Below are 227,022 nucleotides of genomic sequence, written 5' to 3'. Positions count from 1 at the left end.
GGCGGTTCCAGCAAATGGACACGGTGGCGTCCGGAGGACAGCTCGCCCTGCCGGATCTGTTCAGTGCCCACCATCAGCGGCATGGACTTCGGGATAAACGGAGCCACTGCCATGGACATCACCGTGGCCACCGCGGTGGTGTCCGGCACCAGCCTGGAGGCCGCCAGGCACTCCAGCGCCGGGGGCCATTCGTAGCCGTGAACGACGTCGATCCGGCGCTCGCGGACGGTGCGCACCAAAGTTTTGATGACCGATGGGGAAGGTCGCTTCCCTGGTGCCGGTGCGGGGATAAACTCCAACCCAAGCTCTGCTCCCCTTTCGACGAGGGGCCCGGGCTGTCCAAAGAGAATGACCTCATGGCCCAGTTGCCTGATTGCGGCACCGAGTTCGATGGCGTTCAATTGGCTGCCGCCCATGCGCAGATCGTGCGGGTAGATCAGGATCCTCATGTCGCGGCCACCTCCCGTCCACGCCCCCACATCCGCACGTCCCGCAGGTCCTGCCGTCGAAGCCCCATGATTGCCGCCATCGCGACGACTCCCAGTCCCGTGGAAACGAGGACAGCGACCACAGGGGAATCCAGGAACCGGGTGATTGCGTAGCAGCCGGCTGCAGTCAGTGCTGCCATGGCCGTGGGAAGTCCCAAGCGTTTTCCCACGGCCAGGAGCGGCACACCTGCCTTCCGGAGAGCCCGGAGATACAGCGGCGAGGTCACCAGCAGGGCCACCAGCACAGGAGCCGCTGCCAGCCCAGGCATCCCTGCGAGCGCACCGCCTGCCAGCAGCGCCGGAACGAGCGCGATCAGAGCCACGAGCTGCACATTCAAGATGGACAGGGACGAACCCAGGACCACGAGGTAGTCGTACAGCAGCTCATGGAGGATCCGGAGGACCGTGAGGGGCGCCAACCACATCAGCGCCATGCCCGCCGGGGCCCAGGCTTCACCGTAGACGACTTTGACAAGGGGAAGGGCGCACCCCACCATCACCGCCGAGACGGGCAACACCATGGCCGACACTGCTCCGATCATCGCCAGCAAGGCCGCCCTCATGTCATCCGGCCGGTCCTGGAGCCTGGCGAAGGTCGGCGGCGCCACGCTTCGCAGGGGTTGGGACAACAAACTCGAGGGCCACCCGGCCATGTTGAAGGCCATGACATAGAAGCCGAGGACCACCGGGCCAAACAGCCGCCCGGCGATGAGTTGGTCGACGTAACCCACGGCAAAGACCACAGCGCTCGCACCTGCCAGGGGAAGTCCGAAAGCCAGGAGCTGTTTCGCGGACAGCGGTGAGAATCCGAACCGGTACGGCAGGGGCGAGTAAACAAGGAACAGGACGGCCGCTACGAGGCTGGCCAGGACCCGGCCCACTGCCAGGCTCATGGCTCCCATTCCGGCGATCACCAGGATCAACGAAACGCCCGCCCCGAGCCACACATTGACTTGGTCGATGACCATCCGTTGTCCCTGGCGGAAGTTGCGCTGCAACAGGGCCGCGGGCGTGGCCACCAGCCCGTTGAGCACGATGCAGAAGGCCAAGGCCCTGACCACGTCCGTTGCTGCCTCGTTTCCCATGGCCGCTGTGAAGAGGGGTGCAACCGCGTACGAGAGCCCGAACAACAGGACACTGCAGACTACGGAGATGGTGGTGACGGTGGCGGCTATTTCCTTGGGGTCCCCCGGCCAGCGTACGATCGCCAGGCTGACGCCCAATTCGTTGAAGCTCAGGACGGCGACGAGTGCAATGAACGCCACTGCGTAGGTCCCGAATTCCTCAGGCCCCAGCAGCCGCGCCAACGCTATACCGATTCCAATGGTCCCCAGCTTGGTGATGAAGGCGTTGACGACGCTGATCACGAACGCCCTTGTGGGGGTTGGTCCCTTCCGCTGGGTAACCGGGCTCTTGAGCGTCACTGGGCCCCCTCCAGCGCAGGCGTATTGCCGCGCCTGATCACCCGGGCCGGGACACCGGCCCAGGTCTCGTCGTCGGGAACATCGTTCAGGACGGCCGCTCCCATGCCAATGGTCGCTTTGGCCCCGATGGACCGGCCCTCCCGGACACTGGCGTTCATGCCGATGTAGGCCGCCCGGCCGACCCGAACGTTGCCGCCCAGGGAAACGCCTGATGCGAATGTGGCGAAGTCACTGATGACGTCGTCGTGGGTGAAGGTGACCCCAGGCATGGCGACAACGTGATTGCCGATGGTCACTGACGCCGTCATGCTGACGTGGGCCAGGATGATGCTCCCCCGGCCGATCACGCACCCCTCCGGAACGTTGACTGAGGGATCTATGGCTGTGGCGTAGCGTTCTTCGTCAAGCCCGAGGCTTCGTAGCCGCATCACCACACCCTCGCGGCCGCTTCCTGATCCGATGCAGACCAGCAGCAACGCGTGGGGGAACTTCAGGGCGTCACGGATGGGCCCAAGGACGTGTGCGCCGTCGACCACCCGGCCGGCTTTGTCCTCGTCGTCGTCGAGGATTCCGATGACGTCGAACGGGCCGCTGCTGCGGACCATGGCCAGTACCTCACGGGCAAGGCCGCTGGCAGCGATGAGGAGAAGTTCGCTCATTATGGGTGCCTCGATGCCCGCAGGACCGAGTCGATGACCCGGACCTGGTCGTGGAGGGCCAGCTGGTGGTACAGCGGCAGGATGAGCGTGTGGTCAGTCAGCCAGTTCGTGACCTCAAGGGACGCCCCGCCGGTGTCCTTGCCCGCGTAGGCGGGTTGGCGGTGGGCTGCCATGATGCCCCGCCGGGCTGAAATGCCGTCCTGTGCAAGGTGGCCCATCAGTCCGTCCCTCCCGAGGGGAAACGCCGGCCCGATTTCCAGCCAGCAGGATTGGAAGTTGCCGGTCCCGTAGTCCGGGTCGCCGACCAGGCGGAGGCCTTCGACGCCGGCAAACGCGTTCGCGTAGTTTGCGGCCAGTTCACGACGCCGTTGGACGGCTTCCCGGAGGCGGCCCAGTTGGACGAGTCCGACGGCGGCCTGAAGGTCGGTCATGCGGTAGTTGAACCCGACTTCGAGGTACTCTTCGGCCGGTGCGAGGATGCTGGCGTGCCGGTCCGAGGCCGAAACGCTCATGGCATGTTCCCGGAGGCGTCGTGCCCTGTCCGCGAAGTCCTGCCGTGGAGTTGAGAGCATGCCGCCCTCTCCCGTCGTGAGGATCTTGCGCGGGTGGAAGGACCAGGCTGCCACCTCCGCGCCGGCACCGACAGGGCGGCCGTGGTAGCGGGAGCCAATGGCGCAGGCCGCGTCTTCCACCACGATGATCCCGCGGGCCTCACACAGGGCCCTGATGGGATCCAGGTCAACGGGCACCCCGCCTTGGTCCACGGCGATGACTGCCTTGGTGTCCTGAGTCAGGGCTCTTTCCACGGTCTCGGCTGTCACGCACCCTGTCTGGAGGTCGACGTCGGCGAACACAGGGCGTGCTCCCATGTACGTAGCCGCGTTCGCTGTGGCAATGAAGGAAAATGACGGGACAACGACGTCATCACCCGGTCCAACGCCGGCGACCGCGAGCGCCAGGTGCAGGGCTGAAGTGCAGCTGGAGGTAGCCACTGCGTGACCTGCCAATTGCTCCGCCGCGAAGGCTTCTTCGAACTGGCGGACCTTGGGTCCTTGGGCCACCCACCCGGAGGCAATCACTTCGGCCACTGCTTGGGCTTCCTCTTCGCCAAGCCAGGGTTTCATGACGTCGATACGGGCCAGGCGCGTCTCGGAGGTGGTCATCGCGCACCTGCTGCGGGGACGGCGGGGTGGGCCACCAGGCGGGCGGCTGCTATTTCCGCACGGAGAGGCCGCCACCATGAGACCAAAGTACGCAGACCGTCCTCCAGTCCAATGGCTGCTTCGAAACCCAGGTCTTTGCGTGCTGCGGTGGTGTCCGCCAGGCGCCGGGCCACGCCGTTGACGGCACGCTCCGGACCGTGCTCGAGATGCAGGCTTGAACCCATGACATTCAGGAGGGTCTGCGCCAGCTCAGCCAGGCTGGTTTCGGTTCCGCTGGCGACGTTGTAGACGCCTTCACGCACATCGCTGACAGCTGCCAGGATGTTGGCCCGGGCGACGTCGTGGGTGTGGACGAAGTCCATGGTTTGGTCACCGCTGCCGAAGATCATGGGTGGCTGGCCGTCGTCGATCCGTTCCATCCAGCGCACGAGGACTTCGGTGTAGAGCCCATGGACGTCCATGCGGGGTCCGTAGACGTTGAAGTAGCGCAGCAGGACGTAGTCCAGGCCGGACATGGCCCGGAAGCTCCTGGCCATCCCTTCGTTGAAGGACTTTGCCGCGCCGTAGAAGGTGTCGTTGTTGTGGTGGTGATGGTTTTCCCTGGTGGGAAACTGTTCAGCCATCCCGTACACGGACGCGCTTGACGCGGAGACGAGTTTGCCTACTTTGTGGTCCGCGGCTGCTTCGTAGACGTTGAAAGTGCCGTCCACCAGCACTTCGAGTGCCAGGCGTGGTTCTTCTGCGCACTGGGTGATGCGGATGGCGGCCTGGTGGAACACGAGGTCTTTGCCGCGGGTGAGGTCGTTGACAAGGTCACGGTCCCGCAGGTCGCCTTCGACCAGGGAGACGCGCTCGCTGCCCAAAGCCTGGTCCAGGTTCGCGCGTCTGCCGCGCACCAGGTTGTCCAAAACGTCGACGTGGGCCACGCCGGCGTCGAGCAGTTGGTCCACCACGGTGGAGCCGATGGTTCCGGCGCCTCCGGTGACCAGCACGTTGGCGCCCAAGAGCTCTTTCATCGCACAACCTGGAGATTCGTCTCATTGCCGGCCACGATGGTGGACCGTCCATCCGTGCCGAGGCTTTGCGTCACGGCCTCCAGGACGGACAAGACCCTGAGCCCGGATTCGCCGCTGGTGCGGGGCATCGTGTGGTTCCGGATGGAGGTAGCGAGTTCAGCCACCACTTGTCCCAGGGGTTCGCGCTCCTGGAGGGCCGGTGACCACGTGTCGCCAAGACGGTAAGAGATGGCCGAAGCTTTCTTGTCTGCAGCCGATCGGGGTTGTTGCTCCAGGCTGACGCCGCGGTCGTATACGCTGAGCCGTTGCTGCGGATTCAAGTCATCCCAGACGAGGGTCCTCTTTGACCCTCCGATGATCATCTGCCGGATTTTGGTGGGGCTGAGCCAGTTGACGTGGATGTGGACCATGGCGTCATTGGGCAGTCCGAAGGTCAAGTGCCCGACGCAGTCGCGGCCGGTACCGAGGGGATCCGCGCCGTGGGCCGAAATTTCGGTGGGGTGCAGGCCACCCGGCAGGACAAAGTCGAGGATGGAGAGGTCGTGGGGCGCCAAGTCCCAGAACACGTTGACATCGGGTTGGACGAGCCCGAGGTTGATCCGGACCGAGTCAACATAGAGGATGTCGCCCAAGGCGCCGCTGGCCACCAGTTCCTGGATTTTGAGGACCGCCGGGGTAAAGCAGTAAGTGTGGTCGGCCATCAGCACCAGTCCCCTGGCTTTGGCTTCGTCCACCATTTCCAGTCCCTTGGCGCGGCTGTCAGCCAGCGGTTTCTCCACCAGGACGTGCTTGCCCGCGCGCAGGGCCGTCATCACTACGCCGTGGTGCGTGTGCGCCGGGGTTGCGACGGCCACGGCGTCCAGGTTGTAGTCGTCCAGCAGTTCGTCCAAAGACTCGACGACGGCCACCCCACCCACCGATTCGGCGAGCTTCATGCCGCGCTCAACGTCCAGGTCGCAGATCGCTACGAGATCCCAGTCCGGGCTGGCTTTGAGGTTCCGTGCGAGGTTGGGACCCCAATAACCGGCGCCGACCACCGCAATGCGCAGCTTGGGCCGGTGACCGTTGCCGTTGAGTTGTCCAGATGGAATAGTTCGTATGCTCATTTCCCACTCGGATTCTGTATAGGTAGCAGGTTTCTTGTTGCCTTGCCTTGCGGGCGGTGGCTAATAGGCACCCGATGGCCGGATCATGGCCCGGAAAGTGCGCCACATGATCATCAAGTCCCCCGCGATGGACCAGTTCTCCACGTAGTAGAGATCGAGCCGGACAGCCTCATCCCAGGGGAGGTCGGACCGTCCGTTGATTTGCCAGAGCCCGGTGATGCCGGGCTTGATCAGGAGCCGGCGATGGGTGTGTCGTTCATACCCATTCACTTCCCGCGCCAGCGGTGGCCGTGGGCCGACCAGGCTCATGTCGCCTGCAAGGACGTTCCAGAACTGCGGCAGTTCGTCCAAGGAGTACTTGCGCATCCACCGGCCACATGTCGTGACACGTGGGTCACCGCGGATTTTGAAAAGTACGCCCGCTCCTTCGTCCTGGTTGTCCAGTTCCTCCAGGCGCGCTTCGGCGTCAACCACCATGGAACGGAATTTGAGCATCTGGAACGTGGTGCCTTGTTTGCCTATGCGTTGCTGGCGGAAGAGTACAGGACCGGGACTGTCCGCTTTGACGATCATGGCAAGGGCCAACAGGACGGGTGAGAGGACAACCAGTGCCAGGGAAGAAACGGCGATATCCATCAATCGCTTGAGGGTGTGCTTGCCTCCGGAGTAGTGCGGAATGTCCACGTGCATGAGTGGCAGGCCTTCCACGGGCCGCCAGTGGATCCGGGGGCCGGCCACATTGGTCAGCGTTGCGGCCAGGACGAGTTCGGCGGCGTCTTCTTCCAAGCGCCAGCCGAGTTCCTGGATGAATTGGTTTCCGCCGGGCAAGGGTCCGGCGACGATGACGGCATTCGCTCCGGTTTGGCGGACCGTGTGCGCTATCCCGTAGATGGATGACAGAACGGGGACACGGACCTGGTCTACGACCAGCACCGCCCCACGCCTGGCCCCCGGGAGGCATGCGCCGAGGATGTCGTAGGGGGCACCTGACTTCCGGTTGATCTGCTTGATCACGTACCGGACGTCCTGTGGTTCTCCCACCACGATGGCGCGGGTCAGGCAGCGCCCCCGTGATTTTTCGCGGGTCAGCCACCTACGGAAGCCCCATCTGCTGCCTGTCAGCGCCACGATGCCCAGTGGCAGGGAGACAAGAACGTAGGAGCTTACCGATTCAACACGGAAAACCACTGCGACGATTGCCAGGAAGCCGAACACCCTGAAGCTCGCTGAGAGCACCCGTTTGTATTCTTCCGGTCCAACTCCCAGTACTTTCGGATCCCTGGTCCGGTAGACCTCCAGGGCGGCGAGCCAGATGATGCCCAGGATCACCACCAGGGTCAGTTGGCGCGGCAACCCGGAAGTTCCGTCTGTGAAGGGCAGTCCCCCGGTATTGAGTGCATAGCCGGCTGAGACGGCGGCTGAGACCAGTATGGTGTCGGAGACTGTCAGGGAGGTGGTCAGGAAGCGCGTCCAGCCCAGCCGGTTCCGCTGCGGGGGCTTGACGCGTGAGTGGCGGTGGGTGACTGGCGGCACGAGGTCCAGGGTGACATCCGGCCTGGGCGCCGCCAGTCCCGCCTTTTTAGTCCGTTGTGCAGCAACGGACTTGTCAATCCAGGGAGACACCGGCGGATTGACGTGGGCAGTGACCGGGTCCACTGGGAAGGCTGGTCCCACGGCAGCATGGCCCGCACCCTTGGGTGCTGCCGCCTTGCCTAAACGTACGACTGGAACTTTCACCTTGTCAGCCTTCTTTGCAGACCGTCCATTGCCTACATATCAGTGAAGCTTTGGCCGCAAGGGGGCGCACCAGTAGTCGGTACTCAAGTTTGCGCAGTATTGCCCAAGGGTCCTACGTGCGAGTACCTAGCTGGCCGTCGGGGCACTACGTGTTTTGCTTGACCGCGAGTACAGGGAAAAGCCCGGAAATCCGCACCGTTTCACCAACGCCGAACCCGCGAAAAGGGCACAAAAAACCGGCCGCCGTGTGGCGGCCGGTACAACGGAAAATCAGTCGTCTACGCTCTCGAGCGCCTCGTCTTCGTCGTCCTCTTCCTCATCTTCATCCTCATCCTCGAAAACCTGGAGAGGCGTGACCTCTGAAAATGACTCGTAGAGGGCGTCTTCGTAGACTTCGAAGGCGTCAGCAACGGCGAAGAAGGCGGCTTCGACGGTGGGGTCGCCCTCACCGCGTCGTGCCGATGCAGCGGCGAGATGTTCTTCCAAGGCGGCGGTAAATGATTGAAGCGCGACACGCGGATCGATGCTCATGACTTCACGTTAGCCGGAAAAAGACGAAAATGGAGAGGGATGAGAGAACAATTTCCAGGCAGCTCCGTGGAGCGCCAACGAGACTACGCACGTCAGTACGAATACCTCGTACTGACGGTGGGGCCTGATGATTCACTGCCCGACGCCCGGCGCCGGCTGGCCGAGCACTCAGAGTACGGCAAGTGGGAACTGGAGCGCAGCGTCCTCTATCTCGGTGGCGGACGACGATTCTGGCTGCGCCGCAAGGTCTACTCCGTGCAGCGCACCGTCTAGGTGCCCAAGCTCCTTCGACGCACGCAGTTCGTTCGACTAGCCCTCGAGTGGTCCCAGCCAGGCGCTGGCAACCGTGTTGTGGGCTGATTCGTCGTTGGATGGATGGAAGATTCCCGCCAGGACGTCCCTGTACAGCCGCTCCATCTCCGAGCCACGGAAGTAGCTTGATCCTCCGGTGACCCGGATGGCCAGGTCCACCACATGCCGGGCGTTTTCGGTGGCGCGGGACTTGATCCCTACAAGCTTGGGGAACCATTGGGCCCCGTGGTCCACCATGGTGTCGACGTCGCGGGCCACCGCTGAGATCTGAGGGTAGATCCCGTCCATCGCCAAAGCAGCGTCGGCCACTTTCCACCGGATGTCCGGGTCCTGCGCGTAACTGCGGCCACCGTATTTCGCCGACACGCGACGCTTCACATTCTCCACCGCAAGCGTGAACGCCCTCTCGGCAACGCCCGTATAGACGGCGGCAAGCAACGTCTCAAAGCACGCGAAGATGGCGAAGATCAGCAAGTCCTTGTTGGGACCCACAGGCAGTTTCCGGAAGATGCGTTCGGCCGGGATGACCGCTCCATGCAGCAGCGTCGTGTTCGAAGCACTGGCCCGCATGCCCAGGGTGTCCCAGTCGCTGAGGGTCTCATGCCCGGGTTCGTCACGGCGGAGGAAGCCGAACACCAATTCGCCCTCACCCTCCCTGGCTTCCGGGTCCTTGCCGAACGTCCCCAGCCGCGTCCAGCCACGCGAGAGGCTGGTGAAGATCTTCCGGCCGGTGAAGCGGTAACTGCCGTCAGCCAAAGGTTCGGCAACGGTGCCCGAATCAAACAGCATGGAATCATTGCCGGCCTCCGAAATACCGAAGGCGAAGATTTCGCCCTTCCCGGCTTCCTTGAGGACGAAGTCCAGGGAATCGTCACCCCTGGCCGCCATGACGCGCGCGACGCCGGTCCACACCAAGTGCATGTTCACCGCCAGGGCGGTGGCCGGGGCAGCCGTTGCGAGCCGCTGCTGCAGCGCAGCTACCGCTTCGAGACCAAGCCCCAAGCCGCCGTCGTGCTCCGGCACGAACAGCTTGAGGTAACCGGCGGCTGCCAGTTCTTCCAGGTCCTCATGGAAGAACTGGTTGTTGTGGTCGTACCCGGCAGCACGGCCCCGCAGTCTTTCCAGCAGGGCGTCGGGAAGGATTTCTTCGGGAGTCAAAGCAGGGCCTCCTTGTGGTGGGTGCCGTTTAGTAGTTGCTCAGCAGCGTATTCAGGACGCGGGCGCCGAACTGGAGTGACTCTGCGGGCACCCGCTCGTCAACACCATGGAACATTCCGGTGAAATCGAGCTCGTCCGGCAGCATCAGGGGCGCAAAGCCGTACCCGGTGATGCCGATCTTGCTCAGTGACTTGTTGTCCGTGCCGCCGGAGAGGGTGTAGGGCAGGACCTTGGCCCCAGGGTCCTCGGAGTGGAGGGCATCGATCATGGAATCGACAAGGTTGCCGGCAAAAGGCACTTCCAAGGAAACGTCCTTGTTGACGTAGCTGATGTCGATTCCGTCGCCGGCAAGTTGCTTGATGGTCTCGAACACCAACTCCTGCTGCCCAGGCAGGGTACGGCAGTCGACGAAGGCCTCGGCGGACTCGGGAATGACGTTGTGCTTGTAGCCCGAACGCAGGAAGGTGGGGTTGGACGTATTCTGCAAGGTGGCACCCACGAAGCGTGAGACCGTGCCGAGCTCCTTGAGGAGGATGTCAGGGTTGTCAGCGTCGAACTCGACGCCGGTCAGTTCAGTCACGCCGTCCAGGAATTGCCGGGTGGTAGGGGTCAGCTCAACAGGCCATTTGTATTCGCCAATACGGGTAACCGCGGCTGCCAGCCTGGTCACAGCGTTGTCAGTGTTGATCTGGGAACCGTGTCCCGCCCTTCCGTGGGCCACCAGCCGCAACCAGGACAGGCCCTTCTCGGCAGTTTGGAGCAGGTAGGTCCGCTGCCCGCCGATGGTCGCGGAGAAACCACCCACTTCGGAGATGGCTTCCGTGGCCCCGTCGAACAGCTCACGGCGGTGCTCCACCGCGTACCTGGCACCGTAGGTGCCGCCGGCCTCTTCATCGGCGAAGAAAGCGAAAATGATATCCCGCTTTGGCTTGCGGCCGGTCCGGGCGAAGTCACGCATGACGGACAGGATCATCGCGTCCATGTCCTTCATGTCCACGGCTCCGCGGCCCCACACCAGCCCGTCCTTCAATTCGCCGCTGAAGGGATCCACGCTCCATTGGTCCTTCAGCGCGGGCACGACGTCCAGGTGTCCGTGCACAACCAACGCGTCCGCACCGGGATCTTCGCCTGCCATGCGGGTTACGACGTTGGCGCGGCCAGGGGCCGATTCGAAAATTTCCGCTTCCAGGCCTACTTCAGTGATGAGTCCGGCCGTGTATTCGGCTGCTGCCCGCTCCCCGGGACCGGTGTCGTCGCCGTAGTTCGAGGAATCGATGCGGATGAGCTCCTGGCAGATCCTGACAACTTCGTCTTCAGGGCGGATGGCAGACATGGAAACTCTCCTTGCGTGGCTGGGCTGCAGGTTCCGGCGACGCGGACTGCTTCATCCGCAGCCCGTCCCGTGTACCTTTAGCCTACTCACCAGTTGCGCCCCGAGTCAGGAACTCCACGGCCCCAAGGGTCCCCGGGGCCTCACCCGTGCCTGGCGGCTCCTGCCGATTTTTCAGGCACCTGAAACCGTGTTAGAGTTTTTCTCGCTGCTTCGGAGGAATATGAAGCGCCGCAAGGTGCTTACTGCTCCTGCTGAACACCACCTGCGCGGGTGGCGGAATGGCAGACGCGCTAGCTTGAGGTGCTAGTCCTCGAAAGGGGGTGGGGGTTCAAGTCCCCCTCCGCGCACAATACCAAGGCCTGGAATCCACGGATTCCAGGCCTTGTTTGTTTCCATCACGAACTGCTGCGAGCCGTAGTCGAGGCCGCCTCTGCGACGTTGGTCACTATTGTTTCTTCATTTGTCGATCCGGTAAGCGGCGCCCACCGAAGGGGCCGCCGCTTACCGGACTTGGTTCACGACAATGCTGAAACGGAGCCCAGGAAATGGCGCCTACCGCTGCGCGGATTCCAAGCGATGTACTCCGAGCGCTCCCACGCCCCCGACGCGGACTGGACTGTCGCAATATCCAAGGCCACCCGTGCAGGAAGGAAAACAGGAGCCTCGAACGTGACCTTCCAGGTAAAAGCCTCCGACTTGGCAGCTCCAACGTCTGCCAACGCCCGGGAGGCCAGATACATCCCATGGGCAATCGAGCCCCTCATGCCCAGTGCTTTCGCTGACAGGACGCTCAGGTGGATTGGATTGAAGTCACCCGACACCGCGGCATAGCTCCGCCCGATGTCCAGGCCAAGCTGCCAGAGGGCTGTGGGATCCGGAGGTGAAAAATCGGCTGGGGCGGAAGATCCATGTGCGGTTCCCGCCTTATCGATGCCCGGCAGGAAAACGCCTTTGGCGAGGTAGGTGGACACCCCGCGCCACAGCAGCGTCCCATTGGAATTGGAACGGACTTCAGCAACAACGTCCAGCTGGGTCCCTGAGCGATGCCCGGTCATGTTCTCCGCCCAGGACTTGATGTCCAGGGTTTCGGTGAAGTGGATGGGCATGTGCTGCTCCACATGGTTCCTGAGGTGGATCATGCCAAGGAGCGGTAAAGGGAAATCGTCCCGGTTCATCACACTCATGGACACCGGGAACGCCAGTGCATGGACATAGCCGGCCGGGAGGGTGTCGCTGGCCGTCTCCCCCACCAAGTGCTGGTAGGCGGTCAGGTTTTCGACGTCGGCCCTGACGTCCCGGACCTCGTGGCTGACCGCCGGCAACCTGGTTCCGCCTGAATTTGCGCCCAGTACGCGCCGGCGGGCCGCCGTCGTCGCTGCGTTGACGTAAAGCCGGGACAGCGACGGAAGCTCCTCAAGAACCACCGCTTGCGGCGTGTTCATGCTCCCACCAACTGTTGCCCGCAGACCCGCAGCACTCCTCCGGAGATGCCGCCGGCGGCGTCGCTGGCGAGGAAGGCAATTGCTTCGGCTACGTCCTGTGGTTGGCCGCCTTGTTTAAGGGAGTTCAGCCGCCTTGCCGCTTCGCGGATGGCCAAAGGCATCTTGGCCGTCATCTCGGTTTCAATGAATCCAGGTGCGACGGCATTGATGGTGCCGCCGTATGGCTCCAGCAGGGCCGCCGTCGACCTGACCATACCGATCACACCACCTTTGGACGCCCCGTAGTTGGTCTGGCCCCTGTTGCCGGCGATTCCGCTGGTGGAGGCCACTGAAACGATGCGCGGAGAGGTCCTGAAGTGCTCCGATGCCAGAAGGGCCTCATTGATCCTCAGTTGCGCCGCGATGTTGACCGCCATCACGGACTGCCACCGGCCCTCGTCCATGTTGGCCAGGAGCCTGTCGCGCGTGATTCCGGCGTTGTGCACCACGATGTCCAGCCGGCCGTAGCGTTCCACGGCGTGTTCTATGATCCGATGCCCTGCGTCATCACGGCTGATGTCGAGCTGGAGCGCGGTGCCCATGACGTCATTGGCGACGGCGGCCAGATGGTCGCCGGCCGCCGGAATGTCCACCAGGACCACTTTCGCCCCATCGCGGTGCAGGGTGCGGGCAATGGCAGCACCGATGCCCCTGGCAGCTCCGGTAACAACTGCGACCTTGCCGGCCAGCGGCTTGTCGGAGTCCGTAGGCAGCGCCCCCGACGTCGAGGAGACCGTCAGGAACTGTCCGTCAACGTACGCCGAGCGGCCCGACAGGAAGAAGCGCAGGGCACCGAGCGCAGACGGACTGGTTGTTGCCAGCTCGTCGTCGAGGAGTATTCCGTTGGCTGTCGCCCCGGCCCGCAGCTCCTTGGCCAGGGAGCGCAGGAGTCCGTCAATGCCTTGGCGGGCGGCCGCCGACGCCGGTGACGGTGCGGACTGGGGGGTCCGCGAAATCGTCACCACCCGGGCGTTGGGAGCGAGGTCCCGCAGGGAGGCGGCCGCCTTGAGGACAGGCTTGCCAAGGTCCTCCGGGTGCTGCACAGCATCCAGCACAAGGATGATGGCGCCCAGCTTTTCCTTGGGGAGCGCATTCCGGCGGACGTCCAGGCCCCAGCCGAGAAGGGTGGTGGCGATGTCGTCGCTTCCGGCGCTGTCACCGCTGACCAGTACGGGGCCGGTTATCAGCGGTGCTCCGGGTTGGTAGCGTCGAAGCTCCACCGGCTGTGGCAGTCCCAGTTTCCGGGCGACGTTCCTGCCCAGTCCGTGGCTGACGATCTGTGTGTACTTGTCTGTCATGGAGTTCCCCCTAGGCTGCTTCCAGAATCGCGACGACGCCCTGGCCGCCTGCGGCGCATACGGAGATCAGGCCGCGCGCAGGGCGCCCGTCCACGGATCCCTTTTCGTGCAGCATCTTTGCGAGGGAGGCGACGATCCGTCCGCCGGTAGCGGCAAAGGGATGCCCTGCGGCCAGGGATGAACCGTTGACGTTGAGCTTGGCCCGGTCGACCTTGCCGAGGGCGCCGTCAAGCCCAAGGCGCGTGCGGCCGAATTCCTCATCCTCCCAGGCAGCCAGGGTACTCAGGACGGTTCCGGCGAAGGCCTCATGGATTTCGAAGAAGTCAATGTCCTCGAACGTCAGGCCGTGGCGGGCCAGCAAGCGCGGGACGGCGAAGACCGGAGCCATCAGGAGCCCGTCCTTGCCATGGACGAAATCGACGGCGGCCGCCTCGCCGTCCAACACGGTGGCCAGCTTGGGCAGGCTGTGCTCATCGGCCCATTCTTCGGTGGCCAGCAGTACTGTTGATGCGCCATCGGTCAGCGGCGTGGAGTTGCCGGCGGTCATTGTTGCCTCGGACCCAAGGTTCTTGCCAAACACGGGTTTCAGCGTTGAAAGCTTCTCGAGCGTGGTGTCCGGGCGGAGGTTGGAGTCACGGCTGAGGCCCCGGTACGGGGTCAGGAGGTCATCGAAGAAGCCCCGTTCGTAGGCGGCTGCGAGGTTGCGGTGGCTGTTGAAGGCCAGCTCATCCTGTGCCTCGCGGCTGATGTTCCACTGGGCTGTGGTGAGGGCCTGGTGTTCTCCCATGGACAGGCCCGTGCGGGGCTCTCCGGTGTTGGGGGCATCGGGAGCCAGATCCTTGGGGCGGATGCGGCCGATGATCTTCAGCTTCTGAACGGGAGTCTTGGCGCGGTTAAGGTCCAGCAGGATCTCCCTGAGGCCTTCACTGACCGCGATGGGCGCATCGGACGCCGAGTCGACGCCACCGGCAATGCCGGACTCTATCTGGCCCAGCTTGATCTTGTTCGACAACCCCAGCACGGTCTCCAGGCCTGTTGCGCAGGCCTGCTGGAGGTCGTAGGCAGGGGTTTCCGGTGACAGGGCCGAGCCCAGCACGGCTTCGCGGGTGAGGTTGAAGTCCCGTGAATGCTTCAGCACCGCCCCGGCCGCTACCTCGCCGATGCGTTCGTCCTGCAGCCCGAACCGTGCGATCAGCCCCTCAAGTGCTGCTGTGAGCATGTCCTGGTTGGAGGACTTCACGTAGGCTCCGCCGGTGCGGGCGAACGGGATGCGGTTGCCGCCCACAATGAAAGCGCGGCGCGTTGCCGCGGGTGTCGTAGTGCGCTCGGGGTTCTCGCCCGGGGTCACGTCTGCTGCAGCCATGCTTGTCTCCTTCGATCAATGCCAGTTACTGATACCCAGCGTACCTGATACGCTGGGTATCGTGAACAGCCACCGTCAGGAAATCCCCACCGCCCCCGAGGTTCTCCCGGGAGAGGCTCCCTCCGCCGTAGACGGCAGGGCCGCGCGATGGCAATCCCACCGCGAGGAACGTCGTCGCGAACTCATCAAGGCAGCCCGCAGGGCCGTCCACCGGCTGGGAAGCGATGCCTCGATGGAGGACATCGCCGGCGCGGCGGGCACTTCCAAATCCGTGTTCTACCGCTATTTCGGTGACAAGGCAGGGCTGCAACAGGCCATGGGAGAAGTAGTCCTGGGCCAGATGCAGCGCCGGATGAAGGAAGCTGCGCAACTGGCCCAAACCCCCCGGGAGGGACTGTATGCGATGGTTTCGGCCTATTTGCAGATGGCTGAGTCCAGTCCCAACGTTTATGCCTTCATCACGCGCCTGTCTCCTGGCGAAGCTTCCGCGCAGGACGCGATTGCGGCTTCGGGAGCCCTGGGCAACTTCTTTGAGCAGATCACGGAGATGATCGCCACCCCCATGCGTGAGCACCTGGGTGAAGAAAAACAATCGGTGATCGTCTACTGGCCCACTGCCGCCATCGGGCTGGTACGAAACGCCGGAGAGATGTGGCTGGGGAGCCCCGCAGGCGCCGGCAAGCCCGACCAGGCGGCCATGGCCGGGCAGATTACCGACTGGCTTTGCCTTGGCATCGCACCGCAACTCAAGACCACCACCTGACACCAGCAAATGACTCATCAGTTATCGGAACCAAAGAAGGAAACAACATGACTGAAGTAGTGGACCGGGCCTCATCGGCCAACAAGCCGGCAAGCCGCGACGTTGCTGCCGCCGAACCCGTGGTCGATGTCGCGGCGCTCGGCGAGCAACTCCTGGGTAAATGGGCTCACATACGGCATCAGGCCCGTGAGGTGGCGGGCAACCCCGCTGTGCAAAAAATCGAGGGGCTGCACCACACGGAGCACCGCGCCCGCGTTTTCGAGCAATTGAAGTTCCTGGTGGACAACAATGCTGTCCACCGTGCCTTCCCCACGCGTTTGGGTGGCTCGGACGACCACGGCGGCAACATCGCCGGCTTCGAGGAACTGGTCACCGCCGACCCCTCGCTGCAGATCAAGGCCGGTGTGCAGTGGGGCCTCTTCGGCTCTGCCGTCATGCACCTGGGCACGTCCGAGCATCACGACAAATGGCTTCCTGGCATCATGAGCCTGGACATTCCCGGCTGCTTTGCGATGACGGAGACCGGCCACGGCTCCGATGTTGCAAGCATCGCCACTACGGCCACCTACGACGACAGCACCCAGGAGTTCGTCATCAACACCCCCTTCCGTGCAGCATGGAAGGACTACATCGGCAACGCGGCCAATGACGGCCTGGCAGCCGTGGTGTTCGCCCAGCTGATCACCCGGAACGTCAACCACGGCGTCCACGCTTTCTATGTGGAACTCCGGGATCCCGCCACCAAGGAGTTCCTGCCGGGCATCGGCGGTGAGGATGATGGCATCAAGGGTGGACTGAACGGCATCGACAACGGACGCCTCCATTTCACCAACGTCCGGATCCCGCGCACCAACCTGCTAAACCGCTACGGCGATGTCGCAGTGGACGGCACGTACACCTCCACTATCGCCAGCCCCGGCCGTCGTTTCTTCACGATGCTGGGAACCCTGGTCCAGGGGCGTGTCTCCCTCGATGGTGCAGCCGTTGCCGCCAGCAAGGTAGCCCTCAAGACGGCCATCCAATACGCCACTGAGCGCCGGCAGTTCAACGCCTCCTCCCCCACGGATGAAGAAGTGCTGCTGGACTACCAGCGGCACCAGCGCCGGCTCTTCACGCGATTGGCCACCACCTACGCGGCCAGCTTTGCGCACGAGCAGTTGCTCCAGAAGTTCGACGACGTGTTCTCCGGCGCCCATGACACCGACGCCGACCGGCAGGACCTCGAGACGCTGGCAGCTGCACTCAAGCCGCTGAGCACCTGGCACGCACTGGACACACTGCAGGAATGCCGTGAAGCATGCGGCGGCGCGGGCTTCCTGATCGAGAACCGCTTTGCTTCCCTGCGTGCGGACCTCGACGTCTACGTGACGTTCGAAGGTGACAACACCGTCCTGCTCCAACTGGTCGCCAAGCGCCTCCTGGCCGATTACGCCAAGGAATTCCGCAGTGCCGACTTTGGCGTGCTGGCCCGCTACGTCGTGGACCAGGCCGCGGGTGTCGCCCTGCACCGGACAGGCCTGAGGCAGGTTGCCCAGTTCGTGGCCGACACCGGCTCGGTGCAGAAAGCCGCCCTGGCCTTGCGCGACGAAGAAGGCCAGCGCACACTGCTCGCGGACCGTGTCCAGTCCATGGTTGCCGAGGTCGGCGCGGCGTTGAAGGGAGCCAATAAGCTCCCCCAGCACCAGGCGGCGGCCCTCTTCAACCAGCACCAGGACGAACTGATCGAAGCAGCCCAGGCCCATGCCGAACTGCTCCAGTGGGAGGCCTTCACCGAGGCCCTGGCCCGCACGCCTGACGAGGGAACCAAGCGGGTGCTCACCTGGTTGCGCGATCTCTTCGGCCTGTCCCTCATTGAGAAGCACCTCTCCTGGTACCTCATGAACGGCCGGCTTTCCATGCAGCGCGGCAGGACCGTGGGTACCTACATCAACCGCCTCCTGGTGAAGATCCGTCCGCACGCGGTCGACCTCGTTGATGCGTTCGGCTACGGCCCCGAGCACCTCCGGGCCAGGATCGCCAGCGGCGCAGAAGCGGAACGCCAGGATGAGGCGCGCCGGCATTTCCGCGAAATGCGTGCCAGCGGCAGCGCACCCTCGGACGAGAAGGCGCTGCTGGCATTGAAAGCGGCAAAATCCCGCCCGTCGAAGTGACGCACCTTCCGGCAAACAGCCTGGGAAGTTAAACCGCGACGGCGCCGTCCCCACCAAGGGGGCGGCGCCGTCGTGGTTTGGCGTGCTTTCGGGACGGACCCGGGAAGCTGGGCGTCAGCGCAGCACTGAGCGGTACACCTCGAGGGTTGTCTCCGTAATGGACTCCCAGGAGAAGTGGTCCTCGGCCCGCCGCCGTCCAGCGATACCCATCTCCCGGGCGCGCGCGGGATCCGACACCACCTGGTTGAGGGCGGCGGCGAAATCACTGACGAACTTCTCAGGGTCCAGCGGAGTGCCGGTGCCGTCGGTGACCTGCTCCAAGGGAACCAGCAGGCCGGTTTCACCGTGCTGGACCACTTCCGGAATGCCGCCGGTGGCGCTGGCCACGACGGCTGCGCCGCAAGCCATCGCTTCCAGGTTCACGATGCCCAGGGGTTCGTAGATGGAAGGGCAGGCAAAAGCCGTGGCATGGCTCAGGACCTGGATCAGCTCCCGGCGCGGGAGCATCCGTTCGATGAGAACCACACCCTGCCGCTTGGTCTGCAGCTCCTCGATGAGCCGTGCCGTTTCAGCGGCAAGCTCGGGAGTGTCCGCCGCGCCGAGGCACAGCACCAACTGGACATCGTCGGGGAGGCTCGACGCCGCGCGAAGCAGGTACGGAACGCCCTTTTGGCGGGTGTTGCGGCCAACAAACACCACGCTGGGCTTGGCGGGATCAATGCCCAACGCCCGGATGGCATCATCTTCCTCGTCGCGCTCCCACAGGGAGACGTCAATGCCGTTGTGGACCACGCGCACCTTGTCGGGATCGACGTCGGGATAGCTGCGGAGGATGTCCTGGCGCATGCCATCGGAGACGGCAATGATGGCGGCGGCAGCTTCGTAGGCTGTCTTTTCGACCCATGACGACAAGGCATACCCGCCGCCGAGCTGCTCGGCTTTCCACGGGCGCAGCGGTTCCAGGCTGTGGGCGCTGAGTACATGGGGTATGCCATGCAGCAGCGATGCCAGGTGACCGGCCATGTTGGCGTACCAGGTGTGCGAGTGGACAAGGTCCGCTCCCGCAATGTCCGGAACGATCCTGAGATCAACGCCCAGGGTCTGGAGTGCAGCGTTGGCACCACCGAGGTCTTCGGGAGTGGCGTAGGAGGCCACGGTTGCCCCGTGGTAGTCGGCATCACGGGGCGCGCCGAACGCCCTGACATGAAGGTCGACGTGCTTCGCCAGCACCCGGCTGAGCTCGGCAACGTGGACACCGGCACCGCCATAAATTTCCGGAGGGAATTCTTTAGTCACAATGTCTATTCGCACGCTAACCAACGTAGTCGTTCCGGCGTATGTGTTCTAGTGTGAAAGGGTCCGGAAAATCGGACTTTTGGGGGATACGAAGACGTACGGGGAGCTGTGACCATGGCGTTGAAGAAAGTTTTGGCAATCGTATTGGCAGGCGGCGAAGGCAACCGACTCATGCCGCTGACGGCGGATCGGGCCAAGCCGGCCGTTCCGTTTGCTGGCGGCTACAGGTTAATTGACTTTGCGCTGTCGAATCTCGTTAATTCGGGATATTTGAAAATCGTGGTATTGACTCAGTACAAATCACACAGTCTTGACCGGCACATCTCGGAAACGTGGCGCATGTCCACGCAGCTGGGCCGTTACGTGGCTTCCGTTCCGGCGCAGCAGCGCGTGGGCAAGAGCTGGTTCCTTGGCAGTGCCAATGCCATCTACCAATCGCTGAACCTCATCCATGATGACGCCCCGGACATCGTGGTAGTGGTCGGCGCGGACCACGTTTACCGGATGGACTTCTCCCAGATGGTGGAGCAGCACATCGCAAGCGGCGCGAAGGCCACGGTAGCGGCGGTACGCCAACCGCTCAACATGGCCAATCAGTTCGGTGTCATCGAAGTGGACCAGAACGACCCGCAGAAGATCGCCGCCTTCGTGGAGAAACCTGCCAGCACCCCCGGACTGGCAGCCGATCCCTCGCAGTTCCTGGCGTCCATGGGCAACTACGTCTTCAATGCCGATGCCCTGGTTGAGGCGCTGCATGTCGACGCTGAGCGGCTCGATACCAAACATGACATGGGTGGCGACATCATCCCCTACTTCGTCGATCAAGGCGAAGCTGGGGTTTACGACTTCACGCTCAACGACATTCCCGGTGCCACCGACCGTGACCGTACCTACTGGCGTGATGTCGGTACCATCGACTCGTTCTATGACGCGCACATGGACCTGATCTCCCCTGTTCCGGTGTTCAACCTTTACAACTCCGAGTGGCCGATCTACACCCGTCAGAGCATCTCTCCGCCGGCCAAGTTTGTCCGCGGCGGGAACAACACGGTGGGAACGGCCCTGGACTCCATCGTGGCCAGCGGCGTCGTTATTTCCGGTGGCATCGTGGAAGGCTCCGTCCTGTCCAACGATGCCTACGTTGCGGCAGGCAGCCGTGTCCAGGACTCGGTGTTGATGGACAAGGTCTATGTCGGTGAAGGGGCTGTGATCAAGCGGGCCATCCTGGACAAGAACGTCAAGGTGCCCGCGGGTGCGGCAATCGGGCTTGACCCCGCCTTGGATAAAGCCCGCGGGTACAAGGTGACGGAGTCGGGCATCACCGTCCTCGCCAAGGGACAGCTGGTTCCGGAACCCGGTGAGGCGGAGCTCGCGTTGTCTGCCCAGTACCGCCGCGGGCTGCCTGAGGCCGTCAAGGCAGCCACTCACCACGACCCCGACATTCGCGACTCCGCAGAAAAGGTGGCCGCAGGGATCCAGTCCCGCGTGGCCGGGCCGGCATCGCAGGGTGCCGCGAACTAGGCTGCGCCCATCGCGCTGACCCGGACAGAACCCGAGGCAGGCCGGACACTCCCAAGGCTGTAAAATCAGGTCAATGAGCTCCACCGATCTGACGCCTGAAGAGATCCAGGCCTGCCTCAAGGTTCTGACCACGATCCACGTCTACGACGAGGAGCACCCGGACTACGTTGCTGTCCGGCGTGCCACCGGCAAGATGTTCAAAGCCGTCAAGCGCCATCGCCGCGTCACCAAACGCGATTCCATTGCCGAGGCCGACCGGGCAGTCATCGCTTTGACGGCAACAGCCGCCCCGGACCGGATCGACGACGAGACCCGGGGCAACAAGCTGGCCCCGTCCGCAACCGGTGAGATTGCCGGACACTTGATCCGCTCGCGGCCCTGTTACATCTGCAAGAAGCACTACACCCAGGTGGATGCCTTCTACCACCAGCTGTGCCCTGAATGTGCAGCATTCAGCCACAGCAAGCGGGACGCCCGCACGGACCTCACGGGTCGCCGGGCCTTGCTAACAGGCGGCCGCGCGAAAATCGGCATGTACATTGCCCTGCGCCTTCTCCGGGATGGCGCGCACACCACCATCACCACCCGCTTCCCGAAGGACGCAGCGCGCCGGTTCGCGGCGATGGAGGACAGTGGCGAGTGGCTGCACCGTCTCAGGATTGTTGGCATCGACCTCCGCGATCCGGCACAGGTCATGGCGTTGACGGACTCCCTCAACGAAGCCGGTCCCCTGGACATCATCATCAATAACGCAGCCCAGACCGTGCGGCGGTCAGGAAATGCCTACAAGCCCCTGGTCGACGCCGAAGATGAGCCGCTGCCTGCCGAGCTTGACGCTGCCAATGGTGGCCCTGAGCTGGTGACGTTCGGACATGCCCACGACAAGCATCCATTGGCGCTGGCCAGCAGCGTCACCGAGCACCCGGTCCTGGCAGGCGACGCCATTACCTCGCTGGCGCTTTCCACTGGTTCGGCGTCTCTGGAACGGATTGAATCAGGGACGGCGATCGACGCCGGCGGCCTGGTCCCCGACCTCGCCTCCATCAACAGCTGGACCCAGGTTGTCGATGAAGTGGATCCCTTGGAGATGCTGGAAGTCCAGCTCTGCAATGTCACGGCGCCCTTTCTGCTGGTCAGCCGGTTGCGGGACGCGATGAAGCGCTCCACGGCCCACAGGAAATACATAGTGAACGTATCGGCCATGGAAGGCCAGTTCTCCCGGGCCTACAAGGGACCGGGGCACCCCCACACCAACATGGCCAAGGCTGCCCTGAACATGATGACCCGCACCAGTGCCCAGGAAATGCTGGACACTGACGGCATCCTGATGACGGCTGTGGACACCGGATGGATCACTGACGAGCGTCCCCACTACACCAAGGTCCGGCTCATGGAAGAGGGGTTCCACGCTCCCTTGGACCTGGTGGACGGTGCGGCCCGCGTGTATGACCCTATCGTCATGGGTGAAAAGGGCGAGGACCAGTACGGCGTCTTCCTCAAGGATTACAAACCGTCTCCCTGGTAAAAATGTTTGTAGACAAGCAAGGCCCTTAAGAATGCTTCTTAAGGGCCTTGCTTGTCTTTGGATTCCTATGCGAGCCGGGTGATCTCCACGGACACGGAGAGCCCGGATCCGCCGCCGCCGGAGAGGATGCCCTTCAAGGGTGGCACATCCCTGTAGTCGCGTCCCCTGGCAACAGTGACGTGGTAGTCGCCCGCGGGCTTGTGGTTGGTGGGGTCCCAGCTGCGCCATTCCCCGTCCCACCATTCCAGCCAGGCGTGTGACTGGCCGGCCACCGTCTCCCCGATGTCTGCCGAGGACCGGGGATGGATGTAGCCGGAAACGTAACGCGCCGGGATGCCACTGCAACGCAAGGCTCCGATGGCAAGGTGGGCCAGGTCCTGGCATACCCCCTGCCGTTGTGACCACGCCTGTTCTGCGTTTGTCGTCACCCCGGTGGTGCCCTTCATATAGGTCATCTCGCCGGCCATCCATGCGAAAACCGCCAGTGCGGCTTCGTGGGGATTCTTGCCGTCGACAATCCCGGGAACGATGCCGAGGACTTCCTCCCCCGGCCCGCTGAGCCGTGACTGCGGAAGCCAATCGCTGAATTCGTCCTGGATTTTTTCGGAAGCCATGACGTCCCATCCCACGATGTCGTCCTCCACGGCGACCCGCTCTGTGCGGTGCACTTCCACGGTGGCCGTGGCAAGGACCTCCAGGCTCTCGTGGGGCATCTGCATGTCGAAAGCGGTGACGCGGGTTCCCCAATAGTCGCGGTATGTGCTGACCGAGGCCTGGTTGGGAGAGACCTTGAGTGAGGACTCCAGGACCACCTGCTGGCCGTCGGTCAGCGGTGTCATCCGAGCCTCGTTGTAGGACAACGTCACGCGGCGGTTGTACTTGTAAGCCGTCTTGTGGACGATGCTCAGCCGGGTCATGAAACTTCTCCCACCCAGGCGTGCTCATCAGCCTGATTGAAGTACTTACGGGAAATCGCGTCCGATGCCTGCGTCACGGCCTTCTGCACACGTTCCATGTGCTCAGGCAGTTCCGACATGAGGTCATCGGTGCGGTGGAACTCAAGGAAGGTGCGGGCCTGTCCCACAATGCGGCGGGCATCGTTGATGAAGCCGACGCGCTGTGCCGAGGGGTCCAGTTTTGCGAGGCACTCATCGGCATCGCGCAATGCGTACACGATGGAGCGCGGGAACAGGCGGTCCAGGAGCAGGAATTCGGCAGCGTGCTGGTCGCCGAACGCCGCCCGCCTGGTGCGGATGAAGGATTCGTACGCGCCTGCGCAGCGCAGCATGTTCACCCAGGACATACCAGCGGACTGGACATCGCGGGTGGACAGCATGCGGGCAGTCATGTCCGCACGTTCCAGGGAACGGCCCAGCACCATGAACAGCCAGCTTTCGTCGTGGCTGACCGTTGTGTCGGCAAGGCCGCGCACCATGGCGGTCCGTTCCAGGACCCAGTTGCAGAAACGATACGTTCCCACCACGTCCTTGCGATGCTGGTTCAAGCCGTAATAGGTAGTGTTCAGGCTCTCCCAAAGGGATTGGGACACCGTTTCCCTGGCACGACGTGCGTTCTCACGGGCTGCCCCGAGGGACCCTGCAATGGACGAGGCACTCTGCTTGTCATAGGCCAGGGCATGAAGCAGTTCCGGCAGGCCGAAATCGTCGCTCTGGGGCTTGGCACCCATGACAGCGAGGAGTTCCCTGGCTACGCTGCGCTGCTCCTCAAGGGGCAGGTGGTTCAGGCGTTCCAGGTGCACATCCAGGATCCGGGCAGTACCGTCGGCCCGCTCTACGTAGCGGCCGATCCAAAAGAGTGACTCAGCAATACGGCTCAGCATGCGGCTGTGCCTCCTTCGCGTGGTGCATGTCGAAGTTCAAGTGGTGGTTGGAACGGGTTCACTGCTGCTGCTCCGTTTGGCGGTCGCGCCAGTTACTTTCGACCGGCCATACGGAAACCTGTTCACGCAGGGTGACAGACTGCCGCGGGATCACCTCGGCCGGCATCTGGGGCGAGTTCGCCAGAACCCAGGTGTCTTTGGAACCACCGCCCTGGCTGGAATTGACGATCAGCGAGCCCTCCTTGAGGGCAACCCGGGTGAGGCCGCCGGGCAGAACCCAGACGTCGTCGCCGTCGTTCACTGCGAAAGGCCGCAAGTCGACGTGGCGGGGCCCGAACTTGTCTCCGGAGAGTGTCGGAACCGTGGAAAGCTGGAGCACTGGCTGGGCAATCCAGCCGCGGGGATCGGCGATGACGCGCTTGCGCAAGGCGTCCAGTTCTTCCTTGGAAGCGTCGGGACCGATGACCAGCCCCTTTCCACCCGAACCGTCGACGGGTTTGACCACCAGTTCCTCGAGGCGGTCCAGGACATGTTCCCTGGCTTCCTTTTCCTCAAGCCGGAAAGTGTCGACGTTGGCGATGATGGGTTCCTCGTGGAGGTAGTACCGGATCAGGTCAGGCACATAGCTGTAGACGAGCTTGTCATCGGCCACCCCGTTGCCCACCGCGTTGGCGATGGTCACTCCCCCGGCACGGGCGGCGTTGACCAGGCCAGGGCAGCCGAGCATCGAATCCGAGCGGAACTGCAGGGGATCGAGGAAATCGTCATCGATGCGTTTGTAGATGACGTCCACACGCTGTTCGCCGGCCGTGGTCCGCATGTAGACGCGGTTGCCGCGGCAAATGAGGTCCCGGCCTTCCACCAGCTCCACGCCCATCAGCCCGGCCAGGAGTGTGTGTTCGAAATATGCGCTGTTGAAGACACCCGGGGTCAGGACAACCACTGTCGGATCATCGACGCCGGCGGGTGCGGTCTTGCGCAGCGCCGACAGTAGCCGCCGCGGATACTCTTCAACCGGCCTGATGTGCTGCTGCCCGAAGGCTTCGGGCAAGCCTTTCGCCATGGCCCTGCGGTTTTCCAGCACGTAGCTGACGCCGGACGGGACACGAACATTGTCCTCGAGTACCCGGAACGTGCCGGCAGCGTCACGGACGACGTCGATGCCCGAAACATGGACGCGGACGCCGCCGGAGGGTTCAAAACCGTGGACCGCCCGGTGGAAATGGGCGCTGGTGGTGACGAGCTGGCGTGGAATCACGCCATCGGCCACTACGGCCATCCGCCCGTAAACGTCGTTGAGGAATGCTTCAAGTGCTTTGACCCGCTGGGCAACTCCGCGTTCGAGCACATCCCACTCGTCAGCCGGGATGACACGCGGGACGATGTCCAGGGGGAAGGGACGCTCCTCCCCCGCGTAGTCGAAAGTGACGCCACGGTCCAGGAAGGTCCGTGCCATGGAGTCGGCACGGGCGGTGACATCTGCGAGGGAAAGCTCGCGGAGCGCACCGGAGACCTGACCGTAGGATTTTCTGGCAACGTGGCCGGGGGCAAACATCTCGTCGTAGGCTCCACCGCGTGCAGCGGCCTCGGAGTAATCCTGGAATAGGTCAGACATGGGATTCAGACAATCACCTTTTTGAGTCGAGCGCATTACGCACTGATTGTGTCGCGGTTTCCGGGTGCTCCCGGTTTCGCCTTCCGTGCCCCCATCCGGCAGGGTTGAGGCATGCCCTTCAACAGACTCGCGTCCCAGCTGTCACGGCTGGGGCCAGGGTTGGTCCTGAGCGTTGCCGCGACCGGCCTTGCCTTCGCCATGCACGCATTGCTGCCTGCGGTTTCAGTCATACCGGTCATGACGCTTGCTGTTGCTTTGGGTTTGCTCTCAGCAAATATACCGGGCACGGCGGTGGTCGTTGCGGGGCGCGCCCGGCCCGGCCTGGACTTCGCCGGAAAGCACCTGATGCGTGCGGGCATTGTGTTGCTCGGCCTCAAAGTCAGTGTGGGTGATGTGTTGGGACTCGGCTGGTTGTCCCTGCTCCTGATAGCCGGGGTGGTCCTGGCCAGTTTCGCCGGAACCTACGGCCTGGCGAGATTGCTGCGCCTGCCCGGTGAGGCTTCCTTGCTGATTGCTACGGGCTTCTCCATTTGCGGGGCCTCAGCCATCGGCGCCATGGCCGCAGTGCGGCGCATCAAACACCAGGACACGGTGCTGCCCGTCGCACTGGTCACCCTTTGCGGGACCTTGGCCATTGGCGTCCTGCCCCTGCTGATGCATCCGTTGATGCTGAGTCCGGAGCAGTTCGGGGCATGGACGGGCGCTTCCGTGCACGATGTCGGCCAGGTGGTGGCCACAGCGCAAACGGCAGGAACAGCGGCCCTGGCGATCGCCGTCGTCGTTAAGCTGACGCGGGTGATCCTCCTGGCCCCCATTGTGGCTGCGGCAGGACTGCATCAGCGGGTCCAGCATGTCCGTCAACGCGCCAACGGTTCAGCGGATGCGGACAATGCGGACGGCCGTTTCCCGCCCATCGTGCCGCTTTTCGTGGTCGCCTTCATCGCCATGGTCGCGGTCCGCTCGCTCGGATGGACGCCTCCGGAACTCCTGGAAGCGGCGGCGGTGGCACAGGACATTTTGCTGGCGTCGGCGCTTTTCGGTCTGGGCTCTGCCGTGCGTGTCAGGACGCTGATCCATACCGGGGGACGTGCTGCCGTGGTGGCACTGGGGTCCTGGCTGATCATCGCTTCACTGGGCCTGGGGGCTGCCTGGATCATGATTAGATAGCTGTGTGTCGAATCACAATCTGTCGCGCGATGAAGCCGCTACCCGTTCAGCCCTGATTACCACCCACAGTTACGACGTCACCCTTGATGTCCGGGACGCGGCGGATCCCGCAGTCAGCGGATATCCAAGCTCCAGCACCATCACTTTTTCGGCCCGGGCCGGCTCCGACACCTTCCTCGATTTCATCAGTGGGGGCGTGCAGTCCGTGGTGTTGAACGGACGCGCCTTGGATGTAGGAACAGTGGTGGACCAGGACAGAATCATCCTGGAGGGCCTCGCAACGGAGAACACCGTGACGGTTACAGGGACAGCCCTTTACAGCCGTTCCGGTGAGGGAATGCACCGTTTCGTGGACCCTGCCGACGGGCAGTGCTACCTATACACCCAGTACGAACCGGCGGACTGCCGGCGTGTTTTCGCCAACTTCGAACAGCCCGACCTCAAAGCGGAGTTCACGTTCCACGTCATTGCGCCGTCGGGCTGGGAAGTCGCGTCCAACGGCTCGGAGGCCGCCCGGTTGCCGGTGCCGGGCTCTGAGGACGTTTCCCAGTGGGACTTTGCCACCACTGAACGGATGTCCACCTACATCACCACTGTGCTGGCGGGCCCCTACTTCAAAGCCACCGACCACTGGGATGCAACGCTCGACGACGGCACCCGCCTGGATGTTCCGCTGGCACTTTACTGCCGCGCATCCTTGGCGCCGTCCTTCGATGCCGAGGAACTGTTCCGGCTCACCAAGAGCGGCCTGGCCTTCTTCAACAAGCTTTTCGACTATCCGTACCCCTGGGGCAAATATGATCAGGCCTTCGTGCCCGAGTACAACCTGGGCGCCATGGAAAACCCCGGGTTGGTGACCTTCACCGAAAAGTACGTCTATGCCTCACGTGCCACCGATGCCCAGTACCAGGCCAGGGCAAACACCCTCATGCACGAGATGGCGCACATGTGGTTCGGCGATCTCGTGACCATGACCTGGTGGGACGATCTGTGGCTGAAGGAATCGTTCGCCGATTTCATGGGAACCCTGGGTGTGGACCGGGCCACCGACTGGGACACAGCCTGGATAAACTTCGCCAGCAAACGCAAAGCGTGGGCCTACGTCCAGGACCAACTGCCCACGACGCACCCGATTGTGGCGGATATTCCGGATCTTGAGGCCGCAAAACAGAACTTTGACGGAATCACCTATGCCAAGGGTGCCTCAGTGCTGAAGCAACTGGTGGCTTACGTGGGCTTCGATGCCTTCATTGCCGGATCCCGGCAGTACTTCCGCGAGCATGCCTTCGGTAATACGTCCCTGCAGGATCTGCTGAAGGCCCTCAGCGAAGCCTCGGGACGGGACCTCGGCGATTGGGCCAGGCAGTGGCTGCAGACCTCCGGTATCTCGACCATCACGGCCGACATCGTGGAGGACGACGGTGTGATGGGCGCGGTGATGCTGGAGCAGGAAGCCATCGATCCCTTGACCGGCCACCAGGAACTCCGGCCCCACCGTATGCGCCTTGGACTGTACGACGCCGACCAGACCGGCGCTTTGCTCAGGTTGGAAAGCCTGGAAGTGGATGTCGCAGGTCCCAGCACCCTCGTCTCCGGGCTTGCAGGCAAGAAGCGTCCGGCTTTGCTGCTGGTCAATGATGACGACCTGAGCTACGCCAAGGTACGGCTTGATCCTGTCTCCGAGCGCACGGTGCGTACCTCGCTGGATAAAATCCAGGACCCCATGGCCCGGGCGTTGTGCTGGACGGCACTGTGGGATTCTGCCCGGGACGGCGTGAGGCCTGCTGCACGGTACGTGAGCGCGGTGGAGCAGTTCGCTCCGGCAGAATCCGGCATCGGAGTCCTCCAAAATGTGCTCGGAAACGCCTCCGGCGCCATTGAACGCTTCGTACCCGCACGGTCCAGGGACAGCGTTCGCACGGATTTCCTGGCTGTCGCGGCTCATCAACTGCGGGCTTCGGCTCCCGGCTCCGACGCGCAGCTGGCGTGGGCCAGAACGTTGGCAGAGGTCTCACGCCACGGTGACAGTCAGCTCCCTTTGCTGCGCAGCATCCTTGACGGCACCACAGTAGTGGAGGGCTTGACTGTCGACGCAGAGCTGCGATGGAGCTTCTGGCAGGCCCTGGCCGCGCACGGCGAGGCATCCCAGGCCGAGCTGGACAGGCAACTCGAAGCGGATAAGACAGCGTCAGGCAAGGAAGGGCACGCGTTGGCGTCCGCTGCCCGCCCGGATGCTGCCGTGAAGGCGGCAGCCTGGGACCTGGCCGTCAACACCACGGGCCTCTCCAACGAGATCCTCAGCGCCACAATTGCCGGCTTCGCCACTGCGCCCAGTGACATGCTGGCGTCCTATGTCGAGCCCTATTTCGAATGCCTTGAGCGTGTATGGGCCGAGCGGAGCATTGAAATTGCCGGCAGGATCGTCAGGGGCCTCTTCCCGGCGGCCCAGGACCTCGCGGAGGGAATGGAGCCCTCCGGCCACCCGGTCGTGCTCAGGACGGATGAATGGCTCCACCACCACTCTGATGCCCCGCGCGCGTTACGGCGCATCATCATTGAGCAGCGGAGCCACCTCCTGCGGTCCCTCACAGCGCAGTCGGCAAACACAGCACAGTCGGCACAGGTTTAGCTGTCATTCAGGACCGGACCCAAGCCCGTTCCTGCTCCTGCAGGCTGCGCAGGCTCTCCGCGCCGGCGGTCCAGGAATGCTCTTCAGTTGTTCCGGGTAGCTTCTGACTGAATGGCCCTGGCGAGGTCGCGGGGACGGCTCCACATGGGCCAGTGCCCCGTGGGGAGGTCAAGAACGTCGAGGTTCTCGATGTGCGCGACTTCGGCAAACATGCCATGGCCTGAGTGGGCGAGCTCCAACACGGTCGTGCCGGGTATCGAGCAGCACACCAGTGTGGTGGGGACCTTGCGGCGGGCATCGTTCGTGAGCTCGACGGGCTGACGAAGCACGGGGCCGGGTTCCGGGACGGCCCTGGCCTGGAAGCGCTCAAGGTCCCCGGTGTTCAGGCCTTCCAGGCTCGCTTGGCTTGCGAGGACATCGATGGACGGCAACGGAAGCTCCGCCAAGCCGTCCGGAAAGTCCGGGGCGAAGATACTTCCCGGCGCCAGAGGGCCCGAGTCTACCCAGACCATTCGGTGGATGAGCTCTGGGCGTCGGTCCAGAACGAGGCTGGCAGGTGCGTTTGCACCACTGTGGGCGACGAGGACCGCCGGCTGGTCTTCGGATACCCCGAGTCGCGCCATGGCGTCCAGAATCGCTGCTGCCTGATCGTCGAGGGTCCTCGCGGCACGGTCGGGGTCGTCGGGATCGAGGCCGGGCAAGGTCAATGCCGTCGCGCGTGAGTCATGGGACCCCAAATGTTCCAGGACCTCGTCCCAGGCCCAAGCGCCCAACCAGTGGCCGGCGAGGAGAATGATGGTTGGGCGGTTAGTGGAAGTTGTCATGACACCACCCTCGCAGGCGCCGTGGACAAGGGTATGTCACTATTTGTGTCATGAATTTGGGAAGATTCGAACAGTGAGAAGAGTCGAACGGCTCCATGCCCTCTCTGAGATGTTGCGCCGCAGCGGAGCCCGGGGGGTCTCCGCCGAAATGCTGGCCAGGGAGTTCGCGGTATCCGTACGCACCGTCAAGAGAGACCTTGATGCCCTGGAGAACAGCGGGGCGCCCATCTGGTCCCGCCCAGGTCCCGGCGGTGGTTACGGACTGGCCGCAGGGTCCTCCCTGCCGCCCGTCACCCTGTCACCGGCGCAGGCCGTGGCCCTCATGGCGGCTGTGTCCGCAGCGCCCGATGCGCCGTACGCAGACCTGGCCGCAGCGGGTATCCACAAAATCCTGGACGTCCTCGATCCCGGAACCAAGGCTAGAGCACACGAACTGGCCGGTCGCATCTGGGTCAATGAGGTTCGCTCCCCGTCGCGCAAAACCAGGTCAGCGCTGGAGGAAGCGATGGCCGCGCAGCGAGTGGTCCGTATCAGTTACACCTCGGCAGACGGGACTACGACCATCCGCGACGTGGAACCTGTGCTTTTCGCCTCCACGAACGGCCGGTGGTACCTGGTGGGGTGGTGCCGGCTGCGCGACGCGATGAGATGGTTTACCGTTTCCCGCGTCGAAGGGGCCAGCGTCACCACAACTGCCTGCAGCGGCCATACCATCGACGAAGTTGGCGAGCCCCCGGTGAACGCCCGGCCGGTGCATGGGCGTGCGCAGTGAACCCGACAGTATCCAGAACCCGGCAGTTTCCAACTCTGGTCAATCCAACTCCGGTCATGATGGTCAGGGAACCCGGTTCAACCATTCACTGGTACCGAACTTGGAGTCCACGCGTTTCCTGGCTTCTGCAAGCTCTGCTTCAGTGAGCACGGACTCTGAGGCACCGTATCGCTCGGTAAAGACCTCCTGCATGGCCTGCAGGATTGCGGCCCGCGCCATGCCGGTCTGGCGACGCAAGGGGTCCACGCGTTTCTTGGCGCTGCGGGTGCCCTTGTCCGAAAGCTTCTCCTTGCCGATCCGCAGCACTTCGACCATTTTGTCGGCGTCGATGTCGTAGCTCATGGTGACGTGATGGAGCATGCCGCCGTTGGCAAGCCGCTTCTGGGCGGCTCCGCCGATCTTGCCCTGGTCCGTTGCGATGTCATTGAGGGGCACATAAAAAGCGGTGATTCCCAGCTTCTCGAGTGCTGCCATGACCCAGGCATCCAGGAACGCGTATGAGTCGGCGAAGCTGATGCCGTCCACCAGGGTCTGTGGCAGGTACAGGGAATACGTGATGCAGTTGCCGGCCTCCATGAACATGGCTCCGCCGCCGCTGATCCGGCGGACCACGGTAATGCCGTGGCGGGCAACGCCCTCAGGATCAACCTCGTTCTTGACCGATTGGAAGCTGCCGATGACTACTGATGGCTCCTCCCAGTCCCAGAACCTTAGCGTGGGATTACGCAACCCTGCGCCGACTTCTTCGGTCAGTACTTCGTCCAGTGCGACGTTCACATGGGTCGGGAGAACTGACGGCGGGATGACGTCCCACTGGTGGTCGTCCCAGCTGGTGGCTTTGGACAATGCGCGTCGGACTGTAATGGCCACAGCCTCTGCGGAGAAACCGAACAGCGTTGCGCCGGCGGGCAATCCGGCGCTGACCGCCGCGGCAATATCTGCTGCTGTTGTGTTCCCGGGAAGTCCTGTCAGTGCCCCATTGATGTCCTGCAGGGCTTCATCGGGTTCGAGGAAGAAGTCGCCGCTCAGCGAAACGTTGGCAAACAGGCCGTCCACCACATCCAGGTCCACCACCACCAGTTTGCCGCCGGGAACTTTATATTCGCCGTGAAGGCGGGTCCCGGCGTCGTCGTTATCGGTTTCAGGTGTCGGCTGGGAAGTCATGGTTTCCATCTTGCCGGAAAACGCAAAAGCCCGCATTGCCGGAGAATCCGGTAATGCGGGCTTTTGAAAGCCTTGGGGTGAAGTGGTTACTTCTTGCCGCCGAAGCCCTTGAAGCGGGCGTTGAAGCGCTCGACGCGGCCAGCGGAGTCCATGATGCGCTGCTTGCCCGTGTAGAACGGATGGGACTCCGAGGAGATTTCGACGTCGATAACCGGGTAGGTGTTTCCGTCTTCCCACTCGATGGTCTTCGAGGAAGACACGGTGGACTTGGTCAGGAACTGCGTACCGGAAGCAAGGTCGTTGAATACAACAGCTTCGTACTTCGGGTGGATATCAGACTTCATAATGGGACCTTTTGTTCACGCAACTGGATTTTGCCAGCTGCCAGGTATGAATGGAGGTGGTCCGTGGACTGCAATGCAACATTCCAGCTTCCGGGCCAACAACCAATCATAGCCGAAACGAACACGCCATACGAACCGGCGTCAGCCCCGCGGACGGAGTTCCCAGAATGCCACGGCGGAGGCAGCTGCCACGTTGAGGGAATCGACGCCGGCGCGCATGGGGATCTTGACGGCGAGGTCGACGGCGGCAAGGGTCTCTGCGCTCATGCCGGCACCTTCGGTTCCCAGCACCAGCGCCAGTTTCGGGAGCTCCCTGGCGGCGAGGTCGTCAAGGTCCAGGGCGTCGTCTGTCAGTTCCATGGCTGCCACGGTGAAGCCCTGTTCCTTGAGGCGGCCCAGGTCCTGTGGCCAGCTCTCCAAACGTGCCCAGGGGACCTGGAAGACCGTGCCCATGCTGACGCGCGCGCTGCGGCGGTACAAAGGGTCGCCGCACCGTGGCGAGACCAGGACGGCATCCACCCCCAGTGCAGCCGCCGACCGGAAAATAGCCCCCACATTGGTGTGGTCCACGATGTCTTCGAGCACGGCGACGCGCCTGGCGGATGCCAGGAGCTCCTCCAGCGGGACGGGAGCCGGGCGGTGCATGGCGGCCATGGCTCCCCGGTGGAGGTGGAAGCCCGTGATTTCCTCCAGGAGTGCCGCTTTCCCAATGAAGACCGGCACCTCCGGATAGGCCTGGAAGACGTCGGTGAGGTCCTCCAGCCACTTCTCGGCCAGGAAGAAGGAACGCGGCTGGTGGCCGGCGGCCAACGCCCTGCGCAGGACCCTGGAGGACTCGGCGATATACATGCCCTCGCGAGGCTCCCGGAGCTTCCGGAGGTGCACATCGGTAAGTGTTGTGTAGTCACTGACGCGTGGATCGTCAGCGGACTCAAGGTAGTGGAATGTCACCCCGGGATCACTTCAGGAGGTTGGCGATCATGAAGCCAAGCGCCACAATACCGAGGGTGAAGATGACGCCGCGCAGCACCTTGGGCGACAACTTCCGGCCAACCTTCGACCCAAGCAGCCCGCCGATCGTGGAGCTGACGGCAATGAGCAGGACGACCCACCAGTTAATTCTGTCGAAGGCGAAGATGAGATAGGAAACAGCGGCAACCATGTTCACCGTCAGGGTGAGGATGTTCTTCATGGCGTTGGCATTTTGCATGGTGCCGGAGAGGAAAACTCCGAGGATCCCCACCAGGAGGATTCCTTGCGCGGCCACAAAGTAACCGCCGTAAACCCCGGCGAGGTAGATCAGGACCACCAGGAGGATGCCGTGGCTCTTGTCCTTGATGGCATGCTCGGGGTTCTGTTCCCTGTTGCGGATCCATGCCTGGAGCTTGGGCTGGAACAGCACCATGAGCAAGGCTGCGACCAGCAGCACAGGTGCCACGTAGCCAAACACCTTTTCCGGCAGGTGGAGGAGCAGCCATGCGCCGGTGATGCCACCCAACAGCGATGCCGGCATCAGCTTGAGCAGCTGCCTGCCGCGGCCGGCCAGTTCGCGGCGGTAACCCCAGGCGCCAGCGGCCGTACCGGCTACGAGACCCATCGCGTTGCTCATGGAAGCGACGACGGGCGCCACACCCAGGGCGATCAGCACGGGGAAGGTCACCAAGGTGCCCGAGCCGACTACTGCGTTGATGGTGCCGGCCCACAAGCCCGCAAAAAAGACCAGGATGCTGCTAAGAATCTCCACGTTTGTCCCGGACCGCCCTAGCGCCGTGCGGTGGCTGTGTAGCGCCCGGCGTTTTCGGAAACGTCCAGCGCCAGGCCAAAGGTGTTGCCGAGGTGCTCGTCAGTGAGGACGTCCTTGATGGGACCGGCAGCCACCACGCCCCCTTCCCGGAGCAGCATGGCGTGGGTGAATCCCGGAGGTACTTCTTCAAGGTGGTGGGTTACCAGGACCATGGCCGGTGCGGCCGGGTCGCTGGCGAGTTCGCCAAGTTTGTGAACCAGCTCTTCGCGGCCGCCAAGATCAAGGCCGGCGGCAGGCTCATCCAGCAAGAGCAGTTCGGGGTCGGTCATCAGGGCGCGGGCGATCTGTACCCTCTTCCGCTCACCTTCAGACAATGTTGCGAAGGTGCGGTTGAGAAGGGGGCCCATCCCCCAGTCGTTCAGGAGGCCAAAGGCGCGCCGTTCGTCGTCGCGCTCATAGCCTTCCCGCCAGCGGCCGGTGACGCCGTACGCTGCAGTGACCACTACGTTCAGGACGTTCTCATGCTCGGGGATCTGGGTAGCCAGCGCTGCGGAGGAGAGTCCGATCCGGGGCCGGAGTTCGAAGACATCGACACGACCCAGGGTTTCGTCGAGGATCCCGGCCTTGCCGCTGCTGGGATGGAGTCGCGCGGCCGCAATCTGGAGAAGAGTCGTCTTGCCCGCGCCGTTCGGGCCAAGGATGACCCAACGTTCGCCTTCGTTGACCTGCCAGTCTACCTTGTCCAGCAGGGTCTTCTTGCCGCGGACAACGCTGACGGAGGCCAATTCCAGAACATCACTCATAGCAGTAGACACTAGGACAAAACTGCACATGACTGATAACTGATGTTTCTGCTCGTATATGAGTCGAAACAGTTTCGGGTGGACGGAGCGCCCTCAGTAGGATTGAAGCCATGACTTCGAACTTGGCTGCGGTCAGCTATGGCGTGAAACTTTCCCCCGATTCGCTTGAGGGCGTGCACAAGGTACTGGCCGACGCAGGCGCAGAAGTGTCAGCGGAATCACACAGCAGCGATGACAGGTTCGGCGTCTTTACGTCTGAATTGAACGTGCGGCTTGATTCCCCCGCCGAGCTGTCCAATCTTCGACGCCGGGTGGCCGAAGCTGCCGTCGAGGGCGCCGATACCGCCCTGGTGCCTGCAAGCCTTCGGCAGGCAGGGCGCAAGCTGCTCATCATGGATGTGGATTCAACGCTCATCCAGCAGGAAGTCATCGAGCTGCTCGCAGCATATGCGGGCAAGCGCGAAGAGGTCGCTGCCGTCACCGAAGCTGCCATGCGGGGTGAATTGGATTTTGCGCAGAGCCTCCATGCCCGTGTGGCCGTGTTGGCGGGCCTGCCGGCCGACGTCGTGAATTCCGTCCGCGACGAGGTACGCCTCAGCTTGGGGGCGGCAGAACTCGTGGCCGCGTTCAAGGCGGCCGGCCACGTGGTGGCTGTTGTTTCCGGTGGCTTCAACCAGATCCTTGGGCCCATCGCAGAAGATCTGGGCCTTGATTACTGGATTGCCAATGAGCTTGAAATCGTCGACGGCGCGTTGACCGGCAAAGTCCTGGGGGCCGTCATCGATCGGGCTGCCAAGGAGAAGTACTTGAGGCAGTGGGCTGCGGCCGAGGGAATCGAGTTGGCGCACACGATCGCTGTCGGTGACGGCGCGAACGACCTCGACATGCTGGGCGCGGCCGGGATCGGTGTGGCATTCAACGCCAAGCCCGCGGTCCGTGCAGTGGCGGACGCCGCGATCAATATGCCCTACCTCGACGCTGTGCGGCACATCGCCAACGTCTGACCCGGCTCTACGGACTTCCCGGTTTTTTCGCGACACGATCGACGCTGCTGTCCCACCTATTGGTGACTCACAGCAACCAGATCCCCAGGAGCGAAAGATGGTTATTCAGCAAACACACGTGGGAGCGTCCGTTGGCATGGCCGGCCTTGACGCGACGATTGTCCAGATCGGCCTCATGGCCATACTCATTCTTGGTGCGGCGATAGCCGCCCTTATCGGGTCCTTCGCCGTGCTTGTCCTGGTGCCGCTGGCGGCAGTCGTGGTTCGGAGGCACCACGGAAGACGCGCACAGCCCTCCCGCGGGCCAGGGACGACGGACGAAACCGTTCCTTTTCGGCGTGTCGGACCCCGGCATGCGAATGTCACAAGAAACACGTGACTCGATTTCGTGACGCAAGAAATCGAATACGTAATTTGATTGTGACCCTCGATGGGTCCAGAGCGGATTATTCACGAAATCTTGGAATCGAGCTGCTTTTTAATCGGCAAATGTGCCTACCCTGTTGGAGGAATCGAGGGGAAATGTCCATCTCCCGTATTCCACTGAAGTCATTACCAAACAGGAAGAATGCAACATGAGCACGCTTGATGAAGCCATAAAGCAACTGCTGTCCATTGAAGGCGCTACTGGCGCGGCCGTCGTCGACTATTCCAGTGGCATGGCACTCGCGCAGGGAGGAAATTCCGGATTCGATCTCGGGGTAGCGGCGGCCGGAAACTCGAATGTGGTGAGCGCAAAGCTGCGCACCATGGCTGACCTCAGCCTGGACGGAGATATCGAAGACATTCTCATCACCCTGGGTGGGCAGTACCACCTCATCAACGTCCTGAATTCACGTGACTCCAAGGGATTGTTTGTGTACTTGGTGCTCGATCGTACCTACGCAAACCTCGCCCTGGCCCGTCACAAACTCAACAACGTAGCCAAGGGAATCACCATCTGATCAAGGTCGTCAGCATGGGGACGGCCGCTTGACCGCGGCCGTCCCTTATCAGTGGCTGTCCCCTGTTAGTGGCCGTCTTCGGACACTGTCTCCAGGCGCTGGCTCTTCACCCTCCGGGCACCACTGTTTGCCGAGGCGACGGCTTTGCCCAGCATGTGGTAGACCAAAACGTCCTCATTGGTGTTGGCGTTTGCCTCGATGGTGACAAGCTCACCATCGCGGACTACTCCTATCCGGTGGCACCAGTTGACCAGTTCCGTGAGATCCGAGGACAGCAGAATGATCGCGACACCTGTCTCCCTCAGTTCGTTGAGCATCTGGTACACAACGTCCTTCGCCCCAATGTCGATGCCGCGGCTCGGATGACTCAGGATCAACACGTCACAGCCGCTCGTCATCCATTTGGCGAGGGAGACCTTCTGGCGGTCCCCGCCTGACAGGTTTGTAACAGCACCGTGGATGTTCGTCGTGCTGATGCGCATGCGGCGCACAAGGTCTATCACTCCACGGAGCCCGGCAATCTCGTCCTGCAATCCTGCTTCGACAGAATCCTCACGCAGGCCGGTGGCAATGCTGGTTGTTGTTTCCACGTGTCCGGCGTCGTCCGAGAGGTAACCGATCCTGTGCCGCAGGGCGTCCTCAGGACCCTGGATGTCAATGGACTGTCCATGCAGGAAAAGCTCTCCCGAGGTGCGGGGCCTCCTACCCACCAATGATTCGAGCAAATGATAGACACCCGATTGATGGGTTCCGAGCAGTCCGAAAATTTCGCCTTTGCCGACGCTGAAGGTCACGTCCCGGACAGAGTCCTCAACATTGAGGTTCATGACCCGCAGCACCTCGTCATCGCCGGCCGGCTCCGCAGGCCGCTGGCCGCCCGCTGGTTTGTGCTGCAGCAAGAGGAAAGCCAGTTCATCGGCGTCGGTCTGGCTGGCCTCAACGACTCTGTGGACCCTGCCATCACGCAACACGGCAATGCGGTGCGCGATTGAATGGACTTCATCGAGGCGGTGGGTGATGTAGATGATCGCCCGCCCTTGGCTGATCAGCATTCGGAGGACCTGGTGCAGGGCGGCGACGTCGTGATCAGGAAGGGAAGCAGCCACTTCATCCATAATGACCAGTTGTGCTTCCTCAGCCACCATCCGCAGGACTTCAACGAGCGTTTGTTCGGCCCGGACCAGGGTGCCCACCGTCGCGTCAGGATCCAGGTCCAAGCCGGCGTCCTTGATGAGTTTCAGGGCGGGACCCCGAAGTTCCGTATGGGGCTTTCCGGATTGGAAGGTGCCCCGGTACACGGCCTCGGCCACTGTCTTACCGGGATCGAGGCGGAAGTTCTGCGGAACAATCCCCACGCCACAGGCCTGCGCTTCTTCGCGCGAATCGGGACCGTATTTTTCTCCCGCCAACGTCATGGATCCGGACTCGTGCCTGAGCGATCCCGACAGGACATCCATCAGGGTGGTCTTCCCTGCCCCGTTGGTTCCGATCAGTCCAAGTATCTCGCCTCGATGCAATGAGAAATCGATACCCTTGAGGATGCGGCGCTGGTCATGTGAGGCATGAATACCATCCGCATGCAATAGCAGGTCCACAGAAGCTCCTAATCCGCACTAATGCGTGAACGGCTGTCGAAAGGCCGTAATGCGCAAAGCATCCAGAAAAGCACTGACGAAATAAGGGGTCCGGATGCAGTGCTGAGTCAATCAGAAGACCTAACAAAAGGCAAAAAAGGATAACAAAACCATCACTGGCAATTTGTGACGCGAGATTTATCAGAATTTATCAAAATGTCATCATCTGCTGCTTAAAAGGAAGCGGCCCGGGACAAGTCCCGGGCCGCAACGAAACAAGCCGCAGTTACTCGGCGTTTTTGCTGAAGTAGTCTGCGCCGCCGACATACTCGGTGTGTCCGGATTCGACATCGGCTGTCACCATCTTGGCGACCTCAGCGGCGAACTCTTCCACGGAGTACAACTTGCCCGCTTCTGCGCGGCGGGCCTCGATGGCTCCCGGGTTGGACCGGTCAAGAAGGGTTGCCGTTACGGTCCCCTCGATCATGTCGCCGGAAACCACTACAAGAGAGATGCCCTTGTCTGCGAGGCTGGGCAGCAACGCACGGAGGGCGTCTTCACCAGCGCGCTTGCTCTTGGCCACGGGCTCGTACTCAGGCATGGTGGGAACGGTCTCCACGAAGTGAGCCTGGTGACTGGTCACGAAGACCACCCGCGAGCCTTCCGGCATGAGGGGCACGGCAGCGTTGAGCATGTTGATCTGGGCGTCGCGGTTCAGTTTGAGCGCGTAGCCCTCCTCCATGCCGCTTTCCATGCCTCCTGAGGCATTGAGCACGAGCACGTCGAGGGAGCCGAACTGCTCCATGGCTGTGCTGGCCAGGGCATGCACGCCTTCGTCGGTGGTGAGGTCTGCGCCAACCGCAGCTGCACGACCGCCGGCCGCCTGGATTTCGGCCACCACCTTGTTGGCACGGGGTGCCTTCTGGCGGTAATTAACGACGACGGCGGCACCCTCGCCAGCGAGGATCTTGGCAACTTCAGCGCCGATTCCGCGGGAAGACCCCGTGACGATGGCGGTCTTGTTATCCAGCGTTCCCATTCGTGCTCCTTTTGTTCAGTTCATCCAAATTCCGTGGGCTCGGATTCCATCATGCCAGCGGCAACGATGAAATCCGTTGTCGGCCCCGGACAAAAACTACCGTTTGCGGTAGTGGGTCAGTGGCCCATTCCCAAGCCGCCATCAACGGGGATCACGGCGCCCGAGATGTAGGCGGCCTCATCACTGGCCACCCAGCGGACAACGTTGGCCACTTCGGATGCCTCAGCGAAACGCCCGGCCGGGACGTTGGCGAGGTAGGACTTCTGTGTGTCCTCCGGCAGTTCGGCTGTCATATCCGTGTTGATGAACCCGGGTGCCACTACGTTGGCGGTGATGCCACGGCTTCCCAGCTCGCGCGTCAGGGACCGTGCGATACCCACCATTCCGGCTTTGGAAGCGGAGTAGTTGATCTGTCCGGGAGCTCCGTAGAGGCCGGATACGGAGGAGATAAGCACCACACGGCCCTTGCGGAGCCTGATCATGCCCTTGCTGGCGCGCTTGATAACCCGGAATGCGCCCGTCAAGTTGGTGTCGAGAACCGAGGTGAAGTCGTCTTCGCTCATCCGCAGCAGGAGCGTGTCCTTGGTGATGCCTGCGTTCGCCACCAGAACCTCAACCGGCCCGTGCGCCTCTTCGACAACCTTGAACGCCGCATCGATCGAAGCTTCATCAGTGACATCGGCCTTTACGCCCAGGATTCCCTCAGGGAGTTCTGTTTCACTGCGGTAGGTAACAGCCACCTTGTCGCCGTTGGCAAGGAATGATTCCGCGATGGCCAGGCCGATGCCGCGGTTACCGCCAGTGATCAGGACGCTGCGACCGGTGGATACTGCTTCAGACATGCTTTTGCTCCAGGTTCTGCGGTCATCGAATGCCGCGTGAAGAGGGATTTTCCTGTCTCGATCTTATCCGCCGCCTGCAGCAACCCGCGGGTAACCGGCACGCTGCGCGGTTTGGGCGGGCTATGGCCTTGGTGAGAGAATTGGAAGAGGCCTTTGGAGCGTGATGATTCAGCTGTGACACGAGAGAACAGCCCCCTGCAGCAAGTGCCCGGGGAACCGGACGCGGTCTCCAGCGACCCCGAAGTCCACAGCATCACCGATGCCGCTGCCGCGCACTCCGAGGACATGCGCGAACGAATGATCAAGTACGCCGTCGCCATGGGGATCCGCATGGTCTGCATCGTCCTGATTTTCGTCGTTGACGGCTGGTTCAAGATCATTGCCATTGCAGGCGCGGTCTTTCTACCCTGGATCGCCGTGGTCATCGCCAACGGCAACGACAAAGCCGAGGACCACAGCGATTCACTGCTGGACTATGTGGCAGTTCCGGAACTCGAGCGGTCGGACCTGCCTGACGATGACCAGGATGGCGACGCGCCCACGGTGCTTCAGGGCGAACTGGTGGACGACCCACCGGCCGAGGGAGACGCAGACCCCGGAACGAATGACCACGCAGGAGAAGCCGGCAACCCCGGCGACGGACGGACGGCTTCATGAATATCTTTAATCTTGGCAGCGCAGGCTTGGGCAGCCCGGACTCCGGTCGCGCCACAGCAGCGGCCACATGCTCCCGGAAGGGATGCCGCCAGGATGCCGGGTGGCAGCTCCTGTGGAACAATCCTCGCATCCACACGCCGGAGCGTCGAAAGGTGTGGCTTGCGTGCGATGAGCACCGTGAATGGCTTGAAGACTACTTGCAGACCCGGGGCCTCTGGAAAGAGACGGTGCCGTTTACCGATGATCCGGCAGTGAACGAGGCCCGCTGAATGTACCGTTTCCTCTTCTCCAGCAAGTGGCTGGGGTACTTCGTTTTGGCCGTGATTTTCGCGACTGCCTGTGTGTTTTTGGGGCGCTGGCAGATGGACCGCAGGGCTGAGACGCTCGCCGAAATCAATCGCGTTGTCAGCAACTATTCCGCGACGCCCATCCCCTATTCCGAGATCAAGGACCAGTTCAACGCGCTGGATCCCGAACGGGAATGGACGCAGGTCCAACTCCGCGGCAGCTACGACATAGAGGGGCAGCGCGTTGTCCGCAACCGCCCGTTGAACGGCCAGCCAGGCTACGACGTCGTGGTTCCTTTCCGCCTCACCACCGGCGAGGCGGTGGTGATCGACCGCGGCTGGCTGCCGATCGGCAACAACACACCGGGCCGTCCCGACGTCGTTCCGGCGCCTCCCACAGGCGAGGTCACCGTTGTTGCGCGCCTGAAGCCTGCCGAGCCGAAGCTTGACCGCGGGGCGGTGGATGGGCAGCTTGCCTCCATTGACCTGGCAAGCTTTGCCACTGAACTTTCCTACCCCATCGCCACCGGAGCCTACGGACAGCTGGCCAGCGAGGACCCTGCCGTGCAGCCCATGCCGACACCGTTCCCCAAACCGGCCACCGAAGAAGGAACCCACCTCTCCTACTCCCTTCAATGGTTCGCCTTTGGAGTCCTGATGTTCATTGGGTTCGGCTACGCCGCGCGCCAACAGGCCCGCAACGCTGCCATCGACGCCGAAGACGAAGAGGACGAGCAGATCATGGCCGCCGGCGGAAGCCCGAAGCGCCGTGCCCCTGCCCCGCGCAAGAACAAGCGGCCCACAGCCGAAGAAGAGGAAGACGCAATCCTGGATGCACAAGGCTACTGAACCGGCTACTGATCCCGTGGACAACGTGCGGTCGGCCCTGATAGACGGCGGCGCCAAGGACACAGTCCAAGTATTCGATGACGAGGTGCCTACGGCCGCAGCCGCAGCGGCGGTCCTTGGCTGCGAGGTGGCAGCTATTACCAACAGCCTGATATTCGATGTCGATGGCGAACCGCTGCTGATCCTTGCCAGCGGCGCTGCCAAGGTTGACACCGCACTCGTGGCAGATCAGCTTGGGACCGGCAGGATCCGGCGCGCCAAGCCTGCATTCGTGCTGGAGCACACGGGTCAGGAAGTGGGTGGAGTGGCCCCGCTGGGCCACCCCGGCAGGATCCGGACCATCCTGGATGCCTCGCTGGAACAGCACCCCGTCCTCTGGGCCGGCGCCGGCGACCACAACTCCATGTTCTCCATCAGTTATGAAGAACTCCGCAGGATCACGAACGCCGAGGAACTCCTGGTTCGTTAGCGCGATGCATGCGGGGAACCGCCGGCCCTTAGGCCAGGGTGATGAGGTCCAGGTAGTCCTCGTTCCAGTGGTCCTCGACACCGTCCGGGAGCAGCACTACCCGCTCCGGGTTCAAGGCTGACACTGCGCCTTCATCGTGGCTGACCATGACGACGGCGCCGCTGTAGTTCTTCAGCGCACCCAGGATTTCGGCACGGCTGGCAGGGTCAAGGTTGTTCGTGGGCTCGTCAAGGAGCAGCACATTGGCGCTCGAAGCCACAATCGTGGCAAGCGCCAGGCGTGTCTTCTCGCCACCGGAAAGCACTCCCGCGGGCTTGTCGACGTCGTCTCCGGAGAACAGGAACGAACCCAGGATCCCGCGGACCTCAGCGTCCTTCATGTCCGGAGCCGAGGACCTCATGTTTTCCAGCACAGTACGTTCGTGGTCCAGCGTTTCGTGCTCCTGGGCGTAATAACCCACCTTGAGTCCATGGCCCGGGATGATGTCGCCGGTATCAGGCTTGTCGACGCCGGCCAGCATACGCAGGAGGGTGGTCTTGCCGGCACCGTTGAGGCCGAGGATGACCACTTTGGAGCCGCGGTCGATGGCCAGATCCACATCCGTGAAGATTTCCAGGGAACCGTAGGACTTGCTCAGGCCCTCCGCGGTGAGCGGGGTCTTGCCGCACGGTGAAGGATCCGGGAAGCGCAGGGCGGCCACGCGATCGTTTTCACGAACCGCTTCAAGCCCGCCGAGAAGGCGTTCCGCACGTTTGGCCATGTTCTGAGCGGCAACGGCTTTGGTGGCCTTGGCGCGCATCTTGTTTGCCTGGTCGATCAGGACCTGGGCCTTCTTCTCTGCGTTGGCACGCTCGCGCTTACGGGCGCGCTCATCGGTCTCGCGCTGCTGGAGGTAACGCTTCCAGCCCATGTTGTAGTAATCGATCTGGGCGCGGTTGGCGTCCAGATGGTAGACCTTGTTGACCGTGGCCTCAAGCAGCTCCACATCGTGGCTGATCACGATCAAGCCGCCTTGGTGGTCTTTCAGGAAGTCCCGCAGCCAGGTGATGGAGTCGGCGTCGAGGTGGTTGGTCGGTTCGTCAAGCAGCAGCGTTTCGGCCGAGGAATACAGGATGCGGGCCAGTTCCACACGGCGGCGCTGGCCACCGGACAGTGTCTTGAGCGGCTGGTTGAGGATGCGCTCCGGAAGGGCCAGGTTCGAGGAAATGGCGGCAGCCTCTGCCTCCGCGGCGTACCCGCCACCGGCCAGGAACTCCGACTCCAAGCGGTCGTACCGGTTCATGGCCTTCCGTTGAATGGACGCGTCTTCGCTGGCCATCTCCTGCTGTGCCTTCTTCAGCTTTCCGACCACCACATCCAGGCCGCGGGCCGAGAGGATACGGTCGCGGGCGAGCTGTTCCATGTCAGGCGTCCGGGGATCCTGGGGCAGGTAGCCGATCTCGCCACTGCGCGTCACTTTGCCGCCTGCGGGAAGACCCTCCCCTGCCAGGACGCGCGTCAGGGTCGTCTTGCCGGCACCGTTGCGGCCGACCAGCCCGATCTTGTCCCCTTTGTCCACCCTGAAGTTGACCTGGTCCATGAGCAGGCGTGCGCCGGCGCGGAGTTCGAGTTCCTGGACGGTAATCAATTCGGGTGATGCCTTTCAATGGGGAACGCCTGCGGGGGCCGGTGGGCCCGATGAGTGCGGCGGGGTGCGGCCGTGAGAACAGCCTGTTCAAGTCTACCGGCACCCAGGGCACGGACTGACATCCTCTTCCAACAGCGGAAACTGTGCCAACGACCAAAGATTCCCCGAGCACCCTTGTAGGGAGGCTCCAAAATCCACGTCGCCCCGCATCCGTATTGTCGAAGCCAGGGGAAACAAGTACTTTCATCGCACCCATCTCATCCGTTAGGACCCGTCATGAGCAAGACCGATGCTGTCACTGTGCAGCGGCCCACCACCTCACGCAAACGCTGGAACGCAACCGATATCGGTCTCATCGCCGTCTTTGCAGCCCTCGTGGCCGCGTCGTCGATCGTACCCGGCATTCCGGTGGGCGCCCTTGGTGTGCCCATCACTTTGGTGACCCTGACCGTGATGCTCAGCGGACTGGTACTTGGCGCCGGTCGCGGCTTCGCCGCCGTCGGACTCTATGTCTTGTTGGGCCTGGCAGGTTTGCCCATCTTCAGCGGAGGCCGCAGCGGCCTGGGTATCCTCGCGAGCCCTTCGGCCGGGTACATCATCGCTTTCCCGCTGGCGGCGGCGGCCACAGGCTACCTTGCCGCCGTAGTGATCCGCAGGACCATCAAATACCGGGGACTTTGGCTGTTCGCTGCCACCATGGCCAGCAGTCTCGTTGTTGTCCATGGCCTGGGCATCCTCGGCATGATGGTCAACGCCAAACTCGACTTCAGCAAGGCACTGCTCGCTGACCTGCCGTTCCTTCCCGGGGACACCCTCAAGAACGTCCTGGCCGTGATCATCGCACTGGCAATTCACAAGGCATTCCCGGATGTCCTGGTACGTCGGGTTAAGCAGGGAAGTTGAACAGCATCAGTTTCAACGGGGTCTCGGTGCGCGTGGCTGTGGACACCGGCGACGCACCCAAGACACTGCTGCACCGGTTTTCCCTGGAGCTCACGGAGCGTCGTATCGGTGTGATCGGTGCCAATGGCTCCGGCAAGTCCACCTTTCTCCGGCTCTTCAACGGTCTGGTGGCTCCCACTGATGGAACAGTCGTGGTGCATGGCCGCAGCACGGATTCAGATGTCCGCCGCGTGCGGGCTAACGTAGGTTTCGTTTTCACAGATCCGTTGTCCCAACTGGTGATGCCGACAGGGCGGGAAGATGTTGAGTTGTCCCTGCGGCGTTCCGTCAGGAACTCCAAGGAACGTACTGCCAGGGCTGAAGCCGTCCTCGACCGCTTCGGGCTCCTCCGCGTGGCCGACCAGAGCATCTATGAACTCTCCGGCGGAGAACGCCAACTGCTCGCACTGGCCGCGGTGCTGGCCGTCAACCCCGGGGTTCTGGTCCTTGATGAACCGTCCACCCTGCTGGATCTGCGCAACCGTGAGCTCTTGCGCCGAACCATTGCGGGGCTGGACCAACAGGTCATCATGTCCACGCATGACCTCGACCTGGTTCTCGACATGGACCGCGTCCTGGTGGTGGAGGACGGTCGCATAGTGTTCGACGGCGGCGCAGCCGAAGCCGTGGCCCATTACCGTGCGCTGTGCGAAGGTACAGCAGTCGAAATGCCCGTGGAAGGATTACCGAGGTGAGGGGCCACGGCCACCTGCTCGCACAGCACGTCCCTGGCAGTTCCCTGATACACCGCACTCCCCTGTGGCTGAAATTCCTTGTGGTGGCGGCCTGCGGAACGGCGTCGTTCCTGATCGTCGACTGGGCAGTATCCCTGGCCGTCTTCATCGTCATGTGCGGGCTTTTCCTGCTCAGCGGTGCCGGGATCAAACGACTCCTGGGATCCCTCTGGATGGTCACGCCCATCCTTCTGGCCATCGGTCTTTTCCAGTGGTGGCAGTTGGGCGGACCAACAGCGGCGCGCATCGTGCTGAATGTACTGGTATGCGTCGTGGCCGCTTCAGTGCTGACCGCCACCACCCCCGTGCAGGATTTGCTGGATGGCGTGGTGTCCATCTCCAAACCATTCCGCCGGTTCGGCGCCGATCCCGAACGTTTCGCACTGACCATTGCCGTGATGCTCCGCAGCATCCCGTTTATCGCCGGCGCCTTCGCCGATGTCCGCGATTCCGCGCGCGCCCGGGGCCTTGAACGGAACCCCAGGGCCTTGGTCCTGCCCGTGTTCATCTCGACCGTGGCCTATGCACGACAGACCGGCGACGCCCTCGCTGCCAGGGGGCTGGGCGAAGCCGACGAAGCACCCTTGAGTCAGAGCCGCGAGTAACGCAAAAGGCTGGCGGTGCCCATGCCGCCGGCGATGCTGATCATCGCCAGCCCGAGGGCCCCGGACCCTGTCTCGCGGTACCGTCTCCTGGCCTGCGCCAAGAGCCGCGTCACCAGAACCGCCCCCGATGCACCGTACCCATGACCCAACGCCAGGGCACCGCCTTCACGGTTCGCCCGGGCAGGATCCAGGCCCAAGTGTTCCAGGCATGCGATTGTTTGCGATGCGAACGCCTCGTTGAACTCGATGAGGTCCAGCGTGTTTGCTGCCACACCACGACTGGCGAGCAATCGTTCGGCAGCATGGGCGGCACCAATACCCAGCAGATCCGGATCAACGCCTGCCGTGTCGTTGCCAAGCACCTCGAGTCCGTCCACCGCACCCATCGCGACTGCCCGCGCCATGGAGGTCACCACGACGGCGGACGCGGCGTCCGCGTCGAAGCACGAGTTCGCTGCCGTGACTGTTCCACCGGTCACGAAGGCGGCCGGGAAACGGGCCATCAAAGCGGGTCGCAGCGAAGGCCTGGGACCGTCATCGGACATCACGGGCCCTTCAGTGCCGCTCAGCGGGACGATTTCGTCGAAATATCGGCCCGCAGCGGCAGCCTCCACTGCGCGGCGGTGGCTGCGGAGGGCATACTCGTCCTGCCTCTCCCTGGTCACGCCGAAAGTCCTGGCAACATTTTCCGCAGCGACTCCCATGTCCGGGTCTCCGAACTGTGGCGGCACGAAGGTGGCCCGGGAGTAGAACTCCAGTCCGCCGTCGTGATCCTTGTTGGCCCTGGCCGGGGCCGTACTGATGCTTTCGACGCCGCCGGCCAGGAACAGCGGATCACCACCGGCGGCAACCAGCCGGGATGCCAGCGCTATGGCGTCCAGTCCAGAGCCGCACTGACGGTCAACCGTTAGCCCCGGGACGGTGACAGGCAAGCCGGCCTGGAGCGCGGCGTACCGGGCGAGGTTTCCACCCCCGCCCACTGCGTTGCCGATGATGACGTCGTCCACGTCCGAGGGTTCCACCGCCGTGGACTCCAGCAGCGAAGCCAGGACCGGTGCCAGGAGATCCGGCGCGCGGAGATGCTTGAGCTGCCCGTTGGCGCGGCAAACCGGCGATCGAAGGGCCGCAATGATGACAGGTTGCCGGGCGGGATCCGTTTGCGTCGCCGTGCTAACCAAGGGGCTGTGCCCTGGAATCATGGTTCTTGATCCAATCCAGCAGCACCTTACGGCTGACTTTGCCACGATCCGTCATTGGCAGTTCGGAGAGCAGGTAGAACTGCAGCGGCCACTTATCCCGCGCCAGCAGGCCGTCGAGCCCGGTGCGGAGCTGCGTCGCCGTGACGGCGCCATAGGCAGGAACGACGCCGGCAATCACCTTTTGACCGCGGATGTCGTCAGGTGCGCCGGCGGCGACCGCCACCTCGATGCCCGGCACACAGGCCATGGCCAGTTCCACCTCGTGCGGGTACACGTTCTTCCCTGAAGTGACGATCATGTCCGAACGCCGGCCGAGAATGTGGAGGACTCCCCCTCGGAGGTAGCCCTGGTCCCCTACCGTGTACCAGCCGTTGAGGCAGCGCAGGGCGTGCCCGTCGTCGCCCCACAAGTAGCCATTGCTGACCATTCCGCTGCGCACGCTGATGTTGCCGTGGGTGCCTTCGGGCAAAACGTTGCCGGCGTCGTCGAGAATGCTGAGCTCCACGCCCGGGAAAGGGGTTCCGATGCCCGTGCCCCCCACATCCAGCGGTTCACCGGCGGCCAGCCGGGTACCCGAGACGAAACTCAACTCCGAAGCGCCATAGTACTCATAAATGGCAGCATGCGGTGCCCAGCGCCTGGCAGCTTCCAGGGTCCGTGCGTCCAGCTTCGAACCGGCGCAGATGATACTGCGGATACCGGAGGCGTCCACGTCGCCCGCCAAGCCCCGTTCGCTCAGCAACCGCAGCATGGTGGGGGCAAGGACCAAGCGGGTGATGCCGTCATGGCTGATGGACGCGTGGGCGTCTCCGACATCGAATGATTCGAGGGTGTGGAACGCGGCCCCCGCGTAAAGGCACTCGGAGAGGGCATAAAGGTTCAGGCTCGCGGAAAGCGGGCCCGGCGCCAGCGTGTGGTCATCCTGCGAGAGTCCGAAGAATTCGATGGAAGCCTCGAACGAGACCTGCCACGAGCGGCGGGAACGGGTGAAGGCTTTGGGAACAGAAGTAGTACCCGAGGTCAGGCCAACCAGGAACGTGCTTGAAGGATCTCCGTCCTGCAGACCGCTCCCCATTGCGGTTCCGGCTGTTCCGGCAGTTTCGGCTGCGCCGCAGTTGCGGGATTCAACAAGGCGCGAGGCTACGTCTTCAATCATTGGAGCAGGCCAGAGGGGGTCAAGGACTGCGCAGCGTCGCTCCCCCGCGACGGCGGCAGCGTACCGCTCAACGAAGTCAACGGAGTTTGGTTCGGCCAGCACCGTCGTGGAGCCGGAGGCGGCCAGCAGTCCTGCTGCGCCGTCGCGAAGTCCGGCCCACGTGATCCGGCTGCTGCCCACGACGACGGCGGTGTCGTGCGGGCGCTCATCAGCCCAGATGTGAAGTTTGTCCAGGAAAGGCATCCAGCCAATTTTACGGCAGTGTCCGCACCCTGGCATCAAAAGTGACGTCTATTCTGTCAGTATGAGTTTCAACGATGGCGCGCAGCTTGACCCGTCCCAAGTCGAGGACCGACGTGGCGGTGGTATGGGCAGAGGGACCAAAATCGGTGGTGGCATCGGTGGTGGCATCGTGGTGCTGCTGCTCGCCCTCTTCGGTATCAATCCCAACATCCTCGGAGACCTGAGCGGTGGCGGGAGCCCGCCTCCCGCCGTCGAAAGCGGTACCGGAGCAGGGGGCGTGCAGGAGTGCCAGACCGGGGCTGACGCGGACAAGCGCCTCGACTGCCGCATCACCGGAACAGTTAACAGCCTCAACGCTTTCTGGCCCGACTACCTGGCCCAATACAATGTGAAATACTCTCGGCCAGGAACGGTCATCTTTGACCAGGCCACCAACACCGGATGCGGTCCGGCCACCACGGCTGTTGGACCATTCTACTGCCCCGCCGACGTGAAGGCCTATTTCGACCCCGGGTTCTTCGATGAACTGGTGACACGGTTTGGCTCGTCGGGCGGCCCGCTCGCCCAGGAATATGTGGTGGCCCATGAATTCGGTCACCATGTCCAGAACATCCTGGGCAACCTCGACCGGGCACAGCAGGATCCGCAAGGACCCCAGTCGGGAGGCGTTCGGGTGGAACTGCAGGCCGATTGCTATGCAGGGCTGTGGGTTCGCCACGCCACCACGCAGACTGATGCCAGCGGCAAGCCGTTCCTTGATCCCCTCACCGAGCAGGACCTGCAGGACGCGCTGTCGGCTGCCTCCGCCGTCGGAGATGACCGGATCCAGGAAGCGGCCACTGGACGGGTCTCTCCCGAATCGTGGACGCACGGATCCAGCCAACAACGGCAGAAGTGGTTCTATCAGGGCTACAGCACAGGTGATATCAACAAGTGCGACACCTTCGGAGTGGCAACCCCATAGCTTTCACGCTTAAAGAGCAGAAGGGTTCCGGGCATATAGCCCGGAACCCTTCTTTATGCCCGCATTAGCGGGCGGAAATCCCAGATCAGATGTTGAAGCCGAGAGCCCGCATCTGGTCCTTGCCGTCGTCGGTGATCCGCTCCGGACCCCACGGCGGCATCCATACCCAGTTCAGGCGCCAATCGTCAACAACTCCGTCGAGGGACTTGCCTACCTGTTCTTCAAGCACATCCGTCAGCGGGCAGGCCGCCGTGGTCAGTGTCATGTCGATCAGGAGGGCACCGTCCTCGTCCGAGTACTTGAGGCCATAGAGGAGGCCAAGGTCCACCACGTTGACTCCGAGTTCGGGGTCAATGACGTCCTTGAGCGCTTCCTCGACGTCCTCGAGGCTGGTGCGCGCCGCGTTGATTTCGGTCATGGAACGATCCTAACTAGGCCTGCACAGCAGGAGCAACGGCAACGCCGGCGCCTGGCGCGTAGCGGTCGTAGCCCTCTTCTTCAAGGCGGTCGGCAAGCTCGGGGCCACCTTCCTCGACAACCTTGCCGTCCACGAATACGTGGACGAATTCCGGCTTGATGTAGCGCAGGATGCGGGTGTAGTGGGTGATGAGCAGGGTGCCCATGTTACCGGCGTCGTGCGCACGGTTCACACCTTCGGAGACAACCTTCAAAGCATCGACGTCGAGGCCGGAGTCGGTCTCGTCCAGGATGGCGAACTTCGGCTTGAAGAGTTCCAGCTGCAGGATCTCCACGCGCTTCTTCTCACCACCGGAGAAGCCTTCGTTGACGTTGCGCTGGGCGAAGTCGGCGTCGATGCGCAGCTGCTGCATGGCAGCCTTGACGTCCTTGGTCCAGGTACGAAGTGCCGGTGCTTCGCCGTCGATCGCGGTCTTGGCGGTGCGCAGGAAGTTGGTCATGGTCACACCGGGGACCTCCACCGGGTACTGCATGGCCAGGAAGAGGCCGGCGCGGGCGCGCTCGTCAACGCTCATGTCCAGCACGTTCTCGCCGTCCAGCGTGATGGTGCCGCTGGTGACCGTGTAGCGCGGGTGGCCGGCGATCGTGGAGGCGAGGGTGGACTTGCCCGAGCCGTTGGGGCCCATGATGGCGTGGGTTTCGCCGGTCCTGATGGTCAGGCTGACGCCCTTCAGGATCTCCTTGGTGCCCTGCTCCGTCTCAATGCTGACGTGCAGGTCGTTGATCTCAAGAGTAGACATGCTCTTCTTTCTTTTCGTTCGTAAGTCTGGCGGTACTGGGCGCTCAGTAGTTCTCTACCGAAGCGCCGTTCACAACGTTGGTCACGTCCACGTAGACGTCATCGCCGTCGAGGGTGACGGCGAACACGGGCACGGGATCGTAGGCGGGCAGCTGGAGGGGTTGTCCGCTGCGGAGGTCGAACTGGGAACCGTGTCCCCAGCATTCGATTGCGCAACCTTCAACTTCGCCTTCGGACAACGAGATATCCGCATGCGAGCAGGTATCGCCAATGGCGTGGATCTCGCCCATGGAATCCCTGACGATCGCTACGGGATAGTCGTCAATGAGAACCCGCAGGGCCTGCTTGACCTGGATGTCATTGGCGTTGCATACCAGTTCGCCCTTGGTTTGTTCACTCATGCTTGTCCGGACTGCCTGTCTTTGTTGGGTTCGTCGTTAGTTCTCGGTCGCCGCGAGCTCGCGCTCAACAGCGTCCGTCAGGCGATCTTCGATGGCCGGTACGTTGATCTTCTGGATGATCTCGTTGAGGAAGCCGCGGACTACGAGCCTGCGGGCAACTTCTTCCGGAATACCGCGGGCCATGAGGTAGAAGAGGTGCTCGTCGTCGAAACGTCCGGTAGCGCTGGCGTGGCCTGCACCGGCAATGAGACCCGTCTCGATCTCCAGGTTCGGCACGGAGTCGGCGCGGCAGCCATCGGTCAGAACCAGGTTCTGGTTCTTCTCGTAGCTGTCGGTTCCTTCGGCATTCTTCTGGATCAGGACATCGCCCACCCATACGGTGTGTGCACCCTTGCCTTGCAAAGCACCCTTGTACAGCACGTTGGACACGCAGTTCGCCTGACCGTGGTCAACGAACGTGCGGTGCTCAAGGTGCTGGCCGGCGTCTGCGAAGTACAGGCCGAAGAGTTCAACCTCGCCACCCGGAGCAGCAAAGCGTGCAGTCGGGGTGACACGGACGAGGTCTCCACCGAGGCTGACCACGATGTGCTTGAACTTGGCATCGCGGCCGATCTTCGCCTGCTGGGACGAAGCATGAACGGAGTCATCGTTCCATTCCTGCAGGGACACGACGGTCAGCTCTGCGCCATCCTCAAGAACGATTTCCACGTTCTCCGACACAACGGCAGAACCTTCGTGGCCGAGGACCAGGACACCCTTGGAGAACTTCTCCGCCACCACAACGATGTGCTGGGCAGCGGCATCGGTACCGGCGCCGGTCAAGGTAACCGTGATTTCCGACTCGAGCGTGGTCTCCGAGGGAACCGTGATCACAGTGGCTTCCTTGAAGCCGGACCAGGCGTTGGCAGAAACACGGTCTTCCGGAATGCCGGCCAAGCCGATGCGGCGGTCATCACGGCCGACAGTTTCGACAGTGACGCCGGCGGGTGCGGAAACCGTGACAGCCGGTGCCGCGCCGATAAGGGCTTCGGAGTGCAGCCCACGGAGACGACGAAGCGGAGTAAACCGCCAGTCCTCTTCGAGTCCGGTCAGTGCCTTGAAATCGTCAAGGTTGTACGAGGTGAGACGGCCGGCGCGGGAGCTGTCCGGGACGCCTACCCCGCCACCGTGGGAGTGGCTCTTGGACGAAGCGCCCGCGAGCGGACCCGCCGACGGCTTTGCCGCCGTCGAACCGTCAGCGTTGATGGGCGAGAGGTTCTCGCCTTCCTCCGTGAAGCCGTCGATAAAGGGCTGTGCTGAAGGCGCGCCGATGCGGGCCTTTTCAGTAGTGATATCAGTCATTATTAACCGACGGATCCTTCCATCTGAAGTTCAATCAAGCGGTTCAGCTCAAGGGCATATTCCATGGGCAGCTCGCGGGCGATCGGCTCGATAAAGCCGCGCACGATCATGGCCATGGCCTCGTCCTCCGGCATTCCGCGGGACATCAGGTAGAAGAGCTGTTCTTCGCTGACACGGGAAACGGTGGCCTCGTGGCCGAGTACGACGTCATCCTCACGGATGTCGATGTACGGGTACGTGTCCGACCGCGAAATGGTGTCCACCAGCAGCGCGTCACAGCGGACCGTGTTGGCAGAGTGCTTGGCACCCTCGCGGACCTGGACCAAGCCGCGGTAGGCAGCGCGACCACCACCACGGGCGACAGATTTGGAAATGATGGAACTCTTGGTGTTCGGCGCGATGTGGACCATCTTTGAGCCGGTGTCCTGGTGCTGGCCCTCGCCTGCGAAAGCGATGGACAGCGTCTCGCCCTTGGCGTGCTCGCCAACGAGGTAGACGGCCGGGTACTTCATGGTCACCTTGGAGCCGATGTTGCCATCGACCCACTCCATGGTGGCGCCCTCTTCGCAGAGGGCACGCTTGGTGACCAGGTTGTACACGTTGTTGGACCAGTTCTGGATGGTCGTGTAGCGGACGCGTGCGCCCTTCTTCACGATGATCTCCACGACCGCGGAGTGCAGCGAGTCCGAGGTGTAGATCGGAGCCGTGCAACCTTCGATGTAGTGAACGTAGGAGTCCTCATCGGCGATGATCAAGGTGCGCTCGAACTGGCCCATGTTCTCCGTGTTGATACGGAAGTAGGCCTGGAGCGGGATGTCGACGTGCACACCCTTGGGCACATACACGAATGATCCGCCGGACCAAACAGCTGTGTTCAGCGATGCGAACTTGTTGTCGCCCACGGGGATGATGGTGCCGAAGTACTCCTGGAAGATCTCAGGGTGCTCACGCAGCGCGGTGTCGGTGTCCAGGAAGATGACGCCCTGGGCTTCCAGGTCCTCACGGATCTGGTGGTAGACAACCTCGGACTCGTACTGGGCGGCCACGCCCGAGACGAGGCGGCTGCGCTCAGCTTCCGGAATACCCAGTTTCTCGTAGGTGTTCCGGATGTCCTCGGGAAGGTCTTCCCAGGTTGCCGCCTGCTTTTCGGTGGAGCGCACGAAGTACTTGATGTTATCGAAATCGATGCCCGAGAGGTCCGCACCCCAGGTAGGCATGGGTTTGCGGTCGAAGTACTTCAGGCCTTTGAGGCGCAGATCGAGCATCCATTCGGGCTCGTTCTTCTTCGAGGAGATGTCGCGGACGACCTCCTCGTTGAGGCCACGACGGGCATTGGCGCCTACGTCGTTCTTGTCGGCCCAGCCGTACTCGTAGTTTCCGATACCGTGCAGTTCGGGATTCTTCTCCAGAATCTCCGAGATCACAGTGCCGTCGGCTACCGCTTTCTCTGCTATTTGGTCCGTCATCACGGCCTTTCTTGCTGGTTGTTAGATTCCTGATACGGGCTCTTGGGTTGCACTTCGGCGCCTGGGGGCACCGTGGCAGCCAATCGCCCGGTAGGTATGTGGGTGGTGCAAACATGTCCGCCCTGCGCGAGCGTCGAGAGGCGCCGGACGTCGACTCCCACCAAACGGGAGAAGACCTTGGTCTCGGCATCGCAGAACACCGGGAACTCCGCGGCGAGACGTTGAATGGGGCAATGCCCTTGGCACAGCTGAACGCTGGACAACGCTGCGGGCAACGGCGCCTTGGCTTCGATGGAATGGGCGGAGGCAACAAAGCCGTCGCGGCTCAATGCCTTGGATAGTGCCATGGCCCTGGCGGTGATGTCGTCCCCTGCGGCCTGGACTTCCGGTGCATAGCGCCTTTCCATGTCCGCGAAACGCTCTTCCGCATACTCCCGGACAGCATCCTCGCCGGCAAGTTCCTGGAGGCGACGCAGGGCCGAGCTTGCGATGTTCAGGTAGTCATCGCCCAGCTTGGACTGCCCCTGTGAACTCAGGACATAGCGACGCGCGGGCCGACCGGCGCCTGAACCGGCCTTGGCAACACGCTTGACCTCAATGACGCCACTGCGTTCAAGATGGTCAAGGTGCCTGCGAACGGCGGCGGGGGTAAATCCGAGGAGATCTCCCAGCTCGGCTGCGCTGACAGGACCATTCTCGAGCACGGCGCTGAGGACGCGGTCACGGGTGCGGTCATCCGCGTCCGGCAGCGAGGGTGAGGCAACAAGGGCCTCTCCCTCTGCAGCATGCCGCTTTTGGGGCATGGATACTGGACTGCTCATGGAATACACAACACAATCATGTCGTAATTTGTTTCACGCATCCAGTAAGGCAAGACTGACCTTGGCTCCGCGCCAAGTGTGACCGTACTACTTCACGTAGAATACTTTGGTGCGCTCACCCGAATCTCCTGTCCTCACCATAGACGGACTCATCAAGGATGTAGGCCCTTTGGCCTCCCTCGACGGCAAAATGTTACGGGTGGTCAGTGGACTGTCCCTGGTGGCAGAGCGTGGCCAGGTAACCGCACTTCTTGGTGCGAACGGGGCCGGCAAGACCACCACGCTGGAGTGTGCCCAGGGCCTGCAGAAGCGAACCGGTGGCTCCATCACCCTTCTGGGGGCGGATCCGGATACTGCAGGTGCTGAACTGCGCGCCCGGGTAGGCGTGATGCTCCAGGACGGTGGCCTGCCGCCGTCGGCCCGTCCGATCCCGCTGTTGCGCCACGTGGCCGGCATGTACAAGAACCCCATGAACGTCGATGCCCTGGTGGAGCGGCTGGGCATCAACCAGTTCAGCAGGACCGGGGTGCGGCGTCTTTCCGGGGGTCAAAAGCAACGGCTGGCGTTGGCGGCAGCCCTCGTTGGAAACCCGGAGATCCTGTTCCTTGATGAGCCCAGTGCCGGGCTCGATCCGCAGTCGCGGCAAATGGTGTTCGAACTTATTGCCGAACTGCGGGACGCGGGCATGGGAATCGTTCTCACCACGCATCTGATGGACGACGCCGAGCGGCTGGCGGACTACGTCTACATCATCGACGGCGGACACAACGTGGCGGAAGGGACAGTGGCTGAACTCCTCAGGCATGACCACTCCGCCGAATCCGGAGCGTCAGACCGGACTCTGTACTTCGATGCTCCTGCAGGTCTCGACTTCGCAGGCGTAGTGGGAGCCGGGCTCCGCATTACCGAGTCCCGCTCCGGAAGTTACGCCATTGCCGGCGCCATAACTCCCGCTGACCTCGCCGGGCTGACTGCCTGGTGGGCAGAACGGAACATCATGCCTGCATCGCTGCGCCTGGAATCACGAAGCCTCGAGGACGTCTTCCTCGACATCTCCGGAAGGGACCTCCGATGACCGGCCTACTCGCTCCCAACGCAGGTCCGGCGTCCCTGCCCCGCCGCATCATGCAGCAGGGACGATACGAAACCATCACCATGCTGCGCAACGGTGAGCAGCTCATCCTCGCCATCGTCCTTCCGTTGATGGCCTTGGTGGGCCTGGTGGTGACCCCGCTGCTGGACGGTCTCGGTCCCTCGCGGGTAGATACCGCTACGCCGGGCATCCTGGCTCTTTGCGCCATGTCCACCGCGTTTACCGGACAAGGCATTGCCACAGGATTTGATCGCCGCTACGGGGTGCTCCGCTTCCTCTCCACCACCCCGCTTGGCAGGGGCGGCCTCATTGCAGGGAAGATCCTTGCCGTGCTGGTGGTCCTTGCCCTCCAGGTCCTGGTGGTTGGCGCCGTGGCAGGTTTCCTTGGATGGCAGCCACGCCCGGAAGCCTGGCTTCCCGGGCTGGGCCTGCTCGTCCTTGGGGCAGCAGCTTTCACGGCTCTCGGTTTGCTGGTGGCCGGCACTGTGCGGCCCGAGGCTACGCTCGCCATTACCAATTTGCTCTGGATCCTGCTGGGTGCGCTGGGCGGAATCGTCGTACCGGCCGATCGCCTGCCGGCGGTTCTGCAGGGCATTGTGCATTTCCTGCCTTCCGGGGCACTTGGGCAAGGACTGAGGGATGCCTTCCTTCAGGGCACCATTCCCTTGTCTGCCGTTGTGATCCTGCTGCTGTGGACCGTGCTGGCAGGCGGCGCGGCCATCCGCTGGTTCAAATGGAACTAAGCAAATCCGAGCAAAACTGATCCGAGCAGAACTAAGAAGTGAGAAAACTGTGAGCACGGCATCCCGCCTCCCGAAAACCGTCCAGCAATGGACATCCAAACTGCCCACCGAGGTCAACTCGGCCGTACGTCGCTTGGCGTTGCTGTCGCTCATCGGGCAGACCATCCTGGTGGTGACAGGGGGCGCCGTACGGCTTACGGCATCCGGTTTGGGCTGCCCTACGTGGCCCCGCTGCACCAACGACTCCTTGGTCAATACCCCCGAAATGGGTATCCACGGTTTCATTGAGTTCGGCAACCGCCTGCTCACCTTCGCCCTGGCCGCCGTCGCCGCGCTCATGCTGGTGTACCTGTGGAACCTCCGCAAGCAGCGCCGGGACCTCTTCCTGCTGGCACTTGGCCTTCTTGCCAGCATCCCGGCGCAGGCCATTATTGGCGGGATCACCGTGCTCTCCAACCTCAACCCCTGGGTTGTGGGCCTGCATTTCCTTGTCTCGATGGCACTCGTTGTCTTCGCAACTTTGCTGGTCAACAGGGCCTACGGGCGAACGGGCCGATTCATGAACAGGACCCTGCCGGCACTACCTTCAGTAACTCGTCCCCTGATGATGGCGGTTGCCGTGTTCTCCGCCATCGCTGTCATGCTCGGCGTCGTGGTCACAGGAGCCGGCCCGCACGCCGGGGACGCCGATGCTCCGAGGAATGACCTCGATTGGGATCTCTTCTCACACATCCACGCCATTCCCGCCTACCTCATCACGGCCGGCACCCTCCTCGCCGTGTTCCTGGTGGTCCGGCGCAGGATCAGTGGTCCGTTCCGCACTGCTGCCTTCCTCTTGCTGGGCGTGACGTTGCTGCAGGCAGTCATTGGCTTCACCCAGTACTACAACGGCATTCCGGCGCTTCTGGTGGGCGCGCACATGCTGGGCGCTGCGCTGCTGATGAGCGCTGCCACGAATGCAGCGGACGTCGCCAAACACAGTCCGGTCGGCTAGGCGTACTTGTCGGGTTGGGAACAGGCCCTCGGGTAACGCGCTTCTGGTAGCTGGTTACCTGCCAGTAGCTAGAGGCGAATCAACTGGGCTGGGTCGGCCCTGGATGCAACGAGGGCAGGGTACGCGGCAGCGATGGTGCCGCTCAGGGTGCCTGCGCCGATTCCCCAGAATGCGGCAAACCCTGGAATGGCCGGCACCCAGCCCTCACTCGCCGCATAGCTAAGGACAGCGGCCATTCCAATGGCGGCCCCTGCTGCGCCGCCGATCGCCCCGACGATGGCCCCTTCCAGGAGAAACATGCAGCCCAGCGGCCAGCGCCGCATACCGAGGGCCCGCCTCAAGGCGATCTCATTGAACCTCGCTGTCACTCCGAGATACATCGTCGTGCCTGCGCTGAGGCACGCGATGGCCAACAGGACGACGGAGACGATCGCTACCAGTCGGCCGAGATCCGAATTGATTCCTTGCTTGAGTTCGCGTAGGTCAGCCACGGTCTCAACCTTGACGGCGCCCGTTTCGGTGGGATTTAGCGCCTTGGGGATTGCCTCGGCAATTGCGGCAGGCATTCCGGGGTCCGTGCGCAAAACCAGGCTGGCCGCCATTCTGTCTGTGACGGAATAGGATCCGAGTCCCACCACCACAGCTTCGGTCAGAATGGGGTCCCGTCCCGGGTCCGTAATGAGGCCGACCACCGGAACAGGTTGCCCAAAGAGCCAGACGACGGCGCCGGGCCCAGGGGTGCCGATGCCCAGATCCTGCGCTGCTCCTCGACCGATAAATGCCACTGGACCACCAAATGATTGATCGAGCAGGGCCGGGTCACCGAACGAAACCGTTGCGCCTTGTATCGCCAGATAGCCGGAGTCCGCCACTCTGACTGCCCCACCAAATACGGGTTGATCAGGAAAAGTGCCTGGGCGGAAGGTTGACGGGAGGACAACCGAAGCCGATAGCTCGGCGACAATTCCGCCTCCCCGGACTCCCTTAAGCTGCTTTGCTCGTCCGAGGTCGGATCGGACCGCATCCCAGGATGGGTACCCGCCGTCGCGGTTTACTCGGACTTCATCGCTGGCGGCGTCGTCAATGCGGTCCGCGACCTTGACGGCGGCGCTTTCGCTAAGACCGATGGCTGCGACCAAGCCACCGCTGCCGATGAGAAAAGCCAGAACCAAGAGCAGTGCCTTCCCGGGTCGTCCGGTAAGGGCGGAGAGTGCCTCGGCAACGAGGTCGGTGAACTCACTTATGCGCTGACGCTTGAGGGCGGACGCGGATGGGGAAACCTGTGCGTCCGTCGCCGTCGCTTGACGGATCGCCGCTCCTGTATCGCTGATCACCTGGCCGTCCCGCATCGTGATGACTCTGTCTGCGGAGCCGGCAATGCCCGGATCATGAGTGACCATGATGACGGTGGTCCCGCCCTCGCGAAGCTCGCGTAAGTGCTGCAGCACAATCGCGCCGTTGGCTGTGTCGAGGCTTCCAGTGGGCTCGTCAGCGAGGATAACGTCTGGATCACCGACGACAGCGCGGGCGATTGCGAGCCGTTGCCGTTCACCGCCAGAGAGCATCGCCGCCGGTGTGCCCACGCGATGGTCGAGGCCAAAACGATGTAATTGCGGCCAGACCAGCGATTTCTGAAGCGCCGCCTTTATCCCCCGGGCGCGAAGACCCAGCGTGGCGTTGCGTGCTGTTGAGTCGCGTCCCACCACATGGGAGTCCTGAAAGACAAAGCCAAATGTACGGGCCCTGCTTTCAGCGCGTTGGCCCTCGTTGAATCCTGCCGTGTTCGCGCCGCTAAGGAGGTAGGTGCCGCTGGTCGCCGTATCCAAAAGGCCCAGGATGTTGAGGAGCGTCGACTTGCCGGAACCTGAAAGTCCCACGATCGCTACAAATTCCCCCGCATGGATATCCAGGTCGATGCTTCTGAGCGCTTCCGTTCCCGAAAAGGAGCGGGTGACCCCACGCAGGCTTAGGAGCGCCGGCCGACCGTTCGGGTCGCACTTTGCTGGTTCAGGCACAGTTGTTCGATCATGGGAGTCGGACATGATCCCCTTCCGCAATGGACGGGACATCTGCCAGGGCAGCCCACCCGTCGGCTTGGCCCGTCACAGAGACATCCACGCGTCGGACATCTGGGCCGGCCTCAACCTCAACGAAGGCACTGCCCCGCTCCTGACGGATTGCGATCAGAGGGACCGCCAAGGTTTCAGGGGCCGCGGTGATGGCAGTGACCGTTAGTGTCTGCCCGGACGAAAACCCTGCACTGCCGGCCGTCAGCGGCAGCGTTATGTCCTTTCCCGGAATGTCGCTGCTGTCTTTTCCTCCTGCGATGAAAGCACTTACTCCGGCAACCTTTGTGTCAAGGGTTGCCGATCCGGCACGGACTGTCACAGCTGCACCCACGGGGAATGACTCCGCCTGCAGCACGTCGGCACGCGCGACGATGGTGTCAGGGGCGATGGTTACGTTGGCGACGATGCCGTCCTCTCCGAGGACAGTTCCCGGTTGTGCAATAGTTGCGATCTTTCCAACATCGCCAGGGATCTGGACGAATTCCTGCCAGCGGAAGATGACAGCCGAAGTGTTGGTATCGTCGCCGTGATTATCGGCCGACACCTCCGTGGGCGCCTTTGAGCCAGCAGCCAGGTACCAATTGGAGAGTGCCAGCTGGGTTCCGTGGTCGAATACACCGCTGGCGGGCACAGGAAATCCAAAATTGGTGAGCGCCTCCTGGAGACCTTTGACGTCAGGCCCGGACTGACCCGGTGAAATGTCCCGGTAGAGCGGGACGGCGGACGGCATGACAAGGAGTGGGCGGCCGGAGACGACGGCCACAAGTTGCCCAGGCAGGAGCTCGTCGCCAGGTGACTTGGCAGCAGACGTCACCACCAGGCGGGCAATTCCGCTGGAGGCGGCAGCCTTGATGGCTGACTGTGTCCCAGGGACGACCTTGCCGGACAAGACGACCTGCTTTATGACGGCGCGCCTCTCCACAGTGGCGGATACAGGAACCGTTTGCTGGGAGGCCTGAGGTGACTCGGCACTCTCCGCCGCGCTGATACCTGCCCAGTAGGCGGCCCCCAGCCCGCCCACTACCAGCACCAAGACGCACGGGAGGAGCCACCATCGCGGAATGCGCCGCATTGCAGAGTTGAGCTGGGTTTCAGGGTTCTGCATGGTTTCAGAGCTTGGCATCGGCCACCCCGTGGTCCCTCAGCACCTGCTTGGCCCGTTCGACGGATGCAGCTTTCTGGCTAGCGACTTCATTGAGCTCGGCCTGATGGTCTTTCATTTGCGCGGCCTCGTACTGGGCGAGGATGTCATACGGAAGCTGTGCCCCTCCGCTAGAGTCCTTGCATTCGACATCAAGCAATGCCATCCGAACTTCCTCTTCTTTGGACGCTGCGCCTTGGAAAGACCACGAATCCGAGCCGGCGAGCTTCAAACCCTTGGCCGCCACGCAGTCCTCCCATGCCCGCCGATATGACAGGTAATCCGGGTCTCGATCAGTTAAGGCCAAGGAAGTCTGAACTATCCTGTTCTGAACCGACTGATCGACGGCCAATCCTTCGAGGAGCTCCGGAAACCCCGCCCGTCCAACAGAGTTGTAGCATTTGGTTTCGGCTTCCTGTTGTCGTGCAGTGACGGGAGATCGCTCGGGCTGCGCGTCCAGCACGCCCGGGATTTTGCGGATTTCCGGGCTGAACCCGTTCCTCGCGGCAAGGGCCCGGGACCACTGACCGTAACTGCGGTCCTGCAGTGCCTTACCGGCTCCACCCCGCGGAGCCCCGCCGAAGCCCGCATCTTCGACGCAATCGTAGATAAGGAATGCGACCGCGGTGTTGACGATGAGGTTCTCTCGATCCGAGTACCAATAGCTGCTCATGGGGAGGAGGACTTCGCCGGTGATCTCGTTGAGAGAAGCCCTTGCCCCCGCTCCGTCAGAACGGTCGACGATCGGAAGCCTGCCATTGGAACCGCGGTCTGGCGGTGAAGCTGGAGGTGCTGAACAAGCTGCTCCCAACAGAGCCACTATCGTGACGATGACAGCAAAAACCGCGGCGAGACCACCGGCCCGGGTCCTCAAGAACTCAGCCCCAAACACTTGAGATTTCGTCATCCCAATTCACGCCGGGAATCATGGCACTGCCACGCAGATCATTCATTGCGTTGCCGCCCCGGGAGATTATGGCGTGGCCGTCATGGTTGGCATCCCGATAGAAGTACACGTAGGGCGAGGCCCAGTCTGACGGCGGCCCAACTACCAAGGAACTGGCTTGGTCATTTGCGGCGTTGCCGACGTAGGAAGTTACCCAGCCGAAGGTGCGTTGGGTTCCTGTGAACCAATAGTTGTCATAGAGGCACACCCTGGCCGTTGAGCAAGCTGGGGCGGCTTGGGCTGCGCTCACTCCTGTCAGGCCCGAGGCTGACGCTACTGCCAAAACACCCGCTGTGCGAAGTACCGCTTTCATGATTTGCCCAATGCTCGAGTGGAATCGGAACAACTTGTTCCTCTAGGAACCGTAGGTCTCCAAAGGCACCACCTAGACGCAAAAGAGGCTTATCTAGGTGGTGATTTCATCAACTTTGAGTGGTCAGATCGCCAAAATAGGTGGTGTGAGCACTCCATCTAGGTGCTCAGCGGTGGGTCCAAGCGGTCGGGATGTGAGCGAGCGATGGCCTCAAGCGGTAGGGATGTGAGCGAGCGATGGGGGAAACGGAACGACGTCGGCACTCAGGTGAGTGCCGACGTCGTCGGATATTGCTGCGGGACGGAGGGGTGGAATCAGCCGCCGATGATCGGGGAACCGATGAACGGATCCACAGCCAAGGCGATGAAAAGGAGTGTCAGGTAGCTGATGGAGCCGTGGAAGACCTTCATGGCGCCCTTGTTGGAGACATCGCCGCCCTGCGCACGCTTGTAGAGGGCGTGGCTTTCGTAGAGGAACCATGCACCGGCCGCCACAGCAACGATCGTGTAGACCCAGCCCGCGCCTCCGACCGGAATCATCAGCAGCGAACAGGCAACCATGGCCCAGGCGTAGAGGACTACCTGCACCGAAACGACCTTGGCACCGGCGATCGCACCGAGCATGGGTACCTTGGCGTTGCGGTAATCCTCGCCGTAACGCATGGACAGGGGCCAGTAGTGCGGAGGCGTCCACAGGAAGATGACCATGAAGAGGACGATTGCGGGCCATTCGACAGTGTTGGTGACCGCGGCCCAGGCAATGAGGACCGGGAAGCAGCCCGCCGCGCCGCCCCAAACAATGTTCTGGGCTGTGCGGCGCTTGAGGATCATCGTGTAGATGACCACGTAGAACACGATGGCGCCAAGTCCAAGCCAGGCGGAAAGCGGGTTTGCGCCGAACCACAGGATGACGATGGACGCGGCACCAAGGATCCAAGCGAAAACGAGGGCTTCCCGGGGGGAGACTTCGCCTGTCACCAGCGGGCGCTTTTCGGTGCGGTGCATCAGTTTGTCGATGTCGCGGTCGATGTAGCAGTTGAACACACCGGCGCTGCCGGCTGCGAAGGCGCCGCCGACGAGGGTTGCCAGGATCAGGCCGATGGAGGGGAAGCCGCGCTGCGCAAAGATCATGGTGGGCAGGGTGCTGACCAGGAGCAGCTCGATGACACGGGGTTTGGTCAGAGCCAGATACGCCTTTAATTTACGGGAAGTTCCGATGCTTCCCCGGGCCGGGGAAGCGTTGACGGGCGTATCAGTTGTGCTCACGGCGGCAGTCACTCTGTTCTATGCTCTGGGGTTCTCGCAGCGGATGTCGTCCCGGCTTTCGAAAGCAAACACGGGCGCATGAACCGCTGGTGGCCTCCAAATATCATACCGTGGCCGGAAGAGGCCCGATGTCCGCAAAATACGCCAATGTTTCCGAATCTTCACTGCTCCCGGGGGCAATCGTGATTCATATAAGGGAATTTCTGTCCAGTTAGTGGGATTCCCTGAGTTCCATGACACGTTTGGGGCTAAGCTGTTGAGCAGAACAGCACACGTTGATCATCCGGGAAACCGTATTCTCGGATATCCGTGGGTCTGGATGAGAGATCAACGTTTCAATGGTGAACGGCTGGTAGACACATTGCAGCGGGCGCCATCCTGTGCTTCCTGCGTGCCGTGTCCATACGCCTGCCGTCAGCACAGAGAGGGGCTCGGTTTTCGTGCCACATTTGGAAGAGCAAGAACTGTCATGGACCGATCTGGACAAGAAGGCTGTTGACACCGTTCGCGTGTTGGCTGCTGATGCCGTGGAGAAGGTCGGAAACGGCCACCCCGGCACGGCGATGAGCTTGGCTCCGGCAGCATACCTGCTGTTCCAGAAGCTGATGCGCCACGATCCGAAGAACCCGGACTGGCTGGGCCGCGACCGCTTCGTGCTGTCCCCCGGTCACACGTCGCTGACCCTTTACATCCAGCTGTTCCTTTCCGGCTACGGCCTGGAGCTGAAGGACCTTGAAGCACTGCGCACCTGGGGTTCGCTGACCCCGGGCCACCCGGAGTACAAGCACACCGCCGGCGTGGAAATCACCACCGGCCCGCTGGGCCAGGGCCTGGCTTCGGCCGTCGGCTTCGCCTACTCGCAGCGTCGCCAGCGTGGATTGTTCGACGCCGATGCTCCCGCCGGCGAGTCGCCGTTCGACCACACCATCTGGGTCATCGCTTCCGACGGCGACCTGCAGGAAGGTGTCACTTCCGAGGCATCCTCGCTTGCCGGACACCAGGAACTGGGCAACCTCGTTGTGATCTACGACGAGAACCACATCTCCATCGAAGACGACACCGACATCGCCTTCACCGAAGACGTCCTCAAGCGCTACGAGGCCTACGGCTGGCACACCCAGCGCGTTGACTGGACCAAGACCGGCGAATACGTCGAAGACGTGCAGGAACTGTACTCGGCTCTTCTGGCTGCCAAGGCCGAGACGAACAAGCCGTCCATCATCTCGCTGCGCACCATCATTGGCTACCCGGCCCCGAAGAAGCAGAACACGGGCAAGATCCACGGCTCTGCCCTGGGTGCCGAAGAAGTCGCTGCACTGAAGAGCGTGCTCGGCTTCGATCCGGCCAAGTCCTTCGACGTTGACGAAGAAGTCCTGGCCCACGCCCGCAAGGTCCTTGACCGCGGTGCCGAGTCCCGGGCCGCATGGCAGGCATCGTTCGAGGCATGGCAGTCTGCCAACCCGGATGCCGCTGCCCTGCTCGAGCGCGTCGAAGCGAAGAAGTTGCCGGCCGAGCTTGACGCTGCGCTTCCTGTCTTCGAAGCCGGCAAGGACGTTTCCACCCGTGCGGCATCGGGCAAGGTCCTCAACGCCATCGGTCCGGTCCTTCCTGAGCTTTGGGGCGGTTCGGCCGACCTCGCCGAGTCGAACAACACCACCATCGAAGGCTCGCCGTCGTTCATCCCGACCTCGCGCTCCACGGATGCCTGGAAGGGCAACCCGTACGGACGTGTCCTGCACTTCGGTATCCGTGAGCACGCTGCCGCCTCGATCGTCAACGGCATTTCCCTGCACGGACGCACCCGCGCGTTCTCCGGCACGTTCCTGATCTTCAGCGACTACCAGCGTCCGGCTATCCGTCTCGGCGCACTGATGGGCGTTCCGTCCCTGTATGTGTGGACGCACGACTCCATCGGTTTGGGCGAAGACGGACCTACCCACCAGCCGGTGGAGCAGCTTGCTTCCTTGCGTGCCATCCCGGGCCTGGACGTTGTCCGCCCGGGCGATGCCAACGAGGTCTCCGCTGCATGGAAGGCCATGCTGGAGAACCACGAAAACCCCGCCGGCATTGTGCTGACCCGCCAGAACATCCCCACCTACGCCCGCGGCGAAGGTGAAGCCGCCGGTGACACCTTCGCTTCCACCGCAGGCGTTGCCAAGGGTGGTTACGTCCTGGCCGAAGCCTCCAAGGACGGCGAGACCGTTGACGCACAGGTCATCCTGATCGGCACCGGCTCGGAAGTCCAGCTCGCAGTCCAGGCCCGCGAAGCCCTCCAAGCAGAAGGCATCGCAGCTCGCGTCGTGTCCATGCCCTGCGTTGAATGGTTCAACAAGCAGGACGAGGCCTACCGCGAATCCGTGCTGCCGGCGGCCGTCAGGGCCCGTGTTTCCGTCGAAGCCGGCCTCGCCCTTGGATGGCGCGAATTCGTCGGCGACGCCGGCCGTTCGATCTCCCTGGAGCACTTCGGCGCCTCGGCTGACTACAAGCGGCTTTTCAACGAATTCGGCATCACCGCCGAAGCCGTCGCCGCCGCAGCCAAGGACTCCCTCGCAGACGCCAACGCGTAACAGCCTGATACCTCACAACAGGAGAAACCACATGTCTACAACTCCCACGCAGCAGCTTTCCGACGCCGGCGTTTCGATCTGGCTCGACGACCTCTCCCGCACCCGCCTGGAAACGGGCACCCTGCAGAAGCTCATCGACGAAAAGAACGTTGTTGGTGTCACCACCAACCCGTCCATCTTCCACGCCGCAATCACCTCCGGCACGGACTATGACGCAACCATCGCGGCCAAGGCGGAAGCCGGGGCCAGCGTCGAAGAGACCATCTTCGAAATCACCACGACCGATGTCGCCGATGCCTGCGATCTCTTCGCCCCGATTGCCGCGGCCACCAACGGTGTCGACGGCCGCGTTTCCATCGAGGTGGACCCCCGCCTTGCCTGGGACACCGAGGGCACCATCGCCGAGGCCAAGCACCTCTACGCTAAGGTCAACAAGGACAACGTCCACATCAAGATCCCGGCTACCTTGGAAGGCCTCGAGGCCATCACGGCTACCCTGGCCGAAGGCATCAGCGTCAATGTCACGCTGATCTTCTCCTTGGAGCGCTACCGCGCCGTCATCAACGCTTTCCAGTCCGGCCTGGAGCAGGCCAAGGAAAACGGCCACGACCTCTCCAAGATCCACTCCGTTGCCTCGTTCTTCGTCTCCCGGGTGGACAGCGAGATCGACAAGCGCCTGGATGCCATCGGAACCGAAGAAGCCAAAGCACTCAAGGGCAAGGCCGGCGTTGCCAATGCACGCCTGGCCTACCAGGTCTACGAAGAGCTCTTCTCCACCGAGCGCTGGGCAGTGCTGGCTGAGGCCGGCGCACTCCCCCAGCGTCCTCTGTGGGCTTCCACCGGCGTGAAGGACCCCGCTTACCCGGACACCCTCTACGTCACGGAGCTCGTTGCTGCGGGCGTGGTGAACACCATGCCCGAAAAGACCCTCGATGCCACGTTCGACCACGGCGTGGTCACCGGCGACACCATCACCGGGACGTACGACGAAGCGAACGAGACCCTCAACGCCCTCGAAGCGCTGGGCGTCTCCTACAACGACGTCGTGACCCTTCTTGAGACCGAAGGCCTCGAGAAGTTCGTGGGCTCCTGGAAGGAACTCCTCGCCGACGTCGAAGGCGCACTCGTCACCGCACGGAAGGCCTCCTAAGCGACCATGAGCACACTCAGTTACGACGCCAGCGGTGCTGCGCAGCAAGCCATCGCCAAGCACATTGACGGCCTGGTCGAAGACAGGATCGCCACCCGCATCTTTGCCAAGGACCACACACTGTGGGGTCCCGACGCGGAGTCCGAGGCGGCCATCCGTCTCGGTTGGGTAGAAGCGGCCACGGTTTCCCAGTCCCTGGTTGGCGACATCCTGGAGCTTCGTGATGCCCTTCGGGCCGAAGGCGTCTCGCGCATTGTCCTGTGTGGCATGGGTGGGTCCTCTTTGGCTCCCGAGGTCATTGCCGGCACCGCTGGCGTCGAGCTGACTGTGCTGGACAGCACCGACCCTGAACAGGTCAGTGCTGCGCTGGCGGACCGTTTGGCTGAAACTGCCATCGTTGTCTCTTCCAAATCCGGTTCCACCGTGGAGACCGATTCGCAGCGCAGGGTCTTCGAGAAGGCGTTCAACGACGCCGGCATCGACGCCAAGAGCCGCATCATTATCGTCACCGACCCCGGTTCGCCGTTGGACAAAGCATCCCGTGAGGCCGGCTACCGTGCCGTTTTCAACGCGGATCCCAACGTAGGCGGCCGCTTCTCGGCCCTGACCGCTTTCGGCCTTGTCCCTTGTGGCCTGGCTGGCGTGGATATCCAGGCGTTCCTGGATGAAGCAGAAGAAGCAGCCGAGATCCTGAACGAGGATTCGACCGACAACATCGGTCTTGCCCTCGGCATTGCCCTGGGTGGTACCTCTCCCTTGCGCAATAAGATCGTCATCGCCGAGGACGGCTCCGGCATTGTTGGCTTTGCTGACTGGGCTGAACAGCTCATCGCAGAGTCCACGGGCAAGCTGGGCACCGGTGTCCTGCCCGTGGTTGCCGGCCCGGACTCCCCCGAAGCCCTTGGCGGCGCCGAGGATGTCCTGGTGGTCCGTCTGGTAAGTGCCGATGCCGACATCGAACTTCGCGAAAACGAGGTGGCGATTGCCGGCGGGCTTGCCTCCCAGATGTTTGTGTGGGAGTTTGCCACGTCCGTGGCGGGCCGTCTGCTTGGCATCAACCCGTTCGACCAGCCCGACGTCGAGGCAGCCAAGGTGGCTGCACGCGGCTTGCTGGATGCCCGCCCGGAACCCACGCCTGCAGCGTTTACCGACGGTGCCGTGGAAGTACGCGGAGGCGAATGGCTCGGCTCTGCGGATTCGGTAACTGATGCCGTGCAGGCCCTGCTAGGCCAGCTTGGCGCGGATGGCTACCTTAGCGTCCAGGCCTACCTTGACCGCATCACCCATGCTCCGCTTGAGGGTATCCGGGATGAACTCGCAGCTGTATCGGGCCGTCCGGTGACCTTCGGCTGGGGACCGCGGTTCCTGCACTCGACCGGCCAGTTCCACAAGGGCGGACCGGCCATCGGTGTATTCCTGCAGATCACCGCGGCCTCGTCCACTGACCTCGAAATCCCAGAGCGTCCGTTCACCTTCGGCCAGCTCATCGCTGCCCAGGCGTCCGGTGACGCCCAGGTCCTGGAAGGCCATGGCCGCCCTGTGCTTCGCCTGCACCTCACCGAGCGCGCTGCCGGCGTAGCTCAGCTTCAGGAAGTCGTCGCTGCGTTGGCCGGCCAGGCCAGCTCACTCGAAAGCTAAGGCACATAGAAAAACATGCCAGAAACTGAAAACGGCAGGAAGAACGGCGGCCTGCGGAACCCTTTGCGGGATCCGCGGGACCGCCGCCTGAACCGCATCGCCGGGCCGTCGTCGTTGGTCTTCTTCGGAGTGACCGGCGACCTCGCCCGCAAGAAACTCATGCCGGCGGTCTACGACCTCGCCAACCGGGGCCTGTTGCCCCCGAGCTTTGCACTGGTGGGATTCGGGCGCCGGGACTGGGACAACGCCGATTTCGCGGCTGAGGTCAAGGAAAACGTCAAGGCCCACGCCCGTACCAAGTTCGACGAAGGTGTCTGGGAGCAGCTCGCTTCCGGTATCCGTTTTGTTCAGGGCGAGTTCGACGACGACGACGCTTTCGAGCGTCTGGGCGATGTCCTGGACGAATTGGACGAAACCCGCGGCACCCGTGGCAACCACGGCTTCTACCTGTCGATCCCGCCGAAGGCGTTCGAGCAGGTATGTCGTCAGCTTTCCAAGCACGGCTTGGCGCAGGCCCAGCCTGGCCAATGGCGCCGTGTGGTGATCGAGAAGCCGTTCGGCCACGACCTCGAATCAGCCCGCCAGCTCAACGACATCGTGGAGTCCGTGTTCCCGCCTGATGCGGTGTTCAGGATTGACCACTACCTGGGCAAGGAGACGGTCCAGAACATCCTGGCTCTTCGCTTCGCGAACCAGCTGTTCGAACCCCTCTGGAATGCCAACTACGTGGACCACGTCCAGATCACCATGGCCGAAGACATCGGCACCGGTGGCCGCGCAGGCTATTACGACGGTGTCGGTGCAGCCCGCGACGTCATCCAGAACCACCTGTTGCAGCTTCTGGCGTTGACTGCCATGGAAGAGCCGATCTCATTCAACGCAGATGACCTGCGTGCAGAGAAGGAAAAAGTCCTCGCAGCTGTTAAATTGCCAGAGGACCTCTCCACGCACTCCGCCCGCGGCCAGTTCACCGGCGGTTGGCAAGGCGGCGAGAAAGTCCTCGGTTACCTGGACGAGGACGGCATCCCGGCAGATTCGAAAACCGAGACGTACGCCGCGATCCGCGTGGACATCAATACCCGCCGGTGGAACGGGGTTCCGTTCTACCTGCGCGCCGGAAAGCGCCTGGGCCGCCGCGTCACCGAAATCGCAGTGGTCTTCAAGAGGGCACCCAACCTGCTCTTCCGTGACCACGGCGAGGACGACTTCGGCCAGAACGCCGTAGTTATCCGTGTCCAACCCGACGAGGGCGCCACGATCCGCTTCGGCTCCAAGGTGCCGGGCACGCAGATGGAAGTCCGCGATGTCACCATGGACTTCGGCTACGGGCACTCGTTCACAGAGTCCAGCCCCGAAGCGTACGAGCGTCTGATTCTGGACGTGCTGCTCGGCGAGCCGCCGCTCTTCCCGCGCCATCAGGAAGTGGAACTATCCTGGAAGATCCTGGATCCGTTCGAGGACTACTGGGCCGGGCTTGATGAGCAACCGCAACCCTACGCACCCGGTAGCTGGGGACCGGCATCGGCCGATGCCCTGCTGGCCCGTGACGGACGAACCTGGAGAAGGCCATGATCGTAGATCTTCCCGATACCACTACTTCCAAGATCTCCAAGAAGATCATGTCGCTGCGCGAACAGGGTGGCGTGATTGCCTTGGGCCGGGTCCTGACGCTGGTTGTGGTGACCAAGTCCGGGCAGGAAGAAGAAGCCATCGAAGCGGCCAATGAAGCCAGCCGGGAACACCCCTGCCGCATCATTGTGCTCGCCGACGCCGGGTCTGAAGGCCCCGATCGTCTGGACGCCCAGATCCGCGTCGGTGGAGACGCCGGCGCGTCGGAAGTCATCGTCCTGCGCGGCCACGGGCACATGGCCCACGAGAGCGAATCCCTGGTTTCGGCTCTCCTCCTGCCGGACGCTCCGATCGTGGCCTGGTGGCCGCACGGAGCCCCGGAGAGCGCCTGTGAAACCTCGATAGGCCGGATTGCGCACCGCCGCATCACCGACTCCGCCAACGAGCCCGATCCCCGCCTGGCATTGGAGAACATCCGTGCTACGTACAAGGCCGGCGATACCGACCTCGCGTGGACGCGCCTGACCAATTGGCGCATGCAGCTCGCTGCAGTCTTCGACCAAGTGGATGGTGACCCTGTCTCCGCCGTCGCTGTGGAGGGTGCCTCGGACTCCCCCAGCACCTTGCTCTTGGCGGCATGGCTGAGCTTGGCCCTGCAGGCGCCTGTCACGATTGTGGCGGACCCCGCGGGCACCGGCATTCGCCGCGTTCGTCTCACCCGCGCCAGTGGTGACGTGCAGCTTTTCCGTCCGGGCTTGTCCGTCGCGGAGCTGACGCAGCCGGGACAGCCGGCGCAGCGTATCACGCTTCCCCGGCGAAGCCTCAAGGATTGCCTCGCTGAGGAACTCCGGCGGCTGGATCCGGACGAAGTCTTCGGAGAAGTGATTACGATGGGACTGCCACTTACCAGCCAGAGGAGAGTCCAAACCAGTGCACGCTGAGCCAAGAGTAAGCATCCACCCGGATTCAAAGGTGTTGATGGCCGCAATCGCGGCGCGACTCATCACCAAACTAGTGGATGTCCAGGACAAGCACGGCGAGGCCACAGTGGTGCTCACCGGTGGCACGGTGGGCATCGGTACCCTGAAGGCCGTTGCCGACTCCGCCGCGGCTCCGGCCGTGGACTGGTCGAGGGTCAACTTCTGGTGGGGAGATGAACGGTTCGTTGCCGCTGACAGCGACGACAGGAACACCCGGCAGGCCCATCAGGCGCTCTTGTCCCACCTGCAGGTGGACCCGGCCAGGGTGCATGAGCCCGGCTCAACAGATCAATTCGCTACGGCGGATGAAGCTGCAACGGCCTACGAAGCCGAGCTCAAGGCGGCTGCGGAGGCGGAGCACGCCGCGGACATGTCGGACGACAGGCCTGAACAGCCTGGAAACCTGCCGCGTTTCGATGTCCTGCTGCTCGGTGTAGGACCGGATGCGCACATTGCCTCGCTCTTCCCCGAGCAGGCGGGCATCCGCGAGAAGAGCCGCGCCGTTGTTGGCGTCGAAAACTCGCCCAAGCCCCCGCCGTCGCGTATTTCTTTGACGTTGCCGGCGATCAATACCGCTCAGGAAATCTGGATGGTGGTGGCGGGTGAGGACAAGGCCGGCGCCGTGGGCTTGGCTTTGGCCGGTGCCAATCCGGTCCAGGTTCCCGCAGCGGGGCCGGCAGGACGCACCAGGACTCTATGGCTCATTGACGAGAACGCAGCCTCACGTGTCCCCCAGCAGTTGGTCCGAAAGGATCCCGCGGGCGCGTAGTCTTTCCAACGCTCCGGCCAGGACAATTTCAGCGTCCTGGCTGGAGCGTCTTTCTTTAACGTAGTCCAGATGGGATTTGAAGAGTTCGTCTTCCGGTCGTGGATTGGCTGGACTCTCAGGATCACGTGACGCGGGCATTCCGCACTTGGGGCAGTCCCAGGTCTTCGGGATCTGCTCGTCGGGAAGCTTAAGAAAAACAAGCCGCGTTTCGTGTCCCTTGGCACACCAGTAGGGAACCCGAATACGCGGCAGTTGCTCGCCTTGGCCGTGGTCGCTGTGATTTCTGGGTTCAGACCCCTGGGCCACACCCACGCGGGTGCCCCGATAACCTGGCGTGCCATGAACCATTTTCGAACCCCTAGCGACTCGGTGGTCGGCCGTCACGGCCCTGGAAGCTTTACAGCCAACAGGGCCAGTCTAATGCGAGGGGCCCGACGGCGGCACTGGTAGTTGCGTGCCGATCCGGACACAAAAATGGGGAGGCTCCCGTCAAGGAACCTCCCCACCCGGTGGCTGCTAGGAGTCGCCGCCCGAGGTGAAGCGCATAATGAGCCCCAACCCGATGATGACAACGCCCCAAGTGACGCCAAGAATGATGGTGAAGCGGTTCAGGTTGCGCTCGGCAACACCGGAGGAGCTCAACCCCGAACTCATTCCGCCACCGAACATGTCGGACAAACCGCCGCCACGTCCCTTGTGCAGGAGGATAAGCAGCGTCAGCAGAAGGCTGGTGATAGCCAGCAGAATCTGCAAAATGACTTGAAGAACGTCCACGACGGCCTTTCGAAGAAGCGGAAAACGGGAGCCGGACTAGTCCGTGACGAGGTGGCTCTCGAACCTGACAATGTTAGCAAATTCTGCGGGGTCCAGGCTGGCGCCACCCACAAGCAGTCCATCAACGTCGCTTCCAGCCATAATGGCGGCGGCGTTGTTGGCCTTGACGGAGCCTCCGTAGAGCAAGCGGGTCTTGGCCGCAACAGCGTCATTAAAAAGCACTGCGAGTTCTGCGCGGATGGCTGCGCACATTTCCTGCGCGTCCTCCGGGCCCGCTACCTCACCGGTACCGATGGCCCAGACGGGCTCATAAGCCACGACGAGATCCGCGGCTTGTTCGTCAGTCAGTCCATCAACCCCCGCACGCAGCTGCGCGAGAGTGTGCTCAACGTGGGTGCCTGCTTGGCGGATTTCGAGGCCTTCGCCCACGCAGAGGACGGGAGTGACCTCGTGGCGGAAGGCTGCCTTGACCTTGGCGTTGAGGACCTCGTCCGATTCGTTGTGGATGGTCCGTCGCTCGCTGTGACCCACCAAAACATAGGAACATCCCAGCTTGTTAAGGAACTGGCCGGAAATGTCGCCCGTGTAGGCTCCCGAGTCGAACTGCGAAAGATCCTGGCCGCCATAGACGATGTCGAGCTCGTCGCCCTGGACGAGGGTTTGGACTCCGCGCAGATCGGTGAAGGGGGGGAACACGGCGACCTCAACGCGGTTGTAGTCGTGCTTGGCGTCGGAGAGGGTCCACGCGAGCTTCTGCAGCAAGGTGATGCCTTGCACGTGGTCCATGTTCATCTTCCAGTTACCGGCGATGAAGGGCTTACGGACGAAGTTGCCGTTGGCGGAGGTAGTCACATGTACTCCAAAAGAATGCGTTGGGATGTGGAACGGCCGGCAGGACGCAGTGGCGTCCTGCCGGCCGGTTTGTTGCTTTAGCGGTCCAGGACGCTCAGGCCGGGAAGTTCCTTGCCTTCAAGGTATTCAAGGCTGGCGCCGCCACCTGTGGAGATGTGGCCGAACTGCGAATCCTCGAACCCGAGGGTACGGACTGCGGCAGCAGAATCGCCGCCACCCACCACGGTGAAGGCCACGGTGTCCGTCAGCGCCTGGGCGATGGCCCGGGTGCCATTGGCGAACGCTTCGAATTCGAAAACGCCCATGGGGCCGTTCCAGAAGACAGTCTTGGCGCCCTCAATCTGGGCAGCGAAAGCCGACGCTGATTCAGGTCCGATATCCAGGCCGATGCCGGAAGCGCCAAAGGTGCTCTCCTCGATGGCATCTGCTTTGACGACCTCATGCTCAGCATCCGCTGCGAAACGGCTGGCCACAACAACGTCAGTTGGAATGACGAAGGAGGTGCCTGCATCGGCGGCACGCTTGAGGTAATCCTGGACAACCGGAATCTGGTCTTCTTCAAGGAGGCTGCCGGCAACCTTATGCCCTGCTGCTGCAAGGAAGGTGAACAGCATGCCGCCACCCACAAGGATGGTGTCGGCCTTGCCCAGCAGGTTGTCGATGACGGCCAGTTTGTCGGAGACCTTGGACCCGCCAAGAACCACGACATACGGGCGCTGGGTGTCAGTGGTCAGTTTCCGCAGAACTTCCACCTCGGTGTGGACAAGATCACCGAGGTACGACGGAAGCCGTGTGGCGACGTCGTAGACGCTGGCGTGCTTGCGGTGGACTGCACCGAATGCGTCGTCCACGTACGCTCCATTGCTGCCCGTCAGGGCAACCAGCTCATCAGCGAAGGCGCCGCGTTCGGCGTCGTCTTTGCTGGTTTCGCGGGCGTCAAAGCGGACGTTCTCCAGGACAAGCACGTCGCCGTCCTGCAGCGCAGCGGCATGCTCCTTGGCGGAGTCACCGACTGTATCCGCAGCAAGCTGGACCTTGAAGTCAGCGAGTTCGGCAAGGCGCTCCACTGCGGGCTTCAATGAGAACTTGGCTTCAGGCGCGCCCTTGGGGCGTCCGAGGTGGGCTGTCACGAGCACACGGGCACCGGCGTCCGAGAGCTTCTTGAGGACCGGGAGGGAGGCCTTGATGCGGCCGTCGTCGGTCACTGTAGAGCCGTCGAGCGGCACATTCAGGTCACTTCTGACCAGAATGTACCGCCCGCGGACACCTTCAGCGATGAGTTCGTTGAGGGTGTGAGATGTCATGTGTCTACCCTAGCCCAGCTTGGATGCAACGAGCTCCGTGAGGTCTACGAGGCGGTTGGAGTAACCCCACTCGTTGTCATACCAGGAAACAACCTTGACCTGGTTGCCGATGACCTTGGTCAGGCCGGAGTCGAAGATGGACGACGCCGGGTCCCCGACGATGTCCGACGAAACGATCGGCGCATCCGTGTAGGACAGGATACCGGCCCACTGCTCGGACTCGGCTGCTGCCTTGACGGCTGCGTTGACTTCCTCAACCGTGACTTCGCGGGAAACGGTGACCGTGAGGTCCGTGGCCGAGCCGGTGGGGACCGGTACGCGGATGGCGTAGCCGTCGAGCTTGCCCTTGAGCTCCGGCAGGACCAGGCCAATTGCCTTGGCTGCACCGGTTGAGGTGGGAACCATGTTGATGGCTGCGGCGCGTGCGCGGCGAAGATCGCCGTGCGGGCCGTCCTGCAGGTTCTGGTCAGCCGTGTAGGCGTGGACCGTAGTCATGAGGCCACGCTCGATGCCGAACGCGTCGTTTACGACCTTGGCCAGCGGGCCGAGGCAGTTGGTGGTGCAGGAGGCGTTGGAGATGATGTTGTGCGCCGCGGGGTCGTAAAGCTCGTCGTTGACGCCCATGACGATGGTGATGTCTTCGTCGCTGGCAGGTGCGGAGATGAGGACCTTCTTGGCCCCGGCATCAATGTGCTTCTGCGCTGCTGCGGCCTTGGTGAAGAAGCCGGTGGATTCGATCACGATGTCGACGCCGAGATCGCCCCAAGGGAGGTTCGCGGGATCGCGCTCGGCAAGAACCTTGATGGACTTGCCGTCGACTACCAGGTTTCCATCGACAACTTCCACGGTCTGGGCGAGGCGTCCACCGACGGAGTCATACTTCAGGAGGTGGGCGAGGGTTTCAGGGCTGGTGAGGTCGTTGACTGCGACGATCTCAAGGTCTGCGCCCTGGGCCAGTGCTGCGCGGAAGTAGTTACGGCCGATGCGGCCGAAGCCGTTGATACCAATACGGGTGGTCACTATGTGTCAATCTCCTTGGTGCTCTTGCAAGCACGCCTAGTGAGTCGGATCAAATATTTCCAACTAACAGACCCCGCACGTCGTTGGGCAGAGGTGATTATCAGATCGGAGGGCGACCAGCCACGTTGCTGAAGGCTAACCGCCTTCCGTGATCCATCTTACGTTTAATTGAGCCTGCCCCCGCAACTGCGGAGGCAGGCTTTTCAGCATTTCGCTTCAATTCACGCCAAAAGTGACTTTTGTTACATCGGCGTGAACCGAAGCTCACCAGCTACAGGACGATGAGGCCCGTGGCGTTGGTGCGTGCGGCTTCGAAGCGCTTGGCGACATCGGCCCAGTTGACGATGTTCCAGAAGGCCTTGACGTAGTCAGCCTTGACGTTGACGTAGTCCAGGTAGAACGCGTGCTCCCACATGTCCAACATCAGCAGCGGGGTGGTGCCAACGGCTACGTTGCCCTGCTGGTCGTAGAGCTGCTCGATGAGGAGGTTCCCACCGATGGGCTCGTAGGCCAGGAAGGCCCAGCCGGAGCCCTGCAGGCCCAGAGCGGCTGCAGTGAACTGGGCGCGGAAAGCGTCAAAGGAGCCGAAGGCGTCATCGATGGCTGCGGCCAGCTCGCCCTCGGGCTTGTCGCCGCCGTCCGGGGAGATGTTGTTCCAGAACACGGAGTGGTTGATGTGGCCGCCGGTGTGGAACGCGAGATCCTTGGAGAGACGGTTGATGTTGGCGAAGTCACCCTTGTCGCGGGCCTCGGCCAGCTGGGCAAGGGCGTTGTTGGCGCCTGCAACGTAGGCAGCGTGGTGCTTGCTGTGGTGCAGCTCCATGATCTTTGCCGAAATGTGCGGCTCAAGTGCTGCGTAGTCGTAGCCGAGCTCGGGCAGAACGTACTCTGTCACGAAATCCTCCAATGTAATGGACTAACGTCCGGTTTGGTAACTCTCGTTATGTTCATCCGACCGGCGGACCAGCCGGAAATCCTTGGGGAAGATAACTGCTCTTGCCTCCACCGGGGTCAACCAGCAGTTGCCTCGCAGTATTTCCTCCACACTTTCCCGATTCTATGGGTGCTTACTACTCGTCCATCATTTCGGGAGTCACATTTGCCTCAGTCCCGGGAATTCCGAGGTCCAAAGCACGCTTGTCGGCCATGGCGAGAAGACGGCGGATGCGCCCGGCAATGGCGTCCTTGGTCATGGGCGGGTCTGCAAGCCGGCCCAGTTCATCCAGGCTGGCCTGCTTGTGGGCCACGCGCAGCTCCCCCGCGTACTTGAGGTGGTCCGGGACGTCGTCGCCCAGAATCTCAAGGGCCCGGTCCACCCTGGCACCGGCCGCCACTGCAGCCTGGGCCGAGCGGCGCAGGTTGGCGTCATCAAAGTTCGCCAGCCTGTTGGCGGTAGCCCTGACTTCCTTCCGCATCCGGCGTTCCTCCCAGACCATGAGCGCGTCATGGGCACCCATCCTGGTCAGCAGGGCAGCGATGGTGTCTCCGTCGCGGATGACCACCCTGTCCACGCCGCGGACCTCGCGTGCCTTGGCCTGGATGCCCAGACGGCGGGCAGCGCCCACCAGCGCAAGCGCGGATTCAGGACCCGGGCATGTCACCTCCAGGGACGAGGACCGCCCTGGCTCGGTGAGGGAACCATGGGCAAGGAATGCTCCGCGCCACACGGCTTCAGCGTCCGCGGCAGAACCGTTGACCACTACCGACGGCAGCCCGCGCACCGGCCGTCCACGGCCATCCAGGAGGCCTGTCTGACGTGCCAAAGCCTCTCCGTCGCGTACGACGCGGACCACATAGCGGCTCCCGCGGCGCAGGCCTCCCCCGGATACCACGATGATTTCGCTCTGATGTCCGTAGACCTCGGCGATCGCGGCGCGCAGGCGCCGGGCGGTCGAGGCGAGGTCGACTTCTGCCTCGATGACGATCCGGCCGGAGATGATGTGCAAGCCACCAGCGAAGCGCAACATTGCAGAGACCTCTGCCTTGCGGACCGAAGATTTCTTGATGTCCAGCCGGGACAGTTCGTCCTTGACCGACGCAGTAAGTGCCATCGCGTATTCCTAACTGTTCCCGAAAATATCGTGGTAAGCCGCTGCCAGCAGCAATGGGTCATGGACTGGGCGGCGCCTCGACGCCCCTACTCTACCCAACACCACTTCGGCTCCGATCATCCCGGCGGCCTTTTCAAAGGCCTTGAGGTCCTGGATCGCAGCCGGGTCGGCAAGCACGACGTCCACACTGAACTCCGGGGCGTAGCGCCGAAGGACGTCCAGGTGGTCTGCGGCGGTCATGCCGGAGGTCTCTTTGGTCTCCACGTCCAGATTCATGGTCAAGCAACGCTTGGCGGCGGTGTCACCGAGCGCTTGGCGCAGCTCGGGAAGCAGCAAGTGGGGCAGCACGGAGGTGTACCAGGAGCCAGGTCCAAGGATCACCCAGTCTGCGAGCTCTATTGCCGTCAGGGTTTCCGTGCATGCCGGGGCATCCTCGGGAAACAGCTTGACCTCTTCCAGTTTGCCCGCGACAGCGCACTTCGCTTGCCCGCGCACAGTCTGCAGTTGGTGGCTCCCGTCGGGAAGTTCCGTGCGTGCCTTGCCCTCGATGGTCAACGGAATGCTGGACATCGGAAGCACCTGGCCGCGGGCGCCCAGAAGGGCACCGGCCCATTTGAGGCCGGCAACCGTATCCCCCAGAAGCTCCCACAGCGTGACGATGAGGAGGTTGCCCATGGCGTGGTTGTCCAACGAGCCACCCTTGGCCTTGCCTCCGGCGTCGAAACGATGCTGCATGACATCACGCCAGGTGCGGCCCCAGTCGGTGTCGTCACAGAGGGCGCTCAGCGCCATCCGCAGATCGCCGGGCGGGAGGACGCCGTACTCCTCACGCAAACGCCCGGACGATCCGCCGTCGTCTGCCACCGTGACAATGGCAGTCAGCTCCGAGGTAAGCAGCCGGAGGGCCGAAAGTGACGCTGCCAGGCCGTGCCCACCGCCGAGAGCCACCACGGACGGGCTCTTCTTCTGCTGGCTGCCGGGGACTCCCTTGGGCGGTATGAGGGGCAGCGGGCCCGTCAGGACACCCACTACTCACGTCCCAGGTCGCGGTGGGTGGTGGTTACGGTCACGCGGGGAAACTGGGCCAGGCGCTTGGAAAGCTCGACGGCGACAGCCACCGAACGATGCTTTCCTCCTGTGCAGCCAACGGCAAGGGTTGCATAGTGCTTGTTCTCCTGGCGGTAGCCGTCCAGAACAGGCTCCAGGGCCCGGACGTAACGATCCACGAATTCCTGCACGCCCTCTGCGCCGAGCACGTAGTCACTTACGTCCTCGTCCAGGCCGGTGTGGGGACGGAGTTGCGGCACCCAGTGGGGATTGGGGATAAAGCGGGCGTCGGCCACGAAGTTTGCGTCGACAGGCAGTCCGTATTTGAAGCCGAAGCTCATGACATTGAGCCGCAGAGTCACAGGTCCCGTGTCGCTGAAGAGCTCGGTGATGGCGGTAGCCAGGCCGTGGACGTTGAACTCCGAGGTGTCCAGCACTACATCGGCGTGTTCGCGCAGTTCGCGCAGGACCTCCCGCTCGATGCCGATCCCGTCGAGGATCCGGCCTCCGCCTTGCAGCGGGTGCGGACGCCGGCCCTGCTCGAAGCGGCGGACGAGGACATCATCATTGGCATCGAGGAACAGCACGCGGAAAGTAATCCCGCTGGCGCTCAACGCACCCAGTGCCGTTTGGATGTCCGTGAAGAGATCCTTGCTTCGGACATCCACCACGACTGCCAGTTTGGGAATGGACTTGGGAGCATGCGAGACAATCTCAGCCAAGGTGCCCAGCATCTGGGGAGGCAGGTTGTCCACCACATACCAGCCGTGGTCCTCAAGGGCATCGGACGCAGTGCTGCGCCCCGCTCCCGACATGCCGGTGACGACCAGGAGCTCCGCCTCCGGTGGCTTGACTGGCGTCAGGCCGTCCTGCTCCGTGCCGGACCCAGCCATTGCCTCATCCATCAGTTGTCCCCGTTTCCTCGGAAGTGTCATAGCTGCCGGTGCCACCCGCCGGACACGGCGGAGCACCCCTTGACCGCAGCGCCGGAAATTGCCGCAGCGGCCAAGTTCTTACCCTAGCTAAGATTCGATGATTTCGCCGGTTGTCATGTTCACTGCGGGAGCGGTCTCCCCATCCGCGGCAGTGGAACCCAAGTGCTGGACCACTGCGGCGGCCAGGGCTGGACCGATGCCCTTGGCGGACGTCAGTTCCTCGACCGAGGCTGCCTTGATTTTCTTAAGCGACCCAAAGTGCGACACGAGGGCCTTCCGCTTGGCCTCACCGAGGCCAGGCACTCCGTCCAGTACCGACACCGTCATTGCCTTGCCGCGTTTTTGCCGGTGGAAGGTGATGGCGAACCTGTGCGCTTCATCGCGGATACGCTGAAGGAGGTACAGCCCTTGGGAAGTCCGCGGCAGGATAACCGGGAAGTCGCTGTCGGGAAGCCAGACCTCTTCCAGTCTCTTGGCGAGTCCCACGACGTAGACGTCGTCGATGCCAAGTTCGGCGAGGGCTCGCGCGGCTGCGTTCACCTGCGGCTGACCGCCGTCGACCACCACGAGGTTGGGCGGGTAGGCAAACTTGGCCTTGGGCGCCGGGATCGTGGCATCCGACGTCGATGGGTCCGTCATGCCGCTGGACACGGACCGGGTGGGGTTGACGATCTCGCCCGAAACGACCGGTACCTGGGCGGCCTTGTCCGTCAGGTAGTGCTTGAACCGCCGCGTGAGGACGTCGTGCATCGCCGCGGTGTCATCGGCAGCGGCCGCGCCCGTGATGGAGAACTTACGGTAGTCGGCCTTCTTGGGAAGCCCGTCTTCGACCACCACCATGGAAGCCACTACGTTGGTGCCCTGGACATGGGAAATATCGAAACACTCGATGCGCAGCAAGGGAACCGGAATGTCCAGGGCTTCCTGGAGTTCCTGGAGCGCGAGGGACCGGACGGTGATGTCTCCCGCGCGCCGCGTCTTGTGGAGTTTGAGGGCTTGTTCGGCATTTTCACGGACCGTGGACATCAATGCGGCCTTGTCCCCGCGCTGCGGAACCCGGATGTCCACTTTGGCGCCACGGAGTCCGCCAAGCCATTCAGTCAGTTCGGCATGGTTGCTGGGGTTCTCCGGAACCAGGACTTCCCGGGGGATCCTGCCTTGAACCTCGCTGTCTTCGCCGTAGACCTGCTGGAGAAGATGTTCAATCAGTTCCGGGGTGGTGGCATCTTCCACCTTCTCCACCACCCAGCCGCGCTGGCCGCGGACCCGGCCTCCACGGACGTGGAACACCTGGACCGATGCTTCCAGTTCGTCATCGTGCAGTGCGAAGACGTCGGCATCAGTATCCTCTGCAAGGACCACGGCGTTGCGCTCGAAGACCTTGCGCAAAGCAATGATGTCATCACGGAGCCCGGCAGCACGCTCGTAATCGAGTTCCGCCACGGCTGCTGCCATGTCTTTTTCCAAACGGCTGATGAAGCGCTTGGCCTCGCCGCCCATGAAGGAACAAAAATCCTCGGCCAGCCCCCGATGCTCGTCAGGAGTCACACGGCCTACGCAGGGCGCGGAGCATTTGTCGATATACCCCAGCAGGCAGGGCCGTCCGCTGGCTTCGGCCCGCTTGAAGACTCCCGGGCTGCAGCTTCGGACCGGGAAAACCCTGAGGAGCGTATCCATGGTTTCCCTAATGGCCCCCGCCGTATAGGGACCGAAATAGCGGGTGCCCTTCCTGCGTTCGCCACGCATGACCTGTACCCGGGGGAACTTCTCCCCCATGGTCACGGCCAGGTAAGGATAGGTCTTGTCGTCGCGGAAAACAACATTGAACCGAGGCTTGAATTCCTTGATCCAGGTGTACTCAAGCTGCAGGGACTCCAGCTCGCTGCCCACCACGGTCCATTCAACGCTGCTGGCTGCATGGACCATCGCATGGGTCTTGGGGAGCAGCCCCGCAGGGTTGGCAAAGTAAGAGTTCAGCCTTGAACGGAGGTTCTTCGCTTTGCCCACGTAGATGACCCGGCCATGGGGGTCACGGAAGCGGTAGACACCCGGGGTAGTGGGGATTTCACCGGTCCGGGGTCGGTAAGTTGATGGATCTGCCACACGTCCAGTCTAGTGAACCGGACTGGCTGCTAAACGCCAGTGCAGTGCGCCGGAAGCCTAGTCCACCGACTTGCTCTGGTTGTAGCTGCCAGAACGTTCCTGCCCGCTGAGCAGTGCAATCGCGTCCATGATCTTGTCAGTGACCTCCCGGCGGGCCGGGAGGGAATGGTCAGGGCCCGTCTTCTCGAAATAGAGCGGTTCGCCGACCTTCATGGTGAAGTGCTGCGGTCGGACGGCGTTCTTGTCCGCAGGTTGCAGCTTTTCCGTGCCGATGAGGCCGACGGGTATCACCGGGGCGCCCGTGGTCAAGGCCAGCCAGCCTACTCCTGTTCGGCCGCGGTAAAGGATCCCGTCCCGGGAGCGGGTACCCTCGGGGTAGATGCCGATGCCCTTCCCGGCTTCAAGGATGTCCAGGAGGGTCTTGAGTGCCTGCACACTGGCCGCCTGCTCCCCGCGCTCCACGGGAATTGAACCCACGGCTTCAAAGAACGACTTCATCACGGCGCCCTTGACACCTTTGGTGGTGAAGTACTCGGCCTTGGCAAAGAACGCAACGGGCCGCGGCATCAAGGCCTGGACGATCACGCTGTCCAGAAAGGAAAGGTGGTTTGGTGCCACGATGAAAGGTCCGCTTTTGGGGACATTTTCAAGTCCGATGACTGTTGGCCGGCATGTGGACGAGATCAGTCCGCGGGTTGTCCACCGGATCGCATCAAAGACTGCCATCGTTTTGTACCTCGCTAAGGGCCGCCGCACGGACAGCATCAAGTTCTTCAATTCGCGTACGCAGTTCAAGGGCCGTGCTGACAACAGTCACGGCGCCCGCTTCTTCAAGTTCGCCGTCAGGTGCGAAACCCCAGCTGACGCCGATGCAGTCCAATCCGTTGGCCATCGCCCCGGCGACGTCCTGATGCCTGTCCCCCACCATGACCGCTGGTTGGGAATGCAGATCGGCGAGGGCTGCCCCGACGATCGCGACCTTCCCCGGTGCCGTGTTTGCCTTCGCGGACTCGTCATCAGCAGCACCACGGATTGAAACAAAGAAGTCCGCGATCCGGTGGTGGTCGAGGACGAGCCGCGCAATGGACTGTGGCTTTTGCGTGGCTACCGCTACGGGGCGGCCGCTTTCGGCAAAGAACTCCAGGAGGTCGAAGACTCCCGGATAAAGCCGGCTTTGACCAATACCGGTTTCCTTGTAGTGACGCCGATAACGGTGAATGGTCTCATCCACCAATTCGCCGGGAACGCCAGCCAAATGCAGAAGGGAATCACTGAGCTTGGGACCCACCATGGAATTCAGTACGGCTTGTTCCGGAACAGGAAGGCCCATTTCCTGGAGGGCGAGCGAAATGCCTCCGGTGATACCGCCGGCAGGATCGACAAGGGTGCCGTCCAGATCGAATATTACGGGCACCTTTGTTTGAGTCACCGGGTTAGTTTCTCACGAGTAGCGGCATGCCTGAAACTCGCATGCCGCTACCGGAATACTTCTAACCCAGAATCTCAGCCAGGAAGGTGGCAGTGTGGCTCTCTGTGGATTTCGCTACTTGCTCCGGGGTTCCGGTCGCGACGATTCGTCCGCCGCCGGAACCACCATTGGGGCCAAGGTCCACGATCCAGTCCGCCGACTTGATGACGTCCAGGTTGTGCTCGATGGTAATGACGGTGTTGCCCTTGTCCACAAGGCCCTGGAGGACCATCAGCAATTTCCTGATGTCTTCGAAATGCAATCCCGTGGTGGGCTCGTCCAGCACGTAGATGCTGCGGCCGTTGGAACGCTTCTGGAGCTCCGCAGCCAGCTTCACGCGCTGGGCCTCGCCGCCGGAAAGTGTCGTGGCAGGCTGGCCGAGCCGGACGTAGCCAAGTCCAACGTCCACAAGGGTGTTCAAATGCCGTGCGATCGGGGTGAAGGCGGCGAAGAACTCCGCACCTTCTTCAATGGGCATGTTGAGGACGTCCGCGATGGTCTTGCCCTTGTAGTGGACCTCCAGCGTCTCGCGGTTGTACCGGGCCCCATGGCAGACCTCGCACGGAACGTAGACGTCAGGCAGGAAGTTCATTTCGATCTTCAGCGTGCCGTCGCCGGAACAGGCTTCGCAGCGGCCACCCTTGACGTTGAAGGAGAAACGACCGGGCTGGTACCCGCGCACCTTGGCTTCGGTGGTCTCCGCAAACAGCTTGCGGATGTTGTCGAACACGCCCGTGTAGGTGGCGGGGTTGGAGCGCGGCGTACGGCCAATGGGGCTCTGGTCGACGTGCACTACCTTGTCCAGGTGCTCCAGGCCGGCCACGGAGCGGTGGCGTCCGGCTACCTGCTTGGCTCCGTTGAGCTTATTGGCGAGGACCTTGTACAGGATCTCGTTGACCAAGGTGGACTTGCCCGAACCACTGACACCCGTGACCGCAGTGAACAGACCGAGGGGGAACGTAGCGTCAACGTTGTTGAGGTTGTTCTCCCTGGCGCCGACAACCTTAAGCTCCCGCTTCTTGTCGTACTTGCGGCGCTTGGCAGGAATATCGATCTTCCGGCGCCCGGCCAGATAGTCACCGGTGAGGGACTGCGTGTTTTCGAGGAGTTCCTTGTAGGTACCGGAGTGGACGACCTGGCCACCGTGCTCGCCGGCGCCGGGTCCGATGTCCACCACCCAGTCGGCCTCGTGGATGGTGTCTTCGTCGTGTTCGACCACAATGAGCGTATTGCCCAGGTCCCGAAGCCGTGTGAGGGTCTCGATAAGGCGTCGGTTATCGCGCTGGTGCAAGCCGATAGAGGGCTCATCCAGGACGTACAGGACGCCGACTAGGCCGGAGCCAATTTGCGTGGCCAGCCGGATGCGCTGGGCCTCGCCGCCTGACAGCGTGCCGGAAGGGCGCTCGAGATTGAGGTACTCCAGGCCAACGTCCAGAAGGAACGTCAGGCGGGCCTGGATCTCCTTGAGAACCTGGTTGGCGATCTGGGCTTCCCGGTTGGTCAGCGTCAGGCTTCCGAGGAACTCTGCGCATTCCCGCATCGGGAGCGCGGCCACCTCGGCGATGGACTTCCCGTTGATCAGTACGGACAGCGATGCCGGGTTCAGGCGGGCTCCGTTGCACTCGGGGCAAGGAATTTGGCGCATGTACTCTTCGTACCGGTCGCGGGCCCAGTCAGAGTCCGTTTCACCGTGCTTCCGGTGAACGTACTGGATGGCTCCTTCGAAGCCGGTGCTGTACTTGCGCTCACGTCCGAAACGGTTCTTGTACTGGACTACGACCTTGTGGTCCTTGCCGTGAAGTACCGTGTTCCGGACATCCTTGGGGAGCTTCTCCCACGGGGTCTTCATGGAGAAGCCGAGTTCGTGTGCGAGGCCTTCAAGGAGGCGGTTCCAGTACTCCGTGGTCGCTGTACCCAGGGACCACGGAGCAATCGCGCCTTCGCCCAGCGAAAGTTCCGGGTTGGGAACGATCAGTTCCTCATCGACTTCCAACTTGGTGCCGATGCCGCTGCAGGCAGAGCAGGCACCGAACGGGTTGTTGAAGGAGAAGGATCGCGGCTCGATCTCGTCGATGGCCAGAGGGTGCTCGTTGGGGCACGCCAGATTCTCGGAGTAGGCACGGATACGTGCGGGATCTTCAGTGTCCAGGTCCACGAATTCAACCAGCACACGGCCTTCGGCCAGGCCCAGTGCGGTCTCCACGGAATCCGTGAGCCGTTGGCTGATCTCTTCCTTCACCACCAGGCGGTCAACAACGACTTCGATGGCGTGTTTGTACTGCTTGCCCAACTTGGGCGGATCGTTCAACTGGACCAGTTCGCCGTCAACCCGGGCACGGGAGTAACCCTTGGCCGTCAGCTCCTTGAAGAGGTCAACGAATTCACCCTTCCGGCCGCGGACGACCGGAGCGAGGACCTGGAAGCGGGTGCCGGTTTCCAACTCCAGGAGTTGGTCGACGATTTGCTGGGGTGTTTGCCGCGTAATCGGCTCACCGCAGACCGGGCAGTGCGGGCGGCCAACGCGCGCCCACAGCAAGCGCATGTAGTCGTAGATTTCGGTGATGGTGCCCACAGTGGAACGCGGGTTCTTGCTGGTGGACTTCTGGTCGATGGACACCGCAGGCGAGAGACCTTCGATGAAGTCAACGTCGGGCTTGTCGACCTGACCAAGGAACTGGCGTGCATACGCCGACAATGATTCGACGTACCGGCGCTGGCCTTCGGCGAAGATGGTGTCGAAAGCCAGGGAGGACTTACCGGAACCAGAGAGTCCGGTGAAGACGATCATGGCGTCGCGTGGGAGGTCGAGATCCACGTTGCGCAGATTGTGTTCCCGGGCTCCCTTGACCACCAGGCGGGACAGATCCGGCTTGGCTGGCTTGTTATCAGAAACGACGGAAGCGCTGTTCAGGGAATCGATGGCTGTATCTTCAGCTAAGGCTTTGGGCACCCACCAATGCTAATCGAAAACTTCTTCGAATTTCCATGTCGTGCCTCACATGCTACCGATCGGTATCAATCGGCGTCGTAAGCGGCAGCGAAAAGCTGCACTGCCTCGGCGAAGGAAGCGCCTTGGGCCTTGGCAGAAGCTGCGTACTGGGCGGCAACTTCGGCCAGTGCCCCCCAACGGTCATCGCGGGCACACACTACTGTCCCGTTGCGTCCACGGGTAGCGACAACGCCGGCTGCTTCGAGCTCCTTATATGCGCGGGCGACTGTATGGGGTGCCACGTCCAGTACACCTGCCAGGTTCCGGACGGGCGGCAGTTTCGACCCCACGGCGAGAACGCCTGAATCTGCGAGTTCGATGATGCGGAGCCTCAACTGTTCAAAGAGCGCCACAGCACTGCCGGCGTTGGGTCGCCAGCTCCCGGGGAAATCCCCTGCGGGCGTCATGATGAGCTCCTGGCAGGCACGTGCGCCACCGTCGGCGGCAGATCCGGATTGCATCCATGGTCCATGCCGAGAATTAGACCAGCGGCACCACCATGGGACAAGACATGAGGGTGCGTGTTCCTCTGGCCCGTCATAAATGTATGTCGGCTCACGCGTGCTTCCTCGCCACCGCAAAAATACGACGGAACGGAAACACCGTACCGTGGGCCGTCGACGGGTAGGCCTGGCGCAGCATGGCTGCGTATTCCTTTTCGAAGGCGTCGGCTTCGGGCGCGGGCAGGGCGGAAAGGACGGGTCGCAGTCCTGTGCCCCGGACCCATTCCAGCACCGGATCCTCCCCCGTAAGTACCTGCTGGTAGGTGGTCTCCCACGCGTCAGCCGAGCATCCGGCGTCGAGCATTATGCCCAAGTAGTCCGCGGGGCTGCCCACCGCGCCATCGTGCCGCAGAACCCCATCCAGTCGCGTCCGCCATCGCGGCGAACCGGCGAGTTCACGCATCAATGCGTGGGAGGGCGACGAAAAGTTGCCCGGGACCTGCAGGGCAAACCAAGCGCCTGGCCTTAGCGCTTCGAGCCAGGCGGCGAGCATCTCCTGGTGCCCGGGGACCCACTGGAGGGCAGCGTTCGTCACCACGACGTCAACATCGTTGTCCGGCATCCACTCAGCAATGTCGCCCTGGTTGAAGGACAGCCCACTGTAATGACCCGTCAATGACGCGGCTTTGGCCAGCATTTCCTGCGACGAGTCAATCCCAACAACGTGTGCCGCGGGCCAGCGGTCCGCCAAAGTGGCAGTCATGTTGCCAGGGCCGCAGCCCAGGTCCACCACGTGGCCGGGCTTAGCGGCTTGGATTCTCGCCACCAGGTCATGAAACGGACGGTCCCGATGATTGCCGAACTCGGCGTACTTGGATGGATTCCACTTCATAAAAGCCTCCTGGAGCCGGGCAACACTGCTGGGCTGAGCCTAAACTGTCCGGGCACTAAGCTGGAAACCAATGAAACTTCTTGAGCAGCTTCCTGGTTCCACCGCCACAGGTCCCCTGGACCCGGATGACATTTACACGCGGTTTGTCGAGTGGACTGAAAGCCGTGGCCTGCAGTTGTACCCGGCCCAGGATGAAGCGATCATGGAACTCGCCTCCGGCGCCAACGTCATCCTTGCTACGCCCACAGGTTCCGGTAAGTCCCTGGTGGCCATCGCCGCCCACTTCGAAGCCATGGCCCGTGGCCAGCGCAGCTACTACACGGCGCCCATCAAGGCACTGGTATCGGAAAAGTTCTTTGCCCTGTGCGACATCTTCGGTGCGGAAAACGTGGGAATGATCACCGGCGATTCCGGCGTCAACCAGGATGCACCCATCATCTGCTGCACAGCGGAAATCCTGGCCAACATAGCCCTCCGCGAAGGGTCAGCGGCCGAACTCGGCTCTGTGGTCATGGACGAATTCCACTTCTACTCCGATCCCCAGCGCGGCTGGGCGTGGCAAGTGCCGCTCCTGGAACTCCCCCAGGCCCAGTTCCTCCTCATGTCCGCCACCCTTGGCGACGTCTCCCGCTTCGAAACAGGCCTCACGGAACTGACCGGCCGGACTACGACAACGGTAAGTTCCGCGGAGCGGCCTATTCCGCTGCACTACTACTACCAGCTGACCCCGGTCCACGAGAGCCTGGAAGAGCTGCTCTCCACCAAGCAGGTTCCCGTGTACGTGGTGCACTTCAGCCAGGCCGAAGCCATCGAACGTGCCCAGAACCTCATGAGCATCAACATGTGCAGCAGAGCCGAGAAGGATCGCATCGCCGAACTGATCGCAGGCTTCCGGTTCGCGGCAGGCTTTGGAAAGACACTCAACCGGCTGGTGCGCCACGGCATCGGAGTCCACCACGCGGGCATGCTGCCCAAATACCGCCGCTTGGTGGAACAGCTTGCCCAGGCCGGGCTGCTTAAGGTCATCTGTGGCACGGACACCCTGGGCGTGGGCATCAACGTTCCGATCAGGACGGTGCTCTTGACGGCCTTGAGCAAGTACGACGGCGTACGCACCAGGTCTCTTAACTCGAGGGAGTTCCACCAGATTGCCGGTCGTGCCGGCCGCGCCGGTTACGACACCGCAGGCACCGTTGTGGTGCAGGCGCCGGATCACGTGGTGGAGAACACCAAGGCCATGGCCAAGGCCACTGCCAAGTTCGGTGATGACCAGAAGAAGCTGCGGCAAGTCGTCAAGAAGAAGCCCCCGGAAGGATTCGTGTCCTGGGGCGAACCCACGTTCAAGAAGCTCGTCGAGTCCATTCCTGAGCCGCTGACGTCCAGTTTCACCGTTACGCACGCGATGCTGCTCAACCTGATGGAGCGTCCGGGCGACCCCTTCCAAGCCACCCGGCGGTTGCTCAGCGAGAACCACGAGAGCCGCCCTGCACAACTTCGGCTGATGAAGAAAGCACTGGGGATCTACCGGGAGCTGTTGGCTGCCGGGGTTGTTGAACGAATCCCCGAGGACGAGCAGGAAGCTGAAGGACGGTCGGTTCGGCTGACGGTTCACCTCCAAGCCAACTTCGCCCTCAACCAGCCGCTGTCCCCCTTCGCTCTAGCAGCCTTGGAACTGCTTGATCCGGAGTCGCCTTCCTACGCACTGGATGTCGTTTCAGTCATTGAGTCGACCTTGGAGAAGCCGCGCCAGATTCTTTCCGCACAGCAGAAGAAGGCCCGCGGGGAAGCTGTTGCCGCCATGAAGGCGGACGGCATCGAATATGAGCAGCGCATGGCCATGCTGGACGAAGTGACCTATCCCATGCCGTTGGCCGGGATTCTTGGTGAGGCGTTCGAGGTCTATCGAAAAGCTGCGCCGTGGGTTGGCGACTTCGAACTCGCACCAAAATCGATCATCCGGGACATGTATGAGCGCGCCATGAACTTTGGCGAGTTCGTGCAGTTCTACGGCCTGGCACGCTCGGAGGGCATCGTCCTGCGATACCTTGCAGACGGTTTCCGGGCACTTCGGCAGACCGTTCCCCAGGACCTGCTGCGCGAGGATCTTGAAGACCTCATTGCCTGGCTCGGAGAACTCGTGCGTCAGGTTGACTCGAGCCTGCTGGACGAATGGGAGGAACTGACCTCCGGGCTGGCTCCGACACCGCACGATGCGCCTCCTCCCCCGCCGCCACTGTTGACCTCGAACATCCGGGCCTTCCGGGTGATGGTCCGGAATGAGATGTTCCGCAGAGTTGAACTTTTCGCAGACGAGGATTCCAGTGCCTTGGGAGAACTCGACGCCGACGCCGGCTGGGACGCCGGGCGGTGGGAAGAAGTTCTGGACGACTACTTCGACGAACACGATGACATCGGGACCGGCCCGGACGCGCGTGGACCCGGTTTGCTGATTATCACGGAGGAGCCGGGCCTGTGGAAGGTCCGACAGATTTTCGACGACCCCGCGGGAAACCATGACTGGGGTATCTCGGCCGAAGTGGATCTGGCGGCGTCCGATGAGAGTGGCACAGCCGTAGTCCGCGTGACCGACGTCAACAGGCTCTAGCCCGAAGAAGCCATGGAACCCGTCCCCGACCTGACCAGCAGCCTGCGCAGCCTGGAGGCCTTGCGCTCGGTAACCCCCGTGACCCCGATGATCCTGCCGGGTTTGAGAAGCTGGTGGGAAGGTGCGCTGGATGTCGAGGGCCTTGCATTGGGTTCAGTGTTGGCAGCAGCCACTGCCCTGGAAGCCCTGACAGGCTGTGCGGGCAGGTATTCAGCGTCATCTGAGCCGGTGGCTGCTTCGTTCGATTCGCTGACGCACCTGCGGATCGCGGGCACCAAACCCCAGGGCTTCGCACCGGCGTCGGGTTTTCGGCGGACCTCGGACGGCTGGATCCGCCTTCACGCGAACTACCCTCACCACGCAGCGCGGCTGATGGAAGCGATGGGCGCGAACAGCGCCCAGGACGTGGACGACGCACTCCTGACCATGACCTCCCTGGACGCCGAGGATGCCATCAACGCCAACCGGGGCGTGGCAACGGCGGTCCGACGCCGTGGCGAATGGGTCTCCTCCGCCATGCACCGCGCGCTCTCTGATGAACCGTGGATCCGGTTTCTCCCACCAACCGCCCTGCAGATGTCGTCAACCACCTCACCAGTTTCTTCTGCCTCAGCCGCGTGGAAGCCATCCAAGGACCCTGAACGGCCACTCACCGGCCTGCGGGTTCTGGACCTGACCCGCGTCATTGCAGGCCCGACGGCGACCCGGCTCCTCGGAGCGCTCGGAGCCGATGTCCTGCGGATCGATCCTCCGGGCCTCCCGGAATTGGAGGAGGCTTTCGTGGATGGCGGTTTCGATAAGCGATCTGCCGTGGCCGACCTGGGGAACGCTGCCGGACTGGAGACCGTCAAAGACCTGATCTCCACCGCGGACGTCGTCGTGACGGGTTACCGCAACGGCGGTCTGGACAGATTTGGCCTGGGAGCTGAAACCCTGTTGGCCGGGAAGCCGGACCTCGTGGTGGCGACCCTGTCGGCTTGGGGAAGCGCGGGGCCGTGGAGACAACGGCGCGGTTTCGACAGCCTGGTACAGGCGGCCTGCGGCATCGCCGAAGAATACGGGCATCTGGACGACGACGGGTGGAAGCCAGGTGCGCTGCCGGTGCAGGCCCTGGACCACGCCACAGGCTACGGAGTGGCGGCTGCCGTACTGGCCCTGTTGGCAGAGAGGTTGAGGACAGGGGCAGGAGGAATGGCGGCTTTGTCGCTGGCACGCACCGCCGAGGAACTGTTCAGGTTGCCGGCCCGTCAAGCTGACGTAAAGGCCGCCAGTCTGCCCCAACCTGCGTATCGGGAGACCCCGAGTGCGTATGGCCAGCTGCGGTTCGTGGGGCCGCCGCTGTTGGTGGACGGCGTGCAACTGCAGTATCGCCGGCCGCCTGTGCGGTATGGAACATCCCCTGTGGCGTGGAGCCAGTAAGGCGGGCTTCCTTTAGTAAGCTCGAATGCATGAGTGTTATCCGCCAAGCCACTGTTGACGATGTCCCCGCGATCCTGCGCATGATCCACGATCTGGCGATCTATGAAAAGGAGCCGGACGCCGTCAAGAACACCCCGGAAAGGCTCACGGAGGTGCTGTTTGGCGAGAACCCGCGGGTCTTTGCCACGATCGCGGAAAACGCTGCCGGCACCGTGCAGGGGTTCGCGCTGTGGTTCTTGAACTACTCCACCTGGGAAGGCGTCCACGGCATCTACCTGGAGGACCTTTACGTCGAACCCGACGCCCGTGGTGAGGGCCATGGGAAGGCGCTTCTTCAGTACTTGGCAGCGACCGCCGTCGAACGTGGTTACGCCCGTGTGGAATGGAGCGTCCTGAACTGGAACGAACCATCCATCAATTTCTATAAAAAACTCGGCGCGTTCCCCATGGAGGAATGGTCCACTTTCCGCCTCACCGGAGAGGCCCTGGAAGCTTTCGGCACGAAGGCCGGACAGTCAGAGGAATCGTTTGCCCGTGGCTGAAACGTACTCCTCAATGCCGGAACACACCGTCCTGAACCGCCACGAATTCCGTGGCGTACGCACGGTTGAACACTACTTCACCGTCCCCCTGGTGCATTCCCCCGGTGCCAACGAAGCCACCAGTGAAACGATCACCGTTTTTGCCCGGGAGTACTCCTCTGCGGCGCATACCGCGGAAGAAGCGTCCAAGCTGCCGTGGCTGCTGTTCCTGCAGGGAGGTCCGGGTGGACGCGGGAACCGGGTCACCTCCCTGGCCGGCTGGATGAAGGCAGCCGCGCGGGATTTCCGTATCCTGATGCTCGACCAACGCGGCACCGGTCTTTCCACCCCCGTTGAACGGCAAACGCTGGAGCTTCGTGGCGACGCTGCTGCCCAGGCTGAGTACCTGACGCACTTCCGGGCCGATTCGATTGTTGCCGATGCAGAATTTATCCGTGGCGTCCTGGGCTCGGGCCCTTGGACCGTCATGGGCCAATCCTTCGGCGGGTTCTGTGCCTTGACCTATCTGTCCTTCGCGCCGGAGGGTTTGCGCGAGGTCCTGATCACCGGAGGCCTGGCTCCCTTGGAAGGACCCGCTGACCGGGTCTACCAGGCGACCTTCAAGCGCGTTGCTGCACGGAACGCCGAATACTTCGGTTGGTACCCGGAAGACCGTGAACGGGTCACCCGGATCGTCCGGCACTTGGAAAAGACTCCCGAGTTCCTGGCAAGCGGTGAGCGGTTGACCCCGGAACGGTTCCAAATGGTCGGATCGTTCCTGGGAGGCAACACCCGCGTGGATTCGCTCCACTATCTGCTGGAGGATGCGTTCATCGACACCTTGGACGGGGAGCGACTCTCAGAAGTGTTCCTCGAGCAAGTACGAAGCCTGGTCAGCAGGGCTGCCAACCCCCTTTACGCTGTGCTGCATGAATCAATCTATGGCCAGGGCGAGGCAACCAACTGGGCGGCGTGGCGGGTCCTGGAGGATTATCCGGAGTTCGAGCCAGGCGCCGAACAGCCGCTGCTCACCGGGGAAATGGTTTATCCCTGGTATTTCGAACAGGACCCCTCCCTTGCACCCCTGCGCGACGTAGCGGAAATCCTTGCCGCCCGCAAAGACTGGAAGCCGCTGTACGACACCGCCGCCTTGGCCGCGAACCCGGTTCCCGTGGCTGCGGCAGTGTACAAGGATGACATCTACGTGGACCACGATTTGTCACTTGAAACCGCTGCGGCCGTTCGCGGGCTCCAGGCATGGGTTACGTCCGATTTCCACCACGACGGTATCGCGGAGGATGGTGAAGGCATCTTCAAACGGCTTTTGGGCATGGTCCGTGGCGCACGCTGACCGCTTGGCTGAGCTTCAGCGGCTGCTCACGCCCGGGCGGCGCCGAAGAGCCATGGCCAGAGTCAGGGCAAGGACTGCTGCAGCCACTAAGCTGGACGCCACGTTGAGGCCCTGGTAGCCAATCCACGCGAGGAGAAGGCCGGAGGTGGCACCCCCGATTGCCCCCGCAGCGCCCATCAAGGTGTCCGAGACTCCTTGGACGGTGACCCGCTCATCCTGGCTGACGCTCTCAGCCAGCATCGTCGAACCAGCGATGGTGGCTGCGGACCAACCCAGGCCCAGAAGGATCAATCCTGCAGTGACAAGCGCGGGTTCGTGCTGCCCGAAGCCGGCGATGAACACGGCCACCAGCAGCAGGCCGTGCCCGATGGCAATGGTCTGCGGCCGGCCGGCCTTGTCCGTCAGCCATCCCCACACCGGCGACAAGGCGAACATGCCGGCAATATGAAGCGAAATGGTGACCCCGATAATCACCAGAGCATCCGTACTGTCGGTGGTTCCCCCGTGGTGGCCGGCATGGGATCCGTCCACCAGCTGCTGGAGGTGAAGAGGCGTCATGGACATGACCGCCACCATGACCCCGTGGGCGGCGATAACAGCGGCCAGTGCCAGAAGGGCCTGCGGGGAGGAACGAACGGCCCGTAGGCCGGACCTGACAGTGCCCCTGACGGGGATGCTCCCGGTACCGCCCGAATCGTGGGCGCTTGATGCCAGCCGCCTGGCAAGCAACAAGGGATCCGGCCTGAGCCCGAGGAACAGAAGCAGCGCCGCCAGCAAGAGCCCTGCCGCGGAAAAGACAAAGGGGCCCGCAATGGGCGGCAACCCAAGAGCCTGTCCCACCAAGGCACCTGGCTGGATGAGGTTCGGCCCGGCAACCGCTCCGATGGTGATGGCCCAGACCACTGTGGACAGGGACCTGCCGCGATGTTCGGGCTCGGCGAGGTCTACGGCAGCAAACCGCGCCTGGAGGTTTGCCGCAGTGCCCAGGCCCAGGAAGGCTGCCCCCAGTATCAGGACGGGGAATGACCTGGCCATCACGGCGACTATGAACAGGAGTGCCCCGATCATGGCAGCTACCAAGCCGGTGACCAGACCCACCCGGCGTCCACGTGCTTCGGCCAGCCGCGCCAGCGGAAGGGCGGCAATGGCGGCCGCCAGGGTCAACACGGTAGTGATGGAACCTGCCCATGCCTCGGAGCCGGACAGATCAACAGCCAGCAGGGAGCCAATGGAAAGCGTCGCTCCATTGCCAACTCCGCTGAGGAGCTGGGACGCACTGAGCAGGAAAACACTACGGCGCTGAACCCGTTGTGGGTCCAGCGCCGTAGTTGGGGAGGTAGTCACCCCATGAGACTACAACTTTCGATGAAGTTACTCTGCTTCGCTCAAGCTCTTTCGTGCGTCTTCCTCAAGCCGGGCATCAATCTTGGCCTGGCGTGCTGCGGGGCTGAGAAGGCTGGCCACTACGGCCACGACGATGGTACCGACGATGACCGCCAGCGACACGTACGTGGGGATCTCCGGAGCCCACTCGATGTGGTGGCCGCCGTTGATGAAGGGAAGTTCGTTGACATGCATGGCGTGCAGGACAAGCTTGACGCCGATGAACGCCAGGATTACCGACAAGGCGTGCTTCAGATAGACCAAGCGGGTCATGAGTCCGCCCAACAGGAAGTAGAGCTGACGAAGGCCCATCAACGCGAAAATGTTGGCTGTGAAAACGATGAAGGCACTTTGGGTCAGGCCGAAGATCGCGGGGATGGAGTCCACGGCGAACAAGAGGTCGGTCAGGCCGATGGTCACGAAGACGATCAGCATGGGGGTGAAGACCTTCTTGCCGTTGACAGTGGTCCGCAACTTGCCGCCGTCGAACTTCTCAGACATGGGAAGCACCCTGCGAAGGCGGGCAATCAAGGGGTTCTCGGCCCCTTCTTCCTCATCCTCACCGGAGTCCTTGGCTTGCTTCCAGGCGGTCCACAGAAGGAAAGCGCCGAAGATGTAGAACACCCAGCTGAACTGTTCGATCACCACGGCGCCCAGGGCGATGAAGATACCTCGGAGCACCAAGGCGATGATGATGCCCACCATCAGCACTTCCTGCTGGTACTTACGGGGCACAGCGAACCGGGCCATGATGATGATGAACACGAACAGGTTGTCGATGCTGAGGCTGTATTCAGTCACCCAGCCCGCAATGAACTGGCTTCCGTACTCGGGGCCCGTGAAATAGAACATGGCTCCGGCGAACACCATGGCCAAGGCCACGTAGAAAGCGACCCACAGGCCGGCTTCCTTCATCGAGGGTTCGTGGGGGCGCTTGACGACCAACAGCAGGTCGACAGCGAGGATAATTCCGAGGACGACAAACGAGCCGACCTCGAACCAGACAGGGAGCTCCATTAAAGGGCCTTTCGCAGGGTACGGGAAAACGGTGTAAGTCTCTCCGGCCGCCTTGGAGCGTTTGATGCTCTGACATGGCGACCCGCTAGGCCCGGCGAGGCAACCATGCCTTGCGTGCTGACGAACCTAGCGCTTGGGATACTCCCCTACGTGGCTTAAACCTTACCCTAGGCGTGACCGGCGGACTGCATCTGCCGTAATTCGCGCTTCAACTCCTTGACTTCGTCACGGATCCTTGCCGCGACCTCGAACTGGAGTTCGGCGGCTGCACCATGCATTTGTTCCGTGAGCTGTTCGATGAGGCCCACCAAATCCTCCGCCGGCGCTGCTGCAAGGCCGTCCTGCCGGACAGTTGCGGCACCCTTCGCGGAGGTCTTACCGCGTTTGCCGCCCTTGGCCAGCCGGTTGTTGTTGAGCAGCTCCTGGGTGTCTGCGTCTTCCTTGGCCAACTGGTCGGTGATGTCAGCGATTTTTTTGCGCAAGGGCTGCGGGTCGATGCCGTGCTCAGTGTTGTACTTGACCTGGATGGCGCGGCGCCGGTTGGTCTCATCAATCGCGTGCGCCATGGAGTCCGTGATCCGGTCGGCGTACATGTGGACCTGGCCCGACACGTTACGGGCGGCACGGCCGATGGTCTGGATCAGCGACGTGGAGGAACGCAGGAAGCCTTCCTTATCGGCGTCGAGGATACTCACCAAGGAGACCTCCGGAAGGTCAAGGCCTTCCCGGAGCAGGTTGATGCCCACCAGGACATCGAAGACACCCATGCGCAGTTCCCGGAGCAGCTCCACACGCCTCAAGGTGTCGACGTCCGAGTGCAGGTACTCCACCTTGATGCCGTGTCCCACAAGGTAATCGGTCAGGTCCTCGGCCATCCGCTTGGTCAAGGTGGTCACAAGAACGCGCTCGTTCTTCTCCGTGCGGATTCGGATCTCCCCCAGCAGGTCGTCGATCTGGCCCTTGGTGGGTTTGACCACCACCTCGGGGTCGATGAGGCCCGTGGGTCGGATAATCTGTTGCACATAGCCATCGGCCTTGCCGAGCTCGTACTTTCCGGGAGTGGCCGAGAGGTAGACCGTCTGGCCGATGCGCTCAAGGAATTCGTCCCATTTCAGGGGCCGGTTATCCATGGCAGAGGGCAACCGGAAGCCGAAGTCCACGAGGTTTCGCTTCCGGGACATGTCGCCTTCGTACATGGCGCCGATCTGCGGAATGGTCACGTGCGATTCATCGACCACCAGCAGGAAGTCATCCGGGAAGTAGTCCAGGAGGCAGTGAGGTGCCGTCCCGGGCTCGCGGCCGTCGATGTGCACCGAGTAGTTCTCGATGCCGTTGCAGAACCCCATCTGCTGCATCATTTCAAGGTCATAGGTGGTCCGCATGCGGAGCCGCTGGGCTTCCACCAGCTTGTTCTGGGCCTCGAGGACCTTCAGGCGGTCCGCCAGTTCGTCTTCAATCCGCTTGATGGCCCGCGCCATCCGTTCGGGGCCGGCCACGTAGTGCGAGGCCGGGAAGACGTACATCTCTTCCTCCTCCCGGATGACCTCGCCAGTCAGCGGATGGAGCGTCTGGATGTTCTCGATCTCATCGCCGAAGAACTCAATCCTGATGGCGAGTTCCTCGTACATGGGAATGATTTCCACGGTGTCGCCGCGGACCCGGAAGGTTCCCCGGTGAAAGTCCATGTCGTTGCGGGCGTACTGCATGGAGACAAACTTCCGCAGGAGATGGTCGCGGTTCATTTCCGCTCCCTTCCGGAGTGTCACCATCCCGGCGATGTACTCTTCGGGCGTGCCCAAGCCGTAGATGCAGGAAACGGTTGCCACCACGATGACATCGCGGCGGGTCAGCAATGCGTTGGTGGCAGAGTGGCGCAGCCGTTCGACTTCCTCGTTGATGGAGGAGTCCTTCTCGATGAAGGTGTCCGTCTGGGCCACATACGCTTCCGGCTGGTAGTAGTCGTAATACGAAACGAAGTACTCAACCGCGTTGTTCGGCAGGAGCTCCCGGAACTCGTTGGCCAGCTGCGCCGCCAGGGTCTTGTTCTGCACCATCACCAAGGTAGGCCGCTGGACCTGCTCGATGAGCCATGCCGTGGTGGCGCTCTTGCCCGTACCCGTGGCACCAAGGAGGACTACGTCCTTCTCACCGTTGTTGATGCGTTCGGTCAACTCTGCGATGGCGGTTGGCTGGTCGCCTGCGGGCTTATAGTCACTGACAACTTCAAAGGGTGCGACGACACGGTTGATTTCCTGGGCAAGGCTCATACATCAAATCTACCCCCGACCCCGGACAGCTACTGTCCGCGTTTGCGCTCAGCGGAAGATGAATACGACGGCGGTGCCCAGCCGGTGCGTTTGGCCCACTCCTCCATCTGCGGCCACGCCACGTCAGTGAACCACGGCTCTTTGGCTTCGGCATAGGCTGCACTGTCCTTGTCCCCCGCATGGGCCCCGGCCAGGCCGCGTTTGTGGGCCTCATACTCAGCGCGGGCTGCAGGGTCGGCGCGCAGCCAGTCCCGGAACAACAGGGCGTAATACCAGCCGGGCGATCCAGCCTTCCGAACGTGAAGGTTCACAGCCCTGCCGGGATCGGCGTTGGCATGGAAGCGCTTTTGCCAGGATTCCGGAGAAGGGTGGGAGGGCTTCGGGGTGTCCCCGCGAACGTGCTGCACTGCTGGGAATCCGGCTGCGCCAAGCAGGGGCGAGATCCGGTCGGCCGTCTCGAGATCGCACACTGTCAGTTGAAGGTCGATGACATCCTTCGCGGCCAGGCCCGGCACAGAGGTTGAGCCGATATGGTCAACGGCCAGAATCGCATCCGGAGCGGCCAGGGCGACGCGGGCTGCCAGCCGTTCGGCCTGCCGTGCCCATTCCCCATTCGGGGCAACAAGGACGGGGCCATCTGTCCGGGGCGCGCGGACACCACTCTTGATGTTTTCCGCAAAAGGCACCAGACGCCGCTCCCACAGTGCATCAACCGCGGCAAGTAGATCCTCCCGACTGCCGGAATTGTCCAGGATGACGTCGGCTGCAGCTTGGCGCTCCGCCCTGGAGGCCTGCGCGGCCATGCGGGAACGCGCGTCCTCCGGCGTCATGCCTCGAAGCTCCACCATCCGTTGGACACGCAGCTCATCAGGCGCATCCACTACCAGCACCAGGTGGAAGGTGCTGCCCTGTCCGGTTTCCACCAGCAGCGGGATGTCCTGCACCACGATGTCACCCGCACCGGCGCTGTTCATGACGGCGGTCGCGGACTTGCGGACGAGCGGGTGGACGATGGCGTTCAGGATTTCGCGCTGAGCCGGTTCGCGGAACACGATGGAACCCAGCTTCGGCCGGTCGAGCCCGCCGTCGTGATCCAGGATGCCAGGACCGAAGGCTTCAACAACCTGTTCCAGCCCCGGTGTCCCGGGTTCCACTACTTGCCGGGCGATAACATCCGCGTCTATGAGCAGTGCCCCCAGCTCTCGGAGCCTGGATGCCACCAACGATTTGCCTGAGGCGATGCCGCCCGTCAGTCCGATTTTCAGCACCCCTCAACACTAGACTGAAGCGGTGGAAATTGAGGAAGAAAGCCGTGCGACCCGGTACACGACGCTCCGGGCAGGGCCCGACTTCCGCCACGAACTGGAAATCCGGCGGTCGCGTTTCATCACCGTGCTCCGCAGGGTGCCGGATGAGGATTCCGCGCGCGCGTTGGTGGCCGGGCTGCGGCGCGAGTTCCACGACGCCCGCCACCACTGCTCGGCGTTCGTCATCGGACCGGACCGGATGATCCAGCGATCGAACGACGACGGCGAACCCTCCGGTACCGCGGGCATACCGATGCTCGAAGCCCTTATCAAACGTGAGTCGGCGCCCGGGGTGACCGACCTCAGCGACGTCGCTGCCGTCGTCGTACGCTATTTCGGCGGAATTCTGCTGGGGGCGGGCGGGCTGGTCCGCGCCTATTCGGAATCGGTCTCGACGGCCCTGGACCTGGCTCCCCTGGTTCAGCGACGGCGTCTGCGGCTCTGCGCCGTAGAGGTCGCCCATGCCGAAGCCGGGCGTTTGGAGAACGAACTCCGGAATGCCGGATATGTCATGGCTGAAACCTCGTATGAAGCACGGCATGCGGTCCTGCGCATAGCGTTGGAGGACTCAGCCACTGAGATTGGCGATGCCCACGCCCGGGTGGCGGCACTAACCGCAGGCAGCTCACTGCTCCGTCCCGAGGGTACCGAATGGATTGACGTTCCGGCCTAAGAATGCGCCAACAGATTGACCGCAAAACAGAAGGACCCCCGCCCGGAGGCAGGGGTCCTTCTTTGGCTATTCAGCACATCCCGTGAGGGCGGCGGAATTAGTTGCCGGTCAGCTTCTCGCGCAGTGCGGCGAGTGCTTCGTCGGACGCCAGGGTGCCAGCGTTGGACTCAGCAGCAGCCGGCTCCGAGGAGTAGCTGGTGGTGCCGGAATCGCTCTCACCGGACGTTGCAGCAGCAGCGTCGTCGGCAGCGTGCTGGGCAACCTGCTTCTTGTGGGCTTCCCAACGGGTCTGGGCGTCAGCGTACTGCTGCTCCCAAGCGGCGCGCTGGGTCTCGTAGCCTTCGAGCCATTCGTTCGACTCGGGGTCGAAGCCCTCAGGGTACTTGTAGTTGCCCTCTTCGTCGTACTCAGCGGCCATGCCGTACAGAGCGGGATCGAACTCGGTGCTGTCAGCGTCCACGCCCTCGTTGGCCTGCTTGAGGGAGAGGGAGATGCGACGACGCTCGAGGTCGATGTCGATGACCTTGACGAACAGTTCGTCGCCAACGGAGACAACCTGCTCGGCGAGCTCCACGTGGCGGACAGCCAGCTCGGAGATGTGGACGAGGCCTTCGATGCCGTCTTCGACGCGAACGAACGCACCGAACGGAACCAGCTTGGTGACCTTACCCGGAACAACCTGGCCGAGGGCGTGGGTGCGGGCGAAGGTCTGCCACGGATCTTCCTGCGTAGCCTTGAGCGACAGGGAGACACGCTCGCGGTCCAGATCCACTTCGAGGACCTCGACGGTGACTTCCTGGCCAACCTCGACAACCTCGGACGGGTGGTCGATGTGCTTCCAGGACAGCTCGGAAACGTGAACGAGGCCGTCTACGCCGCCCAGGTCCACGAATGCACCGAAGTTGACGATGGAGGAAACAACGCCCGGACGAACCTGGCCCTTTTCCAGCTTGTTGAGGAACGTGGAGCGAACCTCGGACTGGGTCTGCTCGAGCCATGCACGGCGGGACAGAACAACGTTGTTGCGGTTCTTGTCGAGCTCGATGATCTTGGCTTCGATCTGCTGACCGATGTACGGAGCGAGGTCGCGGACGCGACGCATCTCGACGAGGGATGCGGGCAGGAAGCCGCGCAGGCCGATGTCCAGGATGAGGCCACCCTTGACAACCTCGATGACGGTACCGGTAACGACGCCGTCTTCTTCCTTGACCTTCTCGATGTCGCCCCAGGCACGCTCGTACTGAGCACGCTTCTTGGAGAGGATCAGACGGCCTTCTTTGTCTTCCTTGGTGAGAACCAAAGCTTCGACCTGATCGCCAACGGCGACAACGTCACCGGGATCAACATCGTGCTTGATGGAAAGCTCGCGGGAAGGGATGACACCTTCGGTCTTGTAACCGATGTCGAGCAGAACTTCGTCGCGGTCGACCTTGACGACGGTACCTTCGACGAGGTCTCCGTCGTTGAAGTACTTGATGGTGGCGTCGACAGCTGCGAGGAAGTCCTCAGCGGTACCGATGTCGTTAATGGCGACTACGGGGGTACCGGGCTTCTCGGTGGAGGTGATGGTCATGTAGTAGGGGCTCCGTTGTGGATAGTTAGTCGGTCAGGCAAACCGCTGCCGCCCGGGTCCGGACGGCAGAACACGGCAAAGCGCCGGGTCATCCTGATTTGTGGATTAGTACAAAATGGATGCATGCACGTAGTACACGCCCGTTTATTCTAGTCGTATTGGCAAAGCAGGGTCAAAAGCGGTGTTATGGCTTCAGGACATCCCCGAGCCGCGCGAAGGAAATACCCTTGTCCAGCAACCGCGGCAAGGCGCGCCCATAGCCTTCCGCCGTTGCTCCCGCCGGCTTGTTGAAGTGCGAAATGACAATGTCTCCGGGCCCGACCCGGCCCACCTCGGTGGCGACGGTGGCCGCCGGAAAGGTCGCGCCGCCGTCGCCGTTGACAGTAAAGTTGACCGGCAGCATGCCGAGCCTGCGCGTCATGGCGGCCGTGACGTCGTCGTAAAAGGCCGTTCCCGGACGGAAGAACCGCGGGGACTTCCCGAAAGTGTCCTGCATGATTGCCTGGTTGCCCATGAGTTCGTCGTACGCCGCGGACGCTGTGGCCGTTCCGGTGATCCCATAGGCTGACTTGCCGCTGACCGACAACGGAAGGTGTGATGTCCCGTGGTTGGCCAGTTCGAACAGCGGGTCCGCTGCCAGCTCCGCGGAAAGTCCGGGATTGGCCTGGATCCAGCGGCTGTTGACGAAGAGTGTGGCGGGTACGTGGAGCTTGCGCAGGGTCTGCAGCAGTTCATGGTCGCACCCTGAACCCCCCGGCCCGCCGCACGCATCGAACGTCAAGGCCACTTGCTTGGCCGGAGAGTCGTTGACGACTCCGGTGACATGCAGTCCCCATTCCTTGGGCTGCCTGCCTGCAAACTCAGCAAGGATTTTTTGTTTGTCCGGCACCGCCGGGGGCTTCATGGTCGGCTGCGCGAGGGCGGCTGCAGCCTGTTCGCTCGACTTGGCAGAGACGGACGGAGGCGGCGTGGCGGGACCGGTTGGCCGCAATTGCTCCGTTGCCACATCCTTTTCAGGAGCGCCCGTCAAGGACCCGGTCCCGCTGTCTGCACATCCTGCCAGGACAGCAGTTGCCAAACCTGCCATTCCAAGCAGCACTGATCGCCGGCCAGCCAATGGCCGCCGCTTGGAATCCCCCATGGATGTCCTTACTGACGTTGTAACTATGTGGTTGTAGTGAAGTGGTACTGCCTAGAAGTGTGTCAGACAGTGAGCGGAACGTTCCACTGTGAACAACTGCTGGGCCAGGAACGCGGCGCCCGGGGTGTTCTCGCGGATGCGGCCGGCGGCTGCCAGCGTCACCGGCGATACCGCACCCAGGTAAATGGAGGCGAGGCCTGCGGCGTCCATGCTGAGGTCCGGCGTCTCACCCGAAGCATCCTTGACGACGGCGGCAGCACCGCCGTCGGATTCCAGAAGCCAGGTGCCGCCCGCCAAGCCCAAGGAGTCGGTGACCTCAATAACCAGGCGGCCGGCTGCAGGGAACTTCCGGGCCTCCAAAGCGGCCTGGGTATCCAGGATCCTGAGCCACAGCATGTCACGGACTTCGGAAGCCTCAATGCATCTCTGGTCCTCGAGCGCCCATGCCAGCGGATCATCCACGGGGGCCTCGGCCCACGTGACTTCGTCGATGAGGTCGATGCTGCCCAGGAAGCGCCACAAGTCGCGGTAGCCGGCGTTGGTTGCGGCAACGAGGTCCACGATTTCCATGGTGTACGGCTTGTGGTCCCAGCCCTTGAAGCGGTAGGAAACGTAGCCATCCAATGTTCCGGAGGGGTCGTAATGCAAGGCGCAACGCACGGAGGCATCGGGCTTGCCGTCATGGCCGATTGAACCGGATGCCACCAAGCGGTAGTACTCCTGCCTGTCGACCGAACCCGGAGAAAGCCGCTGGACCCGCTCAAAGACCTCTGGCGCAACGTCCAGGAGGACTGAAGGATCGGCGACTTCGACGACGCCTTCAGGCTGTCCCTTGAGCCGGAATCGCGGACCGGTGTCGACTTTGATGCTGCGTTCAAAAGTGGCCACACCAAAGCCGAATCGTCCGTAAATGGAACCTTCGGAGGCCGTGAGCGCCGCCATGGCGAGGCCGTCGTCCTTGGCGCCCTGCAGGTCGGCAGTGATCATGCCGCGGAGGATTCCGTTGCGCCTGTGGGTTCCACGGACGGTTACGGCAGTAATCAGGTTGGACTCCAGCTGGCGCCCGTAGCCGATGTTGAGAGATTTGCGCATGGTGGCATAGGTGGCCACCGGGACATCCGCGCCGAGCGAATGATCGGGAACGTCCGCGTTGACATAGACACCGGTCAGCTCGCGCTTGTCGGTCCGGTAGGCAGCCAAGGTTTTGGCCAGGTATTCGTCGTCCCGCCGCTCCTGGTGGAAGCCGTGCGAGACGGCCTGCACCCAGGTGGTGCAACGGCTGTAGCCTTCGTCAGTCTTGTCGGCGACAACAGGGAATCGTTGGACAGAGTACTTTTCGGAGTTTCTTTCATTGGGATCAGCCACGCCTTCGAGCCTAGCCAGACGCCTGAGGGCGCGCCACCACCACGGCGGCGCGCCCTCAAGCGGTTACTCGAAAGCTAGTGTCCGGCCTCGTACCAGCTTGATCCGACGCCGATCTGGACATCGAGCGGAACTGACAGGTCCGCGGCAGAGCCCATTTGTTCGATGACCAGTTTCTCCACGGCTTCGCGCTCCCCCGGCGCTACTTCCAGGACGAGTTCGTCGTGGACCTGCAGCAGCATGCGGGACTTCAGGCCCTGGCTGGCGAGCTCGGCCGATACCCCCAGCATGGCCCGCTTGATGAGGTCGGCAGCGGAGCCCTGGATCGGCGAGTTCAAGGCGATCCGCTCTGCTGCTTCCCTGGCCTGGCGGTTGGTGCTGGTCAGATCCGGCAGGTAGCGGCGGCGGCCTTCGATGGTGGCGGTGTAGCCGTCGGTCCTGGCCTGGTCCACGACGCCCCTCAGGTAGTCCCGGACACCACCGAAGCGGTCAAAGTAGTCCTTCATGAGCGTCCGGGCCTCATCGACGGAAATCTCCAATTGCTTGGACAGGCCGAAGGAGGTGAGGCCGTAGGCCAGCCCGTACGACATTGCCTTGACCTTGGAGCGCATGGCGCTGGTGACTTCTGCCGGCGCGACGTTGAAGATCCGCGAGCCCACAAAGCGGTGAAGGTCTTCGCCGTCCCGGTACGCCTGGATCAATGCCTCATCGCCCGAAAGGTGGGCCATGATCCGCATTTCGATCTGCGAATAGTCAGCGGACAACAAGCACTCGTAACCTTCGCCCACCACGAAAATACCGCGGACCCGGCGCCCCTCTTCGCTGCGGACCGGGATGTTCTGCAGATTCGGGTTGTTGGACGAGATACGGCCGGTGGCGGCGATGTTCTGCGCGTAGGTGGTGTGGATTCGCCCATCGTCAGCGACGGACTTCTTCAGCGTCTCCACCATCTGTGCCAGCTTGGACGACTCTCGGTGCGCCATGAGCTGGACCAGGAACTCGTGGCCGGTCTTTTCAAGCAGAGCCTTGAGCGAGGCAGCGTCCGTGGTGTAGCCGGACTTGATCTTCTTGGTCTTGGGCAGGCCCAGTTCCTCGAACAGGACTGTCTGCAGCTGCTTGGGCGAACCGAGGTTCACCTCATGCCCGATAGCCGCAAACGCCTGTTCCTGGGCGGTCTGGATCACCTTGGTGAGGTCCGCCAGCTGTTCATCCATGCGGTCCGTGGAGACGAAGATGCCCGTCAGTTCCATTTGGGCCAGGACGCGCGCCACTGGAAGTTCCAGCGTGGTCAGCAGGGCGTCGGCTTTGCGGTCTGCAAGCTCCTTTTCGAAGTGCTTGCTGAGCGCGTGCACGACGGCGGCATGCTGGACGAGCGCGGCAGCGGCAGCCTGGTCCGTATCACCGGAGAGGTCGAGTTCCAGCTGTCCGGACTGGGAAGCGGCCGTGGCCAGGGAGATTTTGAGATGGACCTGTGCGAGTTCGGCGAGGTCGTAGCTGCGGCGGTCGGGCTGGATGAGGTACCCGGAGATGGACGTGTCATCCACGACCCCTTCCAGGCCGAGGCCACGGTTGTGTAGGGCCTTAAGTGCCGCCTTGAACTCGTGCAGCACTTTGGCTTCTTCGGGGTCGCGCAGCCAGCGGGCCAACACTCCCTCGGCCTCGGCGTCCAGGCCCGTCAGTTCAATGAAGGCTGCACCGTTGGCGCGGACGACGGCCAAGGCACTGGCGTCCTCACCCACCCGGCCGGGGACCATCTGCACGGCCAGGGCCGAACGCATGCCGGATCCGGCGGTGAAAAAGGCTTCCAGCCCGGAAGCATCCGTGAGTGAGTCGAACTCGGGGGCATCGATGGTGTCCGGAGCAGCCCCCGCTGTGTCGTCACCATAGAGGTCGAAAAGGCGCGTGCGGAGGGTCCGGAATTCGAGCTCTTCAAAAAGCTCTTCGATGGCCTGCCGGTCAGGACGCGGTTCGTGGAGATCCTCCAATGTGATGGGCAGCTCCAGGTCCGTGAGCAACTGGTTCAGCCTGCGGTTGCGCTTGACGTTTTCCAGGTTCTCCTTGAGCGCGCCGCCCACCTTGCCTCCAATGGAGTCAAGGTTCTCCAGGATGCCTTCCAGGCCGCCATAGAGGTTGATCCACTTGGCCGCAGTCTTGGGGCCAACGCCTGGAACGCCGGGCAGGTTGTCGGCGGATTCGCCGACAAGTGCGGCGAGGTCGGAGTACAAACCGGGCTTAACGAAGTACTTCTCCTCGATGGCGGCCGCGTCCATCTTGGGAATGTTGCTGACACCCTGCTTCGGATAAAGCACAAAAACGTTGTCGTTGATGAGCTGGAAGGCGTCCCGGTCACCGGAAACCAGCAGCACCTCGAAACCGGCAGCATCAGCCTGCGAGGCCAGCGTCGCAAGGACATCGTCAGCCTCGTATCCGGGCATGGCGATGGTTTTGATGCCCCATGCCTCCATCACCCGCGCAATGAGGCCTATCTGGCCGGCGAACTCAGCCGGAGTGGCGTTTCGGCCGCCCTTGTACTCGCTGTACTCCGCCTTGCGGAACGTCGTGTCGTCGGAAACGTCGAAAGCGACAGCCACATGCGTGGGCTTCTGGTCCTTGATCAAGTTGATCAGCATGGACGTAAAACCGTGCACCGCGTTGGTGTACTGACCCCGGGCCGTGGAGAAATTCTCGGCAGGAAGGGCGTAGAAAGCCCTAAACGCCATGGAGTGGCCATCCAGGACCAGCAACCTTGGCCGGCCCTCCCCCGCGGAGACGCTGGAAGTAGTGGCAGAAGGGGCGGGTGCTGTTGCAATGGCAGCAGCTTGGGCCGTTGGAACCTGGTCCGGTTTGGTTGTTTCACTCACAGGTGCCAGCCTAGTTGGCATGATGGACAATTTCACGCCGAACAGCTTTGTCGACCAACTCAATGAGGCCGGGGTGCCCGAAGAATTCCACGATTGGCTTTCCGCGCACGGCGTGGGAACCCTGGTGGTGAAAATGGGTATCCGTTTCACGGAGATGAGTGCGGAACGGATGGTGGCCACCATGCCTGTGGAGGGAAACACCCAGGTAGCAGGCATTCTCCATGGTGGAGCCCACGTTGTGCTGGCGGAGACCCTTGGCTCCTTTGCGGCATCGTTGCACGCCGGAAGGGGACGCCACGCCGTCGGCATTGAAGTGGGCGCAACCCATCACCGTTCAGTGGCAACGGGTACCGTCACCGGCACGTGCACCGCGATCCACCTCGGCGGCACTTTGGCCACGCATGAAATCGTCATCACTGACGAGAAAGGCCGGAGGCTCTCAACAGCCCGCATCACCAACATGATCCGGGACAACCGCCACTGATTCCGCTCGGGCCGGAAACCCGCCATTACCGTGCGGATTGCTGCAGCCGGTAGCGCAATTCCACCGCAGCCCCACCAAGCGTCCTCGACGAGACCAACTCGAGTGGCGCCGTCGGGCCCTTCAACGGCAACAGCGGCTTTCCGGCGCCCAGTATCACAGGCACGATGGTGACAATCATTTCGTCGAGCAGTCCGGCGTTGGCAAATTGGGCCACCAAGTCACCTCCACCGACCAACCAGACGTTCTTGCCGTCGGCGGCCTTGACCAGGTCGGGAGCGAATTCGCTGACCTCGCCGCGGACGAAGGTGATATCCGATCCCGCGGGTGCGGAGTACTCGTGGTGGGTGAATACCCAGCACGGGATGTCCGGATACGGCCAGGTGCCGGGTTCGTGCTCAACGAGCCACCTGTAGGTGTCTCCGCCCATGGCGATGCAACCAACGCCGGCCATGAACGAGCCAATGCCCTCGTTGACTTCGTCGACGCTGTCGAACTGCAGGAGCCAGCCGAGGTCGTCGTCAGGCGAAGCGATGAAGCCGTCGATGGTGGAAGCTACGTAGTACTGGAACGTCGACATGGCCTCAGACTAGTCAGTCCGAAGCAGGGTTCCCATACTCCACGCGGACACTCCCGTTATCCGGCAGGACCACCACCCTGCCGCGGTCCAGCGACCATCCGTCGTTCAGCAGGAAGATCCGTCCACCGCTGACCACCAGCAAGCGCAGGCCGGTGTAACGGTACAGGGGTGCCGCCTCCGAGCCGGCCGACTCCTCCTTGACGTTAGGCACGGTAACGGCCAACCGTTCCTTGCTGTAAACGACGGCGGTGGGCAGCAGGTGGGAGCGCTCCTGGTAGTCGACCGCGGCGCCCCGCCCCAGCGCCTGGGCGTAGTCGGAGGTTCCCCAGAACAGCAGGAGCGTCACCAGGACAAATACCAGCCACCCTTCGAGGGCGCCCTTGCCGGAGCGCGGGGCCTGCGCTGAAAGCCCGGTAGCCCGGCGTCGGACCCGCAGGCCCCACGCGCCGACAACGAGCCCCGCCGCGATGAGGAACGGCGCATAGAGGACAGTCTGTTCAGGGCGCGCCGTCACCGCAAGCCACATCACGGCGGCATAGGCGAAAGCTAGGAAAAGAACTACCGTGGCGGTCAACTGCACCCGCCTCCGCTGCCCGGGAAATTCGAGGACGCGCGCCACTGCCCGGTCCAGCATCAACCACAACAAAGCGATGACCACCAGCCACGCCAGGGGCTGGAACAACGACTGGATACTCCGCAGCATGAAGTCCTGGACCGTGTAGCCGAACAGGCTGACGTCCAAGCCCATCGCCTTCGCCTGGGCATCGGTGCGTGCCCATCCGAAATAGACCAGCAACGCCGTGACAACCGTCAACGGCGGACCGACGACCGAGAGCACCTCGAGGGTCCGTTGCCATCGGGTGTTGCTTCGGTCTGGAGCCGCCGTTTCTTCGCTCACGGTGAGGCCGTGGGGGTTGCTTCAACGGACACCGTGGGGGTCCCGGTAGCGGTAGATGGACCTCCTCCGGTTGCCTTAGGGCTGGGGGTAACTCCGGCGTCGTCGTAGAAGAACGTCACTGAACCGGCGATATCCACGGTGTCCGTGACCGATATCCGGACTGACTTCCGCCCTTGGGCGGGCGGCATCCGCAAGTAGAGCGTCCCGTAGTCTTCCCTGTCCCCCACGAATTCGACGTCTGCCGGAACGCCGTCGAACATGACCTCGCCAACGCGGACGTAGTAGCCGTCGAGGCGGACAATGGTGCCGCCGGAACTTGGGCCGGAGGCCCGGGGCGTCCCCGGCACCGGCCTGAGCTGTTCGTCCACTACCGTCAAGCCCAGCAACTGGCGCGGACATGCCTCGCCCAGCCCGGGTTCCACCTTGAAGGCAGCATCAGGGTTACTGCGACGTTGGGCCACCAAAGAGGCCGACATGGCTGCAACCCTGAACTCCAGGCACTGACTCTGCGGAATCCGCGGCACGGCCGAAACCGCGTTGGACGCCCTTTCCCAGTCCCCCCGGCTGCCGCTTAGCACGGCGCGGCAGACAGCGGCACCGGCCACCCAAACGGCCGCGTCCTCCGCCCCTTCGATGCTGCGGTCCAGGGCGTCGCACTGGAATTGCTGCAGAAGGAGGTATCGCTGACCGGAGGTGGGATCGTTGGGCCCGACTGGCCCTATGGGAATCCATCGCACGACTGGCGCGTCTGCCTGCGGCGCTGCGGGACCGGCAGGGCCGGCAGGTTGTGCCGCCGTCGGATCGCCGGCCGTTGGACTGGCCTGTCCGGAGGTTGCGGTCGTTTGCGCCCCGGACCCCGGCTGCGGGGAAAGGCCTTCAGAGGACGGCGGCAAGCAGGCTGAAAGGACCAGCAGCAGGACCGGGACCAGGGCAAGTCCTGCCGGGCGGCTTCGGGATTGGCACTTCATGACAGCCCCATATCTGCCGGATCACGACCACGCAGTCATATTCATGGCTACACTGCCGATTATTCTCCCGAATGGACGAAGCTGCCAGAGTAGTTGCTACCCGCAGTTGCTACTTTCCGAAGTACGGAACAATCAGGTAGATGCCGAACAGGACGGCCGCCCCGCAGAAGCCAAAGCAAATGTAGGCCAGGGACCGCATCAGGACCGGGGACTTCTGCTGGGCGTCGCCGGCAATGGCAGTAAGCCGCACGCCGAGGGAGTACAGGACCACGAGCGTCACAGCGGCAAGGAGGGTAACGCCGGCTACCTGCAGCAGTTCCAACCATTTCATCGCTGCACGTCCTTGCTCGGGGTGTTCTTTCGGGACTTCTTCTTCTTGCGGAACCGGACGGCGTGGCCGGCCTCTTCAACCTCGACGGCGTTGTGGTGCCCAACGTGCGATTTCCGGGATACAACGAACATGAAGACGATGGCTGCCGTTCCGGCTACTGCGGCGATCACGACACCCACGACGCCGACCCCAACAAGCAGGGCGGTCAGGGCACCAACGATCGCCGATGCCGGGAGGGTAAACAGCCATCCCAAGGCGATCTTGCCTGCGGTGCCCCAGCGGACGGAGGTGCCTTTGCGGCCCAGGCCGGAACCGATGACGGAGCCGGAAGCAACCTGCGTGGTGGACAGGGCGAAACCCAGGTGCGAGGAAGCAAGGATTGCGGAGGCTGTGCTGGTTTCAGCTGAGAAACCCTGGGCGGGCTTGACCTCGGTCAAACCGGATCCCATGGTGCGGATGATGCGCCAGCCACCGGCGTAGGTTCCGATGGCAATGGCAAAGGCACAGGCGGCGATGACCCAGAACTGCGGTCCGCTGCCAGGTGTCTGGGTGCCCCCGGCGATCAGGACCAGCGTGATGATGCCCATGGTTTTCTGCGCGTCGTTGGTACCGTGCGCGAGGGCCACCAGGCTGGACGTGAAGATCTGGCCCGTGCGGAAGCCGCCTCGCTTTTGCGTGAGCTTGTCGCCGGTTTCGGGATCATGCCGTGAGGTGAGCGCGTAGGCCAGGCGGGTACAGATGTACGCCACCACGCCAGCGATCAGCGGCGCGAAGAGCGCAGGAAGGATGACCTTCTGCAGAACGGTTTCGAAGTTGATGGAGTGGAATCCGATGCCCACAACCGCGGCGCCGATCAGACCGCCGAAAAGCGCATGCGAGGAACTCGACGGCAGGCCCTTGAGCCAGGTGATCATGTTCCAGAGGACGGCACCCATCAGCCCGGCAAAGATAATGTCAGGAGTGATGTGGATGCCGTCGGAGCCTTCGCGGATCAGGCCACCGGAAATGGTCTTGGCCACTTCAGTGGACAGGAATGCGCCCACAAGGTTGAGTACCGCGGCCAAGGCAACGGCCGTCTTGGGCTTGATCGCCCCCGTAGCGATAGGCGTGGCCATCGCATTGGCTGTGTCGTGAAACCCGTTGGTGAAGTCAAAGAATAGGGCCAACGCTATTACCAGCGCGACCATGAAGGTGATATCCACCTGTTGCCCAATCTGCAGAGTCGACGTTCAGCAGTTTCACTTCCCCATACCTGCCATCCACAGCATAGTTCAGCAATTGTTCAACTGACCCTGCTTGCGGGATTCACTCTGGCGGGCTTGAAACCTTAAGAATCCTACGTGCCATCCACTGAGCAGCCAAACGTATGGGATCCCCGGTTCACCCCAGATACCTGCGCACGGCCGCGAGTTCGCCCCGGCTCAACCCTTTGCGGGGATCCGGTGAGATGCAAAGCACACGATCCTGCTGGTATTCGGCCCACGAGCGGGCATCCGACTCCTGGCTGAGCTGGTCGTCAAGCCAGATAATACGTTCACTCCCGGTCGCTGCCAGGTCCTTCTGCAGGGCTACCAGCTTCCACCATTCCGGCCCCTCATCCCAGCCTTGGCTTGAAAGTACCGGCCAGTCCTGGCCGTTCAAGCCGATAGCGGGGCACAGGAACTCCGGCGCGAGGCGCTCCCACGTCGTCAGCCACACGAACCTGGCGGAGGGATGTTCAGCGAGGTCGTTGAGCTCGGCCACGGCTTCAGGCGCAAAGGCAACCTCCAGGATGCCGGCGTCGGCGATGCTCCATTCGCCGCCCCAGTCCGTGGTTCCCATCGGACTGAAGGGGTTCACCACGCCGTCGACGTCAAGGTAGATGGACACGGGCCTCACGGCGTCCCCCATGGAATCCACAATCGTCCCCTCCCCAATAGATGGAAGCCAGCCTACGGGAACGGGGTTTGTTCGGATGCAGCGAGCCAATAATCAATCTCTTGACGTGCGTCATGAAAATGATAATCTCGAGTCATGGAAAAGCCCCCAGTCCACTCCGCCCAGAGCGTCCGCGACATCGAGGACACCGTCCGCACCGATTTCCGGCACGCCATGTCCTACGGCGGGTATCTGGACCTTGATCGTTTGCTTAGCTCCCAACACCCGCTCAGCAAGCCGGAACACCACGACGAATTGCTGTTCATCATCCAGCACCAGACCAGCGAACTCTGGTTGAAGCTGGTGCTGCACGAGTTGTTGGAGGCCAGGCGGCTTTTCGACGCTGACAACCTCGGCAAAGCGCTCAAATGCATTGCCCGAGTGAAGGCAATCCAGCGCACGATGACGGAGCAGTGGTCCGTCCTGGGCACCCTTACGCCGCGCGAGTACGCCCAGTTCCGCGGGTTCCTGGGCAGCTCCTCAGGCTTCCAGTCCTACCAATATCGCGGAGTCGAGTTCCTGCTGGGCAACAAGAACCGCGGGATGCTGCGCGTCTTTGAAAGCGAACCCGAAGCCCACGCCCTGCTGAGCACCCTCCTGGAGGAGCCCACGCTGTACGACGCGTTCCTCGGGGTCCTTTCCCGTGCTGGCTATGACATCCCGGCGGACATCTTGAACCGTGACACGAGCGAGCCGTGGATCTTCCGCAAGGATCTGGTTCCCATCTTCCAGAAGATCTATGAGTCGGATGACACTCAGTGGGGACTCTACGAAGCCTGCGAGGACCTTGTGGACATCGAAGACAACTTCCAGGCCTGGCGCTTCCGTCACCTCCGGACCGTCCAACGCACCATCGGCTTCAAGGTCGGTACCGGCGGATCCTCCGGCGTGGACTTCCTCAAACGCGCCCTGGACCTGACGTTCTTCCCCGAGCTCTACGCCGTCCGCACCGAAATCGGCAACTAAGCACACCACCCCGGGCAGTGCCGCCCAGAACTTCCGCAGGAGAAGCCATGACCACCCCACAGCAGACCCAAAGCCCACTGCAGACGTCGGCCGAACTGGACGCCGCTGATCCCCTCGCCGCCCAGCGTGATGCCTTTTACGCCCCCGACGCCGATCAGCTCACCTCGTACCTGGACGGCAACTCGCTCGGACGCCCCCTGAAGGCAACAGCGGCGAACCTCGCCTCCTTCGTCCACGACGCCTGGGGCAGCCGCCTCATCCGCGGCTGGGACGAGCAATGGATGGACGAGCCCACCGCTGTGGGCGACCGCATCGGCGAAGTGACCCTCGGAGCGGCCCCAGGCCAGACCATGGTGGGTGACTCCACCTCCGTAATGCTCTACAAGATGATCCGCGCCGCTGTCGACGCTCAGCCAGGCCGCGACGAGATCATCATCGACCGTGACAACTTTCCTACTGACCGCTTCATCATCGAAGGGATCGCCAAGGAACGTGGGGCAACGATCAAATGGATCGCGGCCAACCCTGCCAGCGGCGTCCGCGCCGCGGACCTCGACGGGCTCCTCGGTGAGCGGACCGCCGTCGTGGTCCTCAGCCATGTCGCCTACCGCTCAGGGTTCCTGGCGGACGCTAAGGGAATCACCGCCAAGGTGCACCAAGCCGGTGCCCTCATGCTCTGGGACCTCTGCCACTCTGTGGGCTCCGTACCCATGGAACTGGATGCGTGGGGCGTGGACCTTGCCGTCGGCTGCACCTACAAGTACCTCAACGGCGGACCCGGCTCCCCTGCCTTCGCTTACGTCAACTCCTCGCAGCAGGACCGCCTGCAGCAGCCCATCTGGGGCTGGATGGGCGCCGACAACCCCTTCGGCATGACCGAGGCCTACCGTCCGGCGCAGGGCATCCGCCGCTTCATAACCGGCACACCCCCGGTCCTGGCCATGCAACCCCTCAAGGACATGGTCGAACTTATCGCCACTGTGGGAATGGACGCCATACGGGAGAAGTCCATCAAACTCACGGAGTACGCCATCGCGTTGTCCGAGGAACTCCTGGTCCCGCTCGGAGCAGAGATTGTCAGCCCCCGGGACCCGGCAGAACGCGGTTCTCACATCACCGTGGACCACCCGCTCTTCGCCGACGTCACAGCCAAGCTGTGGGAAAAGGGAGTCATCCCCGACTTCCGCCCCCCGCACGGCCTCCGCATCGGCCTCTCCCCGCTCAGCACCAGCTACGCCGAGGTTGAGCTGGGAGTGGCAGCTATCCGCAACGCCCTCGCCGAATTGCGGTGAGCCGGGAATGAGCGCCGTCCTCGATGACATGGACTCCCGTCCAGGGAGCACAACCTCATTGCTGCGCACCGTCATCGGCCTGTACTTGCGCGACGCGGGCGGATGGATGTCCACCAAGGACATTGTGTTGTTCATGGACGCCCTGGGGACATCGGGAACAGTCACGCGGACGGCATTGGGCCGCTTGCGGAAGAAGGACGTGCTAGTGCAGGAGAACCGGGAGGGCATTCCAGGCTTCACCCTGACAGAAGGTGCGGCCACCATGCTTGCCCGCGGCGACCGGCGGATCTACAACCCGCGGACCATGTCGCCCACGGATCCCTGGTGCCTGATTTCGTTTTCGATCCCTGAGACCGAACGTGAGAAACGTCATCAACTGCGGCGCAGATTGCACTGGATCGGCTGCGGGACAGTGGCCGCCGGCCTGTGGATCTGCCCGGATTCCCTCCGGGTGGAAGTGGAGGAAATACTGTCGGACCTGGGGCTGCGCAACGTAACCACAGTCTTCGTGGCCGGTACACCCATGGTGGGTGGCAGCCTTCGGGAAGCGGCGTCCAAATGGTGGGACTTGGAAGCAGTTGCTGAACTCCATAGGGACTTCATCCGCGAACATGCAGCTGCGGTCATTGATGCCGCACCGGAAGTCGAACCCGGCGCCTCCGCCTTCGCTGCCTACGTCCGGTGCATCGACCGGTGGCGCATCATTCCCTACCTCGACCCCGGGTTGCCGCAGGCATTCCTGCCCGCCGACTGGCCCGGGGCCGAAGGTGCCGAGTTGTTCAAACGGATCCTCGCAGCTTATGCGGAACCCAGCTCGGAGTTCGTCCGGCGTTCCCTCCAGGACACCGTGACGGTCACGGCTTCCTGACAGCAGTTCCCCGCCAGTAGGGCTCCCCCAGCTCTCCTATGGGAGTCCTGGCCGTTTCCCGGGAGAAGAAGGCGGAAACTCCGGCGATGGCCATGCACAGTACCGCGAAACCCGCTACGGGAAGCCAGCCGTCGTGGCCCTTGCCCAGGAGCAGTCCTGCGATGAGGGGAGCAAAACCAGCCACCACCAAACCCAACTGGTTCCCCAAGGCCATGCCCGAATACCGGACCGGTGCCGCGAACAGTTCGGCAAAGTAGGCAGGCCAGATCCCGTTGAAGCAGGAGTAAAGCAACGTCATGTTGATGAACGCTGCGGCGAAGACCAGGAAGATGTTGCCCGTGGACAAAGCCGCGAAGTAGGCGAAAATCGTCACCGAGCAGCCGATGGCCGCAGTCAGTAGCAGCGGCCTGCGTCCCAACCTGTCGGAGAGTTTCGCAGTCAGGGGCATCACGAACATGGACAGGCCAATGGCTACCGCATTCACAGTGAGGATGGGTGCCTTGTCGAACCCTGCTGCACCGGTGGCGTAGGACAAACCGAAGACCGTGAAGATCGTCTGCATCACTGACATGATGGACATGCCGATCACCCTCACCACATCCGCAGATTGGAAACGCAGGACTTCCCGTAACGGCAAAGGAGCCACAGCCTTGCGGTCCTTTGCTTCTTCAAAGACCGGAGTCTCATCCAGGTGCGTACGCACCCAGTAGGCGATGCCCAGCACCACAATGGACAACCAGAAAGGGATGCGCCAACCCCAACTCATCAGCGCCTCAGTGGGCAGAGCGGACACAGGAATAAAGACAATCGTCGCGAGCACCATGCCGGAGGCATAGCCGGTCATGACGAAGCTGGTAAAGAAGCCACGTCGCCCTTCCGGTGAATGCTCCAGGGTCAAGGTGGACGCGCCTGCCGATTCTGCCCCTGCGGAGAAACCCTGTGCCAGCCGGCCAATGACCAGCAGAACCGGAGCCCAGACGCCGATCTGGCTGTAACCCGGCAGGAACCCGATGCCAAGGGACGACAGTCCCATCACGGCCAGGGTGATGAGCAGGATCCTCTTCCGGCCCAGCTTGTCACCGAAATGTCCCATGACCAGGCCGCCGACCGGCCGTGCCACGTAGGCCACGCCAAACGTGGCGAAAGCCCCGATCAGGCCAACTGCGGGATCATCGGAAGGGAAGAACAGCGGGCCGAAGACCAGTGCAGCGGCTGAGCCGTAGATGAAAAAGTCGTAGTACTCGAGGGTGCTTCCCAGAAACGAGGCCAAAGCGGCTTTTCCGGGGGTTTTGCGCAGCGTCGTTGGCTGCGAGGCAGTTGTATGCATGGCTGTTCTCCTTTGAACGGCGTCCAGGCGTTGATTCAGAGGTGGAAATCGACGGCGATGATGTGTTCGCTGTTGGGAAACGAATACTTCTTGAGGGGCTCGTGCAGCGGGTGGGTGTTGTAGACCTCGATGTCTTCCGCCGCGGCGAAGTCGGCAACGATCGCGTAGTCGAAGGAGCGTTCCTGCTGCAAGATGTCAGCGCCGTGGGTCAGTTTCAGGAGGCCGGGAATGTTGCCGTCCATGGCATCCAGTCCCGCCATCCACGCGGCTTTGTCGGCTGTGGGAAAATCCGGCTTGAACTTGAACAGCACTGCATGGCGGATCATGCTTCCACCCCTGTCATGACGCTTTCACCCGCGTATTCGGCCGGCTGGCCCGCAATGGTCCGGCCCGCCAGGTACCCCATGGTCATGATGGGACCCAGGGTGGCACCGGCACCCGGGTACCCAGCGGCGTAGGCATTTTCGGTGGTGTTACCGGCAGCGAAAAGGCCCGGAATGGGTTGTCCGTCGACGTCCAGGACGCGTGCCCGTCCGTCCGTGGCTATGCCTCCATTGCTCCCAAAGGCACCATTGACCACTTCCATCGCGTAAAACGGGCCGGTCACCAGCGGGCCGAGCGATGGGTTGGGCCAAGGGCAGTCGTCGTCGCCCCAGTACTTGTCGTAGGCGCTTTCACCCCGGCCGAAGTCCGGGTCCTCGCCTTTGACGGCGAATTCGTTGAAGCGGCTGACCGTAGCCCTCAGTTCCCCGGCAGGAACACCGATCTTTGCGGCCAGTCCCTCCAGCGTGGGTGCTTCCACGAGGTATTCGGGCGTGGGCTGGCCGGCCCGGTGTGCAAGGACGCCGTAGCGCTCCAAGTAGGCGTGGTCGAAGACCACATGTGCCGGTGTATTCAAGGTCTGGTTGTTGGGCGAATCCCAGGACTGAAGGCAGCGCGCAAGGTCGTTGTAGTTCTGTGACTCGTTGGCGAAGCGGCGTCCGTGCCGGTTGACCATGAGCGAGCCGGGCCCTTGCCGTTCGAACCTCAGCAGTGTGCCCACGGGTGCCCCGTCCCGGGTGTCTCCCGTTATTGACATGGGGGCCCACCAGGCTTCGCGGGTTCCGCGGGTCTGTGCCCCGATGCGTTGTGCCATCCTGAGCCCGTCGCCTGTGTTGGAGGGCGGTGAGCACATAATGTAGAGGCGCGAGGCCAGCAACGAATCGGCCAGGGCCTTGTCCCATTCGAATCCGCCGGTAGCCAGTACGACACCATCGTTGGCAAGGAACGTTTCTCCCGATTCGAGTTCGACGCCCGCGACCCGGCCGCCGTCGAGCAGCAATCGTTGACCACGGGCGCCAACCACCAGCGCAGCGCCGTCCCGGACCAGGCTTGCGAGCAGCATGCCAATCAAGGCGTGCCCCTTGGCCACGAGCCCTTGGTCCTGGCGCTGGTTGAGTTGAGCCCACGGAAATTTGGTGAAGGCGCCCCAGTTCTCATACTCCTGCATAGTGAATGGTGCCCTGCCATCGGAGCGGACGTGGCGGGCGAGGTCGCCGAGCGCCTCCCGGATATTGAATAGTTCAGGTTCAACAGTGCGCCCGCCTTCAACGGAACCGGGTAGGTCCTGGCGGTAGTCCGGAAAGTTATCCAGGAAGATGAAGCGGAGCCCGCATTCGTCCTCGGCAAAACGGAGCATGGTGTCTCCAAAATCAAGGGCAGCGTCAAGGAGCTCTTCGCGGCTGCGTCCACGCGCCACGGCCCGGATGTACCGGGCGGCCGCTTCCTTGGAGTCGTCCAGGCCCGCTTGGCGGGCATGGTGGTTGTCAGCCACCCAGAGCATGCCGCCCGAGACGGCAGTGGTTCCGCCGAGAAGTTCGGTCTTTTCGAGCACGACGACGGACTTGCCCGCCCGTGCGGCGGTGGCCGCTGCTGTCAGTGCCCCTGCGCCAGAGCCGACGACGACGACGTCGTAGGTACCGGCCTGTGTGCCGTTGAGAAATTTCACGAAGAATGCCTTTCAGAGGGGAATTGTGGTTCAGTTGCGGATGCTTGGGCTCAGACAGCGGTGTAGCCGCCGTCGATCACCAGCTCGGATCCCGTGGTGAAGCGGGACTCATCGCAGGCAAGGTAAAGAACGCCGTAGGCGATTTCGTCCGGTTCCCCCTGCCTGGGGAGGGGGCTGTTGCCGACCAATTGCCGGTAGTAGGCCTCTGCCCCGATCGCGGACTGTTCCGCTGAACGGCGGCTCATCCTGGTGTTCATGGAACCGGGGTGTATCGAGTTCACGCGGACACCGTGAATCCCGTAGGTAGCGGCGTCGGACTTGCTGAGGAGCCTGACGGCACCCTTCGTTGCGTGGTAGAGGGGCACGTTGCTTCCACCTGTTAGTCCATGAATGGACGAAAAGTTGATGATGCTCCCGGACTGCTTTTCGATCATCCCCGGAACGATGTATTTGGTCATGAGCCAAACCCCCTTGACGTTGACGTCAAAGATGGCATTGAAGTCATCCATGGAGGCGGTGTGGCTTGCTCCGGCGGCACCGATGATTCCGGCTGCGTTGACCAGGATGTCCGGGGTGCCGAGTTCTTTGCTGAGTCTCCCGATCGCTGATGCGACGCTGGACTCATCGGTGACATCGACGTCGTATTCGGTGATGCCCGGGCGGCCGCCTCCGGACGGTGCCCCGGCGCGGTCCAACGACGCCACCAAGGCTCCATGGTCCGCCAACAGCCGGGCAGTCGCGCTCCCCAGGTCGCCCCTGCCGCCGGTAACCACGGCCACTTTCCCGGCCACGCGCCGGGCCGCATCGGCCGGCTTTCCGCGTCTTTCTGAATCCATGATCAAACTCCTCCTGCCGCGGCATTGCGGCGTTCAAACATCACTGCGGCGCAGGGCAGCACGGAAGAGAGCCTCAAGGGGCTGATCGTGAACTTGGGCGAAATGCCGTGAGGGTCTGAGTCCTCTTGGATGGCTCCGGACGGTGGTCCTGTCCGCAGTGCCCTGCTGTGCCCTCCACTTTGCCAGCGGCCCTGTGAGTAGAGCCACAGCGTTACCGATGAACGGGAATCAGATGCTTCCGTTGCTTTGGCGAAGAGCGCCCTTGAGTTCGCCGCGCCAACCGAGGGCACGCGAAATACCCCTTGCTGCCGTCATTAAAACGGGCACACGGACGGCGGCGTTTTCTTCATTCCTGGGCACCACCACACTCAAGGCCGCCACGACGGCGTTGGTGCGGTCGAAGACAGGCACGGCGATCCCACTCGACTCCGGCACGATGATCCCAGGCATGGACGCGAATCCCCGCTGGCGGATCGCTGCCAGGTGGCGGCGCAGTTCGGCTGGATCGGTCAGCGTGGCGTCAGTGAACTTTTCAAGCGTCCGGGAGAGGAAGAGCTCCTGATAGGCGGCTGAGGAATACGCCAGCAGGACAAGCCCGGAGGATGTGCCGTGCACGGGCAGACGTCCGGCCACCTTGGTGATGTCCACCATCGAATCCCTGAAACCAATCCGCTCGATGTAAAGGACTTCATCGGACTCCAAAATTCCCAGCGTTGTTGAATGCCGGACCACAGACTGCACGTCTTCCATGAAGGGCAGCGCGGCCTCACGCAGGCCAACCATCCGGGAGCTTCTGGACACAAGCTCCCACAACCTCGTGCCAATGCGGACCTCGGCATTGGCTTCCCGTTCTAGAAGGCCCTCGGCAAGCATCTCGTCCACCAAACGGTAGGTGGTGGTTACGGGCAGCCCCGAGCGGCGGGCCAGCGTGGCGACGCTCATGGTCCGATGGGAGTCGTCGAACGCGCCGACAAGCCGGACAACCCGACGGATGACGGACTCGCCGGAAGTCGAGTTGGCCACGCTATTCCCCTGATTTCACGCGCGAGACAAACCTGAACCGGTCACCGCGGAAGGTACTGTGAGTCCACTCAACGGGCGCCCCTTTCCCGTCGCGCGCCAGCCTGTTGACCACCAGAAGAGGGGCCCCCATTTCAATCCCCAATATCCGGGCGTCACCCGGGCCGGCCAACGCAGTTTCCACCGTATCCTCGACCTCGGCAATGCTTATCCCGTAAGTGTCCCGGAGAGCGGCATACAGCGAACCCGCCTTGGCAAGGCTGGCCTTGAACCGTGGAAGCCTTCCCGGAAGCCATGCGACCTCATGGGCCAGTGGTGCACCATCGATCAGCCTGATGCGTTCCAGTCTGGTTACCAAGCCACCCTCCGCGAGCCCGAGGTGCGCAGCGACCTCCTGGCTGGCCTTGGTGACATCCAGGGCCACCAGCGTCGAACCAGGTTTCAGTCCCTGCATCCGGGCGTCGTCGGAAAATGAGGTCAACTGCCGCACATGGGTCACCTTGGGGGGTGCGACAAAAGTGCCATGCCCCTGGATCCTCCCCAGCTTCCCCTCGGCAACAAGCTCACTGATGGCCAGGCGCACCGTAGTGCGGGACGTTGCATACGTCTGCGCAAGAGCCCTCTCGGTGGGAATGAGGGTACCGGGCTTCAACCCCGTGATGCGGGCAAGGATTTCGGTCTTGACCATGTAGTACTTGGGTGTTGCCGGAGCTGTATCAGCGGACATACGGACAAACTACCTGTAGACAAGGGGATTGGTCTATGCCAATCTAGGCGGAGTGCCAAACTTGGCGTGAGACGAAGGGATGTCACTTGGAGGAAATGCAGCAGTCCGGGAGCAACAGCGCCACAAACGCTGCCCCGGGTGTCCTCGGGCTCCACATCGGCGGTTCGAAAACCCACGCGGTTCTCGCCGACGACACCCGCTTCTCCGGGGCGGACAATGATGCCCGCCTGGAGATCACCGAAGCACGTGCAAACCTGTCTTCCGTGGGGCACCAGGGCGCGGACGCAGTGCTGCGGCGGATTGCGGCACGTGTGGGCGGTAGTGTCGCAGCAGTCTGTGCGGGAGCGGCCGGCGCCGACACCCCTGCGAGCCGGGCCGTTCTGTCGGCCCTCCTCTCGGAACATTTTCCCGGTGCCAAAATCGAGGTGGTCCATGACACACGCATCATCCTCGCCGCGGCCGGTCTCGAAGCAGGCGTGGTCCTGGTGGCCGGAACCGGCTCTGTGGCCTGGGGCAGGAACCGTGAGGGGCGGGAAGCCCGCAGTGGAGGATACGGCTATCTCCTCGGCGACGAGGGTGGTGGATACTCGGTAGTCCGGGACGCCGTTCGCGAGGCCTTACGGGAGTACTACGCCGGACTTGAACCCGGCCCGCTGGTCCAATCGCTGATGGCAGCCACGGCCAGTGTGGACGCCCTGCAGCTCATGGACTTCTTCTATGCAAAGCCGGAACCCGACCATTGGGCTGGACTGGCCCCGCTCGTCCTTGAGATGGCGCAGGACGGCGACCCTGCGGCGCTGCGGATCCAGGCCGAGGCCGCCCACTCCCTGGCGTCCTTGGCCAGGCAAGTACTGGGCGAACTCGGATTGGATCTTCCCTTGGTGATGGCCGGCGCTTTGCTGGTCAACCAGGACCAACTCGCTGCGGCTGTAGCGCGCAAAGTGTCCTTGGAGGATCCGTCGCTGGTCCGGATACTCCCCCAAGCCCCCGTTTTCGGCGCAGTCAAACTTGCGCGGCAACTGATCCAGCAGTAACGAACCACGAGTGATCCCGACGGCCAACGGGAGTAATCTGGACTCATGCCTTTGATGTGCGGTGGCCGGTAGCAATGACCCGGGCCAGGCGGCGGTGGCTGCCGGCGCTCCTGATAAGCCTTGCCATGGGCATGGCCGTGCTGTTTGGTGCAGTCCAAGCGGGCGCAAGCGGCTCCCTGCCACCCAAAACCGCAGACGAGATCCTGGCCATGATCGCGCGCACCCAGGTCCGGGAGCTGTCCGGAACACTCGAACAAAACGCCGAGCTGGGACTTCCCGAAGTTCCAACGGCCGGCCCCGGGGTTGCGCCCGGAACCGCCTCCGCCTTGGAGTTCCTGACAGGCTCGCACACTGCGAGGGTCTACATTGATGGTCCTTCCAAAGCACGCGTACAGATCCTGGACCGGATGGCCGAGCGCGATCTTGTACTGAACGGCGAGGACGCGTGGTTCTATGACTCCTCGGACAACAGTGCTACGCATGTGAGCATCCCCCGTCCGCCGGTGGGAGCACCCACCGAGTCCCGGGTACCAGAATCACCGCGCCCCACCTTCCCCACTCCCGAGGCTTTAGCGTCGCGCTTCCTGACAGCCATTGACGCCAGCACTGAAGTAAGCGTCGGGAATTCGTCCTCGGTGGCCGGGCGCAGCGCCTACAAACTCCTCCTGAAACCCCGCACGGCGGGCACCTTGGTGGACGCTGTGGCGATTGATGTGGATGCCGAAACCGGCCTCCCCCTCGGCATCGAACTGAGGGCCAAAGGGCAGGCCGGGCCTGCCTATTCACTGGAGTACACGCAGCTGGACCTGACTGCCCCGGACGCCTCGCTGTTTGAATTCGTACCGCCGCAGGGCGCATCGGTCAGCGAAAAGACGATCCCCGCAGCACCCGTTCCTTCCATGACACTGCCTGCGCCCTCCGGCCCAACGACCCAGCCACATCCGACCCAGCCACATCATGGTGCAACGGTTACAGGCGCCGGCTGGGACGCCGTTATCTCCCTTCCGGCGGGAACCGCTCCGGCCGGACTCACCGCCAGCCCGCAACTCACGCAAGCGCTCCAAGCTGTTCCGGGCGGACGCGCACTGACGACATCGGTGATCAGCGTGCTGATTCTCGACGACGGCCGCGTCTATGCGGGCATGGTGCCGTTGGAGCGGCTTCAGGCAGTCGCCCAACAGTTAAACGTCCCTGCCCCGTGACCGACCCAGCGACCAGCCCGCTGACCGGCCCTGCCGTCCTGGCAAGCCATCCAGGCACCGGCGACAATCTTGCCATCGAAACACGTGGACTGGTGAAGCGCTTCGGCCGCCGCGCCGCCGTCGACGGCATTGATCTGGCCGTTCCCCAGGGGGCGGTCTACGGCTTCCTGGGGCCTAACGGCTCGGGAAAGACCACCACCATCCGGTTGCTGCTTGGCCTCGCCACGGCGAATAGCGGCGACATCAGCGTTTTGGGCAAGGAGATGCCACAATCCTTGACCTCCGTGTTGCCGCACGTGGGCGCTTTGGTTGAGGGCCCCGGTTTCTACCCGTTCCTCACCGGCGAGGCAAACCTGATGCGCCTGGACTCGGCCGACCGCCACGCACCCTCAGCCACCAGGCGGCAACGTGCCCACGAGGCCCTGGACCGTGTGGGGCTCGGCCATGCTGCCGGAAAGAAGGTCCGCGCCTACTCATTAGGCATGAAACAGCGCCTCGGCCTGGCCAACGCGATGCTGCGTCCCCGTGAACTGCTTGTCCTCGATGAACCGACCAATGGACTTGACCCCCAAGGGACGCGCGAAGTGCGCGCCCTGGTTCGTTCCCTTGCCGCAGGTGGCACGACGGTCTTTGTCTCGAGCCACCTGTTGGCCGAGGTCGAGCAGATGTGCACGCACGCGGGCATTATGAGCGCGGGAAAACTGGTGGCCCAAGGGCCACTGGATGAGCTGCGCTCCTCCGGGGAGTCGCACGTCCTGATCCACACACCCGACGTCGGCGTGGCCGCAGGCGTCCTGTCCCGCCTTGGCGTGGTTCCAAGTGATGCGACAGGCAGGGGCGACGACACGCTCATGGGCACCGGACTCAACGGCCTTGCCCCGGAGACGATTGTGGCCGCGCTGGTTGCAGGAGGCGTGCGCGTCCGCGGATTCACTGTTGGGCACGCAAGCCTGGAAGAACGGTTCGTGTCCCTTACTGGAGAGGGGTTTGACGTTGCCGGCTGAAACCGCTGCTGGTATTCCATCTGCCACCGAGCGGTCCGGGGCAGGGTGGGCACTCCTTGCCTCTGAACTGTCGGTACTCTTCCGCAGGCTCCGCACTTGGGCCATGCTGGTCGCGTTGGCCGCCGTGCCCATCCTGATTGCAGTCGCGGTGAGGTTGTCGTCGAGGCCCGCAACTCCTGGCCGCGGCCCGCTGTTCCTGGACAGGATCACCCAGAACGGGCTCTTCGTGGCGGTCACGGCGCTGGTGGTATGCGTGCCATTGTTCCTTCCCCTCACCATAGGTGTGGTGGCAGGAGACACGATCGCAGGGGAAGCGAACCTCGGAACCTTGCGGTACCTGCTGTTGGCACCTGCGGGACGCATTCGCCTGCTGTTGGTCAAGTACGCGGGAACGGTCGCCTTCTGTTGTGCCGCGACGGCAACTGTGGCAGCGTCAGGCACCCTGGCCGGCGTCGTCCTCTTTCCCGTGGGGCCGGTCACCCTGCTGTCCGGCGACACCGTCAGCGTGGGCGATTCCGCACTGCGGTCGCTGCTGATCGCTGCCTACATCACGGTGTCCCTAATGGGGGTGGGGGCGATCGGCCTTTTGATCTCGACCTTCACCGATGCGCCTGTTGGTGCCATGGCAGCCACGATTGTCCTGTCCGTCGTGTCGCAGGTCCTCGACAACCTGCCACAGCTGGAGTGGCTACATCCGTGGCTTTTCAGCCACCACTGGCTGGACTTCGCTGATCTGCTCAGGCAGCCCATCGCCTGGACATCGTTTGGTGCGAACGCGCTGCTGCAGTCCGGCTACATAGTGGTGTGCGGCGCCTTGGCGTATGCGAAATTCTCCAACAAGGACGTGTTGTCATAGCTTTGTCGTAGGCTCTTTGCATGGCCAGATTCTTTGATGTGCACCCGGAAGACCCTCAACCACGCGCCATCGGCCAAGTGGTCAATATGCTGCGGGACGGCGGCTTGATCGCCTACCCTACCGACTCCTGCTATGCCTTGGGCGCCCAGATCGGAAACAGGGAAGCGCTGGACCGGATACGCGCCATCCGGCATCTGGACGGCAAACACCACTTCACTCTGGTCTGCAAGGACTTCGCCCAGATGGGCCAGTTCGTCATGCTGGACAACGACATCTTCAGGAGCATCAAAGCTGTAACCCCCGGCAGCTACACGTTCATCCTTCCGGCCACCCGGGAGGTTCCGAAGCGGCTTCTGCACCCCAAGAAGAAAACAGTCGGCGTCCGCATCCCGGACCACAAGGTGGTGCAGGCACTTCTCGCCGAATTGGGAGAGCCTCTGCTGTCCAGCACGCTCCTGCTGCCGGATGAGGAAGAACCGTTGACCCAGGGCTGGGAAATCAAGGAGCGTTTGGACAACCAGGTGGACGGCGTGATCGATGCCGGAGACACAGGTTCGGAACCAACCACGGTGATCGACTTTTCGAGTGGGGTGGCCGAGGTGGTACGTCGCGGTACGGGCGATCCTTCCCGCTTCGAATAACGGTCAAGGCCGACGGCGGTGGCGTACTATTCCGGCTTTCGCGCCCGGCTTGGCTGTACCCGCATGGGTTCACCGGGCATTTTGGGAAACTCCGGCGGGAAAGGCATCTCGCCCTGGCCGTTCTCGACGTCGCGTTCCCACCATGTGAGCAGGACGTCAATGTCACCTGGATGATCGTGCATGGCCGCCCAAGGATCCCCCACCTTTTTCAACCGGTCGGGAACGGTGGTGATGGTGTACTTACCGGGGTCCGCATTCTCCAGTTCCTCCCAGGTCAAAGGGCAGGACACCTGCGCTGTCGGTACAGCCCGGGGGCTGTAGGCGCCAGCGATGGTCCGGTCCCGGTTGGCTTGGTTGAAATCCACGAAGATCCGCTTTCCGCGTTCTTCCTTCCACCACGCCGTGGTGACCTTGTCGGGCATGCGGCGCTCAAGTTCGCGTCCGGCAGCGATCACGGCGTGGCGGACTTCGAGGAACTCGTGCTTGGGATGGATGGGGGCGTAAACATGCAGACCGCGGTTACCCGATGTCTTGATGAACGCCGTCAGCCCGGCCTCCTCCAGGACAGAGCGAAGCTCAATCGCAGCCGGGATGGCGTCGTCGAAATCCGTCCCGGGCTGGGGATCCAAATCGATCCGTAGCTGGTCCGGGTTATCGGGATCGTTGGCACGGGAAGCCCAGGGGTGGAATACCACTGTGTTCATCTGGGCTGCCCACACCGCTGCCGCAGGTTCGTCGATGACCAGTTGGGGGTGTGACCGCGCGCTCGGGTAGGTAACAGTGACGGCGCGAACGTACTCAGGGGCGCCCTTGGGAGGGTTCTTGGAGAAAAACATCTCTCCATCGATGTTTCCTGAGTACCGTTGAAGGCTCACAGGCCTGTTGCCGTTGGCGGCGACAAACGGCTCGCCGACATCGATCAGGTAGTTGGCGAGATCGAGCTTGGTAAGCCCCGCGTCCGGCCACATGACCCGGCCCGGACTGGAAATCCTGACCTCACGTGGGCCGTTGGGACCGGGAACGGTTACAGTGGTTGCTTCACTCGCCATGGGCACAAGCTACCCCGTAAAGGTGCGCCGCGTCAGCACCTTGTGCCTGATGCCCGAGGGCGTGTTTCGTGATGGGCTCTTCTCCTGCCGCTCTGGTAGGTAATGATGTTCATATGCCCACCGTCGAGACATCCCTGACCGTCGCCGTCGCTGATACCCGTGTTTCCGCCCTCCATGTCCAGCCTGAGGACAGTTTTGCCACCTTGGTGGTGGCCCATGGCGCCGGGGCCGGGATGGAACATCCCTTCCTGCAGGGCTTCGCCTCGGCCATGGCGCAGGAGGGTGTGGCTACACTCCGTTTCAACTTTCCCTACCGCGAAGCCGGGCGTCGCTTCCCGGACCGTCCGCCACTTGCCATCGCAACGTGGCGGACCGTGATGGAGGCAGCTGCAGAGTTGTCGGACGGCAATCCGTTATGGGCCGCAGGCAAATCGTTCGGGGGGCGCATGGCGTCCATGGCGGTGGCCGAAGGCATGCCCGCGCAGGGACTCGTCTACCTTGGTTATCCGCTACATGCCCCCGGGAAGCCTGAGAAGCTCCGGGATGAACACCTTTACGGAATAACCGTGCCGATGCTGTTCCTGCAGGGCACCCGGGACACCTTCTCCACTCCTGAAATCCTGGAAGGCGTGGTGTCCAGGATCGGCCCGACGGCGAGGCTCCAGTGGTGCGAGGGCGGTGACCATTCATTTGCGGTCAAGGGCCTGAAGCGGACCGCCTCTGAAACAGGTGCTTCGCTGGCACCCGAGGTAGCTGCGTTCTTGAAAACGGGTGCCTGAACCTACTTGGGCAGTGGCTCGTGGCGAAGGTACGATCTCCGGAAATGTCCTGTGCCGGCCGTGAGTGCGCGGAGGTCGATGGCGTAACGCAGGAGTTCCTGGTCCGGCACTTCCGCAAGGATCTCGGTACCCTCGTTGTCGGTGGCATTGGTGCCGTTCACCCGCCCTCGTCGCCCGGAGAGGTCGCTCATGACAGCTCCGACGTATTCGTCGGGCACGCTGATCACCACGGAGGAGACAGGTTCAAGGAGTTGGATTTTCGCGGCGGCGGCAGCCTCCCGCAGCGCCAAGGCGCCTGCTGCCTGGAACGCGGCATCGGAGGAATCCACGCTGTGGGTCTTGCCACCCACCAGCGTTACCTTGATGTCCACCACCGGGAATCCTGCAGACACCCCCTTGAGCATTTGGGCCCGGACCCCCTTTTCCACGGACGTGACAAACGTTCCCGGAATGACCCCGCCAACGATCTTGTCCGTGAACGCAAACCCGTCGCCGCGTGCCAGCGGTTCCACCTCGATGTCGCAGATGGCGAACTGGCCATGGCCGCCTGATTGCTTGACGTGGCGGCCGTGTCCGGTTGCCTTGCTGGCGAACGTCTCCCGAAGGGGAGTAATGATATCCACGGTCTGCAGCTTCACGCCTTGGTTTCGCAAGCGGTCCATGATCACCTCGGCGTGCGCTTCTCCCATGCACCACAAGATGAGCTGATGGGTGTCCGGGTTGCGCTCAAGCCTGAGTGTTGGATCGGCGGCCGCTACCTTTCCAATGCTCTTCGCCAACGCGTCTTCGTCGCTTCGTGATGCGCCCTCCACGGCGATCGGCATCAAGGGTTCGGGGATGTTCCAGGTCTCGATCAGGAGCGGGGCTTCGCGGTCCGAGACGGTATCGCCTGTTTCGGCACTTGCCAGTTTGCTGATGGCACAGATGTCACCCGCGATGCACTCCGGGACGGCTTTGAGGCCGGATCCCACCGGGGAGTACAGGTGTGTGATGCGCTCATCCGCGTCGTGGTCCTCATGTCCCCTGTCCGCCAGTCCCCTGCCGCCGATGTGAATGGACGAATCCTCGCGCAGCGTTCCCGAGAAGACCCGAACCAGGCACACCCGGCCGAGGAAAGGGTCTACGGTGGTCCGCACGACTTCGGCGGCGAGACGGCCCGCGGGATCGCAGTGCAACGTCTTCAGCGATGAACCGTCGAGCGTCATGGCTGCAGGTGGCGTCCGTTCAAGGGGCGATGGCATAGCGTCGGTGAGCAGGGCCATCAGTTCCGGCAACCCAAGGCCCGTTTCGGCCGAGGTGGGCATCACGGGAAAGAAACTGCCGCGTGACACGGCGGTTTCAAGGTCGTTGATGAGGTCGGGCAACGGCAGTTCTTCACCGCCCAGGTACCTGTCCATGAGGGTTTCGTCTTCGCTTTCGGCAATGATTCCTTCCAGCAGGGCATCCCTTACTGATTCCACATCGGCCGTGGGGGTCAACTCCTCCGCGGCTCCGTGAAGGACACCGATGAGGCCGGCGTTACCCACTGCCGGAACATACAGCGGGAGGACAGATTCTCCGAAGGCTTCCCGGCAGCGCTCGACGGCGGCGCTGAAGTCTGCGCGGGGATGGTCCAGTTTGCTGATCACTACTGCGCGGGGCAACCGGATCTTTTCGCATTCGCTCCACAGCGCGACGGTGGCACCGTCGATTCCCTCCACGGCGGACACAACAAAAAGGGCCGCGTCGGCGGCCCGCAAACCAGCCCGCAACTCGCCTGTGAAGTCGGTGTAGCCGGGGGTGTCGATCAGATTGACCTTGATGTCGCCAATGAGGATCGGTGCGACGGACAGAGTTACCGAGCGTTGTTGATGGATGGCTGAAGGATCAGCATCGCTGACAGTCGTGCCTTCGCTGATGGAGCCCATCCTGGTAATGGCTCCCGTTGCCGCGAGCAGCGCTTCGACCAGCATCGATTTGCCGGAGCCCGAATGCCCGACCAGTGCCACGTTGCGTATCCTGGCGGGGTCTCGGTGTGCAGAAACCACGCCGTTCCCACTGCGCCTGGTTTCATTCGCGGTGGGGCTTGTAGCTTTTCCTGCATCCCGCGTGCCCTTTGCAGACATGGCATCTCCTGAGGTTCTCCCGCCGCGGAGCCCGAACGCTCATGGTTCGCATCCAGAGCTCCGAATCTTTAAGAGGATTGGACACCCTGAGGCGACCACACGGCAAGTGCCTGCAGCCACTGAACCAAAGCCCGCGGCGTCGCACGTCCCCCGCCGTCCCTGATGCCGGGCTAAACGGTGAGCAGCCCCCATAGCAACCACGCTGACGCCGCCACGCAGCCGGCAATGACGACCGTGAACCCGGAGAGCCACACAAACCCGGGCACGCCAGTGGTCCGGCCCAGAATGAAAGCGTCTGACGAAGCGAGGCGTTCACGGCGTTTTGTGTGAACGCCGGCCAGCTTGAAGAGGTCACGCACCCCTCCTACGGTCAGGGCTACGCCTAGGGCCAACACGACGTAGTTGACTACGTCGGGAGTGGCGAAAAGGAGCAAAACCTGGGCAATCCCTGCGCTGGCCAGAGCCACCAGTATCCCCGTGAGGTTGCGCAGGAAGACCAGGGAAACCAACAGGATCAAGGCCCCGACCGACATGGCAGCGCCCGACCGCCCGGCGCTGACCGCCGCAATCAGGCACAGTCCCACGACGGCCGGGGCAGGATAACCCCAGAAACCGGACCACGCCGCACCGAAGGCGCTCCTGCCACTGCTGACCAGGCGGCCGGAGTGATCGAGCCCGATCCGGAGTCCATGGACGAATCTTCCCGTCATGAGGGCTGCGTAGGCATGGCCCAGTTCGTGGACGAAGGTGACGTACAGGCCGAACCATCGCCACGTCGCGCGCGGGATGCTGAGGACCACAGCACAGGCGAGGATGCCAACGAGGACAGGCATGGGTACGGCAGTGGTGTGGGTCTGGGTGAAACCACGGACCACCGCCTCCCACCACATTTGCAGAAAGTTCACTGAACCGCGGTCCGCAGCCGGGAATGCAAGCCCGCGATGAGGATTTCCAAACCGAATTCGAAGGCCGCTTCGCCCCGCTCATCGGCAGGTCCCGCGTTGGCCAAGGCGCCGCTGAGGGCCGGGAAGCCCTGCTGTGGAGGTGCCCAGACAACGTCCGGGGCTGCCAGATCCAAGGCAAAACCCAGTGCGAAGCTGTCGATGGTGGAGATCGCGGACAATACGTCGCGGCCGCGGAAACCGGCGGCTTCCAGGGCCAGTGCCAGGTCCTCGTAGAGCCCAAGGACCTGGTGGTCCTGCACCGTCTGCAGTACCAGCAGCGGAGCGAGCCTGGGGTGCCGGGCAAAGGCATCCCGGTAGCTGCGGACAATCGCGCGAAGGGCGGCCTCCCAATCCTGCCGGGCGTCGAGTTCGTAAGTGCTTTCGGAGATGATGCGGCCCCGCATGAGTTCAAGGATCTCTTCGCGTCCACTGACGTGGTTGTAGATGGAGGACTGGCTGACGCCGATCCGTTTGGCCAGTTTGGGCAGGCTGAAGTCCCCGGCCTCGTCCACCAACTCCAGGGCGGCGGTGACGAGTGCGTCGATGGATATCAGCGGGACCAGCGGGCGTGCCATACGGGGTACTCCATTCAAGGTTGTTGTTACGACTCTAGCCAGAAGTTGCCCGATGGGTATTGTGCTGCGGATCACAAGACCTTACGATAAACGAAAGGCTTTCGCTTAAGTCTCCCTCCCCCAGTTTTCCCCTTCACCCCATAGGATCCCCATGTCTGATCTGGAAACCCGACCGCCAGCAGCCGATGCTGGAAACGGGCTCAAACGGAACGCCATCGGCACCGGCGGCATCGCCTTCCTGGTGATCTCCGCAGCGGCCCCACTTACCGTCATGGCCGGCGTGGCCCCCGTAGCCATTGGAATCGGGGGCATCGGCGCCCCCATGGGCTACGTCGTCGCCGGCGCGGTGCTGTTGGTATTCGCCGTCGCTTTCATGGCAATGACCAAGCACGTCAAAGCCGCCGGCGGCTTCTACACCTACATCACCTTGGCCATGGGCAGGACGGTGGGACTTGCCTCGGCAATCCTCGCGATCGTGTCCTACAACTGTCTGCAAATCGGGGTCTACGGGCTGTTCGCGGTCCAGACCCAAGCCATGCTTCGAACGCTTTTCGGCCTGGAAGTCCCTTGGCCGCTGGTAGCCCTGGCCGCGATAGCGGCTGTTTGGTTCCTCGGCTACCGCGGAATTGACGTCGGCGCCAAGGTGCTGGGCGTCTTGCTCATCGCTGAGACCGCGATCCTCGCCATCATGGGTGTTGGCATCCTGGCCCGCGGAGGTGCCGAAGGTATCAGTTTCGCTTCCTTCTCCCCCGAAAACGCCTTCACTCCCGGAGTCCTGGCCATTCTCGCTATCTGCTTCGCGGCGTTCATGGGCTTCGAATCAACGGTCCTGTACCGGCGTGAAGCACGTAATCCGGACAAGTCCGTCCCCAGGGCGACCTACATCGCCGTGGGATTCATGTCCGTGTTCTACGCCTTCATCGTGTGGACGGTCATCCAGGCATTCGGCAACGGGAACGTCGTGGCTGCTGCCGGTGAACTCGCCGACGGGATGTTCTTCGCCACCATTAACCAGTACGTAGGCCCCTGGGCCGAGGTCGTCATGTATGTGCTGATCGTGACAAGCGTTTATGCCTCCCAGCTGGCCTTCCACAACGCCATCAACCGCTATGTCTACATGCTGGCCAAGGACGGGATCCTTCCCGCCTTCCTGGGCAGGACACACCCGAAATACAAGTCACCGCACCGTGCGGGACAGATCCAGACGGTGCTGGCCGCCGTCGTCATCCTGATCTGTGCCGTGGCCAATGCCGACCCCTACAAGCACCTGCTCATTTGGGTCAACACACCAGGCATCGTGGGGATCGTGGCGTTGCAGGGGCTTGTTTCGGTGGCCGCGTTCATCTACCTGCGCCGGAACCCCGCCGCAGTGACCAACCGAGTGCTCATTCCAGTGAGCATTGCATCGGCCGTCCTGCTCTTCGGGGTCGTGGCGCTCATCGCCGTCAACATCGAACTGCTGACCTTTGCCGATGCCGTCACCAACGCCATTCTCCTGTCTGTCACACCCATCGTTTTCCTCGCAGGCCTGCTGATCGCCCGCCGCCTGCGCACTGCCCGCCCCGACGTCTTCGCCCGGATTGGAAGCTTTGAAACCCATGATTCCTGACCTCATCGTCCTCGCCGATACCATCCATACCCTGGACAAGCACCCACAGCGTGGGCCCGTCCAAGCAGTCGCGGTCAGCGACGGCACCGTGACCGCCGTCGGAAGCCGCGCTGACGCCCACGACTGGCGACAGGCGGGCACAAACGTGGTGGACTTCGGCAGCGCGACACTCACGCCGGGCCTGGTTGACTGCCACATCCATCCGGTATTCGGCCTGGACCTCACCGTCGGTGTGGACCTTTCCGGTGCGTCGACGCTTGATGAAGTCCGGGCGCTCCTCCGCGCCCAGGCAGCACACGACGACGAGTGGTTGCGTGGCTGGGGCCTGAATCCGAACGCGTTCGGCACGGCGCCCTTGCACCGCAGCATGCTGGACGATGTCAGCGGCGGCAAACCGGCACTGATCCGGTTGTTTGACGGGCACTCGGCCGTGGCCAACAGCCGCGCCCTGGAGGTGGCCGGCGTCCGTGGCAGGTACGCCTTCGAGCAAGCCTCGGAAGTGGTCTGTGACGCCGAAGGAGTTCCTACCGGCCTCTTGCTAGAAGCCGCCGCCATGGAGCTCGTGCAGCGGCACATCCCCCAGGAGTCCTTTGCCCGGCGCAAGACGAGGCTGGCCGCATTGCTCCGGGATTTTGCGAGGTCGGGACTCACCGGCGGCCACATCATGGACCACAGTGCAGAATCCGCAGCGCTCTTCCACGCACTCGAGGCCGACGGTGAGCTGCCGCTCCGGCTGCGCTCTGCGCCGTGGTGCATGCCTGGCACCGGAGAGGACGACTGGAAGGAACTCGCCCGTACCTTGGGCAAGGGTGGGCGCCGCTGGTCCGTTGAAGCCATCAAGCTGTTCGTAGATGGAACGGTGGATAACGGAACGGCCTGGCTCTACGAACCCGATCTGTACGGCGAATCCACGGCGCCCTTCTGGCCGCGGCCCGAAGAATACTCAGCCGCCGTCCGCTACTTCGCCACCCGCGGAATCCCGACGGCGACCCACGCGATCGGTGACGCCGGAGTGCAACACGTGCTGGAGGCGATGGAGTCCCTCCGCGATGTTGTGCCGTCGGATGTCCTCCGCCGGACTGTCCACAGGATCGAGCACCTCGAAACCGTTCCGGACGAACTCGTGGCGCGCTTCAAGGATGCGGGGGTGGTGGCGAGCATGCAACCGACCCATTGCACTCACTACTCCCTGGCCGACCATAGCGACAACTGGTCCACCAGGCTCGGTCCCGAGAGGGCCGACAGGGCGTGGCGCTGCCGGGATCTTCGTGAAGCCGGTGTCGCCCTGGGGATTGGCTCCGATTGGCCCATCGCTCCTTTCCCGCCGTTGCCCATCATGGCGGACGCACGCCTGCGGCGCCGTTCGGGCCACCCGGAGCAGGACCCCATCGCTCCCGCCCAGGCACTTACGGCGCTTCAAGCGCTTGAGGGCTACACCTCACACGCAGCAAAAGCCGCAGGGCTATGGGATGTTTCGGGGTCCATTTCCAAGGGCAAGCGGGCGGACTTCACTGTCCTTGAACTGGACCCTCTTAGCGCAGCGCCGGACGAGCTGGCCGCAAGCCGCGTCCTGGGAACGTTCGTGGACGGGGAAATCCAGTTCATGCTGGACCGTTCGGCCTAGCAGGCCGCCCTACATCCGGTTCTTGGTCCTGGCGGTAGCCGGTGCGGTCCACGGGTCTTCGGGCCAGGGATGCTTGGGATAACGTCCCCGCATCTCTGCCCGGACCTGTGCGTAGGGGCCGGACCAGAAAGACGAGAGATCATCCGTGACGGCCAGGGGACGCCCTGCCGGGGACAGCAAGTGAAAGAGCACGGGCACCCTGCCGTCCACCAGCCGGGGCGTGCTGTCCCAGCCGAAGCACTCCTGCAACTTGACCGCCACGACGGGACGACCGCCGTCGTCATCCACGTCCGGATAGTCAAGGCGCACCAGCGAACCGCTGGGCACCGCAAGGCGTTCGGGAACAAGAACGTCCAAACGGCCGGCATCCGGCCATGGAAGGAGGCGGCGCAGCGGATCGGCAAGATTCACGGCACTGGCAGCAGTGCCAGTGGCCATCGCCTCCAACTCGGGGGCCAACCATTCTTCCAACCTGGCCAACAGGCCTGATTCCGTGACATCGGGCCAAGGGTCACCGAGCTCACGGTGGAGCAGGGCCAAACGCCGCCGGAACGCATCGGCGTTGCTGGACCAATGCAGCATGGATAGTCCGTTCTTGCCCAGGGACTCTGCTACTGCCCTTCGTCCAGACGCGACGCTGGGACGTACCGGCGTTGAGGACAGCACAATCGCCCCAAGCCTCCGTTCCAGGCGGGCGGTCACGCGACCTTGGTCAAAGGTGGCGTACTCCTTCCCGGTCAAGAGGTGGGGGGCCGCGGCCTCGGCCAGTTCCGCCGAAAGCGGCGCGGCCGAGCGAATAACCGCACCTGTCCCGGCAGCGTCGCGGCCCTGCGCGCGTGAGACCTCAGCAACCGCCAGCCAATCGTGCCCTGACAACGGACTCCCGGCCGGCAGTCCCGCCCGCGTACCCGAGGTCAGCAGGTAGCTGTCCGGGCCATTCCCCGTAACGCGTTTGGCCATACGGTCCGGGAACGCCAGCGCCACAACGAAGCCGGGCGCCTCAGCCGCCGTGATGTGGCGGGCATTTGATAAGGGCACGACGGCGGCCGCCTCCTGCCGCGCGATGCTCTCCATCCGCTTCACGTCTTCGGCGAAACGCCGCGCTGCGGGATCTGATCCGGAACGCAGGTAGCCCAGTAACTTGGTCAAGTCCGCCCCGGGAGCACGCTGATCGCCGGCCACCATGGCCACCGTCTCGGCCGCGACGCGTCGGCCCACAACTGCTGATCCGTCCAGCAGGGCCCGGGCCAGACGCGGATCGGCGGGTACGCGCGAAAGAGTTTTGCCCAGGGCGGTGGCTGTTCCGTCTTCCGTCACGGCGCCCAGTTCCCTGAGCAGTTCCATAGCGTCGTCCATGGCCGCAGAGGGCGGGGTATCCGGCAACGCCAGCCCCTTGCCGCGGGGCGCCCCCCAGCACGAGAGCATCAACGCCGCTCCAGTCAGGTCAGAGGCCAGGATCTCCGGGGTTTGATGGGCAGGGGCGGAAGCAAAGTCCCGTTGGTCGTAGCAGCGGACCACGGTACCCGAGCCCTGCCGCGCCGCGCGCCCCGCACGCTGATCCGCCGATGCACGTGAGCAGGAGACGGTAACGAGACCGGACATGCCGCGGCCGGCATCCCTGCGCGGTTCGCGGGACAGCCCCGAGTCGACGACCAACCGGACTCCCGGAACGGTGAGTGACGACTCAGCCAGAGACGTGGACACGATGATCCGTGCTGCGCCTCCCGGCTCCCGCCCGGATACTGCGCGGTCTTGGGCGTCAGGACCTACTTGGCCGTGCAACTCAAGAACCTCAACGTTCCCCGACACCTCCGCCCGTAGGCGGGAAGCGACGTCGGACACCTCACGGACGCCCGGGAGGAACACCAAGGCATCCACGTCGGGGTTCCCGGCCACGGCGGCTGCGTGGGCCTCCGCCGTGGTGCGGGCAACGTGATCGAGGAAGGCACGGGCCACTCCCCGTTCGTCCAAACGGTGTTCCCGGAACGGACGCCACTGAACGTCCAAAGGGTGCATTGCGGAAGGGCAGTCGATAACGGGAGCCGGCCCGCCGCCGTCGTCCCCGGTTCCCAACAACGCGGCGAACCGCCGGGCATCAAGGGTTGCCGACATGGCGACCAGTGTGAGGTCCTCGCGGAGTTCGTGGACCTCGGCGAGCATCCCCACCAGAAGATCAGACTCAAGGCCCCGCTCATGGACCTCGTCCAGGACCACCGCCTGGACGCCCTCCAAACCGGGGTCCTTGAGGAGTCGCCGGATGAGTATCCCGGGAGTAACGAACTCCACCATCGTGTCCGGACCCGTCCTGGACTCGCCACGGACGGTGTAGCCCACCTTGCTGCCCAACCGGGTTCCGTCCAAGGAAGCGAGCCGCCGTGCGGCGGAACGTGCTGCGACCCTCCGGGGTTGGGTCACGACGACGCGTGGCTGCCCGGAATGCCACTGACCAATGAGGTTCGCCAGCAGCGGCGGCACCAGCGTGGTCTTTCCCGTACCTGGCGGTGCCTGCACGACCGCCGTGCCGCCGTCGCCCTGCTGCGACAGGGCCGCTGCAAGGTCCTGGATGGAGTCGGCGAAGACCAGTCCCCTACCAATGGTGTCCAGTCTGAAAGTCACCAAACCATTGTCGCTGTTTTTTGGCAGCGTCCCGGCAGCCGAAAGGCCGCGCCCTTTTGGAGGGCGCGGCCTTTCGAGACGTTCGGTCTAGCCGATGGTGGAGGCGTCGATGACGAAGCGGTAGCGGACGTCCGAGGCGAGAACTCGTTCGTAAGCGTCATTGATCTTGCTGGCAGGAATGACCTCGATCTCCGCACCAAGGCCGTGCTCGGCACAGAAGTTCAACATCTCCTGCGTTTCGCGGATGCCACCGATCATGGAGCCGGCGAAACGACGGCGACCGCCGATCAAGGCAAAGGCGTTCACCGGGAGCGGTTCAGCGGGCGCGCCGACGTTGACGAGCGTTCCGTCGAGCGTCAACAACTGGAGGTAGGCGCTGATGTCGATTGAAGCGCTGACCGTGTTGATGATCAGGTCGAACGTACCGCCGAGCTGTTCGAAGGTGGCGGGGTCACTGGTCGCGTAATAGTGGTCCGCGCCCAACTGCAGGCCATCTTCCATCTTCTTCAGGGACTGCGACAGAACCGTCACCTCGGCGCCCATGGCGTGGGCAATCTTGACGCCCATGTGTCCGAGACCGCCCAGCCCGACAATCGCTACCTTCTTGCCCGGACCCGCGCCCCAGTGATGCAGCGGGGAAAAGGTGGTGATACCGGCGCAAAGCAACGGAGCAGCAACATCGAGGTCCAGCCCTTCCGGAATGGTCACCACGAAGTCTTCATTCACCACGACGTTGCTGGAGTAGCCACCCTGGGTGATGGTGCCGTCGCGGTCCACCGCGCCATAGGTGCCCACGTTGCCCTTCAGGCAATACTGTTCCTCGCCGGCCAGGCAGTTCTTGCATTCCTTGCAGGAGTTGACCATGCAGCCGACGCCGACGCGGTCGCCGACCTTGTGTTTGGTCACCTCGGCGCCAACCTCGGTAACGATGCCGGCGATTTCGTGGCCCGGCACCAAGGGGTACTGCTGGGGACCCCAGTCACCGCGAACGGTGTGGATGTCCGAGTGGCAGATACCCGCAAACTTGATATCAATATGGACGTCGTTCGGGCCAACTTCGCGGCGTTCAATGGTGGTCAGGGTCAGGTCGCCCGTGGCCGAGGGTGAGGCAAATGCGGAAGCGGTAGGCATGTTTCTCCAACGTGTCTGTCTTTAGTGGATGTTTCCATCTAACACGCTTTGGCTGAGTGTAAGCAGTCACTGCTGTTACGGGTACTGGCAGAAACCCTCTCGGCATGATGAGGATGTTGCCGTTGGAGGCTCTGTCAGCAGGAGCCGCATGGGTGGATTTTCGGCTTCCAAGACCGGCGTAGTCACGGACTTTTCCACATAGCCCGTGAGGGGGCTAATCGCCGGCGTCGGGCCATGACAGGCTCGTTGCATGGACACAAACGGGCAGGTTCTCAGTCGGCCGGGCGAACCGTCCGACGTTTCCTTCCGTTCAGGGAATCCGCAATCCGAGCAATCAGGCTCCAGCGATTTGTCCCCGAGCGATCACAACAGTAAGCGGCTTCCTGTCAGCTGCGGACCCACGTCCGGCTCTGGAGGTGGTCCGTCAGAACAGGCACAGTTGCTTGACGATGCTTCCGAGGCGTTGGTCGAGCTGTGTGGTTCGGTCGCTGCCGATGCCCGGTTGTTTGGTTTTGGGGAGGCTGCTGATTTTGCGGGCCGGGTAGAGGATCTGTCTCGGCAGCTGGAGTACGTGCAGGTCGTTGCGGCGCAGGCTGTGGAGCGGACCCGGACGGAGGCGCAGCGTGCGGTGCCGGCACAGCAGCCCGGACAGTCCCCGGCGTCCGGCGCCCAGGAATGGCGGACGGGGTGGACCGAACCAGCCGGTGGCTCAGGGGACGGTGGTGGTGCTTCCGGTGGTCGTACGGGTGAAGCGGCCCCCGGAAGCACCGTCAAAGCGGGTACTGCTGATGGTGCTGGTGCTGGTGGTGGTGGCAGTGTTTTGGATGATGGGTACCGGAACGCGGCGGAGTTCCTCCGGGCCCGGTTGAGGATCGGGATCGGCGAAGCACGGCGCAGGCTCGCCCTCGCGAACGATGTCCTGCCCGGGGCCGGAATGACCGGCCAGGAAATCCCGGCCCGTCGTCAAAGACTCGCCGAGGGCCTCCACACCGGACAGGTCCCGTCCCGGTCCGCGACGATCATCAGCACCGCCCTGGACAAAGCCCAACACTTCACCGACCCGGACACCCTCACCGGCATGGAACACGCCCTCACCACCACCGCCACACAGTCCGACCCCGACTTCGTCACCACAATGGCCAACCGCTGGATCGACCACATCGACCAAAACGGCCCCGAACCCACCGAAGAAGCCCTCCGCCACGTCCAAGGCGCGTTCCTCCGACGCCGACGCCGCCACGGACTCCACCACCTGGAAATCTTCGCCACCACCGAACAATACGAAACCCTCACCACCGCCATGAACGCCGCCACCAACCCACGACTCACCAACACCACAAACACCCAAACCGGCACCACCGGCCCTCAGCTGGACCGGCGCTCCCGCGCCCAGAAACTCCTCGACGGCCTCATCGGAGCCTGCGCCGTGGCCATGACCACCGGGAAACTGCCCAGCAACGGCGGACTCCGACCCCAACTCACCGTCACCATCGACCACCACGACCTCTTCCAACACCTCACCCACACCACCACGAGCGCCACAAAAGAAACCAACACCACGAAGCAGCCGCGCCTCCGGAACACTGTCAGTACCGGCACCGCGACCTTTACCGGCCCGATCCACCCCAACACCATCCGCAAAATCGCCTGCGACGCCGACATCCTGCCCGTCCTGCTCGGCACCGACTCCCAAATACTCGACATCGGCCGCACCACCCGGATCTTCCCACCCCACATCCGCAAAGCCATCACCGCCCGCGACGGCGGCTGCGCGTTCCCCGACTGCACCCTCCCCGCACCCTGGTGCGAAGCCCACCACATCACCTACTGGTCACAAGGCGGCACCACAGGAACAAACAACGCCACCCTGCTCTGCTCCCACCACCACCACCTCATCCACAAAGAACACTGGCGCATCACCATCCAAAACGGCGTCCCCTGGTTCATCCCCCCACCCCACATCGACCCCCACCAAACACCCCGACGCAACCACCACCACACACCACCCAAAACATAAGCACGGGCGGGAAAACCAGCATGCTGCCCATCACACGACGTGACTATGCCGTGCATTAGACCTGGCTGGGACGTCCCTGCCTCTAGACCCGGCTGGAATTTCATTCTCCTGAGAATCCGGGACTGCGTCGGCCGGCAACACGGAATGATTCATCAATCCCGTGACTTCGGTCAGCTCTTACCGAGTTGCGCGATCTTTCGCTCCAGGGCAGTCCGTTCGGCTGCGTTCGTGCAGCGGTCGAGGGCCAGTTTCAGTGATTCTTCGGCGTCTGCGTAGCACCCAAGCCGTGCCAGCAACTCTCCCTTCACTGTTGGCAGAAGGTGAGATCCTTCCAACTCGCCCCTGGCTGCGAGCGAATCCACGAGCTTCAGGCCGGCAGCCGGCCCTGCGGCCATGGCCACGGCCACCGCGCGATTGAGTTCAACGACAGGCGACCCGGTGAGCCGCCCCAGCGCTTCATACAGGACGACAATGCGTTGCCAATCTGTCTCGTCCGCAGTGCGGGCGATGGCATGGCATTCGGCGATCGATGCCTGCAACCCGTACGTACCAAGACCCCGTCCAGTGCTCACCGCAGTCGCGAGTGCCGCCCTGCCGCGTCGTATCGCTGACTGGTCCCAGCGCCGTCGATCCTGGTCGGCAAGGAGTACCGGGTTCCCGGCCGCGTCGATCCTCGCCGGGAATCGGGCGGCCGTTAGTTCCATCAGCGCGAGTAGCCCGAATACTTCGGGTTCAGGCGCCAGCCGGACAAGGACCCGGGCCAGCCGCTGTGCTTCGCCAGCGAGTTCCGTCCGCATCCACGAGTCCCCCGCAGAAGCGAAGGACCCCTCAGTGAAGATGAGGTAGATGACGTGAAGCACGGATCCAAGCCGTTCGGGGATCTCGTCGCGCTCCGGCACGGCAAACGGTATATGGGCGGCCGCGAGGGTCTTCTTGGCGCGGGTGATGCGGGCCTGGACGGTAGGTAGCGGAACCAGGAACGCCTTGGCGATTTCATCGGACCCCATGCCACCAACCACCCTCAGTGTCAGGGCGATTCGCGCTTCCTTCGAGAGGACCGGATGGCAGGAGATGAACATCAAGGCCAGGACGTCGTCATCTATCGCATCCGTGGTGAACAGCGCGTCCGCTCCTGCCGCCTCTTCAGTCAGCTCGCGGGCCAACAGCGCGTACTTTTCGTCCTGGGCGGAACGTCGGCGGAAGGTGTCAATGGCCCGGCGTCGTCCGGCAGTCAGCAGCCAGCCCGCAGGTTCCAACGGAATACCCTTGACGGACCACGACACGATCGCTTCTGCGAGGGCTTCCTGGGCAAGGTCCTCGGCCAGCGGGAAATCGCCCGTATAGCGGGCAAGGGCGCCGACGATGCGGGCAGATTCGCTCCGCCACACTGCCTCGACGGCGGCCCTTGCCTCGTTGCTGCTCACGCGCGATGCCGCTTCCAGGGAAAAACCGGTCGAAGTTTCAGAGTTGGCCGGTCTGCTCGCGCCATGCACGTTCCTTTTGAATCCATTCGTTGTCCTGGGGGAACTCGTCGATGCTGGTTACGCGGCGGATTTCGGTTTTGGTGCCTGCTGTCATGGGCGCCCTCTTGGCCCATTCGACGGCCTCCTGCTTCGAGGCGACATCAAGGATGTAGAAGCCACCGAAGAGCTCCTTTGTTTCACCGTAAGGACCATCAGTGACTACGGGCGTTTCGCCGGTGAAATCAACCACTACGGTCTCCTTCGGATCCTCCAGACCTTCGGCGGCCAGCAATACTCCCGCCCGGATCAGTTCGTCATTGAATTTACCCATGGCTTCGAGGATGTCGTTGAAGTCGATGTTCTCGAACTTGGCGTAGGAATCGTCGTCTGCCCGCATGATCAACATGTACTTTGCCATTTGGCTCAATCTCCTATGTTGTGGAAGGTCGCCCTTCGACCTTCTCACCCATAGGTCGAACGGTGCGAGGTCAAATCGACAAGGGTTCTAAAAAAACTTCCAGCGGCACGAAAAAGGATCCCCCGGACAACTCCAGGGGACCCTTTTAGTGCCACAAAAAGGGCTTGTCACGGCGTACTAGCGCCCGCCACCTCCGATAACGCCTGCCTCAACGGCCTTGGTTACGGCGTCGGCTTCGGCCTGCGTCAGCTTTCCGTCCGTCACGGCCTTGTCGAGCCGGGTTTTCAGTGCGGCAGCACGCTGGGCCTGCCCCTCAGAACGGATCTCTTCCAACGCCGTGGTGACCTTGGCTTCGTCAACGCCGAGCGCCGAAGCGAGGGACTTCGCCAACGCGGCATCGCGGGCCGAGGGATCCGGCTTAGTGCCCTCTGTTCCCTCGGCAGGCGGGGTGGTGGGCTTGTTCGCTTCGCGGAAGGCCTTCAGCGCGTCGGAGACTTTAGTCTCGTCCACACCCAGCTTGGTTGCCAGTTCGGACGCAATCTTGCCGCCGTCCCGTCCGTGTCCATGCCCGCCGGGCCTTCCACCCTGGTCCGATGGAGTGGTCGCATCAGCGGAAGATGTAGCACTCGGCGTCGGCGTGGTCGCTGCTGTGGCGATGCTGGTCACACCCAATCCGGCACCCAACGCAAGCGCTCCGGCTGCGACCCCCAGGGTTATTCTCTTGGTTTTCGACATATGCCTCTCCTCAATCCCTTGCTACGGGTGTTGTCTGAGGGACGGTCCAATGTGCCGTCCTCCTAACACGATGAGGGGCCAACCCCAGACCATCCTGTCCCGTACCTATGACGAAGCTGTGAATGCATGTTGGTTCGGTTATCGGGCGGTAACGTCAGCGGACCCGGTCCAGCGCATCGAGGAGTCTTTTGACGGAACCACCCAGGTTCCAGTCGTTGGCCAGCTGCTCCAGCTCAGAGCGGGCAGCGCCCGCTACAGGTGAAAGTTCCGCGCCCGCTTCCTCCAAGGACGGCAGCTGCAGGTCGCGGACAACATTGACGACGGCGGGCGCAACCTTGAGGTAGTCCGCGGCACCTGACAGTTTGGCGCGGACGGAAGCCGACAAACCGCCGTCGGGATCCTCTGCCGCCTCCAGCAGCCCCTGCAGGGTGCCGTGCTCGCCGAGCAAACCAGCTGCGGTTTTTTCGCCGATGCCGGCCACTCCGGGAAGCCCGTCGGAAGCGTCGCCGCGGAGGGTGGCAAAGTCTGCGTACTGCTGCGGCAGAACCTTGTATTTGCCGACAACTACTACCTCGGTGACCAATTCCAGGTTCTTCATCCCGCGCGCTGTGTAGATTACCCGTACACCGCGCTGGTCATCGACGAGTTGGAAGAGGTCGCGATCGCCGGTCACGACGTCAGTGGGGAACGCTGCCTGGCTGGCGTAGGTACCCACCACGTCATCAGCCTCATGCTCATCGGCGCCCACCACGGCTATCCCGGCGAGCTCCAGTACTTTGCGGATCATGGGGATCTGCGCTTCGAGCGGATCCGGGACGACCTCGACGTCGGGGCCGTTCGGAACGATTTCCGCGACACGGTGGGACTTGTAGCTGGGAATCAGGTCAACACGCCATTGAGGACGCCAATCGTTGTCCCAACAGGCCACCACGTGTGTGGCCTCGTAGTCCGTAACGAGGCGGGCGATCATGTCCATCAGGCCGCGCACGGCGTTGACCGGAGTCCCGTCCGAACGCCGGATGGAATCAGGCACACCGTAGAAGGCGCGGAAGTACAGGGAGGCTGTGTCCAGGAGCATCAGTCGAGGCATACCTGATCCTGACATGCCCCGGGCAAAAACCACAGGAACCCGTCTCCTTCCAGCCCTCTCCGTCAGATGACTTGAAGAGCACTGTGACCCGCATTACGATATAACGAGCGATAATAGAACAGCATGTTCTATTATCGAACACCAAGTCGTTCCACCAGCCCACAAAGAAGTGAGGAAAGCCCGTGCAGTTCCACCACCACGGTTATGTATCAGGTGACCCGCGGGTCGAGCCGGCCGCCGGCGTCGGAATCAACCGGCCGTCAGCACTTCCGGATGAAGTCGATGTCCTCATCGTGGGCACCGGTCCCGCCGGGATGTTGACGGCGGCCCAGTTGGCCCAGTTCCCCGGAGTCACTACGCGCATCATCGAACGCCGCCCTGGCAGGCTCGCCATTGGCCAGGCCGACGGCATCCAGGCCCGGAGTGTTGAGACCTTCCAGGCCTTCGGGTTTGCAGAGCGGATCACAGCCGAGGCATACCGCATCACCGAGATGGCCTTTTGGAAGCCGGACCCGGCCGATCACTCTCGCATCGTCAGGGCAGCCAGGGCGGTGGATGATCCCGCCGGGATCAGCGAGTTCCCGCACTTGATCGTCAACCAGGCCCGTGTCCTGGACTATTTTGCGGAGTTCATGGCGAACTCCCCCACGCGCATGGTCCCTGACTTTGGCTACGAGTTCCGCAGCCTGAAGGTCACCGGCGACGGGGACTACCCGGTTGAGGTGACCCTCGGCCACACCGCCGGTGCCGATGAGGGCCAGGAGCGGGTTATCCGCGCCAAGTACGTAGTTGGTGCCGACGGCGCCCGCAGCAAGGTCCGCGAATCGATTGGCTGCCATCTGGCCGGTGATCAAGCGAACCATGCCTGGGGCGTCATGGACGTCTTGGCGGTCACCGATTTCCCGGACATCCGGACGAAATGCGCTATCCAGTCCGGCAACGGCGGCAGTATCCTGCTGATTCCCCGTGAGGGCGGGCACCTGTTCCGCATGTACGTGGACCTCGGCGAGGTCGCAGCGGATGACCACGGGGCGGTGCGGAAGACCACCATCGAACAGATCATCCAGAAGGCCAACGACATCCTCCACCCGTACACCTTGGATGTTCGCAACGTCGCGTGGCACAGCGTTTACGAGGTCGGCCACCGCCTGACAGACAGGTTCGACGACGTCCTGCCGGAGGAGCGCGGAACGCGTACCCCACGGGTGTTCATCACCGGCGACGCCTGTCACACCCACAGCGCCAAGGCCGGCCAGGGAATGAACGTCTCCATGCAGGACGGCTTCAACATAGGCTGGAAGCTCGGTCACGTCCTCGAAGGCCGCAGCCCCGAAAGCCTGCTGGACACGTATTCCGCGGAGCGCCAGGTGGTCGCGAAGAACCTAATCGACTTCGACAAGCAATGGTCCACCCTCATGGCCAAGAAGCCCGAAGAGTTTGAAGACCCCACGGAGCTGGAGAACTTCTACACCGGCACCGCAGAGTTCCCCGCAGGTTTCATGACCCAATACGCGCCCTCCCTGGTCGTATCGGAGCCGCGGCACCAGGAACTCGCAACCGGCTTCCCGGTAGGCAAACGCTTCAAGTCCGCCCCTGTCCAGCGGGTCTGCGACACCAACCCCATGCAGCTGGGCCACCACGCAAAGGCGGACGGCCGCTGGCGGATCTACGTCTTTGCCGATACCGCCCAAGCAGGCGCCGAAGGCCCGGTTGCCGACTTTGCCGAGTGGATCGCGAACGCGCCGGACTCGCCGCTGGCTGCGACGCCGTCGAACCTTGACCGGGACGCTTGGTTCGATGTCAAAGTGATCTACCAGCAGGACCACACCAACGTGGACATCAACGCCGTCCCTGCGGCATTCAAGCCGACCGTGGGACCGTTCAAACTGACGTACCTCGAAAAAGTGTTCGGCACCGATCCCGCCAACGACATCTTTGAGCTGCGCGGCCTCAGCCGTGACGGCGTCGTGGTCGTCGTCCGCCCGGACCAGTATGTTGCCAACGTCCTGCCGTTGACGGCGACGGCGGAACTTGCGGCGTTCTTCGCTCCGCTCCTTTCTGCGCGGCGCCCCGGGATTGCGAAGGCGGATGCAGGGCTGGTGAGCAACCCGGCCTAGGGTGACGATAAGTGCCAGGGACCCCCACAGGGTCCCTGGCACTTATCGTTTAACGCCCGCCCATGCCCTCGGGTGGAACTTTTACATACCTGTAACGCAAACCACTAGCTGCAAACGAAATTGCAGAGTATGTTAATTGCAATCGAGATTGCCAAGTGATCTGCGTTACAAGGAGTTTGAGTAGTGACAAGCAAGCCAGACGAATCGGGTCCCAGCACTGTGGCGCGGGAGCCTGTGGACCACGCCTGGCTGGGAGACGCGCTTCCCGACGTCGCATTATCCAAGTCCCAGGCACGGGTGGTGGAGGTCATTGCACGCAATCCGCAGTTGTCCTCCTACGCTGACATCGCCGAAATTGCGCAGCGCTCAGACGTCAACAACTCCACAGTTGTACGCACCGCCCAGCGTCTGGGCTACCGGGGCTGGCCTGACCTCCAACGCGAACTTCGCTCCCGGTACTTGGTGATGATCTCCACCGAGGACACCCTCCTCGAGCACGGTGAACACCACAGCCCCCTCCACGACGCACTGAACCACGACATCGAAAACCTGCGGCTCACCCTTGACTCGAACACTTCCGAGGACGTGGAAGCCGCCATCGCCGCCCTGGCCTCGGCAAAGTCCATCACCACCATCGGCATCGGCTCTTTCGCCGGACCGGCAAGTGTCATGGCGCACCTCGGTTCCACCATGGGGTACCCCATCACCTTGGAAAACCGTGGCGGTGTACACCTCGCTTCCGCAGCCAACAGCCTCGGCCCCGGCGACGTGCTGGTGGTGGTCAATATGTGGCGGTCGGTCCAGCAGATCATCGTCACTGCCGAAGCCGCCAAACAGTCCGGAGCCACCGTCGTCGCCATCAGCGATATGCGTCGCGGGCGCCTGGCCGCCGCGGCTGACCACCTGCTGATCGTTGCCTCCGAGGGGATCTCCTTCTTCCAGTCCGTGACGGCGGCAAATTCCATGGTCTACGGCCTTTTGGCCGGCATGGAAGCGGCGCACCCCGAACGGAGTCGATCAGCCATCCGGCGCACCCAGCAACTCTGGAAAGACCTGGACATCTACCTGGACTGACCCGCCCTGCGGCCACCACATTCTTCTTCCACCACAATCCCCACCTAGGAGCATTCATGAGCAACACCCGCCGCATCGCCGTCGTCGGCCTCGGATCCATGGGAGGTGCGATGGCGTCCACGCTGCACCGCGCAGGCTGGGACGTCACCGGCTTCGACCCCTCGGACGTTGCCCGGAACGCGGCTGCCGCAACCGGAATTTCCACCACGGCAGAACTCCGGGATCTAGCCGGCATCCCATATGCTGTGCTGTCCCTGCCCTCGGCCCACATTGTGGAGGCAACAGCGCCGGTGCTCCTCTCGGGACCCGGGACCATCGCAATCATTGACACCACTACCTCCGAGCCGGGCACGAGTACGTCCATGGCAGCGCTGGCGGAATCCCACGGCGCATGCTTTGTGGACGCGCCGGTCTCCGGTGGACGCGAAGGCGCAGCCACCGGGACTCTGAGCGCGTTCGTTGGAGCAACGGACACAGCTGCCGCGGCTGCACAGCCCGTCCTCGAAGCCCTCACCGGCGGAAAGTATGCCCGCATCGGCGGGCCTGGCAGCGGAAACGTCGTGAAGCTGTTGAACAACATCCTGGCCGCCGCCAATCTGGTGTCAGTGGGCGAGGCGCTCGGCGTTGCAAAGGCCTACGGAATCGATCCCGCAGTGGCCGCCGCGAGCATCAGCAATGCCTCCGGGGGCAGCAAAGTCTCCTCCGCGATGTACCCGAACTGGATCCTGTCCGGCACTCACGACTCCGGCTTCTCCCTCGGCCTGATGGCACGGGACGCATCCCTGGCCGTCGACATCGCCCGGCAGATCGGCGAACAGCCGGAACTCCTGGCTGCCGCGGCCGATCAGTGGCAGGCCGCCCTGGCATCCCTCGGCCCGGCCGCCGACTTCACCGAAATCGCCAGGACCGTAGCGCCCGCTGTTACCCCCGCCGGCGCCCCCGGCACCACGCACATCGCATAGCGCCCCCAGCAACAGAAGGACATTACCTTGAGCATCACCACAGCCCCCGCGGCTTCCTCCACCGCAACAGCCCGGACCGTCCTGGACTCCGCCTTCCCTTCAGGGCTTGGCGCGTTCGTCGACGGCGAAGTGGCCGCCGGCTCCGGCGCTTCCGTCACCCTGACGTCAGCGGCCACGGGCGAAGCCTTTGCCACCTATGCCGACCCTGGCACCGAGGGCGCCGATGCCATCCTGCAGAGCTCCGTCCGGGGCGCAGCGGCGTGGGGATCGCTGAACGGCTTCGATCGCGCCGCCATCCTCCGCAACGTCAGCAGGATGGTCGAAGCACACACCGAAGAACTGGCGATCCTCGAATCGGCCACCACGGGAAAGCCCATCCGCGACGCCCGCGTTGAAGCGTCCAAGGTAGCTGAAATGTTCGGCTACTACGCAGGCTGGGCCGACAAACTCACCGGCCAGACCATACCCGTGCCCGGCCCGTGGCACACCTACACGGAGCGGGTTCCGTGGGGCGTCGTCGTCGCCATCACGCCATGGAACGCCCCGCTGTTCACGGCCGGTTGGAACTCAGCCGCGCCGCTGGCGGCGGGCAACGCCGTCATCATCAAGCCCAGCGAATTCACCCCGGCTACAACCGTGCGGCTCGCACAGCTGGCCCACGAAGCCGGCCTTCCCGACGGCGCGTTCAACGTAGCCGTGGGACTCGGGCAGACAGTCGGAGCCACTCTCACGTCCGATCGCCGGGTCGGCAAAGTCAGCTTCATCGGTTCGGTTCCCACGGGCCGCCGGGTTGCCGTAGCCGCCGCGGAAGCCGGAATTCCAGCCCTGTTGGAGCTTGGCGGCAAGAGTGCCAATATCGTCTTCGCCGACGCCGACCTCGAGCGCGCCGCCGACGGCGCCATCTCCGCCATCTTCTCCGGCGCCGGGCAATCCTGCGTCGCAGGGTCGCGCCTACTGGTCGAACGCAGCGTTCACGCCCGGTTTATTGACATGGTGGCCGAACGTGCTGCCCGGCTTCGGGTCGGGGATCCACTGGACGCCGCCACCGAGGTGGGGCCGATTATCACCGCGCCCCAGTTCGCGACCGTCACTTCGCTGATTGAACAGGGAATGAACGACGGCGGCCGCAGGCTCACGGGCGGAACGTTGCCTGAGTCCTTGGCCGGGTCGTCTCTGGCTGGCGGCCACTGGGTCATGCCGACGCTGTTGGATGGCGTGACACCGGCAAACCGCCTGGAGACCACTGAAGTCTTCGGACCAGTAGTCGGTGCCGACGCCTTTGACACGGAAGCCGAAGCAATCGCCCGTGCCAACAACACCAACTTCGGACTGGCCGGCGCTGTGTGGACCTCGGACGTTTCCCGGGCCCACCACATCGCCCGTGAGGTGAAGGCAGGGACGTTCTGGATCAACTCGTACAAGACCATCCACGTTGCCGTTCCCTTTGGCGGTTTCGGCGATTCCGGCCACGGCCGATCCTCAGGGCCCGGCGTATTGGACGAGTACACGCAGACCAAGGCGGTTTGGGTTCCCACCCGGGCAGCCGGATCCCCCTTCCCGTCCCTGTCCTACTAGCAGGAAGAATCATGGAAATCACCACTACGGCCTCATCACTTCCGCTGCGTCAAGCCTTGGCGGACGGCGTCACGGCCTGGAAACCCCGGGTTCAGGCACTCTCGCAGGGTCTGCATGCCAACCCCGAGATCTCCTTCCAAGAAGTCCAGGCCGCAGAGTCAATAACCTCCCTGCTCGCCGAAGGCGGCTTTGACGTCACCCAAGGAACGTCCGGGCTTCCAACAGCCTTCACCGCCACCGCGGGAACCGGTGAACTCACCGTTGCCCTGTGCGTGGAATACGATGCCCTGCCCTCAGTGGGTCACGCTTGTGGCCACAACCTCATCGCGGGAGCATCGATAGCTGCGGCACTGGCCCTGCTCCCCCATGTGGACGAACTCGGCATCACGTTGAAGGCGATCGGCACGCCGGCCGAGGAACACGGAGGCGGCAAAGTGCTGATGCTGGAGCGGGGCGCCTTCGACGGCGTCGGCCTTGCTTTGATGGTCCACCCGGTCCAGGACGGCGTCACGTACAACCCCGCCGGGACAACGGCTCAAGCAGTGGGCCGTTACGAGGCCGTGTTCACCGGAAAGGCTGCCCACGCGGCTGCCGCCCCGCATCTGGGCGTCAACGCCGGGGACGCAGCCGTGCTCAGCCAGGTGGCGATCGGCTTGCTCCGCCAGCAAATTCCGGGAGACCACCGTATTGCCTGTTACGTGGCGGAAGCCGGACACGTCACCAACATCATTCCGGACCATGCCGTGGTTCCGTTCGAATGCAGGGCCTTCACGCTCGCGGAGTACGAGGCACTGCTCGAACGGGTCAAGCGCTGCTTCGAAGGCGCCGCACTTGCAACCGGGACCACCCTTGAGATCACGGCGGCGGAACCGCTCTATGAGCCGCTGATCCAGGACGGCGAACTTGCCGCACACTGGACCGAAGCCATGGACGCGTTCGGCAAGGACACTTCCCCGGCGGCAGGAATGGGCGGCGGCTCCACGGACATGGGCAACATCTCCCAAGTAATTCCCTCCTTGCACCCGTGGCTGAGCATTCCAGGAGCCAACGTCCCCATCCACTCGCACGGCTTTGCAGCTCTTGCGAACACACCCGAGGCATACGCCGTGATGTTCGAGGCAGCCACCGCGCTGGCTTGGACTGTGGCGGGTGCCGCAACCAATCCCCAGCAGAGAGAACGCTTCGTCAATGCGGCCTACCGCAGTGAAGCCCCGATCCAGGAAGCAACATCATGAGCACCAGCACCGAAACCGCGCGGACGGACAAAGCCGGAACACGGCTTACGCTTCCCATTGCCGCGCTGGCGTTTGTCATCGCCCTTGCGGTCCAGTTCATTGGCCAGGCCAAGATTGATCTTGGCATTGGCGCGATCATCATCTTCCCCATGGTGTGGGGACTTATCCTCGGCCTGTTGGTCTCCATCCAGAAGTTCAAGCCGCTCGGCCTCGACCTCCAGCGCGTCGCGGCGGCCCTGGTCGGCGTCGCGGTTCTGCTCCTGGTGGCCAGGCTCGCCTTCAACATCGGGCCGAGCCTGCCGAGCCTCATCAAGGCCGGCCCCGCACTGCTGCTGCAGGAAGTGGGCCACTTGTTGGGAACCATCGTGTTGGCGCTGCCCCTGGCCGTACTGCTTCGCATGGGTAAGGCAACCGTGGGCGCAACGTTCTCCCTTGACCGCGAGCCCTCCTTCGCCATGGTCTCGGAGAAGTACGGCCCGGATTCCGATCAGTACCGCGGCGTCCTGGCCATGTACGTCTTCGGCACCCTGTTCGGTGCCATCTTCATCACCTTGCTGACCTCGTTGGTGGCCAACTGGAAGATCTTCGATCCCCTGGCCCTGGCCATGGGTGCGGGCGTTGGTTCCGGCTCCATGATGGCGGCCTCGGCGGCGAGCATCATCGCAGCCTACCCGGGCGACCAGGAAGCCATCCTAGGCATGGCCGCCGTCTCCAACCTCATCACCACCATCCTGGGTGTCTACGTTGGCATCTACATTGCCTTGCCCGTGGCCGACCGCTTCTACAAACTGCTCACGCGCAACAAGGAACCGCAGAAGGTTGCCGCCGGCACGGCTGTGGCTCCCCAAACCCGCACCGCAGCTGAGGTCGAGCAGGACGAGGTCCAAGCAGAAGAGAACCGCCGCTTCCGCGAAGAAGTCGCTAAGTCCTCGGCTGCCATCAAGTTGCCGTTGTGGCTTTCGCTGTCCGTCCTGACAGTGCTGGGCATCGGTACCGCATCGGTGGCCGCCAAGGGCCTGAGCCTGTCAATCATTGCCGGCTACGGCATCATGCTCGCCTTGGTGCTCGTCAGCTTGTTCCTGGCAAAGGTCACCAGGAAAATCTCTGCCATAGTCTTCATCACCACCATCGGCGCCTACATTTCCAGCCCGTGGTTCTTCGGTGCCGGCGTCTTGAATGAGGCTGTGAAGTCCGTGGACTTCCTGTCCATCGCCACAGTGATGCTGACGTTGGCCGGGCTCTCCCTCGGTAAGGACATTCCCCTCCTGCGCAACATCGGCTGGAAGATCATCCCCGTGGGCCTGGTCGCCATCACTGCGTCGTTCATCCTCTCCACAGTCATCGCCGAGTTCGCCTTGGGACTCTGGCACTGACAAACGGCTTCGGCCCGGATCCCGCCTCGTGCGGGGATCCGGGCCGCTTCTGTCAGCGGCCGAAAGCTGACTGCAGACGGATCTGGCGGAGCGAAGCAAACGGGGCGAGAATAGGCACGTGGCCCCTCCACGCGCCCGCGGGACCGGCGACACCCTGAACCAGGACGCCCGCAAAATCCAACGCGTCTACCTCACATTGACGCTCGGCAATACGGTTGCGGCGTCTTTCATCTGGGGCATCAATACCCTGTTCCTGCTGGACGCCGGGCTGAGTAACCTTGAGGCCTTCGCCGCCAATGCTTTCTTCACAGCCGGCATGGTCCTCTTCGAAATACCCACTGGCGTAGTGGCCGATGGCTGGGGACGGCGCACGTCGTTCCTTCTGGGGACCGTCACGCTGGCGGCATCCACCTACTTGTACTACCTTCTGTGGCAGATCTCGGGTGCTTTCTGGATGTGGGCTGTGGTCTCCGTCCTCCTGGGCCTGGGATTCACGTTCTTCTCCGGGGCCGTTGAGGCATGGCTTGTTGATGCCCTTCGTTTCTCCGGCTATGAAGGCGGACTTGAATCCGTACTTGGCCGGGGCCAGATGGTCCAGGGCGTGGCGATGCTTCTGGGTTCCGTGGCCGGCGGCGTGATCGCCCAGGCCACCAACCTTGGGGTGCCGTTCCTGCTCCGCGTCGCGGTGCTGCTTGCCATGTTCGCCGTCGCCTTCGGACTCATGCACGACGTCGGCTTCTCACCGGAGCGTTCGACGCACCCGCTACGGGCTACCCGTGCCGTACTGACGGCGTCGATCGAGAACGGGCTGAAAAACCCGCCCGTACGATTCGTGATGCTGGCCGCGCCCTTCAGTGCCGGCGTCGGCATCTATGTCTTTTATGCGTTGCAGCCCTATCTTCTTGACCTCTTCGGCGACCCGCAGGCCTATTCAATCGCCGGTCTTGCCGCCGCGATCGTGGCCGGCTCGCAAATCCTTGGCGGTTGGTTGGCACCTCACGCCCGGAGCCTTTTCCACAAACGCACTTCTGTACTGATCCTGGGCGGGACGGGTGGCTGCGTGATCCTGCTGGTCGTAGGGATCACCCACAGTTTTTGGATCGCCTTGGTACTGTTGGCGCTATGGGGCGTGGTGGGATCTGCCGTCACCCCGGTCCGGCAGGCGTACGTGAACGACATGATCCCTTCCAAACAGCGGGCAACTGTCCTCAGCTTCGATTCTCTGATGGGCTCGAGCGGTGGCGTCGTCATTCAGCCATTGTTGGGCCGTGGCGCAGACCTGTACGGATATCCGGCGTCGCTGGCCATGGCCGGAGTCATCGAACTGCTTTCCGTGCCGTTCCTGTTGGCGAGCCGCAAGCAGGGCGCAGCGGCAGACCGGTCCAGCACTCCCGATTCCAACCCGAACAATGAAAGCGCGGACACTACGTGATCTCACTGCACCAGGACGCCCAAGGCTTCATCCGCATGAAGCGGCACTTCCCATCAAGCGTCACTGTGGCCATCGAGTTCACCGACGGAACTCGGGAAATCTTCGCCGCAAGCCGACTCAACGGGATCTTTGATGAGGCGTTGGCGGCCTACAGGGCTGGAAACCACCTCGACGCCAAAGGCTTCAAGCGCGGGCCCGTCAAAAAGCAGCAACAGGGAATCGAATTTGTCCAGGTCTCGCCGGGAATGGGCCAACCTCTACCTTCGCCCTGAGGCATGGTCAACGCAGAACGGCGTCCATGGCCTGGCTTCAAGCCGGCCTTCCGGGATGTCCACCCCACAGACTTCACAGCGGCCATAGGTGCCGGCGGCGATCCTCGCCAGGGCCGCATCGATGTGCTGGAGGCCCTCCTTGCTTTGGTCAAGGAGGGCGGACGCCTGCGACAGCTCGAAGGCTATGGTGCTGCCCTCCGGATCATGTTCGTCGTCCACATTGGAGTCCTGGCGGGCGGCATTGACCGACGTGATGTCGCTCCGGAGATCTGAGAGCAGCAATAGCCTGCGTTCTCGTTCTTGCTCAAGGACAAGCCGGAACCGTTCCGCGTCAACCATGTCGGCTCACAGTTCCACGGTGTCACTTTCGCCCACGCTGAAGCGTGAGTTGGTTACTTTGGACTTGACCCACTGGAGTACCGTGGCTGCGGTACCACCGGGGCTGGTCCAGTATTCAGCGGAATCTGAATCCACGTGCAGGAGGCAAACCTCGGGAGTGTCAGGGCCGTCAGGGAACCACGCCTCCACAACCTGGTTCCAGAGCTCATGGATTTTTGCGCGGTCCGTGACAACCTCGGCAGTTCCGGCGACGGAGACCCACTCCGTATTCTTGCCGAAGGAAACGTTGACGCGGGAATCCCGGCGTATGTGGGCAACCTGGGAGGTGCCCAGTCCTGTGAAGAACCACATGTCGCCGTCGTCCTTGACGTCCTGGACAGCCAGCGGCCGGCTGACCAATGCGCCTTCTTCATTGATGGTGGTCAACATCCCGATCCTGGAATCGTTGATGATGCCGGTGACTTTGCTGATGCCCTGCTCTTCAGTCATATTCCGCTTCACTTCCTTTTCCTCCGGGGACTTTCCCCACTCGGACAGCCTATTAGTAAGTTTCCTTATTTACTAGGCGGCCGTGTAAAAGCCGGCACGGAGAACAAGGAAGGGGACTTCTTGGGAATCATGACGGCGCCCCATCCGTTCTGTTGATAAGAGGCGTGCCGATCGCAAGCCTGCCCGGCATCGGGCGAACATCGTACGAGGAAGTTTGGGGACTGCCATGATGTTGAATGAAACCATTGCCCACCTCCGTGCCGCGCACCTGATGGTCCGGGACGCCGAGGAATGGGACGCCTTGTCGACAGCCCTCACGGACGCCTACAGCGCCAACGATGAAGACCTCATAGAGCAGCTCCAATCCCCGTTTCTGCAATCATGGCGGACGGTCACGCGATATGTCCTCCGAGACACCTTCGACAACGCCGGCATCTCTGTTGCCGAGCCCAACGACCCATGGGGCATCGCGATTCTGACTTCACGCGGAGTGACTGCCGAACCCGTTCTCTGCACAAAGGCGCCGACAGGACGCCACAGCGCTTTCGAAGCGCCGGCCAGTCCGGTCGCCGGGGCTCTCTCAGGCCTGCGCCTGATGACATTCCCGGAGACCATGGACCACTACGCCGAGTCCTTAAGGCCTTTGTTCAGCGAACTGGATGCCCGGCAGGTCGGTTAGCCTCCACCACCTCTGCCGAGTGGAGTATCGATAACGCGGGGAACGTACTCCAACATTTGAAGCCGGCCATCAAACGTCCGGCTCTCCACCAAGTCCAAAGCAACATCCGGGTAGCCGTCGTAGATCCGCTCGCGGCCGGTCTTGCCAGTGATCACCGGGAAGACCACCAGACGGTATCTGTCCACCAACCCGGCTGACAGCAAGGATCTGCACAGACTCAAACTGCCCAGGGTGCTTAAGGTACCGGTACGGGTCTGCTTCATTTCCCTTACCGCTTCCACGGCGTCCCCGGAGACGAGTTCGGAATTCGGCCAGGCCAAGGGCTCTTTCAAGGTGGAGGAGAAAATGACCTTGGGCACGGCCGCCAGGCCCGCCAGGCTGTCGCCTTCTTCCTTGGAAAATCCGGAGTCCGCCTCGCCCGCCTGCCCGGACATGCCCGACATGAGCCGATAGGTGTTCGCTCCCATGAGAGTGGTGACGTCCTTCCTGGCCTCTTCATCGAGCCAGGCAAGGTATTCCGGACCCTCAAGGCCCCACCATCCCGGCCACCCCTCGGCCGAGGCATAGCCGTCCAGGGAAATAATCAGATCCACCAGCAGGGTTGCAGTCTGATCGCTCATGGCAGTCCTCCCGGTACGGCGGTCAACGAAAGCACGCGAGCGAAAGCCCGCGCGCAAATGCTAGCCCCGCGCCGGACAGCTGTTCAAGGGGGAACGCTAAAGCGCCACCAGCACGAGTCCTCCGAGCGTGTTGACAATTCCAATGCCCGTGAGGATCCACCCCAGAATCAACACTGTATGGTCGAACCGCGGCGGCTCCAGCGAGCACCGTGAAGGATGGCAGGCATCGTAGTGAACCACCACGGGACCGGAATCAACCCCGCCCTCCGTGGCCGCAACGTCCAGCAGGACCTTCCGCTCCTCCTGGTCCTGGTCCATCCACTGCAGCCCCAGGTAGCCTCCGGCAGCGAACCGCTCGCCGTCGGCAGTGACCCATGTGCACCGGCGTCGGGCGATGATCCATGCCCAGACCAGCAAGGGCACGCCGGGGACGAACCCCACCCACGTCATCATCTCCAGGATGGGGCCCAGAAAATCCACGGGCCCGGTCATGACTCGATCCTAGAGGGGGCAAGTGAACATCGGGTATTCGGCGGGGTGGAAGTCCGGGCCCGGGCAGACGTGCAAGGCTTGTTCAATGGACCTGGAAATCTCCCCATCCCTGACGATTCCTTCATGGGAGCTGAGCTGGCGGTTCTCGCGTTCTTCAGGGCCGGGCGGCCAGCACGTCAACACCACTGACACCCGGGCCGAGCTGACGTGGGATGTTGCTGCTTCTGCTACTTTGACCGACGAGCAGCGGCAGTTACTGCTCAAAAGCCTGGCAAAGCGTCTCGTGGCCGGCGCTGTTACTGTGACCGCTTCCGAGGACAGATCACAGTTGCGGAACCGTGAGCTCGCGCTCGCCAAGCTGGCCGGGCTCATCAGGGCTGGATTGGTTCCCGCGACGGTCCGGCGTGCGTCCAAGCCCACCCGCGGTTCGGCACGCCGTCACCGGGTGGCCAAAGAGCACCGATCCGCAACCAAGCAACAACGACGGCGGCCTGCCGCAGATTAGTGCGAACTCCCCTGTTGGTGAACGGATCCTGGTGGGACCATACAGTCATGGCACCCATACAGCGCATCCGTCCCGAGGGGCTTGTCTCAAGCCCGGCCTTCAGCCACGTTGCCGTGGTTCCGCCGGGCGCGACCACCATCTACATCGGTGGGCAGAACGCCGTTGACGCCAGTGGAAGGCTCATTGGCGAAGGGGACGCGGCCATCCAGTCCGCGCACGCCCTCGACAATGCTGAAACTGCCCTGCAAGCGGCAGGTGCCAGCCTTGGTGATGTCATCCAGTGGAATGTCCTGTTCGTTGAAGGAGCCGACCTCGCGGCAGGATACGGGGCAATTGCGTCCAGGCTTGCCTCAGACGAACCACCCTTGGTGACCGCGGCCTTTGTCGCCGGCCTGGGTGTACCCGGCGCCTTGGTTGAGATCAGCGCTGTGGCCGCCATCGAGCGCGACGACTAAGACCGGCGGCCGGCTATGCCCCCGGCTGCGCCCCAGGCCGCATGGGCCGCACAGTCCGTCAGGCCGATAGAGTCGTACCAATGGACAGTAAACTGACAATCGCCAGCGGGACCGAAGCCGCCCAACCGCCCCTGAACTCCGGCGACCTTGACGGTGGTTTCGTCCAGGTGCGCGGAGCCAAGGAGAACAACCTCCGCAACGTGGACGTCGATGTTCCCCGCGACGCTATCGTGGCCTTCACTGGAGTGTCGGGATCCGGAAAGTCCTCCTTGGCTTTCGGCACAATCTTCGCCGAGGCCCAGCGACGCTATTTCGAATCCGTCGCCCCCTACGCCCGACGCCTGATCCAACAGGGCCACAACCCCAAGGTTGAGTCAATCACGGGGCTGCCGCCCGCCGTCGCGCTTCAACAACGCAGGGGAACGGCAACCGCCCGGTCAAGCGTCGGCACGCTGACAACACTGTCCAACTCGCTGCGGATGCTCTTCTCACGTGCAGGCAGGTACCCGGAAGGGGCAAGCCAGCTCGACTCCGACGCTTTCTCGCCGAACACGGCCGCCGGCGCCTGCCCCGAATGCCACGGCCTGGGCGTGGCCCACACCGTAAGCGAGGAATCCCTCGTCCCCGATACGTCCCTGAGCATCAGGGACGGTGCCATCGCAGCGTGGCCGGGAGCCTGGCAGGGCAAGAATCTCCGCGACATCCTCAGCCACTTGGGATACGACGTCGATACGCCGTGGAAGAAGCTCCCCAAAAAGGACCGCGACTGGATCCTCTTCACTGACGAACAACCGGTGGTGGAAGTGACGCCGCAAAGGGATCGTGTGGCCAAGCCGTACAAGGGCCGTTTCTGGAGCGCGAAAAGCTACGTCCTGCACACCCTCGCGGATTCCAAGAGCAGCACGATGCGAGACCGCGTACTTCGTTTCATGGAGACGGGACGGTGTCCCATGTGCGGAGGCAGCGGACTCAGGCCGGAAGCGTTGGCGGTAACTTTCGCAGGCAAGACCATCGCCGAACTCAACGCGTTGCCCATGACCGAACTGGCCCGTCTCATCCGTCCCATCACGGAGGCCACCTCGGCCACCACAGCATCCCGTACGCAGACCTCCGGCGAGACCAACGAGGTAGCAATCGCCATAACCCGCGATCTCCTCAACCGCATCACCGTGCTGCTGGATCTGGGCCTGGGGTACCTCGCCTTGGGCCGTCCGACGCCCACCCTCTCCCCCGGCGAAATGCAACGCCTCCGGATCGCCACACAGCTCCGCTCCGGCCTTTTCGGCGTGATCTACGTCCTGGACGAGCCCTCCGCAGGCCTCCACCCGGCCGATGCCGAACCGCTCCTCGCCGTGCTGGACACGCTCAAAAGCTCCGGTAATTCGGTGTTTGTGGTCGAACACAACATGGACTTCGTTCGCGCCGCTGACTGGTTGGTGGACGTGGGGCCGCACGCCGGCGAAGGAGGTGGCCAGATACTTTACAGTGGCCCTGTGGCGGGGCTGGAGGCCGTGGCGGATTCCGTCACCCGCCCGTTCCTTTTCCCTGACGGCGCCAGCGGCGACCGAGCCAAAGAAGCGGCCGACGACGGCCATGTCGCCACCGGGACCGGACACACGCCCCGGGAAGCAAAGGAAGCCCGGGCAGCCAGGGAAACCACCAACTGGCTGCAGCTCAAGAACGTCCACCGGCACAATCTGCGGAACCTGGACGTGGATTTCCCGCTGGGCGTGATGACGGCGGTAACGGGCGTCTCGGGATCCGGGAAGTCCACCCTGGTCAGCCGGGTACTCGCAGACGTGGTGGGCGCCGGGCTCCATCCGGAGTCACCCGGCGACGCCGGTGCTGGTGGCATCGAAAACCTGGCCGTGGACGCCGGGGCCGCGGACGCACGGGCCGCGGACGCGCCGGCATTGGTGTCAGGCCTTCACCAGCTCGACCGGCTGGTCCAGGTCGACCAAAAACCCATCGGCCGGACCCCGCGTTCCAACCTGGCCACCTATACCGGGCTGTTCGATGGGGTCCGGAAGGAATTCGCGGCCACCGACGACGCACGCGCCCGCGGCTTCGGAGCCGGCCGGTTCTCTTTCAACGTAGCTGGTGGCCGCTGCGAAACCTGCCAAGGCGAAGGGTTCGTGGCGGTGGAGCTCCTGTTCCTCCCCGGCAGTTACGGCCCGTGCCCGGAATGCCACGGTTCGCGGTTCAACCCCGAAACACTCGAGGTCACCTACCGTGGGAAGAACATCGCCGACGTCCTGGGCATGACCGTCAATGCCGCAGCTGCCTTCTTGTCCGATCTGCCGTCCGTGTCCCGCAGCCTGCAGACCCTCAAGGAAGTTGGCTTGGGATACCTGCGGTTGGGTCAGCCCGCAACGGAACTCTCCGGCGGTGAAGCCCAACGCATCAAACTGGCCACCGAGCTCCAACGCGTCCAACGCGGCCACACCCTGTACCTGTTGGATGAGCCCACCACCGGCCTGCATCCCGCCGACGTCCAACTCTTGATGGCGCAGCTTCACAGACTGGTCGATGCCGGCAACACGGTAGTGGTGGTCGAACACGAGATGGACGTGGTGGTCGGGGCGGATTGGGTCATCGACTTGGGCCCCGGGGGCGGCGACGCCGGCGGGGAGATCATGATCGCAGGGCCGCCGGCCGTCGTCGCGCGTTCCACTTCGGGACGCACGGCACCCTACCTCGCCGCCGCCCTGGGCCAATAGGCTAACGCCGGGGAATGTTCCGGAGATTGCTGCGTGCCATGCTCACAGCTTCTCCGGCGCCCCGGTTCAGGACCACCTTGGACATGGCCGTGGCGAATCCAATGACCTGGGATCCGGAAATCTTCGGCGGAATGGACAGCGCATTGGGGTCGGTGATGAGTTCCACCAAGGCTGGCCCGGGATGGGCGAACGCGGCGCGGTAGGCACCTTCAATGTCGGCGGGGTCCGTGACCCGCACGGCGTGGAAGCCCAGGGCCTTGGCCACCGCGGCATAATTGGCGTCGGGAACATCCACGCCGAAGTCCGGCAGCCCATCCACCAGCATCTCCAGCTTCACCATGCCCAAGGTGGAGTTATTGAACACAACCACCTTCACAGGCAACTGGTGTGCGGCCACGGTCACGAGCTCGCCGAGCAGCATTGAAAGGCCTCCGTCACCGGAGACAGACACCACCTGTCGCTCCGGATAGGCCACCTGGGCGCCGATGGCATGCGGAAGCGCGTTGGCCATGGACCCATGGAGGTAGGAGCCAATGAGGCGACGGGTCCCCAGGGGATTGATGTAGCGCGCCGTCCAGACGTTGCACATGCCGGTATCGGCGGTGAAAACCGCGTCTTCGGCCGCTACCTGGTCCAAGAGCGAAGCGGCATATTCCGGGTGGATGGGTTGTTTCTTTTCCACTTTGCGGGTGTAGGCCCCCACCGCCTTGTTCATCAGGCGATCGTGCTTCTTGAGCATCTGGTCGAGGAAGCGGCGGTTCTTCTTGGGCCGGACCAGTGGCAGGAGGGCGTTCAGGGTGGGCAGCACGTCACCGTGAACGGCAATGTCGACGTCGGTGCGTCGCCCCAGGCGCTGCGCCGCCCGGTCCACTTGGGCTGTCCGGGTGTCCGGAAGGAACTGGTCGTACGGGAAGTCCGTCCCGAGAAGGATCAACAGATCCGCGTCCTCGATGCCTTCCGCCGCAGCTCCGTAACCCAGCAAGCCCGTCATGCCGATATCGAACGGGTTGTCGTACTGGACAAAGTCCTTGCCCCGCAACGAGTGCCCAATGGGCGCGTTGATCAGCTCAGCCAGTGAGATCAATTCGTCGTGGGCGCCCGCAACGCCTGCTCCGGCGAAAATGGCCACCTTTCCGGCGTCGTTAATGGCATCCGCCAGCTCGCGGACACTCGCCTGGTCAGGCACCAGACTGGCGGGACGGAACGTCGCCGGAAGGGGCGTCGGTGCTCCCGCCTCAAGATCTGCAATGTCGCCGGGAAGCGTCACGACGGCCACTCCCCCCAGGCCAACCGCATTCTGGATGGCGCTATGCATGACACGTGGAGCTTGCTCGGGGGTGCTGATGAGCTCGGAGTACACGGAGCACTCGTTGAAGAGCCGGTCCGGGTGGGTCTCCTGGAAGAAGCCGCTGCCAATCTGCCTGCTCGGAATATGTGACGCAATGGCCAGGACCGGAGCGCCGGTGCGGTTAGCGTCGTACAGGCCGTTGATCAGGTGAAGGTTGCCTGGACCACAAGATCCTGCGCAGACGGCCAGCTTTCCCGTTAGTTGCGCTTCAGCCGCAGCAGCAAATGCAGCCGCCTCCTCGTGGCGGACGTGGATCCAGTCAATGCCCCCGTTTTTCGAGCCGCCTGTCTGACGGACAGCGTCAACAATTGGATTGAGGCTGTCGCCCACGATTCCATAAATCCGCTGCACGCCCGCAGCTTGGAGTTGTTCAATGAGTTGGGTGGCAAGTTCTTTGGCCATGCTGTGCAAGCTCCCTCAATTGTGGTGGTGGGCTGACATGGCCAATATAGTCGGCCAGCCTCATCAACGCCTGGGAGCAGGTCCGGCCTACGCCGCCAGCCGGACCTCGAACAGGCGCTCCGCCAGGCCCACGAGGTAGTCGGGGACGTCCTTCTCCAATCCCCCGGTTCCGTGTCCCAGGAACACGGCATTGCCGCTGACGGTGTCTTCCAAGGACGTGCCCGCTTCACGCATCAGGACCTCTGCGCGCGGATTCAGGGGCAAAGGAATATGAATTGCCTGGTCGTTCAGAAGGACATGCCAGCCTTGCCCGTCTATTGCTTCAACATTTCCTTCGACGATTGACTGGCACGCTTCCACTGTTTGTCCGATTTCCTCCAGGCGAACCCGCTCAGCCAAGCGGGCAGGCACAATCAAGGCAACTATCTTGGGCAAAATCTGGTTTTCCATTGCTGCAACTCTCAATTCCAAGCGACAGTAACTGTTCTCTATGAAGCCCGCCGAGGCATGGCGCCACCTGCTAACTGCCGAGGCCCCACGCCATTGTGGGCGGCCTCGGCACGGCTTATCGTTGGTTTTTCCTGGGCTTGGAAAAGACGGTTTCGCTTGTTTCAGCCTTTGCCCGCTTTTCCGCCCGCTTTTCCAGAATGGTCTTGCCCTGCTTTTTCGTTTTTGCACCATTGGGTGATTTACCGGACATTTCCATCTCCTTGTTCTTTGCTTATGACAACACCATACCCACTTATATTTTTAAAGCCAGTCCGCGGATTCTCCCTACGCAGCAGACAGCCAAGGTTTCAATTTTTCCTTCCCCGCGCTCTGGTTGGATCCGCTGTTCATTGCTAGCGTGACCGCATGAGCCCCTCCAAGACACCGGCGGAGATACTCGACATTGGCGGCGCCGAAGTCCGTATCTCCAACCCGGACAAAGTGGTCTTTCGCGAGCCAGGGTTGAGCAAGCTCGATCTTGTCCGCTATTACCTGGACGTTGCCGAAGGTGCACTCCGAGGGGCCGCCGGCAGGCCGATGGTGCTGAAGCGCTTCCCAAAAGGCATTGACGAGGAGCCTTTCTTCCAAAAACGGGTCCCGGAAAACCACCCCGGCTTCATCGACACTGCAACGCTGCACTATTCATCCGGGACGTCTGCGGAGGAGACCGTCATACGTGATGCCGCGGGCCTGGCGTGGGTGGTCAACCTGGGGTGCCTGGACCTCAACCCCCACCCGGTCAGGGCAGAAGACCTGGAACACCCCGACGAACTCCGTGTCGATCTCGACCCCATGCCTGGGGTGGACTGGTCGCAGATAGTGGACACCGCGTATGTTGCGCGTGAGGTGCTCGGCGATGTCGGGCTGGTTGGCTGGCCCAAGACAAGCGGTTCACGCGGACTTCACGTCCTGGTCCGGATTGCGCCCCGATGGACCTTCAGGGACGTTCGGTTGGCCGCCGAGACCCTCGCACGCGAGGTGGAGAACCGGGCGCCAGGGCTCGCCACCGCAAGGTGGTGGAAGGAAGAACGGGGTGAGAGCGTCTTCGTGGACTTCAACCAAAATGCCAAGGACCGCACGGTGGCATCCGCCTACTCCATTCGGTCGCGGCCCGACGCCCGGGTCTCCATGCCGCTCACCTGGGATGAAGTCCGCTCCGCGCGCCCGGAACAGTTCACGGTACTAACTGTTCCGGAACGATTCGCCGCGATAGGTGATCCGCATTCCGGAATCGATGACGCGGCCGGCTCGCTGGACGGGCTGCTTGCCTTGGCCGCAGAACTCGGCCCGGCTGAGAAGGCACCGCGTGCCGGTGATGGTTCCGGCCGACGGACATCCTCAATGCCTCTGATCGAGGTAGCGCGGACCAAGACCAAGCCTGAAGCGCTTAAAGCCCTCGAGCAATGGAAGGAACTTCACGAAGGCGTCGTTCCCAAACTGCATCCGGCAGACGTTCTGATCGACGGCATGCGCGGATCGAGCTCGCTGTGGTACCGGGTCCGGGTCAACCTGCAGCACGTTCCGGAACCGGACCGTCCCCTACAGCAGGAGCTTATTGCCGATTACGACCCCTGGGCCGGCCGGGAATGGCCCGGAAAACCCTGACACGCCACGTCCCACGGTGGGAGTAGAGCTGTGCGCCAACATCACCCGAAGCGGTCCGGAAATCGAAGGGACCCGTGATGCAAAGCTTGTCCGTGTCCCTGGTCCTCATCGCGGCCACGGCCGTCGCAGCACCCCTCGCCGCACGCTTCGTGGAGCGCGCGGTGAAAGTGCCAATCGTGGTTTTCGAGATCGTCCTTGGCATGCTCCTCGGACCCAGCCTGCTGGGTTGGGTCCAGTCCACCCAGTTCACGGATACTTTGGCCGACTTCGGGCTGGCCATGCTGTTCTTCGTCGCCGGCAACGAAATCGACTTCAGGGCGATACGCGGCCGTCCCCTTGGCCGGGCTTCCGCCGGCTGGGTCATCTCCCTGGCGGCCGGCGTGGCTGCCGGCTTTGCTCTGACGTCCGCCGCCGAGCCGGCGGTGATTATCGGCGTCGCGCTCTGTTCCACCGCGTTGGGCACCCTGCTGCCCATCCTGCGGGACGCCGGCCAGGCGAAGACGCCGACTGGCATCGCCGTCACCGCTTTGGGAGCCGTGGGCGAGTTTGGCCCTCTGGTCGCCATCTCGCTCTTCTTCAGCGGCAGGCAGCTGGGAGCAGCATCCGCAGTGCTTCTTGGATTCGTTCTCCTGACGGCAGCAGCGATATTCCTGGCCTCGCGCTCACGGCACGTACTGTTCCATTCGCACATCACCCGGACACTCCACACCAGCGGACAGTTCGCCGTACGGTCCATCATGCTTATCCTCAGCTTGCTGGTGGTCCTAAGTACGCTGCTGGGTCTTGACATGTTGCTGGGGGCTTTCGCGGCGGGGGTGCTGTGGAAAGTTGCCATCGCCCGGGCGCCGGAGGCGGAGCGGACCGTCATCGAGAGGAAAGTCGACGCGATCGCCTTCGGGTTCTTGGTCCCGGTCTTCTTTATCGACACGGGCATTGACTTCGAGCTGGCTTCCTTGACGTCGAGTCCCCTGGCCTTGGCGATGGTTCCGTTGTTCCTCGGCTTGCTCCTCCTGGTCCGTGGATTGCCCTGCGTGCTGGCAGCGCCGGTGGGCGCCACGGCGGCCGCGAAGCGCGCGATCGTTCTTTTTGGTGCCACGGGTTTGCCGGTCATCGTGGCTGTCACGGCCATTGGCAGGGATCACGATCTGATCTCCAGTGGCATCGCATCAGCGTTGGTCGGCGCAGGAATGCTCTCCGTCCTGCTGTTTCCGTTGCTGGCTCTTCGCCAGCTTCAGGGCACCTCATTGCCACGTCCGGCCCCGGAAAAAGAGAAACCCTGACCGTCGGGCTATTGCACCTCGGTGAGCGCGGAACCCTTATGGGCCGCCCGCGCTCCGGTTTTGTCCGATTCCACCACGTATTGCGGCTCGTCTTCGCTGGCACGGTGGGTGTTGCCATCCAGCTGGAAGTCGCTGGTCTTCTTTTCAATGATTTTGCCGTGTGTCTTGCCCTGGGGAGTGTTCCACTCAACGTGGGTTCCAGCTTTCAGTGCCATGTCAGCCCTTTCGGTAGAGGTTCAGCGTCATGTCCAAGGCGGCGCTCCCGCAGCTGCCCTGCTTGCAGCCCCGCCCCTTCCCTGCCCGTAATACTCCGCAAGCCTGGCCAACCCCTCGTCGAGGGACACCTCCGGCGACCAATCGAGGAGCCGGCGGGTTTCACACTGGTCAAACCAGTGGGCTGTTGAAAGCTGCTCGGCAAGGAACCTGGTCATGGGAGGTTCCTCCTTACGGGCTGCCCACGTCCACAGTTTCTCAACCACGGCTCCTGCCGCCCTCGCTGCAACACCCGGCACTGTCCACGACGGCGCCTGCACGCCACCCGCAGCACAGATCCCTGCCAGCAGCTCGCCGATGGGTCGCGGCTCACCGTTGCTGACCACCACGGCCCTGCCATGAACAGCATCCATCCGGTGCAGGGCAGCAACAATCGCAGACGCAGCATTGTCCACGTAGGTAGTGTCGATGAGGGCTGCACCGGCATCCAGGAGGGGCAAGCGGTTGCTATTGGCCCGCGCCAGGACGCGCTCCACCAGCTGCGTATCGCCGGGACCCCACACAATGTGTGGCCGGACGGCGGCAACCCGGAAGCCCGGAGAATCCGCGGCCAAGGCAAGCAGCTCTGCTTCCGCCTTGGTGCGTGAGTAGTGACCGTGGGCGCGCAACGGGTCGGCCGTTTCCGCACCGAGACCGGCGATCGCCTGCCCGGAGTTCGCAACCGATGGAGAAGAGACAAACACGGTGTCCCCCACTCCGGCCGCCCGCGCGGCGTCAATCAGACGCTGGGTTCCTTCGACGTTGATGGCATGGAAGTCCTCGGCACGGCCGGCGAACGAGACCTTCGCAGCCAGGTGGATGATCCCTTCCGTGCCGTCCACGGCGCGCATGACGGCGGATCCATCCGTCACAGATCCGCAAACATCCACAGCGCCGACAACTCCGGAAGGCCGTCTCTGGAAGGTGGTCACGTCATGGCCCTGCCGGACCAGCAAGCGGGCTACTTCGCCCCCGAGCAGCCCGCTGGCACCGGTGATAAGGACCCTCATGGCGTTCCCGGACGGCCGCCGGCCAGGACGCGCGAAGCCCATCGGGCCAAGCGGGCCCTGTCGATCTTCGCGTTGTGCCGGATATCGGTCGGCTGGGCAGGTACCGCCAGGACGGCCGACACCTGGACGCCGGCATCATGCGCCGCGCGCCTGACGTGGCCGGCAAGCTGCGGCGTGGCCGGACCCGCTTTGCGGACAGGCGGGACAGTTTCGACGACGGCGGCAACAGCCTGGGTGCCGACCGGCCCCACTCCCACGATCGCAGCCAGGCGGATGCTATCCAACCGTTCAATGGCTTGCTCAGCGCCCACCGGTGTCACCACAGCGCCGGGCGCGGTCACGACGTGGGCGAGGCGGCCTTCCACCCAAAGCCGCCCAACGGCGTCGAAATGGCCTACGTCACCGGTGCGGTGCCATCCAGCAGGATTGACGCTCACCTGCTGGGTGAGCCAAAGCCTGTCATAGGCTTCCTTGACGTGCGGCGCGCTCACCAGGATTTCGCCGGTTACGCCCGGGCTTGTGACGGGAACCGACCCGGACGCCGTACCGTCCGCTTCCAAGGGGATGATCGCCAAGCGGGCACCCTGCACCGGCGTTCCGACGCACACGCCGTTCCCGGCACCGGGAACAGATCCGGCTGCCGCTTCCGCTTCTGCCGCCTGGATTTCCTCGAGGCTGATGTCCGTGACCGGGAGTGCCTCCGTCATGCCATAGGGGGTGTGCAACGACGCTCCCGGCAGGATCTTCTGCACGTCAACAAGCAATGGTTCGGGCACCGGCGCCCCGGCGGACAAGAGCAAGCTGACACGGCCCAACGCCGCACGCCCTGTTTCGTCCAAGGCGTCGCCGGTGGCCACGACATTGTGGAGGGCCGCAGGCGCCGCGAAGACCACCGTAGCGTCGATGGCAGTCACAGCATCAGCCAAGGCCCGCGCCGTCAGGGTCCGGGGGGCCGTAACATCCATGTCCGGAGTGACGGAAACCGCGCCAAGCGCCGGGCCCAAGAGGGCAAACGGTGCGAACCCCGCAACGAGCCGGGACCCTTCCTTGATGCCGAACGACCCGGCTACGGTATCCCGCATTGCCGTCAATTGGCGGTGCGTGTAGAGGACCCCTTTCGCGGGGCCGGTGGAACCGGAGGTGAAAAGCACTGCGGCCGGCGCATCGGGATCGCTTGATTCCGGTGATTGTGCTGCCGGTCTCTCGGCGCCCCGCCGCATTAGGGCGTCCAGTGAGGTTTCCACCCCGAAGGTACGACGCCGCACGGCCGGCAGGTCGCGCACGCTGATCCGCCGTCCGGGCCACCCGAGCAGCGATGCCGCGAGCAGGGCCTTGTCGATACCGACGATGAAGTCCGCGGTTGCACCCTTCACCGCCCGGCTCAGGCCTTTGGTTCCCAGACCCGCATCAGCAACCACTACCACGGCGCCGAGGCGCAAACAGGCATACAGGGTGACCGTGAGATCCACACCGGGAGGGACCATCAGGCTCACGCGACTTCCCTTACCGACGCCCATGTCCCGCAGTCCGGCCTCGAGGTCCAGGATGTTCCGGTGCAGCTGGTGCCATGTCAGCGAGCGGCTGACAGTGCCGTCCGGACCCATTTCGGCCACAGCAGTTTCTGCACTGGCCGTTCCCGTTGCCAACACGTCAACAGAATCCCAGAACGGACGGAACCGGGGCGGGCCGTTCCCCTCGGCACTTTGCTGGCCTGGGTCGGGCAGGCTTGAGTGGCTGGAAAGCGCCTGTTGGCTGGAAGGGGTCGGTTCATTCGCGCCGAGCCACTGAAAGAGTGGTGACGCAATGTCCCGGTCCTCGGCCACCAGGTGGCCAGCACCTTCAAAGCGGTGTACGTCAGAGTGCGGGAGCCGATCGATGAGGTCCTTGAGGTACCTGTCGGAGAAGATGGGATCCCTTGGGCCCCACATCATGAGTGCCGGGACCTTCAGGCCACGGAGGCCCTCTGCGATACTATGCAGAGCCGGGAAACTGGGGTGCGTTGCATCTACCGGGATGTCGGCTACGAAGTTACCCACCCCGGCCCGTCGTTGCACGCCACGATAGGGCGCCATGTAGGCCTTGCGAATATCGGCAGCCAGTGGTGGGTGCGCGAGGGAATGGGTGACACGCAAAAAGGCGTCCGATGTCGTGGTTCCCCAACGGTGCACCGCAGGGTGCAAAGCGAGGCGAAGTGCCGGCGGGATGGGCGAACCGGACGGCTGATGGACCGCGGTATTCGTCAGGACCACGCCGGCCAGCTGTTCCTGGTGCGCCAGCGCCCAGCCCAGGCTGATAACTCCACCCCAGTCGTGACCTACTGTGGTGACCGGTCCTTGGAGCTCCAAGGCATCGCTCAAGTCGCCAAGATCGTTGATCCGGTCCTGCAAGCGGCGGAAGGTGCCGGTCCGCTCGGAAAACCCCATGTCCAGTTGATCAACAGCCACTACCCGCCACGGATGGGCCGGGTTGGATCCGGCAGACAACAGAGTCCGCCACAAATAGGACCAGGTTGGGTTGCCATGAACGCACAGCAGCGTGCCAATGGGGGTCAGTCCCCGTCTGGCAAGCTGGGCACCGTTGTCCAGAATGTGCCAGCGCCGCGTGGTGCCGGGAGCATCCACCGCCGATGTTGACGTGACGTCGATCGACCGGGACCATGCAGGATCCACGCCTGGCCAGCTGGTGGCTACCAAACGATCTCCACCATCCCCGCGTTAAGACCGGAACCCACACCCATGCACAAGATCCGGTCACCGGAACTCAGCGACTGGGCCTCAGCAGCGAGGGTCATGGGGAGGGAGGCAGGGCCAACGTTGCCCCAGTGCGGGAAGGTGATGGGGACTTTGTCGGGATCGAGATCGATGGCATTGATGATGGCCTGTGTATAGGCGTTGCTGACCTGATGGGTCACGTAGCGGTCCATGGCAGCCCAGTCCCAGTCGGGCATGGCCTCGTGCCAGGCATCCACCACCAGTTGTAGGCCGCCGTCAAGCAGGCCCTTCGTATCGGTGCTCATGCCGTCAATGCCGCCCACACACAATTCGTGGTGTTCGGTGCCGGCCCTCATCACTCCGCCCACTAGCCGATGCGCACCCGGGTGCTCGTTCGCGGGGCCGAGGACAGCGGCGGCGGCGCCGGATCCCAGTGTCAGTGTGGCGAATTCGCGGTTGAAATCGTCCCGGGTGGTCTCCGGCCGCTGCAGGCGCGCCAAGGTAGCTTCCTGGGTGCTTTGGGCATCTTCACCATTGACGATCACGGCGTACTTAATCTGGCCGGAGTCGATCATGTTGGCCGCAAGGATCAAGCCGTTCACGAAACCCAGGCAGGCATTGGCCAGGTCAAAGTTCATGGCCGACGACGGCAGGCCCAGCTCGTGGTGGATCTTCACGGCAACAGAGGGTTCCAGGTTGCGCCTTGTCACCGAGGTGTTGATGAGCAGGCCGACTTCGGAAGCTTCGACGCCGGCCTCGGCCAAGGCTTTTGCCCCGGCATCCACTGCTGCATCGTCGAAGGACGTACCGGCTGCCCACCACCTTCGATGCGTCACTCCGGCCACGCGCTCAAGCAACCGCGGCGGAAACTTCAGCCGTTTCAGCGTGGCAGCCAACCTATGGTCGAAATCCGTCGAACTCACAATTCTGGGAGCTTCAACGCTGCTCACCGAGAGCAATGCGGTATTGCTGTGCCGGAAGGTTGCATTCCCTGCCAAGTCGAGCCCCTGTTCGTTTCCGTCTTGCATTCTTGCGGTGACTGTACCCATCGATGCAAGCCCAAGACATTAACTATGCAGGTGAAAACCCCGTCGCGCATATTTGGCACCCGTTTTCATGCGTGACGATCCCCACGGCGCCCCTTCCACGAGGACTTTCTGCTGGCATAGTGTGGGCAGACGCCCAGGGAGGAGAAGCCATGTTGATCTGCGCAGCGTGCGCTGTCGAACGCGAGGAACCCGTACCCGATCTGTGCCCCATCTGCACCGACGAACGGCAATACGTGCCCGAAGCCGGACAGCAGTGGCTTTCCCTGGAGGGGCTGGCCACTGCCGGCCAGCAATCAGTCTTGGTAGATAACGAACCAGGACTAATGGGAATCGGAACGCAACCGAAAGTCGGTATCGGCCAGACGGCCCAACTCGTCGTGACTCCCGCCGGTTCGCTGTTGTGGGATCCACCCGGATACCTGGACGACCACGCGGTGAACATGGTCCTGGGACGCGGGCCGGTCCTGGCCGTCGCGGCCAGCCATCCGCATATGTACGGAGTACAGGTGGAATGGTCACAACGGCTGGGCGGAATTCCGGTTCTGGTGCCAGAAGCGGATAGGGAGTGGCTGGGACGTCAGGACCCCGCGGTCTCCTTCTGGTCCGGAACTTTCGACATTGCCGACGGGCTGACACTCCACCAAACCGGAGGCCATTTTCGCGGCAGCGCCGTGGTGCACTGGGCAGCCGGGGCCGAAGGTCGAGGAGTCCTGCTGACCGGCGACAGTGTCTTTCCCAATCCGGACCGCCGATCCGTTTCCTTCATGCGGAGCTACCCCAACCACTTGCCGCTGTCAGGTTCTGTGGCGTTGCGGATCGCCGCCCAGCTGGACGAACTGACCTTTGACCGGATCTACGGCAACTTCAACAACGTCATCCGGTCCGACGCAAAAGCTGTTCTTCGGAACTCCGCCGCGCGGCATGCCGCGTGGGCGCGGGGCGACTTTGACCACCTGAGCTGACAACGCGGTTGCACCAAAGCATTGCACGAATGATGTGTCGCATGTCATACTTTTTTCGATACGCATCGACGATACGTATCGACAACATCATTTTTGTTCACTGCACATCACCGTTCAACAGAGCTTGAGGAGGCCTGGCAATGCCCACCAGCAAGGACGTTGCCCAGGCCGCCGGCGTTGCACAGAGTACGGTGTCGTACGTCCTGAGCGGCAAGCGCCCCATATCCGAAAAGACCCGGAAAAAAGTCGAAGCTGCCATCGAAGAGCTGACGTACCAGCCGAACGCCGGGGCCCGCGCCTTGGCCGGGCGCAGGACGCGCGTGATCGGCTTGGTCATCCCCTTCATTCCAGAGCTGGAAATGGCTTCCCTCATGGAATTCGTTTCCGTGATTGCCTCAACAGCAAGGCAGTTCGATCACGACATCCTGCTGGTCACCGAGGACGAAGGCGCTGCAGGACTCCGCAGGGTGGTGGGCCAGCAGATCTGTGATGGTTTGATCCTGATGCAGGTGGAGGACGAGGACGAACGACTTCCCGTAGCGAGGACACTCAATGTCCCCGTGCTGCTCATCGGCATCCCCCGGGATCCCTCCGGACTGGTCTGCATCGATGCGGATTTCGAGATGGCAGGCAGCCAATGCGTCCGTGACCTGGCAGCCGCAGGACACTCAGTCATCTCGATGATCGAATGGCAGCCGGCGGTCGTCAACCGCCACGTGAATTACGTTGACCGGTTCATGCGCGGAGTTGACCGAGCAGCCGAATCCGTGGGGGTATCCGTACAGCACTTCCCGGGAGGGGCTGACGTGGCAACCATCACGGATTCCGTGGACAAAGCGCTGGCCGCCGCGGAGGGTGTGCCGGCCTTCATTGCGCCTGACCGCACCATCCAGGACATCCTCCGCCGCGCACTGGCAGCGCGTGGCCTAACGCCCGGCAAGGACGTTTCCATCATCGGCAGCGCTTCTCCCACCCTTGCCGAACTGCAGCCCGTGCCACTTTCGACCATCGATCTGCGCCCGAAGGAAGTATCCCGGCGCGCTGTACAAATTATTTGCGAACTCCTCGAAACCGGAACTCCGGGACCACACGAATCCCTGGAACTGGTACCCACGGTGGTTACGCACCGTGGCAGCACGCTCCGTCCACCCCACGGCAGCTAGCATTTCCCCGCATTAACCCTGCCCCATTCCAGTATCAACAACTTTATCGATACGCATCGTCGATACGCATCGATGATGCCGCAACTACCTTTATCACCCGAAGAAAAAGGAACAGACAATGAAGTCAGCACATAGGAAAACCCGCCCCACCGCCCTGGCCGTCGCTGCCTTGGTCGGATTGCCGCTTGCCCTCTCCGGCTGCGGATCCTCCTCCGCAGCATCATCCTCGGAAGCCGTCACCGAGGTCTCGGTCATGGACTACTACAACAACGAACCGGACAAGTCATTCATCGGCGACGCCCTCACTGCTTGTGGTACCAAAGCAGGGGTCACCATCAAGCGTGAGACCGTCCCCGGTAAATCACTCATATCCAAAGTGCTCCAGCAGTCGTCGTCCAAGACCCTGCCGGATGTACTGATGCTGGATAACCCTGATTTGCAGCAGATAGCCGCGACGGGTGCCCTGGCTCCCTTGGCGGACTTCAAGATCAGTACCGACAACTTTGCCGAAGGCGTCCTGAGTGCCGGAACGTACAAGGACAAGGTCTACGGACTGGCTCCCACGGTGAACACGATCGCCCTGTTCTACAACAAGGACATTCTGGACAAGGCCGGCGTTACGCCTCCCACCACTTGGGACGAACTCAAGGCCGCCGCGGCGAAACTCACCGCGGGAGACCAGTACGGGCTGGCCTTCAACGCCAACCCCACCTACGAGGGCACCTGGCAGTTCCTTCCGGTCATGTGGTCCAACGGCGGCGACGAGAAGAAGATCGACACCAAGGAGACGGAGCAGGCGCTCCAGCTGTGGACCGACCTGGTCAAGAGCGGCTCAGTATCGTCATCGGCACTGAACTGGACCCAGGCGGATGTGAAGGACCAGTTCATGGCAGGAAAGGCGGCCATGATGGTCAACGGTCCGTGGCAGATCCCGGCCCTGGACAAGCAGCCAACCCTGCAATACGGCGTCGTGAAGATCCCCGTCCGTGAAGCCGGGCAGACCGCGGTTGCCCCTCTCGGCGGTGAAGTATGGACCGTGCCCCAGACAGGAAACAAAGCCCGCCAGGCCAAGGCTGCCGAAGTGGTTGCCTGCCTGAACAGCGACGAGAACCAGTTGGCAATGGCCAAGGTCCGTAACACGATTCCGTCCAAGACCACCTTGGCCGACAAGTTCGCCAGCGAAAACCCCAAGCTCGCAACGTTTACTGAACTGATCAAGACAGCCCGCGCACGAACCGGAGAACTCGGCGAAGAATGGCCGGCGCAAGCCACCAAGATCTACACCGCCATCCAAACCGCACTGACCGGCAATGCCTCCCCCGCTGATGCCCTCAAGCAAGCCCAAGGCCAGTAAGCAGCCGGCCATGTCATTGACAACGGATGTATCTGAAACAGCGGGACTCCCCCCGGGGAGCCCGCCCAAGGAGCACTCACGGGTGACCCCACGGGGTCCGCGGCGGTTTGGCCGTCAACGCAAGGAACGTTTTTTCCAGTGGCTGTTCCTCGTACCGGCCGTCATCTACATGGCATTGTTCTTCGGCTACCCCGTGGTCAAGAACGTCGTCATGAGTTTCCAGGACTACACCACGGCCACGTTCTTCACGGGTGAAGCCCCGTGGGTGGGGTTCGCCAACTACGTGACGGTACTGTCGTCGTCGTTATTCTCCACGTCGTTGCTGAATACCGCACTGTTCACCATCGGCTCCATCCTTGGGCAGTTCGTGATCGGGCTCGCATTGGCGATCTTCTTCCAGCGCAAGTTTCCGCTCAACGGCATCCTGAGGTCCCTGCTTCTTCTCCCCTGGCTGCTGCCGCTGATTGTCTCCAGCGCCGTGTGGCGCTGGATCCTGGACAAAGACAGCGGAGCACTGAACCGCTTCCTGGGAGACATCGGCATCATTGATACCGGCGTTCCATGGCTGACCAGTACGTCACTGGCCCTGGTTGCAGTGGTGGGTGTGAATATCTGGATTGGTATCCCGTTCAACCTGACCATTCTTTACGGAGGTCTTCAGGAGATCCCGGATGAGCTCTACGAGGCCGGATCCCTTGATGGTGCCACCGGATGGAAATCGTTCCGGCACATCACCTGGCCCATGCTCCGCCCGGTGGTCAGCGTGGTCTTGGTACTGGGGGTCGTGTACACACTCAAGGTGCTGGACATCATCCTGGGCCTGACCAACGGGGGCCCGGCCAACTCCACCCAAACCATCGCCACGCAGTCCTACGATCTGTCCTTCCACGAGTTCAAGTTCGGTGAAGGTGCGGCTTTGGGCAACGTGCTGGTAATCATTTCCCTGGTCTTCGCGGTCTTGTACCTGCGGGCCAGCCGACGCGCCGTGGACGAGTGAGGACCCCATGACAACCGCACTGCATGCACCCATACGCCGCAAGGCAGCAAGCACCCCGGGCCGCAGGAACTGGGGCTACACGGCGCTGGCCCTGTTCTTCCTGGCCATCATGCTCTTCCCCGTGTACTGGATGGTCAACGCTTCGCTCCAGCCCAACGGCACCACCCTGGAGACCTCCTGGATCCCGTTGAAACCCGATTTCACCGGCTACGCCACGGCCATCAGCGAACAGGCAGGGAACCTCGGGACGAGCCTGATCATCTCGCTGGGCAGCGTGGCATTAAGCCTTGCCATCGCGGCCCCGGCCGCGTACGCCTTGGCCTATTTCAAAGTCCGCGGCGCCGGAATAGTCCTTTTCGCGATCCTGATCAGCCAGATGATTCCGGGGATCGTGGTGGCCAACGCCCTGTACACCGCGTACAACGACCTCGGTTTGCTCAACTCCATCCCCGGCCTGATACTCGCGGATTCGGCGCACGGCATTCCCTTCGCGATCCTCATTATCCGCGCCTTCATGAACGGCATGCCGTCCTCGGTGATCGAAGCGGCAAGGGTGGACGGCGCCGGACATCTCCGGGCGTTCTGGTCGATCGTCCTTCCGCTGAGCCGAAACTCGCTGATTACCGCGGGCCTGTTCACGTTCCTGTTCGCCTGGAGCGATTTCCTGTTCGCCCTCACCCTGACCACCACGGAGGCCGTCCGGCCGGTCACGTTGGGCATCTTCCAGTACATCGGCGCGTATGTGAACGACTGGAGTTCGGTCATGGCGACGGCGGTACTCGCCTCCATCCCGGCCATCGTCCTTTTGGTCGCGGCCCAGAAATACATCGCCGCGGGGACCACCGGCGGCGCGGTCAAGTAGACCGCCCCTCATCACTAACAAGGAGCATCACCATGTCTGACATCAAGCCCATCCGCGTCACCGTGTGGAGCGAGAACCGGCACGAGAAGCGCGACGAACTGGTCGCGAAGCTCTACCCCGAGGGAATGCACGGCGCCATCAAGGCAGGTATCGAGGAGAACCTGGGCTCCGACGTCGAGGTCCGGACAGCGACGCTGGACGAAGCGGAACACGGCCTCACCGAAGAAGTGCTGGCCTCCACCGATGTCCTCACCTGGTGGGGCCACATGTCCCATGCAGACGTCGACGACGACATCGTCGAACGCGTCCACCGGCACGTCCTGGCCGGCATGGGGCTGATCGTGCTGCACTCGGGCCACTGGTCCAAGATCTTCACCAAGCTCATGGGCACCACCTGCACACTGCGGTGGCGCTCCGAGCAGGACCGTGAACTCGTGTGGACCGTCGACCCCACCCACCCCATCGCCAAGGGAATTCCGCACCCCATCGAGATACCCCAGCAGGAAATGTATGGCGAGTTCTTCGACATCCCCACCCCCGAGGAACTCGTGTTCATCAGCTCGTTCAGCGGCGGCGAGGTGTTCCGTTCCGGGTGCACGTTCCGTCGGGGCCACGGCAAGATCTTCTTCTTCAGCCCCGGTGACCAGGACTACCCCGTCTACCACCACAAGGACATCCGAAAGGTGATCGCCAACGCCGTCGACTGGGCCGTCACCGATCGCCCGGAACGCGCCGTCCCGGAACTGCTCCGCTACGACACCAACGACTTCTTCAACGGCAAGAGCTACCAGGGAGCCAACGCGTGAACACCCCCTTTGCCACCATCCCAGACGACGGGAACCGCCTTCGCGTCATCGTTGTCGGCGCCGGAGGGATGGGCCAGGCATGGCTCCGTACCGTGGAGGAATCGACCCTGGTGGAGCTCGCCGGCATCGTTGACCTGGACCTTGAAGCCGCGCGTGCGGCTGCCGTGTCCTTGGGCCGTCCCGACCTCCCGGTCGGTGCACGCACCGCACAGTTGGCGTTCGACGTCGGCGCCCAGGCAGTCATCAACGTCACCGTCCCGGCGGCCCATCACCCGGTCACCACCGAAGCGCTGGCTGCCGGACTGCCGGTCCTCGGCGAAAAGCCCGTGGCGTCCACCGTGGCGCAGGGTCTTTCCCTGGCAGCGGCCGCGGAACTGCATGGCCAGTTGTTCATGGTCAGCCAGTCACGCCGCTACAACAAGCACCTGTTTGAGGCCAAGCATCTGTCATCGTCCGTGGGGCCGGTCGGCATCGTCTCAGCCGAGTTCTTCAAGGCACCGCACTTCGGCGGGTTCCGTGACGCGATGGACCATCCGCTCCTGCTCGACATGGCCATCCACCAATTCGACATGGCCCGCTTCCTCCTCGACGCCGATCCCGTTTCGGTGTTCTGCGAGGAATATAACCCTTCCTGGAGCTGGTATCGCGGCGATGCCGGGGCCACCGCCATCTTCGAAATGAGCGGCGGCGAGCGTTTCGTGTTCACCGGCAGCTGGTGCAGCCCGGGACAGGAAACGTCCTGGAACGCCTCGTGGCGGATCAGCGGCGAACACGGAACTGTGCTCTGGGACGGTGACACGCACCCAACTTCCTCGCTTCCCGGCACCTTCGAACCAAAACAGGATCCGGGACAGGAAATCGCTGGGTCATTGCGCGACTTCGTCTCTGCTGTCCGCACTGGAAGCAACCCCATGGGACGCGTCCACCGGAACATCATGAGCCTGGCCATGGTCGAAGCAGCCATCCTCAGCGCTTCTTCGGGTGCCCGCATCTCCGTGGATGAACTGCTGGAAGACTCCTACCAACAGGCGCTCCGCGCCGAACTGAATTGCGACGTCCGGGGGGTCCTGCAATCGTGGCCCTCGGTACGCAACGCGTTGACGGGTCAAAGCGTCAGGCTGTAGGCGGTCGACGCACGACGGCGGCAGGTCGCCGTCGTGCGTCGACGGCGGCTCGCCAGATGCGTTGACGGCAGCTCGACAGGGCGACCGGAACCCGTCAGAGGTACTCGCCGGCCCGCTCGCGGGCGATCTCAAGAAGCGTGGTGTGGAACGCCACTTCCGCCGGTGCGTACACCTTGTCCTGACGTTGGGCCAGCAGTACGCGTCGCAGGGGCGCGCCGGCGCCAAGGCCCAGGACCCTGACGTCGGGATGCTGCAGCGCCACAGCTGTCTTGGGCACCATGGCTACGCCCATTCCGACGCTCACCATGGCTTGGGCTTCCTGGTAGTCATTGGCCAGGAAACCAATGGTGGGTTCAAAGCCGGCGTCGTGTGCGGACCGCTGGAGAACCTCCACTACGGGGTGGGCATCAGCGCGGACAATCCACGACTCTTTCCTGAGTTCGCCCATGGTTACTTCGTCACGATCGGCCAACGGATGTCCTTTGGCGACGAGGATGACGGTGCTCTCCTGGAAAACCTCGGTGGTCCTGATGGAGTCGTCTTCGAAGGGGTTCCAAGGGTAGTCCCAGAGCAGGCAGAGGCCTGTTACTCCGGACTCGAGGTCCGAAACCAACTCATCGAACCGGGCACTTCGAACCGACAGGCTGATGGCCGGGTACCTCTTCTTGAAGGCGCGGATCACCACGGGGAGGAAAGATCCCGCGAGCGTGGGAAAGGTACCAATCGTCAGGGACCCCCGCCGCAGACCCGCGATCTGGTCCAGGTCCGACTGTGCTGCCCGGATCTGCCCGACGATCTTCCGCGCATGGCCTGCCAGTACTTGGCCGGCTTCGGTGGGAACCACACCACGGGAGCGTCGGTTCAGCAGCGGCTGCCCCACCTCTTGCTCGAGCTTGCGCAATTGCTGCGATACTGCCGACGGGGTGTACATCATGGTGTCTGCCGCGGCAGTGATGGATCCCTGCTCCACAACCTCCACGAGCAAGGCGAGCCTGCGGAGATCATATAAATCTCGGGCTTCATCGTTAAGCATTTCTGCACCCTTCTGAATGATTGGTTCATTCTATACACGCCCCTGCCTCAGCGCGCGGCAGGAAGCCCGATCAACTGTCCCATCTCCGATGAAGATCATCGATTCAGCCATGCTCCGTCAGTGAATGAAGCAATGCTACATACTCCTTCAGATATTGCACATTGTCTTCATGTGTGATCCGGCTCATGCTGATTGAAGAGCCCGCCGGGTAACGGCAGAAGGAGTGCAGGACAGATGAAGATAGAAGCGGAATGGATGCGTGGAGGCACCAGCAAGTGCTGGGTCTTCGAGACCGAAACCCTGAACGAAACGAGCATCGACCTTGACGAATTGCTTCCACGCCTTTTTGGAAGCCCCGATTCACGGCAAATCGACGGGGTAGGCGGCGCTACCTCCACCACCAGCAAGGCGATGATCCTTCGCCGCCCTTCAGACCCCTCCGTTGACGTGGAATTCACTTTCGCCCAGGTAGGGATCGAAGAAGCCACCGTGGACTGGGGCAGCAACTGCGGAAACTGCTCAGCAGTAGTGGGTCTCTATGCCATCGAAAAGGGCTGGGTCACCCCAAAGGGAGACACCACTCGAATTGTCACCCGCAATACCAACACCGGGCAGCTCATCATCCAACAGGTGGCCACTCCCTCCGGAGCCTTGCCCATCGTTCCGGACGCGCACATGCCAGGCGTTGCCTTTCCCGGTTTCAAAGTGGGCCTCGGCTTCCAGGACCCGGCAGGTAAGACCACCGGAGAGCTGCTACCCACGGGGACGGCAAGCGAAACGGTTCTTGCCGGCGGGAAATCCTGGACAGTATCGATGGTGGATGCCGGCGCCCCGGTCGTCATCGTCCGTGCCGAAGACCTCGGACTCGACATATCCCGCTACGACACGTGGACGGAACACGTGGAGCAGCATCTGGAAACACTGGACGCCATTCGCCGCCAGGCAGCAGTGCGCATGGGGATGGCAGCGACTCCTGCGCAAGCAGCCCGCGCCGTACCCAAATTGGCAATCGTCGGCGCTCCCGGCGATTCAGGTCCGGACTGCGACGTCAACGTCATGATGCTCTCCATGGGCAAGCCGCATCCAGCCTTGGCCATCACCGGCAGCATCGCCCTGACGCTCGCCGCACGCACACCCGGAACAGTACTCAACGCCATAACCGGCAACGCAGTCCATCCAACGCTGAAGCTCCGCACACCTGCCGGTGTCATCGAAACCTGGAGCGAGGAGCACCAAGGCTCCATCCTGGTAGGCGTTGACCGGACAGCCCGCACCATCGCCACCAGCATCATCCACCTCCCGGAGACTCTCGGCAACGCCGTCGAAGCCTCACTGGAAACAGCCACTCGATGAGGAGAGAACACCATGGCTAAGACTATTTACCAACCAGCTCCCGACGCCGAGAGCGATATCAAGGACGAGAGTTCCAAGCGTCCCACTACGCGCCGCCGTATCCTGCTGGTAACGGTTGCCGCTTCCGTCATCCTGGGTCTGGTCGCCATCCTGTTCGGGGGTGCCCTGTTCAACCCGGCGGCCACCCCTGAATCGGAGCCGACCATGACCGCCACGCAGATCATCCCGCTGGTCATACTCGTGGTGATGTTCGTCGTCGCCACGAAGTGGCCTTTGAACATCGGAGTGATGGGGCTGGTAGCCTCCTTCGGCGTCGGCTACTTCATGCTTGGCATGAGCGACAAGGAAATCCTTGCTGACTTCCCCGCCAACATCGTCATCACCATCATTGGCGTGACGTACTTCTTCAGCATGGCCCAGCGCAACGGCACCGTTGACATCATCGTCCAGACCTGCGTCCGGCTGGTCCGGGGCAAAACCCTGCTGCTGCCCTGGGTGTTCTTCCTTCTGGCCGCAGCCCTGACGTCACTGGGCACCTTCTCCCCCGCCGCCGTCGCCCTGCTGGCCCCCGCAGCGATCGGACTGGCCTACGAATCACGCATCCACCCCGTCCTGATGGGCGCCTTCATCATCAACGGCGCCCACGCGGGTGGATTCTCCCCGCTGTCCGTGGCCGGCGTCCTGGTTCACGACATCGCAGTGAAGAACGGCTTCCCCATCTCGCAGGGTGCGCTCTTCGGGGCAAGCTTCGCGCTCAACCTCATCCTTTCCATCCTCACCGTGGTTCTGTTCGCCCTGCTCGGAAAGCTCCGCGACGGCGCGGCCGGCCAGCACGCCGACCTCGACACGACGCGCACTGCACGCCCCCACGGCCAGCAGCTCCTCACACTTGCACTGATTGCCGCCATGCTCGTCTGCGCCTTGGGCTTCCACATGCCCATCGGCTTCGTGGCGCTTTCCGCCGGACTTCTGCTGGCCCTGGTCAACATCAAGGAACACCGGACCTTCATCGGCGGGGTCTCCTGGTCGACCGTTCTTCTGGTCGCAGGCATGATCACCTACGTCTCACTGCTCCAGCACGTGGGTGTCATTGACACCCTCGCCGAACAAGCGCTCGCGCTCGGGGCACCGCTGCTCATCGCACTGGTCCTCTGCTACGTGATCGGCGTCGGTTCAGCTTTCGCCTCTTCCACCGCCCTCCTCACGGCTTTCATTCCTTTGGCCGGACCACTCCTGGCAACAAGCTCGCTCAGCGCCTCAGGGACGGTGGCAGCCCTTGCCATTGCGGCAACCGTGGTGGACGTGTCCCCCTTCTCCACTGACGGAGCACTGGTTGTGGCCAACGCCCGTGAAGACGACCGCCAGCGCGTCTACAAGCAGCTCATGGCCTACGCGGGCGGCGTGGTCCTCGTCGCCCCGGCCCTGGCCTGGGCACTGCTGGTACCGACCGGAATCATGTAGGGGACTCCGGCGGCACCGAGCCTCCAAGACCCGCCGAAACCAACACGCCCGGCGGGCGTTCGGAATCACATCCTGCACACCATCGCAACAGGTAGCCCGAAGGACGGGCGCAGGACTGGATGCCAACGCACCTTTGGCAGGGCCACCACACGGTGGCCCTGCCAAAGGCATGTTCAACCCCGCTCAGCTCTCCCTGGCCTTCCGTGTGGCCGCGTCATTGGCCTTCTGCAGCGCCTGCACGAGTTCGTCCTTGGACATCTTCGAACGGCCATTGATCCCAAGCTGTTGCGCCAGTTGGTATAGGTGGCCCTTGGAAGCATTGGCATCAACTCCCCCTGCCGTTGGCATGGGCGAATCGACGCCCCCTTCGGCGTGGGCGTCCGAAGGACCTCGCTCTTCCTTGGGCTCCCAGTGGTCCCCCACCTTCTCGTAACCAAGCATGCTTGGTACTTCTCGACAAGCGTCCACGGACGGCCTCTGCTCATCCCGGTGCTGCCTGTCCTGGCTGTCCTGTTCTCCGTCAGTTGATGATCTCGCCGCGCTCGTCGGCAAGGATTGCTGCCAAGCGGTCCTTCCAGGCTTGCAGGGCCTCCGGCGCGAGCCGCGTCCAGTCCGTGACCTCACCGACCACCTTCAGCGGTGCAGTGCTCCGATAGGACCTGGTGGGATTTCCCGGAAATTTCTTGTCCGTGACGTTTGGATCGTCCTCGAACGTCCCGGTCGGCTCCACCTCGTACACCCGCGGCTCACCCTCACCGGCCGCGAGTTCCGCAGCGAGACCTGCCCCGTCCCGCAGCGCCGTGAAATAGATATGGTTCATCACTACTTCGGGACGGTAGTTCGACCTGAAGCCCGCCCGCAGCAGGTCTCCTGTGCGGAGCTTGGCTTTAGTGCCGTGAAAAAAGGGGCCAGTATCCGGAAGCTCGTTCACAGCTACAGCCTATTGGGTGGCCGGAAGGGGCGAAAAGCGCGCTTCTTTGGTCGTTTCGTCATGCCGGACGAGCGTTTTGTACCTAGGGAACTGACACTCCCGGGTTAGAGGCTTGAGGAACAGCATTACCGCCCTATCAAGGAGATCACTGTGACGACGTACAACCTGGCCCTGATTGGTTTCGGAGGCGTGAACCGCGCCTTGGCCGAGCTGATCCGCGATAAACCCGGACGATTCGCTTCCCTCGGCTTCGAGCTCCGCGTCGTAGCGATCACCGACCTGGCTTTTGGTTCGCTTGTCCAAGGTGAGGGCATCGATCTGGCCTCGGTTCTGGCCATGCCGCGAGGCTCGACCTTCGAGGGTCTCCCCGGCGGCAGCCCGGACCCGCGAAACGAGGACGTCATCAAGAACAGCCCGGCCGACATCGTCGTCGAAGCAACTTTCACCAGTCCCGTTGACGGGGAACCCGCCGTTTCGCATGTGAAGTGGGCGCTTGAGTCGGGCAAGCACGTGGTGACCACCAACAAGGGTCCCGTGGCCTTGCACGGCCAGGAACTTCGCACACTAGCAGCGGAGAACGGCGTCCGCTTCGAGTACGAAGGCGCTGTCATGAGCGGAACACCCGTCATCCGTCTGGCGCACAAGATGCTCGGAGGTCTGGAACTGAACGCCGTTCAGGGGATCCTGAACGGGACCAGCAACTACGTGCTTGGCCGCATGGAAGCCGGATTGGGCCTGGATGAAGCCATTTCCGAAGCCCAGGCTCTCGGATATGCCGAGGCTGATCCAACCGCCGACATTGGAGGCTCCGATGTCCGGTTGAAGGTCGCGATCCTGGCCAACGAATTGCTGGGGGCAAGCATCCGCCCCGGCGATGTGGGGACCACCGGAATCCAGGACATCACCAGCGACGACGTTACCCAGGCCCTGGCGGGCGGCTCCCGGTGGAAGCTGATCGGCGAGGCACGCCGTGAAGAAGATGGCCGCATCGTCGCTACCGTCCAGCCCGTAGCCCTCCCGGCGGATCACCCGTTGGCTGGCATTTCCGGTGCCACCAATGCCGTGTCCTTCACCACCGACCTGCTCGGTGCAGTTACCGTGTCCGGCCCGGGCGCTGGTCGCGTCGAAACCGCCTACGCCCTCATTTCCGACATCATCGCCGTCGACGAATTCGCCAAAGGAGCCGTCCGTGCCTGAGACAGCCATTGCCGAGTCTCCCGTGAAAGCCGTCGCCGAGCACTTGGTGGTGCGTAACAAGTTCGACGGCGGCCCCCTGGCCACCCTGCCCCAGTGCACTGAGGCGGAGGTACGTGTCGAGCTCATCCGTGCCGCGGCCTCCGCTCCGGCAGCGGCGGCCATGCCACGCCACGAGCGTGGCAGGATTCTGGATTCCGCTGCGGAACTGTTGCAGCAGCGGTCGCAAGAGGTCGCGGAGCTGATTGTCGCCGAGGCAGGAAAAACCATAAAGCAGGCCCGCAAGGAAGTCTCCCGCGCGGTGAACACGCTCAAGCTTTCAGCGGCGGAAACCCGCCGGAACGTCGGCGAAGTCGTCCCGTTCGATTCCTTCGCAGGTTCGGAGAACCGACAAGGCTGGTTCACCCGTGAACCACTTGGGCTCATCGCGGCGATTACGCCCTACAACGACGCGTTGAACCTGGTGGCCCACAAGCTCGGCCCTGCTATCGCCGGCGGCAACACGGTCATCCTCAAGCCCTCCCAACTGACACCCTTGACCGCCATTTTCCTGGTGGACCTGCTGCGTGAGGCCGGTCTTCCCTCAGACTTCGTCACCGTTGTCCTCGGTGACCGGACAGTCGCGCAAACCATCATCTCCTCCAAGCTGGTCCGCATGGTCTCGTTCACCGGAGGATTCGCCACGGGCCGGGCCATCGCCGCGAACGCCGGAATCAAGCGCCTTTCCATGGAACTTGGTGGTAATGCCCCCGTCATCGTCTTCGACGACGCCGACATCCCAGCAGCCGTCGAGGCCAGTGTGTCCGGTTCGTTCTGGGCAGCCGGCCAGAACTGCATCGGCGCGCAGCGGATCCTTGTCCAACGCCCAGTGTTCGAGACCTTCCTGGAGGCCTTTGTCACCCAAACCGCCGCGCTGAAAACCGGCGACCCCCGCAACGAACACACCGATGTCGGACCGATGATCAGCCACGACTCCGCCGCCGAAGCGAAACGGAAGATCGATGAGGCCGTAGCGGCCGGGGCGAAACTGCTGACCGGGGGGACCCTTAACGGGCCGGTCCTCACCCCTGCCGTGCTCACCGGGGTGCCCCGGACCTGCGAGGCCTGGAGCGAGGAACTGTTCGCACCGGTCGTCCTTGTTGAAGCGTTCGACACCGCTGAGGAAGCCATCGAACTGGCCAACGACAGCGAGTACGCGCTGCAGGCCGGCGTGTTCACCAAGGACCTCAACCGCGCCTTGCAGACCGCCAAAGCCATCGACGCCGGCGGTGTCATGATCAACGATTCCTCCGACTACCGACACGATGCCATGCCGTTCGGCGGCTCGAAGTACGGCAGCATGGGCCGCGAAGGCGTCCACTTCGCCTACGAGGAAATGACGCAACCCAAAGTCATTGCGATCGCCTCATGAGCACCAGCACAGGACATGAAACCAGGATCAGGATCGAACGGGACAGCCTGGGCTCCTTGGCCGTTCCTACATCCGCCCTCTGGGGCATCCACACCGAACGGGCGATCCTCAATTTCCCCATCAGCGGCATCCAGCTCGGAACCCACCGTCACCTCGTCCGCGCCCTCGCGGTTGTGAAGAAGGCCGCGGCCCTGACCAACACCGAGCTGGGCCTGATCCCGGACGATATTGGCCTGGCGATCGCCTCGGCCTGCGACACAGTAGCCTCCGGTGAGGTCGACGATGCGTTCCCCGTGGACGTCATCCAGGGCGGGGCAGGAACCTCGACGAACATGAACGCCAACGAGGTCATCGCCAACCTGGCCCTGGAGTCCCTGGGTCACCCCCGGGGGTCCTACGAAGTGATCGACCCGATCGGGCACGTCAACAAATGCCAGTCCACCAACGACGTCTACCCGACAGCCGTGCGCTTGGCCCTCGTGTTCGCACTCGAAGACCTGCTGAAACAACTGGCCCTGTTGTCCGAATCGTTCGCCGAACGCGGCCACGCGTTCGCGGACATCCCCAAAATCGGACGCACGCAATTGCAGGACGCGGTGCCCATGACGCTCGGGCAGGAATTCACTGCCTTTGCTGTCACGCTCGAGGAAGACCAGCGCCGCCTTCGCGAAGCAGCCGCCCTGCTGCGCGAATGCAGCTTGGGCGCCACAGCGATCGGCACCGGCATCACCGCGGACCCGCGGTATGTGGAGCGGGTCATCGACAAGCTTTCTGCGGTCAGCGGGGTCCAGTTGACCCGTGCCCATGATTTTGTTGAGGCAACCTGGGATACCGGGGCGTTCATGACGTTCTCCGGGGCGCTCAAACGCACTGCCATCAAGCTCTCCAAAATCTGCAGTGACCTGCGCCTGCTATCCAGCGGACCCCAGACAGGGCTCGCTGAGATCCGGCTGCCTCCGCGGCAAGCGGGCTCCTCGATCATGCCTGGAAAGGTCAACCCGGTCATCCCCGAGGTCATCAACCAGATTGCGTTCTTAGTCGCTGGCGCCGATGTCACTGTCACCATGGCAGCTGACAACGGACAGCTTCAGCTGAACGCGTTCGAGCCGGTCATCGCCCATGCCTTGCTGCAGTCACTGAGTTGGCTGACCAACGGCTGCGACGTCCTGCGCGAGCTATGCGTCTCCGGCGTCGAAGCCAACGAAGCGCTGCTTCGGTCCAGGGCACGCGCGTCCACGGCCCAGGCCACGGCGCTGCTGCCCGTCCTGGGGTACGCGGTGGCAGCCGGGGTCGCCCACAGGGCACTCGTCTCGGGGCAGAGTGTCTTCGACATCGCTGTCAGTGAGGGCCTGCTCCAGCCCGAGCAGGCGGAAAGATTGATGGCCGCCGATTCCTGCGGGGATGCGATCAGCGTGGTGACTGCCTGTCAATGACCGTCGAGAGTGACAACGCGGTAGTGATGTCACGGACTCCGGGGAACTCAGAAACCTGCCTCCAGATCTCCTGGATCCTTGCAGCGTCCGGAGCCTCGACCCGGACGATGAGATCGAGTTCGCCGCTTACCACGTCACAGGTAGCGATTTCGGGAATGGCCCGCAGGCCAGCGATGACATCACTGCCGCGCATGCGGTCATGCCGTTGGATCATCAACACGGCATTCACGGTCCGGGTGGCCTCAGCTGCAGACTCCCTGATGGTGTAGCCCTTGATGAAGCCATCACGCTCCATCCGCTCGATCCGCTGCCGCACGGCATTGCGGGACAGGAGTACCTTCTCGCCCAGCTGCGCCAGGCTGATGCGGGCGTTGCGCCGAAGCTCCGCCAGAATCTGGGCATCTATGCCATCACGTGGGCTTCCGGGCACGGGTACTCCTGACTCAGGGTTTTGCATGTCGCAGGCCGGATCCCCACGTGCGTTGGCGACGAGGGCGGCGCACAACAACATATCCCATCCGGGCAGCCCGGCCGTGCCGCCCCTTCCTGATACCACCGGACAGAACGCAACGCTGTCAGTGGTGCAGTTGCATGCGTTGGAGGACGGTGGCAGAAATTTCCTCCACGGACATGGAAGCGGAGTTCACATAGGGAATGTTGTTGGCCCGGTACATGTCTTCGGCGTTGCGCAACTCAAAGGTGCATTGGTTCAGCGATGCGTAGCTGCTGCCCGGCCGGCGTTCCTGACGGATCTGGCTCAGCCGGACGGGTTGCGACGTCAGTCCAAAGCACTTGCTCGCGAAAGGCAGCAGGGGCGCAGGTAGTGACATGTTGTCGAAATCTTCCTCGACCAAGGGGAAGTTCGCGGCAAGGATGCCGTGCTGCAGGGCCAGGTACATGGTGGTCGGAGTCTTACCGCAACGGGAAGGAGCGATAAGAATCAGCTCGGCGCGTTCGAGCGCCCGAAGTGATTGGCCGTCGTCGTGTTCGATGGCATATTCGACGGCGGCCATGCGGGACTGATAGCGGACGGCATCCCCCACGCCGTGGGCCTGGCCCGGTTTTCCGTTGGCCGTTGCGCCGAGGGTCTGTTCAAGTTTCCCGATGTGCGCACCGAACAGGTCGAAAAACTGCCCGCGGCTTTTGGAGAGAACCGCACGGATGTCCTGCCCGACGGCCGTGGAAAAGATGATCGGGTCAGGACCTGTGGCCGCAACCCGGTCGATCAGCGCAACGACCTCGCGCGCCTGCTCGATGGTAGTGATGAAGGGGATGGTGCGCCGCTCGAGCCGTTGGCCAGGAAACTGGGTGAGCAGCGTATTGCCGAGCGTCTCGGCCGTAATCCCGGTGCTGTCGGAGAGAAAGAACACCGTGGGGGAAGGCACGGAGCCTGCCCCCACGGTTTGATGCTCGGTCATTTAGACGGTGGGGCTGGTGACGTTGGTTGAGCGGGCCAGGCGCAGCCAGGTCTCAGTCACCGCGTCCGGGTTCAACGAGATGGAGCTGATGCCTTGCCCCAGGAGCCACTCGGCAAAGTCCGGGTGGTCGCTGGGTCCCTGACCACAGATCCCGACGTACCGTCCCTTGGCCCGGCAGGCGGCAATGGCCATTTCCAGCAGTTTGGTCACGGCCGGATTGCGCTCATCGAAGCCTTCGGCCACAAGAGCGGAGTCACGGTCGAGGCCCAAGGTGAGCTGGGTCAGGTCGTTGGAACCGATCGAGAAGCCGTCAAAGTACTCCAGGAACTCATCGGCCAGGAGCGCGTTCGCGGGCAGTTCGCACATCATCACGATCTCCAGCCCGTTTTCTCCCCGCCTCAGCCCGTTGGCCGCGAGCAGCTCGGTCACGCCGCGTGCCTCGTCGAGGGTCCGCACGAACGGAACCATGAGCTTGATATTCGTCAGGCCCATCTCGTTGCGCACAAACTTCAGTGCTTCGCATTCGAGTTCGAAGGCCTGCCGGAAGGCCGCAGAGAGATACCGGGAGGCGCCCCGGTAGCCGATCATCGGGTTTTCTTCTTCGGGTTCGAAGGCCGGACCGCCCACCAGGTTGGCGTATTCGTTCGATTTGAAGTCCGAGAGCCGGATGATCACCGGCTCCGGTGCGAAGGCTGCGGCGATGGTCGAGATGCCCTCGGCCAGGCGCTTGACGTAGTAATCGCGGGGGCCGTCGTAGGCGGCGATCTTTTCCTGGATGAGACGGACGGTGTAATCGTCCAGTGTTGCCGGGCGCTCGATCTCTCCGGCCACTGCCAGCAAGGCGTTGGGGTGGACACCGATCTGGCGGTTGATGATGAACTCCAGCCGGGCCAGGCCGACGCCGTGGTTGGGGAGCTTGGCAAAACTGAATGCCTGCTCCGGGGTTCCGACGTTCATCATGATCTTCACCGGAGCCTCCGGCATGGTCTCCAGGCTGGTCTCCTGGAGCGTGTAATCCAGCAGGCCTTCATACACGAGCCCCGCTTCGCCCTCGGCACAGGACACCGTCACCGGGGCGCCGTCCTTGAGGATCTGCGAGGCGTATCCTGTGCCGACGACCGCAGGGATGCCCAGTTCGCGGGCGATGATCGCAGCGTGGCAAGTCCGCCCGCCACGGTCCGTGACGATCGCAGCAGCCTTCTTCATGATCGGTTCCCAGTCGGGGTCCGTCATGTTCGCGACAAGAACGTCGCCCTCCTGGAACGAGGCCATCTGGTCAATCGAAGAAAGTACCCGGACCTGGCCGGCGCCTATGCGCTGACCGATCGCGCGCCCCTCGACCAAGACTGTGGACCGCTCGGTGAGCGTGTAGCGGGACGTGACGCCCGCTGCCTTGCGTGACTCAACCGTTTCCGGGCGGGCCTGCAGGATGTAGAGCTCCCCATCCACACCGTCCTTGCCCCACTCGATGTCCATGGGACGGCCATAGTGCCGCTCGATCGCCACGGCATGGCGGGCAAGCTGCTCGACCTCCGCGTCGGTCAGGCTGAACCGGCTCCGGGAATCCTGCGGCACGGGGATGAAGTCGACGGTCCGGCCGACCTCTTCGGATTCGGTGTACACCATCTGCACGGCCTTCCCGCCCAGACCGCGCTTGAGAACTGCCGGCCGGCCTGCCGCCAAGGCAGGCTTGTAGACATAGAACTCGTCAGGGTTCACTGCCCCCTGGACCACAGCTTCCCCCAGTCCGTAAGACGACGTGATGAACACGGCGTCGGTGAAGCCGGTTTCGGTGTCCATGGTGAACATGACGCCGGAGGCGCCGACGTCGGAACGAACCATCCGCTGGATACCGGCAGAGAGCGCTACTTCCGAATGCGTGAATCCATGGTGGACCCGGTAGGCAATCGCCCTGTCGTTGTACAGCGACGCGAAGACGTCCTTGATCGCGTGCAGGATGTTTCCGATTCCACGGATGTTCAGGAATGTCTCCTGTTGCCCGGCAAAGGAAGCATCGGGGAGGTCCTCGGCCGTGGCGCTGGAACGCACCGCCCACGACACGTCCGCACCATGCTCCCCGGTCAGGCGCTCATAGGCGGTCCGGATGTCTTCTTCCAAACCCGCGGGGAACGGGGTCTCCCGGATCAGGGTACGGATTTCCTGGCCAACCTTGGCCAAAGCGGCGACGTCGCCGCTGTCCAGGCCCTCAAGAATCTGTTCAATCCTCGCATCCAGCTTCGACTCCGCCAGGAAACGGCGGTAAGCGTCCGCCGTCGTCGCGAAACCGCCCGGAACCTTCACCCCTGCAGAGGCGAGATTTCGAACCATTTCCCCAAGCGATGCATTTTTGCCGCCAACCTGGTCAAGGTCGGACAAGCCAAGCTCAGAAAACCAAAGAACGTTAGTCATAAATTGTGTCCTCCATTGGGCACGCTCTGACAAGCGCTAAAAAAACTAGGTCTTGCAAGGATCAGGGTCGCTGGGGCTGGATGCAAACAAATGTGACACGTTCAACAGAAATGGACGGTAACGGGAGATCGCCCACCCATGACGTCAAGGGAAACCGGCTTGCGGCCCCTTCTGTCGGTTCCAGGGAGCCCATTTGGACCAGGGCGTAGTGTTGGCGGTGGACGAAAGGAGCACTTCATGAAGAAAATCCTCATGGTACTGACCAGCGTTTCCGAGCTCGGTGATACGGGCGAAAAGACCGGCTACAACGTGGCCGAAGCCGCACATCCGTGGAAGGTCTTCAAGGATTCGGGCCACTTCGTCGATTTTGCTTCCATCAAGGGCGGCCAGCCTCCCAGCGACGTAGTAGACACCGATGATCCCGTCCAGGTTGCTTTCACGCAGGACGAGACGACGCGCGCCGGGCTCTACAACACTGCCCGCGTCGACGTCATAGACCCGGAGCAATATGATGCCGTCTACCTCGTGGGAGGTCACGGCACCATGTGGGATTTCCCCGACAGTGAAGGACTGCAGCGGCTGGTAGCGAGCGTTTACGACGCCGGTGGCTTGGTGGGCGCTGTCTGTCATGGTCCCGCCGGGCTGCTGAATGTGGAATTGAAGGATGGTTTCCGGCTCGTCCAGGGTCGGGACGTGGCCGCATTCACCAACGACGAAGAAGTTGCCGCCGGGAAGGACAAGGTCATCCCGTTCTTTCTTGCCGACCGTTTGGAAGAACAGGGAGCGCACCATGTCTCCGCAGGTGTCTTTGAAGAGAAAGTCGTCGTGGATGAACGGCTGGTAACCGGACAGAATCCTGCCTCGGCAGCTGGTGTGGCGAAGGAAATGGAGAAGCTCTTCGCCGAGGTTATCCACCATGAAAAAGCTGAGGAGCAGCACGAGGCGGAAGCGCTGCGCGCTGAGAAGGACGCGGAAAAGGACGCCAAAAAGAAAGCGGCGGCCGACGCCGGACACTAGGTAGCAGCATTCGACCGAACGGCCCTCCCAAGTGGGGGCCGTTCCGTCTGCCGAAGTTGCTGTCGCTCACTGCAGGACGCACTCGGCGGCCGGGCAGTTGGCCGTAAATCTGAAGGCGGCGTTGCCTTCAGCGACCGTGAACTGACCGCGGTGACAGCCGCCGTCGGGTATCTCTTCACCCGTCGGGTTTAAGGTTGGGGTAACAGTCAGAGCGCGATTGTCTTGAAAATGACTGTCTTGAAAAAACAGGAATGGTTGTCCTTGGTGCAGCCGAGCCATCACATGAGAGGTGACACAGCGTGCCTGAAGTGACCTCAGCGCCAGGGCACGGTCCCCACGGCGACCTGTGTTCTGCATTCCTCGAGGAACTGCCCATCGCCGGAGCGTCAGTGTCGATATTCGGAGGTTCTGCGGCCGAAACCCTGATGTGCGCATCCGACGCTACAGCTGCGCGGCTTGATGAGCTTCAGTACGATCTTGGAGACGGACCACGGTGGGATGTTTTCCGTACCCATCTGCCGGTCATGATCAACGATCTGAGCCACGCTGGAGTCCGCTCGTGGCCCGCCTTTGCAGAAGCAGCAAGCAGTACTGATGCAGAGGCGCTCTTCGTGTTCCCCTTGCTGGCCGGCGACCTGGTTATCGGCGTCGTGGAACTTTACTGCACCTCACCGCGCGAACTCAGCACTGAGCAGGGCGCCCGTGCCGCCCGGATTGCCAACCGGACGGCATGGACATTGCTGCGGGGATTACTGCCGGACGGTGACACCGGGACTGCCACCGTTCCGCTGGCACGGCGGGAAATCCACCAGGCTACCGGGATGGTGCTGGTCCAGACAGGAAGCACCGCCGACGAAGCGTTGCTGCTGCTGCGAGGCCACGCCTTCGCCAGCGGACGTTCTTTGCAGGACACCGCAATGGACGTCGTGAACAGGCGGCTTGATTTCACGCCGGCAGCGGGCGCCAGTGATACCGGCCCACAGTAAAATGCTGACATGGTAATAAAAAGCAGAGCCGAGCGTCTTAGCGACACATTCGTGAAGCTTACCGACACGCTCGTTGCCGACTACGACGTCCTGGATCTGCTTCACACACTCGTGGAAGACGCCGTCGATTTGCTCGATGCTGCCCAGGCAGGGCTGTTGCTCTCTGACGCTGACGGGAACCTGCAGCTGCTGGCTTCAACCAGCGAGCAAAGCCAGCTGGTGGAGTTGCTCCAACTTGAAGCCGGCGCAGGTCCCTGCGTGGAGTGCTACCGGACTGGAGCTGTCGTCACCGTCGACGACATCAGGGACCTTGGCGAACGCTGGCCAGCCTTCCAGCAAATCGCCCTGGACATGGGTTTCCGGTCAGTGCATGCAGTACCAATGCGCGTCCATACAAGGGTTATCGGTGCCATGGGTCTGTTTGGCGCCGAAACGGGTGCCTTGAGTCCCGAAGACGCGGCCATAGCCCAGGCCATGGCCGACGTAGCAACCATCAGCCTTCTGCAGGAACGGACTATTCGGGAAGCGGGCATCCTTAACGATCAACTGCAACGGGCTCTGACCACCCGGGTGCTCATCGAGCAGGCCAAGGGTGTCATTGCGCAGACCAAGAACCTGGACATGGACAGTGCCTTCAACGTGCTGCGCGCACATGCACGCTCCACCCGGCAAAATCTCCATGACGTTGCTGAAAGTATCGTCAAGCGCACCCTGATGATCTAGCACTCCCGTTGGGACAATTCGCAATGGATCGCGCGCCGTAGTCCATTTCCTATGGACTCACGGAACCTTCCGTGCCTACGCTTGAGTTGTTGCCCCAGACCTCGGCATTGCTTGCCAGCGCACCGCTTTTCCAGCGCATCCGAGGAGGCAACACCTTGTCGCTCATTAACCAGCCGCCGCCGGTGGTTCCCCCACGTTCGCCTTCCCCCGCGCAGGCATCGTCGGGAGTCCGGGTCAACAAAGTCACCAGCAGCTATGCGGGGCTCTTGACATTGATCAAGGAAGCCGGATTGCTTGAGCGCTCGCGGCGTTACTACCTGGTGCTGCTGACGCTGCTTGCCGTTTCGGGCGCCGGCGCCTGGGTGGCGTTCTTCCTCCTGCGCGACTCCTGGCTCCAGCTCGCCATCGCCGGCGCGCTCGGCGTCGTTTTCACGCAGTTCGCGTTGCTCGGCCATGAAGCAGCGCATCTTCAGGTGTTCTCGTCCCGCGCGGCAAACGAATGGACCGCCCGTCTGCTCGCCACCCTGATGGTGGGCATGAGCTACGCCTACTGGACAGACAAACACTCACGGCACCATGCACGGCCGAACGTGGTCAACAAGGACCCGGACATCGCTCCAGGCGCCATCATCTTCCACAACGAATTGCCGGGCAACCGTGGTCGGTTCTCCAGGGCCTACGGCAAACGACAGGGCTATCTCCTGTTACCCCTGCTTTTGTTCCTTGGCTGGACTCTGCACATCGATTCGCTGAAGTATTTGCTGCGTCGAGGGCCGGTCAAGTTCCGGTGGCTTGAGCTGGGCCTGCTGGGTCTGCGTTTCGGCACCTATCTCGGAATATTGTTCCTCGTCCTGTCCCCGGGTGTTGCCGCTGCGTTCATCGCGGTTCAAGTCGCGGTCTTTGGTTTGTACATGGGCGGGACCTTCGCGCCAAACCACAAAGGGATGCCGATCCTTCCTGAAAACAGCCGTGCCGACTTCCTGACCCGGCAGGTGCTCACTTCCCGCAACATCACGGGCGGGAAGTTTGTGACGTTCTTCATGGGTGGCCTCAACTACCAAATCGAACACCACCTCTTTCCGGATATGCCCCGCAGGCACCTTCGCGAGGCGAGCAACATCGTCAAAGCGCACTGCCTTCTCCTGGATATTCCCTATACCGAGACCGGGCTGATGCGCTCATATTCAATCGTCATCCAGTACCTGAATAAGGTTGGCCTCGCCGCTGCCGACCCCTTCACCTGTCCCCTCGCCGGCCAACACAGGCCATAACGGTGCGACACCATTGACCCTGCCAAAGCCAAGACTTCACGACTCAAGCAATCCATTACCGGACCCCTCCTCTTCCTCTTCATCCTCGGCGATGTGTTGGGTGCAGGGATCTACGCACTGGTGGGCAAGGTCGCGGGCGAGGTGGGAGGGCCATCTGGATTCCCCTTGCCCTGGCGCTTTTCCTCGCAATGCTGAAGGCGGGGTCCTACGCAGAGTTGGTCACAAATTACCCCAAGGCCGGCGGAGCAGCCGTCTTTGCTGAACGGGCCTTCAAAGTACCGCTGATTTCGTTCCTCGTTGGTTTTTCCATGCTGCCTGATCCACACCATCCACGGGCAGATGGTTAGGCTGGGTGGATGGCGACACTTATCCTCGTGCGGCACGGCCGCACCACTGCCAATGCCTCCGGTCTGTTGGCCGGTCGCGCCGACGGAGTCAGCCTGGACCAGGTCGGGCGTGACCAGGCGGCCCAGACCGGAGACCGGCTCGCCGCCCTTCCCTTGGCGGGGGTGGTATCGAGCCCCCTTGAGCGTTGCCGGCAGACCGCCCAACTCATCCTCGACCGACAGTCCAGCGCGCCGTACGCGCCGGTCGAGTCCGATCTTACTGAGTGTGACTACGGCCAGTGGCAAGGCCGGAGGCTTAGTGATCTCGCGACTGAGGACCTATGGTCTTTGGTGCAGTCCCAACCATCCGCCGTCGTCTTTCCCGGCGGTGAGTCCATGGCCGCCATGCAGGCCCGGTCGGTGGCGGCGATCCGACGCCACGATGCGGCCTTCGAGGCCGAGTTCGGGCCGGCGGCCGTATGGGCTGCCGTCAGTCATGGCGATGTGATCAAGTCAATCCTCGCCGACGCCCTCGGCATGCACCTCGATCTGTTCCAGCGCATTAACGTCAATCCCGCCTCCGTATCAATCGTCCACTACGGTGCTGACCGGCCAAGCGTCTACGCAACCAACACGGAAGCCGGGGATCTGTCCTGGCTCTCGAATGGCATCCGTTCCGGCGACGCGCCGGTGGGGGGCGGGGCCGGTCAGAAGACGCCATGAACCGCATGTGCCTAAGATACTGACATGCCTACACGTGTTCACGAGTTTGCCTGGCCCGATCGGGTTGTCATCGGCACCATTGGCCTTCCGGGAGCCCGCACGTTCTACTTGCAGGTACGCGCAGGGGCAGAAATCGTCAGTATTGCCCTCGAGAAGCAACAATCGGCCCAACTCGCGGAGAAAATAGACGAAATTCTCGACCAGCTCAGCACCATCGAAGGCAACCCCTTCAGCATTCCCACAAGTACTCCCATGGAACTGGTCGACAACGACCCGCTTGAGGCCCCTCACGAGCAGTTCCGCGCCGGTGCCATGACCCTGGATTGGGACCCGACCACGGCACAGATAGTCGTCGAGGCCTACCCCATCATCGACGTCGATACCGACGACGAACCGCTTGAAGACAGCGCCGGCGACACCGAAATGATGCTGGTACGAATGCCGGTGGGTACAGCACGCGCGTTTGCCAAGCGCACCCGTGAGATCGTGGATGCCGGGCGTCCGATGTGCCCGCTCTGCGGGTACCCCATGGATGCAGATGGGCACACCTGCACCGTTCCCGAGGTCTGATGCCGACGCCGGATCTCGCGACCGCCGAACTGAAACTCACGGGCCGCATCACCACGGCCTCAAACGCCACTTTCCTGGGGAGCATCGGCGACACCCAAGTGGTCTACAAGCCCATAGCCGGTGAAAGTCCACTGTGGGATTTTCCCCACGGCACCCTCGCTCACCGGGAGATGGCCGCCTACCTGGTTTCGCAGGTGCTGGGCTGGAACATCGTCCCGAAGACCTGGCTGCGCGATGGTCCCCTGGGGGAAGGAATGGTACAGCTCTGGCAGGAGCAGGACCCGACCCAAAGCCCCGTGGACCTGGTGTCAATGGACGAAGTACCGGAGTCGGGCTGGAAACAAGTTCTCGAAGGCCAGGATGAGAACGGACAGATGGTTGCCCTCATCCACGAAGATTCCCCGGCCCTGCGGCGCATGGCCGTGTTCGACCTCGTGGTCAACAACGCTGACCGAAAGGGCAACCACATACTGCCCATGCCGGACAGACACCGGCACGGCGTTGACCATGGGCTCACCTTCCATAGCGACCACAAGCTGCGGACCGTGCTGTGGGGCTGGCTGGGAGATGCACTGACCGTAGAGGAACTCGACGGCATTGATCGTGTCAGCGATGAACTGCCGGGTACCTTGGGCCAAGAGCTGGCAGAGTTGCTCAGCGACGAGGAATTGGAAGCGCTGGTTGCGCGCTGCACCCGGTTGCGCTTGGCAGGGCGTTTTCCTCCGCCAAGCGGTGACATGCCTGCGGTGCCCTGGCCCCTGTTCTAGAAGAGTTGTCCAAAGGAATCAGGCGTGCTGCTGCCGGGCCGGTCAGGCCAGCCAGCGCCACCAGCGCGGCCGTTCCACCTCATCGGCTTGTTCCGGCTCCGGCTCTTCGCCCAAAGCCAGTGCCGCCTCGACGATGTCATCAGCGGTGAGCGTCATGACGGCCTCCCGGTCAAGAGCATCCAGGCTTTGTCCTTCGTCCAAGGACAGCCGCAATGCCTGCCGGTTCAGTGCCTGCTCGAACAGCGTGCGGGCGAACCGTGCGTTACCGGAGTCCTCGCCCGCATGAAGCCCGGCGAGAATGCGACGCAGCATCTGGTCCGCACCCGGCTCCAACATGTACTGGTGCTGGGCAAGCATTTGGTGAAAAATCGTTTCGAGTTCGTCCACCGAGTAGTCAGGGAATATGATCTCCCGGGCGAACCGGGAGCGCAATCCAGGGTTGGAGAGCAAAAAGGCTTCCATTAACCGGGGGTAACCGGCGACGATCACGACCAGCCGATGCCGATGGTCCTCCATCCGCTTGAGCAGGACTTCAATGGCCTCCGGGCCGAAGTCCGTCCGCCCGTCCTCCGGGGCCAGCGCATAAGCCTCGTCGATGAAGAGGACACCGTCCAGCGCGCGCCGGATCACCCGGTCCGTCTTGATGGCGGTCGCTCCGACGTATTGCCCCACCAGGCCCGAACGGTCGACCTCAACCAGGTGTCCCTTCTGCAGCAGACCGACCGCGCGGTACATCTCCGCCAAAAGCCGCGCCACTGTGGTCTTGCCCGTGCCCGGGTTTCCGAGGAACACCAGGTGCTGGGAGGTGGCCACTTCCGGCAGGCCGTGCGCCTTTCGGCGGGCCTGGACACGGAGCATGGCAACCAGGGCACGAACCTGTTCCTTCACGGTCTCCAGTCCGACCAGCGCATCGAGTTCGGCCTGCACTTCGGACAGCGGCCGGGCCGGCCCCGGCTTGACTCCGATGAGGTCGCCGACCAGGTCGTCGACGCGCTCCGAACCGGGCAGCTTGAGCTGATTGGCCAGATGGCCAATGGTCTCACGCAGGTCATCGAGCGGATTGCGGCTGGCAGCCATACACCCACTGTAGACCCCGTACCGCTTGCTGGTTATGGTGACGGGTCGCCACGAGTTGGCGTAGGCTTTTCGCCGTCGTTGTCCTCCTCTGAAACACCTGACTGCGGAAGGGCGGCCAACAGCCTCCCAAGCAGCTCCAATTGTTCGCTGTTGATCGCCATCAGCCGGTCGATCTCCGCTTTGGCCTGCACGTCTGTGTCGAAGTCGTGCTGTGCCATTGCTGCCGCTATGGCATCCTGCCGTTTCGCTGCGATCAGCAAAATGGCACCTTGAAGGCCGGCAAGCATCGACAAGAACAGGTTCAACAGGATGAACGGGTAAGGGTCCCAGGCGTTCCCGGCCAGAAGGTAGGAATTGATGGCGGCCCAAACCACCATCGCCAAGACGAAACACCCGACGAAAGTCCAGCTGCCCATGCCGTTGCGGAGGTAGTCCGCTGCTCGCTCACCCTTGCTCAGGCCCGCGAGGTGCTGACCGTGCCAGGTCTTATCGTGTTCACTCATGAGCACAGTGGACGAGGTTGAGCTACTGCTGCGTCCATACCCAGTCCCGGATTTCCGGAAGGTCTTCAAAGTGCTCCCGGATGTAGTTGGCGTGGGCTTCCAGTTGGCTCTGGCAATGCTCCAGGAGGTGCCCGGCTCCTGCGAATTCTCCCTTGGCCCGGTGCAGTGCTTCCATCACCAGGTGATACCGGCTGACTTTGTTCAGGACCACCATGTCGAAAGGCGTGGTGGTGGTTCCTTGCTCGTTGTATCCACGGACGTGGAAGCGCTCGGGCTCCGGGCGGCCGTGCAGAAGTTGGTGCAGGGCCCGCGCATAACCGTGCCAGGCCATCACGACGTCCACGTCGGCAGTGAAGAGTTCCTGGAACTTAGCACTCGAAAGCCCGTGCGGATGGGTACCCGGAGGCGGCAGGACCATGGCATCCATGACGTTGACGACACGGACGGACATGTCCGGGACATGTTTTTTGAGGAGCCAGGCAGCCGCCAAAGTCTCTTGCGTGGGTACATCACCGGCGCAGGCCAGGACGATGTCAGGTTCCCTGCCGCTTGGGGTCCCCGGGATCTCATTACCGGCCCAGTCCCATGCCGATGCGCCCACAGCTGCGTGCTGCCTCGCCTCTTCGAGCGACAAGTACTGCGGATGTTCCTGTTTGTCGATCACCACCAGATTCACGTAGTCCTTGCTCTTGAGGACGTGTTCCGCCGTGACCAGCAGGGTGTTTGCATCCGGCGGGAAGTAGACCCTGACGACCGTGCTTGACAGTGAAATCACGGCATCGATGAGCCCTGGTCCTTGATGGCTGAATCCGTTGTGGTCGTTGCGCCAGCAGGTGGAAGTCAACAGGATGTTCAAGCTGGGTACGGGTTCCCGCCATTCCAGGTCCCGGGAATGCTGGAGCCATTTGGCGTGCTGGATGGTCATGGAAGCGCTCACCATCGCAAATGCCTCGTAACTGGCAAACAGGCCATGCCTGCCTGTCAGCAAGTACCCTTCCAGCCAGCCCTGGCACAGATGTTCGGACAGGACTTCCATCACCCGCCCGTTGACGGACACGTGGTCCGCTGCAAGCGCGGCAGCACTGCTCGCGGCCGGCTCCATGAGGCACCTGTCGGCGGCTTCGAAGACCGCGCCGAGTCTGTTGCTGTTGGTCTCGTCGGGGCAGAAGAGCCGGAACCTTGGATCGTCGGCGGTGTCGAGGTAAATGTCCCGCAGCATCTCCCCCAACGGTTTGGTGCTCTCATGCATCACTGCGCCGCGGGGAACCGGCTCTATGGCGTATTGCTTGAGCTCGGGCGTGGCGAGGTCGCGGCCCCCTTTCCCACGGCTGGCGGGCAGCGACCCCATGCGCAGATCGCCCTCGGGGGCCAGCCCGGACAGTTCGGCGATCAGCCGCCCATCGGCGTCGAAAAGTTCTTCCGGCCTGTAGGAGCGCATCCATTCCTCAAGTTGCCTTAGGTGCCCGGGGTTGTCCCTGACCCCGGCCAGCGGGACCTGGTGGGAGCGGTGGGTTCCCTCCACGGCTTTCCCGTCCACGGTCGCCGGCCCGGTCCATCCTTTGGGCGTCCGCAGGATGATGGCCGGCCACCGTGCGGGGCCGGTGACTCCCTCCTTACGCGCATGGGATTGGATGGCGCGAATGGAGGCGTAGGCGGCATCCATCGCTGAGGCGAGAGCGGGGTGGACCAAGGCGGGGTCATCGCCGGACACAATGACGGGATCCCAGCCGTGTGCTTCCAAGAGGGAGGCTACGGCAAGGTTTGAGCGTCTGCCCAGCACAGTGGGTCCGGAGATCTTGTGCCCGTTGAGGTGGAGGATGGGAAGTACCGCCCCGTCCCTGAGCGGGTTGATGAACGATGGCGCTTTCCAGGATCCCTCCAGCGGCCCGGTTTCAGCTTCCCCGTCGCCGACGACGCAGGCAACAATCAGGTCCGGGTTGTCCATTGCCGCACCGGTGGCATGCATCAGCGAGTAGCCCAGCTCACCGCCTTCATGGATGGATCCGGGCGTCGCCGGACCGACGTGGCTGGCGATGCCTCCCGGCGTCGAGAACTGCCGGACCAGGGACCGGAGCCCTTCCAGGCCTCTGCCGACGGCGGGATAAACCTCCGAGTAACTGCCTTCCAAGTAGGTATTGGCGACGACGGCGGGGCCACCGTGGCCGGGTCCGGTCACCATCAGGACCTGGGCACCCGTGCGGCGGATGACGCGATTGAGGTGAGCATAGATCAGGGATAGGCCCGGGCTGGTGCCCCAATGGCCCAGGAGCCGGGGCTTGATGTGCCGTGGTTCCAGTGGTTCCTGCAGCAAGGGATTTTCCTGGAGGTAGATTTGGGCCACCGTCAGGTAGTTCGCCGCGGACCAGTACCGGTGCAGGAGGTCAAAGTTCTCTTCTTCAGGCTTAGGATCGGTATCGGTGGTGTTCAAGTCCCGGCTCATGTCGCGATCAACCTTCCTCAGTTGGCATGGCGAGCAAAGCCGCCGTCGATTCTGCAATGGCACGTTCTTCGTCGCTGGGCACTACGAGCACCGGAAATGTGGAGTCCATGGTGCTGATCACGCGGATGCCGTCCCGGGCGGCCGTATTCAGGGCCTTGTTATTCGGGGCCTTGTTATTCAGGGCCGCGTCGATGCCAAGGCCAAGTGGTCCCAACCAGGCGACCACCTTCTCCCGGAACAGCGCAGAGTTCTCGCCCACTCCCCCGGTAAACACCAGGGCGTCGGGTCCGCCAACCACCATGGAATACGCGGCTACGTATTTGGCGAGGCGGTAGGCAGCTATGTCGATGGCCAGACGGGCCCGGGGCTCGCCGTTGCGGGCAGCCATCCCAACAGTCCTCATGTCCGCGGATCCAGCAACTGCAAGCAGCCCCGATTGGTGGTTCAGGATGTGGTCGACTTCATCCGCGGTTGCTCCGTCCTGCTGCAACAGCAGGACCACGGATGGATCCAGGTCTCCGGAGCGCGTGCCCATGACGAGCCCCTCCAAAGGTGTCATTCCCATGGAGGTATCCACACTGAGTCCATGCCTGACGGCGGTGACGGACGCTCCGTTGCCGACGTGGGCCACCACAGCGCTCAGGGTGGAAACAGGCCCGTCGAGAAACGCGGCTGTGTCCTGGCAGGCCATCTCGACGGAGATTCCGTGAAAGCCGTATCGCCGCACGGGATAATCCCGGTATAGATCCTCCGGAATGGCATAACGGGCGGCAAAGTCCGGAATGGAGCGATGGAAGGCCGTGTCAAAGACCGCAACCTGTGGCAGATCGGGCCATCGTTGGCCGGCCGCCTCGATACAGGCAACGCTGGCCCTATTGTGGAGCGGCGCCAAGGGACTGAGCCCATCAATGGCCGCTGTTACTTCCGCGGTGACACGAACCGGAGTGCTGAACTGTGCGCCGCCGTGGACAACGCGGTGTCCGATTGCTTCCGGCGCGGATCCAACGCTTTTGATGGTGGCCTCCAGTTCGTCAAAAGCGGCCTCCAGGCGATCCGGGCTGGAGCGCTCCCCCGGTGGCCAGTCAACCTGTCCTGACAGCAGGATGCCCGCAGCCCGGCCGGCATCGACGGTCTCCCGAAGGTGGTACTTCAGCGATGAGGAACCTGGGTTCAGTACAAGGACGCGCATGTTCTCCTCTCGTCACCGGTACTGCAACGGATCGTGCCCTCCCTGTGGACCCTAACGCACTGTGCCGCACAGTGGGAGGGCCTTCCGGCCCTTGCGACGGCGGCCTGTGCCACCGATAGTGGAGACCATCACCGTTGGCAACCGAAGGGAACTCCGTTCGTGAAGAATCAGATCCTGGTTGCGCTGGACGGTTCCCGGGCCGGTGGACATGTTGCGGACTGGGCTGCTGCCCGGGCGGATTCGATGGGTTCCGGCCTGGTCTTGGTGCATGTTGTTCCCGGAGAATGGCTCTATCCCAAGGAACGCGACCGGCAGCTGGCGCAGCGACGTGGCGATGACCTTCTTGAAAGTGAAGCGGCCCGCTTGACGTCGGCCTTCCCGCGCTTGAGCGTCGTCCACCGCCGGTTATCAGGTGAACCTGCCGAAACGATCGCCGCGTTGTCGGCCGACTACGAGTTGGTGGTGGTGGGAACGGACCGTGGACCAGGCACAGAAGGGCAAGGGTACGGTTCGGTCAGTTTCCAGGTGGCTGTCACAGGCAAGGGCAACGTCGCCGTTGTTCCTGCCGACCACCCGCAGGGTCGGTCCGGCGTGGTGGTAGGTGTTGACGGTTCGGCTGAATCTCTCTCCGCCGTGGAGTTCGGCGCTGCGGAAGCTGCAAGGCTGGGTCAGGAGTTGATCCTTGTCCACGCCACGGGCCCCGATGCGGCGTCTTCCGTGGACGCGGATGTCCTCCGCGCCTCCGCCCAGCACGCCGGCCGGCAGTTCCCGGACATCATTGTCAAGGAAAGTTCCGACGCCGGAAAAGGCCCCGGGGATGCGCTCGTGGACGCGGCCCGGCATGCGCAAGTGCTGGTCATGGGGCGCAAAGGCCGCGGAGGATTGCGCGTACTCCTCGGCTCCGTCGCCCAGCATGTGCTGCTGCACGTTCAGTGCCCCACCATCCTGACGCGCCCCGGAGAAAAGGGACCTGACGGCAGTTAGCGGGTATCGTCGTCGTGCCCGTCGGCAGCGGAGGGATCCAGCGGCGGCCACCATTTGGACGGTGGGCTGATGACGAACCGGCGTCCGCTGATCTCTGTTGGCGTGACCCTGACCAGGACGTCCTTGGCACCAGGCTGCCACGGGGAAAGACCGGCTTCGACGGCCTCCTGGATGTCCTCTGGCTGGGTGACAAATTCGGGGCTTCCTTTGAGGATGACGCTCCAGGCGACGGTTCCGTAGCGGTTGAATCCATCGGCTTCCAAGGAAAGGGCGGATCCCTCCCGGAGGGCGTCGAGTTTCGTTCCCGGTCCGGTCCTGAAAAGGACGGTTCCAAACTTCGGGACAAAGTTCACCGGGAAAATCTCCGGCAACCCGTCATTGATGAGGGCGATCCTGGCGATGGACACCGACTGCAGATACTTCCAGCAGTCGTGGACGCTGAGTTCCTTGGTGTCCTCTGCCGTTGATGTGTTCTCCATGGCGCCGAGCCTAGCGCCTTCGAACCGGCACGTGTAGGGCATAAGGTCCTCAGCGCCGACGGTCGTCCGGGCTTCTCCCAAGGACTGCCCGGGCGCCAGAGCCGAAGGTCACGGTGCAAGGGCCGCGGGACCTTCGGCCCTGTCGTGGCCGATGTGCCCGCCATAGGATCACGTTCATCAGCTCTCAGCTGCCCACCCGGCGCTGTGGCCCCTACATCACGCAGGAGAAACACCGTGGAAAACGACGAACGACCAGGCACCGTCCTCTCCGAAGCAGACTCGTGGAAGGTGCTCGAACGGAACCAGCATGGTCGCCTGGCCGTCAGTGTCCTGGGAGAGCCGGACATCTATCCGTTGAACTTTGTCGCCCACGAAGGTCGATTGCTCCTCAGGACGAATCCGGGAACAAAGCTGGCCGAACTGACCGTCAACGAGAAAGTTGCCTTCGAGGTCGAGGAGATCGTCGGGTCCGAGGCCTGGAGTGTTGTCCTCAAAGGCAAGGCAAGGGTGATCGAATCCCAGACAGAAATCGACGAGGCGGACAGACTTCCGCTCAAACCGTGGATCCCCACCCGCAAATACACCTACGTGGAGATCACCCCTACAAGGGTCCACGGCCGCTACTTTGAACTTGGTGACGAGCCTGAGCGGTACTGACGCCTTGGCCCTGCCGCACGCGGGACATCTTTGAGGCACGCGGACCCAGTGCCCTGAGCGCGTTCAGGATCGTCGCCAGATCCACGAACTCCTGGAGCAACGCCCCTGCTACCGCCGGGATGACCCCCACCATTGCCACCACCATCAAGCCAAGACTGAGCACGATGCCCGTCCAGATGCTGGTGCGAGCGATCCGCATGGTGTGTTGGCCGATATCCACGGCCAGCGCGGCCCGTGACAAGTCATCGAGCATGATGACCACATCCGCGGACTCGCTTGCCGCAGTGGCACCTTTGGCACCCATGGCAATGCCGACGTCGGCTGCCGCCAAAACGGGGGCGTCGTTGACGCCGTCGCCGACCATCATCACCGGCCGCAGCGTCAGCGCCTTGACGGCCGCGACCTTGTCCGGCGGCAGGCACTCGGCCACCACGTCGTCAATGCCGGCACTTTGGCCGATGTGGCGGGCCGTGGACGAGGCGTCCCCGGTCAGGAGCATGGTGTGCCGCACACCCAACCGGCCAAGTTCCGCCAGGGTCTCAACGGCATTGGACCGTAAGGGATCGCTCATGATGAGCGTTCCGGCGAACTTTCCCCCGACCCCCGCGTAAACGGCGAGCTGTCCGCCTTCCAGCGTTGCGCTCTCAAAGCCGGTGGTGTTCTCTTCCACGAACGCGGGCTTTCCCACAACGACCGGCACCGACCCGACCTCGGCGCGCACGCCATTGGTGGCGTGTTCGCTGGCACCTGTCGCCGGCAGCAGCGACAAACCGCGTCCGCGGGCCGCCGCAATGACGGAGGCGGCGAAAATGTGCGATGAATACTGCTCGGCAGATGCCACCAGCTGCAGGAGATCATCTTCTGACAGCCCTGTCCCCGGAGCGAGACGAATCCCGGCCAGGACGGGTTTTCCCTGCGTGAGTGTCCCTGTCTTGTCGAAGACCGCCGACCTCACCCGGCTGAGCTGCTCCAGCGTGCCTGCGTTCTTGATGATGATCCCCGCCTTGGCGGCCCGGCTGGTCCCGGCCAGGAAGGCCACTGGCGCGGCGATCAGCAGGGGGCACGGTGTGGCCACCACCAGTACCTGGACAAAACGGACCGGATCCTGGCTGAGCCACCAGGCCACGCCCGCCATGACGAAGGCAACCAGGGTGAAAGGCACAGCGTACCTGTCAGCCAGGCGGACAGTCGGGGCGCGGCTTGCTGCGGCCTCCCTCACCAGGCCGATGATCTGGTTGTACTGGGAATCGATCGCGGATGCCGTGGCCACCATGCGGATTGCGTCGGCCCCGTTGACGGAGCCGCTGAGCAGCAAGTCACCGGTCAGCCGCTCTGCCGGAAGGCTTTCGCCGGTCAGTGCGGACTCGTCGAAAGTCCCGACGTCGGACAGCAGCCTTCCGTCGACCGGGACGGTTTCAGCCGGCTTGACAAGAAGGACGTCTCCGGGCGCGACCAGGTCAACGCCGATATCCTCCACCCGGCCATCCGCCTCGCGGTGGGCGTGGCGTGGTGTGCGTTCGAGGAGGGCACGGAGCTCCTTGGTGGCACGGCCCTGGGCGAAGTCCTCCAGGGCTTCACCCCCGGTCAACATGAGGACAATGACCAAGGAGGCGATGTACTCTCCCACTGCGGCTGTCGCGCCGATGGCGGTGACAGCGAGCAGGTCGATGCCCCACCTGCCGTGGAAAAGGCCCTTGACCATTGTCCCGGCGCGGTAAAGCGCCACGGAGAGGGCGTAGATGGTCGCTGTGCCCTGTGCTGCGGCGCCGTTTCCGTTGAGCAGCAGTGCCCCCACGGCGAGCATGGCCAGTACGGTACCGGCGACCAGCGGGAACCGTGCGAGCAGTGTCACTGGGCGTGCCCCCGCGGCGGGCGGTCACCCACGGTGATTCCTGCTGAGGACCACTTTCAACGCTTCGGTCTCGGTGGCCCGGGAGAAGGTGTCGTAGGCGTCCATGAATCCGTCGAGGGGGAAATGGTGGGTAGCGAACTTGTCGGCCGGCAGTTTGTGCTGGGCCACCAGCCGGAGCAGCATCGGGGTGGTGTTCGTGTTGACCAGACCCATGCTGATGTTGATGTTGCGGATCCACAGGTCCTGGAGAGGCAACTCGACCGGTTTTCCGTGGACGCCGATGTTCGCTACGCTGCCGCCGGGGCGCACCAGGCGCAGGGCCATCTCGAAGGTCTCCGGAAGCCCTACCGCTTCCATGGCGACGTCCACGCCGGCTCCGTCGGTGAGAGCCAGGACGTCGCTGGCCCATTGCGGGTTCCCTGGGTTGACGGTGTGGGTTGCCCCGAAATCGGCTGCCCGGGCCAGGCGGCTGTCATTCGGATCAATGGCGATGATCGTTGATGCTCCGCAGAGCCCCGCCGTCGCCATTGCCGCAAGGCCGATGGGCCCGGCGCCCACCACGGCGATGATGTCCCCAGGGGCCACCCGGCCGTCGAGTACGCCGATTTCAAAGGCAGTGGGAAGAATGTCTGACAGCATGACCGCCTCGTCGTCGCCGACGCCGGCCGGCAGCTTGTGCAGGGAGTTGTCCGCGTAGGGTACGCGGACGTATTCAGCCTGGGTTCCGTCGATGAGGTGACCGAAGATCCAGCCCGTGCCCACCTGCCCTTCGCTGCCCAGACAATGCGAGAAGAGTCCCTTCCGGCAGTTGATGCAGTGCCCGCAGGACTTGATGCAGGAGATGATGACACGGTCACCCTGGCTGATGCCGCTGACGGAACTACCGGTTTCGGTGACCGTACCAACAGCTTCGTGTCCAAGGATGCGGCCGGGTTGAACGGCGGGGACGTCGCCCTTGAGGATATGCAGATCCGTCCCGCAGATCGTGGTTGTATCAACGCGAACAATGGCATCGCCGGGCCTGGTGATGACCGGATCCGGAACATCCTTCCAGGCTTTGACGCCTGGGCCGCCGTAGACGAGGGCTTTCATGACATGAGGTCCGTCCTGTGTGAGGCCCCGCTACAGCCCTTAACCCGGGTGCGGGGCGGTTTGGAGAAGGGGTCAGCGGAATACCTGGGCGCGTGCGTCGTTCAAGGGGGTTCCCCAGAGGTCCGGCCGTTTGGTCTTGAATCTCCGGCCGGTGAGTGCTTCAGGCGCCAGGCGCAGGTAGTTGTCCTTGGTGCCCGGCTGCCAGGGATCAAGTCCGAGTGCGTCGACGACGGCCTTCTCCCGGCGGTCCAGGATCACGTGTGCCCGTCCACGGGCCACCACGCTCCATGCCTTTTCGCTGACGGGCTCGTAGCCGTCGATCTCCAAGGCACACGAGGTCGTCATGGTGCTCCAGAACTTGGTGCCCGCACCTGTGCGGAAGACAATGCTGTCGCCGTCCAGGACGTAGTTCACCGGAAAGACATCAGGATGCCCGTCCACGAGTACGGCCAGCCGGCCCACGTTGGTTTGGTCCAAAAGGTCCCAGCAGTCGTCCGGGGCAAGCCGCTCAACGGCGGCAGGAGGCTTTGTGTTCATGCCCTTGACGCTAACGGCGGCAGGCCGCCGTCGTTAGGGCCGTTGGTCCCGGCTTCCCCCACATGCCGGCTACTCCAATGACGCCCGGGTAGCGTCGTCCAAGGGACTCCACCAGGTCAGTGGCGGCGTGACCTTGAAGCGTCGTCCGGTCATGGCCGTCGGAACGATACGGACAAAATGGTCCTTCCGGCCGGCCTGCCAAGGGAAGAGCAACAAACCGACGGTGTCCAGCACTTCCTGCGTCAGTTTGATGCTTTCCGCTGTTCCCTTGACGACGACGCTCCACGCGACACCAGTGTCGGAATCCACGCCATCTGCTTCGATGGCCACAGGTGTTGCGCCGAGGGCCGCGTGCAGCTTGGTGCCTTCTCCTGTTCGGAAAACCAAGGTTCCGTGATCCACCTTGAAGTTGACGGGGAAAATGTCGGGATGATCGACTGCCCATACTGCCAGGCGCCCAACTGAGACACTGCGGAGAAGCTGCCAGCATTGGTTGGCGTCGAGCTTCTCCGCCTCGGGAATTGCAGGTTTGTTCATCATGCGACGACACTAGGACGGCCGACGGTTCCGTGACAGGGCACAAAGACCCCCTGCCTGATCGACTGATGGGGCGTCCGCTGATGGAGGCCTAACGAGTCCCGGAGTAGGCTGGCACCCAAGGAGCCGGGATGCCTCGGAGAGGGTCGCCGGCCTTGGTGAAAGGCAGCGATGAACGACACTCCGGACCCACACGGCACACCACCGGGCGTACCCGGCGTACCGCTGGAGGAACTCCTCAAGGACTTCGTGGCGAGGGCCGGAGAGTTGCTCCAGGCCCAGGAAAGAACGCGAGGTCTCCTGGAAGCCGTGGTGGCGGTGGCCGAAGACCTGGGCCTGGAGTCCGTGCTGGAACGCGTGGTCGCCTCAGCCTGCGACCTGCTCCGGGCGCGCTACGGCGCTCTGGGAGTAATAGGCGAAGATGGCGGGCTCAGCCACTTCATCACAGTCGGCATCGACGAAGACCTGGCAAGCCGCATCGGCCCTCTCCCCACCGGGCACGGAGTCCTGGGGCTGCTGATCACCGATCCCCTGCCGCTGCGGCTCCACGATCTCAGCCGGCATCCGAACGCTTACGGTTTTCCAAAGCATCATCCGCCGATGAAGTCATTTCTCGGAGTGCCTGTCCGGGTCCGCGACAAGGTCTTCGGGAACCTCTATTTGACGGAGAAGGACGGTGGAGAAGACTTTACCCCCGAAGACGAGGATCTCGCCGTCGCCCTCGCCGCGGCAGCCGGGGTGGCAATAGAGAATGCCCGCCTCTACGAAGACGCCCGCAGGCGGACCTCGTGGCTCGAAGCCTGCATGGACATCACCGGCAGGATGCTCGACGACGGCCGGCCTGAAGGTGCCTCCCTTGACCTGATCGCGGAAAGGGCAATGCGCGAATCCGGAGCAGAACTGGCCTTGGTGCTGCTGCCTTCAGCGGAGCAGGCCGGGGAATACACCGTTGAAGGCCACGCCGGCAGAGATGATGGCATGGCCGATGCCGCCCCGGTTAAGGGACGTGTCCTTTCCGTGGCCTCCACCGGCATTCAAGGCCGCAACGATGGATCGTCCTCAACCGTCCAGGACCCATGGCGCCTCTTCCCCGTCGACCGGGCCGGGCAGCCGGGAACCCTGCTGGCAATGGACCTCAGCGCCCAGGGCGACCATCAGGGGATCCTGGTCCTTGGCCGATCATCCGGAAAGGGGGCTTTCTCCACAACCGACGTAGAGATGGCTTCGGTGTACGGCTCACACATCGCGTTGGCCCTCGCCCTTGACCGTATCCACCGCCTGCGTGAACAACAGGTGGTCTTTTCTGATCGGGACAGAATTGCGCGGGACCTCCACGACCTGGTCATCCAACGGCTTTTTGCCGCAGGACTCAGCATCCAAAGTTTGCGGCGCTTTGGCGCAGCACCGTCGGTCGAGGGACGCATCAACGCCATCACGGACGAGCTGGACACCAGCATCAGGGACCTCCGCAATACCATCTACTCGCTCCGGGCCACCGGAGACGATCGAGAGCTCCTGAGCACCCGCATCATGCAGACCATCCAAACAGGAGCCAAAGCGCTCACGCACGCACCGCACCTGACGTTGACAGGCGCGATCGATTCCCTTGAAGACGACGTGCTGGTCGAGCACCTCCTGGCGGTCCTGACCGAAAGCCTCAGCAATGCCGTGCGCCATTCCGGCGCGGAAACAATCACCGTCTCCGTTGCTGTGGAAGATGACGCCTTGACGATGGAGTTGGCGGACGATGGCTGCGGCTTCAGCGAAACAGGTTCCGGCAACGGACTGGACAATATGGTCCGCAGGGCGGCGGAACTAAACGGTTCATGCATCATCACCAGTACGCCGGGCAAGGGGACATCCCTGACGTGGACCGTCCCGCTGCGCTGAGCGGGACCGGTATCAGCGGCCCTTGCCGGCATTCTCCCCTGGCGCATTGGCCATGAAGACGGCGGCTTGGGTCCTGCGCTCGAATCCCAGCTTTGCCAACAACGACGACACATAATTCTTGACGGTCTTCTCCGCCAGCAGCATCTCCTCGCCGATCTGACGGTTGGTCAGGCCCTGCCCCACGAATTCCAGGACCCGCCGTTCTTGTGGAGTCAGGGACGCAATCCTGGGATCAAGCTTCTTTGGTTCAGTAAGTCCGCGGATAATCCGCGCTTTGACGTCTTCATTGAACAAGGATTCACCCTTCGCTGCCCGCCGCAGCGCACCCAGAAGGTCAGTTCCCCCGATTTCCTTGAGGATGTAGCCCGCCGCGCCGGCCAGCACTGCACCCCGCAGCGCCTGCTCGTCGTCGTAACTGGTCAGGATGAGGCAGTTCAGCGTGGGGTCGACGGACCGGACGTCCCGGCATACCTCAATTCCGGTGCCGTCAGGCAGCCGCGCGTCCAGGACGGCGACATCGGGATGGAGGGCCGGTATCCTGCGCGTCGCTTCCTCCGCCGACCCGGACATACCAACGACTTCGAAACCTTCACTTTCCAACAGTTCCTGCAGCCCCCGACGAACCAGTTCGTGGTCATCGAGGATGAACACGCGGATGGGCTTCGCCGTGACGCCTGTCGGGCCGGGTTCCTCAAAACGATTCATGGTTTCCTCTCCGGCGGGGGCGGCACCGCACATGCCGATCTTTGAACACCTCCAAATTGTTGCCGACGTGTTCGTCGGGTTACAAGGGCCAAATGACCCTGCACAACCTTCGTGACTTTTGGCCCTGTTGCCGTTCGGCGATTAAACGGACGCTGGAACTACGGGAAGACCGGACGCCACCTTGCAGGAGCTTGGTGGTTCCATCAAAGAAAAAGGAGCAGTATCACCATGAAGAAATGGACGCGATGGCAGGACTGGACAGTGGTCGCCGCTGGAGCCTACGCGGCCCTCTCAGTGCTGTGGACCACGCAAACTGGATCCTCGACGGCGGTAATGGTCACCTTGGGCATTCTTCTGGTCATCGGAGGAGTCGTTAACCTGGCCGCCCCGGGAATGCCCGCCGCGGAATGGGCGCAGGCCATTATTGCTGTGGCTTTGCTGCTGGCCCCGTGGGTTGCCGGTTTTACCTCCGCTACGGCCACTGCGTGGAGTGCATGGATACCAGGGGCGGTGGCTTTGGTAGTTACCGCGCTGGCCATAAAACCAAGCACGGAGGAATACCGGCACCACCACGTCATGCCCTCGGCATAACCAATCCGGAATCTGGCGCCTGAGCACCGCTCGGCGCCAGATGTTTACCCGATTACTTTCCCCTTTTCCAGCCGGCCCGAATGAGTGGACAGGTCACCATGCAGAACAAGCACGCAGCCAGGCTTCAGTTCCTCGGCGCAACAGACTCCGTCACGGGTTCGCGGTATCTCATTGAGTTCATGGGCTCACGGGTACTGGTGGACTGTGGCCTCTTTCAAGGCTACAAGCGGCTCCGGGAACGCAACCGGCGGCCCTTCCCGGTCTCACCGTCTTCCGTTGACGCCGTTGTCCTGACCCATGCCCACTTGGACCATACCGGCTACGTCCCTGCCCTGGTCCGCGACGGTTTCCGAGGCCCCGTTTACGCCACGCACGGAACGGAGCAGCTCTGCAAACTCCTGCTGCCCGACAGCGGGCACCTGCAGGAAGAAGAAGCCCGCTATGCAGTCCGGACCGGTTCATCAGTGCACAAACCTGCCCTTCCCCTCTACACCGCGGCTGAGGCCGTCAAGTCGCTTAACAGCTTCAGGCCCGTCGACTTTGACACAGCCATCGAAGTTGCCCCCGGAGTCCGGGCCACGTTCGTCCCGGCCGGACACATCCTGGGGGCAGCCCAAATACAGCTCGAGGTGGGAGGGCGGTCAGCCCATTTCACTGGAGACCTGGGCAGGACGGATGATCCGTTCATGTACCCGCCGCGCCAACTTGGGACGGTAGACGTCCTGGTAACAGAGTCCACCTACGGCAACCGGCTCCATCCAAAGGGCAGCCCGGAGCACGAACTGGCTGATGTGGTCAACAGGGTCGTCAAACGAGGAGGCGTGATTCTGATAGCGGCGTTCGCTGTGGGCCGCGCAGAGACACTGATGCTCCAACTGTCCCGGCTTCGCCACAAGGGACTCATTCCGGATGTGCCGGTCTACCTTAACAGCCCCATGGCCATCGATGCCTCCTACATGTACCAACAGCATCCTGAGGAGCACAGGCTGCGTCCTGAAGAATTCACCAGCATGTACCAGCTGGCCAAAATGACCCGCAGCGTAGATGACTCGAAACTTCTCAACCTCCGCGGAGGCCCGATGATCATCATTTCGGCCAGCGGGATGCTCACGGGCGGCCGGATTCTCCACCACGTCGAAGGCTACGGTTCCGATCCCAGAAATGCCCTTGTCCTGAGCGGCTACCAAGCGGCTGGAACACGGGGGGCGGCCCTTGCCGCCGGTTCCCGCGAAATCAGGATCTATGGAAAGGATGTCCCGCTGCGGGCCGAGGTAGTTCAGCTCGAGGGGTTCAGTGCCCACGCCGATGCGGACGGGATCATCCAGTGGATGCGCTCCGCTTCCCAGGCACCGGCAATGACTTACATCACCCATGGGGAACCGGAAGCCTCCGACGCCTTGCGTTTACGCATCAAGCACGAACTCGGGTGGAACGCACGAGTCCCGGAATACTTGGAAGAGGTCAGTCTGGATGCCCCGGACTAGCTGCACAGCCAGGGACGTTGGGGTAATCAACGTCCAACAGCGGGACTTCCGGCCCTAACTCCCGGAGACGGGACACAGGAAACTGGACATGCAACCCCCGGACCCATCGCTCCGGGACATATCCAAGAAGAACGGGACAACCATGAAGGAAGCAATTGTCGTTGGTGTCAACGATTCGCCCAGCAGTGACGCCGCAGTTCGGTGGGCCATGCAGAGGGCTGCGGCCCTGAAGCTGCCCGTACAACTTGTCCACGCCGTCGACGACCGCTGGGCCTATGACGCCGTCGGATATAACGAATGGATCCGGGAGTCCGGCGAGACTCTTCTCGCCGCCGCGAAAGACCACGCCAGCAAGCTAAAACCAACTGTGGAAATCTCCACCGACCTGGTCTCAGGGGGGTCGGGCTACGCTCTTGGCAAGAAGTCCAAGAAGGCCTCCATGGTAGTGGTCGGCTCCGGGCACGGTTGGGTTGGTGGTTCGCTGACGGACCGGGCCTTGCAGGTAGCCACGGTGGCCCAGTGCCCGGTAGCGGTCATCGGCGAGCATGACATGTCGAACCGGCACGGCGTCCTGGTCGGTGTTGACGGTTCGGAAGAATCCACGCAGGCGGTCGCGTTCGCCGCCGCAGAGGCGGATCGGACAGGCCAGGAGCTGACGGTGCTGCATGCCTTCCATTTACCGGAACCAGTGGTGAGCCGCGGCATGCCCCCCGGTAACTACTCCGAACTCGTTGCCGAACAAGAGCGCGTGGTCTTGTCGGAAACAGTTGCGGGTCTGGCGGATACCTATCCCGACCTCGCGATCCACCAGGTCCTCGAAACCCGCATGCGACCGGCGGAAGCACTGCTCGCATATGCGGCCACCGCGCGCCTGCTGGTTGTCGGCAGCAAGGGCCATGGCGCCTTCAAGCGACTGCTGCTCGGATCCACGGCGCATGCGGTGCTCGGCAAGATTCCCTGTCCGACCATCATTACGCGTCTTCATACAGTGAAGCACTCCGAATAGGACGGGCGGCCCTGGCGCAGTGGTCCGGCCATTGTGATCCAGGGCCTCCGTACTGTTCTTCGCCGGACATCACGTCATTCCCTGCCATCAGGCCGGCGGGTGCCTGACGACTATCACCGGACAACCGGCGTGATGGAGAACCGCATGGGCGGTTGAGCCAAAGCTGCCACTGACTGCACCTTGAGCAGAGGTGCCCACGACCACAACCTGGGCACCCCCCGCTGCCCCCACCAGCGTCCCCGCCACGGAGGTTCCCGGCAGGAGGCGGTCCCGGACCTCCAGACCCGGCCAGGTGTTGCGTACTGACCGCAAGGCCGAGTCGAGCATCTCCCGCTTTTCGGTTGCACCCGCTTCGTAGAAAGCGTCTTGGTGAAATCCGTGGTGTCTGTGGACGTGCACGATTTTGAGCACAGAGTGCGCCAAAGAGGCGAAGTTCGCCGCATAGCGGAGAGTGGCCTCCCAGCCTTCGTCAGCTATGCCGACGACGACCGGCCCATGGGGTCGTTCCGAACCTCCGATGACGGCCACAGGGCAGGCTGCCGTGGAAGCCAATTCGAGGCTGACCGACCCAATCAACAATCCTGGAAATCCTTGCGCACCACGGGTGCCGACGACCAAGAGGGAAGCTGTTGCCCCCAGCTTGCGGAGGTTCTCAGCCGGCCACCCATAGACCAGGCTTGTTGCGATTTGCGCGTCTGCAAACACTTCGCGGGCGAGAGCCACCCCATCGGAAACAATTGATTCCGCTGCGTGCCTCAGACCGCTGCCTGCTATACCCGGAACCGGCCCCATGTTGTGGGTAAACACCGGCCAGAGCGAACAATGCACCACATTGAGGATGAAGCCGCTCCTGCGCGCCTGCATGGCAGCCCACCGCACAGCTTTGCCCGCCGCGTCGGAACCGTCGTACCCGACAACGATCCGTTCCTTCTCATTCATCGCCGCGTCCCTGGCACTTCATAGTGGAAGGCAGCCCCTCTCAGGCCAGGAAGACGTGCTTGCCCGTGACCTCTGCGGGCTGAATCCGGACGAAAAGGTCACGCCCTCCACCTGCCCATGGTTCAACCAGGGCCTTTCCCCAAAGTTGGGTGAGCAACGCGGGCTCGACTACCCGGGAAAACGGTCCGCTGAACAGCACGGACCATCCTTCGCTACGATCCGACCGGAAATCATCCACCTGGAACGAAACCTGAAGTCTGGCGACGGGCGTGCCGATCATGCCATCCGCAGAGGTGCGGAAGTAGATGCTGTTCTCATGGACCAGGTAATTGACCGGCAGGATCATGACCCTGCCATGGTGCACAAAACCAACCCTGCCGGTTGTCCGTGAACGCAGGAGCTCCCAGCATTCCTCTTCCCCGAGATCCTCATTGACGTGCCGGGCTCCATCTATCCGGCCTGGTTCCATGCTGGGCAGGGTCATCGCTCATCCTTTCGTGGGGTGCGCCTTGGCTCTCTTCTTTGATTGAGAGCCTATGAAGCCCCACCCGGGAGGCGTAGGGCCAAAAGGCCCCAAGCTACGGTTCGCTCTGCCCCGATGCATCCTTATCCGGGTTGTGGACCACGAGCACCGGGCAATGGGCATGGGCCACACACGCCGAGCTGACCGAACCGAGCAGCAACCCTCCGAAACCCCCATGTCCGCGGCGTCCAACCACGATCATGTCCGCTTCGCGGCTGGCCTCAATCAAACCTTGCCTGGGATGATTCCGGACAAGGCGGGAGACAACGTTGTCCGGAAGCGCGGGCCCGAACGCCTTTTCGACAGCCTTGCCAAGGATCTCTCCTGCGGCTTTCTCGAAGTCCGTTATGCCCATGGCCACGTAGCCGTCGTAAACACGCGGATACTCCCAAAATGCTGTGGCTACCACCTCGGCGCCCAGGGGCCCGGCGAGCTGTTGGGCCACGCGGAGAGCCGTGATGGATGCCTCGGAGCCGTCAACTCCAACGATGATCTTTCCCGTCGAATCCTCGCGGTCCATGACCGTCCCTTTCGCCGAACCAACCTTCCTGTCTGCTGCAAAATACCCTTGAATTGCCGACGTCGACCAGAGTCTTAGGTCACGATGCTGCGGTCTGGTTGTCCCGGGAGCCTTCCGAGCGAAGCTGCTCAATCGTCCGGCGAAGGGTGCGAATGATGTCATCGAGCTCCGACGTCAAATTTTCCATCCGGTCCAAAGCCGAGGGGTCGCCCATGAAGCGTCGCAGGTTCTGGATCCCCAGACCGGCAGCGAACAAACGCTGGATCACCAAATCGTGCAGGTCGCGGGCGATCCGTTCCCGGTCAGTCAGCAGCAACGACTGTTCCCGAAGCGCACTCACGCGTGCCAGATCCAAGGCAAGCCCGACCCTGCTGCCAAAAAGCTCACTTGATTCAATATCCGTACGCGTGAACAGCCGCCCTCCGGCGGGACGGGCCAGCAGCAGGACCCCGTTCTCGGTTCCCCTGTGCCCGAGCGCGAAAATCAACACCGGTCCCAGCTTGTCCGACACTTCGGTCCCGAACACCTCAACAGGGTCCCGCACGATGTCGGATTCCCCTGTGGCCAGTACCGAGGCCACGGCATCTGTCACCGGAAGTTCTTCCCCCTTGTAGACGCCTTGCACCCCGACTGCGGACCGGCAACGCAATACTCTGCCGCCCGCAGGCACCGCGACCACGCCCAATGCTGAGTCGGAGGCCCGCAGCGCCGCTTCCGCTACACGATCCAGATTGCCGCGGTCTTCGTCGAACTGGCTGGCAATCAAGCGGCTGCCCAAGTCAATTCCAGCCTCCAGCCATCGTTGCCGGCAGCGGCTCTCATCGAACAGGCGGGCGTTTTGGATAGCTACGCCGGCCGCCGCTGCCAAGGCGATCGCCAGCTCCTGATCTGCGGCCGAGAAATCCTGCCCGTTGCTTTTTTCCGTCAGGTACAAGTTGCCGAAAACGACATCACGCACCCGGATGGGCACGCCGAGGAAGGTCTTCATGGGTGGGTGGTTCTCCGGAAAGCCCACAGCCATGGGATGCCGACGCAAATCATGGAGCCGAAGGGGCTCCGGCTCCCGGATAAGGTGGCCCAGTACGCCGTGCCCCGTGGGAAGTTCACCGATGGACCTGATGCCGTCGTCGTCGATGCCTACCGTAATGAAATGGCTCAAACGCTGGTCTTCGCCGACGACGCCCAAGGCACCATACCGTGCATCCACCAGGACGCACGCAGACTTGACCACCCGGTCCAGGACAGCCTCCAGGCTGAGGTCCTCGGCAATCGACACGACTGCTGCCAGCAAATCGTTCATTTGCTCCTGGGCGTGCAACAACTCGTCGGCACGCTCCACGAATTGCCGGAGGAGAGTATCCAGGCGTTCATCGGCCGGAGGTTTCCAGTGGTGCTTGTCGCTCGTCATAGCCGGACTCCCTTGCAACGATCCGCCAGTGTCCTGTGGTTGAGTCTAGGGGAACTGGCCGAAGTGGGCAGGTAACCTTCGGCTTTGTTCGGTGCCTGTCTTGCGTGCCAACCTGGCGACGTTCCCTGTCTGTGTCATGGCAAAGACAGATCCCAAGGAGTGGGCACTCCAACAGAAGGCTCACATGCTGATTGCATGCCTTGCTCCCGCACTGGCGGACACGGCTGAGCCGGGCCTTCCAGCTCCCGGCCCGCTGTGACTTTTGGCCCTGTTTGAAGGACCGTCGGCCGCCCATGCTGGGACTGGAGGACAGGAGGCAAACCATGGAACTTTCCAACTTCGAGAAACTTGAATTGGACAAGATCGCCAAGGGACTCGAGGAAGAGGATCCCAAGCTGGCTGCGCTCATGAGCTTGGAGGACTTGGGACGAATCCGCTGGACGCAGGCCGTGCGTGGAGTCCTCGTCGGACTGGCCGGACTCGGCTTGTTGCTCACCGGCGTCGCCCTCAGTGAACCGGTACTGGGAATAACAGGCTTCATGGTGATGGGCGGTGGCACCTTCTGGGCGACCCTCTTCGTGGATGCCCGTCCCGGCCGCAGGAAGACAACTGCCTCCAAGCAACGTCAGGGAAAAGATAAGGAAACACCATGAAAGCACTGATTGTTTACGATTCCGCTTACGGAAATACCAAGGCAATCGCGGAAGCGGTGGCTTCGGGTCTTGGCACCGCCAACGCCAGCACAGTACCAGTTGCCCGGTTCCGGCGTGCTGATGTCTCGGTAGGAGACCTGCTGGTAGTAGGAAGCCCTATTAATGGCTGGCGCCCCACTCCAAAGACCATGGAAACACTGACCGCCGTCGAGTCCGAGGGACTCACGGGGGTGTTGGCTGCTGCTTTCGACACCCGGGTCAAGCTGTTCATCCACGGTGACGCTGCCGGGAAGATTTCGAGGCACTTGAAAAAGGCGGGAGCCACTCCCGTCAGCAAGCCCATGCCTTTCTATGTCGGAGGCACTGAGGGACCCCTCCTTCCCGGCGAAACCGATCGCGCGAAAACCTGGGGCGCGCAGCTGCTGTCCCTGATGAAGTCCCAGGCCGCGAAGAGGAGCCAGTGATGGCCGGGCGTTTGGATCCCAGCAAGGTGATCGTAGGGGTCGACGGGTCTCCCGCTTCAGTTGAAGCCCTGCGTCAGGGCCAACATCTGGCCATGGCCCTCAATGCGCCTTTGGAAGCCTGGGCCTGTTGGGAATTGCCCGTTGGCTACGAAGCCTACCTGGCAATGGGGATCGACGGTTTTGCCCACGACGCCGAGCAGAACATGGAGGAGGCCCTCGCGAAGGCCTTCGGGGCGGACCTGCCGAAGAATGTGAGCAGGCGTCTCGTTCAGGGATCCGCACGCGCCGCTTTGGTGGAGGGAAGCAAGCATGCAGCGCTCGTCGTCGTCGGCCGCCGCGGACACGGGGGCTTTGGCGGACTCCTTTTGGGCTCAGTGAGTTCGGCCGTCGTCGCCCATGCGCATTGCCCGGTAGTCGTGGTTCATACACACGAAACCACCCCCTGAGATGGAACCGGACCAGGCGACGCGGCTCACGGCAGCCGGCACGACCTGCCGGCGTTGGCGGCAACGGCAGCGGGACTTTGGGCCCTGTCGAGGCGGATCGCACCGCCATAGGATCGCGGCATGACAGACAACAATATAGTGCCTGAGGCAGAAGTCCTCGGAGCCGACGATTGCTGGAGGCTTCTGGGCGAAACACACGTTGGCCGTCTCTCGGTCATCGTGGACGGACACCCGGACATCTTTCCGGTGAACTTTGCGGTAGACAACCAGACGATTGTCTTTCGAACCGGGATGGGGACCAAACAGCAGGCCATGGAAGCCGACTCCGTGGTGGCGCTGGAATCGGATTCGGTGAGCGGGGAGTTCGGCATCGCCTGGAGCGTTGTGGTGAAAGGTGCCGCCGAAGCAGCCGGGCCGGGCAGCCCCACCATGGACGAATTGCGGCGGGCCCTCTTCCCTTGGCAAGGAATTGGCCAGGACTTCCTCTATCGGATAGTTCCCCGGTCCATCACCGGCAGGCGCTTTGATCTTTCAGCACCGATGTCCCTGCAAACCCCGCTCGACGACGCCACGCGGGCAGGCTTGGAATAAGTCCCGGCCGTCCGCTGTGCCCCTTCCTCTCAAGAAGCAGGCGACGTCCGGGCCGGTTCTTCCTTTGACGCGGCTTCCCCTGCGCACAAGCGTTCGGTGCACTGCAGTTAGCCCGCGCGTCGGTTGGTCCGGTTGTCTTTATTGGCTCTCCATGCGACTCCGAGGGGAGGCATGGATGGTGCCTGGGGTGCATGGCTCCGAACGTTCGCTCAGGGCCGTTGCCCGCGCTGCTGCCGAGTCAGACGAGGAAGGGCAAGAGCTCACAGTGAATATCGGGTGACCGCCGGGTCCCGCTCTTCACTGCCGGTGGAGGTCGCCACGGCTGAGGCTCCCGGTCTGTTCATGCACATTTTTGCTAGATAGACTTGCATCTTCAGATTAGAAGTAACTGAGGTGCGTGATGAACGGCTTCGACCAGCAGGCGCTGACGAGGGCAGCCATTGATCTGCTCGCCCTCAGTCCCGACGACGTTTGGGTCGCACAACTCGCCAACGGGGGCAATGCGAGCAGGGGGGAGATCGCCGCATATTGCGCTGCAGAGGCCGCGCTCAGCGGTGACGCCAGGGACGCAGTGTCTCAGGCCGTCAACGAACTGATCATGGATTTCGACCTGCCCCTGCGGGTTCCTTATAGCTTCGACCCGGAAACGGGAAGCGTCGAACCCCGGGAGTAGTTGCAGGCAGCCGGCTGTGGATGTGCCTTTTGTAGCGTCCGGACATCTGATGATCTGCCAGCACATGTGGGGCCTTCTGATCAACCAAGGATCTGCGCACCGGTAGTTCCTGCACCCGGTACTTGGAGGCTGAGGTACTAGGGCGCCGGTGGTGGTTTGGTGGCCCGCTTGTGGCGCAGTTCGATGTTGAGGGTTTCCTTTTCCACGAAGTCCAGGGCACTTCGCACCGCACCCATGGTCACCACGGAATCGCCCAAAGGCGACACTACCAGCGACGGGACCGTAGCGGGAATTCGCGGGGAGCCGCACTGAAATTGGTTCGAGCAGGGCGCCGGCCGACCTGGCAACTGCACCACCTATCACCATAAGTTCGGGGTTGTGGATGGCGGCGACCGCTCCTTACGTCCCTCGCCATCCGGTCGGCCAGCCGTTCAAGAATCCACCGTGCCACGGCGTCGCGTTGGAGCGCGGCGGCGAAGACGTGTTCAGCCTCGACAGCTCCGGGACCAAAGCGCTCGCTGGCCAGAATAACGACGACGACATCCACCCCGACTGCCGAACCTTGCCAGCGCTCGCCCAAGGCCGCAAGGTTTCCGTCGTTGGCCAACAAAGTCGTTGGCCAACAAAACGGTCCCCCCGTGGAGTTCCTTAAGGGCCCGATATCAGACCGACGTCAAAAAGGGCCCAAAAAGGTTGAGCCACCAGAACATCACCGTTCCGGTCTACCGGAGCCGCGATTCCTGCGGAGTGGACACGGAGGGCTCTGCGCTTATTGGCTCTTGACCTCCCTCCCGCTCAGGTCACATACTGCTTCAGGCACTAAATTTTGATCCCAAATAAACTTCGGAGACACAAAATGAATGCAAGCCCCGACCACTCAGGCAGCCACGCCATCGATGCCACGACAGATCGCTGGACCTCACTCTGGGAGCCGGCCGCCCGCCGCTACCAGCCTCTCGTCGACCAGACGACGCCGACTGTACCTCCTGCGGCCTCCCCGCTACCCGGCGCGGCAGCCCAGGCTTAGTCCGGACGCAACATTCCGGGCCACCCGGCGTCGTACGACCTTGGCTGCGACGGTGGGCTGCTTGTCCTCGCCGAGCCTCGCCCTCAGTGCGCCAGCTCTACCTTTTGGTTCGCCTACAAACGCTTCCCGTCGAAGCCATTTGCTATTGCTTGATGATCCCCCTCCGCCTCTCTTGATGGATCGCCGTCATCGTGATGCGGCCGCCCAAGTCCCGCGGCGACGCCGGCAGGTGTCGGGATTCCCGGCCTGCAGCCGCCCATCCACGCTTGTGGCCGAAACGCCTTTTTGGGGTCGCCGCCCCACCATCCATCACGGCGAACACCTGTGGACGCGTCGTTCTTCGCGCGCTTGCCCTTCTTCACTATTAATGATTCAGTAATACCATGTCCAGAATTCAGGCCCAACAGGACGCCCAGATGCTTCGGGCCGTCCTGCCCCTACTGACCCTCACTTTGATCGGCGAGAACGAATCTTATGGCTATCAACTTGTCGAACGGCTGGCCGGCCTGGGGCTGGACGTATCAACCGGATTGGTCTACCCCGTACTTAGCAGACTTGAGCGCGATGGCCTGGTCAGCACGAGAAAAGTCACGTCCAGCAACGGGCCGCCCCGCAAGTACTTTGCACTCACTGCGGCCGGCACAAAAGCCAGGTCGGCCGCGAAAGAGCAGTGGCTCCTGGTAGCCGCGGCGGTCCACCAAGCAACCGAGAAGGAGCACCTCCAGCCATGACCAGCAGCACCCTGCAGACAGAGGATCCCCGCCCATCGTTTCCTGCCCGCCTACGTACGGAGACGTATCTTGCCCGTGTCGACTGGCACCTTGAGGCCGTCATGAACGGCAAGCACCGCAGGTCGACAATCAGGGAACTACGGCAAGCAATACTCTCCGATCCCCGCGGCATCGACGTAAGCCTCGATGACCTCGGATCGCCCAAGTCGCTAGCCCGGCAATATGGCGACGATGAAGACCTCCAACCTCTATGGTCAATCGGCGTCATCTCAGCAGGGTCGATGTTGTTCGCTTACTGGGTCCTCTTCCTGACCTTTGCTTTTGGCATGCTGGCAGCGACGGACTCAAGCACACCCATGAAGGCGCACGCGGAGTTCCTGTTCGTCGATGTCACCACCTTCTCTACAGCCGAGGCGGTTGGCATTGAATGGACCAGCGGTTGGGCATGGCTGATCGTACCGGCGATCATCGGCGTCGTTTCTTTCTTGCTGGGCGCGCGCTGCTGGCGTCTTTTCGGCCGTTCGGGAAGACGTACGCCCTAGCGCCGCCACTGCGAGGTTCAGGACAACGGCGCCCGCACTGTCCGGCTTCCACGACGAGCCCGACATTGGTCACTGGTCCCGGCCCCTCACCAGTGAAGCCAGGACTAACCGCCCCCCTGGAAGCGCGATACCCCTTGGCGGCACTGGTCCAGCCAGTCGACGTCCAGCCGAAGGCGGAACCGGAGCCTACAGCGGACGACCCCTCCACGATTCCTCGTCGACGCGTCTGACTTGCCCAGCCGGAAACCACTCCACATGATAAACGCGCCGGTCATCCACCCACTCAACAAGCCCAAAGGTCCTCGTATATTTGATCGCCCGGCCATAGATCTCCCCCACCCGGACCAGCGGCTGACTGCCAGGCTCCAACTCGATGATCTTCCCGTCATCAGGCCTGGGGTGGCTGTTATCGGCATCTATCTGCGCCAACATCCGGGCAAAGGCGGCGGAGTCTTGCTTCGGTCTCATGACAACAAGACTAGAACATATATTCGAATCAGGAATCCCTTCCCCGTACCGCACGACATCGGCGTGGTTGGGTTCGACAATTGGGAACTCTTCAGCACCACGCCCCAACCCCCGCTGACAACAGTGGACATGAACCTCGAGGACATGGGCCGCGCCGTGGCGGAGGAACTCCAGGAGGCCATCTCGGTCAAGCCCCGGCCAAGTCGCCGTCGTCCGTACTCCGCCGTCCGAAGCTGTCCCGCAAAACGGCAGTTACCCGTGGAATATATTCTGAGCACACTCAGTTATGAGTACAGTCACCCGGGATCCCAAGGCGGCACTTGCCAAACCTCTCCCGGAACCGTCCAGCCAGCTGGCCACGACGGTAACCACAACAGAAAGTTCGTGAAAATGTACTCACTCAAGGGAGCAGTTGTCCTCGTCACCGGCGCGAACGGCGGGATCGGAACCCACTTCGTCCACACCGCCCTGGCGCGGGGCGCCAGCAAGGTCTACGCCACCGCGCGAACCCCGCGCACCTGGGACGACAACCGAATCGTTCCGCTGACTTTGGACATCACGGACCCGTCGTCCATACAGGCCGCAGTCGAGGCTGCGCCCGATGCAACCGTCCTGATCAACAACGCTGGAGCATCCGTGGCCACCTCGGGCATTCTCAGCCACACTGATGCGGAGATCCGGGCCAATGTGGAGACGAACTTCCTGGGCCCGCTCTTCCTCGCCCGCGCGTTCGCGCCGATCCTGTCGGCCAAGGACAATGCTGCGATCGTCGATATCCACTCCGCCATGAGCTGGTACGCCGTCGGTGGCATTTACAGCGCAACCAAGGCCGCCCTGTGGTCGGCCACGAATTCGCTGCGCCTGGAGCTCGCGCCCGAGGGCGTCCATGTGGTGGGCGTCCATGTGGGGTATGTGGACACGGCGATGGCCGCACACACCACCGACCCCAAGATGGACCCGGCCGAACTGGTCAACAAGGTGCTGGACGCCGTGGAGGCCGGTGAATACGAGGTACTCGCCGACGAGACATCGGTCCAACTCAAGGCCGGGCTCAGCGCGCCAATAGAGGCGCTCTACCCCCAGCTCTCCCCCAGCAAGTCCCGGTAACAACAGCCGCGCCGTGGTGATGGATCAGCCCCATCGCCACGGCGCTTTCTCCCTTCACGCTTGACTACAAAACTGAGTCCACTCATAATTGAGTTAAATCACTTAGTAAAGGAGTACCGCGACATGCGCGCATTTGTTGTCACCAAATACAAGGAACCCCTCCAGGAAGCCGACGTCGCCGAACCTGTCATAGGCGACCGTGACGTGCTGGTGCAGGTCCACGCTGCCGGGCTGAACCAGCTGGACGAAAAGATCCGATTGGGCGAGTTCAAGCAGATCCTTCCCTACAAACTCCAGCTGATCCTCGGCAACGACGTTGCAGGCACAGTACTTCGCGTGGGACAAAGCGTGAAGGGATTCAAGCCCGGCGACGAGGTGTACGCCCGACCCCACCAAGACCGCATCGGCACCTTCGCCGAACGGATAGCAATCGCGGAGGAAGACCTCGCGCTCAAGCCCGTAGCGGCCACCATGGAGGAAGCCGGCTCGCTGCCACTTGTAGCGCTGACGGCATGGCAGGCCCTCGTAGAACAGGGCAATGTGCAACCAGGGCAGAAAGTTCTTATCCATGCCGGCGCTGGCGGGGTGGGATCCATCGCCATCCAGCTCGCCAAACATCTCGGTGCGACCGTTGCTACCACCGCCAGCAGCTCCAACGCCGGATTCGTCCGCGACCTCGGCGCCGACGTCGTCATCGACTACCGCAACCAGGACTTCGAAAAGCTTCTGAGCGGATACGATCTGGTGCTCGATAGCCTCGGAGGCGAAAACCTCCAGAAATCACTGCGCATCCTCAAACCAGGCGGGAAGGCTATAGGGATCGCCGGCCCGCCCGATCCGGCCTTCGCCCGCAGGGCAGGCCTCAACCCCGTGCTGCTCCTTGCGACCACTGCACTCAGCAGCAAGATCCGCCGGAAAGCAAGGAAGCTCGGCGTCAGCTATGAATTCCTCTTCATGCGGGCCAGCGGCGATCAACTTCGCCGAATCAGTGCCTTGGTGGACGACGGCGCACTGCGCCCCATCGTAGGGAGAGTCTTCACCTTCGGCCAAGCTCCGGAGGCACTGCAATCCCTGGCCGCAGGTGGCTTCCGAGGCAAAGCAGTCCTCAGCGTCACCGCCTGATCCACCGCTGCTATCCGCCCAGGAATTAATCCAATAACCCAGGAGAACCGTCATCATGGACTACACCAACGCACCCAACGAGCCGGTCATCACCTCATATGCGGAGGCACCGGCCAGAACCATCACCGCCGGCGGCATCAGCTTCGCCTACCGCGAGCTTGGGCCCAGGGGCGGGATCCCCGTCATCTTCTTCGTGCATCTCGCCGCCACGTTGGACAACTGGGATCCCAGGATCATTGACCCCATTGCCAGGAACCGCCACGTCATCACCTTCGACCAGCCCGGAGTCGGCGCCTCCACAGGACACGTTCCCACCAGCATCGAAGCAATGGCCGACGACGCCTACACCTTCATCAAGGCCCTGGGCTTCACAACCATTGATGTCTTCTCCTTCTCATTGGGCGGCATGATCGCCCAGGACCTCATCTCCAAACACCCCACCCTTGTCCGCAAACTGGTCCTGACCGGAACCGGTCCCCGCGGTGGGAAGAACATCGACAAGGTGGTCCGTACCACCTACTGGGACATCCTGCGCGCGACCTTCACCCGTTCCGACCCCAAGGAATTCCTCTTCTTCAACCGCAACGTCGCCGGCAAGACCGCTGCGAAAGCCTTCATTAACCGCCTGCAGGAGCGGACCGGGAACCGTGACCAACCAATCACCACCCGCGCGTTCCAAACACAGCTCAAAGCAATCCGGAAGTACGGCCGCTCG

General features: G+C 62.9%; 214 protein-coding genes, 1 tRNA gene and 3 pseudogenes (2 of these 218 cut by a window edge). 98 read left to right on the top strand and 120 right to left on the bottom strand.

Features of this window, described 5'->3' with window-relative positions; all coding sequences use genetic code 11:
• The 8 genes from HMI60_RS03205 to HMI60_RS03170 form a co-directional block, all read right to left on the bottom strand.
• Window positions 1-449: the start of a glycosyltransferase gene (locus tag HMI60_RS03205; RefSeq protein ID WP_193590550.1), read on the bottom strand. Its footprint begins 826 nt before the window's first position; 449 of the gene's 1,275 nt are visible here — the first part of the coding sequence; its start codon is at window positions 447-449; the stop codon falls past the left edge of the window.
• Entirely contained in the window at window positions 446-1,912 is a 1,467-nt protein-coding gene (locus HMI60_RS03200) for an oligosaccharide flippase family protein (protein ID WP_193590549.1), read from the bottom strand. Before HMI60_RS03200 ends, HMI60_RS03205 begins: the two co-directional genes overlap by 4 nt.
• Window positions 1,909-2,571 carry an acetyltransferase gene (locus tag HMI60_RS03195; protein ID WP_039241284.1) on the bottom strand — a complete coding sequence of 221 codons (663 nt, stop codon included), beginning with the start codon at window positions 2,569-2,571 and terminating at the stop codon, window positions 1,909-1,911. The genes HMI60_RS03200 and HMI60_RS03195 overlap by 4 nt, the downstream gene beginning before the upstream one ends.
• A complete protein-coding gene (locus tag HMI60_RS03190; RefSeq protein ID WP_193590548.1) occupies window positions 2,571-3,734 on the bottom strand; it encodes a DegT/DnrJ/EryC1/StrS aminotransferase family protein in 1,164 nt (387 codons plus the stop codon). Before HMI60_RS03190 ends, HMI60_RS03195 begins: the two co-directional genes overlap by 1 nt.
• Window positions 3,731-4,750 (bottom strand): NAD-dependent epimerase/dehydratase family protein, encoded by a 1,020-nt coding sequence (locus HMI60_RS03185; protein ID WP_193590547.1) that lies wholly within the window; start codon window positions 4,748-4,750, stop codon window positions 3,731-3,733. The genes HMI60_RS03190 and HMI60_RS03185 overlap by 4 nt, the downstream gene beginning before the upstream one ends.
• On the bottom strand, window positions 4,747-5,856 hold the full coding sequence (locus tag HMI60_RS03180) for a Gfo/Idh/MocA family protein (protein ID WP_018777620.1): 1,110 nt from the start codon (window positions 5,854-5,856) through the stop codon (window positions 4,747-4,749). The genes HMI60_RS03185 and HMI60_RS03180 overlap by 4 nt, the downstream gene beginning before the upstream one ends.
• Before the next feature lie 60 nt (window positions 5,857-5,916).
• Complete coding sequence (locus HMI60_RS03175; RefSeq protein WP_193590546.1) at window positions 5,917-7,593, bottom strand: sugar transferase; 1,677 nt, start codon at window positions 7,591-7,593, stop codon at window positions 5,917-5,919.
• Between the two features lie 270 nt (window positions 7,594-7,863).
• Entirely contained in the window at window positions 7,864-8,124 is a 261-nt protein-coding gene (locus HMI60_RS03170) for a hypothetical protein (protein ID WP_018777618.1), read from the bottom strand.
• 39 nt (window positions 8,125-8,163) lie between these two features.
• Here HMI60_RS03170 and HMI60_RS03165 point away from each other — a divergent pair, with 39 nt between their 5' ends.
• Window positions 8,164-8,397, top strand: coding sequence for a DUF5703 family protein (locus tag HMI60_RS03165; protein WP_011774832.1), 234 nt, complete (start codon window positions 8,164-8,166; stop codon window positions 8,395-8,397).
• A gap of 36 nt (window positions 8,398-8,433) precedes the next feature.
• Here the strand turns inward: HMI60_RS03165 and HMI60_RS03160 are convergent, their stop codons facing one another.
• Both HMI60_RS03160 and HMI60_RS03155 read right to left on the bottom strand, forming a co-directional pair.
• Window positions 8,434-9,594 (bottom strand): acyl-CoA dehydrogenase family protein, encoded by a 1,161-nt coding sequence (locus tag HMI60_RS03160; protein ID WP_079581441.1) that lies wholly within the window; start codon window positions 9,592-9,594, stop codon window positions 8,434-8,436.
• Window positions 9,595-9,622: 28 nt separating this feature from the next.
• Window positions 9,623-10,927 (bottom strand): M20/M25/M40 family metallo-hydrolase, encoded by a 1,305-nt coding sequence (locus HMI60_RS03155; protein ID WP_039241278.1) that lies wholly within the window; start codon window positions 10,925-10,927, stop codon window positions 9,623-9,625.
• A 264-nt stretch (window positions 10,928-11,191) separates the two neighbouring features.
• Here HMI60_RS03155 and HMI60_RS03150 point away from each other — a divergent pair.
• Window positions 11,192-11,274, top strand: a tRNA-Leu gene (locus HMI60_RS03150).
• Window positions 11,275-11,442: 168 nt separating this feature from the next.
• Here the strand turns inward: HMI60_RS03150 and HMI60_RS03145 are convergent.
• Genes HMI60_RS03145 through HMI60_RS03135 form a run of 3 tightly spaced genes read right to left on the bottom strand, consistent with a single transcriptional unit; the run spans window position 11,443 to window position 15,069 of the window.
• On the bottom strand, window positions 11,443-12,369 hold the full coding sequence (locus HMI60_RS03145) for a MaoC/PaaZ C-terminal domain-containing protein (protein WP_079581442.1): 927 nt from the start codon (window positions 12,367-12,369) through the stop codon (window positions 11,443-11,445).
• Window positions 12,366-13,706: a 3-oxoacyl-ACP reductase gene (locus HMI60_RS03140; RefSeq protein WP_064722143.1), complete on the bottom strand. Its 1,341-nt coding sequence runs from the start codon at window positions 13,704-13,706 to the stop codon at window positions 12,366-12,368. The genes HMI60_RS03145 and HMI60_RS03140 overlap by 4 nt, the downstream gene beginning before the upstream one ends.
• A gap of 10 nt (window positions 13,707-13,716) precedes the next feature.
• Entirely contained in the window at window positions 13,717-15,069 is a 1,353-nt protein-coding gene (locus HMI60_RS03135) for an acetyl-CoA C-acetyltransferase (RefSeq protein WP_018777613.1), read from the bottom strand.
• A 61-nt stretch (window positions 15,070-15,130) separates the two neighbouring features.
• Here HMI60_RS03135 and HMI60_RS03130 point away from each other — a divergent pair, with 61 nt between their 5' ends.
• The gene (locus HMI60_RS03130; RefSeq protein WP_370584095.1) at window positions 15,131-15,832 is read left to right on the top strand and encodes a TetR family transcriptional regulator; all 702 of its coding nucleotides are present in this window, start codon (window positions 15,131-15,133) and stop codon (window positions 15,830-15,832) included.
• Between the two features lie 47 nt (window positions 15,833-15,879).
• Window positions 15,880-17,982 carry an acyl-CoA dehydrogenase gene (locus HMI60_RS03125; protein WP_018777611.1) on the top strand — a complete coding sequence of 701 codons (2,103 nt, stop codon included), beginning with the start codon at window positions 15,880-15,882 and terminating at the stop codon, window positions 17,980-17,982.
• 114 nt (window positions 17,983-18,096) lie between these two features.
• Here the strand turns inward: HMI60_RS03125 and glgA are convergent, their stop codons facing one another.
• On the bottom strand, window positions 18,097-19,293 hold the full coding sequence (gene glgA / locus HMI60_RS03120; RefSeq protein WP_035733564.1) for a glycogen synthase: 1,197 nt from the start codon (window positions 19,291-19,293) through the stop codon (window positions 18,097-18,099).
• A gap of 93 nt (window positions 19,294-19,386) precedes the next feature.
• Here glgA and glgC point away from each other — a divergent pair, with 93 nt between their 5' ends.
• Entirely contained in the window at window positions 19,387-20,799 is a 1,413-nt protein-coding gene (gene glgC / locus HMI60_RS03115) for a glucose-1-phosphate adenylyltransferase (RefSeq protein ID WP_018777609.1), read from the top strand.
• Between the two features lie 73 nt (window positions 20,800-20,872).
• The gene (locus tag HMI60_RS03110) at window positions 20,873-22,324 is read left to right on the top strand and encodes an SDR family NAD(P)-dependent oxidoreductase (protein WP_018777608.1); all 1,452 of its coding nucleotides are present in this window, start codon (window positions 20,873-20,875) and stop codon (window positions 22,322-22,324) included.
• 65 nt (window positions 22,325-22,389) lie between these two features.
• Here HMI60_RS03110 and HMI60_RS03105 read toward each other — a convergent pair whose 3' ends face one another.
• The 3 genes from HMI60_RS03105 to HMI60_RS03095 are packed head-to-tail and all read right to left on the bottom strand — an operon-like array spanning window position 22,390 to window position 25,779.
• Window positions 22,390-23,241: a transglutaminase family protein gene (locus tag HMI60_RS03105; RefSeq protein ID WP_018777607.1), complete on the bottom strand. Its 852-nt coding sequence runs from the start codon at window positions 23,239-23,241 to the stop codon at window positions 22,390-22,392.
• Window positions 23,238-24,164: an alpha-E domain-containing protein gene (locus HMI60_RS03100; protein ID WP_018777606.1), complete on the bottom strand. Its 927-nt coding sequence runs from the start codon at window positions 24,162-24,164 to the stop codon at window positions 23,238-23,240. Before HMI60_RS03100 ends, HMI60_RS03105 begins: the two co-directional genes overlap by 4 nt.
• A gap of 58 nt (window positions 24,165-24,222) precedes the next feature.
• Window positions 24,223-25,779: a circularly permuted type 2 ATP-grasp protein gene (locus HMI60_RS03095; RefSeq protein ID WP_193590545.1), complete on the bottom strand. Its 1,557-nt coding sequence runs from the start codon at window positions 25,777-25,779 to the stop codon at window positions 24,223-24,225.
• Between the two features lie 111 nt (window positions 25,780-25,890).
• Here HMI60_RS03095 and HMI60_RS03090 point away from each other — a divergent pair, with 111 nt between their 5' ends.
• Window positions 25,891-26,946 carry a YeiH family protein gene (locus HMI60_RS03090; RefSeq protein ID WP_193590544.1) on the top strand — a complete coding sequence of 352 codons (1,056 nt, stop codon included), beginning with the start codon at window positions 25,891-25,893 and terminating at the stop codon, window positions 26,944-26,946.
• A 4-nt stretch (window positions 26,947-26,950) separates the two neighbouring features.
• On the top strand, window positions 26,951-29,575 hold the full coding sequence (gene pepN, locus HMI60_RS03085) for an aminopeptidase N (protein WP_193590543.1): 2,625 nt from the start codon (window positions 26,951-26,953) through the stop codon (window positions 29,573-29,575).
• 83 nt (window positions 29,576-29,658) lie between these two features.
• On the opposite strand, the gene HMI60_RS03080 is transcribed toward pepN, so the two are convergent.
• Window positions 29,659-30,399: an alpha/beta fold hydrolase gene (locus HMI60_RS03080; protein WP_193590542.1), complete on the bottom strand. Its 741-nt coding sequence runs from the start codon at window positions 30,397-30,399 to the stop codon at window positions 29,659-29,661.
• A gap of 73 nt (window positions 30,400-30,472) precedes the next feature.
• Between HMI60_RS03080 and HMI60_RS03075 the strand changes: the two genes are divergently transcribed.
• Window positions 30,473-31,171, top strand: coding sequence for a YafY family protein (locus tag HMI60_RS03075; protein WP_193590541.1), 699 nt, complete (start codon window positions 30,473-30,475; stop codon window positions 31,169-31,171).
• Between the two features lie 63 nt (window positions 31,172-31,234).
• Here HMI60_RS03075 and HMI60_RS03070 read toward each other — a convergent pair whose 3' ends face one another.
• The 5 genes from HMI60_RS03070 to HMI60_RS03050 form a co-directional block, all read right to left on the bottom strand.
• Entirely contained in the window at window positions 31,235-32,335 is a 1,101-nt protein-coding gene (locus tag HMI60_RS03070) for a biotin/lipoate A/B protein ligase family protein (protein ID WP_193590540.1), read from the bottom strand.
• 86 nt (window positions 32,336-32,421) lie between these two features.
• Window positions 32,422-32,679, bottom strand: a complete 258-nt coding sequence (locus HMI60_RS03065) for a type B 50S ribosomal protein L31 (RefSeq protein WP_017200906.1) — start codon at window positions 32,677-32,679, stop codon at window positions 32,422-32,424.
• A gap of 141 nt (window positions 32,680-32,820) precedes the next feature.
• Entirely contained in the window at window positions 32,821-33,630 is an 810-nt protein-coding gene (locus HMI60_RS03060; protein ID WP_193590539.1) for an RNA methyltransferase, read from the bottom strand.
• Window positions 33,631-33,637: 7 nt separating this feature from the next.
• The gene (locus tag HMI60_RS03055; RefSeq protein ID WP_018777598.1) at window positions 33,638-34,423 is read right to left on the bottom strand and encodes a sulfite exporter TauE/SafE family protein; all 786 of its coding nucleotides are present in this window, start codon (window positions 34,421-34,423) and stop codon (window positions 33,638-33,640) included.
• A 17-nt stretch (window positions 34,424-34,440) separates the two neighbouring features.
• On the bottom strand, window positions 34,441-35,226 hold the full coding sequence (locus tag HMI60_RS03050; protein ID WP_039241258.1) for an ABC transporter ATP-binding protein: 786 nt from the start codon (window positions 35,224-35,226) through the stop codon (window positions 34,441-34,443).
• A 110-nt stretch (window positions 35,227-35,336) separates the two neighbouring features.
• Here HMI60_RS03050 and serB point away from each other — a divergent pair, with 110 nt between their 5' ends.
• Entirely contained in the window at window positions 35,337-36,230 is an 894-nt protein-coding gene (serB, locus tag HMI60_RS03045) for a phosphoserine phosphatase SerB (RefSeq protein WP_055975746.1), read from the top strand.
• A gap of 67 nt (window positions 36,231-36,297) precedes the next feature.
• Here the strand turns inward: serB and HMI60_RS03040 are convergent, their stop codons facing one another.
• The gene (locus tag HMI60_RS03040) at window positions 36,298-36,504 is read right to left on the bottom strand and encodes a hypothetical protein (RefSeq protein WP_156369819.1); all 207 of its coding nucleotides are present in this window, start codon (window positions 36,502-36,504) and stop codon (window positions 36,298-36,300) included.
• A gap of 301 nt (window positions 36,505-36,805) precedes the next feature.
• On the opposite strand from HMI60_RS03040, the gene HMI60_RS03035 reads away from it, so the two are divergent.
• Window positions 36,806-37,174, top strand: coding sequence for a hypothetical protein (locus HMI60_RS03035; RefSeq protein ID WP_193590538.1), 369 nt, complete (start codon window positions 36,806-36,808; stop codon window positions 37,172-37,174).
• A gap of 65 nt (window positions 37,175-37,239) precedes the next feature.
• Here HMI60_RS03035 and HMI60_RS03030 read toward each other — a convergent pair whose 3' ends face one another.
• The 3 genes from HMI60_RS03030 to HMI60_RS03020 all read right to left on the bottom strand — a co-directional run bounded on the left by HMI60_RS03030 (window position 37,240) and on the right by HMI60_RS03020 (window position 40,629).
• Window positions 37,240-38,769, bottom strand: coding sequence for an ATP-binding cassette domain-containing protein (locus HMI60_RS03030; RefSeq protein WP_193590537.1), 1,530 nt, complete (start codon window positions 38,767-38,769; stop codon window positions 37,240-37,242).
• Window positions 38,770-39,034: 265 nt separating this feature from the next.
• Entirely contained in the window at window positions 39,035-39,787 is a 753-nt protein-coding gene (locus tag HMI60_RS03025) for an SDR family oxidoreductase (protein WP_018777592.1), read from the bottom strand.
• A gap of 116 nt (window positions 39,788-39,903) precedes the next feature.
• Window positions 39,904-40,629, bottom strand: a complete 726-nt coding sequence (locus HMI60_RS03020) for a beta-ketoacyl-ACP reductase (RefSeq protein WP_039241251.1) — start codon at window positions 40,627-40,629, stop codon at window positions 39,904-39,906.
• A gap of 153 nt (window positions 40,630-40,782) precedes the next feature.
• On the opposite strand from HMI60_RS03020, the gene HMI60_RS03015 reads away from it, so the two are divergent.
• Genes HMI60_RS03015 through HMI60_RS03000 form a run of 4 tightly spaced genes read left to right on the top strand, consistent with a single transcriptional unit; the run spans window position 40,783 to window position 42,891 of the window.
• The gene (locus tag HMI60_RS03015) at window positions 40,783-41,286 is read left to right on the top strand and encodes a DUF3099 domain-containing protein (RefSeq protein WP_018777590.1); all 504 of its coding nucleotides are present in this window, start codon (window positions 40,783-40,785) and stop codon (window positions 41,284-41,286) included.
• Complete coding sequence (locus HMI60_RS03010; RefSeq protein WP_018777589.1) at window positions 41,283-41,555, top strand: hypothetical protein; 273 nt, start codon at window positions 41,283-41,285, stop codon at window positions 41,553-41,555. The genes HMI60_RS03015 and HMI60_RS03010 overlap by 4 nt, the downstream gene beginning before the upstream one ends.
• Window positions 41,556-42,422 carry an SURF1 family protein gene (locus HMI60_RS03005; RefSeq protein ID WP_079581455.1) on the top strand — a complete coding sequence of 289 codons (867 nt, stop codon included), beginning with the start codon at window positions 41,556-41,558 and terminating at the stop codon, window positions 42,420-42,422. It begins immediately after the preceding gene.
• Complete coding sequence (locus HMI60_RS03000; protein WP_193590536.1) at window positions 42,406-42,891, top strand: YbaK/EbsC family protein; 486 nt, start codon at window positions 42,406-42,408, stop codon at window positions 42,889-42,891. Before HMI60_RS03005 ends, HMI60_RS03000 begins: the two co-directional genes overlap by 17 nt.
• 28 nt (window positions 42,892-42,919) lie before the next feature.
• Here HMI60_RS03000 and HMI60_RS02995 read toward each other — a convergent pair whose 3' ends face one another.
• Window positions 42,920-44,518, bottom strand: a complete 1,599-nt coding sequence (locus tag HMI60_RS02995; RefSeq protein ID WP_018777586.1) for an ABC-F family ATP-binding cassette domain-containing protein — start codon at window positions 44,516-44,518, stop codon at window positions 42,920-42,922.
• A gap of 276 nt (window positions 44,519-44,794) precedes the next feature.
• Here HMI60_RS02995 and HMI60_RS02990 point away from each other — a divergent pair, with 276 nt between their 5' ends.
• Genes HMI60_RS02990 through HMI60_RS02980 form a run of 3 tightly spaced genes read left to right on the top strand, consistent with a single transcriptional unit; the run spans window position 44,795 to window position 46,799 of the window.
• Entirely contained in the window at window positions 44,795-45,421 is a 627-nt protein-coding gene (locus tag HMI60_RS02990; protein WP_064722127.1) for a biotin transporter BioY, read from the top strand.
• Window positions 45,418-46,155: an energy-coupling factor ABC transporter ATP-binding protein gene (locus HMI60_RS02985; protein WP_189075583.1), complete on the top strand. Its 738-nt coding sequence runs from the start codon at window positions 45,418-45,420 to the stop codon at window positions 46,153-46,155. Before HMI60_RS02990 ends, HMI60_RS02985 begins: the two co-directional genes overlap by 4 nt.
• Window positions 46,152-46,799, top strand: a complete 648-nt coding sequence (locus HMI60_RS02980) for an energy-coupling factor transporter transmembrane protein EcfT (RefSeq protein ID WP_018777583.1) — start codon at window positions 46,152-46,154, stop codon at window positions 46,797-46,799. The genes HMI60_RS02985 and HMI60_RS02980 overlap by 4 nt, the downstream gene beginning before the upstream one ends.
• Here the strand turns inward: HMI60_RS02980 and HMI60_RS02975 are convergent.
• On the bottom strand, window positions 46,784-47,998 hold the full coding sequence (locus tag HMI60_RS02975) for a thiolase family protein (protein ID WP_110504619.1): 1,215 nt from the start codon (window positions 47,996-47,998) through the stop codon (window positions 46,784-46,786). The genes HMI60_RS02980 and HMI60_RS02975 overlap by 16 nt on opposite strands.
• The gene (locus HMI60_RS02970) at window positions 47,970-49,397 is read right to left on the bottom strand and encodes a class I adenylate-forming enzyme family protein (RefSeq protein WP_193590535.1); all 1,428 of its coding nucleotides are present in this window, start codon (window positions 49,395-49,397) and stop codon (window positions 47,970-47,972) included. Before HMI60_RS02970 ends, HMI60_RS02975 begins: the two co-directional genes overlap by 29 nt.
• A gap of 61 nt (window positions 49,398-49,458) precedes the next feature.
• On the opposite strand from HMI60_RS02970, the gene HMI60_RS02965 reads away from it, so the two are divergent.
• The gene (locus tag HMI60_RS02965; protein WP_018777580.1) at window positions 49,459-50,361 is read left to right on the top strand and encodes a neutral zinc metallopeptidase; all 903 of its coding nucleotides are present in this window, start codon (window positions 49,459-49,461) and stop codon (window positions 50,359-50,361) included.
• Window positions 50,362-50,446: 85 nt separating this feature from the next.
• Here the strand turns inward: HMI60_RS02965 and HMI60_RS02960 are convergent, their stop codons facing one another.
• From HMI60_RS02960 to HMI60_RS02935, 6 genes are read right to left on the bottom strand one after another with little or no spacing between them, the layout of a single operon-like run.
• Window positions 50,447-50,779, bottom strand: coding sequence for a metal-sulfur cluster assembly factor (locus HMI60_RS02960; RefSeq protein WP_018777579.1), 333 nt, complete (start codon window positions 50,777-50,779; stop codon window positions 50,447-50,449).
• Between the two features lie 13 nt (window positions 50,780-50,792).
• Window positions 50,793-51,578: a Fe-S cluster assembly ATPase SufC gene (gene sufC / locus HMI60_RS02955; RefSeq protein ID WP_018777578.1), complete on the bottom strand. Its 786-nt coding sequence runs from the start codon at window positions 51,576-51,578 to the stop codon at window positions 50,793-50,795.
• Window positions 51,579-51,621: 43 nt separating this feature from the next.
• On the bottom strand, window positions 51,622-51,978 hold the full coding sequence (locus tag HMI60_RS02950) for a non-heme iron oxygenase ferredoxin subunit (RefSeq protein WP_018777577.1): 357 nt from the start codon (window positions 51,976-51,978) through the stop codon (window positions 51,622-51,624).
• A 36-nt stretch (window positions 51,979-52,014) separates the two neighbouring features.
• Window positions 52,015-53,319, bottom strand: coding sequence for a Fe-S cluster assembly protein SufD (gene sufD, locus HMI60_RS02945; RefSeq protein ID WP_018777576.1), 1,305 nt, complete (start codon window positions 53,317-53,319; stop codon window positions 52,015-52,017).
• Window positions 53,320-53,321: 2 nt separating this feature from the next.
• On the bottom strand, window positions 53,322-54,785 hold the full coding sequence (gene sufB, locus HMI60_RS02940) for a Fe-S cluster assembly protein SufB (RefSeq protein WP_193590534.1): 1,464 nt from the start codon (window positions 54,783-54,785) through the stop codon (window positions 53,322-53,324).
• Window positions 54,785-55,606 carry a metalloregulator ArsR/SmtB family transcription factor gene (locus HMI60_RS02935; protein ID WP_193590533.1) on the bottom strand — a complete coding sequence of 274 codons (822 nt, stop codon included), beginning with the start codon at window positions 55,604-55,606 and terminating at the stop codon, window positions 54,785-54,787. Before HMI60_RS02935 ends, sufB begins: the two co-directional genes overlap by 1 nt.
• 109 nt (window positions 55,607-55,715) lie before the next feature.
• Between HMI60_RS02935 and HMI60_RS02930 the strand changes: the two genes are divergently transcribed.
• The 3 genes from HMI60_RS02930 to HMI60_RS02920 are packed head-to-tail and all read left to right on the top strand — an operon-like array spanning window position 55,716 to window position 58,436.
• Window positions 55,716-56,681 carry an ABC transporter ATP-binding protein gene (locus HMI60_RS02930; RefSeq protein WP_018777573.1) on the top strand — a complete coding sequence of 322 codons (966 nt, stop codon included), beginning with the start codon at window positions 55,716-55,718 and terminating at the stop codon, window positions 56,679-56,681.
• Window positions 56,678-57,442, top strand: a complete 765-nt coding sequence (locus HMI60_RS02925) for an ABC transporter permease (protein ID WP_018777572.1) — start codon at window positions 56,678-56,680, stop codon at window positions 57,440-57,442. Before HMI60_RS02930 ends, HMI60_RS02925 begins: the two co-directional genes overlap by 4 nt.
• Before the next feature lie 49 nt (window positions 57,443-57,491).
• Window positions 57,492-58,436, top strand: coding sequence for a heme A synthase (locus tag HMI60_RS02920; protein WP_018777571.1), 945 nt, complete (start codon window positions 57,492-57,494; stop codon window positions 58,434-58,436).
• A 68-nt stretch (window positions 58,437-58,504) separates the two neighbouring features.
• On the opposite strand, the gene HMI60_RS02915 is transcribed toward HMI60_RS02920, so the two are convergent.
• The 5 genes from HMI60_RS02915 to HMI60_RS02895 all read right to left on the bottom strand — a co-directional run bounded on the left by HMI60_RS02915 (window position 58,505) and on the right by HMI60_RS02895 (window position 64,182).
• Entirely contained in the window at window positions 58,505-60,451 is a 1,947-nt protein-coding gene (locus tag HMI60_RS02915; protein ID WP_193590532.1) for an ATP-binding cassette domain-containing protein, read from the bottom strand.
• Window positions 60,452-60,461: 10 nt separating this feature from the next.
• Window positions 60,462-61,628 (bottom strand): hypothetical protein, encoded by a 1,167-nt coding sequence (locus HMI60_RS02910; RefSeq protein ID WP_144027616.1) that lies wholly within the window; start codon window positions 61,626-61,628, stop codon window positions 60,462-60,464.
• Window positions 61,615-62,319: a hypothetical protein gene (locus HMI60_RS02905; protein WP_181423289.1), complete on the bottom strand. Its 705-nt coding sequence runs from the start codon at window positions 62,317-62,319 to the stop codon at window positions 61,615-61,617. Before HMI60_RS02905 ends, HMI60_RS02910 begins: the two co-directional genes overlap by 14 nt.
• Before the next feature lie 205 nt (window positions 62,320-62,524).
• Entirely contained in the window at window positions 62,525-62,905 is a 381-nt protein-coding gene (locus tag HMI60_RS02900; RefSeq protein ID WP_193590531.1) for a peptidase inhibitor family I36 protein, read from the bottom strand.
• 314 nt (window positions 62,906-63,219) lie between these two features.
• Entirely contained in the window at window positions 63,220-64,182 is a 963-nt protein-coding gene (locus HMI60_RS02895; RefSeq protein WP_193590530.1) for a heme o synthase, read from the bottom strand.
• A 428-nt stretch (window positions 64,183-64,610) separates the two neighbouring features.
• Between HMI60_RS02895 and tkt the strand changes: the two genes are divergently transcribed.
• Genes tkt through pgl form a run of 6 tightly spaced genes read left to right on the top strand, consistent with a single transcriptional unit; the run spans window position 64,611 to window position 72,843 of the window.
• On the top strand, window positions 64,611-66,737 hold the full coding sequence (gene tkt, locus HMI60_RS02890) for a transketolase (protein WP_193590529.1): 2,127 nt from the start codon (window positions 64,611-64,613) through the stop codon (window positions 66,735-66,737).
• Between the two features lie 31 nt (window positions 66,738-66,768).
• Complete coding sequence (gene tal / locus HMI60_RS02885) at window positions 66,769-67,887, top strand: transaldolase (RefSeq protein ID WP_018777564.1); 1,119 nt, start codon at window positions 66,769-66,771, stop codon at window positions 67,885-67,887.
• A gap of 6 nt (window positions 67,888-67,893) precedes the next feature.
• Window positions 67,894-69,525: a glucose-6-phosphate isomerase gene (locus tag HMI60_RS02880; RefSeq protein ID WP_018777563.1), complete on the top strand. Its 1,632-nt coding sequence runs from the start codon at window positions 67,894-67,896 to the stop codon at window positions 69,523-69,525.
• Between the two features lie 15 nt (window positions 69,526-69,540).
• Window positions 69,541-71,097 carry a glucose-6-phosphate dehydrogenase gene (zwf, locus tag HMI60_RS02875; RefSeq protein WP_039241219.1) on the top strand — a complete coding sequence of 519 codons (1,557 nt, stop codon included), beginning with the start codon at window positions 69,541-69,543 and terminating at the stop codon, window positions 71,095-71,097.
• Window positions 71,094-72,035, top strand: a complete 942-nt coding sequence (locus HMI60_RS02870) for a glucose-6-phosphate dehydrogenase assembly protein OpcA (protein WP_018777561.1) — start codon at window positions 71,094-71,096, stop codon at window positions 72,033-72,035. Before zwf ends, HMI60_RS02870 begins: the two co-directional genes overlap by 4 nt.
• Window positions 72,025-72,843: a 6-phosphogluconolactonase gene (gene pgl / locus HMI60_RS02865; RefSeq protein WP_193590528.1), complete on the top strand. Its 819-nt coding sequence runs from the start codon at window positions 72,025-72,027 to the stop codon at window positions 72,841-72,843. The genes HMI60_RS02870 and pgl overlap by 11 nt, the downstream gene beginning before the upstream one ends.
• On the opposite strand, the gene HMI60_RS02860 is transcribed toward pgl, so the two are convergent.
• From HMI60_RS02860 to HMI60_RS02790, 15 genes are all read right to left on the bottom strand, one after another.
• The gene (locus HMI60_RS02860; protein WP_079581468.1) at window positions 72,796-73,191 is read right to left on the bottom strand and encodes an RNA polymerase-binding protein RbpA; all 396 of its coding nucleotides are present in this window, start codon (window positions 73,189-73,191) and stop codon (window positions 72,796-72,798) included. The two genes, pgl and HMI60_RS02860, sit on opposite strands and share 48 nt — an antisense overlap.
• Before the next feature lie 168 nt (window positions 73,192-73,359).
• Window positions 73,360-73,617, bottom strand: a complete 258-nt coding sequence (gene secG, locus HMI60_RS02855; protein WP_018777559.1) for a preprotein translocase subunit SecG — start codon at window positions 73,615-73,617, stop codon at window positions 73,360-73,362.
• 36 nt (window positions 73,618-73,653) lie between these two features.
• Complete coding sequence (gene tpiA / locus HMI60_RS02850) at window positions 73,654-74,469, bottom strand: triose-phosphate isomerase (RefSeq protein ID WP_018777558.1); 816 nt, start codon at window positions 74,467-74,469, stop codon at window positions 73,654-73,656.
• A 77-nt stretch (window positions 74,470-74,546) separates the two neighbouring features.
• Window positions 74,547-75,773, bottom strand: coding sequence for a phosphoglycerate kinase (pgk, locus tag HMI60_RS02845; protein WP_018777557.1), 1,227 nt, complete (start codon window positions 75,771-75,773; stop codon window positions 74,547-74,549).
• 9 nt (window positions 75,774-75,782) lie between these two features.
• A complete protein-coding gene (gene gap, locus HMI60_RS02840) occupies window positions 75,783-76,793 on the bottom strand; it encodes a type I glyceraldehyde-3-phosphate dehydrogenase (RefSeq protein ID WP_018777556.1) in 1,011 nt (336 codons plus the stop codon).
• A gap of 271 nt (window positions 76,794-77,064) precedes the next feature.
• Window positions 77,065-77,688: a superoxide dismutase gene (locus tag HMI60_RS02835; RefSeq protein ID WP_018777555.1), complete on the bottom strand. Its 624-nt coding sequence runs from the start codon at window positions 77,686-77,688 to the stop codon at window positions 77,065-77,067.
• Between the two features lie 175 nt (window positions 77,689-77,863).
• Complete coding sequence (whiA, locus tag HMI60_RS02830) at window positions 77,864-78,844, bottom strand: DNA-binding protein WhiA (protein WP_018777554.1); 981 nt, start codon at window positions 78,842-78,844, stop codon at window positions 77,864-77,866.
• A 9-nt stretch (window positions 78,845-78,853) separates the two neighbouring features.
• Window positions 78,854-79,873, bottom strand: coding sequence for a uridine diphosphate-N-acetylglucosamine-binding protein YvcK (yvcK, locus tag HMI60_RS02825; RefSeq protein WP_193590527.1), 1,020 nt, complete (start codon window positions 79,871-79,873; stop codon window positions 78,854-78,856).
• Entirely contained in the window at window positions 79,873-80,796 is a 924-nt protein-coding gene (rapZ, locus tag HMI60_RS02820; protein WP_018777552.1) for an RNase adapter RapZ, read from the bottom strand. The genes yvcK and rapZ overlap by 1 nt, the downstream gene beginning before the upstream one ends.
• A 117-nt stretch (window positions 80,797-80,913) precedes the next feature.
• Window positions 80,914-82,929 (bottom strand): excinuclease ABC subunit UvrC, encoded by a 2,016-nt coding sequence (gene uvrC, locus HMI60_RS02815; RefSeq protein WP_039241211.1) that lies wholly within the window; start codon window positions 82,927-82,929, stop codon window positions 80,914-80,916.
• A gap of 57 nt (window positions 82,930-82,986) precedes the next feature.
• The gene (locus HMI60_RS02810; protein ID WP_018777550.1) at window positions 82,987-83,655 is read right to left on the bottom strand and encodes a 1-acyl-sn-glycerol-3-phosphate acyltransferase; all 669 of its coding nucleotides are present in this window, start codon (window positions 83,653-83,655) and stop codon (window positions 82,987-82,989) included.
• Window positions 83,642-84,358 carry an HAD hydrolase-like protein gene (locus HMI60_RS02805; protein WP_193590526.1) on the bottom strand — a complete coding sequence of 239 codons (717 nt, stop codon included), beginning with the start codon at window positions 84,356-84,358 and terminating at the stop codon, window positions 83,642-83,644. The genes HMI60_RS02810 and HMI60_RS02805 overlap by 14 nt, the downstream gene beginning before the upstream one ends.
• A 61-nt stretch (window positions 84,359-84,419) precedes the next feature.
• Window positions 84,420-87,347 carry an excinuclease ABC subunit UvrA gene (uvrA, locus tag HMI60_RS02800; RefSeq protein WP_193590525.1) on the bottom strand — a complete coding sequence of 976 codons (2,928 nt, stop codon included), beginning with the start codon at window positions 87,345-87,347 and terminating at the stop codon, window positions 84,420-84,422.
• Between the two features lie 65 nt (window positions 87,348-87,412).
• Entirely contained in the window at window positions 87,413-87,793 is a 381-nt protein-coding gene (locus HMI60_RS02795; protein ID WP_193591120.1) for a GntR family transcriptional regulator, read from the bottom strand.
• 148 nt (window positions 87,794-87,941) lie between these two features.
• Window positions 87,942-88,721 carry a trans-aconitate 2-methyltransferase gene (locus HMI60_RS02790; protein ID WP_193590524.1) on the bottom strand — a complete coding sequence of 260 codons (780 nt, stop codon included), beginning with the start codon at window positions 88,719-88,721 and terminating at the stop codon, window positions 87,942-87,944.
• Between the two features lie 70 nt (window positions 88,722-88,791).
• On the opposite strand from HMI60_RS02790, the gene HMI60_RS02785 reads away from it, so the two are divergent.
• Genes HMI60_RS02785 through HMI60_RS02770 form a run of 4 tightly spaced genes read left to right on the top strand, consistent with a single transcriptional unit; the run spans window position 88,792 to window position 94,617 of the window.
• The gene (locus tag HMI60_RS02785) at window positions 88,792-91,326 is read left to right on the top strand and encodes an RNA helicase (protein ID WP_018777545.1); all 2,535 of its coding nucleotides are present in this window, start codon (window positions 88,792-88,794) and stop codon (window positions 91,324-91,326) included.
• Between the two features lie 12 nt (window positions 91,327-91,338).
• The gene (locus HMI60_RS02780; RefSeq protein ID WP_193590523.1) at window positions 91,339-92,745 is read left to right on the top strand and encodes a CoA transferase; all 1,407 of its coding nucleotides are present in this window, start codon (window positions 91,339-91,341) and stop codon (window positions 92,743-92,745) included.
• Window positions 92,746-92,774: 29 nt separating this feature from the next.
• Window positions 92,775-93,287 carry a GNAT family N-acetyltransferase gene (locus HMI60_RS02775; RefSeq protein ID WP_018777543.1) on the top strand — a complete coding sequence of 171 codons (513 nt, stop codon included), beginning with the start codon at window positions 92,775-92,777 and terminating at the stop codon, window positions 93,285-93,287.
• A gap of 13 nt (window positions 93,288-93,300) precedes the next feature.
• Window positions 93,301-94,617 (top strand): alpha/beta fold hydrolase, encoded by a 1,317-nt coding sequence (locus HMI60_RS02770; RefSeq protein ID WP_193591119.1) that lies wholly within the window; start codon window positions 93,301-93,303, stop codon window positions 94,615-94,617.
• Window positions 94,618-94,632: 15 nt separating this feature from the next.
• Here the strand turns inward: HMI60_RS02770 and HMI60_RS02765 are convergent, their stop codons facing one another.
• The 4 genes from HMI60_RS02765 to coaE form a co-directional block, all read right to left on the bottom strand.
• A complete protein-coding gene (locus HMI60_RS02765; RefSeq protein ID WP_193590522.1) occupies window positions 94,633-95,961 on the bottom strand; it encodes an MFS transporter in 1,329 nt (442 codons plus the stop codon).
• 27 nt (window positions 95,962-95,988) lie between these two features.
• On the bottom strand, window positions 95,989-97,017 hold the full coding sequence (locus HMI60_RS02760; RefSeq protein ID WP_018777540.1) for a TerC family protein: 1,029 nt from the start codon (window positions 97,015-97,017) through the stop codon (window positions 95,989-95,991).
• 167 nt (window positions 97,018-97,184) lie between these two features.
• Window positions 97,185-99,284 (bottom strand): excinuclease ABC subunit UvrB, encoded by a 2,100-nt coding sequence (gene uvrB / locus HMI60_RS02755; RefSeq protein WP_018777539.1) that lies wholly within the window; start codon window positions 99,282-99,284, stop codon window positions 97,185-97,187.
• A gap of 29 nt (window positions 99,285-99,313) precedes the next feature.
• On the bottom strand, window positions 99,314-100,552 hold the full coding sequence (gene coaE, locus HMI60_RS02750) for a dephospho-CoA kinase (RefSeq protein WP_193590521.1): 1,239 nt from the start codon (window positions 100,550-100,552) through the stop codon (window positions 99,314-99,316).
• Between the two features lie 22 nt (window positions 100,553-100,574).
• Here coaE and HMI60_RS02745 point away from each other — a divergent pair, with 22 nt between their 5' ends.
• Entirely contained in the window at window positions 100,575-101,264 is a 690-nt protein-coding gene (locus HMI60_RS02745; RefSeq protein WP_193590520.1) for a YigZ family protein, read from the top strand.
• Window positions 101,265-101,361: 97 nt separating this feature from the next.
• Here HMI60_RS02745 and rpsA read toward each other — a convergent pair whose 3' ends face one another.
• The 4 genes from rpsA to polA all read right to left on the bottom strand — a co-directional run bounded on the left by rpsA (window position 101,362) and on the right by polA (window position 108,060).
• On the bottom strand, window positions 101,362-102,837 hold the full coding sequence (gene rpsA / locus HMI60_RS02740) for a 30S ribosomal protein S1 (protein WP_011774756.1): 1,476 nt from the start codon (window positions 102,835-102,837) through the stop codon (window positions 101,362-101,364).
• A gap of 184 nt (window positions 102,838-103,021) precedes the next feature.
• The gene (locus HMI60_RS02735) at window positions 103,022-103,978 is read right to left on the bottom strand and encodes a polysaccharide deacetylase family protein (RefSeq protein WP_193590519.1); all 957 of its coding nucleotides are present in this window, start codon (window positions 103,976-103,978) and stop codon (window positions 103,022-103,024) included.
• A 51-nt stretch (window positions 103,979-104,029) separates the two neighbouring features.
• Window positions 104,030-105,343, bottom strand: coding sequence for a GNAT family N-acetyltransferase (locus HMI60_RS02730; protein ID WP_193590518.1), 1,314 nt, complete (start codon window positions 105,341-105,343; stop codon window positions 104,030-104,032).
• Window positions 105,344-105,417: 74 nt separating this feature from the next.
• A complete protein-coding gene (polA, locus tag HMI60_RS02725; RefSeq protein WP_255520266.1) occupies window positions 105,418-108,060 on the bottom strand; it encodes a DNA polymerase I in 2,643 nt (880 codons plus the stop codon).
• 160 nt (window positions 108,061-108,220) lie between these two features.
• Between polA and HMI60_RS02720 the strand changes: the two genes are divergently transcribed.
• The gene (locus HMI60_RS02720) at window positions 108,221-108,685 is read left to right on the top strand and encodes a hotdog fold thioesterase (RefSeq protein ID WP_026267138.1); all 465 of its coding nucleotides are present in this window, start codon (window positions 108,221-108,223) and stop codon (window positions 108,683-108,685) included.
• Between the two features lie 25 nt (window positions 108,686-108,710).
• Here the strand turns inward: HMI60_RS02720 and HMI60_RS02715 are convergent, their stop codons facing one another.
• From HMI60_RS02715 to HMI60_RS02690, 6 genes are all read right to left on the bottom strand, one after another.
• Entirely contained in the window at window positions 108,711-109,262 is a 552-nt protein-coding gene (locus tag HMI60_RS02715; RefSeq protein ID WP_193590516.1) for a dihydrofolate reductase family protein, read from the bottom strand.
• A gap of 13 nt (window positions 109,263-109,275) precedes the next feature.
• A complete protein-coding gene (locus HMI60_RS02710; protein ID WP_227453643.1) occupies window positions 109,276-110,160 on the bottom strand; it encodes a hypothetical protein in 885 nt (294 codons plus the stop codon).
• On the bottom strand, window positions 110,157-111,128 hold the full coding sequence (locus tag HMI60_RS02705; RefSeq protein ID WP_193590515.1) for a hypothetical protein: 972 nt from the start codon (window positions 111,126-111,128) through the stop codon (window positions 110,157-110,159). Before HMI60_RS02705 ends, HMI60_RS02710 begins: the two co-directional genes overlap by 4 nt.
• Before the next feature lie 109 nt (window positions 111,129-111,237).
• On the bottom strand, window positions 111,238-111,459 hold the full coding sequence (locus tag HMI60_RS02700; protein ID WP_055975652.1) for a hypothetical protein: 222 nt from the start codon (window positions 111,457-111,459) through the stop codon (window positions 111,238-111,240).
• The gene (locus HMI60_RS02695) at window positions 111,456-112,661 is read right to left on the bottom strand and encodes an inorganic phosphate transporter (protein ID WP_018777529.1); all 1,206 of its coding nucleotides are present in this window, start codon (window positions 112,659-112,661) and stop codon (window positions 111,456-111,458) included. Before HMI60_RS02695 ends, HMI60_RS02700 begins: the two co-directional genes overlap by 4 nt.
• Before the next feature lie 178 nt (window positions 112,662-112,839).
• Window positions 112,840-113,358, bottom strand: a complete 519-nt coding sequence (locus HMI60_RS02690) for an HAD domain-containing protein (RefSeq protein ID WP_039241178.1) — start codon at window positions 113,356-113,358, stop codon at window positions 112,840-112,842.
• Between the two features lie 114 nt (window positions 113,359-113,472).
• On the opposite strand from HMI60_RS02690, the gene kynA reads away from it, so the two are divergent.
• Genes kynA through HMI60_RS02675 form a run of 3 tightly spaced genes read left to right on the top strand, consistent with a single transcriptional unit; the run spans window position 113,473 to window position 116,502 of the window.
• A complete protein-coding gene (gene kynA / locus HMI60_RS02685) occupies window positions 113,473-114,342 on the top strand; it encodes a tryptophan 2,3-dioxygenase (protein WP_018777527.1) in 870 nt (289 codons plus the stop codon).
• A gap of 47 nt (window positions 114,343-114,389) precedes the next feature.
• A complete protein-coding gene (locus tag HMI60_RS02680; RefSeq protein ID WP_193590514.1) occupies window positions 114,390-115,634 on the top strand; it encodes a kynureninase in 1,245 nt (414 codons plus the stop codon).
• 7 nt (window positions 115,635-115,641) lie between these two features.
• Window positions 115,642-116,502: a PaaX family transcriptional regulator C-terminal domain-containing protein gene (locus tag HMI60_RS02675; RefSeq protein ID WP_193590513.1), complete on the top strand. Its 861-nt coding sequence runs from the start codon at window positions 115,642-115,644 to the stop codon at window positions 116,500-116,502.
• On the opposite strand, the gene HMI60_RS02670 is transcribed toward HMI60_RS02675, so the two are convergent.
• The 6 genes from HMI60_RS02670 to HMI60_RS02645 all read right to left on the bottom strand — a co-directional run bounded on the left by HMI60_RS02670 (window position 116,489) and on the right by HMI60_RS02645 (window position 122,399).
• Window positions 116,489-117,829, bottom strand: a complete 1,341-nt coding sequence (locus HMI60_RS02670; protein ID WP_193590512.1) for an MFS transporter — start codon at window positions 117,827-117,829, stop codon at window positions 116,489-116,491. The genes HMI60_RS02675 and HMI60_RS02670 overlap by 14 nt on opposite strands.
• A 35-nt stretch (window positions 117,830-117,864) precedes the next feature.
• Window positions 117,865-118,155, bottom strand: a complete 291-nt coding sequence (locus tag HMI60_RS02665; RefSeq protein WP_018777523.1) for a Dabb family protein — start codon at window positions 118,153-118,155, stop codon at window positions 117,865-117,867.
• Window positions 118,152-119,816, bottom strand: coding sequence for an FAD-dependent oxidoreductase (locus HMI60_RS02660; protein ID WP_193590511.1), 1,665 nt, complete (start codon window positions 119,814-119,816; stop codon window positions 118,152-118,154). Before HMI60_RS02660 ends, HMI60_RS02665 begins: the two co-directional genes overlap by 4 nt.
• Window positions 119,817-119,866: 50 nt before the next feature.
• On the bottom strand, window positions 119,867-120,652 hold the full coding sequence (locus HMI60_RS02655; RefSeq protein ID WP_055975638.1) for an SDR family NAD(P)-dependent oxidoreductase: 786 nt from the start codon (window positions 120,650-120,652) through the stop codon (window positions 119,867-119,869).
• Between the two features lie 228 nt (window positions 120,653-120,880).
• A complete protein-coding gene (locus HMI60_RS02650; RefSeq protein WP_079581484.1) occupies window positions 120,881-121,675 on the bottom strand; it encodes an IclR family transcriptional regulator in 795 nt (264 codons plus the stop codon).
• Between the two features lies 1 nt (window position 121,676).
• Window positions 121,677-122,399, bottom strand: a complete 723-nt coding sequence (locus HMI60_RS02645) for a GntR family transcriptional regulator (protein ID WP_018777519.1) — start codon at window positions 122,397-122,399, stop codon at window positions 121,677-121,679.
• Window positions 122,400-122,494: 95 nt separating this feature from the next.
• Here HMI60_RS02645 and HMI60_RS02640 point away from each other — a divergent pair, with 95 nt between their 5' ends.
• From HMI60_RS02640 to HMI60_RS02620, 5 genes are all read left to right on the top strand, one after another.
• Window positions 122,495-123,433 (top strand): N-acetylglucosamine kinase, encoded by a 939-nt coding sequence (locus HMI60_RS02640; protein ID WP_193591117.1) that lies wholly within the window; start codon window positions 122,495-122,497, stop codon window positions 123,431-123,433.
• Between the two features lie 74 nt (window positions 123,434-123,507).
• Complete coding sequence (locus HMI60_RS02635; protein WP_193590510.1) at window positions 123,508-124,635, top strand: DUF2092 domain-containing protein; 1,128 nt, start codon at window positions 123,508-123,510, stop codon at window positions 124,633-124,635.
• Between the two features lie 38 nt (window positions 124,636-124,673).
• Complete coding sequence (locus tag HMI60_RS02630) at window positions 124,674-125,639, top strand: ABC transporter ATP-binding protein (protein WP_193591116.1); 966 nt, start codon at window positions 124,674-124,676, stop codon at window positions 125,637-125,639.
• Window positions 125,623-126,495 carry an ABC transporter permease gene (locus tag HMI60_RS02625; RefSeq protein WP_193590509.1) on the top strand — a complete coding sequence of 291 codons (873 nt, stop codon included), beginning with the start codon at window positions 125,623-125,625 and terminating at the stop codon, window positions 126,493-126,495. Before HMI60_RS02630 ends, HMI60_RS02625 begins: the two co-directional genes overlap by 17 nt.
• 20 nt (window positions 126,496-126,515) lie before the next feature.
• Complete coding sequence (locus tag HMI60_RS02620) at window positions 126,516-127,136, top strand: L-threonylcarbamoyladenylate synthase (RefSeq protein WP_064722094.1); 621 nt, start codon at window positions 126,516-126,518, stop codon at window positions 127,134-127,136.
• A gap of 26 nt (window positions 127,137-127,162) precedes the next feature.
• On the opposite strand, the gene ligD (HMI60_RS02615) is transcribed toward HMI60_RS02620, so the two are convergent.
• Window positions 127,163-128,185, bottom strand: coding sequence for a non-homologous end-joining DNA ligase (gene ligD / locus HMI60_RS02615; RefSeq protein ID WP_026267134.1), 1,023 nt, complete (start codon window positions 128,183-128,185; stop codon window positions 127,163-127,165).
• Window positions 128,186-128,298: 113 nt separating this feature from the next.
• On the opposite strand from ligD (HMI60_RS02615), the gene HMI60_RS02610 reads away from it, so the two are divergent.
• Window positions 128,299-128,964: an alpha/beta family hydrolase gene (locus HMI60_RS02610; RefSeq protein ID WP_193590508.1), complete on the top strand. Its 666-nt coding sequence runs from the start codon at window positions 128,299-128,301 to the stop codon at window positions 128,962-128,964.
• A gap of 2 nt (window positions 128,965-128,966) precedes the next feature.
• On the opposite strand, the gene HMI60_RS02605 is transcribed toward HMI60_RS02610, so the two are convergent.
• From HMI60_RS02605 to HMI60_RS02595, 3 genes are all read right to left on the bottom strand, one after another.
• On the bottom strand, window positions 128,967-131,069 hold the full coding sequence (locus HMI60_RS02605; RefSeq protein WP_193590507.1) for an elongation factor G-like protein EF-G2: 2,103 nt from the start codon (window positions 131,067-131,069) through the stop codon (window positions 128,967-128,969).
• A gap of 170 nt (window positions 131,070-131,239) precedes the next feature.
• Window positions 131,240-131,974 carry a M50 family metallopeptidase gene (locus tag HMI60_RS02600; RefSeq protein ID WP_193590506.1) on the bottom strand — a complete coding sequence of 245 codons (735 nt, stop codon included), beginning with the start codon at window positions 131,972-131,974 and terminating at the stop codon, window positions 131,240-131,242.
• Window positions 131,971-132,588, bottom strand: a complete 618-nt coding sequence (locus HMI60_RS02595; RefSeq protein ID WP_018777509.1) for a TetR/AcrR family transcriptional regulator C-terminal domain-containing protein — start codon at window positions 132,586-132,588, stop codon at window positions 131,971-131,973. Before HMI60_RS02595 ends, HMI60_RS02600 begins: the two co-directional genes overlap by 4 nt.
• Before the next feature lie 151 nt (window positions 132,589-132,739).
• On the opposite strand from HMI60_RS02595, the gene HMI60_RS02590 reads away from it, so the two are divergent.
• Window positions 132,740-134,197 (top strand): APC family permease, encoded by a 1,458-nt coding sequence (locus HMI60_RS02590; RefSeq protein WP_079581492.1) that lies wholly within the window; start codon window positions 132,740-132,742, stop codon window positions 134,195-134,197.
• Window positions 134,187-135,821, top strand: coding sequence for an amidohydrolase (locus HMI60_RS02585; protein WP_193590505.1), 1,635 nt, complete (start codon window positions 134,187-134,189; stop codon window positions 135,819-135,821). The genes HMI60_RS02590 and HMI60_RS02585 overlap by 11 nt, the downstream gene beginning before the upstream one ends.
• A gap of 9 nt (window positions 135,822-135,830) precedes the next feature.
• On the opposite strand, the gene hrpB is transcribed toward HMI60_RS02585, so the two are convergent.
• The gene (gene hrpB / locus HMI60_RS02580; protein ID WP_193590504.1) at window positions 135,831-138,437 is read right to left on the bottom strand and encodes an ATP-dependent helicase HrpB; all 2,607 of its coding nucleotides are present in this window, start codon (window positions 138,435-138,437) and stop codon (window positions 135,831-135,833) included.
• Between the two features lie 87 nt (window positions 138,438-138,524).
• Window positions 138,525-139,568 carry an NAD(P)-dependent alcohol dehydrogenase gene (locus HMI60_RS02575; protein WP_039241152.1) on the bottom strand — a complete coding sequence of 348 codons (1,044 nt, stop codon included), beginning with the start codon at window positions 139,566-139,568 and terminating at the stop codon, window positions 138,525-138,527.
• A gap of 250 nt (window positions 139,569-139,818) precedes the next feature.
• On the opposite strand from HMI60_RS02575, the gene HMI60_RS02570 reads away from it, so the two are divergent.
• Window positions 139,819-141,585, top strand: coding sequence for an HNH endonuclease signature motif containing protein (locus HMI60_RS02570; protein WP_193590503.1), 1,767 nt, complete (start codon window positions 139,819-139,821; stop codon window positions 141,583-141,585).
• A gap of 170 nt (window positions 141,586-141,755) precedes the next feature.
• Here HMI60_RS02570 and HMI60_RS02565 read toward each other — a convergent pair whose 3' ends face one another.
• From HMI60_RS02565 to HMI60_RS02550, 4 genes are all read right to left on the bottom strand, one after another.
• Window positions 141,756-143,009 (bottom strand): RNA polymerase sigma factor, encoded by a 1,254-nt coding sequence (locus HMI60_RS02565; RefSeq protein ID WP_079581360.1) that lies wholly within the window; start codon window positions 143,007-143,009, stop codon window positions 141,756-141,758.
• Between the two features lie 37 nt (window positions 143,010-143,046).
• On the bottom strand, window positions 143,047-143,466 hold the full coding sequence (locus HMI60_RS02560; RefSeq protein ID WP_018779633.1) for a YciI family protein: 420 nt from the start codon (window positions 143,464-143,466) through the stop codon (window positions 143,047-143,049).
• Window positions 143,467-143,643: 177 nt separating this feature from the next.
• The gene (locus HMI60_RS02555; RefSeq protein ID WP_018779634.1) at window positions 143,644-144,201 is read right to left on the bottom strand and encodes a Clp protease N-terminal domain-containing protein; all 558 of its coding nucleotides are present in this window, start codon (window positions 144,199-144,201) and stop codon (window positions 143,644-143,646) included.
• 154 nt (window positions 144,202-144,355) lie between these two features.
• Complete coding sequence (locus HMI60_RS02550; RefSeq protein ID WP_026267433.1) at window positions 144,356-145,306, bottom strand: 5'-3' exonuclease; 951 nt, start codon at window positions 145,304-145,306, stop codon at window positions 144,356-144,358.
• 167 nt (window positions 145,307-145,473) lie between these two features.
• Between HMI60_RS02550 and HMI60_RS02545 the strand changes: the two genes are divergently transcribed.
• The 8 genes from HMI60_RS02545 to HMI60_RS02510 all read left to right on the top strand — a co-directional run bounded on the left by HMI60_RS02545 (window position 145,474) and on the right by HMI60_RS02510 (window position 155,331).
• A complete protein-coding gene (locus HMI60_RS02545; protein WP_193590502.1) occupies window positions 145,474-147,408 on the top strand; it encodes an FAD-binding monooxygenase in 1,935 nt (644 codons plus the stop codon).
• Between the two features lie 183 nt (window positions 147,409-147,591).
• Window positions 147,592-148,482, top strand: a complete 891-nt coding sequence (locus HMI60_RS02540) for a MurR/RpiR family transcriptional regulator (protein WP_018779637.1) — start codon at window positions 147,592-147,594, stop codon at window positions 148,480-148,482.
• Window positions 148,483-148,538: 56 nt separating this feature from the next.
• Complete coding sequence (locus HMI60_RS02535; RefSeq protein ID WP_193590501.1) at window positions 148,539-149,444, top strand: NAD(P)-dependent oxidoreductase; 906 nt, start codon at window positions 148,539-148,541, stop codon at window positions 149,442-149,444.
• Window positions 149,445-149,471: 27 nt separating this feature from the next.
• Complete coding sequence (locus tag HMI60_RS02530) at window positions 149,472-151,019, top strand: aldehyde dehydrogenase (RefSeq protein ID WP_079581216.1); 1,548 nt, start codon at window positions 149,472-149,474, stop codon at window positions 151,017-151,019.
• An 11-nt stretch (window positions 151,020-151,030) separates the two neighbouring features.
• Window positions 151,031-152,254 carry an amidohydrolase gene (locus HMI60_RS02525; protein WP_193590500.1) on the top strand — a complete coding sequence of 408 codons (1,224 nt, stop codon included), beginning with the start codon at window positions 151,031-151,033 and terminating at the stop codon, window positions 152,252-152,254.
• The gene (locus HMI60_RS02520) at window positions 152,251-153,627 is read left to right on the top strand and encodes a DUF3100 domain-containing protein (RefSeq protein WP_193590499.1); all 1,377 of its coding nucleotides are present in this window, start codon (window positions 152,251-152,253) and stop codon (window positions 153,625-153,627) included. Before HMI60_RS02525 ends, HMI60_RS02520 begins: the two co-directional genes overlap by 4 nt.
• A gap of 118 nt (window positions 153,628-153,745) precedes the next feature.
• Window positions 153,746-155,059, top strand: coding sequence for an MFS transporter (locus HMI60_RS02515; RefSeq protein ID WP_193590498.1), 1,314 nt, complete (start codon window positions 153,746-153,748; stop codon window positions 155,057-155,059).
• Window positions 155,056-155,331, top strand: coding sequence for a hypothetical protein (locus tag HMI60_RS02510; protein ID WP_018779643.1), 276 nt, complete (start codon window positions 155,056-155,058; stop codon window positions 155,329-155,331). Before HMI60_RS02515 ends, HMI60_RS02510 begins: the two co-directional genes overlap by 4 nt.
• Here the strand turns inward: HMI60_RS02510 and HMI60_RS02505 are convergent.
• Window positions 155,317-155,670 (bottom strand): TraR/DksA C4-type zinc finger protein, encoded by a 354-nt coding sequence (locus HMI60_RS02505; protein WP_081623390.1) that lies wholly within the window; start codon window positions 155,668-155,670, stop codon window positions 155,317-155,319. The two genes, HMI60_RS02510 and HMI60_RS02505, sit on opposite strands and share 15 nt — an antisense overlap.
• 6 nt (window positions 155,671-155,676) lie before the next feature.
• Complete coding sequence (locus HMI60_RS02500; protein ID WP_055976131.1) at window positions 155,677-156,159, bottom strand: pyridoxamine 5'-phosphate oxidase family protein; 483 nt, start codon at window positions 156,157-156,159, stop codon at window positions 155,677-155,679.
• Between the two features lie 226 nt (window positions 156,160-156,385).
• Between HMI60_RS02500 and HMI60_RS02495 the strand changes: the two genes are divergently transcribed.
• Window positions 156,386-156,838: a hypothetical protein gene (locus HMI60_RS02495; protein WP_179128346.1), complete on the top strand. Its 453-nt coding sequence runs from the start codon at window positions 156,386-156,388 to the stop codon at window positions 156,836-156,838.
• Here HMI60_RS02495 and HMI60_RS02490 read toward each other — a convergent pair.
• Both HMI60_RS02490 and HMI60_RS02485 read right to left on the bottom strand, forming a co-directional pair.
• Entirely contained in the window at window positions 156,835-157,458 is a 624-nt protein-coding gene (locus HMI60_RS02490; protein WP_193590497.1) for a dihydrofolate reductase family protein, read from the bottom strand. The genes HMI60_RS02495 and HMI60_RS02490 overlap by 4 nt on opposite strands.
• Window positions 157,459-157,554: 96 nt before the next feature.
• Window positions 157,555-157,950, bottom strand: coding sequence for a hypothetical protein (locus tag HMI60_RS02485; RefSeq protein ID WP_193590496.1), 396 nt, complete (start codon window positions 157,948-157,950; stop codon window positions 157,555-157,557).
• Between the two features lie 85 nt (window positions 157,951-158,035).
• On the opposite strand from HMI60_RS02485, the gene arfB reads away from it, so the two are divergent.
• From arfB to HMI60_RS02470, 3 genes are all read left to right on the top strand, one after another.
• Window positions 158,036-158,455, top strand: a complete 420-nt coding sequence (arfB, locus tag HMI60_RS02480; RefSeq protein WP_039241121.1) for an alternative ribosome rescue aminoacyl-tRNA hydrolase ArfB — start codon at window positions 158,036-158,038, stop codon at window positions 158,453-158,455.
• A gap of 47 nt (window positions 158,456-158,502) precedes the next feature.
• Window positions 158,503-158,910 (top strand): RidA family protein, encoded by a 408-nt coding sequence (locus tag HMI60_RS02475; protein WP_110504244.1) that lies wholly within the window; start codon window positions 158,503-158,505, stop codon window positions 158,908-158,910.
• An 80-nt stretch (window positions 158,911-158,990) separates the two neighbouring features.
• Window positions 158,991-161,630, top strand: coding sequence for an excinuclease ABC subunit UvrA (locus HMI60_RS02470; RefSeq protein WP_227453640.1), 2,640 nt, complete (start codon window positions 158,991-158,993; stop codon window positions 161,628-161,630).
• Window position 161,631: 1 nt separating this feature from the next.
• On the opposite strand, the gene HMI60_RS02465 is transcribed toward HMI60_RS02470, so the two are convergent.
• The 3 genes from HMI60_RS02465 to HMI60_RS21150 form a co-directional block, all read right to left on the bottom strand.
• Complete coding sequence (locus HMI60_RS02465; protein ID WP_193590494.1) at window positions 161,632-163,380, bottom strand: pyruvate dehydrogenase; 1,749 nt, start codon at window positions 163,378-163,380, stop codon at window positions 161,632-161,634.
• 87 nt (window positions 163,381-163,467) lie between these two features.
• The gene (locus HMI60_RS02460) at window positions 163,468-163,830 is read right to left on the bottom strand and encodes a hypothetical protein (RefSeq protein WP_193590493.1); all 363 of its coding nucleotides are present in this window, start codon (window positions 163,828-163,830) and stop codon (window positions 163,468-163,470) included.
• 115 nt (window positions 163,831-163,945) lie between these two features.
• Entirely contained in the window at window positions 163,946-164,080 is a 135-nt protein-coding gene (locus tag HMI60_RS21150) for a hypothetical protein (protein ID WP_255520230.1), read from the bottom strand.
• Between the two features lie 155 nt (window positions 164,081-164,235).
• On the opposite strand from HMI60_RS21150, the gene ligD (HMI60_RS02455) reads away from it, so the two are divergent.
• Together ligD (HMI60_RS02455) and HMI60_RS02450 are read left to right on the top strand one after the other, a co-directional pair.
• Complete coding sequence (gene ligD, locus HMI60_RS02455; protein ID WP_193590492.1) at window positions 164,236-165,474, top strand: non-homologous end-joining DNA ligase; 1,239 nt, start codon at window positions 164,236-164,238, stop codon at window positions 165,472-165,474.
• A 77-nt stretch (window positions 165,475-165,551) separates the two neighbouring features.
• Complete coding sequence (locus HMI60_RS02450; protein ID WP_193590491.1) at window positions 165,552-166,754, top strand: cation:proton antiporter; 1,203 nt, start codon at window positions 165,552-165,554, stop codon at window positions 166,752-166,754.
• 8 nt (window positions 166,755-166,762) lie between these two features.
• Here the strand turns inward: HMI60_RS02450 and HMI60_RS02445 are convergent, their stop codons facing one another.
• Genes HMI60_RS02445 through HMI60_RS02430 form a run of 4 tightly spaced genes read right to left on the bottom strand, consistent with a single transcriptional unit; the run spans window position 166,763 to window position 171,755 of the window.
• Window positions 166,763-166,969 carry a DUF2945 domain-containing protein gene (locus tag HMI60_RS02445; RefSeq protein ID WP_193590490.1) on the bottom strand — a complete coding sequence of 69 codons (207 nt, stop codon included), beginning with the start codon at window positions 166,967-166,969 and terminating at the stop codon, window positions 166,763-166,765.
• A gap of 27 nt (window positions 166,970-166,996) precedes the next feature.
• Window positions 166,997-168,016 carry an NAD(P)-dependent oxidoreductase gene (locus tag HMI60_RS02440; RefSeq protein ID WP_193590489.1) on the bottom strand — a complete coding sequence of 340 codons (1,020 nt, stop codon included), beginning with the start codon at window positions 168,014-168,016 and terminating at the stop codon, window positions 166,997-166,999.
• On the bottom strand, window positions 168,013-170,709 hold the full coding sequence (locus tag HMI60_RS02435) for an alpha/beta fold hydrolase (protein ID WP_193590488.1): 2,697 nt from the start codon (window positions 170,707-170,709) through the stop codon (window positions 168,013-168,015). Before HMI60_RS02435 ends, HMI60_RS02440 begins: the two co-directional genes overlap by 4 nt.
• Window positions 170,703-171,755 carry a 3-oxoacyl-ACP synthase III gene (locus tag HMI60_RS02430; RefSeq protein ID WP_018779660.1) on the bottom strand — a complete coding sequence of 351 codons (1,053 nt, stop codon included), beginning with the start codon at window positions 171,753-171,755 and terminating at the stop codon, window positions 170,703-170,705. Before HMI60_RS02430 ends, HMI60_RS02435 begins: the two co-directional genes overlap by 7 nt.
• Window positions 171,756-171,925: 170 nt before the next feature.
• Here HMI60_RS02430 and HMI60_RS02425 point away from each other — a divergent pair, with 170 nt between their 5' ends.
• The 7 genes from HMI60_RS02425 (at window position 171,926) to HMI60_RS02395 (ending at window position 179,044) form a co-directional block, all read left to right on the top strand.
• Window positions 171,926-172,738: a hydrolase gene (locus HMI60_RS02425; protein WP_193590487.1), complete on the top strand. Its 813-nt coding sequence runs from the start codon at window positions 171,926-171,928 to the stop codon at window positions 172,736-172,738.
• Window positions 172,739-172,878: 140 nt separating this feature from the next.
• Complete coding sequence (locus tag HMI60_RS02420) at window positions 172,879-173,901, top strand: LacI family DNA-binding transcriptional regulator (RefSeq protein ID WP_193590486.1); 1,023 nt, start codon at window positions 172,879-172,881, stop codon at window positions 173,899-173,901.
• 118 nt (window positions 173,902-174,019) lie between these two features.
• Window positions 174,020-175,255: a sugar ABC transporter substrate-binding protein gene (locus tag HMI60_RS02415; RefSeq protein ID WP_018779663.1), complete on the top strand. Its 1,236-nt coding sequence runs from the start codon at window positions 174,020-174,022 to the stop codon at window positions 175,253-175,255.
• Window positions 175,256-175,265: 10 nt separating this feature from the next.
• Window positions 175,266-176,252, top strand: a complete 987-nt coding sequence (locus tag HMI60_RS02410) for a carbohydrate ABC transporter permease (protein ID WP_039241102.1) — start codon at window positions 175,266-175,268, stop codon at window positions 176,250-176,252.
• A 7-nt stretch (window positions 176,253-176,259) separates the two neighbouring features.
• On the top strand, window positions 176,260-177,114 hold the full coding sequence (locus HMI60_RS02405; RefSeq protein WP_039241100.1) for a carbohydrate ABC transporter permease: 855 nt from the start codon (window positions 176,260-176,262) through the stop codon (window positions 177,112-177,114).
• Between the two features lie 32 nt (window positions 177,115-177,146).
• On the top strand, window positions 177,147-177,920 hold the full coding sequence (locus tag HMI60_RS02400) for a ThuA domain-containing protein (protein ID WP_193590485.1): 774 nt from the start codon (window positions 177,147-177,149) through the stop codon (window positions 177,918-177,920).
• Entirely contained in the window at window positions 177,917-179,044 is a 1,128-nt protein-coding gene (locus tag HMI60_RS02395; protein WP_193590484.1) for a Gfo/Idh/MocA family protein, read from the top strand. Before HMI60_RS02400 ends, HMI60_RS02395 begins: the two co-directional genes overlap by 4 nt.
• A gap of 94 nt (window positions 179,045-179,138) precedes the next feature.
• Here the strand turns inward: HMI60_RS02395 and HMI60_RS02390 are convergent, their stop codons facing one another.
• On the bottom strand, window positions 179,139-180,077 hold the full coding sequence (locus HMI60_RS02390) for a LysR family transcriptional regulator (RefSeq protein WP_018779668.1): 939 nt from the start codon (window positions 180,075-180,077) through the stop codon (window positions 179,139-179,141).
• Between the two features lie 234 nt (window positions 180,078-180,311).
• On the opposite strand from HMI60_RS02390, the gene HMI60_RS02385 reads away from it, so the two are divergent.
• A complete protein-coding gene (locus tag HMI60_RS02385) occupies window positions 180,312-181,430 on the top strand; it encodes a PrpF domain-containing protein (RefSeq protein ID WP_039241094.1) in 1,119 nt (372 codons plus the stop codon).
• Between the two features lie 12 nt (window positions 181,431-181,442).
• Complete coding sequence (locus HMI60_RS02380; RefSeq protein ID WP_018779670.1) at window positions 181,443-182,891, top strand: SLC13 family permease; 1,449 nt, start codon at window positions 181,443-181,445, stop codon at window positions 182,889-182,891.
• Between the two features lie 183 nt (window positions 182,892-183,074).
• On the opposite strand, the gene HMI60_RS20980 is transcribed toward HMI60_RS02380, so the two are convergent.
• Both HMI60_RS20980 and arr read right to left on the bottom strand, forming a co-directional pair.
• Entirely contained in the window at window positions 183,075-183,443 is a 369-nt protein-coding gene (locus HMI60_RS20980) for a Rho termination factor N-terminal domain-containing protein (RefSeq protein ID WP_370584092.1), read from the bottom strand.
• A complete protein-coding gene (gene arr / locus HMI60_RS02370; protein ID WP_018779672.1) occupies window positions 183,412-183,822 on the bottom strand; it encodes an NAD(+)--rifampin ADP-ribosyltransferase in 411 nt (136 codons plus the stop codon). Before arr ends, HMI60_RS20980 begins: the two co-directional genes overlap by 32 nt.
• A gap of 150 nt (window positions 183,823-183,972) precedes the next feature.
• Here arr and HMI60_RS02365 point away from each other — a divergent pair, with 150 nt between their 5' ends.
• The 3 genes from HMI60_RS02365 to HMI60_RS02355 are packed head-to-tail and all read left to right on the top strand — an operon-like array spanning window position 183,973 to window position 187,860.
• Window positions 183,973-185,019, top strand: coding sequence for a homoserine dehydrogenase (locus tag HMI60_RS02365; protein ID WP_055976184.1), 1,047 nt, complete (start codon window positions 183,973-183,975; stop codon window positions 185,017-185,019).
• Window positions 185,012-186,427 carry an aldehyde dehydrogenase family protein gene (locus tag HMI60_RS02360; RefSeq protein ID WP_018779674.1) on the top strand — a complete coding sequence of 472 codons (1,416 nt, stop codon included), beginning with the start codon at window positions 185,012-185,014 and terminating at the stop codon, window positions 186,425-186,427. Before HMI60_RS02365 ends, HMI60_RS02360 begins: the two co-directional genes overlap by 8 nt.
• Window positions 186,424-187,860 (top strand): aspartate ammonia-lyase, encoded by a 1,437-nt coding sequence (locus tag HMI60_RS02355; RefSeq protein WP_193590483.1) that lies wholly within the window; start codon window positions 186,424-186,426, stop codon window positions 187,858-187,860. The genes HMI60_RS02360 and HMI60_RS02355 overlap by 4 nt, the downstream gene beginning before the upstream one ends.
• On the opposite strand, the gene HMI60_RS02350 is transcribed toward HMI60_RS02355, so the two are convergent.
• The 3 genes from HMI60_RS02350 to ppsA form a co-directional block, all read right to left on the bottom strand.
• The gene (locus HMI60_RS02350) at window positions 187,835-188,290 is read right to left on the bottom strand and encodes an Lrp/AsnC family transcriptional regulator (protein WP_039241455.1); all 456 of its coding nucleotides are present in this window, start codon (window positions 188,288-188,290) and stop codon (window positions 187,835-187,837) included. The genes HMI60_RS02355 and HMI60_RS02350 overlap by 26 nt on opposite strands.
• A gap of 145 nt (window positions 188,291-188,435) precedes the next feature.
• Entirely contained in the window at window positions 188,436-189,278 is an 843-nt protein-coding gene (locus HMI60_RS02345) for a pyruvate, water dikinase regulatory protein (RefSeq protein ID WP_035734266.1), read from the bottom strand.
• Window positions 189,279-191,687 carry a phosphoenolpyruvate synthase gene (gene ppsA / locus HMI60_RS02340; protein WP_055976193.1) on the bottom strand — a complete coding sequence of 803 codons (2,409 nt, stop codon included), beginning with the start codon at window positions 191,685-191,687 and terminating at the stop codon, window positions 189,279-189,281. It lies immediately after the preceding gene.
• Between the two features lie 237 nt (window positions 191,688-191,924).
• Here ppsA and HMI60_RS02335 point away from each other — a divergent pair, with 237 nt between their 5' ends.
• The 8 genes and pseudogenes from HMI60_RS02335 to HMI60_RS02305 all read left to right on the top strand — a co-directional run bounded on the left by HMI60_RS02335 (window position 191,925) and on the right by HMI60_RS02305 (window position 198,070).
• Complete coding sequence (locus HMI60_RS02335; protein ID WP_193590482.1) at window positions 191,925-192,704, top strand: type 1 glutamine amidotransferase domain-containing protein; 780 nt, start codon at window positions 191,925-191,927, stop codon at window positions 192,702-192,704.
• A gap of 299 nt (window positions 192,705-193,003) precedes the next feature.
• Window positions 193,004-193,690 carry a GAF and ANTAR domain-containing protein gene (locus tag HMI60_RS02330; protein WP_082924747.1) on the top strand — a complete coding sequence of 229 codons (687 nt, stop codon included), beginning with the start codon at window positions 193,004-193,006 and terminating at the stop codon, window positions 193,688-193,690.
• Window positions 193,691-193,699: 9 nt separating this feature from the next.
• Window positions 193,700-194,413 carry a GAF and ANTAR domain-containing protein gene (locus HMI60_RS02325; protein WP_026267439.1) on the top strand — a complete coding sequence of 238 codons (714 nt, stop codon included), beginning with the start codon at window positions 193,700-193,702 and terminating at the stop codon, window positions 194,411-194,413.
• Between the two features lie 71 nt (window positions 194,414-194,484).
• On the top strand, window positions 194,485-195,684 hold the full coding sequence (locus HMI60_RS02320; protein ID WP_193590481.1) for an acyl-CoA desaturase: 1,200 nt from the start codon (window positions 194,485-194,487) through the stop codon (window positions 195,682-195,684).
• Window positions 195,685-195,696: 12 nt separating this feature from the next.
• Window positions 195,697-195,998 (top strand): annotated as a pseudogene (locus tag HMI60_RS20975) (amino acid permease); the annotation flags it as partial.
• A gap of 42 nt (window positions 195,999-196,040) precedes the next feature.
• Window positions 196,041-196,733 carry a histidine phosphatase family protein gene (locus HMI60_RS02315; RefSeq protein ID WP_193590480.1) on the top strand — a complete coding sequence of 231 codons (693 nt, stop codon included), beginning with the start codon at window positions 196,041-196,043 and terminating at the stop codon, window positions 196,731-196,733.
• 24 nt (window positions 196,734-196,757) lie between these two features.
• A complete protein-coding gene (locus tag HMI60_RS02310) occupies window positions 196,758-197,303 on the top strand; it encodes a DUF3090 domain-containing protein (protein WP_039241079.1) in 546 nt (181 codons plus the stop codon).
• Entirely contained in the window at window positions 197,303-198,070 is a 768-nt protein-coding gene (locus tag HMI60_RS02305; RefSeq protein ID WP_193590479.1) for an SCO1664 family protein, read from the top strand. Before HMI60_RS02310 ends, HMI60_RS02305 begins: the two co-directional genes overlap by 1 nt.
• 42 nt (window positions 198,071-198,112) lie before the next feature.
• Here the strand turns inward: HMI60_RS02305 and HMI60_RS02300 are convergent, their stop codons facing one another.
• Genes HMI60_RS02300 through HMI60_RS02285 form a run of 4 tightly spaced genes read right to left on the bottom strand, consistent with a single transcriptional unit; the run spans window position 198,113 to window position 203,279 of the window.
• On the bottom strand, window positions 198,113-199,147 hold the full coding sequence (locus HMI60_RS02300; RefSeq protein WP_064723324.1) for an AAA family ATPase: 1,035 nt from the start codon (window positions 199,145-199,147) through the stop codon (window positions 198,113-198,115).
• Between the two features lie 32 nt (window positions 199,148-199,179).
• Window positions 199,180-199,650, bottom strand: coding sequence for a DUF1003 domain-containing protein (locus HMI60_RS02295; protein ID WP_055976217.1), 471 nt, complete (start codon window positions 199,648-199,650; stop codon window positions 199,180-199,182).
• A gap of 22 nt (window positions 199,651-199,672) precedes the next feature.
• Window positions 199,673-202,090: a phosphoketolase gene (locus HMI60_RS02290; RefSeq protein WP_193590478.1), complete on the bottom strand. Its 2,418-nt coding sequence runs from the start codon at window positions 202,088-202,090 to the stop codon at window positions 199,673-199,675.
• A 7-nt stretch (window positions 202,091-202,097) separates the two neighbouring features.
• Complete coding sequence (locus tag HMI60_RS02285) at window positions 202,098-203,279, bottom strand: acetate/propionate family kinase (RefSeq protein ID WP_110504204.1); 1,182 nt, start codon at window positions 203,277-203,279, stop codon at window positions 202,098-202,100.
• Between the two features lie 159 nt (window positions 203,280-203,438).
• Between HMI60_RS02285 and HMI60_RS02280 the strand changes: the two genes are divergently transcribed.
• Window positions 203,439-204,263 (top strand): universal stress protein, encoded by an 825-nt coding sequence (locus HMI60_RS02280; RefSeq protein ID WP_079581273.1) that lies wholly within the window; start codon window positions 203,439-203,441, stop codon window positions 204,261-204,263.
• Here HMI60_RS02280 and HMI60_RS02275 read toward each other — a convergent pair.
• A complete protein-coding gene (locus HMI60_RS02275; protein WP_193590477.1) occupies window positions 204,260-204,742 on the bottom strand; it encodes a pyridoxamine 5'-phosphate oxidase family protein in 483 nt (160 codons plus the stop codon). The two genes, HMI60_RS02280 and HMI60_RS02275, sit on opposite strands and share 4 nt — an antisense overlap.
• Window positions 204,743-204,976: 234 nt before the next feature.
• Between HMI60_RS02275 and HMI60_RS02270 the strand changes: the two genes are divergently transcribed.
• Window positions 204,977-205,399: a pyridoxamine 5'-phosphate oxidase family protein gene (locus HMI60_RS02270; protein ID WP_193590476.1), complete on the top strand. Its 423-nt coding sequence runs from the start codon at window positions 204,977-204,979 to the stop codon at window positions 205,397-205,399.
• Here HMI60_RS02270 and HMI60_RS02265 read toward each other — a convergent pair.
• From HMI60_RS02265 to HMI60_RS02250, 4 genes are all read right to left on the bottom strand, one after another.
• Window positions 205,344-207,203, bottom strand: coding sequence for a heavy metal translocating P-type ATPase (locus HMI60_RS02265; protein WP_370584104.1), 1,860 nt, complete (start codon window positions 207,201-207,203; stop codon window positions 205,344-205,346). The genes HMI60_RS02270 and HMI60_RS02265 overlap by 56 nt on opposite strands.
• A gap of 72 nt (window positions 207,204-207,275) precedes the next feature.
• Window positions 207,276-208,343 (bottom strand): zinc-dependent alcohol dehydrogenase family protein, encoded by a 1,068-nt coding sequence (locus tag HMI60_RS02260; protein WP_079581277.1) that lies wholly within the window; start codon window positions 208,341-208,343, stop codon window positions 207,276-207,278.
• 72 nt (window positions 208,344-208,415) lie between these two features.
• Complete coding sequence (locus tag HMI60_RS02255; protein WP_079581278.1) at window positions 208,416-208,880, bottom strand: pyridoxamine 5'-phosphate oxidase family protein; 465 nt, start codon at window positions 208,878-208,880, stop codon at window positions 208,416-208,418.
• A gap of 69 nt (window positions 208,881-208,949) precedes the next feature.
• On the bottom strand, window positions 208,950-209,420 hold the full coding sequence (locus HMI60_RS02250) for a pyridoxamine 5'-phosphate oxidase family protein (RefSeq protein ID WP_018779700.1): 471 nt from the start codon (window positions 209,418-209,420) through the stop codon (window positions 208,950-208,952).
• Between the two features lie 168 nt (window positions 209,421-209,588).
• Between HMI60_RS02250 and HMI60_RS02245 the strand changes: the two genes are divergently transcribed.
• Window positions 209,589-211,307 (top strand): GAF domain-containing sensor histidine kinase, encoded by a 1,719-nt coding sequence (locus tag HMI60_RS02245; RefSeq protein ID WP_193590474.1) that lies wholly within the window; start codon window positions 209,589-209,591, stop codon window positions 211,305-211,307.
• Window positions 211,308-211,319: 12 nt separating this feature from the next.
• On the opposite strand, the gene HMI60_RS02240 is transcribed toward HMI60_RS02245, so the two are convergent.
• Window positions 211,320-212,012 (bottom strand): response regulator transcription factor, encoded by a 693-nt coding sequence (locus tag HMI60_RS02240; protein ID WP_193590473.1) that lies wholly within the window; start codon window positions 212,010-212,012, stop codon window positions 211,320-211,322.
• 228 nt (window positions 212,013-212,240) lie between these two features.
• Here HMI60_RS02240 and HMI60_RS02235 point away from each other — a divergent pair, with 228 nt between their 5' ends.
• The 3 genes from HMI60_RS02235 (at window position 212,241) to HMI60_RS02225 (ending at window position 215,093) form a co-directional block, all read left to right on the top strand.
• Window positions 212,241-212,603 carry an SPW repeat protein gene (locus tag HMI60_RS02235; RefSeq protein ID WP_018779703.1) on the top strand — a complete coding sequence of 121 codons (363 nt, stop codon included), beginning with the start codon at window positions 212,241-212,243 and terminating at the stop codon, window positions 212,601-212,603.
• A gap of 80 nt (window positions 212,604-212,683) precedes the next feature.
• Complete coding sequence (locus tag HMI60_RS02230) at window positions 212,684-214,087, top strand: MBL fold metallo-hydrolase RNA specificity domain-containing protein (protein WP_370584089.1); 1,404 nt, start codon at window positions 212,684-212,686, stop codon at window positions 214,085-214,087.
• Window positions 214,088-214,229: 142 nt separating this feature from the next.
• The gene (locus HMI60_RS02225) at window positions 214,230-215,093 is read left to right on the top strand and encodes a universal stress protein (RefSeq protein WP_227453638.1); all 864 of its coding nucleotides are present in this window, start codon (window positions 214,230-214,232) and stop codon (window positions 215,091-215,093) included.
• Between the two features lie 87 nt (window positions 215,094-215,180).
• Here the strand turns inward: HMI60_RS02225 and HMI60_RS02220 are convergent, their stop codons facing one another.
• The 5 genes and pseudogenes from HMI60_RS02220 to HMI60_RS21235 form a co-directional block, all read right to left on the bottom strand.
• Window positions 215,181-216,032, bottom strand: coding sequence for a universal stress protein (locus tag HMI60_RS02220; RefSeq protein WP_193590471.1), 852 nt, complete (start codon window positions 216,030-216,032; stop codon window positions 215,181-215,183).
• A 40-nt stretch (window positions 216,033-216,072) separates the two neighbouring features.
• Complete coding sequence (locus HMI60_RS02215) at window positions 216,073-216,516, bottom strand: pyridoxamine 5'-phosphate oxidase family protein (protein ID WP_079581283.1); 444 nt, start codon at window positions 216,514-216,516, stop codon at window positions 216,073-216,075.
• Between the two features lie 94 nt (window positions 216,517-216,610).
• Window positions 216,611-217,075, bottom strand: a complete 465-nt coding sequence (locus HMI60_RS02210) for a universal stress protein (protein ID WP_079581284.1) — start codon at window positions 217,073-217,075, stop codon at window positions 216,611-216,613.
• Window positions 217,076-217,154: 79 nt separating this feature from the next.
• A complete protein-coding gene (locus HMI60_RS21240) occupies window positions 217,155-217,415 on the bottom strand; it encodes a histidine kinase (RefSeq protein WP_370584103.1) in 261 nt (86 codons plus the stop codon).
• A 510-nt stretch (window positions 217,416-217,925) separates the two neighbouring features.
• Window positions 217,926-218,375 (bottom strand): annotated as a pseudogene (locus HMI60_RS21235) (GAF domain-containing protein); the annotation flags it as partial.
• 431 nt (window positions 218,376-218,806) lie between these two features.
• Between HMI60_RS21235 and HMI60_RS02200 the strand changes: the two are divergent.
• The 5 genes from HMI60_RS02200 to HMI60_RS02180 all read left to right on the top strand — a co-directional run bounded on the left by HMI60_RS02200 (window position 218,807) and on the right by HMI60_RS02180 (window position 221,310).
• Entirely contained in the window at window positions 218,807-219,136 is a 330-nt protein-coding gene (locus tag HMI60_RS02200; RefSeq protein ID WP_193590469.1) for a DUF3040 domain-containing protein, read from the top strand.
• Window positions 219,133-219,600, top strand: a complete 468-nt coding sequence (locus HMI60_RS02195) for a flavodoxin family protein (RefSeq protein WP_193590468.1) — start codon at window positions 219,133-219,135, stop codon at window positions 219,598-219,600. Before HMI60_RS02200 ends, HMI60_RS02195 begins: the two co-directional genes overlap by 4 nt.
• On the top strand, window positions 219,600-220,046 hold the full coding sequence (locus HMI60_RS02190) for a universal stress protein (RefSeq protein ID WP_055976257.1): 447 nt from the start codon (window positions 219,600-219,602) through the stop codon (window positions 220,044-220,046). The genes HMI60_RS02195 and HMI60_RS02190 overlap by 1 nt, the downstream gene beginning before the upstream one ends.
• A 120-nt stretch (window positions 220,047-220,166) precedes the next feature.
• Complete coding sequence (locus tag HMI60_RS02185) at window positions 220,167-220,637, top strand: pyridoxamine 5'-phosphate oxidase family protein (RefSeq protein ID WP_055976260.1); 471 nt, start codon at window positions 220,167-220,169, stop codon at window positions 220,635-220,637.
• 397 nt (window positions 220,638-221,034) lie between these two features.
• Window positions 221,035-221,310, top strand: coding sequence for a hypothetical protein (locus tag HMI60_RS02180; protein WP_155845941.1), 276 nt, complete (start codon window positions 221,035-221,037; stop codon window positions 221,308-221,310).
• A gap of 137 nt (window positions 221,311-221,447) precedes the next feature.
• Here the strand turns inward: HMI60_RS02180 and HMI60_RS21145 are convergent, their stop codons facing one another.
• Window positions 221,448-221,576: a hypothetical protein gene (locus HMI60_RS21145; RefSeq protein WP_255520228.1), complete on the bottom strand. Its 129-nt coding sequence runs from the start codon at window positions 221,574-221,576 to the stop codon at window positions 221,448-221,450.
• A 590-nt stretch (window positions 221,577-222,166) separates the two neighbouring features.
• Between HMI60_RS21145 and HMI60_RS02175 the strand changes: the two genes are divergently transcribed.
• The 3 genes from HMI60_RS02175 to HMI60_RS02165 all read left to right on the top strand — a co-directional run bounded on the left by HMI60_RS02175 (window position 222,167) and on the right by HMI60_RS02165 (window position 223,610).
• On the top strand, window positions 222,167-222,337 hold the full coding sequence (locus HMI60_RS02175; protein WP_156369823.1) for a hypothetical protein: 171 nt from the start codon (window positions 222,167-222,169) through the stop codon (window positions 222,335-222,337).
• 383 nt (window positions 222,338-222,720) lie between these two features.
• Window positions 222,721-223,068, top strand: a complete 348-nt coding sequence (locus HMI60_RS02170) for a PadR family transcriptional regulator (RefSeq protein WP_018778542.1) — start codon at window positions 222,721-222,723, stop codon at window positions 223,066-223,068.
• A complete protein-coding gene (locus HMI60_RS02165) occupies window positions 223,065-223,610 on the top strand; it encodes a hypothetical protein (protein WP_055976263.1) in 546 nt (181 codons plus the stop codon). The genes HMI60_RS02170 and HMI60_RS02165 overlap by 4 nt, the downstream gene beginning before the upstream one ends.
• A gap of 186 nt (window positions 223,611-223,796) precedes the next feature.
• Here HMI60_RS02165 and HMI60_RS02160 read toward each other — a convergent pair whose 3' ends face one another.
• Window positions 223,797-224,078: a hypothetical protein gene (locus HMI60_RS02160; protein ID WP_035733907.1), complete on the bottom strand. Its 282-nt coding sequence runs from the start codon at window positions 224,076-224,078 to the stop codon at window positions 223,797-223,799.
• Here HMI60_RS02160 and HMI60_RS20970 point away from each other — a divergent pair.
• From HMI60_RS20970 to HMI60_RS02145, 4 genes and pseudogenes are all read left to right on the top strand, one after another.
• Window positions 224,010-224,228 (top strand): annotated as a pseudogene (locus HMI60_RS20970) (substrate-binding domain-containing protein); the annotation flags it as partial. The gene HMI60_RS02160 and the pseudogene HMI60_RS20970 sit on opposite strands and share 69 nt — an antisense overlap.
• A gap of 240 nt (window positions 224,229-224,468) precedes the next feature.
• Entirely contained in the window at window positions 224,469-225,185 is a 717-nt protein-coding gene (locus tag HMI60_RS02155; RefSeq protein WP_227453704.1) for an SDR family oxidoreductase, read from the top strand.
• 123 nt (window positions 225,186-225,308) lie between these two features.
• The gene (locus HMI60_RS02150) at window positions 225,309-226,307 is read left to right on the top strand and encodes an NADP-dependent oxidoreductase (protein ID WP_193590466.1); all 999 of its coding nucleotides are present in this window, start codon (window positions 225,309-225,311) and stop codon (window positions 226,305-226,307) included.
• Window positions 226,308-226,362: 55 nt separating this feature from the next.
• Window positions 226,363-227,022: the 5' portion of an alpha/beta fold hydrolase gene (locus tag HMI60_RS02145; protein WP_193590465.1), read on the top strand. The gene runs 207 nt beyond the window's last position; 660 of the gene's 867 nt are visible here — the first part of the coding sequence; the start codon lies at window positions 226,363-226,365; the stop codon falls past the right edge of the window.

It is taken from the genome of Paenarthrobacter sp. YJN-D, from assembly GCF_015040335.1.
GTDB lineage: Bacteria > Actinomycetota > Actinomycetes > Actinomycetales > Micrococcaceae > Arthrobacter > Arthrobacter nicotinovorans.
This window is presented reverse-complemented; position numbering and strand designations above follow the sequence as displayed.

What these genes read in the sequence shown, in the direction of transcription:
- arfB (WP_039241121.1), top strand. Translation starts at nt 158,036, where the DNA reads ATGGACCTGGAAATCTCCCCATCCCTGACGATTCCTTCATGGGAGCTG.
- HMI60_RS02200 (WP_193590469.1), top strand. Translation starts at nt 218,807, where the DNA reads ATGGAACTTTCCAACTTCGAGAAACTTGAATTGGACAAGATCGCCAAG.
- ligD (WP_026267134.1), bottom strand. Translation starts at nt 128,185, where the DNA reads ATGGCGAGTGAAGCAACCACTGTAACCGTTCCCGGTCCCAACGGCCCA.
- sufB (WP_193590534.1), bottom strand. Translation starts at nt 54,785, where the DNA reads ATGACGGACCAAATAGCAGAGAAAGCGGTAGCCGACGGCACTGTGATC.
- HMI60_RS02410 (WP_039241102.1), top strand. Translation starts at nt 175,266, where the DNA reads ATGTCATTGACAACGGATGTATCTGAAACAGCGGGACTCCCCCCGGGG.
- HMI60_RS02965 (WP_018777580.1), top strand. Translation starts at nt 49,459, where the DNA reads ATGAGTTTCAACGATGGCGCGCAGCTTGACCCGTCCCAAGTCGAGGAC.
- HMI60_RS02285 (WP_110504204.1), bottom strand. Translation starts at nt 203,279, where the DNA reads ATGCGCGTCCTTGTACTGAACCCAGGTTCCTCATCGCTGAAGTACCAC.
- HMI60_RS02345 (WP_035734266.1), bottom strand. Translation starts at nt 189,278, where the DNA reads ATGACCGAGCATCAAACCGTGGGGGCAGGCTCCGTGCCTTCCCCCACG.
- HMI60_RS02780 (WP_193590523.1), top strand. Translation starts at nt 91,339, where the DNA reads ATGGAACCCGTCCCCGACCTGACCAGCAGCCTGCGCAGCCTGGAGGCC.
- HMI60_RS02520 (WP_193590499.1), top strand. Translation starts at nt 152,251, where the DNA reads ATGAGCACCAGCACCGAAACCGCGCGGACGGACAAAGCCGGAACACGG.
- HMI60_RS02310 (WP_039241079.1), top strand. Translation starts at nt 196,758, where the DNA reads ATGCCTACACGTGTTCACGAGTTTGCCTGGCCCGATCGGGTTGTCATC.
- HMI60_RS03090 (WP_193590544.1), top strand. Translation starts at nt 25,891, where the DNA reads ATGCCCTTCAACAGACTCGCGTCCCAGCTGTCACGGCTGGGGCCAGGG.
- HMI60_RS02335 (WP_193590482.1), top strand. Translation starts at nt 191,925, where the DNA reads ATGAAGAAAATCCTCATGGTACTGACCAGCGTTTCCGAGCTCGGTGAT.
- HMI60_RS03010 (WP_018777589.1), top strand. Translation starts at nt 41,283, where the DNA reads ATGAATATCTTTAATCTTGGCAGCGCAGGCTTGGGCAGCCCGGACTCC.
- HMI60_RS02585 (WP_193590505.1), top strand. Translation starts at nt 134,187, where the DNA reads ATGATTCCTGACCTCATCGTCCTCGCCGATACCATCCATACCCTGGAC.
- HMI60_RS02960 (WP_018777579.1), bottom strand. Translation starts at nt 50,779, where the DNA reads ATGACCGAAATCAACGCGGCGCGCACCAGCCTCGAGGACGTCGAGGAA.
- HMI60_RS02705 (WP_193590515.1), bottom strand. Translation starts at nt 111,128, where the DNA reads ATGAAGTGCCAATCCCGAAGCCGCCCGGCAGGACTTGCCCTGGTCCCG.
- HMI60_RS02155 (WP_227453704.1), top strand. Translation starts at nt 224,469, where the DNA reads ATGTACTCACTCAAGGGAGCAGTTGTCCTCGTCACCGGCGCGAACGGC.
- HMI60_RS02645 (WP_018777519.1), bottom strand. Translation starts at nt 122,399, where the DNA reads ATGTCCGCTGATACAGCTCCGGCAACACCCAAGTACTACATGGTCAAG.
- HMI60_RS02250 (WP_018779700.1), bottom strand. Translation starts at nt 209,420, where the DNA reads ATGATGAACAAACCTGCAATTCCCGAGGCGGAGAAGCTCGACGCCAAC.
- HMI60_RS02490 (WP_193590497.1), bottom strand. Translation starts at nt 157,458, where the DNA reads ATGAGCGATCAGACTGCAACCCTGCTGGTGGATCTGATTATTTCCCTG.
- HMI60_RS02500 (WP_055976131.1), bottom strand. Translation starts at nt 156,159, where the DNA reads ATGACTGAAGAGCAGGGCATCAGCAAAGTCACCGGCATCATCAACGAT.
- HMI60_RS02495 (WP_179128346.1), top strand. Translation starts at nt 156,386, where the DNA reads ATGATGTTGAATGAAACCATTGCCCACCTCCGTGCCGCGCACCTGATG.
- HMI60_RS02975 (WP_110504619.1), bottom strand. Translation starts at nt 47,998, where the DNA reads ATGATTCCAGGGCACAGCCCCTTGGTTAGCACGGCGACGCAAACGGAT.
- HMI60_RS02525 (WP_193590500.1), top strand. Translation starts at nt 151,031, where the DNA reads ATGGAAATCACCACTACGGCCTCATCACTTCCGCTGCGTCAAGCCTTG.
- HMI60_RS02720 (WP_026267138.1), top strand. Translation starts at nt 108,221, where the DNA reads ATGATGGACAATTTCACGCCGAACAGCTTTGTCGACCAACTCAATGAG.
- HMI60_RS02905 (WP_181423289.1), bottom strand. Translation starts at nt 62,319, where the DNA reads ATGAGCAGCTATTGGTACTCGGATCGAGAGAACCTCATCGTCAACACC.
- HMI60_RS02355 (WP_193590483.1), top strand. Translation starts at nt 186,424, where the DNA reads ATGAGCACCAGCACAGGACATGAAACCAGGATCAGGATCGAACGGGAC.
- HMI60_RS02775 (WP_018777543.1), top strand. Translation starts at nt 92,775, where the DNA reads ATGAGTGTTATCCGCCAAGCCACTGTTGACGATGTCCCCGCGATCCTG.
- HMI60_RS03185 (WP_193590547.1), bottom strand. Translation starts at nt 4,750, where the DNA reads ATGAAAGAGCTCTTGGGCGCCAACGTGCTGGTCACCGGAGGCGCCGGA.
- zwf (WP_039241219.1), top strand. Translation starts at nt 69,541, where the DNA reads ATGCCAGAAACTGAAAACGGCAGGAAGAACGGCGGCCTGCGGAACCCT.
- HMI60_RS02390 (WP_018779668.1), bottom strand. Translation starts at nt 180,077, where the DNA reads ATGCTTAACGATGAAGCCCGAGATTTATATGATCTCCGCAGGCTCGCC.
- HMI60_RS03140 (WP_064722143.1), bottom strand. Translation starts at nt 13,706, where the DNA reads ATGACAGACAAGTACACACAGATCGTCAGCCACGGACTGGGCAGGAAC.
- HMI60_RS02190 (WP_055976257.1), top strand. Translation starts at nt 219,600, where the DNA reads ATGGCCGGGCGTTTGGATCCCAGCAAGGTGATCGTAGGGGTCGACGGG.
- HMI60_RS02675 (WP_193590513.1), top strand. Translation starts at nt 115,642, where the DNA reads ATGAGCGCCGTCCTCGATGACATGGACTCCCGTCCAGGGAGCACAACC.
- HMI60_RS03000 (WP_193590536.1), top strand. Translation starts at nt 42,406, where the DNA reads ATGCACAAGGCTACTGAACCGGCTACTGATCCCGTGGACAACGTGCGG.
- HMI60_RS02570 (WP_193590503.1), top strand. Translation starts at nt 139,819, where the DNA reads ATGGACACAAACGGGCAGGTTCTCAGTCGGCCGGGCGAACCGTCCGAC.
- HMI60_RS02235 (WP_018779703.1), top strand. Translation starts at nt 212,241, where the DNA reads ATGAAGAAATGGACGCGATGGCAGGACTGGACAGTGGTCGCCGCTGGA.
- HMI60_RS02640 (WP_193591117.1), top strand. Translation starts at nt 122,495, where the DNA reads ATGCAGCAGTCCGGGAGCAACAGCGCCACAAACGCTGCCCCGGGTGTC.
- HMI60_RS03050 (WP_039241258.1), bottom strand. Translation starts at nt 35,226, where the DNA reads ATGAGTGATGTTCTGGAATTGGCCTCCGTCAGCGTTGTCCGCGGCAAG.
- HMI60_RS02420 (WP_193590486.1), top strand. Translation starts at nt 172,879, where the DNA reads ATGCCCACCAGCAAGGACGTTGCCCAGGCCGCCGGCGTTGCACAGAGT.
- HMI60_RS02575 (WP_039241152.1), bottom strand. Translation starts at nt 139,568, where the DNA reads ATGCCTACCGCTTCCGCATTTGCCTCACCCTCGGCCACGGGCGACCTG.
- HMI60_RS02165 (WP_055976263.1), top strand. Translation starts at nt 223,065, where the DNA reads ATGACCAGCAGCACCCTGCAGACAGAGGATCCCCGCCCATCGTTTCCT.
- HMI60_RS02150 (WP_193590466.1), top strand. Translation starts at nt 225,309, where the DNA reads ATGCGCGCATTTGTTGTCACCAAATACAAGGAACCCCTCCAGGAAGCC.
- HMI60_RS02610 (WP_193590508.1), top strand. Translation starts at nt 128,299, where the DNA reads ATGCCCACCGTCGAGACATCCCTGACCGTCGCCGTCGCTGATACCCGT.
- HMI60_RS02535 (WP_193590501.1), top strand. Translation starts at nt 148,539, where the DNA reads ATGAGCAACACCCGCCGCATCGCCGTCGTCGGCCTCGGATCCATGGGA.
- HMI60_RS02555 (WP_018779634.1), bottom strand. Translation starts at nt 144,201, where the DNA reads ATGTCGAAAACCAAGAGAATAACCCTGGGGGTCGCAGCCGGAGCGCTT.
- HMI60_RS02680 (WP_193590514.1), top strand. Translation starts at nt 114,390, where the DNA reads ATGACCACCCCACAGCAGACCCAAAGCCCACTGCAGACGTCGGCCGAA.
- HMI60_RS02175 (WP_156369823.1), top strand. Translation starts at nt 222,167, where the DNA reads ATGAATGCAAGCCCCGACCACTCAGGCAGCCACGCCATCGATGCCACG.
- pgk (WP_018777557.1), bottom strand. Translation starts at nt 75,773, where the DNA reads ATGACATCTCACACCCTCAACGAACTCATCGCTGAAGGTGTCCGCGGG.
- HMI60_RS02670 (WP_193590512.1), bottom strand. Translation starts at nt 117,829, where the DNA reads ATGCATACAACTGCCTCGCAGCCAACGACGCTGCGCAAAACCCCCGGA.
- HMI60_RS03155 (WP_039241278.1), bottom strand. Translation starts at nt 10,927, where the DNA reads ATGTCTGCCATCCGCCCTGAAGACGAAGTTGTCAGGATCTGCCAGGAG.
- HMI60_RS02215 (WP_079581283.1), bottom strand. Translation starts at nt 216,516, where the DNA reads ATGACCCTGCCCAGCATGGAACCAGGCCGGATAGATGGAGCCCGGCAC.
- HMI60_RS02300 (WP_064723324.1), bottom strand. Translation starts at nt 199,147, where the DNA reads ATGGCTGCCAGCCGCAATCCGCTCGATGACCTGCGTGAGACCATTGGC.
- HMI60_RS02475 (WP_110504244.1), top strand. Translation starts at nt 158,503, where the DNA reads ATGGCACCCATACAGCGCATCCGTCCCGAGGGGCTTGTCTCAAGCCCG.
- HMI60_RS03095 (WP_193590545.1), bottom strand. Translation starts at nt 25,779, where the DNA reads ATGTCTGACCTATTCCAGGATTACTCCGAGGCCGCTGCACGCGGTGGA.
- HMI60_RS02440 (WP_193590489.1), bottom strand. Translation starts at nt 168,016, where the DNA reads ATGAGGGTCCTTATCACCGGTGCCAGCGGGCTGCTCGGGGGCGAAGTA.
- HMI60_RS02400 (WP_193590485.1), top strand. Translation starts at nt 177,147, where the DNA reads ATGTCTGACATCAAGCCCATCCGCGTCACCGTGTGGAGCGAGAACCGG.
- HMI60_RS03135 (WP_018777613.1), bottom strand. Translation starts at nt 15,069, where the DNA reads ATGGCTGCAGCAGACGTGACCCCGGGCGAGAACCCCGAGCGCACTACG.
- HMI60_RS02225 (WP_227453638.1), top strand. Translation starts at nt 214,230, where the DNA reads ATGAAGGAAGCAATTGTCGTTGGTGTCAACGATTCGCCCAGCAGTGAC.
- whiA (WP_018777554.1), bottom strand. Translation starts at nt 78,844, where the DNA reads ATGGCACTTACTGCGTCGGTCAAGGACGAACTGTCCCGGCTGGACATC.
- HMI60_RS02620 (WP_064722094.1), top strand. Translation starts at nt 126,516, where the DNA reads ATGGCCAGATTCTTTGATGTGCACCCGGAAGACCCTCAACCACGCGCC.
- rapZ (WP_018777552.1), bottom strand. Translation starts at nt 80,796, where the DNA reads ATGGATGAGGCAATGGCTGGGTCCGGCACGGAGCAGGACGGCCTGACG.
- HMI60_RS03180 (WP_018777620.1), bottom strand. Translation starts at nt 5,856, where the DNA reads ATGAGCATACGAACTATTCCATCTGGACAACTCAACGGCAACGGTCAC.
- HMI60_RS02970 (WP_193590535.1), bottom strand. Translation starts at nt 49,397, where the DNA reads ATGCCTTTCCTGGACAAACTTCACATCTGGGCTGATGAGCGCCCGCAC.
- HMI60_RS02405 (WP_039241100.1), top strand. Translation starts at nt 176,260, where the DNA reads ATGACAACCGCACTGCATGCACCCATACGCCGCAAGGCAGCAAGCACC.
- HMI60_RS02665 (WP_018777523.1), bottom strand. Translation starts at nt 118,155, where the DNA reads ATGATCCGCCATGCAGTGCTGTTCAAGTTCAAGCCGGATTTTCCCACA.
- HMI60_RS02925 (WP_018777572.1), top strand. Translation starts at nt 56,678, where the DNA reads ATGACCGGCCTACTCGCTCCCAACGCAGGTCCGGCGTCCCTGCCCCGC.
- tal (WP_018777564.1), top strand. Translation starts at nt 66,769, where the DNA reads ATGTCTACAACTCCCACGCAGCAGCTTTCCGACGCCGGCGTTTCGATC.
- HMI60_RS03105 (WP_018777607.1), bottom strand. Translation starts at nt 23,241, where the DNA reads ATGACCCGGCTGAGCATCGTCCACAAGACGGCTTACAAGTACAACCGC.
- HMI60_RS02950 (WP_018777577.1), bottom strand. Translation starts at nt 51,978, where the DNA reads ATGAGTGAACAAACCAAGGGCGAACTGGTATGCAACGCCAATGACATC.
- HMI60_RS02295 (WP_055976217.1), bottom strand. Translation starts at nt 199,650, where the DNA reads ATGAGTGAACACGATAAGACCTGGCACGGTCAGCACCTCGCGGGCCTG.
- kynA (WP_018777527.1), top strand. Translation starts at nt 113,473, where the DNA reads ATGGAAAAGCCCCCAGTCCACTCCGCCCAGAGCGTCCGCGACATCGAG.
- ppsA (WP_055976193.1), bottom strand. Translation starts at nt 191,687, where the DNA reads ATGACTAACGTTCTTTGGTTTTCTGAGCTTGGCTTGTCCGACCTTGAC.
- HMI60_RS03190 (WP_193590548.1), bottom strand. Translation starts at nt 3,734, where the DNA reads ATGACCACCTCCGAGACGCGCCTGGCCCGTATCGACGTCATGAAACCC.
- HMI60_RS02715 (WP_193590516.1), bottom strand. Translation starts at nt 109,262, where the DNA reads ATGTCGACGTTCCAGTACTACGTAGCTTCCACCATCGACGGCTTCATC.
- HMI60_RS02315 (WP_193590480.1), top strand. Translation starts at nt 196,041, where the DNA reads ATGGCGACACTTATCCTCGTGCGGCACGGCCGCACCACTGCCAATGCC.
- HMI60_RS02470 (WP_227453640.1), top strand. Translation starts at nt 158,991, where the DNA reads ATGGACAGTAAACTGACAATCGCCAGCGGGACCGAAGCCGCCCAACCG.
- HMI60_RS02505 (WP_081623390.1), bottom strand. Translation starts at nt 155,670, where the DNA reads ATGGTTGACGCGGAACGGTTCCGGCTTGTCCTTGAGCAAGAACGAGAA.
- HMI60_RS02770 (WP_193591119.1), top strand. Translation starts at nt 93,301, where the DNA reads ATGCCGGAACACACCGTCCTGAACCGCCACGAATTCCGTGGCGTACGC.
- HMI60_RS03065 (WP_017200906.1), bottom strand. Translation starts at nt 32,679, where the DNA reads ATGAAGTCTGATATCCACCCGAAGTACGAAGCTGTTGTATTCAACGAC.
- HMI60_RS02635 (WP_193590510.1), top strand. Translation starts at nt 123,508, where the DNA reads ATGACCCGGGCCAGGCGGCGGTGGCTGCCGGCGCTCCTGATAAGCCTT.
- HMI60_RS02230 (WP_370584089.1), top strand. Translation starts at nt 212,684, where the DNA reads ATGAGTGGACAGGTCACCATGCAGAACAAGCACGCAGCCAGGCTTCAG.
- HMI60_RS02465 (WP_193590494.1), bottom strand. Translation starts at nt 163,380, where the DNA reads ATGGCCAAAGAACTTGCCACCCAACTCATTGAACAACTCCAAGCTGCG.
- HMI60_RS03195 (WP_039241284.1), bottom strand. Translation starts at nt 2,571, where the DNA reads ATGAGCGAACTTCTCCTCATCGCTGCCAGCGGCCTTGCCCGTGAGGTA.
- HMI60_RS03005 (WP_079581455.1), top strand. Translation starts at nt 41,556, where the DNA reads ATGTACCGTTTCCTCTTCTCCAGCAAGTGGCTGGGGTACTTCGTTTTG.
- HMI60_RS02265 (WP_370584104.1), bottom strand. Translation starts at nt 207,203, where the DNA reads ATGCTCGCCGTGGGGGCACTGCTGCTCAACGGAAACGGCGCCGCAGCA.
- HMI60_RS02785 (WP_018777545.1), top strand. Translation starts at nt 88,792, where the DNA reads ATGAAACTTCTTGAGCAGCTTCCTGGTTCCACCGCCACAGGTCCCCTG.
- HMI60_RS02550 (WP_026267433.1), bottom strand. Translation starts at nt 145,306, where the DNA reads ATGTCAGGATCAGGTATGCCTCGACTGATGCTCCTGGACACAGCCTCC.
- HMI60_RS03165 (WP_011774832.1), top strand. Translation starts at nt 8,164, where the DNA reads ATGAGAGAACAATTTCCAGGCAGCTCCGTGGAGCGCCAACGAGACTAC.
- HMI60_RS02245 (WP_193590474.1), top strand. Translation starts at nt 209,589, where the DNA reads ATGAACGACACTCCGGACCCACACGGCACACCACCGGGCGTACCCGGC.
- HMI60_RS02160 (WP_035733907.1), bottom strand. Translation starts at nt 224,078, where the DNA reads ATGAGACCGAAGCAAGACTCCGCCGCCTTTGCCCGGATGTTGGCGCAG.
- HMI60_RS02185 (WP_055976260.1), top strand. Translation starts at nt 220,167, where the DNA reads ATGACAGACAACAATATAGTGCCTGAGGCAGAAGTCCTCGGAGCCGAC.
- HMI60_RS02655 (WP_055975638.1), bottom strand. Translation starts at nt 120,652, where the DNA reads ATGGATTCAGAAAGACGCGGAAAGCCGGCCGATGCGGCCCGGCGCGTG.
- HMI60_RS02460 (WP_193590493.1), bottom strand. Translation starts at nt 163,830, where the DNA reads ATGGAAAACCAGATTTTGCCCAAGATAGTTGCCTTGATTGTGCCTGCC.
- HMI60_RS02445 (WP_193590490.1), bottom strand. Translation starts at nt 166,969, where the DNA reads ATGGCACTGAAAGCTGGAACCCACGTTGAGTGGAACACTCCCCAGGGC.
- uvrB (WP_018777539.1), bottom strand. Translation starts at nt 99,284, where the DNA reads ATGAGCCTTGCCCAGGAAATCAACCGTGTCGTCGCACCCTTTGAAGTT.
- HMI60_RS02900 (WP_193590531.1), bottom strand. Translation starts at nt 62,905, where the DNA reads ATGAAAGCGGTACTTCGCACAGCGGGTGTTTTGGCAGTAGCGTCAGCC.
- HMI60_RS03020 (WP_039241251.1), bottom strand. Translation starts at nt 40,629, where the DNA reads ATGTCTGAAGCAGTATCCACCGGTCGCAGCGTCCTGATCACTGGCGGT.
- HMI60_RS02795 (WP_193591120.1), bottom strand. Translation starts at nt 87,793, where the DNA reads ATGACGCCCGCAGGGGATTTCCCCGGGAGCTGGCGACCCAACGCCGGC.
- HMI60_RS02450 (WP_193590491.1), top strand. Translation starts at nt 165,552, where the DNA reads ATGCAAAGCTTGTCCGTGTCCCTGGTCCTCATCGCGGCCACGGCCGTC.
- HMI60_RS02485 (WP_193590496.1), bottom strand. Translation starts at nt 157,950, where the DNA reads ATGACCGGGCCCGTGGATTTTCTGGGCCCCATCCTGGAGATGATGACG.
- HMI60_RS02880 (WP_018777563.1), top strand. Translation starts at nt 67,894, where the DNA reads ATGAGCACACTCAGTTACGACGCCAGCGGTGCTGCGCAGCAAGCCATC.
- HMI60_RS02260 (WP_079581277.1), bottom strand. Translation starts at nt 208,343, where the DNA reads ATGAAAGCCCTCGTCTACGGCGGCCCAGGCGTCAAAGCCTGGAAGGAT.
- HMI60_RS02860 (WP_079581468.1), bottom strand. Translation starts at nt 73,191, where the DNA reads ATGGTTCATGGCACGCCAGGTTATCGGGGCACCCGCGTGGGTGTGGCC.
- HMI60_RS02425 (WP_193590487.1), top strand. Translation starts at nt 171,926, where the DNA reads ATGTTGATCTGCGCAGCGTGCGCTGTCGAACGCGAGGAACCCGTACCC.
- HMI60_RS02870 (WP_018777561.1), top strand. Translation starts at nt 71,094, where the DNA reads ATGATCGTAGATCTTCCCGATACCACTACTTCCAAGATCTCCAAGAAG.
- HMI60_RS02195 (WP_193590468.1), top strand. Translation starts at nt 219,133, where the DNA reads ATGAAAGCACTGATTGTTTACGATTCCGCTTACGGAAATACCAAGGCA.
- HMI60_RS02255 (WP_079581278.1), bottom strand. Translation starts at nt 208,880, where the DNA reads ATGAACACAAAGCCTCCTGCCGCCGTTGAGCGGCTTGCCCCGGACGAC.
- rpsA (WP_011774756.1), bottom strand. Translation starts at nt 102,837, where the DNA reads ATGACCATCACCTCCACCGAGAAGCCCGGTACCCCCGTAGTCGCCATT.
- HMI60_RS02810 (WP_018777550.1), bottom strand. Translation starts at nt 83,655, where the DNA reads ATGGCAGTCTTTGATGCGATCCGGTGGACAACCCGCGGACTGATCTCG.
- HMI60_RS02430 (WP_018779660.1), bottom strand. Translation starts at nt 171,755, where the DNA reads ATGCAAGACGGAAACGAACAGGGGCTCGACTTGGCAGGGAATGCAACC.
- HMI60_RS02590 (WP_079581492.1), top strand. Translation starts at nt 132,740, where the DNA reads ATGTCTGATCTGGAAACCCGACCGCCAGCAGCCGATGCTGGAAACGGG.
- HMI60_RS02760 (WP_018777540.1), bottom strand. Translation starts at nt 97,017, where the DNA reads ATGGAGCTCCCTGTCTGGTTCGAGGTCGGCTCGTTTGTCGTCCTCGGA.
- HMI60_RS02385 (WP_039241094.1), top strand. Translation starts at nt 180,312, where the DNA reads ATGAAGATAGAAGCGGAATGGATGCGTGGAGGCACCAGCAAGTGCTGG.
- HMI60_RS02170 (WP_018778542.1), top strand. Translation starts at nt 222,721, where the DNA reads ATGTCCAGAATTCAGGCCCAACAGGACGCCCAGATGCTTCGGGCCGTC.
- HMI60_RS03125 (WP_018777611.1), top strand. Translation starts at nt 15,880, where the DNA reads ATGACTGAAGTAGTGGACCGGGCCTCATCGGCCAACAAGCCGGCAAGC.
- HMI60_RS03080 (WP_193590542.1), bottom strand. Translation starts at nt 30,399, where the DNA reads ATGACAACTTCCACTAACCGCCCAACCATCATTCTCCTCGCCGGCCAC.
- HMI60_RS02275 (WP_193590477.1), bottom strand. Translation starts at nt 204,742, where the DNA reads ATGGAGAACACATCAACGGCAGAGGACACCAAGGAACTCAGCGTCCAC.
- HMI60_RS02380 (WP_018779670.1), top strand. Translation starts at nt 181,443, where the DNA reads ATGGCTAAGACTATTTACCAACCAGCTCCCGACGCCGAGAGCGATATC.
- sufD (WP_018777576.1), bottom strand. Translation starts at nt 53,319, where the DNA reads ATGACTGATATCACTACTGAAAAGGCCCGCATCGGCGCGCCTTCAGCA.
- HMI60_RS02790 (WP_193590524.1), bottom strand. Translation starts at nt 88,721, where the DNA reads ATGAAGTGGAATCCATCCAAGTACGCCGAGTTCGGCAATCATCGGGAC.
- serB (WP_055975746.1), top strand. Translation starts at nt 35,337, where the DNA reads ATGACTTCGAACTTGGCTGCGGTCAGCTATGGCGTGAAACTTTCCCCC.
- HMI60_RS02325 (WP_026267439.1), top strand. Translation starts at nt 193,700, where the DNA reads ATGGTAATAAAAAGCAGAGCCGAGCGTCTTAGCGACACATTCGTGAAG.
- HMI60_RS02415 (WP_018779663.1), top strand. Translation starts at nt 174,020, where the DNA reads ATGAAGTCAGCACATAGGAAAACCCGCCCCACCGCCCTGGCCGTCGCT.
- HMI60_RS03100 (WP_018777606.1), bottom strand. Translation starts at nt 24,164, where the DNA reads ATGCTGAGCCGTATTGCTGAGTCACTCTTTTGGATCGGCCGCTACGTA.
- HMI60_RS02700 (WP_055975652.1), bottom strand. Translation starts at nt 111,459, where the DNA reads ATGAAATGGTTGGAACTGCTGCAGGTAGCCGGCGTTACCCTCCTTGCC.
- ligD (WP_193590492.1), top strand. Translation starts at nt 164,236, where the DNA reads ATGAGCCCCTCCAAGACACCGGCGGAGATACTCGACATTGGCGGCGCC.
- polA (WP_255520266.1), bottom strand. Translation starts at nt 108,060, where the DNA reads ATGGCGTTTAGGGCTTTCTACGCCCTTCCTGCCGAGAATTTCTCCACG.
- HMI60_RS03070 (WP_193590540.1), bottom strand. Translation starts at nt 32,335, where the DNA reads ATGACTTCCCAGCCGACACCTGAAACCGATAACGACGACGCCGGGACC.
- HMI60_RS02560 (WP_018779633.1), bottom strand. Translation starts at nt 143,466, where the DNA reads ATGGCAAAGTACATGTTGATCATGCGGGCAGACGACGATTCCTACGCC.
- HMI60_RS02595 (WP_018777509.1), bottom strand. Translation starts at nt 132,588, where the DNA reads ATGGCACGCCCGCTGGTCCCGCTGATATCCATCGACGCACTCGTCACC.
- HMI60_RS02990 (WP_064722127.1), top strand. Translation starts at nt 44,795, where the DNA reads ATGAGCAAGACCGATGCTGTCACTGTGCAGCGGCCCACCACCTCACGC.
- HMI60_RS03025 (WP_018777592.1), bottom strand. Translation starts at nt 39,787, where the DNA reads ATGGGAACGCTGGATAACAAGACCGCCATCGTCACGGGGTCTTCCCGC.
- HMI60_RS02220 (WP_193590471.1), bottom strand. Translation starts at nt 216,032, where the DNA reads ATGAATGAGAAGGAACGGATCGTTGTCGGGTACGACGGTTCCGACGCG.
- HMI60_RS02910 (WP_144027616.1), bottom strand. Translation starts at nt 61,628, where the DNA reads ATGCCAAGCTCTGAAACCATGCAGAACCCTGAAACCCAGCTCAACTCT.
- HMI60_RS21150 (WP_255520230.1), bottom strand. Translation starts at nt 164,080, where the DNA reads ATGTCCGGTAAATCACCCAATGGTGCAAAAACGAAAAAGCAGGGCAAG.
- HMI60_RS02305 (WP_193590479.1), top strand. Translation starts at nt 197,303, where the DNA reads ATGCCGACGCCGGATCTCGCGACCGCCGAACTGAAACTCACGGGCCGC.
- HMI60_RS02735 (WP_193590519.1), bottom strand. Translation starts at nt 103,978, where the DNA reads ATGGGGGATTCCAAGCGGCGGCCATTGGCTGGCCGGCGATCAGTGCTG.
- HMI60_RS02240 (WP_193590473.1), bottom strand. Translation starts at nt 212,012, where the DNA reads ATGAATCGTTTTGAGGAACCCGGCCCGACAGGCGTCACGGCGAAGCCC.
- HMI60_RS02605 (WP_193590507.1), bottom strand. Translation starts at nt 131,069, where the DNA reads ATGTCTGCAAAGGGCACGCGGGATGCAGGAAAAGCTACAAGCCCCACC.
- HMI60_RS02210 (WP_079581284.1), bottom strand. Translation starts at nt 217,075, where the DNA reads ATGGACCGCGAGGATTCGACGGGAAAGATCATCGTTGGAGTTGACGGC.
- HMI60_RS03110 (WP_018777608.1), top strand. Translation starts at nt 20,873, where the DNA reads ATGAGCTCCACCGATCTGACGCCTGAAGAGATCCAGGCCTGCCTCAAG.
- HMI60_RS03145 (WP_079581442.1), bottom strand. Translation starts at nt 12,369, where the DNA reads ATGAACACGCCGCAAGCGGTGGTTCTTGAGGAGCTTCCGTCGCTGTCC.
- HMI60_RS03035 (WP_193590538.1), top strand. Translation starts at nt 36,806, where the DNA reads ATGAGCACGCTTGATGAAGCCATAAAGCAACTGCTGTCCATTGAAGGC.
- sufC (WP_018777578.1), bottom strand. Translation starts at nt 51,578, where the DNA reads ATGTCTACTCTTGAGATCAACGACCTGCACGTCAGCATTGAGACGGAG.
- HMI60_RS02290 (WP_193590478.1), bottom strand. Translation starts at nt 202,090, where the DNA reads ATGAGCCGGGACTTGAACACCACCGATACCGATCCTAAGCCTGAAGAA.
- HMI60_RS03170 (WP_018777618.1), bottom strand. Translation starts at nt 8,124, where the DNA reads ATGAGCATCGATCCGCGTGTCGCGCTTCAATCATTTACCGCCGCCTTG.
- HMI60_RS02935 (WP_193590533.1), bottom strand. Translation starts at nt 55,606, where the DNA reads ATGAGCAGTCCAGTATCCATGCCCCAAAAGCGGCATGCTGCAGAGGGA.